A 226,883-nucleotide genomic window follows, 5' to 3' on the forward strand; every position below is an offset into this window, starting at 1 on the left:
AGGCCGTCCACACCAACACATCGGCCAGGAGCGGCGGACCGGGTCGATGTCCATGCCATGCCCGGCCGAATAGGCCGCGCGCACCATCCAGTCGTCGCGGGCGCGCTCGCCCAGCTTGATCATGCGGCTGCCCTCCAGCACCAGATTGGCCTGGCGGAACGGCTTCCAGCGCAGGCCGACCCAGCCCTGGGCGGTCTGGGCGCCGGTGGGGTCGCCGGTCTCGGCGGCCACGGTCTCGAACACGCGGGCGAAGGCCTCCACCGGCGCGCCGTTCCGATAGCCGCCCAGCCGCGTATAGACCTCGCCGCCGGCCTGGGTGACGCCGCGACCGCCCGACAGCGGCGCGCCGCCCGCCGCCACGCCGGCCGCGCCGTAGCTGACCAGGCCGTTGGCGCCCCAGACGCGAGAAATGTCGGCCACGTCGCGGCGGATGGCGTAAGCCGTGGTCGGGTCCAGGCTCAGGTCGCCTGACGCGACGGCGTCAAGGCCGCGCCCGAAATAGCGCACGGCGGCCTCGTCGCGGCGGACGCGCTTGGCGCTGTAGGCGGCGTCAAGCGCGGCGCGGCCGGCCAGCTTGGGCGAATCCGGCGCCTTGTCGAACAGGGCCTGGGCCGTCCGGTCGTCGCCGACGCTGAGGGCGATCATGCCGAGGTCGACGGGATCGGACGGCGCCAGCGCGCCGCTGCGATAGGCCTCGTCGAACGCCTGTCGGGCCTCGGCCCGCTGGCCAAGCCGCGTCAGGGCGACGATACGCGAGCGCAGCATGAACGCCTTGTCTTCGGGCGTGGCCGCCAGCGCGGCGGCCTGCGCGAACACGGGCGCGGCGGCCGCGTCGTCCTGGGCGGCGGTCAGGGCGGCGGCGCGGCGGGACTGCACGTCGTAGGCCGCCTCGCCGGCGTAGGGCGCCAGGGCGTCGGCCGCTTCGCGCGGACGGCCGGCCTGGGACAGGGCGTCGGCGCGGGTCAAGGCCGCCTCGCGCCGTTGAGCGGCCGACAGGCCGTCCTGGGCGAGGGCCTGGGCGAAGCGGTCGGCGGCGTCGGCGGGCCGGCCCAGGCGCATGGCGAGATAGCCGCGTTGGGTCGACAGCGCCGCCGTCGCCCCGAAGGCGCGCTCGATCTCGGCGGCGGCGGCGTCCGCGCCCTGGACATCGCCGGCGGCGGCGCGGGCGTCGACCAGCAGGGCGCGGTAGGCGCGCTCGCCCGGCTCCAGCCGCACGGCCTCGGCCGCGCCGCGAGCGGCGGCGGCGAAGTCGCGCGCGTCATTAGGCCTTGTAGGCCGCGGCCGCGGCGTTGAAGCCGGGGCCCTTGGGCTTGGCGGCGGGGACGGCGGCCGTCGCCGGAGGCGGCGCAGCGGCCTGGGCGGCGGCGGCGAGGCACAGCCCGGCCGCCGCCGACAGGGCGGCGAGGGCCGGCCTGTCGAACAGAACCGTGCGGGGCATCAGGGGCGCCTTTCTGCTAGGGCTTGGCGTTGTTGGTCGATGGCGGCGGACAGGGCGTCGGCGGCGACCACGCCCCGGCGCACCAGGAACTCGCCGATGCGGCCGTCGCGGACGGGCTCGTAACCGCCGAGGGCTTCGTCGAACGCCTCGCGGCGCACATGGCCGCCCTCGATCAGCAGGTCGCCGATCAGCGGCGCGTCGAGGCCCGGCGCGAAGGCGTCGCCGTCGCCGGCCAGCAGCCGCAGGCCGGCGTTGATCTCGCTCTCGCGGGCGATCTTCTGCAGCGGCTCGCCGCCGAGAACCTTGGCCAGTTCGCCGGCCTCGTCCGCCGTCAGCGGCCGGGCGACGGCGACGATCGGGGCGCCGCTCTCGGCGCGGCCGACCGGCAGGGCGCGCAGGCGCACGCAAAGGGCCGCCGGCGCCTCGCCCCGTTGGCGCGACACCGCCTCGGCGCCCACCGGCGTGCGCGGCAGGTGGCTCTGCATGGCGATGGCCTCGGCCAGGGTCTCGTCGTCCAGCCAGCCCTTGGCCATCAGGATGCGGCCCAGGCGCTGGCCGCTGCGGGCCTGTTCGGCCAGCGCCGCGTCGATGCGGGCCGGCGTCGCCGCCTCCCAGCTGACCAGGATCTCGCCGAGCGGCCGACGGTCGCGGCCCAGGGCCTGCGAGCTTGGGAACTGGTGCATCGTCTTGTCCCAAACGATCGGCGTGCCGAACAGGACGTTGGAGAAGAAGATACGCAAGGCCCGCGCCGTGGCCATGAAGTTGACGAAGCTGGCGACGATCAGGCGCACCAGCGACATCAGCCCGTGCTCCCAGCCGTAGACGCGGTTGACGAAGTAGAACCGCTGCACGACCCGGGCGACCAGGGCGACGGCGTTGAACCACAGCAGGGCGCGGAACCACCAGGTGTCCGGCAGCAGCGCCTGGTCCGGCCGGCCCATCCAGTGCAGGACCAGGCTGAGCAGCAGCAGGTTGATCAGCACGAAGTACGAGACCAGCGCCAGGCTGGGCGTGATCAGCGCCTTGCGGTCGCGGACCAGGAAATAGTTGGTCCACAGCGACCGCGTCCAGCCGAGCTGGGCCCAGCCCTGCAGCGAGATGCCCAGCGTCCAGCGCGCCTTCTGCCGGTAGGAGGTCTTGAAGGTGTTGGGGAAGTACTCGCGCACGCACAGCGACATGCGCAGCGACGAGGACTTCTCCTTGCCAAGGCCGAACAGCGTCTTGCGCTTGACCCGGAAGTCCACCGGATAGTGGGCGATGATCGACGGCATCCGCTCGGCCGCCAGGCGCGCGCCGATGTCGTAGTCCTCGGTCAGGCTGGCGGTGTTGAACGGCTCGTCGTGATTGTGCGCCTTGAGCGCCTGCATGGCGCGGCGCGAGAAGCAGGTGCCGACGCCGGCCGACGGCACCGCCTTGGCCAGCGCCTCGCGGACCACCAGGTCCTTGGCGTGCCATTCGGCGAACTCGTCCATATAGGTGCCGGCGATCAGCTCGCCGTAGCCCCGCTCGAGCGAGACAACCGGCAGCTGGATCAGGTCCTTGCGCGGCAGCAGGTAGTTCAGGAACTTCAGTTCGAGCGGGTGCAGCACGTCCTCGGAATCGTGCAGCACCATGCCGGCGAACGGGCGGCCGTGGCTTTCCTCGTGCGCCATGATGGCCCGCACCACCGCGTTCAGGCAGTCGGCCTTGCAGGTCGGCCCGGCGTGCGGGACCTCGACGCGCACCACGCGGCGATGGCGGCGGCGCATGCGCTCCACCTCGGCGATGGTCTCTGGGTCGTTGGGGTAGGTCCCGACGAAGATCACGTAGTCGCTGTAGTCGAGCGTGCCGATGGTGTTCTCGATCATGGCGGCGATGACGTCGTCCTCGCGCCAGGCCGGCACCATGATGGCGATCGGCTGTTCGGCCTTGTCGTAGAGGGCCTGGACCGGCAGGGGCTCGTGGCGCGGCTCGACGAACAGGCGGCGATAGGCCGCCCGCACCCAGAACACCACGTCGACGAACAGGTCGTCGATCGAGGACACGGCGATCAGCACCGCCGTCGCGACGGCGATGGCGCCGACGACGGCGACGTAGGCCGACACGGGATCGTGCGGCCACAGGGCGGCGATGTCGAACATGGCTGGTATCAGGCGGCCAGGTCGTTGGCCGCGTCTCCCGCCGCCTGGAACTCGTTGACGGGACGGCCGGTCACGGCGTCGACGATGCGGGCGGCGGCGCGGCCGTCGCCGTAAGGGTTGCGGCGGCGCGACAGGCCGCGGCGCAGATCGTCGTCGTCAAGCAGCAGCTCGACCTGGCCGACGATGTTGTCGCAGGACGAGCCGACCAGCCGCACCGCGCCGGCCGCGACCGCCTCCGGACGCTCGGTGACGTCGCGCATCACCAGCACGGGCTTGCCCAGCGACGGCGCCTCTTCCTGCACGCCGCCGGAATCGGTCAGCACGAGGTCGGCGCGCTGCATCAGGCGCACGAACGGCAGGTAATCCTGCGGCAGCAGCAGATGGACGTTGTCGAAGCCGGCCAGGGCCTCCAGCACCGGACCGCGCACGTTGGGATTGAGGTGCACGGGATAGACGATCTGGACGTCGTCGCGGGCCGCCAGGCGGCGCAGGGCGCGGCAGATGTTCGAAAAGCCGTCGCCGAAGCTCTCGCGGCGGTGGCCGGTGACCAGGATCATGCGCCGGCCCGGAACGGCGGCGGGCAGGCCGGCGTCGATGCGCCCGCGCAGGCGATGGTCGGCGTCGAGCAGACCGGCCGACGACTTCAGCGCGTCGATCACGGTGTTGCCGGTGACGAACACCTGGCCGCCCAGCTTTTCCTGGCGGATGTTGGCCCGCGAGCCGACGGTCGGGGCGAACATCAGGTCGCTGACCAGATCGACGGCGCGGCGGTTCATCTCCTCGGGCCAGGGCTTGGCGAGGTCGTAGGTGCGCAGGCCCGCCTCGACATGGCCGACCGGGATGCGGCGATGGAAGGCGGCCATGGCGGCGGCCATGGCGGTGGTGGTGTCGCCGTGAACCAGCACGCGGTCCGGGCGGGCGTGCTCCAGCACCTCGTCCAGGCTGGCGATCATCTTGGCGGCCAGCCCGTTCAGGGTCTGGTCCTGCGCCATGACGTTGAGGTCGTAGTCGGCCCGGATGGCGAACAGCTCGAGCACCTGGTCCAGCATCTGGCGGTGCTGGCCGGTGACGCAGACCAGCGGCGTCACGCCGGCGTCGTTCTGCAGGGCGCGCACGACGGGCGCCATCTTGATGGCCTCGGGCCGGGTTCCAAAGATCGACAGGACACGCATCGGGGGCGCTCCTTCACTGCGCGCCGCCTCGCCCGGCCGCGCGGCCGACAGGCCGCGCTCCGGATACGGACCTCAAGGTCCGCAAGACACAACGCTGGGTCCAAACAACGCGATCTCGCCGGACTGGCGGCGCCCCCACGCCCACCACATCGACCGAAGCCCGAGATCGCTAACGGTTCCTAGGGTGTACCCCCGCGCGGCGATTTCACCGCGTAAACCAAGGTAAAGTGTTGGATAGTTTACAGTTCGCCGTTGATCGACGGCGCGTCTGGCCGGACGGCGACCGAGGCGGCGCGGCCCCTTCCCCTCAGCCGCTCGGCCAGCGAGCGCGCGGCCTCCTCGGCCTCGCCGCGATCCAGGAACAGCATCTCGTTGGTGAAAGGCGGGCACCGGACGGCCCATCCCTGACCCAGGGCTTCGATGAAAACGGTGATGGTCAAAAGCTTTTCCTTGTCGATGGCGGCCGCGCGTCAGGCGCCGCCCTCGCGATCCCCGTGAGCGGCGGCGGCCTCGTCGGCGTCGACCCAGAGACGGGTCATGACGTCCCTGGCCTCGATCAGCAGGCACAGGCGATCCAGGGCCAGCACGACGGACTTCAGCTCGCGGACCAGCAGGCTTTCGCCGCTCTCCGGCGTCATCCGGGCCAGAATCTCCTCAGACGCCTGGCAGCGCAGGCAGGCCTGATGCAGCAGGGTCAGCGAGCGGGCCAGATGGGTCCAGGGCCGGTCGGCGGCGTCCGGTTCGGCCGGATCGACGCGCTCGGGCTCGTCCGAAACCTCCGCCGCCATGTTCGCCGGGGCGAGGTTGACGATCAGCAGGGCCAGGCGCCGCATGCTGTTCGAAGCGCCGGCGACGCTGCGCTCCAGGCGCTGGGTCAGGCCCCGCCCGGCCGGCGGGACGGCGGTCAGCGCCCTGGGCCGGCCGTCGTCGTGCAGCAGCGCCCCGTTCAGGCGCTGGAGCGCCAGCAACATCTCCTCCAGCCAGCGGTGGGGGTGATCGCCATCGACATTCGCGACCGGGGGCGACGCCATGGGCCTAACCGCGAAAAACGGCGCGGGCCGCGGCGGACGGGAGCGCGCGATCGGGGAAAAGCGGCATGGACCTGACTCGACTTGCGAAGGCCGCTGTCCGGCGCGGCGCAAATCCGGCCCTAGCAGCCAGGGAGCCAATTCCTGCGTAAACCGTTGCAACATTTGCGATTGTTTACATTTTGCATGGCCTTGGGCGTTAACTTTGCTGGTATTGGGACGTTCAAGGTCTTCGTCCGCGGCGTTTCCGCGGTGGAGACGTCAGTTGGAAGATGCATGAGAGTCGCGGCCCTCGATGATGATGAGGCGCAGCTGGAGGCCGTATCGCAGCTTGTCCTGGCGACCGGCCACTCCTGTCTGCCGTTCCAGTCCGGCAAGGCCCTGATCGCGGCGCTGCGGCGCGAAAGTTTCGACCTGTTGATCCTCGACTGGAACCTGCCGGAAATGTCGGGGCTGGAGGTCATCGGCTGGGTGCGCCAGCACGTCTCCGACCCGCCGCCGATCCTGCTGCTGACCAGCCGCACCGACGAGGCGGACGTGGTCGAAGGCCTGAACGCCGGCGCCGACGACTATGTGGTCAAGCCGTTCCAGCCCAGCATCCTGCGCGCCCGCATCGCGGCGCTGTTCCGTCGCGCCTACAACCGGGCGCCCGACAAGGTCGAGGATTTCGACGGCTACAGCTTCGACAGCGCCGCCGAGGCTGTGTCGATGCGCGGCGACCTCGTCACCCTGACCGCCAAGGAGTTCGGGCTGGCCTTGCTGCTGTTCCGCAACCTGCACCGCGCCCTGTCGCGGGCGCATATCCTCGAAGCCATCTGGGGCCGCAACCCGGACCTGCCGACCCGGACCCTCGACATGCACATCTCCCGCATCCGCTCCAAGCTGAACCTGCGGCCCGACAACGGCTTCCGACTGGTGCCGGTCTACAGCTACGGCTATCGCCTGGAACGCCTGGACGCCGGCCGGTCCGCCGAGGCCGACGCATGATCGGCCGCCTCGCCGCCGCGCCCGTCTTCGCCGCCGCCGCGCTCGCCGCCGGCTGCGCCGTCGCGGCCGAGCCCGTGGTGGTCTACGACGTCAAGGCCGGAGACAGCCTCTACGCGCTCGCCGGCCGCTACTTCATCCGCCTCAGCGACTATCGCGAGGTGCAGCGGCGCAACCATGTGCGCCAGCCGCGCCGCATGCCCGTGGGCCTGAAGCTGGAGGTGCCGACCCGCGTGCTGCGGACCGAGCCGGTGGAAGCCCGGCTGGGCGCCTTCCGCGGCCCGGTCAACGTCTCGACCGCCGGACGCGCCGCCGCCGCCAGCGCCGGCCTGCTGGTGCGCGAGGGCGACCTCGTCGCCACCGGCGCCAACGCCTTCGCCCGCATCGACATGCCGGACGGCTCGCGGGTGGCCCTGCCGTCGCAGAGCCGGGTGCGGGTCGAGCGCCTGCGCCGCACCCTGCTGACCGGCGCCGTCGACCGCGCCTTCGTCGTCGAGGCCGGCCGGGGCGAGTCGACGGTGACGCCCCTGCCGACGCCGCAGGACCGCTACATCGTGCGCACGCCGATGTCGGTCTCGGCCGTGCGCGGCACCGAGTTCCACGTCCGCTACGATCCCGAGCGCCATAGCGCCGCCACCGAGGTGGTCAGCGGCCTGGTCGCCGTCACCGCCGACCAGGACCGGTCGGCGTCGGTCCCCGCCGCCTACGGCGTCGCGGTCGGCGCCAGCGGCGCCTTGCATCCCACGCCCCTGCCGGCGGCGCCGGCGCTGCTGCGCCCGGACAAGGCGCAGGACGAACCCAAGGTGGTCTTCGACGTCGCCCCCGTCGCCGAGGCCCGCGGCTATCGCATCCGGCTGGCCGCCGACGCCGGCTTCCTGGACGCCTTCGCCGAGGCCACGGCCGACGGCCCGCAGGTGGTCTTCGAGGGCGTGCCCGACGGCGACTACTTCGCCCGCGTCAGCGTGATCGGCCCCGAAGACCTCGAGGGCATGCCCAGGACCTACGCCTTCGAACGCTTCCTCAACACGCTGGACCTGTCGCCGATGGCGACCAGCAAGCGCGGGCGCGAGCGGCGCTACCTGTTCCGATGGACCGCCGGCGGGAACGGCGAGCGGACCTACCGCTACCAGCTGTCGCGCGACGGCGCGGCGACGCCGGTGGTGGACGAGGCGGGGCTGAGCGAGACGCAGATCACCGTCACCGACCTGCCGCCCGGCGCCTACGTCTGGCGGGTGATGTCCCGCACCTTCGCCAAGGGCCGCCACATCGACAAGTGGTCGCCGCCCCAGACCTTCCAGATCGGCCGCTGACGGGGGCGGCGACGTGGCCCCCGCCCCACCCAGGCCGAGGCGCCGCCGCGTCCTGTTCGAATGGGCGGCCGTGGCCGCCGCGGCCACGGCCGTCGTCGCGGTCCTGAGCCTCGGCCAGTTGGCGGCGCGGGCAGACGCCGTCATCTACGACGCCTTCTCCAAGCTCGGCGTCCGCACCCCGCGCGACGACATCGTCATCGTCGCCATCGACAACCGCAGCATCCAGGCCCTGGGCCGCTGGCCCTGGCCGCGCGCGCGCCACGCCGAGCTCTTGCGCCGGCTGGCCCAGGCCCGGCCGAAGGCGGTGGCCTACGACGTGCTGTTCGTCGACCCGGACCGCGATCCCGGGGCCGACCTCGCCCTGGCCGAGGCGGTCAAGGCGGCGCGTCCGACCCTGCTGCCGCTGACCTTCGACGTGCCCGGCGAGAACGGCGCGCCGTTCCGCACCGCCCTGCCCGCCCCGCCGCTGCGCGAGGCGGCGGCCGGCCTGGGTCAGGTCAACATCGCCTTCGATCCCGACGGCGTAGTCCGCCGGGCCTTCCTCTCGGAGGGCGACGCCGGCCACGACTGGCCGCACCTGATGGAGCTGACCTACCGCCAGGCGCGGGGTGCCCCGTCGCCGGCCTTCGGGCCGGCCCCGCCGCCGTCGGCGCCCCACGCCTTGGACGGCCTGGCCCGCCGGCGGCCGATGATGATCGCCTTCACCGGCCCCGCCGGCCGCTTCCGCACCATCTCGTTCGTCGACATGATCCAGGGCGACGTGCCGGCGGTGTTCCTGCGCGACAAGCTGGTCCTGGTCGGGGCCACCGCCGACGGCCTCGGCGACCGCTACGCCACGCCGCTGTCGGGCGAGGCCGAGGCGATGCCAGGCGTCGAGGTTCAGGCCAACATGCTGGACGGCATGCTCAGCGGCCACGCCATCCGGCCGCTCGGCCCGATCGGCGCGCTGGGCTTCGCGCTCGCGCCGCTATGGCTGCTGCTGGCCAGCTTCCTGCGCCTGCGCCCGCGCGAGAACATGCTGCTGGGCGCCGGCCTGATCGTCGCCGTACTGGCCGTTTCGGCGGGGTTGCTGCTGCACGGCGGACTGTGGGCGCCGCCGGCCGCCGGCCTGATCGGCCTGCTGGCGGTCTACCCGTTGTGGAGCTGGCGGCGGCTCGAGGCGACCAGCGCCTACATGGTCGAGGAGCTGGACGCCTTCGCCGGCGAGCCCGACCTGCTGCCCGACCTGGCCGAGGCCGCGCGGCGTCCCGGCGGCGAGGTCATCGACCATCAGCTCGACCTCATGCGCCGCACCATCGGCCGGGCCCGCAACCTGCGGCACTTCGTGACCGACGTGCTGCAGGGGCTGCCCGACGCCACCTTGGTGCTGGCCCCGGACGAGCGGGTGCTGGCCGCCAACCGCGAGGCCGAGGCGCTATTCGGCGGGACGGACGGTCGCGGGCTGGCGGGGGCCCGCCTCGCCGACCTGATCGCGCCGTTCGCCAGGGCCGAGGGCGAGGGCGAGGGCGACGCGGCCGCGCCCGACGTCGAGGCGGCGGCGCCGGACGGGCGAGTGTTCAGCACGCGTCGCCAGCCCCTGACCGACGCGGCCGGCCGCGCCGCCGGCTGGATCGTCCGCTTCACCGATATCAGCGCCATCAAGGCCGCCGGCCGCCAGCGGGAGAACATCCTCCAGCTGCTGACCCACGACATGCGCTCGCCGCAGGTGTCGATCCTGGCCCTGCTGGACAGCCGCGACGGAGCGGCCGCGCCTGACGAGCTGGCCGGGCGGATCCGCGGCTACGCCCGGCGCACCCTGGCCCTGGCCGACAACTTCGTCCACATGGCCCGGGCCGAGACCCAGCACTACGCGATGGAGACGGTCGACCTCGGAGACCTGCTGCTCGACGCCGCCGACGACCTTTGGCCGCAGTCGTCGGCCAAGGGAGTCGCCGTCGAGGTCTCGACCGGCGACGCCGAACACCTGATCCGCGCCGACCGGTCGCTGCTGACCCGGGCGCTGATCAACCTCATCGACAACGGCGTCAAATACACCGACGCCGGCGGGCGGGTGGAATGCCGGGTAGCCGCAGGGGGAACCATCGACCGTCCGACCGCCGTCTGCACCATCGCCGACACCGGTCGCGGCATGAGCCCCGAACAGGCCGAAAAGCTGTTCGAGCGTTTCCACCGCGCGCCCTCGGCGGGGCGCACGCGGGCCGACGGCGTCGGACTGGGGCTGGTGTTCGTGCAGACGGTGATCGAACGCCATGACGGCGACATCCGCTGCGAGAGCCGCCTGGGCGAAGGCTCGACCTTCACCATCACCCTGCCGCTGGAGACCAACGGCGGGCCGGGTTCGCCGATCAGCGGCTGACGGCGCCCACGGCCGTCAACGGAATCCGCGCCAGGGCGGCCTGGGCCAGGGGCTCGGCCGTCTCGCCGCAGCCGCTCCGCGGGGCGCGCGTCGCGGCCTTGACGCGATAGACCTCGGCCCCGCCGGCCGCCTCGGAGATGCGCACGCTGAGGGCGCAGACCTCGGCGCCGGGCGACATCCACCACCGCTTGCTGGGCTGGATCAGCCAGTCGGGCCGTTCGCCCTTGTCGGAGGCGATCTCGGCCGCGAAGGCGCCGACGGCGACCGGGCGGGCGCTGAAGCCGGTCTCGACCAGATAACGCGGCGGCGCGGCGGCGGTCGCCGGCGACAGGCCCAACGCGCCGAGCCGGACGGCCACGGCCTGGGCGGCGGGGCGGGCGGCCTCGCCGCCGTCGGTGAGCGCGAAGCTCGCCCCCCGCGACAGGTCCGGCCCGGCGCCGCGGCTGTCGGCGGCGATCTTCGTCGAGGCGCAGCCGCAGAGCAGACCGGCCGCTCCCAGCAGCGCCGCAGCGAGATGAATTCGAAACATCAAAGACTTCGCCTCCTGGCGACCGTCCGCGCCTTTCGCACAGCCTTAGCCTCGGCGACCGAGGATGAACAGCGCCTGACGGTCGCAACCGCCTGCACGCCCAGGCTGCGGCGTCCCTCGAAAGAAGCCGGCCGCCCCTTGCGCGGGACGCCGAAATCGGGACCGATACAAGGCGCAGGGCGGCGCATCGGCGCCTCCGAAGGAGGTGCGGCGATGACCACGCGGAACTTCAACGCCCTGTTCGAACCCTCGGCCATCGCCCTGATCGGGGCCAGCAACCGGCCCGGCTCGGTGGGCGAGGTGCTGGCCCGCAACCTGCTGGAAAGCGGCTTCTCCGGCGCGGTCCTGCCGGTCAACCCGCACGAGCGGGCGGTCCGTTCCGCCCTGGCCTATCCCTCGGTGGCCGACCTGCCGGTGACGCCGGACCTCGCCGTCATCGCCACGCCGGCCGCCACCGTGCCCGACATCGTCGCCCAGCTCGGCGCGCGCGGCTGCCGCGCCGCCGTGGTGATCAGCGCCGGCTTCTCCGAGCCCGCCCTGCGCCAGCGCCTGCTCGACGCGGCCCGGCCGCACCTGCTGCGGGTGGTCGGTCCCAACTGCCTGGGCTTCATCTCGCCGGGCCGGGGGGTCAACGCCAGCTTCGCCCAGCTGACGCCCAGGGCTGGCGACATCGCCCTGGTGGCCCAGTCCGGGGCCATCACCACCGCCGTGCTGGACTGGGCCGACGGGCGCGGCTTCGGCTTCTCGCACGTGGTCACCCTGGGCGACATGGCCGACGTCGATTTCGGCGACGTGCTCGACTACCTCGCCCTCGACCGGCAGACGCGGGCGATCCTGCTCTATGTCGAGAGCATCACCGACGCGCGCAAGTTCATGTCGGCCGGCCGCATCGCCGCGCGGGCCAAGCCGGTGATCGTCATCAAGTCGGGCCGCAGCGCCGCCGGGGCCAAGGCCGCCTTCTCGCACACCGGCGCCCTGGCCGGGGCCGACGCGGTCTACGACGCCGCCTTTCGCCGCGCCGGCATGCTGCGGGTGACCGAGCTGCGCGAACTGTTCGACGCGGTGGGCACGCTGAACGCCGGCTTCCAGCTGACGGGCGAGCGGCTGTGCATCGTCACCAACGGCGGCGGGGCCGGGGTGATGGCGGTGGACGCCCTGACCGGGCACGGCGGCGCCCTGGCCGAGCTGTCGCCCGAGACCATCGAGGCCCTGAGCCGCGTGCTGCCGGCGGCCTGGTCGCACGGCGATCCGGTCGACATCATCGGCGACGCCCCGCCGGAACGCTACGAGGCGGCCCTGAAGGCGGTGCTGGCCGATCGCGCCGCCGAGGCCGTGCTGGTGATGAACTGTCCGACGGCGGTGGCCGACAGCGTCTCGGCGGCGCGGGCCGTGGTCTCGGCCCTGGCCGGCCGGGTCGACCGCCGGCCTATCCTCACCTGCTGGCTGGGCGAGACCGCCGCCGCCCCGGCCCGGCGGCTGCTCGCCTCGCACGGCCTGCCGGCCCACGAGACGCCCGACGAGGCCGTGCGCGCCTTCATGCATCTGGTCGACCATCACCGGAACCAGGACCTTCTGATGGAATCGCCGCCGGCCGCGCCCGAGGACGGCGACCGCACCGCCGCCCGCGCCATCGTCGACCGCGCCATGGCCGAGGGCCGAGCCGCCCTGACCCAGATCGAGGTCGAGGCGGTGCTCCAGGCCTACGGCGTGTCGACCGCGGGCAGCCGGGCCGCCGCCACGCCGGCCGAGGCGGCGGCGCAGGCCGAGGGCCTGCCCGCGCCCTACGCCCTCAAGATCCAGTCGCCCGACATCAGCCACAAGTCCGACGTCGGCGGCGTCGCCCTGGGCCTGCCGACCGCCGACGCGGTGCGGACCGCGGCGGAGGCGATGCTGAAGCGGGTGGCCGCCGCCGCGCCGGACGCGCGCGTCGACGGGTTCATCCTCCAGCCGATGATCGTCCGTCCCCACGGGCGCGAGCTGATCGCCGGCCTGACCGTCGACGCCACCTTCGGACCGGCCGTGCTGTTCGGGGCCGGCGGGGTGGCGGTCGAGGTGGTGGCCGACCGGGCCATCGGCCTGCCGCCGCTGAACCGCGTCCTGGCGCGCGAGATGATCGGGCGCACACGGGTCTCGCGCCTGCTCAAGGCTTACCGCGACCAGCCGGCGGTCGACGAGGACAAGGTGGCCGAGGTGCTGGAGCGGCTGTCGATGATGGTCATCGAACTGCCCGAGATCGCCGAGCTGGACATCAACCCCCTGCTGGCCGACGACAAGGGCGCGGTGGCGCTGGACGCCCGCGTCAGGCTGGCCGAGCCGTCGGTGCGCTTCGCCATCCGCCCCTACCCCGCCGGCCTGGAGCGCGACATCGTCCTGGACAGCGGCGAGCGGCTGTCCATGCGGCCGATCAAGCCGCACGACGCCCCTGGCCTGACCGAGCTGACGGCCTCGTCCTCGGCCGAGGACGTGCGCCTGCGCTTCCACGGCGTCCTGCGCCAGCTGCCGCACGCCCTGGCCGCGCGGCTGACCCAGATCGACTACGACCGCGAGCAGGCCTTCGTCGCCCTCGACGCCGACGGGGCCATCGTCGGGGTGGCGCGGCTGATCGCCGACCCCGAGGGCGAGGCGGCCGAGTTCGCCATGCTGGTGCGCACCGACCGCCAGCAGCACGGCCTGGGCCGGGCCCTGCTCGCCAGCCTGCTGGACTACGCCCGCCAGCGCGGACTGCGCAGCGTCTGGGGCGACGTGCTGAACGACAATGTCGCCATGCTGACCCTGGCCGACGCCCTCGGCTTCCGCCGCGGCGCGGCCGACGACGCGCGGCTGGTGCGGGTGACCCGGACGCTGGCCTGACGGGCCCGCCCCGCCCCTCGCCCATGGCGATCAATCGACAATTGTGAAACTTTGCAGCCGGACGGCCTCATCGAAACAATCCGGCTACATGACGCCCCTATGACCCAAGACCCGAGCGCTGGCGGCCGACAGCCTGCGGCGGGGGGATCAGTCGGGCCGCGTGCCGCGGACGAGTGCGAAGGATCGGGTATGGCGTCTGCTCAACGGCGTTTTCGATGGGGCTTCGTCGTCCTGGCCGCGGTGGTCGTCGTGCTGGCGATCTGGGCGCTGACGCATCGCAAGAAGGCCGCCCCGCCGCCCAAGGCCGGCGCGGTCTCGGTCAGCGTGGCCAAGGCCGTCCTCCAGGACGTCGCCGTCCGCGTCGAGGCCCTGGGCGCGGCCCAGGCCTGGCAGAGCGCCACCGTCCGCGCCCAGGTCAGCGGCAAGCTGGTCAGCGTCCCCGCGCGCGAAGGGACCGACGTCGCGGCCGGCGCCCTGCTGGCCGAGATCGACCCCGCGCCGTTCCGCGCCCTCCTGACCCAGGCCGAGGGCGTGCTGGCGCGCGACCGCGCCCTGCTCCAGAACGCCCGCCTCGACCTCGCCCGCTACCGCCAGCTCGCCGCCCAGGACTCCATCGCCCGCCAGCAGGTCGACACCCAGGCCGCCCTGGTCAAGCAGTACGAGGGCGTGGTCGCCGCCGACGAAGGCGCGGCGGCCACGGCGCGGATCAACCTGGGCTATTGCCGCATCACCGCGCCCTGGGCCGGCCGCATCGGCGTGCGTCAGGTCGACGCCGGCAACCTGGTCGGCGCTTCGGACGCGTCGGGCCTGTTCATCCTGAACCAGATCTCGCCCATCGCCGTGACCTTCACCTTGCCGCAGGGCGCGTTCCAGCGGCTGTCGGAGGCCTCGGCCGGCTTCAGCCGGCCGCTGGCCGTCAAGGCCCTCAGCCAGGAGACCGGCGCGGCGCTGGGAACGGGCGAGCTGACCGTGGTCGACAACCGCGTCGACCCGACCACCGGCACCATCCAGCTCAAGGCGCGGTTCCCCAATGCCGACCATCGCCTGTGGCCCGGCCAGTTCGTCAATGTCAGCCTGACCCTGCGCACCCTGCCCCAGGCGCTGACCGTGCCGGCCGGCGCCGTCAACCACGGCCCCAAGGGCGATTTCGCCTATGTGGTGGGCGCTGACGGCAAGGCGGCCTCGCGGCCCCTGACCGTCGCCCAGACCCAGGACGGCGTGGCGGTGATCGGCGCGGGCCTCAAGCCCGGCGAGACGGTGGTGATCGACGGCCAGATGACGCTGAAGCCCGGCATGGCGGTCAAACCCCGCCCGGCGGCGGGAGCGAGCGGCAAGTGAGCATCTCCGGCGTCTTCATCCGGCGACCGGTCGCCACCTCGCTGATCGCCGCAGCCTTCCTGGTGCTGGGGGTGGTCGCCTATTTCCAGCTGCCGGTGGCGGCCTTGCCCCAGGTCGACTTCCCGACCATCCAGGTCAGCGCCAACCTGCCCGGGGCCAGCCCCGAGACCATGGCCTCGAACGTGGCCACGCCGCTGGAGCGGCAGTTCTCGCTGATCTCCGGGGTCAGCCAGATGACCTCGTCCAGCTCGCTGGGCGCCACCCAGATCACCTTGCAGTTCGACCTGTCGCGCAACATCGATTCCGCCGCCCAGGACGTGCAGGCCGCCATCAACGCCGCCGGCGGCCAGCTGCCGACCAACCTGCCCAGCCCGCCGAGCTTTCGGAAGGTCAATCCGGCCGACGCGCCGATCATGCTGATCGCCCTGGATTCGGACACCATGCCGCTGAGCAAGGTCAGCGACTACGCCGACAACATCCTGGCCCAGCAGATCTCGCGCATCGACGGGGTCGGCCAGGTCAACATCGGCGGCCAGCAGAAACCCTCGGTGCGCATCCGCATCGATCCGCGCCGCGCCGCCGCCCTCGGCGTCCAGCTCGACAGCGTGCGCACGACCATCGCCGCCAGCACGGTCAACGCCCCCAAGGGCGTGATCGCCGGCGGGCAGAAGAACCTGACCGTCTACGCCAACGACCAGATCCAGGAGGTCGCCGCTTGGAACCGGCTGATCGTCGGCTATCGCAACGGCGCGCCGATCCGCGTCCGCGACATCGGCGAGGCCGTCGACAGCGTCGAGAACAACCAGATCGGGGCCTGGGCCTTCGCCGGCAAGGCCAACGCCGACAAGGGCCTCCAGGGCGGCGGGCGCGGGGTGCTGCTGATCATCTTCAAGCAGCCCGGCGCCAACGTGGTGAAGACGGTCGACCGCATCCGCGCGGCGCTGCCGGGATTGCAGGCCAACATCCCGCCGGCGATCGGCGTGCACGTCCTGGCCGACCGCACCCAGACCATCCGCGCCTCGGTGCGCGACGTGCAGATCACCCTGCTGATCACCGTCGGCCTGGTGGTGGGCGTGATCTTCTTCTTCCTGCGCAACGCCCGCGCCACCCTGATCCCCAGCGTGGTGGTGCCGCTGTCGCTGCTGGCCACGGCCGGGGTGATGCTGCCGATGGGCTTCAGCCTCGACAACCTGTCGCTGATGGCGCTGTCGATCGCCGTCGGCTTCGTGGTCGACGACGCGGTGGTCATGCTCGAGGCGATCTGGCGGCGGATCGAGCACGGCGAGCGGCCGTTCCAGGCGGCCCTGGCCGGCTCGGGCGAGATCAACTTCACCATCCTGTCGATCTCGATCTCGCTGGTGGCGGTGTTCACGCCGCTGATGTTCATGGGCGGCGTGGTCGGGCGGCTGATGCGCGAGTTCGCCGTGACGCTCAGCGTGGCGGTGGTGCTGTCGGTGCTGTTTTCGCTGACGCTGACGCCGATGCTGTGCGCCAAGTTCCTCAAGGCGCCGACGCCGCCGTCGAACCGCCTCACCAAGGGGCTGGAGACCGCGTTCCGCAAGCTGGAGAACGGCTACGCCCGGGCGCTCGACGTGGTGCTCCGCCACATGCGCCTGACCCTGGCGATCTTCCTGGGCACGGTGGTCCTGGCCGTCGTGCTGTATGCGACCACCCCCACAGGCTTCTTCCCCCAGCAGGACACCGGCTTCATCAGCGGCGTGATGGTCACCTCGCAGGACGCCTCGTTCGCCAAGACCAGCGCCAAGGTCGAGGCGGTGGCCAAGGTGCTGCGCGAGGACCCCGACATCGCCGGCTTCGGCGCCTTCGTCGGCTCGTCCGGCGCCAACCAGGCCAACCTGACCATCAGCCTGGCCCCGCGCGACGACGGCCGCACCGCCACCGCCGACCAGATCATCAACCGCCTGCGGCCCAAGCTGGCCCAGTTGGTCGGGGTGCAGACCTTCCTGCAGGCCAACCAGGACATCAACGTCGGCGGCCGGCCGGGCCGGGCCCAGTACCAGTACACCCTGTCCGACGCCGACATTGCCGAGCTGAACAGCTGGACGCCGCGCCTCCTGGCCGCGCTCCAGGCCATGCCCGAGCTCAAGGACGTCAGCTCCGACCAGCAGTCCCAGGCCGGGGCGGTGGTGCTGACCATCGACCGCGACGCGGCCTCGCGCTTCGGGATCAATCCGGCCGACATCGACGCGGCGATCTACAACCTGATCGGCCAGCGGCAGGTCGCCCAGTACTTCACCCAGCTGAACAGCTACCACGTGGTGCTGGAGGCGCCGCCGCAGCTGCAGGCGACGCCCGCCCTGTTCGACACCGTCCGCCTGGTCTCGCCGGTCACCGGCAAGTCCGCGCCGCTGTCGCTGTTCGTCAAGGCCGACCCGACCGCCGCCAGCACCCTGACCGTCGGCCACCAGGGCCAGTTCCCCGCCGCCACCCTGTCGTTCAACCTCGCCCCGGGGGTGTCGCTGGGCAAGGCGACCCAGCTGGTCGAACAGGCCCGCGAGCGGCTCGGCGCGCCGTCGACCCTGATCGGCTCGTTCCAGGGCACCGCCCAGGCGTTCCAGCAGTCGCTGGCCGACGAGCCCGTGCTGATCGCGGCGGCGCTTCTGGCGGTCTATGTGATCTTGGGCGTGCTCTACGAGAGCTACATCCACCCGCTGACCATCCTGTCCACCCTGCCCTCGGCCGGGGTGGGGGCGCTGATCGCCCTGCTGGCCGCCGGCCAGGACCTCAACGTCATCGGCATCATCGCCATCATCCTGCTGATCGGCATCGTCAAGAAGAACGGCATCATGATCGTCGACGTGGCCCTGCGGCTGGAGCGCGAGGAGGGCCTGTCGGCCAAGGAGGCGGTGACCCAGGCCTCGCACCTGCGGCTGCGGCCGATCCTGATGACCACCGCCTGCGCCCTGTTCAGCGGCGTGCCGATGATCCTCGGCCAGGGCACCGGCTCGGAGTTCCGCCAGCCACTGGGCTGGGCCATCGTCGGCGGCCTGCTGGTCTCGCAGGTGCTGACCCTGTTCACCACGCCGGTGATCTACATCTATCTCGACCGCCTGCGCCGCCGGGGCGAGCTGGAGGCCCCGGCCAGCGAGCCGGCCCCGGTCTGATCGCGGTCAGGCCGCTTCCAGCAGGGCCATGGTCCCCTGGCCGCCGTCGGCGCAGATGCTGACCACCGCCCGTTGGCCCTTGGGACGCCCGGCCAGCTCCTTGACCGCCTGGCCGAGGATGCGCGCGCCGGTGGCCCCGAAGGGGTGGCCCAGGGCCAGGCTGCCGCCGGTCGGGTTCATCCGCTCGCGCGGGAACGGGCCGAGGTCGCGGTCGACGCCGGCCTTGGCCTTGCGGAACTCCGGGTCCTGCCAGGCCGCCAGATGCGACAGCACCTGGGCGGCGAACGCCTCGTGGATCTCCCACAGGTCGATGTCGCCATAGGTCAGGCCGTTGCGCGCCAGAAGGCGCGGCACGCCATAGGCGGGCGCCATCAGCAGGCCTTCGCGCCGCAGGTCGATCGAGGTGATCTCCCAGTCGACCAGCCGAACCCGCGGCGTATCCGCCGGCAGGCGGGCCAGCCCGGCGGTCGAGGCGACCCACAGCGCCGCCGCCCCGTCGGTGAGCGGCGAGGAGTTGCCGGCGGTCAGGGTGCCGCGGCCGCTGGTCCGGTCGAAGGCGGGCGGCAGGCGGGCCAGCTTCTCCAGCGAGGTGTCCTTGCGCGGAATATTGTCGCGCCGGAGATCCCCGACCGGGATCACCAGGTCGTCGAAGAAGCCCCGGTCCCAGGCGGCGACCGCCCGCTGGTGGCTCTCCAGGGCGATCTGGTCCTGATCGACCCGCGACAGCCCCCATTCCTTGGCGGTGATCTCGGTGTGCTCGCCCATGCTCATGCCGGTGGTCCGGTTGGTGATGCTGGGGATGAAAAGGCGGGCGTCGCCGGGGCGCAGGCTGGCCAGGTGCGAGACCTTCTGGCCCAGCGACTTGGCCTGCTGGAACCGCCGCACCCAGTCCGACAGCGGCTGGCCGAGGCCGAGCTGGATATGGCTCATGCTCTCGACGCCGCCGACCAGGGCGAGCTCGCGACCGCCCCGGCCGACCATGCCGGCCGCCTCGAAGGCGCCGGTCATGCTGGTCGAACAGGCCATGATCGTCGAGAAGGCCGGGATGGTCGGGTCGGCGCCGGCCTCGATCAGCACTTCGCGCGCCAGGTTGCTCCAGGTCAGGTTGGGGATGACGGCGCCCCAGACGGCGAAGTCGGGGCGCCCGCCCCCCAGCCGGTCCAGCATGGCGCGGACCACGGGCGTCGACAGGCCGATGGCGTCGAAGCCGGCCAGGGGCCCGTCGATCTTGGCGAAGGGCGTGCGCACGCCGGCGGCGAACCAGACGTCGGTCTTGGACATTTCGGGCTCCTGATCTGGGGGACGGCCTGGGCGCGGCCGGCGGGCGGCCGCGCGGGGCCGGTCTAGGCCTGGCTCAGCTTGGCGGCGGTCTCGGCGATCCTGCGGCCCTGATAGCGGGCCCCGGCCAGTTCGTTGTCGCTGGGCCGGCGAGAGCCGTCGCCGCCGGCGATGGTGGTGGCGCCGTAGGGACTGCCGCCGGTGATCTCGTCCAGGGTCATCTGGCCCGCATGGCCGTAGTCGAGCCCGACCACCACCATGCCGAAGTGCAGCAGGTTGGCGATGATCGAAAACAGGGTCATCTCGTTGCCGCCGTGCTGGGTGGCCGACGAGGTGAAGGCCCCGCCGACCTTGCCGTGCAGCGCGCCCCGCGCCCACAGGCCGCCGGCCTGGTCGAGGAAGTTGGCCATCTGCGAGGCCATGCGCCCGAACCGGGTGCCGACCCCGATCACCACCGCGTCGTAGGCCGCCAGGTCCTCGATCCTGGCGACAGGGGCGGCCTGGTCGAGCTTGTAGTGCGCGGCCTTAGCCACCTCGGGCGGCACGAGTTCGGGGACGCGCTTGACGTCGACCTCCGCCCCCGCCGCGCGGGCGCCTTCGGCGACCGCCTCGGCCATCGTCTCGATGTGTCCGTAGGCGGAATAGTAGAGCACGAGAACCTTGGTCACCCTGATCTCCTTCGTGAACGCCGCGCGGATCACGCGGGCGGGACCGCCCCGTCCGGACAGACCAACACAGGATGAGCCTCCGATCCACCTCGCCGCGTCACAACGCCACGCGAAAGGCGCCGGCCGCCGCCAGGAAAATTCAACCATTTCGGGAAAATTGGATAATCATCGCGCAGATTGAGGAACTGATGCGAGCGCGACGGTTCTCAATATTAAATCCTGGTTAATAATTTCTCAAAAATCGCCACCTTCCTAGTACGATCACACACGTTATTGTGGTATTTCAGTACAGAGTTCATAAGATAGATTTCGATGTACTTGGGGCGTCGCGGTTCGGCCGCATATCGGGTCAAAGCGCGCTTGGAACATTCCGGCTACGGCGGCGGAAGCTCTCCGACCACCGCGGCCGGCTTTGCGTCCGAGGCTCCGCCTTCCCCTCCCTCTCGCCGGCGGCGACATCATGTCGACCGCCTGATCGGGCCCACTCGTGGACGAGATCTTTGAGCGCCTGAACCAGCCGTTTCGAACCCTGCCGGACGTTCTCGACGCCCTGGTGCGCGATATCGTCCAGCATCTGCACCTGCAGACCGCCGCGGTCACCCTGCCCGACGACGGGACCTTCGTCGCCCGGCGCGGCCGACGGCGGGTGGTCTCCGAACGGCTGTCGACGCGCGACGGCCTCTCGCGGCCGGAGGAGCCGCGGTCGTGGGCGTCCGGCGTCGACGCCGCAGTGCATGCGGCCGAGTGGTTCGAGGTCGGCGAGCCCCACGCCCTGTTCGAGCCGCCGCCCGCCGCCGGGGCGGTGAGCCTGCCGCTCGCCTACGCCGACCAGGCGCTGGGGCGGCTCGACCTCGCCTGGCGCAGCGAAGGCGAACGCCGCCGCGAGACGCCGGCCTGGCTGCCGGCGTTCGCCCGCCAGTGCGCCCTGCTGGTCAACCGCTACAAGGCCCGGGACTGGACCGCGCGACGCCTCGGCCGCCCGTTGATGCTGGTGGGCATGAGCAAGGCCGTCCGCGACCTGGAAGGCCTGCTGGAGCGCGCCGCCCGCAGCGACCTGCCCGTGCTGCTGGCGGGCGAGTTCGGCACCGAGAAGCTGCAGCTCGCGGCCATGATCCACTTCGGCGGCCGCCGCCGCGACGGGGCGTTCGTCCAGGTCAACTGCGCCGAGCCGGCCGTCCCGCCGTCCGACTGGTTCGAACAGGCCGCCGGCGGCACCCTGTATCTCAACGGCGTCGAGGAACTGTCGCACCCGTTGCAGCGGCAACTGCCCCGCCACATGCGCTCGCACCTCGGCCAATGGCCTTCCCACGCCGACCTGGGCGACGTGCGGGTCATCGCCTCGACCGCCGTCGATCTGCGGCGGCTGGCGCATGAGGGCGGCTTCTCGCGGGGGCTGCTGGCCGAGCTCGACATCCTGTCGGTGACCGCCCCGCCGCTGCGCGCGCGGCCGGGCGACCTGGAGCCCCTCGTCGTCGCCGCGCTCGAACGCCAAGGCTTCAGGGCCGAGGACAAGCGCACGGACGCGATGATGGCCGCCATCCGGGCCTATTCCTGGCCGGAGAACGTGTTCGAGCTGGAACGGGTGGTCACCCGGCTGGCGGTGATGACCGGCGCCCGCCCGATCGGTCGCGACGACATCCTGCAGCACTCGCCGTGGATCGCCTCGGACGGCGCGCCGGCGCCGGTCGCGCTGCTGCCTCCGGCGACGCCGCCCAGCCGCCCCGACCGCTGGGTGCGGTGCGCGCTCGACGACGCAGCCGAACTGGACAGTCTGCACGACGCCCTGGCCCGCGCCCTGCGTTATCTCGGCCGCCACTACGCCGAGCCGATCTCGCTCGGCCTGCTGGCGCGGCGGGCCAATGTCAGCGAATCGCACCTCAGCTTCCTGTTCCGCAGCGAGATCGACCTGCCGTTCAAGGGGCTGCTCGGCCGCATCCGCATCCACCGGGCCAAGGAGATCCTGGCCGCCGAGCCGCGCCGCCAGATCACCGACGTGGCCTTGAGCGTCGGGTTCGCCGACCTCAGCCACTTCGAGAAGACCTTCAAGCGGGTGGTCGGGCGCAGCCCGCGCGAGTTCCGCCGCGCCGCCGCCTAGCCGATCGGCCTGATCCGCCAGACGCCCCATTCGGCGGCCCTGGTGGTGACGTAGGTGGGCTCGCCTGGGTCGCCGGGCAGAGGCACCAGGCGCTGAAGCGGGTCGGGCCTGGTCCGCCGGGACGCGCTCTGCACGATGTTCGGCCCGAGCTGGCTGAGGATGTAGATGTCCTCGCCCAGCCGCACCTCCTCGCGTCGGTCGCGGCTCGACAGGATGCGGACCTGCCACTGGGCTTCGGGCCCGTCGATGCTGCGTCCGTAGAAGACGCTGGAAAGCAGCGAGCTGACGGTGAAGTAGCGGAGGCCGATGATCGCCTGCTCGGTGGTCTTGATGCCCAGGAGCGACATGTTGAAGATCGGCGAGACGGCGTCGCCCCCGCCGAGCGGGACGAAGCGGAACGGTATCGCCAGCCGCTCGTCGACCATGGTCGGATAGTAGTGGCCGGACTTGCTCAGCCCCGACGACGGCCCGAGGAAACGCGAGCCGGGCTTGTCGTACCAGAGATCGCCCTTGTACTCCAAAAGGTAGTCCATGTTGTACTTGACGGACTCGGTCACCGGCCGGGGGCCGATGGTCAGGGCGGCGGTCGGTTCCGGGATCACCCGCGGCGGGTCCTGGTTGGCGACGTTCTCGAAGGTCGGCGCGTTCGCCACCCGGTCGCCCATCTGCCACTTGGTCTCGTCGATGCCGGCCAGCTTCAGGATGGTGGCGATAAGCGAGGTGTGGTCGTAGGGCGTATCGGTGGTCGAGCGGAAGATCGTGCCCTGCGGCACCCGCGGCGAGATCAGCAGGGTTGGCACCCGCACGCCGAACTGACCGAAGCCGAAGCCGTATTGGGTGCGCGTCTCGGCGTCCATGTCGCCGCGCGGTATCTTGGGCTGCGGCAGGGGGCAGGCGTCGTTGCCGGACGGCGCGGCCAGCGGCGGAACGACGTGGTCGTAGGTGCCGCCGTTCTCGTCGAACGTGATGACCAGAAGGGTGTTGGCGAACGCCTCGTTGGCCGCCAGCGCGTTGTAGACGTTCATCACGAAGTCTTCGCCGGTCGTGGTGTCCGACACGGGGTGGTAGTCGTTGCCGACGGCCCGGAACACGGTGTTCCACTGCTGGCCGCCGCCCCACTTCGGTTCGATCCAGCTCACCGCCGGCAGCTGCCCCGCGCGGGCGGCGGCGAAGAAGCCGTTCTGCGGGTTGCTGGCGTCGAACTCCTCGAAGTTCGGGTCGAACTGGCTGTCGGCCAGGAACGGGAACATGGTGCGGGTGTACTGCCACTCCATGCCCAGGCTGACGTCGCGCGGCGGCCAGGTGTCCTGCCAGTAGACCTTCCAGGTGCAGTTGTTCTGCTCCAGCACCTCGAACAGGCTGCGGGTGGTGATCGGCAGGGCGTCGGCGTTCGAGATTTCGCCGGGCGACAGCTTGCTGAAGATCTTCACCCCGGGGTTCCAGGTCGGCGGATCATAGAAGCTGTTGTTGACCATGCCGCGCGAGGTGCCGCTCATCGAGAAGGCGCGGTTGGTGTTGGTCTGGCTCGGCACCGAGCAGAACCACTCGTCGGACACGGCGTAGTAGCGCGCCAGGCCGCTGATCACCGGCAGCTGTTCGGGGGTGTAGGTGTCGAGCACTTCGCCCAGTTCGCGCTCGCCCAGCCGCACGCCGACGTGGTGGTAGACGTCCTGGTTGTAGTCGAGGACGTAGCCGTTCATCGGCGGGGCGAGCTGGCCCTGGTGGCTGATCTGGTCGATCAGCCTCTCGCGTTGCTCGCGGTCCTTCCAGACCGCGTCGTTCAGCGCCACGCCCCACATCTGGTTCATGATGTGGGCGAAGCTCTCGCCGGTGTTGTAGGACGGCGTCTTCGGCGAGCGCGCGCCCTTGCGGATCGGCAACGGATCGCCGACCGGCGAGGGGTTCTTCAGCGCATCGAGGTCGGGGACCGTCGACAGGCCGATGAACGGCCGGCCGTCGCCCTGCCGCGTGATGATGTTGGGATTGTCCTGCAGGCTGTAGAGCCACCCCATAAGGTGGTCGAACCCGCGGTTCTCCAGCATCAACACCACCACGCGTTTGATGAGCGGGTGCGGCAACAGTTTGTCCATGAACCGGCCTTCCGTTGAACCTGCGAGGCTTGCGCGGGGTTACTGGTGGCGCGCCACGGCCACTTCCGCGGCCTCGACGGCGCGGGTGGCCTCGCGCTCGGCCGCCTCCACCGCCTTTTCGAGCGCGACGTCGGCGTGATGGATCGCGTGGCCCTGGGCCTCGCCCCCGATCGCCAGCTCCCTGGCCACCACCTTGTCGGCGTGATGGACGGCCTGGTCGGCGGCCCTCACGGCTCGCTCGGCCCACGACTCGCCGTGATGGTCGGCGCGGGCGACCCCGCGATCGGTCTCATGGACCGCCTCGTTGGCCCAGGCCTCGGCGCGGGCGGCCTCGGCCATGCCGCTGTCGCCGTGATGATGCTCGTGGCGATGCGAGATCAGGCGAGGCTTGCGGGGTTTTCTACGCGTCATGATGCGCTCTCCTTCGGATTCTGAACGGCGGCGCGGGCCTTGGGCGGAGCCGGTTCTGGTTTCGGCTCGACCTTCGACTCCGATTTCGGCTTGGGCTGCGGCTCGGGCTTGCGCCTGCGGCGGAACCAGGTCAGCGAGATCACGCCGAGCGGATCGAGCTGGAGCTCCGCCTCGTGTTCGTGCGACTCGACGCTGAACAGGCAGGTGGCGCCGTCCTGGGCCATGAAGCTGCGGTGGGGCGCCCGGATCGCCAGCAGCGCCCGCGACGCGGCCAGGTAGGCGTCGACGATCTCGCGCGCCTCGTGCCGGCCTTCGTTCTTGAAGCGGGTGTTCTCGACGATCTGCCGAGCGCCGGAGGACAGGCGGGAGAAGCCGACCGACCGCCCCCAGCTCAGCCACAGCTTCACCGCCTCCGTGACCTCCTCGGGCGAGACCAGTCCCTCGACCTCGGGGCAGTTCAGGGCCCCGAACATCAGCGGCAGCAGGGTGTGCAGGGCCGACTGCGCGGTCGCCGCCCTTTTGGCCGGGGTGTCGTTGCGCGCCCCGCCCTTGGCGGCCAGCGCCATGTAGATGGCGTAGAAGTCGACGAACTCCTGGGCGGTCCGCCCCTGGGCGACCGCGAAGGCGGCGGCCTCCTTCTGCAGCGAAAGGTCCGTGTCCTCCTGGCCGACCGAGCTGCGCACCAGGTCGTAGATCGCCAGCCGGTCGCCGAAGGTGGCGAACTGGAACAAGGCGGCCCCCGCCACGCCCAGCTCGGTCAGGAAGGCCGTGCCGGTGTCGAAGTCGGCCTGGGTCAGCAGGTCGTGGGCGCTGAGGATCCGGCGGGCGTGCGCGCCGACCTTGGATTCCTTCTCGCCGGCCTCGGCGTTGGCCAGGACCCGCAGGTCGGGCAGGCCCAGGGTCATCAGCTTGACCGGGCTGACCATCAGGCCGAGCTGCGGCAGGAAGGCGAAGCGCGAGACGTGCAGCCCTTCCTGGACCGCCGCCGCCATCTCGCTCTCGTCCTCGAACTGGTAGTTCGCCGTCGGTTCGTGGACCGCCCAGTGCAGCCATTCCGACCCGCCGTCGACGAAGCTCATCGCCAGGCGCGCCAGTTCGGAGACCTCGTGCAGGTTCTGGATAAGCCGCTCGGCTATGAACAGGCTCATGCGCGCGCCCTCACCCCGACGGGAACTGCTTGAGGACGTCGGCCGCCGCCGAGCCGATCTTGCTGAAGTCCTCGGTGGCGCCCTTCATCATCGCCTGCGCCTGCACCAGCACGTCGGCGTACTTCTTGTCGCCGGTGGCCAGGTACTGCGCCATGGCCACGCCGGCGGCGGTGGTGGCGATGGTCGAGATGTTGCGCAGGGCGTCGGCGGCGTCCTGGACCGCGATGGCGCTCGACTGGGCGACGGACTGATAGGCCTTGCCCGCGCCGCTGGTCAGCACGACCTGCGGGGCCATGGTCGCCGCCTGGACCTTGTTGATGACGTCGACGACCTGGGCGTTCACGATGGTCGGATCAGGCATGGGACCTCCCGATGTTCACCGCCGCGGCGGCGGGTTTGGCCCAAGGGCTCATGACGATTTGGCCCGGGCGGCCTGCGCCTTGGCCTTGGCCGCCTGGAGCTTGGGCGGCGGCGGAGCGGGCGGCGCCGGAGGCGCGGGCGGCGGCGCGGACGCCTCCTTGACCAGCTTGTCGAGATCGGCCTGGGCCTGGGCGGCGTCGGTGCTGGTGCTCTCGACCTGGGCCTTGAGGATGCGGATGGCCGCCTCGCCCTCGGCGAAGGCTTCGGCGATCACCACCGACGGCGCCTGGTCCGGCGGCGGCCCCGGCAGCGGGTCGATGTGCGGCGGCGGCGGCGGCTCGGGCGGCGGCGGCAGGATCGGGAACGGCGACTGCAGCATCTTGGCGCAGGCCGCCGTGGTCGCGGCGGCCCCGACCATGCTGGCCCCCTGCTGGCGCATGACGGCGTTGTGCATCGCCATGCCCAGGGTCTCGACCATCACCGCGTCGAGCATGCCGAACGCCTGGGACGGCGACTGCCCCGTCAGCAGCGTGACCACGCTGGAGACCGAGTCGACCACCCGGCTGTTGACTGTGCCGTCCTCGCTCATGGGCCCTTGGCTCCCTTGGTTATGATCAGCGCCAACACCTGCACCAGGGCGGCGTTGCCGATGACCTGCCCCCGCTGCTGGTTGGCGACCGCGTTCTCCATGGCCAGGCTGATGCTGTCGGCCATCGAGACGTAGGTCATGCTCATGGCCGTCGAGGGAGCCAGCCCGATCGCCAGCGCCGATCCGCCGGCGATGGCGTCGAGCGTTCGTGCGACCCCCGATGCGTCAGGCAAGGCGCGCTCCTGCCTCTTCAGACTGCGTTCGGCGCCCTACCCTCGCAAACCCGGAGGGCCTCGCGCCCTCCGGGCCGACGCCCCCTTAGTAGATCGTCCGGGTGGCGACGCCGGTCGAGGCGGTGTCCACCGACAGCAGGGTGACCACGCCCTGCGAGGTCGAGGCCTGCATGGTGACGTAGGACTGCTGCTGGTTGTTGGTGGCGTTGTGCGCCGCGTTCGACAGCGCCTGGCTGGTGGTGATGAACAGGTTGCCCATGGCCACCGCCGGCGCGTCGCCCAGAACCTTGGTGTTGGCCTGGGTGATCGAGTCGGTGATCTGGCTGTTGAGGGCGGTAGGGAATGCCATGAGGTGTCTCCTTCTTCGCTAAACGGATTGATCGCGTGGGCGGCTGGCCGCCCGCCGCGGCGTTAGGGGGATCAGCCGAGGATCTTCTTGGTCGCGGCCCCCGTGGAGGCGGTGTCCAACGAGTAGAGCAGGGCGACCCCCATGGTCGTGGCGGTCTGGGCCGTCACGAACATCTGCTGCTGAGCCATGGTGGCGTTGTGCGCCGCATTGGCCAGCGCCTGGGCGGTGGCCTGGTACAGGTTGCCCATGGCGATCGCCGGAGCGGTCCCGAGAACCTGCACGTTGGGTTGCGTGACGGAGTCCGTGATCTGGTCGTTCACGGCGGTGGGAAAGGCCATGGGAGATTTTCCTTGGCGTTACGGCGGCGCGCGGGGCGGGCGTCAGCTCGACAGGATGTCCGCGGTCGCCACGCCGGTGCTCGCCGTGTCGAGCGCGTAAAGCGTGGCCACGCCCATGGTGGTCGCGGTCTGGCTGGTCACGAAGCTCTGCTGCTGGGCGTTGGTGGCGTTGTGGGCGGCGTTGGCCAGGGCCTGGGCGGTGGCCTGGTAAAGGTTGCCCAGCGCGATGGCCGGGGCGTCGCCGAGGACCTTGACGTTGGCCTGGGTGACGGAGTCGGTGATCTGGTCGTTGACGGCCGTGGGGAATGCCATGGGTTAGTCCTTCTAGGAGGTCCGGTTAGGCGGCCTTCAGCCGCCCTCTGACGAAAGGCGGCGGGCTCGACCGTCAGCGCAGGCCGCTGCCGGCGCCCAGGATGTCCTTGGTGGCGACGCCCGTGGACGCGGTGTCGAGCGAGTAGAGCGTGGCCACGCCCATGGTGGTGGCGGCCTGAGCGGTCACGTAGCTCTGCTGCTGGGCGTTGGTGGCGTTGTGGGCGGCGTTGGCCAGGGCCTGGGCGGTGGCCTGGTACAGGTTGCCCATGGCGATGGCCGGGGCGTCGCCGAGGACCTTGACGTTGGCCTGAGTGACGGAGTCGGTGATCTGGCTGTTGACGGCCGTGGGGAATGCCATTGCGTGTCCTCTCTGCTGGCTCGCCCCGCCAAGGAATTTCGACGGGCTCGGCGCTGCAGGTCGTCGTTGACCGGCCGCAGCTCGTTAACCGTATGGCCCGCCGAACCCGGACGATTGGCGGCAGACGCGAAAAAACGCGCCGAAGTTGCGACCAGGCCGGGCGATTCTCTCAGGAGGCGATTTTTACAACCGTCAGTTTTTCCGCATTCCCTCCCGAAACCGACCGGCGCAAGCTGTGCAAGGGCTTTGTCAGGCCTTGAGAAACAGGGCTTTCGGAGAAAAGTCCGACTTGGTCGAACCGGCCATACCCCGCCATATCGACGCCGGTCGCACCGCGCAGCCCTACCGGCGGGGCGCACCGGCCGTCCGCCGTCCCGGCTTTCAATATTTCCTACTGCTTCTCTAGGATTTCTGGCGCCCGCCCTCGCCGCCGCCGGCGCTATGGCCACGGCGAGCGGGCGTCGCCTGACCCCGACGCTGCGAATTCAAGGAACGGCGAGCCCGATGAGCGACGGCGCCCGAACTGCCTCCCCCCGGACCGCGACGCCCAGGGGCCTCCACGTCTCTTTCGGCGTCCAGGTGGCCGCGGCGATGGCGCTGGGCGTGGCGCTCGGCGTGCTGGCCCGCGCGCTGGGACCGGCCGGCTCGGGCCTCGTCCAGGCGCTCGACACCGTCGGATCGACCTTCGTGCAGATGCTGCGCGCCCTGGCCCCGGCCCTGGTGTTCACCGGCGTCATCGCCAGCATCGCCAACCTGCGCACCCTGAACAACGCCGCCGGCCTGGTCTGGCGCACGCTGCTGTGGTTCGGCGTCACCGCCCTGATCGCCGTCAGCATCGGCATCGCCCTGGGCCTTTTGATGCAACCCGGCCGCCACGCGGGCGTCGGCCTGGTCGCGGCCGCGCCGCACGTCGCCGGCTCGTGGCTGGATTTCCTGACCGGTCTCGTGCCGTCCAACGCCCTCGGCCTGGCCGCCAAGACCAAGCTGGCCGACGGCGGCGCGACCACCGGCCTGTCGTTCAACGTGCTGCAGGTGCTGGTGATCGCCATCGTGCTCGGCGTCGCCGCCCTCAGGGTCGGCCCCGCGGCCGACGCCTTCCTGGCGTTCAACACCGCCCTGCTGGCCGTGGTGCGCAAGGTGCTGTGGTGGGTGATCCGCCTGACCCCGATCGGCGCCGTCGGCCTGATCGGCACGGCGGCGGCCCAGTACGGCTGGACGGCGCTGACCCAGCTCGGCTGGTTCGCGGCGGCGGTCTATATCGGCCTGGCCCTGGTGCTGTTCGCGGTCTACCCGGCCCTGCTGGCGCTGAACGGCCTCAACCCCGCCCGCTTCTTCGCCGCCGCCTGGCCGGCCATCCAGCTCGGCTTCCTGTCGCGCTCGTCGATCGGCGCCCTGCCGGTCACCGAGACGGTGACGGAGAAAGGCCTGGGCGTGCCGGCCGAATACGCCGCCTTCGCCGTGCCCCTGGCCGCCACCACCAAGATGGACGGCTGCGCCGCCATCTATCCGGCCATAGCCGCGATCTTCATCGCCCAGTTCTACAACGTGCCCCTGCACGTCGGGGACTACCTGCTGATCGCCTTCGTATCGGTGATCGGCTCGGCCGCCACGGCCGGGCTGACCGGGGCGGTGGTCATGCTGACCCTGACCCTGTCGACCCTGGGCCTGCCGCTGGAAGGGGTCGGGCTGTTGCTGGCGATCGACCCGATCCTCGACATGGGCCGCACGGCGGTCAACGTCGCCGGCCAGGCCCTGACGCCCACCCTGGTGGCCAAGCGGGCCGGCATCCTCGACCAGGCGGTCTATGACGGGGCGTCGCGCGCGCCTGCCTTCGACGAGCCGGCCGCACCGGCGGCGGCCTGAGGTCCAGGCCGCCCTCCGGCCGCGCGGTCAGGCCGCGGCCAGCGCCTCCTCGACCTGTCCCAGGCGCTCCTTGCCGAAGAACATCTCGTCGCCGACGAAGAAGGTGGGCACGCCGAAGGCCCCCCGCGCGGCGGCGGCCTCGGTCCCGGCGACCAGCTCGGCCTTGACCTCGGGGGTCTGCGCGGCCTCCAACAGCGCCTGGGCCGGCAGGCCGGCGGCCGCCAGGACCTCGGCGACCACGGCGGGGTCGTCCATCTTCAGGCCGTCCTCCCACATCGCCTTGAGCACGGTCTCGACATAGGCGCCCTCGACGCCCGCCCGCCGCGCCGCGACCAGCCCGCGCATGATCAAGAGGGTGTTGACCGGGAAGTGCGGATTGAACTGGAACGCCGTCAGGCCGTGGCGGGCGATGAAGCGGCGGAACTCCAGGTGCTCGTAGGCCAGCTTGCCCTGGATATGGCCGAAGGCCGTCATCGGCGCCTGGTTGCCGGTGATCTTGAACAGGCCGCCCAGCAGGCAGGGGACCAGCCGCACCTCGACCCCGGTCCGGGCCGACACGCCCGCCAGCGCCTTCCAGGCCAGATAGGCGTTGGGGCTGGCGAAATCGAAGATGAAATCCAGGGTTCGGGCCAAGGCGTTCCTCCTCACCAGGGTTCCGACCAGGGGCGCAGGTCCAGTTCGTGCGTCCAGGCCGAGCGCGGCTGTCGGTGCAGCCAGACATAGTTGGCGGCGATGTCCTCGGGCCGCAGGATGGCGTCGCGCTCCAGCAGGGCGTCGACGTCGCCGGCGTTGGCGCGGATGAAGGCGCCGTCGATGGCCCCGTCGACCACCACGTGCGCGACGTGGACGCCCTTCGGCCCCAGCTCGCGCGCCATGCTCTGGGCGACGGCGCGCAGGCCGTGCTTGGCGGCGGCGAAGGCCGCGAAACCCTCCCGCCCGCGCACCGAGGCGGTGGCGCCGGTGAACAGGATCGTGCCCCGCCCGCGCGGCGTCATCACCCGCGCCGCCTCGCGGCCGGCCAGGAAGCCGGCGAAGCAGGCCATCTCCCAGACCTTGGCGAACACCCGCGTCGTGGTCTCCACCACCGGGAAGCGCACGTTCGCGCCGATGTTGAACACCACCACCTCGATCGGCCCGATCTCGGCCTCGATGCGGTCGAACAGGGCGACGGTCTCCTCCTCGGAACGGGCGTCGCAGCCGAAGGCGTGCACCCGCGCGCCCTCGTCGCGCAGCGTCCGGGCGAACGCCTCCAGTTCGTCGAGATGCCGGGCGCGGCGCGTCAGGCACACGGTCAGGCCGGCGTCGGCGAAGGCCCGGGCGATGGCGCCGCCGACCCCGACGCCGACGCCGATCACCAGACAGACGCCTTGGACGGCGGGCGGCTCGGCCGGATGGGACATGTCGATCATCTCAGTCCAGATTATGGATGAACCATCGTATTGAAACTGGACTTGGTCAATGGGATGATCGCCGCCTCGACGAGGACCCGACGATGCAATGGCGCAACCTGGCTTCTGAACCCTGCTCGGTCGCCCGGGCGGTGGCGGTGATCGGCGACCGCTGGGCGCTGCTGATCCTGCGCGACTGTTTCCTCGGCGTGCGCCGCTTCGAGGCCTTCCAGCGCCGGCTGGGCATATCGCGCACCATCATCGCCGACCGGCTGAAGCTGCTGGTCGACGAAGGGGTGCTGGCCAGGATCGCCTACCAGGAGCGCCCGCCCCGCCACGAATACCGCCTGACCGAGAAGGGCATGGCGCTCTATCCGGCCATCCTCGCCCTGGCCGACTGGGGCGACCGCTTCTACGCCGGCGAAGACGGCCCGCCCCTGTTGCGCCGGCACAAGGCCTGCGGCTGCGATTTCCACCCCGTGACGGCGTGCTCGGCCTGCGGCGACCCGGTGCACGCCCGCGACGTCGAGGTGCGCGAAGCCGCCGTCTGAACCTGGTCAGCCCCGGCCGGACGCCGCCAGCGCCGCCAGGGTCTCGCGCGTCAGCCGCGAAAAGGGCGCCCAGCCGCGCCGCGCGGTCGCGGCCGTGGTCGCGCAGCACCAGGCCCGCGATCAGGACAAGCAGCAGACAGGCCCCGCCGCGCAGGTAGAGATCCGCCGCCTGCAAACCGCCCAAAACCGTCGTCCGGCCGCCCTTCGCCGCTCAGAAACCGCAGGCTAGGGCCGCGGCGCGCGCCCAGGCAAGACGGCGCTCCGTCGCCCCCTCGCCCGCATCCCGTCATAGAAAGAGCGCTTTCTGGCCATTGTCGCTCTGCAAGGAGCGCCTATGTAGCTGCGCAGCCGAGTCGTCGAGGAGCGTGGTCCGCCAATATGTCAGCCGAAACCGTGAACAACGGCGTCCTGGCGTTCGCAACGCCTGAGGCGACGGGCCGTCCGCTCCGTCAATGCAGTGTGTCGATCTCGTCCCCCTCCTACGCGGCGGTCTCGCCCCGCGCGTTCGCCAGCCTTGTCGCGGTCACCGGCGCGCTCGTCGCGACCCTGGCCGCCGGCCGCGCGTCCGCCGCCCCGGCCACGTCGGCGCCGCCGTCCCCGGCGCCGCCCGCCGCGACCTCCGCGATCAACCCGGTCCAGGACCCCTGGCAGGGCCTGAACCGGCGCCTGTTCAGCTTCAGCCAGGGCGTCGACAGCGCCGTGGTCGCGCCGGTGGTGCACGGCTACATGCGCATCACCCCGCGCCCGGTGCGCAACGGCATCTCCAACGCCCTCGACAATCTCGACGAGCCGCGCGTGGCGGTGAACGACATCCTCCAGGGCCATCCCGTCCAGGCCGGACACACCACGGCGCGCTTCGCGATCAACTCGACCGCCGGGGTGCTCGGCCTGTTCGACGTCGCCGGCCGGGGCGGCATCCTCCACCATGACTCCGATTTCGGACAGACCCTCGGCCGCTACGGCCTGGTCCCTGGCCCGTACCTGTTCGTGCCGCTGGCCGGGCCGACCAACTTCCGCGACGGGCTCGGCCGCATCGTCGACACCTTCCTCGACCCGGTCGGCCTGCTGGCGGGCGGCATCACCACCACCTTCGGCGCCTCGCGCACGGCGCTGGGCGCGGTCGACACGCGTCTGGCCGTCGACGACCAGATGCGCGCCCTGAAGCAGGACGCGGCCGATCCCTACGCCACCTTGCGCTCGGCCTATTCGCAGCAGCGCGCCTTCCTGGTGCAGCAAAGCACAGGGCAGGCCGCCGACCTGCCCGATCTGGCCGACATTCCGCCCGCTCCCGACGAGCAGCACGCCACGGCGCCGGCCAAGCCGACCGCCCCCGGTTCAACCTCAGAGGAACGTTGACGAAGGCCACCGGCTTGTGGCCTTTCCAGCCGCGGCACGCCCCGCGGGCCTCGCAAATCCGGAGCTTCCCATGCACCGCCAACCGATCCGCCGTCTTCTCCTGCGCGCCGGCGCCGTCGCGCTGCTGAGCTGCGGCGCGGTCGCGACCGCGCCGGCGGTCTGGCCAGGCCAGGCCGCCTACGCCCAGGGCGCGCGCGACGCCCAGGCCGAGCAGTTCGTGACGGTCGAGGGCCAGAAGGTCCTGTCGATCCTGTCCGACCGCAATCGCAGCCGCAGCGACGAGACCAACGCCTTCCGCGCCCTGGTCGACGAGATCGTCGACGTGCCGCGCGTGACCAATTTCGTGCTCGGCAAGTACGCCCGCACCATCACCCCGGCCCAGCGCCAGCGGTTCGCCACCGTGTTCCGCCAGTTCGCCCAGAACGTCTATGAATCGCGGCTGGGCGACTATCGCGGCGAGAAGATCAAGGTGAACGGGTCGGTGGTCCGCAAACCCGGCGACGTCATCGTCAACACCTCGGTGTTCGGCGGCCAGCTTTCGCAGCCGGTGCCGGTGTCCTGGCGCCTGGCCGGCGGCGGGACCAGCTGGAAGATCGTCGACGTCCAGGTCAAGGGCGTGTGGCTGGCCATCACCCAGCAGCAGGACTTCGTCTCGACCATCGACAACGCCGGCGGCAATGTCGACGTGCTGATCAACCAGCTGCAGACCAAGGTGCAGGCCGACAAGGCCGCTCCCAAGCGGTAGGACCGCTCGCCCCCGAGGGGCGGCGCGCGAACGACAACAGCGGCGCCGGCCGAGGCCGGGCCGCCCCACACGGATCGATGGCGAGGATGGCGAAGCAACAGTGGGCCGAGGCCGGCGTGGGCGCAGCGGTGCTGGCCGCGGCCGCCGCGTTCCTGATCTATTCGTTGAGCGCCGGCGGCTCCGGCGGCCGGGCCGGCGGCTATGACGTCTCGGCCAAGTTCGGCCAGGTCGGCTCGCTGGCGCCCGGCGCCGGCGTCCGCGTGGCCGGCGTGCAGATCGGCACGGTGACCAAGATCACCCTCGACCCCAAGACCTTCTTCGCCGTCGTCCGCTTCGATCTCGACCCCAAGGTCAAGCTGCCGTCCGACTCCACGGCCAAGATCACCAGCGACGGCCTGCTGGGCGGGGCGCACGTGGTCATCGAGCCGGGCTCGGCCGCCGACGACATCAAGTCCGGCGGCGAGATCGAGAACACCCAGGGCGCGGTGGACCTGTTCGGCCTGATCGGCCAGGTGCTGCGCCCGCCGGCCCCGGCCGCCGGCGACGCCGCCCCGGCCGCTCCTGCGAGCCCGGCCAAGGCGCCCTGATCTTGGACGCCGCCCCGCTCCCCGCAGCGTTGACGCCGTTCCGCGCGGTCGGCCGCGCCGTCCTCGGCCTGCTGATCCAGGTGGGGTCGGTGGTGCTGTTCGCGGCGCGGGGCGTCCTCGCCATGCTGAAGCCGCCGTGGTTCTTCGGCCAGTTCGTCCGCCAGCTGCAGACCATCGGCTACTTCTCGCTGCCGGTCGTCGGACTGACCGCCGTCTTCACCGGCGCGGCCCTGGCCCTGAACATCTACACCGGCGGCGGACGCTTCAACGCCGAACAGATCATGCCGCAGATCGTGGCCCTGGGCATCACCCGCGAGCTTGGGCCGGTGCTGGCCGCCCTGATGCTGGCCGGGCGGGTCTCAGCCGCCATCGCCGCCGAGATCGGCGCCATGCGGGCCACCGAGCAGATCGACGCCATGCAGACGCTGTCGACCGATCCGTTCCACTACCTGATCGCCCCGCGCCTGGCGGCGGCCCTGGTCACCCTGCCGCTGCTGACCATGACCGCCGACATCATCGGCGTCGCCGGCGGCTGGTTCGTCGCCACCAAGGCGCTGGCGTTCAACCCGACCGTCTATGTGCGCAACACCTGGGACTTCCTGCAGAGCTGGGACGTGGTCTCGGGCCTGATCAAGGCGGCCGTGTTCGGGTTCATCGTCGCGCTGATGGGCTGCTATCACGGCCTCAACGCCACCGGCGGCGCGCGCGGGGTCGGCCGGGCGACCACCCACGCCGTGGTCTCCGCGGCCATCCTGATCTTCGCGGCCGACTACCTGCTGACCTCGTTGTTCACCCACCGATGAGCACGCCCCCTCCCCCCAAGCTCGAATGGCGCGGCGTCAGGAAGAGCTTCGAGGACGCCCACGTCCTGCGCGGCCTCGACCTCAGCGTCGCCGCCGGCCGCTCGCTGGTGATCATCGGCGCGTCCGGCCAGGGCAAGTCGGTGACCATCAAGACCGCCGCCGGCCTGATCCTGCCCGACGCCGGCGAGATCCTCTATGACGGCGAGATCGTCGACACCGCCGACAGCCGCACCCGCGCGGCCCTGTCCGGCCGCCTGGGCATGCTGTTCCAGAGCGGGGCGCTGTTCGACAGTCTGTCGATCTGGGAGAACGTCGCCTTCCGCCTGATCAACGCCGACGGCGTGGCGCGCAAGACCGCCAAGGCCCGGGCGATCGAGGCCCTGGCCCGCGTGCGGCTGGGCCGCCAGTACGCCGACCTCTACCCGTCGGAGCTGTCGGGCGGCATGCAGAAGCGGGTCGGCCTGGCCCGCGCCGTGGTGTCCAATCCCGAGATCATCTTCTTCGACGAGCCGACCACCGGCCTCGACCCGATCACGGCGGCGGCGATCAACGACCTCATCGTCCAGCAGGTCCGCGACCTCGGCTGCACGGCGGTGTCGATCACCCACGACCTGGCCTCGGCCCGCACTATCGGCGACGAGATCGCCATGCTGCACGACGGCCGCATCGTCTGGCGCGGCCAGGCCGCCGACCTCGACCGGTCGGGCGACCCCTACGTGGACCAGTTCATCAACGGCCGCTCCGACGGCCCGATCGCCGCCGCCTTCTGATCGCGGCTTTGAGCATTTGACGCCGCCGCGCCGCTCGCCCAGTCTAGACGAAGCGGCAGGCGAGGCGGGTTGGATGGCGATCGACGCGCTGGCGCCGAAAGAAGGCGGACGACCGCTGGCCCTGGTCACCGGTGCCTCGTCGGGCATCGGCGAGGCCTTCGCCCGCGCCTACGCCGCGCGCGGCTTCGACCTCGCCCTCGTCGCCCGCCGCGCCGACCGCCTGGAGGCGCTCGCCGCCGAGCTTTCGACGGCCCACGGCGTCGACGCCTTCGCCATCCCCGCCGACCTGTCTCTATACGAGGGGCACGAGCCTGTGCTGGCCGCCGTCGCCGCCCGCGGCCGCGTGGTCGACGCCCTGGTCAACAACGCCGGCTTCGGCGTCGCCCAGACCTTCACGGGCGTCCCATGGGAGCGGCAGCGCGATTTCCTGATGACCCTGGTGGTCGCCGCCTGCGGACTGGCCTACGGCGTCATCCCCGGCATGGTCGACCGGGGCCGAGGGACGATCATCAACGTCGCCTCGCTGGCCGGGTTCGCGCCCGGCGCCGCCGGCCACACCCTCTATCCCGGCGCCAAGAGCCTGGCGATCCGCTTCAGCCAGGCGCTGGACGCCGAACTGCGGGCCAAGGGCGTGCGCGTCACCGCCGTCTGCCCCGGCTTCACCCTGACCGAGTTCGCCGCCGTCAACGGCACCCAGGCGGTGATGGACGAGGCCCCGCGCCGCCTGTTCCAGACCCCGGCCCAGGTGGCCGAGATCGCCATCCGCGCCAACCTGGCCGGCCGCGTGGTGGTGGTGCCCGGCTGGTGGAACAAGGTCGCCGCCGCCCTCATGCACTACCTCCCCGAACCGCTGGTCAGCGCGATCATCCGCCGGGGATCGGCCAAGTACGTGCTGGACTGAGCCCAGGGAGACCCCATGGCCAACCATTTCGACGTCGTCATCGTCGGCTCGGGCGCGGGCGGAGCGACGCTCGCCCAGAGGCTGGCTCCGACCGGCAAGAAGATCCTGATCCTGGAGCGCGGCGGCCACCTGCCGCGCGAGGCCGAGAACTGGAGCGCCCAGGCGGTGTTCCTCGACCACCGCTACCGCACCAAGGACCACTGGTACGACAAGCACGGCAAGCCGTTCTCGCCCAACACCCACTATTGGGTCGGCGGCAACACCACCTTCTACGGCGCGGCCCTGATGCGGCTGCGCAACCGCGACTTCCAGGAGGTCCGCCACGCCGGCGGGATCTCGCCGGCGTGGCCGATCGGGCTTGCGGACCTGGCCCCCTACTACGCCGAGGCCGAGGCGCTGTGGCGGGTGCACGGCGCGCGGGGCATGGACCCGACCGAGAACGGCGACGAGCCGGCCTACGCCTTTCCGCCGCTGAAGGACGACCCGGGCATCGCCCGCCTGCGCAGCCATCTAGAAGGCCAGGGATGGCGGCCGTTCCACCTGCCGCTGGGCGTCGACCGCGACGACGACAAGTGGCTGCATTCGCCCTGCATCCGCTGCAAGACCTGCGGCGGCTATCCCTGCCTGCTCAAGGCCAAGAGCGACGCGCGCAGCATCGCCGTCGATCCCCTGCTCGACGCCCCGAACGTCACCCTGCTGACCGAGCGCAAGGTCCTGCGCCTGGAGACCGACCCGTCCGGCCGCACCGTCTCCGCCGTCGTCTGCGACAGCCCCCAGGGCGAGGAACGCTGGACCGGCGACATCGTCGCCCTGGCGGCCGGCGCGGTGAACACCCCGGTGATCCTGCTGAACTCGCGCAACGCCGCCCACCCGGACGGCCTCGCCAACGGCTCGGATCAGGTCGGCCGCAACTACATGTTCCACACCCTGACGGCCATGGTCTCGCTGACCGCCGCCCCGCTGGACAGCCAGTTCCCCAAGACCCTCGCGGTCAACGACTTCTACTGGGGCGACCCGGCCGGCGGCTACGATCTGCCCATGGGCCACATCCAGGCGCTGGAATACATGTCGGGCAAGACGCTGGAGGGCCAGATCAGCGAAATCCTGCCGCCGGCCCTGGTGCCCGACGTCTTCGTCAACGCCCTGGCCGCGCGCCTGCTGAGCTTCCTGGTGATATCCGAGGACCTGCCTTCGCCCGACAACCGCGTGCGGGTCGAGAACGACGGGCGGATCTTCCTCGACTACGCCTACAACAACCTCGAAGGCCACGAGCGGCTGGTCAAGAAGCTCGACCACGCCCTGGACGGCTTCGTCGACCACAAGCACGTGCTGTCGCAGCACCACTTCCAGTTCGACTCGCTGCTGCCGCTGTACGGCACCGCCCACATGAACGGCACCACGCGCTTCGGCGCCGATCCGGCCAGCTCGGTGCTCGACCCGTTCTGCAAGGCCCACGAGGTCGACAACCTGTACGTCGTCGATTCCAGCTTCTTCGTCTCGTCGGCGGCGGTGAACCCCACCTTGACCATCGTCGCCAACGCCATGCGCGTCGGCGACCACCTCAAGGCGCGGCTGGCGGCCTAGAGCGGCGCGCAGGCCTCGCCCAGCCAAGCCCGGACGGCCGGTTCGACCAGCGGCCCGATCTCGGCGGCGACGCGGGCGTGGTAGGCGTCCACCTGCGCCCGCTCCTCGCCGGTCAGGATCGCCACGTCGATCAGCCGCCGGTCGTAGGGGGCGAGGGTCAGGGTCTCGAAGCCCAGCATCGGCCGCTCGCCGCCCGGGATGGGCGCGGCCGGCGTGACCGTCTGCAGGTTCTCGATGCGGATGCCGTAGGCGCCGGGCTTGTAGTAGCCGGGCTCGTTCGAGACGATCATGCCGGGGGCCAGCGCCGTGGCGTTCGGAGCCTTGGAGATGCGCTGCGGTCCCTCGTGGACGCTGAGATAGCTGCCGACCCCGTGGCCGGTCCCGTGGTCGAAGTCCAGGCCGTCGCGCCACAGCGCCAGCCGGGCCACCGCGTCCACCGCCGAGCCGGTGGTGCCGGCCGGAAACCGCAGGCGGCCGAGGGCCAGGTGCCCCTTCAGCACCAGGGTGTAGCGCCGCCGCATCTCGGCCGAGGGCTCGCCGATGGCCACCGTGCGGGTGACGTCGGTGGTGCCGTCGACGTACTGCGCGCCGGAATCGACCAGGAGCAGTTCGCCCGGCGCGCAGCGGCGATTGGTGCGCGTCGTCGGCCGGTAGTGGATCACCGCGCTGTTCGGCCCGGCGCCCGCCACGGTGTCGAACGACAGGTCGCGCAGTTCGCCGGTGGCCCGGCGCAGGCCCTCGAGCTTGCTAGCCGCCTCGATCTCGTCGGGCGGAGAGGCCTGCCCCTCGACCGCCAGCCAGTGCAGGAAGGTCGTCACCGCCGCGCCGTCGCGCCGGTGGGCGCGGCGCGCGCCCTCGATCTCGGCCGCGTTCTTGGCGGCGCGGGGCAGAGCGCAGGGATCGAGGCCGGCCACCACGACGGCGCCGGCCAGGGCGGCGGCCTCGAAATACCAGGCCGACGACTGGCCGGGATCGACCAGCACGCGCTCGCCCTTCAGCCGCTCCAGGGCCGGGACCAGGCCGGACGGCTCGCCCAGCGAGACCGTGTTCCCCAGCCACGCGGCCAGCTCGGGCGAGACCTTGCCCGGCTCGACGAACAGCTCGGCCCGGCCGTCATCGTGCAGCAGCGCCTGGGCGAACGGCAGCGGCGCGCGGATGGTGTCGCCGCCCCGCACGTTGAACAGCCAGGCGATGGACGGCGGCGCGGTCAGCAGGGCCGCCTTGACCCCGTCGGCGCGCAGGCCCGCGGCCAGGGCGGCGCGCTTGTCGGCGCTGGAGACCCCGGCCAGGTCGAGCGGATGCGGGGTCAGCGGCGCGGCGGGCTGGGCCGGCCGGTCGGCGCCCCAGGCTTCATCGACCGGATTGACCGCGGAGGGCTTCAGCGCCGCGCCGGCCCGGGCGACGGCCGCGCCCAGGCCGACCAACGCGGCCGGGCTGTGCAGGCGGGGATCGTAGCCGACCGTCTGGCCAGGGCGCAGGACCTCGGTCAGGAACGCTTCGACGCCGCCGTCCTCGAGCATGCCGATGTGGAAGACGGCCGGATCGACCTGGTCGCGCACCTGCAAGGCGTAGCGCCCGTCGGTGAACATCGCCGCCCCGTCGCGCAGGATGATCGCCATGCCGGCCGAGCCGGTGAAGCCGGTGGCCCAGCCCAGCCGGTCGTTGGCGGCGGGCGGGTATTCATTCTGGTGCTCGTCCTCGCGCGGGATGAGGAAGGCGTCGAGGCCGGCGGCGATCATCGCGCGCCGGATCGAAGGAACGTGCCGCGGCCCGAAGGCGCGATCCGCCGTCTCGTCGAAGCTCTGGAACATGCAAACTCCTTCCCGGTCCGTCCACGGCCGGGCGACTGCGAACTGATGGCTGCGGGTCGGCGGCGGCGTCAGAACAGGGCGGGCGTGCCCACCCACAGCACCCTGACCGGCCGCTCGCCGGGATTGGAGACCTTGTAGGGATGACGCTGGTCGAAGTGGGCGCTGTCGCCGACGCCCAGGATGAAGCGGTCGCCGCCGATCTCCATCTCCAGCTCGCCGTCGAGCACGTACCAGAAGCCCTCGCCCTCGCGCTGGGTGGTCGGCGCGCTGAGGCCCGGCGGGATGGCCATGAGCAGCGCCTCCATCTTGCGCTCCTCGTGGTCGCCGCTGAGGCGGCGGTATTCGACCGGGATGCCGGCGTCGACGAACTCCGGATCGGCGCCGCGGCGCACGAGCTGGCCCTGGTGGGGCACGCTGACGAAATAGTTGATGTCGACGCCCAGCGCCTTGGCGATGCCCATCAGCGACACGATGGATGGCGAGGCCTGGCCGCGCTCGACCTGCGAGATGAAAGGGGCCGACAGCCCGGCGCGGTCGGCCAGGACCTGCAAGGTCAGCCCCAGCCGCCGGCGGCGGTCGCGGATGGCCGAGCCCACCGACAACGAGGCGGCGTCCCGGGCCGGGTCGCCGGCGATGATCTTCTGGAGCGCCTCGGCGGCCGCCGCCGGCCCGGGCATCAGGCGGTGTGGTCCGATACGATGCGCCACCCCGCCGCCGACTTGTGGAACACCAGGGTGAAGATGCCGGTGGCCTCGGGCTGGCCGGCGCGAAGCAGGTGGAAGCGGCCGGTGACCAGGGCGTGCTCGCCGCCCAGGGCCCGGAAGTCGAGGATGTCCATCGACAGCTTGCCCAGCGAGGCTGGGCGCGCGCCGCCGAAGCGGGCGGCGTACATGTCGTGGATCGCCTTATAGCCCTTCACCACGCCGCCGGCGCCGATATAGGCCGTACGCGGATCGTCCTCGTAGCAGTTCATGAAGGCGTCGAGATCGCCGGCCGACCAGGCGGTGGCGCTGGCGTCCAGCACCTTGCCCACCGCGGCCCGTTCGGCGTCGCCCTCGCCCGCCAGGGCCGGCGTCGCCGCGCCCGTCACGCCGGCGGCCAGGGCCAGTCCCGCGGCCATCGCCAGTCCACGCCGGGTGGCGTCCACGCCTTGGTCTCGCTCCGCGCTCATCAGATCGTTCCTCCCCACGCCGGCCTTCTCATTGTTCGATTGTCGATCAGCCGGTCGACCTTGTCATCCTTACTTAAATTTTTTGATATGCAAAATTATTTTGAGGTGAGAATGTGGAGTTCGCCGAACCGCGGCCCGAGTCCCGGCGGCGACCAAAACGAGAGCGGCTTCGAGCCGGGAGGGGATTTCCGATGTTCACGTCCGAGTACGAACGCGCGCGGCTGCGCGCCTGGATGGCGACCAGCGCCCTGTGCGCCGCCGTCTTCGCCGGGGCCCCCGCCCTGGCCCAGCAGGCCGCCGCGCCCGCCGAGACCCACGAAACCGTGTCCGAGATCGTTGTCACCGCCCAGAAGCGTTCCGAGAGCGTGCAGTCGGTGCCGATCAGCGTCACCGCCATGGACGAGCGCAAGCTGGAACGGCTGGGCATCCAGAACCTGACCGACGTGGCGCGCGCCACGCCGGGCCTCGCCGTGACCTCGGCCGGACCGGGCCAGAACGTGCTGATCATCCGCGGCGTGTCGTCGACGGCCGGCACCGCCGGCACCGTCGGCTACTATCTCGACGACACCCCCATCGCGGCCTCCAGCAACGCTTCGCTGCTGGCCCAGCGCGGCCTGCTCGACCCGTCGGTGTTCGACATCTCGCGCATCGAAGTGCTGCGCGGCCCGCAGGGCACGCTCTACGGCTCCAGCTCGATGGGCGGCACGATCAAGTACGTCACCAGCCAGCCGGACGCGACCCGGTTCAGCGCCAAGGCCAGCGCCACGGCGTCCTACACCGAGGGCGGCGGCCCCAACGGCTCGATCAATGGCATGGTCAACATGCCGATCGTCGAAGACAAGCTGGCGGCCCGGATCTCGGCCTTCTACCGCTATCAGGACGGCTTCATCGACCGCTACCAGATCGACCCGAACGACATCCTGAAGGTCAAGCCGAACAGCCCGGTCAAGGAGAACGTCAACACCGAGAGCACCGGCGGCTTCCGTGCCCAGCTGCTGATCAAGCCGGACGACACCCTGACGATCACGCCGTCGATCTTCTACCAGTACACCCGCCTGGGCGCGCCGTTCCAGTTCGACCGGCCGCCGGGAAGCTTCGACAACCTGATCCAGACGCGCGACGTCTCCGAAGTCAGCGACCAGCGCTCGCTGCTGGGCAACATCGCCATCCACAAGCGCCTGCCGTTCGGCGAGATCGTCTCGTCGACCTCGTATTACAGCCGCCAGATCAAGATCAACGAGGACTCCTCGAAGGTCCTGGCCTTCTTCTTCTCGCCGCCGCAGACCTCGGTCTATCCGTCGGTGATGACGGGGATCTACCGCAACCGCGAGTTCACCCAGGAGCTGCGCTTCGCGTCGGACTTCCAGGGCCCGTTCCAGCTGATCGCCGGCGGCTACTTCCACCGCACCTTCGCGCCGCTGGAATCGGCCATCCCGGTGCCCCCGGGCTATGACAAGACCTTCGGCTCGCCCTTCGGCGGCACGGTGTTCTATCACGGCATCCGCAAGGCGACCCTGCAGGAGAGCGCCGCCTTCGCCGAGGCCTCCTACGACCTGGGCCACGGGCTCACCGCCCGCGCCGGCCTGCGGGCCTTCCAGGTCGACCAGCGCTTCTACCAGTGGGGCGAGGGCGTTCTGAACGGCGGCGTCAGCCAGGTGTCCAACAGCTCGTCCGACAACGGCCTCAACCCCAAGTTCAACCTGTCCTGGCAGATCGACCCGGACCACATGGTCTACGCCACGGCCTCCAAGGGCTATCGCCCCGGCGGGCCGAACAACCCCGCCCCGGCGGCGGTGTGCGGCGCCGAGGTCTCCAAGCTGGGCCTCAGCGTCAGCCAGCTCACCCGCTACCAGCCCGACACCCTGTGGAACTACGAGGCCGGCGCCAAGACCCGCTGGCTGGACCGCAAGCTGACCGTCAACGGCTCGGTCTACTACATCGACTGGAGCGACGTGCAGCAGCAGATCGTCCTGAACTGCGGCTTCAACATCACCGCCAACTTCGGCAAGGCGACCAGCAAGGGCGCCGAGCTGGAGGTCGAGTACCACCCGCTCCCCGGCCTGTCGCTGAACGCCGCCGCCGGCTACACCGACGCGACGCTGAGCAACGACATCCCCGGCACCCCCGCCCGCAAGGGCGACCCGCTGCAGGACGTCCCGCACTGGAACCTCGCCGGCGGCGTCGAGTACGCCAAGTCGTTCAGCAACGGCTTCAACGGCTTCGGCCGCCTGGACGTCAACTACACCAGCGACGCCCTGGCGCTGTACGACCGCACCAGCCCGTTCCATGAGCGCAAGGGCTTCGTCATCACCAACGTCAAGCTCGGGATCGACAACGGCGATCACTGGCAGGCGGTGTTCTTCGTCGACAACCTGTTCGACAAGATCGGCCAGACCGGCCTGCCCGCCGCCATCGGCGCCGACCTGCCGACCACCCGCCGCATCGCCGTCAACCGGCCGCGCACCGTCGGCGTGACCCTGAGCTACAAGTACTAGGACCAAGGCAGGCCGAAGCCCGGCTACTAGGACCAAGGCAGGCCGAAGCCCGGCGACGACGCCGGGCTTCGGCCCCCGCTCCGCGCGACGCGCCGGATGCAGAATATCTGAATTCCCACTGAATTGATCTGAATTGCCTTGCAACGCCGCGCGCGGGACTAATCCTGCGTCAAGGCGGACCGGGCCTTCCGCCGCGGCGCAACTCCATCGGCGGACGCGGCCATGCCTCAATTCACGCCCTGTCATTCCATCCGCCCGGCCGCCCAGCCGGAGGGCCTTGCGTGATGGGCCTCGTCCAGCCCCGCAGCCGCTACGCCCCCGAGGCGGCGGCCGACCCGCCCGAGCGGGTGGCGGCCCTGCCGATGTACGACCTGCCCGAACTGGCCGACGCCAACGACGCCCTGTGGGCCGGGCTGGCCGAGCGCCTGCGCGCGCGCGGCGTGGCGGGCGTGCCGGCCGCCCTGACCCGGGGACGCGCGACCCACGCCCTATGGACCGACCCGTCGCTGCTGCTGGCCCAGACCTGCGGCTACCCCCTGGTCACGGCCCTGCACGGCCAGGTCAAGGTGGTCTCGACGCCGCGCTACCGCGCGCGCGGCTGCGAGGGCCCGTTCTACCGCAGCGCCGTGGTGGTGCGGGCGGCCGATACGGCCGCCAACCTGGCCGACCTGCGCGGCGGGCGCTGCGCCCTCAACGAGCCGACCTCGAACAGCGGCATGAACCTGCTGCGCGCCGAGATCGCGCCCCTGGCCGGGCGGGGGCATTTCTTCAGCGCGGTGCAGATCACCGGCTCGCACCTGGCCAGCGCCGAGGCGGTGGCGGAGGGCCGGGCCGAGGTGGCCGCCATCGACTGCGTGACCTTCGCCCAGCTCCAGCGCTTCCGGCCCGCCCTCACCCGCCAGCTCAAGGTGCTGTCGTGGACGGTGCGCAGCCCCGGCCTGCCGCTGGTCACGGCCAAGCAGACCGGCCGCGCCGTGGAGAACGCCCTGCACGCGGCCATCGCCGACATCGCCGTCGCCCCCGAGCTGCGGGAAGCCCGGGCCGAGCTGCTGCTCGACGGCTTCAACACCCTGTCGCCGGCCCACTATCGCGCCGTGCTCTACCTCGAGCAGATCGCCGCCGATCAGGGCTATCCGCACCTGGTCTGACGCCGCCTATCGCGCGGCGGCGGCCGTACGGCGAGCCCACAGGAACGCCGGCGCGCCCAGCAGGTAGAGCCCGGCCGCCGCCAGCCAGGGCCAGCCGTTCCAGCCTCCCGACGAGGCCGCGTAAAGCGCGACGAAGGCCAGCGGCCCGGCCACCGCCGCCAGGCTGGTCAGGCTGGCCAGCAATCCCTGGAGCCGCCCCTGGCGGTCGTCGGCGACGGCGTTCGACAGCAGTCCCTGGAGGGGCGGCTGGGCCAGGCCGCCAAGGGCGAGCAGCGGCATGACCAGCGCCATGCCCCGCCAGTCGCCGATGAAGGCCAGGAGCACGAAGCCGGCGGCGTCGGCGGCCATGCCGACGGCCAGAGCGCCGCGCTCGCCCAGGCGGCGGACCGCCGGGCCGATCGCCCAGCCTTGCACGGCCAGGTGCAGCAGGCCGAACAGGCCGAGGGAGCGGCCGACGGCGGCGGCGTCCCAGTGCAGGCGATCCTGGCCGAACAGCGTCCACAGCGAAGCCGGCGCCTGGCCGGCCAGCTGCAGGACGACGAAGACCAGGATCAGCGCGCCGAGCCCCGCCAGCCCGCCGCGCCCCAGGCCCCCGAGGCCGGCGAACGGGTTGAACGCCAGCCCGCCGGACGCCGCCCCGCCCCCATGCCCGGCGGGCCGCGTCTCGGGCAGCAGCAGGGCGGCGACGACGAGGCCCAGGCCGTGCAGCACGGCGGCGGCCACGAACGGCGCGCGCGGCGACAGGCCGCCGAGCAGACCGCCCAGGACCGGACCGGCCACGATGCCCGCGCCGAAGAAGGCGCCCATCAACCCGAAGCGCCGCGTCCGCGCCGCGCCCTCGGAGACGTCGGCGATGCAGGCGCCGGCGACCGCCCCGGTGGCGCCGGTCATGCCGGCGACCGCGCGGCCCAGATAGAACACCCACAACGTCGGCGTGAGCGCCATGACCAGATAGTCCGCCGCCGCGCCGGCCAGCGACGCCAGCAGCACCGGCCGGCGCCCGAAGCGGTCGGACAGGACGCCGAGCACCGGCGAGAACACCGCCTGGGCCAGGGCGTACAGCGACAGCAGCGCGCCGAAGTGCAGGACCGCCGGCCCGGTCGGCGCCAGCTCGCGCAGCAGGGCCGGCAGCACCGGCATGACCAGCCCCATGCCCGCCGCGTCCAACACCACCGCCGCCAGGGCGATCGTCAGGGTTCTGTTCATGCCCGCCCGCTAAAATTTATCATCGATAAATTGGGCAATAAGTTTATCGATGATAAATTGTCAAGCCACCGAGGAGCTCATGACCAAGCTGCAGCGCGACGCCATCATCGCCGCCGCCCTCGACCTGCTCGACGAGACGGGGGCCGAGAACCTGACCACCCGGCGGCTGGCCGAGCGGCTCGGCGTCCAGCAGCCGGCGCTCTACTGGCATTTCCGCAGCAAGCGGGCCCTGCTCGACGCCCTGGCCCACGCCATGCTGGCCGAGGGACGTCAGGGCGCCCGCCCCCGTCCTGGCCAGGACTGGCGCGAATTCCTGGCCGACAACGCCCGCGGCTTCCGCCGCGCCCTGCTGTCGCGGCGCGACGGGGCGCTGATCCACGCCGGCACACGGCCGGTCGATCCCGAGTTCGACGCCGTCGAGGCGCAGTTCGCCCTTATGCGCGAGGCCGGGTTCGCGCCGCTGGACGCAGCCCACGCCTTGACGACGGTCGGCCACTACGTCGTCGGCGCGGTGCTGGAGGAACAGGCCGCCGCCGTCGAGGCCGGATCGCGCCCTGCCGACGCGCCGCCGGCCGCGCTCGCCGAGGTCTTCGACGCCTATGACCGCGCCGGCCCCGAGGCGGCCTTCGAATTCGGCCTGGACGTCATGCTCGACGGGCTGGCGGCGCGGCTGGCGCGCCGGGCGTCAGCGCCCAGCGGCGGCTGAGGGCGCGGCCGCGTCCCGCGGCGGAAAGTTCACGTAGATCGGGTTGCCGATCAGCACGAGCCGCCCCCGCGCGTCGCGTCCGTTCAACCGCAGCCAGTGGCGTCGCCCGTCGCTGCGCCAGTCGAACGCCAGGGTCGAGGCTTCGCCCTCGACGCCCCTCGCGCCGGGGACGCTCAGCAGGCGGCCGTCGAGCACCGCTTCGATACGGCCGCCCTCGACCCCGGCCAGCCGGCCCTCGAAACGCACGCGCGCGCCGGCCAGCGCGGCGAGGTCGCCCCCCATCGCGACCCTCGGCCCCGACCGGCCGGAGGACGCGGCGCCGCTCAGCTCGATCATCCGCCCCCGCGTCCCGTCGACGTCGACGAAGGCCCGCCCCGCGCGCAGCCCGTCGAGCAGGGCCGGGACCGACAGGTCCCGCGCCCAGATCGCCGTGGTCGGACGGCCGACGGCCGACGGCCGGTCGCGAGGCGCGCCGGGGTCGTGGTTGTCGCTGCCGCCCACTGCGGTCAGACGCACGCCCTCGTTCAGCCGCGCCTCCCAGAACGGCAGGCCGGAGAACGGCCCGTCCGCCGCGCCGGTCTGCGCCAGGGTCCCGCCGTTGACCACCTCGACCGCCTGGACCAGTCGGTAGTCGACGGCGGCGGCCGTCCAGCCGCAACCCATGCAGGCCTCGCCCGAGGGCGTCGCAGGATGGTTGATCGACAGCACGCCGCCCGAGGCCGCCGCGGCGCGCAGCAGGGCGTCGGCGTCGGGGACGGCCGGGTCGCCCAGCCGGAAATCGACGAAGCCGGTCGGGCCGAACAGGTTGGCGTGGCCCTGGAAGGTGGTGATCTCGCGGCCAGGGATCAGCAGCAGGCGGTCGAAGGCGGGCTGCAGCTCGCGCAGGGCGTCGGCCTGGGACGTGGTGTTGTGGTCGGTGACGGCGATGAAGTCGAGACCCGCGGCGGCGGCGGCCTCGACGGTGCGATAGACCGGACAGGGGACGCGGACGCCGGACTGGCTGAGGCAGGTCCCGTCGCTGTGGCCGGTGTGCATGTGCAGGTCGCCGCGATACCAGCCCGGCCCGGGACGCAGCGGCGGAGCCTCGGCGGGCGCAGGGACCGGCGACCGGTCGAAATAGAGCCGGGCCGTATAGCGGGCGTGCGAGGCAGGCCGCACGTTGGGCATGCCGAGCAACAGGCTCCATCGGCCCGGACGCAGCGTCCCCGGCAGGAAGGACGGCGTCGTCGCCTCGGCCGACAGGGTGAACTCGGACTTGGAGCCGCCGCTCCAGCCCCGGAACCGCTCGCCGTCGAACAGGCCGAGGTCGACCACCGTCTTCTGGTCGCGGCCGTCATGGTCGAACCGCACGGTCAGGCGGGTCACGCCGGGCGGCGTCTCGAAGGGGACCATGCGATACCGCTGGTGGTCGGCCCCCGTCAGCTCCCCGGTCAGGACCAGATCGGCCGGCCTCTGCGCCGGGGCGGCGGCGGGCTCGGCGGCGGCCGGCCCGCCTGGCGAGCCCGCCAGAAGGACCAACGCCGCGAACCAGGCCGGAGCCGCGCAAACTCGCCCGATCATGATCGACCTCGAAAAAAGCGGCGGCCGGCCGGGGGACGGGCCGGCCGCCAGTCTGCGGGGGGACTTAGAAGCGGTAGAGGGCGGCGACCTTGAACGAGCGGCCGAGTTCGGGCCGGCCGACGCCGTAGAGCGAGCCGGCCTCCGAGCTGATGATCTGGCCGGCGCGGGGGTTGCCCTCGGTCAGGCCGATCTCGTTGGTCAGGTTGGAGCCGTAGGCGTAGAGCGTCAGCCGGGGCGTGGCGTCGAAGCGGACAGCGGCGTTGACCAGGGTGTAGTCCGGCAGGATCGAGGTGTTGGCGGCGTCCGAATACCGCTGGCCGTAGTATTCCACGTCGACCTGCAGCCGCAGCCGGTCGTCCATCAGGTTGACCCCCGGCGTCAGGCGGAACGACTGCTTGGGCGCGCGGATCAGCTGGTTGCCGGTGAAGTTGCGGATGCGGTGGCCGTTGGCCCCGCAGGCCGGCACGGCGCCCGCCGCCGGCGCGCCGGCCGTGCAGGTCTCGTCGAAGGCGTAGTCGCCGAACTCCGGGTTCTGGAAGGTGGCGTTGAAGGCCACGTCGAACCAGCGCGCGGGACGGTACGTCCCTTCCAGCTCGATCCCGTAGGTCTTGGTGTCGGTGATGCTGGTCTGGTTGTCGTAGCCGCCGGTGACCGGGTTGAACACCAGGCTGCCGAAGGTCAGGGCGTTGTACTTGGTGTAGAAGGCGGTGGCGTAGAGGTCGAGCTTGGGGATCGACAGCTTGTAGCCGGCCTCGGCCAGATCCATGGTCTGCACGAACGGCGAGGTGTTGGCGGCGTTGGTGATGTAGTCGCCCAGGGACGGCAGGCGGAAAGCCTTGGTGTAGCGGCCGAACACCCCCTGCCCCCGCGCGAACTGCCAGTCGGCGCCGATGGTCCAGCCGGTGTGCTGGAAGTTGCGGCCGACGGTGTCGTATACGCCCGAGCCGGTCAGGACGTTGTCGTCGGCCAGGGACGGCGACTGGTTGAGGTTGACCGAGGTCGTGCGCTCGCTGCGGCCGGTGAAGTCGATCGATTCCCAGCGCACGCCGAGGTCGATGCGCAGGTCGTCGGTGACGTGCCATTCGTCGCTGGCGTAGAGGGCGAAGGTCTTGGAGTCGCCCGTGCCGTTGGCGAACTCGGCCCCATAGCGCGAGACGCCGTTCTCGGTGGCCGAGTAGAGCACCTTGCCGGCGGCGTCGACGGCGACGAGGTCGAGGCGGCGGGCGTTGTCGCGCACGTCGAGCAGGGCGTTGGCCGAGTAGCGGTTGAAGCTCTCGCTGACCAGGGCGGTGTAGAAGCCGAACGCGACGTCGTGCACCTGGCCGCCGACGTTGAACTTGTGCAGCAGGCGCAGGTCGTTGATCGTCTGGTCGAGCGGCGCCGACACCCAGCGCAGCGAGCCGTCGAGCACCAGGCCGTTGCCGTTCTGGCCGTTGACGTCGAACACCTGCGACGGGCTGGTGGCGTAGCGCAGTTGCACGTCGGTCGCGCCGGGAACGGCGGCCAGCAGCTGGGCGCGGTACTGGGCCAGCCGCGCGGTCCCGGTCACGGGCGTGTTGGGGAACAGGCCGATCCGCCGCGATTCGGCGGTGCTGTAGCGCAGGACGTCGGTGACCTTCCAGCCGTCGACGATCTCGTAGTTCAGGCTGGCGGTGAACTCGGTCAGCTTGACCGCCGTGCCCTTGGTCAGGTCCCAGTCGAACGGCCCCTTGGCCGAGCGCAGGGTCAGGCGGGCGGTCTCGGGACCGTTCAGGGTGCCGTAGTTGGGATCGAAGCCCGGAACGGCGCTGGGCTGGCCGCTGTTGCTGTCGAACTTCAGCGGAATGCCGGCGAACAGGATGACGTGGTCGTCGAGGTGGCGGACGTTGAAGTCGATCGAGCCCTTGTCGAAGTCGCGGCCCAGGGTCACGCGGATCTGACCGCCCTTGTCGGCGGTGTAGCCGGGGTCGCGCACCCCGTCGTCCTGGCGATAGAAGCCGCCGACGCCGAAGCGCCAGTCGCCGATCGGGCCGCCGTACCAGCCGTCGACGCGGCCCATGCCGTAGTCGCCGGCCTGGACCTTGACCAGGCCCTCGGGATGGGCGCCGCCCTTGCGGGTGATGAAGTTGACCGTGCCGCCGGGGGCGTAGGAGGCGAAGATCGAGGACGGGCCGCCGCGCACCACCTCCATGCGCTCGACGGTCTCGTCGATGCGGAACGCCTGGTCGGCGTTTAGGTAGCCCAGGCCGGAATCGTGCTGCACCGGCGCGCCGTCCTCATAGAGGGCGACGGCCGAATAGCCTTCCTGCGGGATGCCGCGCGCGCGGATGTTGGCGCTGGCCTCGCCGCCGGAGGCCTCGACCCAGAAGCCGGGCACCGACTTCAGCGCGTCGGCGACGCCGGTCGGCGATCGCATGCGCAGTTGCGCCTCGTTGAGGGTGGTGACGGCGTAGCTGGTCGCCAGCCGGGTGCGGGCGTCGGTGCCGGCCCGCGAGGTGACGATCAGCTCCTCGACCTCGGCGTTCTGGGCGACGGGGCCGGGAAAGGAGCCGTCGGCCCTGGCCCGCAGGGTGATGACGCTGGCGTCGGCCGAGGCGATCTCGAGGCCGCTGCCGGCGATCAACAGCCGCAGCGCCTGCTCGCGGCCGTAGCGCCCCTTGACGGCGACGCTGACATGGCGCGCCGCCACGTCGTAGGGAAACAGGATCTGCACGCCGGCCTGGCGCGAGAACAGGTTCAGCGCCTCGGCGGCGTTGCCGGCCGGGATGTCGAAGGCGACCTGGGCCGAGGCCGGCGCCGACGCCTGCGCCAGGGCCGGATGCGCCGAAGCCAGCGCCGTGGTCAGGAACAGCGCGCACGCGCCGAAGCGCGCGGCCGAAGACTTGAACATTGGATCCCCCAAAGATCTCGACAGCGAGATCATCCCGCTGAGGTCCAGATGCTTGGGGGCGGCCGAACCGCTATGCCGACTTCAGTAAAATTCGCACATCGCCGGAATCGACCGCGCGCACCCCGAAGGCGCGGCCGAGCGCGGTCAGGAACGCCTCGGGATCGCTGGTCAGGAACCGGCCGCCCAGGCGGATGCGGCCGACGGCCGGGTCCTCGATCACCAGCTTGCGGCGCAGATAGCGGTTGTATTCGCCGACGGCGACCGACAGCGGCTCGCCCTCGAAGACGATCTCGCCGCGCCGCCAGGCCTGGACCACCTGCGCCGAGTCCTCGGAGACGGCGGCGACGCTGACCCCGGACGGGCCGGCCTGCAGCGTGCGCCGGCGGTCGTCCGTGCGCTCGACGGCGGCGCTGGCCCGGCCGCGCGGGCCGTCCACCGCCGCCTGCCCGGCCAGCACCATCAGGCTCAGGGTCTCCGTGGCCAGCCGGGCGTTGAACTGGCCGGTGCGCAGCCGCGCCACGGTTCCGGCCGCCATCAGCAGGAACGGCCGGGCCTCGTCGGCCGCCACCGTCAGGGCGGCCTCGCCGCGCTCGAGCCACAACCGCCGCTCCCGGCGGTCGAACCGCCACGACACCCGGGTGTCGGTGTTCAGTTCGATGGCGCTGCCGTCAGGCAGGTTGAGCTGGCGGCGCTCGCCGATCTCGGTGCGCAGGCCGGGCCGCAACAGGTCGCCGCGGACGGCGAACGCGCCGACGCCGGCGATCCCGGCGGCCGCTGCGCCGCCGACGCCGATCAGCGCCCGCCGCGACAGGCCCGCGGGCCGCGCCCGGCGCTCGGCCGTCGAGAAACGCGAAGGGGGTTCGCCGCCGGCGCGACGCAGGTCGTCGAGACGCCCCCAGGTCGCCGCGACCTCGGCGAAAGCGGCCGCGCGCCGGGGATCGGCGCCGCGCCAGCGTTCGAAGTCTTCCGCATCCGCGTCGCCGGCGTCGAGCCGGACCAGCCAGTCGGACGCCAGGGCGATCAGTTGCGCGCGATCTTCCTTGTATTCGCGACCCATGAACCCGATCGAACCTTCGTCCCCGCGTCGTCAGCCAGGGTCTGTGTCAGAAGACGAAGCCCCTTGGCCAGATGTTTCTCAACCGTAGAGACGGATAAGTTGAGCCGAACCGCTATCTCCCGCGGCGACAACCCTTCCAGTTTTCGCAGGATGACCACCTTGCGGCACTGGTCGGGCAGACGAGCCAAGGCCTCGGCGACCCGCGACAGGTCCTCGCGCGCGCTGGTCACGGCGTAGGCGTCCGGCTGGACGTCGGGCAGCGCGTTCATCTCGACGTCCTCCAGACGCCGCATCGGCACCACCTTGGCCCGGCGGAACCGCTCCAGCGCCAGGTTGCGGATGACGCGCAGCACGAAGCGGTCGGGGGCGTCGAGCCGGCGCCAATCCTCCAGCCCGAACACGCGGGCGTAGGCCTCCTGCACCAGGTCGTCGCCGTCGTCGCCGACCAGCCGGCGCGCATAGGCGCGGAACATGGGCGCGTGCGGCAGCACGGCCGCGCCGAACCAGCGGTCTATGTCTCGCAGCCAGGACATGGCCCACAATCGTTCCGTTGCGACAGGCCGGCCGGCGACGAAGGCCGGGCGGGCGCGGCCTGATTAGGCGACGCCGGTGTCAGTTCCCCGACAGTTCTGCGCACCTCCTGCGACAAACCCGTCCCGGGGGCCGCCGGGCATCGCAGAACGACGTTCGATTTCGATTGGACGGAACCCGGCGCGCCGCCTAGTGTTCAGCAAGCGACGGCCCGCGCGCCCGCGTCCGTTTCCGTGCTCACGTCTTCGTGCTTTCAGTCCGCCGCCGCATGCCCGACCGCGAAATCGACCGATTGCGACAGCGCGTCGCGCAGCTGGAAGCCGAACAGGACCGCCTGCTCGACGAGCATCGGTCGTTCGTCGACAGCCTGTACAGGGCCCGCCGCCGCGACAGCGCCCTCCTCGATCTCAACGAGCGCATCGGCAAGCTGGAGGCCCCGCGGGAGATCATGAAGGCCGCCGCCGAACTGGTGGGCGAGCGGCTGGGCGTCGACCGCGCCGGCTACGCCGAGATCGACGAGCAGGAGGGCCTCTACGACATCGTGGTCTGCTGGAGCGGTGCCTTGCCGCCGATCACCGGCGCCCTGGCGATGGAGGCCATCGGCGCGCCGACTCTGCGCCTGTTCCGCGCCGGCCGCACCCTGGTCGTCGCCGACGGCCGGGCCGACCCGGCCTCGCCGCCGGTATGGCGCGACATCGGCGCCCGCGCCGCCATCAGCGTGCCGCTGGTGCGCGACGGCCGCTTCGAGGCTTCGCTGTTCGTGCACCAGGCCGCGCCCCGGACCTGGACGCAGGAGGAGATCGAGCTCCTTCAGGAAATCGCCGCCCGCACCTGGGAGGCGGTCAAGCGCGCCCGGGCCGAGGCGGCCCACGCCAGGGTCGAGGCGCAGCTGCGCCAGGCCCAGAAGATGGAGGCCCTGGGCCATCTGACCGGCGGCATCGCCCACGATTTCAACAACCTGCTGATGGCCATCCTCGGCAATCTCGAAATCCTCGACCGCCGGCTGGACCAGGGCCGCGTCGACGTCCGCCGGCAGGCGGCCAACGCCATGCACGCCGTCAAGCGCGCGGCCGCCCTGACCCAGAGGCTGCTGACCTTTGCGCGCAGCCATCCGCTGGAGGCCGAGTCGGTGGCCCTGGCCCCGCTGATCGACGAAATGCGACCGATCATCGCCGCCACCGTCGGCGCGTCGATCGCCGTCGAGGTCGATCTCGCCGACGACCTGACCTCGGTCTGGTGCGATCCCCACCAACTGGAAAGCGCCCTGCTGAACCTGGTGATCAACGCCCGCGACGCCATGCCCGAGGGCGGCCGGCTGCGGCTCGCCGCCCGCAACCTGACCCTGGACGCCGCCGCGGCGGCGACGCTCTCCGGCGGGGTTCCCGGCGACTATGTCCGCCTTTCCGTCACCGACAGCGGCGTGGGCATGCCCTCGGAGGTGTCGTCCCAGGCCTTCGACCCGTTCTTCACCACCAAGCCGCGCGGCCAGGGCGCGGGACTGGGCCTGTCGATCCTTTACAGCTTCGTGCGCCAGTCGCGCGGCTTCGTCGAACTGCGCAGCGAGGTCGGCGCCGGCACCGAGGTGGCGCTGCTGCTGCGCCGCGCCCCGACGGCCGGCGTCGGCGCGCCGTCGCCCAAGGAGCCCGAGGCCGCGACGGCCGGGCGCGGCGAGACGATCATGGTGGTCGAGGACGAGGATCTGGTGCGGCAGGTCATCGTCGAGACCCTGCGCGAACAGGGCTACGACTGCGTCGAAGTCGAATCCGCCCAGCAGGCCCTGGGCCTCGAGCGCAGCGGCGCGGCCTTCGACCTCCTGCTCACCGATATCGGCCTGCCGGGGCGCACCGACGGGCGCGAACTGGCCCGGCGCATCCGCCTGAACCGTCCCCGCCTGCCCGTGCTGTTCATCAGCGGCCACGACGTCACCACGCCCCCCGGCGCGCGCGAGGCGGGCGAAAGTCCCGTGGTCTACCTGCCCAAGCCCTTCGAGATGACCCGCCTGGCCCGCAAGGTGCGCGAGGTGCTCGACGCCGCTTGAACGGCGTCAGGGCCGCGTCGCAGGCGACGGCGGAACGTCGAACCGGACTACGGCCTGGTCGATCACCCGGTGAGCGGCGTCGGCCAGCTCCAGCCGCACCGTGTGCGGCCCCGGCGCGAGCCCCTGGATCACCACCGGCTCCTCGCTGGCGTGAACCCAGCGCCAGCCAGCCCCGTCCACCGTCACATGCAGGTGGACCAGCTTCGGCGTCACGCCCAGGGCCGCCTGGCCGTAGACCGGCATGACCTTGCCGCCCTCGACATGGAAGACGACGGCCGCCAGTCCCCGCGCCAGCAGGCTTGGAACCGGCGGGTCCGGCGTCAGACGCGGCGGAGCGGCCGCCTGGACCTCGTCGCCGTGGCCGGCGTGGGGCCCCTCGGCCAGGGCGGCCGCCGGCGACGCCGCGAGGGCGGCTGCGAACAGGGCCTGCTCCGCTCGGACGACATCGCCCGGCAGATGGTCGCCGGCCGCGCCCTCGCCTACGGCTTGGCGCGCATGCACGCCGACGGCCAGTTTCCGAGCTGGGGCCTCGACCCCGCCCAGGCCGAGCAGGAATGCGCGGCGATCTTCACCGGTTCGTCGCTTCGCTGCGGGCCTGAGCGGTCCGCGTCAGGCCGGCGCGATCTCGCGCAGGGCCATGCGCTTGTAGGCCTCGACCAGGGCGTCGCCCTCGGCCCGGTCGACCGATATGGCCAGCCGCATGGCCGCCTCGCCGAGGTCCATCACCAGGAAGGCCGACAGCGCCAGCTCGGCGCGGGACGCGTCCGGGCGCACGCGCGCCATGGCCGCCGCCAGCAGCTCGGCGTTGGCCCGGCTGTTCTCGAGCTCCAGTTCGCGCAGCCCCTTGATGCTCTGCGCCCCCGACCAGATGTCGCGGATGACCGGCTCGGCCAGGAACAGGGCGTAGTAGGTGTCGATCAGCCGCCCGAAAGCCTCGCGCAGTCCGGGCAGGTCCTGCGCGCCGGCCAGCTCGGCCTCGATGCAGGCCCGCCCCTCGGCGTTGTAGCGCTCGGCCAGGGTCCGCAGGATCGCCGCCTTGTCGGGAAAATATTGGTAGAGCGAGCCGATCGACACCCCCGCCCGCTGGGCCACGTCGCTCATCCGCATGGCGTCGCTGCCCCGCTCGGCGATCAGCGCGGCCGCCACCCCCGCCAGCAGCTCCAGGCGCTCGCGGCTGCGCTGCTGCACCGGCGCGCGGCCGGGCGGCGTCGCCCCTTCAAGCGGTGCGGGGACGGTGGGCGCGCTCTGTTTCATGCCGCCATCTTAGCCGCGCAGTTTGGGCTTGCCAGAAAAAAGATGAGGATTTATCACTTTAAAAAGTGAGCACTTCTCACCTTTAGGAGGCGACCATGACCCAGACCCCGCAAGACCGCCCCGCCGCGGCGCCGATCCTGGTGCTGGGCGGCGCCGGCAAGACCGGCCGGCGAGTGGCCGCGCGGCTGGCCGAGGCCGGAGAGCCGGTCCGCATCGGCTCGCGCGCCGGGGCCCCGCCGTTCGACTGGAACGCCCCGTCCGGCTGGGCGGCCGTCCTCGACGGCGCCCGCGCCGCCTACATCGCCTACGCGCCGGACCTGGCCGCCCCTGGCGGGCCCGAAGCCGTCGCCGCCTTCGCCGAGCTGGCGGTCCGCCAGGGCGTGCGGCGGCTGGTGCTGCTGTCCGGCCGGGGCGAAGAGGAGGCGCTGCGCGCCGAGCGGCTGCTGCGCGAGACCGGCGCGGCCTGGACCGTGCTGCGGTCGAGCTGGTTCGCCCAGAACTTCAGCGAGAGCTTCCTGCGCGACGCGGTGATGGCCGGCGAAGTGCTGCTGCCGGTCGACGGCGCGCCCGAGCCGTTCATCGACGCCGACGACATCGCCGAGATCGCCGCCGCCGCCCTGACCCGGGACGGTCACGAGGGCCGCACCTACGACATCACCGGCCCGGAACTGCTGACCTTCGCCGAGGCGACGGCGGTCATCGCCGAGGCGGCGGGCCGGCCGGTCCGCTTCCGCTCGGTGTCGCCGGCGGCGTTCAGCGAGGGGATGGTCGCCCAGGGCGCCCCGGCCGAACTGGCCGAGGTGCTGGTCGAGCTGTTCGGCAAGGTGCTCGACGGGCGCAACGCCAGCCTGACCGACGGCGTCCAGCGCGCGCTGGGCCGCCCCCCGACCCGCTTCGCGAACTATGCCCGCCGCGCCGCCGCCGCCGGCGCCTGGGCGTGACCGCCATGGCCCGCCCCCTTTCCGCCGCTGGCCGCGCCCTGACCCGCCTCGCGCTCTGGGCCTGCGCCCTGGGCGCCGGTCTTTCCGCCGGCGTGTTCTTCGCCTTCTCGACCTTCGTCATGGCGGGGCTGGCCCGGTTGCCGCCGCCCGAGGGCGTCGCCGCCATGCAGGCGATCAATGTGACGGCGGTGACGCCCCTGTTCATGATCGCCCTGATGGGCCCGGCCCTGCTGGTCCTGGCCCCGATGACCGTCGCCACGCCCTGGCGCGCCGGCCGGCGCGGCGTCGTGATCTGGGCGGGCGGGCTGATCTACGTCCTGGCCGTGATCGGGACGACCATGGCCTGCAACGTGCCGATGAACGACGCCCTGGCCGCGCTGGACCCGCACGCGCCGGCCAGCGCGGCGCGATGGTCGGACTATCTGCATGACTGGACGGCGTGGAACCACGTCCGCGCCGCAGCCGCGACAATCGCGACCGGCCTGTTCATCGCCGCCGCGCGCCGCGCCTCGCCGGAGGGCGTGCGATGAAGGCCCGCCTGGCCGTCGCCGTCGCCTTCGCCGCCGTCCTCTCGGGCGGGACCACCTTGGCCCAGGAAGCCGGCGGCGGCGACCCTGCGGCCGGGGCGGCGGTCTACCGGTCGCGGTGCTCCGGCTGTCACGCGGTGGACGTCAACGGCTATGGGCCGAGCCATCGCGGCGTGTTCGGCCGCCGGCCGGCCCAGGCGGCGGGCTACGCCTATTCCGAGGCGCTGAAACGGCTGGACGGCGTCTGGGACGCCCGCAGCCTCGACGCCTGGCTGGCCGATCCCCGCGCCTTCGCGCCAGGCGCCCGCATGAGCGCCAAGCTGAAGGACCCGCGACAGCGCGCCGACGTCATCGCCTATCTGAGGAGCCTGTCGCGATAGGCCCTCGTCGCCGCGAACCGTGATTTTATAACGCGTTCCCGCCGCCGGCCGTTCGGGTTATAGGGCCGGCATGACCCGGCTGGCGAAATGGTGGCGCAGCATCGGCGGCCTCGCGGCCGCCTGCCTGCTCGCGCTGTTCGCCGTCGGCCCCGTCGCCGACGCCGTGGTCTGCCAGGCCGACGCCCCGGCCGTCGAGGCGGCCTATGCGCCCGACAAGGCCGACGTCGCCGCGCCGGGCGATCCCAAATCCCATCCCGCCGAGGCGGGGATCTGCGTGCACGGCCATTGCCACCACGCCGGGCCGCTGCTGGCCGCGCCCTTCGCGGCCGCCCACGCCGTCGCCTCGGCGGACGCCCGCCAGCCCTATCCCGCCGACCGCGCGCTGGCCTCGATCGTCCTGGCCGGCCCCGAGCGACCTCCCCGCGCCTGACGACGCCGCGCCATCGCGCGCTCCGTTCGTCAAACAGCGAGGAATTCCATGTCATCGAACCGACGGCCGCTTCGCGCGGCCGCGGCCGGCGCGATCGCGGCGGCGCTGTGCGCCGCCCCCGCCCTGGCCGAACCGGCGCCGCCATACGCCGAACTGCTGAAGCGCGCCGAAAGCGCCGCGCCCCGCCTGGCCGAAGGCCGCGCCGACGTCGATCAGGCCGACGGCCTGGCCCGCCAGGCCGCCCTGCGGCCGAACCCGTCCGTCGCCCTGCAGGTCGAAAACTTCGCCGGCTCCGGCCCGCTCAAGGGCCTGGGCGCGGCCGAGACCACCCTGTCGTTCACCCAGCCGGTCGAGACCGGCGGCAAGCGTCAGGCCCGGGTCGCCGCCGGCCGCGCCGAGCTCGACGCCGCCCGCTCGCGGGCCGCCCAGGCGCGGGCCGACTTCGCCTTCGACCTGGCCGACGCCTACGCCCGCGCCGAGGCGGCCGAACGGCGCCTGAAGCTGGCGACCGAGAACCTGGGCCTGGCCCAGGACGACCTGCGCATCGCCCGCGCCCTGGTGGCCGCCGGCAAGGAGGCCGAGCTTCGCGGCCTGCAGGCCGAAACGGCGGGAGCCGCCGCCCGCGCCGCCCGCGACCAGGCCCAGGCCGAACGCACGACCGCCTTCGCCCGCCTGACCGCCCTGTCGGGTTCGGCCGCGCCGATCACCGCCATCGCCCACGGCCTGCTCGACCATGCCGACCGCGTCGAGGGACCGCCGGCGATCGATCCGCTGGCCGCCCCCGCCTACCGGGCGGCCGAGGCGGCCCGCGAGGCCGCCGCCCGGCGGGTCAATGTCGAGCGGACCCGCGCCGCGCCCGACGTGGCCCTGTCGGTCGGCGTGCGGCGCGTCGAAGGCGACGGGGCCGCCGCCCTAGTCGCCGGGGTCTCCGCGCCGCTGCCGATCTTCGACCGCAACCAGGGCGCGGTCTCGGCGGCCCGCGCCGCCTTGCGCGCCGCCGACGCCCGCCTGGACGCCGCCCGCCTCGACGCCCAGGCCGACGCCGCCTCGGCCCTGGCCAGGGCCGACACCGCCCAGGCGCGGATGACCGCCGGCCGCCAGGCCGAACGCACCGCCGAGGAGGCCTACCGCCTCACCCGCCTGGGCTATGAGGCCGGCAAGACCGCCCTCGTCGAGGTCATCGCCGCCCGACGCGCCCTGACCGACGCCCGCACCGAACTGCTCGCCGCCCAGCAGGAGCGCCTCGCCGCCGAGGCCGCCCTGGCCCGCCTTCAGGGCCTCGTTCCCTTCGGAGACCAGCCATGACCCGATCCCGCCTGCTCGTCGCCGGCGCCGCAGCGGCCGCCCTGACGGCCGCCGCCGCCTTGGGCTTCGGCCTCGCCAAGCTGGGGGCGTCCCCGTCCACGCCGGCCGAGGCCGCCCCGACGACCGCCGAGCGCGCGCCCGACGCCCTGTCGATGACCGAGGAGGCCGCCCGCGCGGCCGGCGTCGTCGTCGAGGCCCTGGCTCCGGGCGGCCTGGCCGCCGAGGTCACCGCCCAGGGCACGGCGACGTCGCCGCCCGACGGCGCGGCGATCCTCACCGCCCGCAGCGCCGGCGCCGTGGTCCGCATCGGCAAGCGCCTGGGCGACCCCGTCCGGGCCGGCGAGGTCCTGGCGATCATTGAAAGCCGGGACGCCGCCCAGATCGCCGCCGACCGCAGCGCCGCCTCGGCCCGGGCCACCCTGGCCCAGCGCAACCTGGCCCGCGAGCGGCGGCTGTTCGAGCAGCGGATCTCGCCGCGCATGGACCTTGAGCAGGCCGAGGCCGAAGCCGCCGCCGCCGGGGCCGAGGCCCGCCGCGCCGCCGCAGCAGCAGCCGTCGCCGGCGTCACCGCCAGCGGCCGCGGCGTCGCGGTGACCAGCCCCATCGCCGGACGCGTCACGGCAGCCGCCGCCAGCCTGGGCACCTATGTCCAGCCGGACACCGAGCTGTTCCGCGTCGCCGACCCCCGATTGATCCAGATCGAGGCGGCCCTCAGCGCCGCCGACGCCCCCCGGGTGGCGCCGGGCGACCTCGCCGTCGTCGAAACCGCCGACGGCCGCCTGGTCGAGACCCGGGTGCGCTCGCTCACCCCGGCCTTCGACGCCCAGACCCGCGCCGCGACCGCCCTGCTCGACGCGCCGGGCGAGGCCCTGCGTCCCGGACAGGCGGTGCGCGTGCGCATCCGCACCAAGGCCGCCGCCTCGGCCCGCCTGACGGCGCCCGAGGAGGCTATCCAGACCGTGCGGGGCCGCGACGTGGCCTTCGTGCGCACGCCCGAGGGCTTCCGGGTCCGCCCAGTGACCCTGGGCGCGCGCAGCGCCGGGCGGGTCGAGATCGTCTCCGGGCTCGCGCCCGGACAGGCGATCGCGGTGCGCAACGCCTTCCTGCTCAAGGCCGAACTCGGCAAGGGCGAGGAGAACTGACCATGATCGCCAAGCTCATGGCCCTGTCGGTCCGCGCCCGCTGGACCGTCGCCGTCGTCGTCCTGCTGATCGGCGCTTTCGGGGCGTGGCAGCTCAGCCGGCTGCCCATCGACGCCGTGCCCGACATCACCAACAAGCAGGTGCAGATCAACACCACCGATCCCAGCCTGTCCCCGGTCGAGATCGAGAAGCGGGTGACCTTCCCCATCGAGACCGCCCTGGCCGGCATTCCCGGCCTGGAGACCACCCGCTCGCTGTCGCGCAACGGGTTCTCGCAGGTCACCGCCGTGTTCAAGGACCGGACCGACCTCTACTTCGCCCGCCAGCAGGTCAGCGAGCGGCTGGCCCAGGCCCGCGACACCCTGCCGGACGGGGTGCAGCCTCGCATCGGCCCGGTGACCACCGGGCTGGGCGAGGTGTTCATGTACGCGGTCGACTTCGCGCCCAGGACCGCCGGCCAGATCCGCGACGGCCGGCCCGGCTGGCAGCCGGACGGCGCCTTCCTGACCCCCGAGGGCGAGCGCCTGACCGACGACGTGGCGCGGGCGGCCTATCTGCGCACCGTGCAGGACTGGATCATCCGGCCGCAGCTTCGCACGGTGGCCGGGGTCGCCGGCGTCGATTCCATCGGCGGCTTCGAGAAACAGTACGTGGTCGAGCCCGATCCGGTGAAGCTGCGGGCCTACGGCGTCTCCTACTCGGAACTGGCCAAGGCGCTGGAGGCGGCCAACCTGTCGGTGGGCGCCAACTTCCTCGACCGGGGCGGCGAAGCCTTCCTGGTGCGGGCCGACGCCCGCATCCGCAACGCCGTCGACATCGCCGACGCCATCATCGCCGTGCGCGGCGGCGCGCCGGTGGCGGTCAAGGATGTGGCCGCCGTGCGGCTGGGCGGCGACCTGCGCACCGGGGCGGCCAGCCTGAACGGCCGCGAGGTGGTGGTCGGCACCGTGCTGATGCTGATCGGCGAGAACAGCCGCACCGTGGCCAAGGCGGCGGGCGAGCGGCTGGGGGTGGTGGAGAAGTCGCTGCCGCCGGGGATCAAGGTCATCCCCACCCTCGACCGCTCCAAGCTGGTCAACGCCACGGTGGCCACCGTGCAGCGGAACCTGGCCGAAGGCGCCCTGCTGACGGCGGCGGCGCTGTTCCTGCTGCTCGGCAACGTCCGGGCGGCGCTGATCGCCGTTCTGGTCATCCCCTTCTCGTTCCTGATGATGGCCATCGGCATGAACGGCCTGGGCGTTTCGGGCAACCTGATGAGCCTGGGCGCCCTCGACTTCGGCCTCATCGTCGACGGGGCGGTGATCCTGATCGAGAACTGCCTGCGCCGGCTGGCCGAACGTCAGCATGCGGAGGGCCGCCTCCTCGACCTGCGCGAACGGCTGGAGGAGACCACCCGGGCGGCGCAGGAGATGATCAGGCCCACCGTGTACGGACAGGCGATCATCTTCCTGGTGTTCGCGCCGCTGCTGACCTTCACCGGCGTCGAGGGCAAGACGTTCTCGCCGATGGCCATCGCCCTGATGCTGGCTCTGGGCGCGGCCTTCGCGCTGTCGCTGACCTTCGTGCCGGCCATGGTCGCCCTGCTGATCCGGGGCGAGATCGCCGAGAAGGAGGTGTGGCTGATCGAGCGCTTCAAGACCGCCTATCGCCCGCTGCTGGAGCGGGCGGTGGCGCGGCCCTGGCCGTTCATCGGCGCGGGCGTCGGCGTGTTCCTGGCGGCGGCGGCGGTGTTCTCGCTGCTCGGCCGCGAGTTCATCCCCCAGCTCGATGAGAAGAACCTGGCCCTGGCCTCGCAGCGCATCCCCTCGACCTCGCTGGAGCAGTCCCTGGCCATGCAGAAGCGGCTGGAGGCCGGCATATCGTCGCTGCCCGAGGTGGCGATGATGTTCTCGAAGACCGGCACGGCCGAGGTGGCCACCGACCCGATGCCCGCCAACCTGTCCGACGGCTTCGTGATCCTCAAGCCGAAGTCGGAATGGCCGAAGGAGGCCAGGAGCAAGGCCGAGGTCGTCAAGCGCGTCGAGGCCCGGGCCGGCGCCGAGATCGGCCAGGGGTACGAGCTGAGCCAACCGATCCAGCTGCGCTTCAACGAGCTGATCGCCGGGGTGCGGGGCGACGTGGCCATCAAGCTCTATGGCGACGACCTCGACCGCATGACGGCGGCGGCGGAGCGGATCGCCGCCGCCCTCCAGGCCACGCGCGGCGCGGCCGACGTCCGCGTCGAGCAGACCGGCGGCTCGCCGACCCTGGACGTGCGGCTGGATCGGGCCGCCATCGCCCGTTTCGGCCTGACCGTCGAGGAGGTGGCCGACACGGTGGCCGCCGCCATGGGCGGACGCGAGGCCGGCCTGGTGTTCGAGGGCGACCGCCGCTTCCCGGTGATGGTGCGCACCGCCCAGGCGGCGCGCGACGACCTGGACGCCCTGGCCGCCCTGCCGGTGATGCTGCCCGAGGTCGAGGGCCGCCCTCGCGCTTCGATCCCGCTCAGCCAGGTGGCGCAGTTCCGCTTCGCCGAGGGGCTGAACCAGATCAGCCGCGAGAACGGCAAGCGGCGGGTGGTGATCCAGGCCAACGTGCGCGGCCGCGACGTCGGCTCGTTCGTCGCCGAAGCCCGTCCCAAGGTCGAGGCCCTGGCCCTGCCGTCCGGCTCCTGGCTGGAATGGGGCGGGCAGTTCGAGAACCTCAAGGCGGCGGGGAACCGTCTCGCCCTGGTCACGCCGATCTGCTTCGCCGCCATCTTCGCCCTGCTGTTCCTGGCCCTGGGCGGCGTGCGGCGTTCGGCGGCGGTGTTCGCCACGGCTCCCCTGTGCCTGGCGGGCGGGGTGTTCGCCCTGGCCCTGACCGGCATCGCCTTCTCGGTCTCGGCGGCGGTGGGCTTCATCTGCCTGTCGGGGGTGGCGGTGCTCAACGGCCTGGTGGTGATGAGCAGCATCGGCAAGCGGCTCGAGGACGGCGCCGACCTCGCCGCCGCCATCGTCGAGGGCGCCTATGAGCGGGTGCGGCCGGTGATCATGACCGGCCTCGTGCCGGCCGCCGGCTTCGTGCCCATGGCGCTGGCCAGCGGCACGGGGGCGGAGGTGCAAAAGCCCCTGGCCGTCGTGGTCATCGGCGGCCTGATCGGCGCGACGGCCCTGACCCTGCTGGTGCTGCCGGCGATCGCCCGGGTGATGCTGGGGCTGGGACGGCGCAAGCCCGCCCCGGTCTGACGGACGGCGGCGTCCGCGCCCTGGAAGCGAGGTTCGGACGCCGCTCGGCCGCCGGTCGCGGTCAGCCGCTCCGCAGCGCGCCGCGCCTGTGGAAGTAGACGGCGGCCAGGCCGGTCGCCACCAGGCCGATCAGGCAGGTGGCGTAGGCGGCGAGGCCGAGGAACCGGCTCCATTCCAGGTCCAGGCGGCCGAAGTTGCGCAGCAGCAGCAGGCCGACGCTGCCGACATAGCCGCTGGCGTCGGCGACATAGATCAGGAAGCCGGCGGTGCCCACCGACCCGCTGGCCGCGATCAGCCGGTCGAACAGCAGGCCGTTGAAGGGCGTGTAGGCCATGTAGAGCCCCGCCCCCAGGGCGATCATCCAGCCGATCGGCCCCAGCGCGCCCAGCCGCCAGGCCAGGGTCGCGGCCCCGACCAGCGCAAGGCCGCCAGCGACGAAGGTCAGGTTCCAGCCGAAGGCCCGGCCGTTGTCGCGCACGCGCATCAGCACGGCCATGGCGCTGAGCACCACCGCCGCCACCGGCAGCTCGGACCAGGTGAACATGCCGGCCTCGCTGGAGAAGCCCAGCTCGGCCCAGATCTCGGCGGCGAAGTTGTCGCGGAAGTCGCGCAGCGCGGTCAGGAAGACGTAGACCGCCACCAGCGCGATCAGGCCAGGCGCGTAGCGGCGGAACAGGTCCATCCGCTGGCGGGCCCCCATCGGCGCGCGGCGGGCGCGGGCCGCCTCGTCCGCCGCGTCGGGCGGCGGCAGCTGGGCCAGGGCCAGGGTCGAGATCAGCAGCAGCGGCGTGAACAGCAGGCCGGTCGCCGCCGGCATCCAGGCCTCGCTGACCCAGCCGTGCAGCAGCAGGGTCTTGCCGGCCGACTTCACCACGCCCGAAGCCACGATGAAGCTGGCGCAGAGCATGGCGCCCAGCACCTCGGACAGCCGCCGCCCCTCGAAGAAGCCGAACACCAGCCCCCAGATCATGCCCAGGCAGAGGCCGTTGGCGAACAGCGTCGCCACCGCCAGGGTCGACGGCAGCACGGCGAAGGCGGCCAGGGCCGCCTCGGACAGGCCGATCAGCAGCAGGATGGCCAGGGCCCGGTGCTGGGGCCGGGTCTCCGACACCACCTTGACGCCGATGATCTTGGACAGGGCGTAGCCGGCGACCTGGGCGATGACCAGGGCGATCTTGAAGTCGATGGCGAACGGCCAGCCCGCCACCCCGGCGTAGGCCGCCGCCGCGAAGGGCTTGCGGAAGGCGTACATCGAGAAATAGGCGCCGAACCCGGCCAGGCCGCCGTACAGGGCGAAGACGAAGGGCGGCGCGGTCCGCAGCCAGCGCGTGACGGCGCCCTCGCGCCGGCCGCCGCCCGCGATCGAGGCTTCGGCGACGGTCACGCCGCGTCCCCGGCGCCCGGCGTCTCGCCGGCGGCGATGCGGCGGGAGATCGCCGCCAGCACCGGCCCAAGCTCGGCGACGCTGGCCACCACATAGTCGGCGCCGGCCGCCCGCAGCTGGGCCGTCGCCGCATCGACCAGGGCCGCCCGCTCGGCCGGCTCCAGCGCCGTGAGCGCGTCGAGGTCCAGCCCGACCCCGTTGCCGGACGCGGCGACCCCGACGGTCCAGGCCCCGGCGGCGCGGCCCTCGCCGATGCCGACCGGCGCGTCGTCGACCTTGACGCAGGCCGAGGCCGGCCAGGCGCCCAGCTCGACCAGCGCCTTCCACATCATCAGCGGCGAAGGGCGCCCCTCGGCGGTCTCGCCGGCGCAGACCACGACGTCGGGCGCATAGCCCTGAGCCGCCGCCGCCGGCAGGATGTCGGTCATCATCGGCCGGGTGTAGCCGGTGGTGGAGCCCAGCTTGACGCCCCTGGCCCGCAGTTCGGCCGCCAGCGCCGCCGCGCCGGGAATCAGCGCGGCGCAGTCGCGGGCGGAGGCGCGCATCATCGGCTCGACCGCGTCGTGCAGGGCGGAGACGTCGGCCTCGCCAGGCTCGGCCCCGCGCGCCGCGCGCCAGGCCTCGGCCACGCGGGGGACGGCCAGGAGGGCGCGGATATGGTCGCGCTTGGCCTTGCCCATGTCGACGCGGGCCTCGGCCTCGGTGACGGCGACGCCGGCGTCCTGGAACACCCGCAGCAGGGCGACCACGGGCGCGCGGCAGCCGTGGTCGATGACGGTGCCCGCCCAGTCGAGCACCACGGCCTTGATCGCTTCGCTCACGCCGCTTCTCCCATCCGCACGCCATAGAGATCGCCGACCACCTCCTCGGCCAGCCCGAAGGCGGTCGAGGCGCCGGTGCCGCTGGTGACGGTGACCAGCCGCACGCCCTCGGCGGGGGCGCGCACCAGGTTGTGGCCGGCGGCCGAGGCGTAGGTGCCGGTCCACCGCTCGATCACCGGCGGCGGCGCACAGCCGAACGTCGCGGCGAATTCGTCGAGGATCAGCCGTTCCACCGCCTCGGAAGCGAAGGGGTCGGGCGTGGCGGCGTAGTGATGGCTGTCGCCGACCACCAGGCTGCCGTCGGCGCTCTGCACCACGATCAGGTGGACGCCCTCGGCCAGCCAGGCCCCCTGCTCGGCCTCCAGCCGGGTGCGGAGGGCGGCGGCGGGCGGCAGGGCGGCGTAGCCCAGATAGCGAACGAGGCTGAGGTCGGACATCACCGCCGCCGGCAGACGCCATCCCGGCGCGGCCAGGCGCATCATCTGCAGCTTGCAGCGGGTCAGGCTGGCGTCGGCCATCTCGGCGGGGAACAGGGTGGTCAGGTCGTCGCCGGGGCAGACCACGACGGCCTCGGCGCGCACGACGCCCTGCGAGGTCTCGACACGGCCGGTCTCGACTGCATGCACGGCGACGCCGCGCCGGATGGCCACGCCATGGACGGCCTCCAGCCAGCCGGCGAGCCGGGGCACGGCGGTGCGCGATTCCACCCGCAGGTCGACGTCGCTGAACAGCGCCCCCTCCAGCTCGGCCGGACGGACCGGGCCAAGACGCTCGGCCGCCGCCGCCGCGTCCAGCCACACGCAGCCTTCGGCCATCTCGGTCTCGGCGAAGGCCTCCAGCACGGCGCGGGCCTCGGTCCGGCGGGCGACCATGGCCAGGCCGCGCTGCTCGATGGCGATCCCGGCCGGGCCGGCGATCTCGGCCCAGACGTCGCGCGAACGGCGGGCGCGGCTCCACACCGGACCGCGCTCCTGGCCGGTGACGGTGATGAAGCCGAAGTTGCGCACCGAGGCGCCGTTGGCCTGGGCGTCGCGGTCAAGGACGACGACGCGCTTGCCCAGCCGCGCCGCCGCCAGGGCGTGGGCCAGGCCGACGATCCCGGCGCCGATCACGGCGAGATCGAAAAACTCTTCCGACAAGGGACGATCCCTTTGGTTCGATCCGGCGACGGCCGGCGTTCAGCAGTTGCGGGACGGGATCGGCCGCGCGGTCGAGGGGACGCCGCGCGGCCGATGGCGGCGACCTAGAAGCTGACGCTCAGGGTCGCCGAGACGGTGCGCGGCGCGCCGCGGGTGTAGAGCTGCGTGAACTCGTCCAGCATGCCGCCGATATACTGCTCGTCGAACAGATTGGTGACATTGAGCTGGAGATCCGCGTAGCGGCCGCCGTCCAGGGGCAGGCGATAGCCGGCGTTCAGATCGACCACCGTGTAGGCGGGCATGTAGAGCTTGGGCGTGTTGGGCGCGTCGCCGGCCGTCTTGCCGGTGTACTTGCCGCGCACGCCGATGCGGAAGTTGTCGCGGTGATAGTCCGCGCCCAGCGAGACCAGCGTGGTGGGGGCGCCGGGCACGTCGTTGCCCTTGGCCACCGCCAGGTCGGTGCCGGCGTTGGCCGTGCCGCCCAGGAAGGTCTGCTGGTAGGTCGAGCTGTTGAAGGTCAGGGCCGCCGACAGGTCGAGGTTCGGCGTCGCCGCGTAGCTGGCGCTGGCCTCGACGCCCTTGGAGGCGATGCCCTTGCCGGTGTTGGCGTAGGCGCCCGAGGTGCCGGCCGTGTAGTTGATGCCGCCCGAGCTGCCGCCCGGCCCGCCGGTGATGAAGTCGGCCGAGTAGAACGTGATCGCGTGCTCGTAGTTGATGTAATAGGCGGTCAGCTGCGCGGCGAGACGGCGGTCGCGATAGCGCACGCCGATCTCGTAGTCCGTCGCCACCGAGGACTTGAGCTTGGAGGTGTCGGTCTGGGTCTTCTCCAGAGCCCAGTCGCCGACCGCGCCGTAGTTCTGCGACACGCCGCCGAACACCTGGACGCCGTTGTCGAGGCTGTAGACGCCGCCCAGGCTGAACAGCGGATCGGAGTCGGCGTTGAGGCCGGTGCGCAGCGGCGAGACCGACTTGCCGTAGGCGTCCCAGCCCTCGGTCTCGCCGGTGATGTCGATCATGTATTTCTGGACGCCGGCGGTGACCGTCAGGGCGCCGAGATTGACGGTGTCCTGGGCGTACACCTTCCACTGGTCGGTGGTGAAGTGCTGCATGAAGTCCAGCAGCTGCGGGCCGGTGTAGTAGGCCGGCCCCTTGCGGACGTCGATGATCTGGCGCCAGGCGCGGCCGAAGTCGCGGTCGAGCCGCTCGTACCAGACGCCCGCCTCGACCTTGTTGATCCCGAGGTCGAAGCTGGCCTTGGAAGTGAAGCCGTAGCGGTCGTGGCCGTAGATGCTGGTGCGGTAGGTCTGGGCGGGAACGCAGGCCGCGTTCACCGAGCCGTCGCCGTTGTAGCAGAAGGCGGCGCGGACCTGGGTCCCGTCGATGTCGGTGTAGTCCAGGCCCTTGACCACCGGGCGCTGGCGGCCGGTCGGATCGACCCAGTCGTAATAGGCCTTCTTGCGCATCGCCCCCGGCGCGGTGCCGCCGGCGATGGTGCGGGTCAGGGTCGGATCGAGGGCGATCTGCTGGTACGGCGGCGCCCAGTCGCCCTGGCCCTTCTGGTGGTGCCAGTAGGGCGAGACCTCGACGCTGACGCGGTCGCTGAACTTGTAGGCGAACTTCAGGTAGCCGAAGGTGTTGTCGCGGTGCGCCGACCAGGCGTGCGCCCAGTTTTCGTCGACGCCCGCCGGCACGCCGGTCCAGGCGATGGACGAGCCGTCGCCGACATTGGTCGAATCCAGCAGGGCGCGCGGCGCCTCGATCAGCGGGTCGTCGACCGCTTCGTCGTAGGACAGCCGGCCGGTGACCGTCAGCTTGCCCAGCTCGGTGACGAACTTGGCCTCGGCGTGCCACTCGTCGGCGCCGCTGCCGTCGCTGCAGCCGTAGACCCAGCGGCAGGCGGTGAAGCGGGCCCCGCCGACATAGGCGCGGGTGGTGCCGCCCAGGATGCGGCCGGTGTCGTAGACGCCGGCGTAGCGGCGCATGTCGTTGTCGCCGGCGCTGATCGAGACCAGGCCCCCGGCCGTCTCCTTGGGCTGGCGGGTGACGTAGGCGATGGTGCCGCCCAGGGCCGAGGCCGAGGCCGACGAGACGCCGGTGGTGCCCTGGTCGACCTGGATGCGGTCGACGATCTCGGACATCAGGTACTTCTGCGCCGGCGCGCCGCCCAGATAGTACGAGGCGTTGTAGGCCGGCATGTCGTCGATGGTCTGGCCGATCTTGGACGAGCGCAGGTTGACGTCGAAGCCGCGGATGTTGATCCCGTAGGTCCACGGGTCGGCGTTGAAGGCGTCGGAGCCGCGGATGGAAACGCCCGCCACGTCGCGGATGGCGTTGACGACGTTCATCGCCGCGCCCTGGGCGGCGACCGCGTCATGGGTGACGATGGCGTTGCCCCGGGCCACCGAGGCCGAGGTGACGACGATCTCGTCGACGGTCTGGGCGTCGCTGGCCGCCGCGTCCGCGGCCCGGGCCGTCCCCGCCGACATCGCCGCGGCCAGCGCCGCCGCGGCCGCCCCGCAGCACAAAAGCCCCCGCAGTTCGGGTTTCATCTTTATCCCCATGCATCCGGTTTCGCGGACGATCCCCGCCGTCCGTCGGCGGCTTCTTCGTCCAGGCCGGGGCGCCAAGGCCAAGCCTTTGCTTGTATGGGGGTCATAGGCGCCGCCTATGGGCCGACGTCATCGCCGCGTCACAGGCCGGCCTTAGAAAGGACGGCCGACATGGCCGCCAACTACCAGCACCTGCGCGCTTTCCACGCCATCGCCCTCGAAGGCAGCGTCACCCGGGCCGCCCGCCGGCTCAACGTCGCCCAGCCGACCCTGTCGCAGCAGCTCAAGGCCCTGGAGGCGCGCCACGGCGTCCAGCTGTTCGAAAGCCGCAAGTCGCCGCTGACCCTGTCGCTGGCCGGCCGCGACCTGCTCGCCCTGACCGAGCGGCTGTTCGCCGCCGCCTCCGAGGTCGACGAGATGCTGGGCGAGGCGGCGGGCCTCAGCGGCGGCTCGCTGCGGCTGGGCTCGGATTCGCCGCCCTACGCCGCCCGGGTCGTCGACCGCTTCCGCAAGCGCAATCCGCAGATCGCGATCCAGGTGCGGATGGGCAACGCCCGCGACGTGATCCGCTGGCTGGCCGAGGCCCAGATCGACGCCGCCATCGCCAGCGACCCGCCGGGCGACGGCATGTTCACCTATGACCCGCTGTACGAGGATAAGCTGTGGGTCGCCCTGCCGCTGGCCCACCCCCTCAGCGCCCACGAGACCGTGCCGATCGCGGCGCTGTCGGCCGAAACCCTGTTGCAGCGCGAGGTCAGCTCCAAGACCCGGGCCTTCACCGAACAGGCCCTGGACGCGGCCGGCGTCGAGCCGGCGGCCTGCCTGGAGTTGCAGACCCGCGAGACCATCCGCGAGGGCGTCGCCCTCGGCCTTGGGGTCAGCGTGTTCTTCTCGTCGGAATGCCCGCCCGACAGCCGGATCGCCTATCGGCAGCTGGAGACCGCCGGTCGGGAGTTCCACCTGCACGGCTATCTGGTCTGCCTGCGCGAGCGCCGCCGCAGCGCCCTGATGCGGGCGCTGCGGTCGGTCGCCGCCGACATCCACGAAAGCCGCGCCGCCGCCTGAGGATCAGGCGGCCCGCGCCCCGGCCCGGACGGGGATGGCGGCCTTGTAGACGCTCGCGCCGAGATGGTCGCGGAACTCGACCTCCAGCGCCTCCGGGGTCAGGCGATAGACCGAGAAGCCCGAGCGCGACAGGCAGAAGCGCGTGCCCTGCACCGCCTTCACCGGGCGCACCTCCGAGCCGGCCCCGGTGCAGATGTAGTCGACGCCGTCGCGCTGGATGTGCTGCAGGTCGTGGTCGTGGCCGCAGACATAGGCCTGGACGCCGCGCCGCTCGAGGATCGGCTTGAGCTGGGCCTTCAGCTCGGCGGTGTCGCCGTGGCCGGAGCCGCCCGAGAACACCGTGTGGTGGCCGAAGACCAGCTTCCACGGCGCCGACGAGCGGGCCAGCTCGGCGTCGAGCCAGGCCAGCTGCGCCGCCGGGTCCTGGGCCAGGACGTTGCGCTTGATGTTGGTCTCGACCTTGCTGCGGTAGCTCTGCACCAGGGGCGAGGTGTCGATGAAGAACAGGTCGACGAAGGGCGCGCCGACCTCGGCTCCGGCGACCTTGTAGTAGCGGGCCGGCATCTTCCAGCGCGGGCTGACGCGGGCGTAGTCGAGCTGGGCCTGCGGCTCGCCGCGATAGTCGTGGTTGCCCAGGGCGACGAACCACGGCGCCTGCAGCGACGGGGCGGTGTAGATGTCTTCGAAGCTGGTCTTCCACTGCGGGTCGTCGACCGAGCGCACGCCGTCGTCGTAGAAGTTGTCGCCCACCGACGCCGTGAAACGCGCGCCGACGGCGGCGGCGGCCTCGCCCATCCGCGCGGCCACGTCGCGCTGGTGCTCGGCCCCGTCGCGGCCCCAGTCGCCGACGGCCAGGAAGGTCAGCGCCTCGCCGGCGCCGGGCGCGGCCGCGAGCGCCCCTCCGGCGAGCAGCGGCGTCGCGGCCAGGCCGCCGGCGGCGGCCAGGACCGTCCGGCGGGACGGGGTTCGGGTGTCGGTCATGATGTCGCGCTCCCTTGGGTTCAGAATTTCAGCTGCACGCCGCCGCGCAGCGCCCAGCCGTACTGCTCGTTCTCGACCAGCCGGCGCTGATCGCCGATCCAGCGCCGCCATGGCTCGTTGTTGAGGTTCGAGCCTTCGACAAACACCTGCAGCCGCGACGTCACCGCATAGCTGGCCTGGGCGTCGAGCTGGCCGAAGTCGGCGGTGTAGACGTCGAGGTCGCGGTTGGCTCCGATGGTGTCGAGGAAGTGCGAGCGGTAGGAATAGGCCAGCCGCGCGCTGAAGCCGTACTTTTCATAGAAAGGCTGGGCGCTGGCCACCCGCTTCGACGTGTTGGCCAGCGGCGCCGAGTCCGTGCGGCCCGGCACGCCCGTGGCCTTGGAGTCGATGAAGGTCATGTTGGCCGACACCCCCAGGCCGTCGAACGGCGAGGGCAGGAAGCCGAGCTGCGCCTGGGCGTTCAGCTCCAGCCCCATCACCTCGGCGTGGTCGGCGTTGGTCGGGCTGGTCACCACCGCCTGGGCCAGGGTCTGGCCGGCGAACACGCCGTTCTGGACGATCCGTTGCTGGCTGTAGATCGGATCGTCGATGCGCTTGTAGAACACCCCGGCGGAAAGCAGGCCTTGGAACGGCAGGTAGTATTCGACGGCGGCGTCGAGGTTGGCGGCCTTCAGCGGCTTGAGGCCGGGATTGCCCATCGACACCGTGCCGGCGGCCGTGTCGATCGTCACGTAGGGGGCCAGGTCGGCGTAGTTCGGCCGCCCGATGGCGGTGGTCGCCGCCGCGCGGAGCACCAGCCGGTCGTTGACGTCGAAGCGCAGGTTCACGCCGGGAAACAGGTTGGTGTAGTCGCGCTCGCCGCGCAGGTTGAACCCCGGGTCGGCGGCGGTGGCGGCGGTGACCAGCTTGGCCTTGTAGTCGCCTTCCGTGCGCTCGACCCGCACGCCGGGGATCACCGTCAGGCGGCCGACGTGCGCCTCGGCCATGACATAGGCCGCGTAGATGCGTTCGGAGACGTCGTAGTCCGACGACAGGCTGTCGCCGATCGACTTGGGGTCCAGCTTGAACTGCGACGGGTTGGCGGAGAAGAACGCCTCGGCGGCGGCGGTGTCGACGCGCGGGCCGAAGCGGTAGCGCCCGCCGTAGATCGACGGCTCGCCCAGGAACGAGGCGGCCGCCAGGGTCAGGGTCGAGCCGGAATAGTTGTAGGTGGCCGATTCCTGGTCGTTGGTCTTGTGGCGGTCGAGCAGCTTCGCCCCGACCTTCAGCGTCATGCGCTCGCCGACGCCGGCCAGCGGCAGGCTGTAGTCGACCCGGCCCTGCCAGACCGTCTCCTCGGCGCGGCGATGGGCGTGGCTGATGCTCTTGGCGGTGAACTTGGACGGGTCGTAGGCCGCGTCGGCGGGCGAAACCAGGAACAGGGTCGAGCCCAGGTCGTAGGTCCCGGCGAAGCCGGCCTTGGGGCCCGAAAACTGCCATTCGTCGCGGCGCGGGTCTTCCTTGACGGCGTTGGCGTAGCCGGCCTCGGCGCTCAGTTCGCCGCGCGGCAGCTCGAAGCGGCCGCCGACGGTCAGGTTCCTGGTGGCGTCCTCCTCCTTGCGGTTGCGGACGTAGCGGGTGGCGACGCCGCCGGTGAAGGCGCCGGTCGTCGCGGTCTGGTTCGAGAAGGCCGAGGCGGTCTTGACCGGGAGCGCGAAGCGGAACTGGTCGCGCACCTCGCTGTCGCTGAAGGTGTCGTACACCGCGCGCAGGTAGAGGCTGGTCCTGTCCGAGGGCCGCCAGTCGAGATTGGCGACGACGCCCGAGCGTTCGCGGGTCAGGTTGTAGTCGCGCAGGCGAAAGTCGTCGGGGACGACCCGGCCGTTGACCGGCGCCCAGTTCGACGAGCCCTGGACGTTCTGCGACTGGATCGGGCGCTTGGAATAGTTCAGGGCCAGCACGGCGCCGAACTGGTCCTGGCCGCCGAAACGGGTCCCGGCGGTGACGTCGCCCTCATAGGGGTTCTTGCCGTTCAGGTCGTAGTAGCCGTAGGCCGCCCGGGCGTTGACGAAGGGCGTGCGGCGGTCGAAGGCCGACAAGGTCTTGATCTCCACCTCGCCGGCGATGGCGTTGGCGTCGAGGTCGGGGGTCAGGGTCTTGACCACCTTGACCGAGCCGATCAGGGCCGAGGGCACGTCGTCCAGCTTGACCTGCCGGCCGGCCGGTTCGGGCGCCGGGGCGGTCTGGCCGTTCATGGTCACGTTGGCCAGGTTGGGGTCGACGCCGCGGATCAGCACGTAGCGGCCCTCGCCCTGGTCGTTGGCGGCGCTGACGCCGGGCAGACGGCGCACGGCCTCGGCGACGTTCTGGTCGGGCAGCTTGCCGACGTCGTCGGCGTAGAGGGCCTCGACGAAGTTGTCGGCCCGCTTCTTGGCGGCCAGCGCCTTGCGGTCGGCGTCGCGGCGGCCGGTGACCACCAGTTCGGCCAGCTCCTGCTCGTCGTCGGCCGTCCCGCGGGCGGCGGCGTGGCGGGCGGCGGCCTCGGCCGCCTTGGCGGCCGGCGAGACCAGGATCGAGCGCGGATCGCTGAGGTCCGCCGCCAGCCCCGAACCGGCCAGCACCGCGTCGAGCGCCTGGGAGACGGTGTAGGCGCCGTCGAGCCGGGGCGCCTGGCGGCCCTGCACCAGTTCGGGCCGGAAGATGATGGTGCGGTCGAAGCGCCGCGCCACGTCCTTGAGCGACTGGCCGAGCGCCTGCTGCGGCAGGCTGAGGCGCATCTGGCGGCCCGCCGCCTGGGCCTGGGCGGGACGGTCGGCGGCGATCGCGCCGGCGCCTCCCGCCATGACCAACATCACCGCCGCCGATGCGCAGAGCGCCTGTTTGACTTGCATAGGAACCATCCCCCGAAAGGTCACGTCAGGTTCGACGGGCGGGGCTCGCGGCTGTGCGCGGGGTCATAAAAATTTCACGGCTCCAGGCGGATCTGCAGCGGGTCGGCGATCACCGCGCGCCAACCCTCCACCGCCGCCACGCCGCGGGCGAAGGTGGTCGGGTCGCGAGGGTCGTAGACGCCGCTGATGCGGGCGCGGCCCATGGCCGGATCGGCCAGGACGATGCGCACCCGCGAATAGCGCGCCAGCTCGGCCACCGCCGCGTCCAGCGGCGCGTCCTCCAGGTCGATGCGGCCGCTGCGCCAGGCGAGGTCCCGCCCGAGCTCGGCCCGGGCGAACCGCGCTCCGACGGCGTCGCGCGCCAGGGTCAGCTTGTCGCCCTGGACCAGGCGGCGCGGCGGCCCGCCGCGCACGGCCACGTCGACCGCTCCCTGCGAGACCGTGACCGACGAGGCCTCGTCGAGCCTGAGCACGTCGAAGGCCGTGCCGACGTCGCGGACGTCGAGGTCGCCCGCCGCCACCGTGAAGGGGCGCAACAGGCCGTGCCGGACGGTGAAGTGCGCCTCGCCCTTGACCAGCCGCACCGTGCGGCGGAGCGGCGTGTAGGCCACCTCCAGCACGCTGTCGGTGTTGACCTCGGCGGTCGAGCCGTCCGGCAGCCCCACGGTGCTGGTCTGTCCCACCGCCGTCTGGATGCGGAAGCGCGCCCCGGCCGAGGGGGCGACCACCGCCGCCGCCGACACGGCCGCGACGACGACGACCGCCGCCGCCGCGGCGACCATCGGCCGCGCCGGGCCCCTGCGACGCCGGGCGACGCCGGGCCGCAGCCCGGCCAGGGCGGCGGCGCGCATCTCGACGATCTGCGGGTCGTCGGCGATGTCCGACAGCGCGTCGTCGACCAGGGCGCGCGCGTGCTCGAAGGCGGCGCGGTTGTCGCCCTGCGCGAGCCAATGCTCGAACGCCCTCGCCTCGTCGGCGGTCAACGGACCTTCACGAAGACGCGCCAGCCACGACGCTTCCTGCCCATGCATATTCATTAAGACGTTCCAGAAGCCCGATCGTGCGCGGGGTCGGCGTCGGGATCGGGAAGTCGCAGCAAAGCCTCGATGGCGACGGCCATGCGGCGGCGGATCTCGGCGACCGTCACGCCCAGCTGGGCGGAAAGCTGCCGGTAGGAATAGCCCTCGAAGCGGTTGAGCAGGAAGACGCGGCGCACCTCGGGATCGAGGCCGCGCAGGACCGCCGCCACCTGGGCGCTGCGCCGCCGCGCCGCCGTCGCCCGTTCCGGGTCGACCGGCGCGTCGATGACGCTGGCGTCCATCAGGTCCTGAGCCGGCAGGGCCGCCCTGACCTTCAGCATGCGGTGGCGGTCGCGCAGCACGTTCGAGGCGACGGTGAACAGGAAGGCCTCGGGGTTGTCGGCGGCGGCGAAGCCGGCGCTGGACAGGATGCGGACGAACACGTCCTGGGCCAGTTCCTCGGCCTCGGCGGTCGAGGCGCCCCGCTTGCGGAAATACTGGATCAGCGCCGGCCGGTAACGGAGATAGACCCGCTCGAACAGGCCCGGGCCGCCGGCGTCGGATGGCGCCGTCGCGCCGGATCGCCTGCCTTCCGCCACCCGCAGTTCGCCTCTCCCGCCGCGCCGCCCCCAGGGACGCGAGGGCTAGCTAGCCGCGCGGCGCGACAGTTTGACGACGAGGCAGGCCTCGGGGAGACGCCGGGTCAGGCGCCTTCGGGGCGAGGCGAGGCGGCCCGGGGCGGAGCGGGGAAGACGAGTTCGACCCGCAGGCCCGGCCCGGCGTCGCCCAGGCCGAGGGTCGCGCCATGGCGGCGGGCGATGGCGGCGATGATCGGCAGGCCGAGGCCCGAGCCGGGGCCCGAACGGCTGGGGTCGAGGCGCCGGAAACGTTGCAGGACGACGTCGTGATCCTTGGGCGCGATGCCCTCGCCGCCATCCTCGACCCGCAGCGCCGCCGCACCGTCGCGCGCCTCCACCGTCAGGCGGACCGGGGTTCCCGCCGGCGTATGGCGCATGACGTTCTCCAGCAGGTTGGAGATGGCCTGGGCCAGCAACTGGGTGTCGCCGGCCACCGGCGCCGGCGACAGGCGAAGGTCGAACCGCCGCCCCTCGGCCTCCAGGTCGGGGCGGTAGGCCTCGCCGACCTGCGAGGCGATGTCGGCGAGGTCGGCGACCACCGGGCCGGCCATGCCGCGGCCGTTCTCGATCTCGGCGAGACGCAGCATGGAATCGAAGGTGCGCAGGATTTCCTCGATATCGGCGTCGATGCGCTCCACCGAGGCCAGCAGCTCGGGATTCCCGGACGAGGCGCGCCGCAGCCGGTCGAGCCGCTGGCGCACGCGGGTCAGCGGCGTGCGCAGGTCGTGGGCGATGTCGGTCGAGACCTGCCGCACCTGCCCGACCAACGCGCCGATCTCCTCAAGCATGACGTTGAAGGCGCCGCCCAGCTCGTCGACGTCGTCGCGCGGGGCGCCGGACCGCACCGCCACCCGCACGTCGAGCCGGCCCAGCGACACCTGATGGGCGGCCGCGACCACCGCCGCCACCCGTCGCCAGACCCCGCGCGCGAAGGCGTAGGACGCCAGCAGGCAGAGGGCGACGCCGAGCACGCCGCACAGGGCCAGCGTCCGGCGCACGGCGGCGAGCTGGCGCGCCTCGGAGGCGAGGTCCTGGCCCACCGACATCTGCGAGCCGTCCGGCAGGGGTTCGGAATAGACCAGGAACTCGCGGCTGCGGCCGTCGGCGTTGCGGTCGCGGACCTTGGACCAGCCTTCGGCGGCCGGCACCGGCGGCAGGCGGCCCGCGCGCAAGGTCCCGTCCGGGCCGACCAGCCGGTACTCGAAGCCCCGCCACAGGCGCGAGCGCTTGTTGACCGTATAGGGCAGGTGGTCCGAGCCCTTGATGACGAACTCGTCCTGCAGCGACACCGCCTCGCCCAGCACCCGCTCCTGCACCGCGCGCTGGTCGATCAGGCGCACCGCCACCTGGGCGACGCCGCCGGCGACGGCGAAGGCGATGATCACCGCCACCGCCTGGACCAGGGCCAGCCGCACGCCGGTGCGCGCCACCAGGCGGCTGGCGAGCCAGGCCCTCAGCGCCGCCAGCCGGCGGACGACGGCGGCGAAGTCGATGCGCCGGCGGCCGGCGTCGTCGAGGACGGGAAGCAGCAGCGCCATCGTCCGCGCCTCAGACCGCGCCGACCACGTAGCCGGCCCCGCGGACCGTGACGATCAGCGGCGGGCCGCCGTCCTGGTCGATCTTGGCGCGCAGGCGGCTGATGTGGGTCTCGACGATGTTGGTGCGCGGGTCGAAATGGAAGCCCCAGACCTTCTCTAGCAGCATGGCCCGCGTCACCACCCGCCCGGCGTTGAGCATGAGGAATTCGAGCAGCTTGTACTCCAGCGGCAACACCTCGATCCGGCGGCCGGCCCGTGTCACCGTGCGCGACAGCCGGTCGACCTCCAGGTCGTCGACCTGAAGGCTGGTGCGCTCATAGGCCGGCGCGGCGGGGCGGCGGGCCAGCGCCCCGACCCGCGCCGCCAGCTCCGCCGACGAGAACGGCTTGACCAGATAGTCGTCGCCGCCGCCTTCCAGGCCAGCGACGCGGTCGGCGATCGAGCCCATGGCGGTCAGGAACAGCACCGGCGTCTGCACCCGCCGGGCGCGCAGCTCCCCGACCAGGGACAGGCCGTCGCGCCGGGGCAGCATGCGGTCGACGATGATGACGTCGTGTTCGCCGCGCGAGGCCCGTTCCAGGCCGTCTTCGCCGTCGACGGCGGCGTCGACGATCCAGCCGGCCTCCCTCAGGCTTTCCGAGACGTGGGCCGTGGTCTCCGCCTCGTCCTCGATCAGCAGGACCCGCTGGCTGGACGCCGCGCCGCGCCCGGGTTCGTACGCCGTCATCGCCGTCTCGCGATCATGATGGGAGGCGCGAAGTTATCGCCGCCCGGAATTCTCAGGGCAACTACGCCATATATTGAGAAATCTCAATGTTTCCGCGCGACGCCTCAGCGTCGCGACTGGAAAGGCCCTTCCCCGCCCGGGCCAAAGACTTCCGAAGATTGACACAAATCTGTTATAAAACCCACGCCAATCCTTTACTTGAGCCTTCGCCGCCACAATGGATAGCCAGCGAAGACCGTCTTCGACCGAAAGCGGCGCGCCCGCCAGGAGCCTCCATGCCCAGTCCCCTCAGCACGCTCCGCCGACTGTGGCCTCTGGCCCTGCTGGCCGTCGCCGCGCCCTCCGCCCATGCCGAGAGCGCCGGCGAAGGCGCCGCCTATGTCGTGCTGGGCGCGGGCGGAACGCCCCAGGCCCGGCTGGTCGTCGCCGCCGACGCCTGCCCTTCGATCATGATCGACGGCCGGAAGCGTCCGATGCATGTGCGCGCCAGGGCCGCGACCCTGCCGCTGCGCCCCACCGCCTCGACGCCCGAGAATTCCAAGCCGTCCGTCTTCCCCCTGCTCACCTGCGAGGCCGCCGTACCGCGCGGCGCGCGGCGCGCGGCCGTCCAGGGCCGGCCGCTGCCCCTGCCGCCCCGGCGGATCGACCGCATCGTGGTGATCGGCGACACCGGCTGCCGGATCAAGGCCAGCGACGCCGCCTTCCAGGCCTGCAACGACCCGGCGCGCTACCCGTTCGCCGCCGTCGCCGCCCGGGCCGCGGCCTGGAAGCCCGACCTCGTGCTCCATGTCGGCGACTACCTCTACCGCGAGAACCCCTGCCCCGCCGACCAGCCGGGCTGCGCCGGCTCGCCCTGGGGCTATGGCTGGGACGCCTGGCGCGCCGACTTCTTCGCGCCCGCCGCGCCGCTGCTGGCGGCCGCGCCCTGGGTGGTGGTGCGCGGCAATCACGAGAACTGCGCCCGCGCCGGCCAGGGCTGGCGGCGGCTGCTCGCCCCGGGGCCGCTGCGCCCCGCCGACGACTGCGTCGATCCCGCCCGGGACGCGGCCGGCGACTACACCGCGCCCTACGCCGTGCCGCTGGGCGGCGGAGCCCAGGTGGTGGTCACCGACCTGGCCATCGCCGGCGCCAAGCCGACCTTGCCGGACGATCCCCGCTACGCCCAGTTCGAGCACGCCTACGCCCGGCTGGACGCCCTGTCGCGGCGGGCGCGCTTCACCTTCGCCGCCGACCACAGGCCGATCCTCGGCCTCGCCGCGACGGCGGACAAGCACGGCGGCGTCAAGCTGCACGGCGGAACCCCGGGCATAGCCTCGGTGTTCGCCGCCGGCGGTCGCCCCCTGCTGCCGCCCAAGGTCGACGTGCTGCTGGCCGGCCATGTCCATGTCTGGGAGCAGGTCAGCTTCTCCAGCGACCATCCCAGCCAGTTCATCGCCGGCTTCTCGGGCACGCAGGAGGACACCGTCCCCTTGCCCGAGACGCCGCCCGCCGACGCCGCTCCGGCGCCGGGCGCGGTGATCGAGCATTTCAGCTCGTGGGTCGACGGCTTCGGCTACATGACGCTGGAGCGGGCGGGCGAGCGCCGCTGGCGCGTGACGGTCTGGGACGTGGCGGGCCGCCCGGTCAACCACTGCTCCATCGTCGGGCGGCGGTCGAGCTGCGAGGTCCGCCAGCCCCGGTCCCAGCCGCCGGGCGGCTGAGCCCCGCGCCCGTTCACCAGCGCAGGACGCGCGGGCCCGCCAGGGCGCCGAGGGCGACGGTCAGCAGCACCCCCAGGGTGTACCAGGTGGCCACGAAGGCGGCGGTGTGCTCGGGACAGTGCAGGCCGTAGACGGTGGCGGCGACGCCGCCGGAGAACAGGCCGGCCGCCGCCCCGGCCAGGGCCAGCCGCGTCGGCGCGAGACCGCGCACGAACCAAAGGGTCAGGGCCAGCATCGGCAGGGACAGAACGAGGATGTTGCGCGGGCAGACGGTCCAGGACCCGCCCAGCCACATCTGCGCCCGCCCTGCGGCCTCGGCGGCGAACAGCTGCCAGGCCGCCGGCGCGGCCAGGGCCGCCACCGCCAGCACGGCGAGGACCAGCCCCCGCCGCGGCGAGCCGGCCGGCCGGGCCAGGCGCTCGATCGCCAGGAATCCGGCGACGCCGAGCGCGGCGGTGTAGGCCGCCTTGACCCAGAAGAACGCCCCGGCGGCGGCTTCGCTGATGTCGGGCCGCACCCGCAGCCAGGCCACCACCAGGACCAGGGCGGCCAGCGCCCCGAAGCCGGCCGCCGCGATCAGGCGCGCGGGGATGGCCGCCGACGGGGTCGGCGGCAGGTCGGCGCTGAGGCGGTCGATGAGGTCGTCAGTCTTCAAGGTCGCGCGCCCTCGCGGTCAGCAGCTTCATGGCCCGGTGCAGGCTGACCTTGGCCGCCCCCGGCGACAGGCCGCCCCGCGCCCCGGCCTCGGCCAGGCTCAGCCCCTCGATCTTGACGTCCATGACCAGCCGGCGCTGGCGCTCGGGCAGGACGTCCAGCATGCGGGCGAGGTCGGGCGCGGCCGTCGCGTCGCGCGGATCGGCGAACAGCAGCTCGGCCGCCTCCTCGACCGGCACGTGGACGCGCACCCGCTGGCGGCGATAGTGGTCGATCAGCTTGTAGCGCGCCACGGCGTGCGCCCAGGCCGTGAACGGCTGGGCCCGGTCGTAGGTGGCGCGGCGCGTATGAACGGCGAGCAGGCAGTCCTGCACCAGATCCTCCACTTCGGCCTCGACATGGAGCCGCCGGGCGAAATAGCCCCTGAGCATGCGGGAAAGCTGGGACAGCAGTTCGCGGTATGCGGCCGCGTCGCCGTCGAGCCCGCGCAGCATCAGGGCCTTCAGACGGGCTTCGAGCTCCACGCCTCTCCCCTGCTAGTTCGCGCGCCGGGACCGATGGTTACATGCCGCAGCCGGCGGCGTGAAGCCGAGGCCTCACGATCGCGTGTAACCTTTCGCCGCGCCCCTTCGAACTAGCCTGCAACCGAGCCCGGTCCGCTGAGGCGGCCGGCCGGTCCAACCGCTGGAAGGAGACCGCAATGAACCGCACTGGAACCGCCCTGAGCGCCGCCGCCGTCCTGGCCCTGGTCGGGGGCGCCGCCCTCGCCGCCGAGCCGATGACGGGCGACGCCATGGCCAAGGCCAAGCCCGCCGTCGAGAAATGCTACGGCGTCGCCCTGGCCGGCAAGAACGACTGCAAGGCCGGCGCCGGCACCACCTGCGCCGGGAGCGCCAAGGCCGACTATCAGGGCCAGTACTTCAAGGAAGTGGCCAAGGGCTCCTGCACCTCGATCAAGACGCCCAAGGGCCACGGCTCCCTGACCCCCGTCGCCTGAGCCGGACACGGACGATGAACCACGGACCGACCGCCGGGCTAAGCCTCAAGCCGGAGCACTACGCCGACGCGCTGGCCCGCCGGGCGGACGGTCTGTGGTTCGAAGTCCATCCCGAGAACTATATGAGCCTGGGCGGACCCCGGCTCGCCTGGCTCGAAGCCGTCCGCCGGGAGCATCCGCTGTCGCTGCACGGCGTCGGCATGTCCCTGGCGGCGGACGAGCCGCCCGACGCAGGCCACCTGGCGGCCCTGCGCCGGCTGGTCGACCGCTTCGAGCCCTTCGTCGTCTCCGAGCACCTGGCGTGGTCGACGCGGCGGGGGGCTTACCATCCCGACCTGCTGCCGTTCCCGCGCAGCCGGGCGGCCCTGGACCGGGTCGCCGACAACGTCTCGCGGATGCAGGACGCCCTGGGCCGGCCGGTGCTGATCGAGAACCCCGCCCTCTATGTCGCCCTCGACGGCCACGACTTCGACGAGGTCGGGTTCCTGACCGCCCTGCACCGGCGCACGGGTTGCGGCCTGCTGGTCGACGTCAACAACGTCCATGTCGGCGCCGCCAACCTCGGCTACGACCCGGCCGCCTATCTGGCCGCCCTGCCGGCGGCGGCCATCGGCGAAATCCATCTCGCCGGCCACGCCCTGGACGCGGGCGGGCGGCTGTTGATCGACAGCCACGACGCCCCGGTGGCCGAGCCGGTGTGGGCCCTGCTGGACGACCTGCTGGCGCGGATCGGCCCGCGCCCCGTGCTGATCGAACGCGACGACGCCCTGCCGCCCTTCGAGACGCTGATGGTCGAGCGCGAGCGTGCCGCCGCAGCCCTGGCCGCAGCCGCCGAGGCGCCCGTCGATGCGTGACCTTTCCGCCTTCCAGGACGCCTTCGAGCGCGCCCTCGACGGGGACGAGCGCGGCCTCGCCCCCTGGCTGGCCGGCGGGCCGGCGGACGCCGAGGGCCTGAAGGTCTATCGCAACACCGTGGCCAAGGGCCGCCTGGACGCCCTGGCCGCCAATTTCCCCGCCGCCGCCGCCGCCGACCCGGCCGGCTTCGCCGCCCTCGCCCTGACCCACGGCCGCGAGCGCCCGCCCGCCCGGCCGTCCCTGATGCTGTACGGCGAGGACTTCCCCGACCGGCTGGCCGCCGCCGGGGAGACGGCGCTGGCCGACCTGGCCCGTCTCGACCGGCTGTGGCTTGAGGCGCTGTTCGCCGCCGACGCCCCCGCCGCCAGCGGCGGCGATTTCGCCGCCCTGTCGCCCGAGGACTTCGCCGGGACGGTCGCCCCGCCCCATCCCGGCGTCCGCTTCGCCTGGTTCGGCGGCGACGTCGTCGCGCGCTGGCGGCGGCTGCGCGGCGCGGCGACCGCGATCTCATCGGAAGACGAAGCCGGCGGCGTGTTGTTCGTGCGCATCGACGGCGACATCGAAAGCCTGGCGCTGGACCGCGCCGGTTTCGCCTTCCTGGACGCCTGCCGGTCGGGCGTCCCGCTGGGCGCCGCCGCCGAGGCCGCCCTCGCCGCCGCGCCGCGGGCCGACCTCCAGACCGTCTTCGCGCGGCTGATCACCGCTGGCGCCTTCGCCGCCCTCGACCGTCCCCCTCCCGCCAAAGGCCCACGCCCATGACCGATCTCGCCGCCGAGAGGCGCCCCGCCCTCGCCCCCTTCGACGCCTTCGCCCGCCTCGCCGCCCGGCTGACGCCCGACTGGCTCCTGGCCCTGACCATCCGCCTGGGCGTCGCCGGCGTGTTCTTCATGTCCGGCCGCAGCAAGGTCGACGGCTTCCTGCACGTCACCGACGGGACCTACGCCCTGTTCGCCGACGAGTACCACCTGCCGCTGATCCCGCCGATGATCGCCGCGCACCTGGCCGCCTACGCCGAGCACCTGTTCTCGATCCTGCTCGTGCTCGGCCTGTTCACGCGGCTGTCGGCCCTGGCCTTCCTGGGCATGACCGCCGTGATCGAGATCTTCGTCTATCCGGACGCCTGGCCCACGCACCTGAGCTGGGCGGGACTGCTGCTCTATCTGATCGGGCGCGGCGGCGGCGCGTTCAGCCTCGACCGCCGGCTGGGGCTTGCCTGATCCGGCCCGCCGGTCCCGTTCAGAGCGCCTTGAGGGCGGCGGCCAGCCGGTCGACGTCGTCGGCGCTGGTGAAGATGGCCGGGGTCACGCGCACGCAGGCGCCGCTGGCCAGCCCGGCGCGATGGACGGTGAACACGCCGAAGCGGTCGAACAGCTCGCGCGCCAGGGCCTGGTTGTCGGCGTCGGAGACGCGGCCCTTGCGGCGGAAGGCGGTGATGCCGCAGCTCAGCCGGGGATCGGCGGGGGTGAGGATTTCGTAGCGCCCCAGGGCCAGGGCCGGCTCGACCCAACGGGCGCGCAGGGCGCGCAGCCGCGCCTCGACCGCCGGGCCGCCTATCGCCTCGCGGAAATCGAGGGCGTCGGGAACCGCCAGGAAGGCGGCCATGTTGGTGGTGCCCGAATGGACGCGGGCGCTGACGTCGTCGGCGCCGAGCGCCTCGCTTCCCATGAACGGGTCGATGTCGCCCACGCGGCCCCGGCGGATGTACATCACCCCGACGCCGAGCGGGGCGCCGATCCACTTGTGGCCGTTGAGCCCGACGAAATCGAGGCCGAGGTCGCCGAGCCGGAAATCCATCTGCCCCCAGGCATGGGCGGCGTCGACGACGGCGTCGACCCCGCGCGCCCTGGCCATGGCGGCGATCTCCTTGACCGGCAGGACGAGGCCGGTGCGGTGGCTGACCTGGGTGAGCAGGATCAGCCGCACGCGGGGATCGGCCTTCAGGGCGGCCTCGTAGGCGTCGATCAGGCCCTGGTGGCTGGCCGGCTCCGGCAGCGCGATGCGGACGACGTCGACGCCCCGGCGCGCCTTCAACCAGCCCATCGCCGACTGCATGCTGTCATAGTCGAGATCGGCGAACAGCACGGCGTCGCCCGCCCGCAGGCGGTTATAGCCGCCGATCAGCGCCTGCAGCGCCTCGGTGGCCCCGCGGGTGAAGGCGATCTCGTCCGCCTCGACGCCCAGCATGGCGGCGACCCGGGCGCGGACCTTGGCGAGGTCGCCGCCGAACTGGCGGCGGCTGTAGAACGAGGTCCGGCGGTTGACCATGTCCAAGTGCTGTTCATAAGCGGCCATCACCGGCCGCGCGGCCATGCCCCAGTTGCCGTTCTCGAGCTGGACGAAATCGCGCGGCGCGTCGAACTGGGCCGCGACCTTGGCCCAGTAGGCCTCGTCCCGCGCGACCGCCGAAGGGGCCGCGCCGGCGGGTGCGGCCCCGACCGCCCCCGCCGCGACTCCCGCCGCCGCCAGCACGCCCCGCCGCGTCAACGCCTCGCTCATCGCGTCCCCCTGGTCCCGGTCTGCGGGCGGCCGGTCAGAACCGCGCGTCGATCCTCACATAGTACTGCCCGCCGTTGACGTCGTAAGGCGAGTTGCGGGAGTAGACGAGCCCGCGGCTGGCCTGGAAGGTGGCCTTGTCGGGATAGGTGTCGAACAGGTTCTCGGCCCCCAGCCGCACCGAGACGCGGTCCGACACCGCATAGGTGGCCGAGGCGTCGAAATAGGTGACGCCGCCGAACTGCTGGAAGATCTCGCCGCCGGTGACGCCGGTCGAGTCCGTCCACGAACCGTAGTAGCGCGCGCGGCCCAGCAGGGTCAGCTTGCCCATCGTGTAGGTGGCCGAGGCCGAGGCGTTGTGCTGGGGGATGCCCTCCTCGAACAACCGCCGCTGGGTGGGATTGGTGGTCAGCGAGCCGTTGGTGACCTCGGTCTCGTTGTAGCTGTAGCTGGCGGTCAGGTTCAGCCGGCCCGGGCCGAGCGTGCGGACATAGCCGCCGACCAGATCGATCCCGCGGGTGCGGGTGTCGAAGTCGTTGGTGTAAAAGTTGACCTGGGTGAAGTCGCCGCCGCCGGCGATGCCCTGGGCGATCAGCGCCGCCCGGATCTGCGGCGTGACGACGACGGTCGACGAGACGCTGAAGCGCTTGGCGACGTCGACCTGATAGAGGTCCACCGAGCCGGTGAAGCCGAAGTCGGTCCGCCACACCAACCCGCCCGTCAGGGTCTCGGAGGTCTCAGGCCGCAGCGGCTTGGCGCCCAGGAAGGCGGCCACGGGGTTCAGCGGCGACAGCCGCCCGTTGGTGAACACCTGCAAGGTCACCGTGTCGAGGCCCTGCGAGGTGCTGGTCGAGAACAGCTGGCCCGGCGTCGGGGCGCGGAAGCCGGTGGAGTAGGCGGCGCGCACCGCGATCTGCGGCGTCACGGCGTAGCGCATGGCGATCTTGCCGTTGGTGGTGTCGCCGAACTGGTCGAAGTGCTCGGTGCGCAGCGCGAGGTCGACGCTCCACTTGGCGGTCAGGTTGGTCTGGGCGTCGACATAGCCGGCGAAGCTCTCCTGGTCCCACTTGCCCGCCTGCTGCGGGTTGTAGCCGGGGAAGCCGTTGGACTGGGGCGCCAGGCCGGCGGCCGCGCCCGGGCCCACCGCGTAGGAGGCCGGGTCGCCCGTCTCGATCTGGTAGGTCTCCAGCCGCCGCTCGGCGCCGAAGGCGATGTTGATCGGCTCGGGCAGGGGCGACAGCGACAGGCGATAGACCGCGTCGGCGTTGAGGTTGAACTCGGTCTGGGTCAAGCGGCCCAGGTTGAACGAGGTCGGGCTGTTCGGCCCCAGCGAGGCGTTGATCGAATTGTTCAGGAAGAAGCGGCTGCTGTTCTCGCCGTAGGAGGCGCTGAGGTCCCAGGTGAACCGCTCCGAGCCGCCCCGGCGCACGCCGCCGACCACCTGGTAGTCCGTCGCCCGGATGCCCTCGCGCGGGGTGAAGCCGGTCGGGTAGATCTTGTTGAGGTCGAAGCCTGGGAACACCGGGGTGATCTTGTAGACGCTGGTGTTGGTGGCGGGGTTGCGCCAGTTGATGTCGTTGAGGCCGTCGCTCTTGACGTAGGTGCCGAAGCCGTAGGCTTCGATCCCGCCGCCCAGCGGCTTGGCCGCGTCGAAGGCGAAGCGCGTCGCCGTCAGCTCGGGGTCGCCCCAGCGCTGCACCGGATTGGGGATGGTCAGCGTCGGGTTGGCGGCCTGGAAAGCGATGGCGTCCGGCCGCTGGTTCGAGCGCGAGGTGGGGTCGCCGTGCGAATACTCCACGGTGGCGACCAGATGGCCGTCGCCGCCCAGCGCGGTCCCGCCGCGCACGCCGACCTGATAGCCGGCGCCGTCGCCGAGATAGCGCTTGGAGGCCTGGGCGTAGGCCGAAAGGCCGGGCTTTGTGTCGAGGATGATGTTGATGACGCCGGCGATGGCGTCGGCGCCGTACTGGGCCGAGGCCCCGTCGCGCAGCACCTCGACGTGGCCGATGGCGTAGTTCGGGATCTGGGCGAGGTCGGCGGCCTGCGAGCCGTTGACGCCGATGAAGGCCGAGCGGTGGAAGCGCTTGCCGTTCACCAGCACCAGGGTCATGTCCGGCGACAGGTTGTTCAGCGAGGCCGGGCGGATGAACTGCAGGCCGTCAGAGGTCGGCAGCCGCTTGACGTCGAACGACGGGATCAGCTGGGCCAGGCTCTCGGCGAGCTGGTTGGTGGCCCCCGACTGGATGGCCGACTTCGACAGCACGTCGACCGGCGACAGGGCCGTGAACTGGGTCTGGGCGGGCTCACGCGTGCCGGTGACGATGACCTCGTCCACCGCGGAGACCGCCTCCTGGGCCAGCGCCGCGCCGGGCGCGCCGAGGATCAGGCACGACATGGCCGCGCCGGCGAACAGAACTACTCGAAACATGCACCACCCCCGTCATTTGACGGGCCTTGCAGCTAGTCGTGCAGCGCGACGGATAGATGACGGTGGAGTGAAGTTTCCAACTCAACCGGCGAAGGCGGCCCGGCCGCGCAACCCCAGGTCCGCGCACGGCTACCGGGGGCTGAATTCCGCAGGCGTCGAGGCGAGCCAGCGCCAGCCGGCCAGGGCGCCGTAAACGAGAATCTGGGCGACCAGGGCGGTCAGCTCCGGCGCGACCTCGCCCAGGCTCGCCCCCATCTGGTTCAACTTGACCATGGCCTCGATGCCCGGCGTCGAGGGGATGATCCAGGCGGCGGCGGCCAGCGGGGCCGGCATGGCCGACAGCGGCCACGACAGGCCGCTGAGGAAGAACAGCGGCGCCGAGATCGAGGCCAGGATCTGGGTCGACCGCTCCGGCCGGTCGAAGAAACCGCCGACGAACAGGGCCATCAGCACGATCGCCGGGACGTAGAGCAGCGCGCAGACCAGCATGCCGAGGAAGTTCCCGCCCCGGGGATAGTCCTGGAACCAGAAGACGAAGCCGACATAGAACAGGGTCGAGGCCATCCCCAGCAGCGAGAAGGCGGCGACCGTCCCGGCGAAGGCCGCCGGCGTGCGCGGGCCCCGCCTCTCCTGGCGCCAGCCGGCCGCCAGCATCACCACGCCGAACAGCAAGGTCTGGTGGACGATGAGGATCGCCACGCCCGAGACCGCATAGCTGCCGTAGCCCTCGCGGGTGTTGAACATCGGCCTTTGCACCACGCGCGCCGGCGTCAGGCTCTGCAGGCCGATCGCCCTGGCCGGCGGCCCCAGCGCCTCTTCCATCGCCCCGGCCAGCACCGACCGCAGGGCCGCCCCCGCCGCGCTGGCCCGCACGAGGTAGGCGCCGTTGACGAAGATGGCGAGGCCGCCCGGCGTCGCGCCGGTCAGCACGCCGCGCTCCAGGTCGGGCGGGATGTAGACCACGGCGTCGACCTCGCGCCGCTCCAGCAGGTCGCGGGCTTCGCTGAAGTTCCCGCCCACCTGGGCCACCCGCACGCCGCGGGCGGCCGAGATGTCGCGGATCAGGGCGCGGCTGACCGCCGAACCGTCCATGTCGACCACCGCCAGCGGAATCTGGGTCGCCGTCTGATGCTGATAGGCCAGCGGGTAGTAGAAGGCGTAGGCGAACACCGCCAGGATCAGGATCGAGAACACCGCCCGCCGGGCCATGATCTCGCGCCAGACGGCGGCGAAGGCCTGGGCGAACGCCGTCATCGGCCGGCCTCCGCGGCGCGGGCGTCCATCGCCGGCGCCGCGCCCCGTTCGCCGGCGCGCCGGACGACCAGCAGCGACGCCAGGGCGAAAGCCCCGACCGCGAAGGCGGCGAGCGTCCCCAAGGCGGCGAACGAGGCCGAGGCCGGCGAGCCCATGAACATCTGCTCCATCTGCACCTCGACATAGGCGGTGTAGGGCAGCGCTCGGCTCCAGACCTGGGTGAACAGCGGCGCGTCGATGGTCGGCAGGGTGGCGTTGGAGAAGGTGATGGCCGGACCGCCGTAGACCGCCGCCGCCGAAAGCGCCGTCGCCACGTCGCGGACCAGCAGGGTGACGGCGGCGGCGATGGCGGCGTAGGCGGCGTAGAGCAGCAGCTGGGCCAGGGCCAGCACCGCCACGCTTCCGTGCACGCCCCAGCCGCGCACGCCGCACAGCCAGCCGACGCCGATCAGGTTCCAGGCCGTGAACACCAGCACATAGGGGGCGAGCTTGCCGGCCAGGGCCGGAACGGCCTCGGCCGGCCGCCCAGGCCAGGCCAGAACCCGCCCTCGGAACTCGCGCCCGACCGCCGCGACCACCGCGCAGCTCATCATCAGGTGCAGCACGCCCGGCTGCAGCAGCGCCTCCAGGAACCACTCGTAGCTGAGCTGCGGATTGAACAGGATGGTCGACTGCACCTTGGGGGCCGTGACGCGGGCGAAGGGGATGTTGCGCGTCCGGGCGATCTCGGGGGTCATGTGCGCGGCCGCCCCCTGCACCGCCGCGTCCGCGCCCATCGAGGCCAGGGCGCCGAGCGAGTAGAAGGCGGCGTTCTGATAGACGAACACCGTCGCCTGCCGGCCGGCCAGGATCTCGCGCTCGGCATGGTCGGGCACATAGACCACCGCCCAGACCCGGCCGGCGCGCAACCCGTCCCAGGCGGCCTGGAGGTCGGCCGGCGCGCTGGCGACGCGGATCTGCGAGGCGGCGTCGAGGTTGCGCCCGACCTGCCGGCTGAAGGCCGAGCGGTCCTGGTCGACGAAGGCCACCGGCAGCCGCTGGGCGACGCTGCCGACGAACATCCAGCCCAGCACGACCAGCGTGACCAGCGGCCCGACGACGATCAGCCCCAGGTCCCACGGGCTGCGGCGCAGCCAGGCCGCCTCGCGCCGGAACGCCTTGAGGAAGGCCCCCGCCATCCTACTGCGGCCAGGCGAACAGGACGCTCATTCCCGGCCGCAGCCCGGCCGTCGGCTCGACCGGCCGCGCCCGCACCTCGAAGGCGCGGATGTCGTAGCCGCGCGACTGGCGGGTGGCCCGCCAGGTGGCGAAGTCGCCCTGGGGGCTGATGTAGTCGACCTTGAAGCGCACGCCCTTGCGGTCGAGGGCCGGGACGTCGCCGGTCAGCACCTGCCCCATGCGCAGGCCGTGGAACTGGTCCTCGCGCACGTTCAGGGTCACCCACTGCTCGTGCAGGTCGACCAGGGTGAAGATCGGGAAGGCCAGGGGCGCCAGCTCGCCGCCATTGACCATCCGCTTGGCGATCTCGCCGTCGCGCGGGGCGGTCAGCTGGGTCTCGCCGCGCAGCGAGGCGGCCTCCTGCACGCCGGCCTTGGCGATCTGCACCTGGGCGGCGGCGACCGCCTTCTCCTCGGCCGTCGCCCCGCGCACCGCCTTCTCGTACTGCTGGCGGGAGGCCTCGGCGTTGCGGGCGCTGGCGTCGCGGGCGGCCAGGGCCTCGTCGCGCCGCTGGGCGGGGACGACGCCCTCGCGATAGAGGTTGTTGGTCCGCTCGTAGGTCTTGCCCGCCAGGTCGGCGGCGGCGACGGCGGCCTGCCAGACGGCGCGCAGGCTGGCGACGTCCTCGACCCGCGCGCCCTTCTCGGCCTTGGTCTGCACGGCCTGGGCCCCGGACAACGCCCCCTGGGCCTGCTCGGTCTTGGCGTCGAGCTCCGGGCTGGACAGCACCACCAGCGGCTGGCCCGCCCTCACCGCCTCCCCTTCGTGGACCAGCAGGCGCTCGACCCGCGACAGCGGCAGCTTGGTGGCGATGGTCAGGGTCTCGGCCTCCATCACCCCCTGGATCTGGTCCGGCGGCGCGCGATAGGCCAGCCACAGGCCGACGACGATGATCACGACGACGGCGCCCGCCCCGACGATCAGCGCCAGCCGCCGGCCGCCGCCGGAACGGGCCGGCGCCGGCCCGGAGGGCGGGGGCGCGGGCGGCCGAGGAGCGGATAGCGCGGGGCTGGCGGCGTCGCTCATGGTCCCACCTTGTCGGCTGTCTTGATGTAGTCGGCGTAGTCGGCCAGCCGGCCGCTGGCGGCCAGCAGCTGGGCCAGCGCCAGGTCGTATTCGTAGGCCGCCGCCGCCCGCTGGGTTTCGGCGACGCTGAGCGCCACGCGGGCGTCCACCACCTCGGCCGCCGTCGCCTGCCCTTCGCGGAAGGCCAGGTCGTTGACCCGCACGCTCTCGCGCGCCGCCTCGATGTTCACGGCCAGCAGCCCGTACTGGCGGCGAGCGGTCTCGGCCTGGCCCCGGGCGCGGACGACGGCCGTCTCCAGCGCGGCGCGGGCGGCGTCGACGGCCGAGTCGGCCTGGCGCACGCGCTGGCGGGCGGCGCTGACCGCCTTGCCCCGATTGAGGCCGGAGAACAGGGTGTAGTGCACGCCGAGCCCGACGATCCAGTCCGGCTCGACCAGCAGGGCGTCGCCGCGGTTGAGGTTGTATTCGGCGAAGCCGTAGACGCTCGGCCGCTGGGCGGCCTGGGCGGCGCGCACGCCCTGCCGGGCCTGGTCGCGCACCGCGTCGAGCTTGCGCAGCAGCGGCTGGCCGGCCAGGGCGGCGTCGACGAACTCGCGCTCGGGACCGATCGGCCGGGCGTTGACGAACATCGGCGTCGCCGGGGCCACCCCCGCCGGCTCGCGCAGCAGGATGGCCAGGCTCGACCGGGCGGTGGCGTACTGGTCGACGGCCCGCTCGTACTGCCGCGCCGCCGCGTCGCGGGCGACCTGGACCTGCAGCCGCTGGGCCTTGCTGATGAAACCCTCGCGCTCCAGCTTCTCGGCGTTGCGCAGGTGCAGGTCGAAGCCGTCGCGCGTCTCGGTCGACACCCGCAGCACCTGGGCGGCGAGCTGCTGGCCGAAATAGGCCTGGACCAGCAGCAGCAGCGCTTCGTCGCCGGCGATCGTCAGCTCGGCGTCGGCCTGCCGCACGCCGGCCTTGGCCGCGTCGCGCGTCGCGTCGATCAGGCCGCCGGTGTAGAGCGGCGCCAGGGCCGCGACGGTGGGTCGGAACAGCGTCTCCTCGGTCTGCAGCCGCGCCGAGCCGGGCAGCGCCCCCAGCGCGCCCGAAACCTGCTGGTCGATCCCGGCCCCGATCTGGCCCAGCAGCCCCGGCGGCGCGCTGGGGAACTTGTCGGGCAGGGCCGCCAGGAAGCCGTCGACCGACGACTGCACCAGCTGCTTGGCTGGGTCGAGCGACAGGTCGAGGGTCTTGCGGTAGCGCAGCACCTGGGCGTCGAGGAACACCGACGGCGCGCCCAGGAGCTTGACCGCGTCGGCCTGGTCCTGGCTCGCGCGCAGTCCGGAACGGGCGGCCGCGAGGCTGTCGGAGCGGGAGAACAACCGCTCGCGCGCGGCGTCGAAGCTCAGGGACGGCCCTTCGGGCGACGGCGCGGACGAGGGCGCGGATGAAGGCGGCGGCGGCGTGGGCGGGTCGGCCGAGGCGTCCCCGCCGGCCGCGGCCAGGGCCATCGTCGCGACGGCGATCGCCGCCGTGCGTGCATCCAACCTCAACGCCATCTCGCCTCCGTCGCCGGGGGAGCCCTTGGGCCGATCCTGGGAGGGTGCGCCGCGTCGCCGATTCCATGCAAGCCGGCGATGGCGATTGAGGCGAAGCCGCCGCGGCGGCGTCTTGGATTCAGAAGGCGCCGCTCAGCCTTCCAGATCGAGAGCTTGCGATGTTCACTCTCCTCGCCGGGGCGCTGGACTGGCTGCCCACCTTTCTCCAGGACCCGCTCCTGTTCGTGGTCATGACCGTGATCGCCTGCACCGTGCGCCCGATCTGGGCGGCGGCGATCTATGTCGCGGCCTGCGCCGTGGCGACCAGCCTGATCGTCTCGATCCTGGGCCCGGCCGCCCACGCCGACGTCTACGACCAGTTCACGCCGACCATCGTGCTCGGCCGCTTCATGGCCGGCATGCTGCTGCTGGTGCTGATGAAGGGCGTGATCCGGGTGCTGCGCCCGCAGCCGGCCCCGGTGAGCGAACGCGTCAGGCGCCCGGTCGGTCGATAAGCTCGGCGAGGCGACGCCGCGCCCGATAGAGGCGCATCTCCACCGCCTTGGCGCTGACGCCGAGGACGCCGGCCGCCTCTTCGTGCGACAGGCCGCCGGCCGTGGTCAGCAGCAGAGGCTCCTTGTACATCGGCGGCAGTCGGGCGACGGCCCGGTCCAGGCGCGCCAGCCGCCCCTCCCCCTCCGCATCGAACTCCGAAGCCGGAAGATGGGCCTGCTCGGCCGCGAAGGCGCCGTGGGCCAGCCGCCGGACCAGCGCGCGGCGGCCATGGTCGCGGCACTTGTTGAGGGCGATGGCCCGCAGCCAGACGCCGAAGCGGCGCGACGGATCGTAGCGGCCGATGGCCCGCCAGGCGGCGACGAAGCTTTCCTGCACCACGTCGTAGGCGTCGTCCCTGTCGCCGACATAGCGCCGCACGAACGCGTAGAGGCCGGCCTTCTCCGAGCGGATCAGGGCCTCGAACGCGGCGCGGTCGCCGCCCCGCGCGCGGGTGGCGACGTCGTCGTCGGCGACGGCGCTCACCTCGGGTCCGAGGCCAACGCTTCGGAGATCGTCTTGTCGAACCGGGCCGCCTGCTCCGGCGTCAGCACCGCGCGCATGGCCAGGACATGCTCGATGGTCGCCTCCTGCAGCTGTCCCATGGCGGCGTGGAAACGGTCGATGGCCTTCCGGGCCTCAGGGCCGTAGGCGTGCCGCTCGCGCAGGGCGGCGGCCAGGTCGCGGTTGGCGGCCTCCATCTCGGCCTCCAGGGCCCGCCGCCTGCCGGCGAAGTCCCGCTCCAGCGTCTCGATGCGGGCGTTCTGGTCGGACGTGAGTTTCAGCTCATGATGCAGCGCCGCGTCCAGGCCCGGATGCGGCGCGGCCTGGCGCAGGCCGTACTGCACGCCGATCCAGCCGCCGACGCCGCCGGCCGCGGCGGTCAGCAGGATCGCCGCCAGGGCCAGGGGGGCGAAGCGGCTCAAAGCCCCGACCCGATCAGGCGGCTGGACGGCGCCAGGGCGGCGTGGGGCGAGAACACGCCAAGCTCGGCGACTTCGCGCGGCCCATGGCGGGCGCTGATCCCGCCGGCCGCCAGGCCGGCGAGCAGCGCGACGAGGGCCAGGCAGGCCTGCGCCGACGCCGTCGCGCGCAGGCGGCGGTCGCCGGCCTCGCGCGTCGCCACGCCGCGCCAGACGTCCGCCTCCAGCCCGTCGAGCGGCCGGTCGGGGCCCCGGCGGAGAAGGTCCTCCAGATCGTCTTGGGCCATGTCGTTCTCCAATCCGATAGACTGTACGCGGGCCGCTCCCGCGCCCCTCGCCGCGAGGGGCGCGAGGGGCGCGAGGGGGCGCCGCGTATAGGACGCGCTGCAAAACCCGATCGGAGTCTTCCATGAGTTTTCCTCGCTGGCGAGCCGCCGGCCTCGCCCTGACCGTCTTGGCCGCCGCGCCGGCGGCGGCGCTGGCCCATCCCCGGCTGGTCTCGTCCACCCCCGCCGCCCAGTCGCGGACGCCGCCGGTGGCGGCCGTCGAGTTGCGCTTCAGCGAGGCGCTGGAGCCGCGCTTCTCGACCCTGACCATCGCGCGCGAAGCCGCTGGCGGCCCGGTCGCGATCGAAGCCGCGACGGCCACGGCGGCGTCCGACCCCAAGACCCTGGTCGCGCGGCCCAAGGCGCCCTTGGCCCCCGGGGCCTATCGCGTGCATTGGCGGGTCACCTCCGTCGACACCCATCATGTCGAGGGCGACTTCGCCTTCACGGTGAAGTAGTCGGCCGGTGACGGCGGTCGACGCCGCCCGCGCGGCCCAGCATCTGGTCCTCCTGCCCCTGTTCGGCCTGATCGCCGCGCGGCTCTATGACGGCCGGCCCGGCCCCTCGCCGCGAGCCGGCCTGGTCGGCCTGACCGTCCTGGCCATGGCGGCGAGCGCGACCTTCCTGGCGGCGACGGCGGCGGCCATGGCCGGCGATCCCGGCGCGGCCCTGTCCCCGTCGATCCTGGCCATGACCGTCGGCGACACCCAGGCCGGCCACGCCTTCGCCGCGCGGATCGCGGCCCTGGCCGCCCTGATCGCGGCCGTGACCCTGAACGCCCCGCGCGTGGCGACGGCGACGCTGGCGGGCGCGGCCCTGGCCAGCCTGGCCTGGAGCGGCCATGGCGGCGCCGACGCCGGACTGAAGGGCGGCCTGCACGTCAGCGTCGACATCCTGCATCTGCTGGCCGCCGGGCTCTGGACCGGCTCGCTGGCGCGCCTTCTCGGCCTTATCCTCAAACCCGGCGGCGAAGCCGAGGCGGCCCGCGCCCTCGCCCGCTTCTCCGGCGCCGGATCGCTGGCCGTCGCCGTGCTGGCCACGACCGGCGCCGCCAACGTCGCCCTCCTCGTCGCGCCGGGGGACTGGGCCGCGATCCCCGCTTCCGGCTGGGGCCGCCTGCTGCTGCTCAAGCTCTGCGCCTTCGCGGGGATGCTGGCCGCCGCCGCCGCCAACCGCTTCGCGCTGACGCCGCGCCTGGCCGGCGACCTGGCCGCCAGCGCGCCGACCGGCGGGACGATCAGGCGGTTGAGGGCCAGCCTGGGCCTGGAGACGGCGCTGGCCGTCGTCGCGGTGGCGCTGGCCGCCTGGCTGGGCGGACTGGCGCCGCCCGGCGCGGGCTGAGGTCGGCCCCCGTCAGGTCGGCGCCGATCTTGTTCAATGCGTCGATCTTGGCCGAGGACATGGCGCTGTTTCCCAAGAACGACGGCGAGGCCGTGTCGCGGCTGACCGAACGGACGCTGGACGCCGTCGCCCCAAGCCCTGACCGGGCCTCAGGCGGCCTCGGCCGCCCCCGCCTCGCCGCCCGGCAACGGCAGCCGGACGGTGGCCACCAGGCCCGCCTCGCCGTTGGCCAGGGCGACGTCGCCGCCGTGCGCGCGGGCGATCGAGCGGGCCACGGCCAAGCCCAGGCCCATGCCGCCCGTCTCGCGGCTGCGGGATCGCTCGACGCGGTAGAATGGGTCGAACACCCGGTCCAGTTCATGGTCGGGCAGGCCGCCGCCGCCGTCGACGACGCGGACCACGGCAGAGCCGTCCTCACGCGACAGGCTGACCCAGGCGCGGTCGCCGTATTTCACGGCGTTGTCGATCAGGTTCGAGAACAGCCGTTGCAGCGCCAGGCTGTCGGCCTCGACCACCAGGCTGTCGACCTCGGCGGCCACCTCGATGTCGGCGCCGGTCAGGCGGGTCTCCTCGACGACGTATTCCAGCACCGACAGCAGGTCGAGCGGCGCCCGCTCGCCCGGGCGGCTGGCGTCGCGCACGAAGGCCAGCACCTCGTCGATCATGCTTTCCATCTGGTCGAGATCGGACAGGACGGCGGCGCGCAGCGAGGCGGGCGCCCGCTCCAGCTTGAAGCGCACCCGCGTCAGCGGCGTGCGCAGGTCGTGCGAGATCGCGCCGATCATGTTGGTGCGGTCGTCGATATAGCGGCGCAGGCGCACCTGCATCTGATTGAAGGCCGCCGCCGCCGCGCCGATCTCCGCCGGGCCGCGCAGGGTCAGGGCCGGCGCGGTCGGGTCGCGCCCCAGCCGCTCGGCCGCGCCGGCGAACCGGCGCAGCGACGCCGTCAGCCGGTGGGCGAACACGTAGCCGGCCGGCGCCAGCAGCAGCAGACAGGCGACGAACCAAAGGATCACCCGCAGCTGCCATTCGTTGGGAAAGGGCTCCGCCGTCGATTCCACCGTCAGCCACAGGCCGGACGGATCGCGCACGGCGGCGATGAAGTCGCCGACGATCGGCCGCACCGCCTCCACGTGGTCGCGCCGGCCGAACCGCCGGACGGCCGCCTCAGGTCCGGGGGCCGATCCGGATCCGGGCGGGCCGAGGAACCGCTCGTCCCTGGCCCATTCGCGCCGGAACCACGGGCGCGGCCTGCGGGCGAACCACGGCGGCCGCTCGACGAACAGGCGGACGGCCGCCTCGTCGACATTGAGCCGGCGCGCCAGCTCGGCCCGCACCAGGCGCTCGTGCTCCTGGAAGCCCCGGTCGGCCGGCGGCGGGCCGGCGCTCACCCGCCGGCGCAGCGGCGGGCCGTCGCGGACGTGCAGCGGGCCGCCCTGCAAGGCGGCGACGATCTCGCCGACGTGATAGACCGGCGGGCGCGGCGGCGGCGTGAACAGGACCACGGCCAGCGTCACCGCCTGGCCGATCAGCAGCCCCCCGACCAGCAGGGCGATGATCTGGATGGTCAGCGGCGGCGCGGCGGCGCGCCCGAGCCAGTCGCGCAGCCGGCTCATACGCGCTTGACGGCGACGTCCAGCATGTAGCCGAAACTGCGATAGGTGCGGATGATCTCCCGGCTCTTGCCGCCGCTGAGCTTGCGTCGCAGCCGGCTGATCTGCACGTCGACCGAACGGTCGTACACCTCCGACGTCGGCCCGTGGGCCAGTTCGACCAGATGGTCGCGGGTCAGGATCTCGCCGGGGTGTTCGAGGAAGACCGTCATCAGGGCGAACTCGGCCGGGGTGACCAGCGAGATCACGCCGGTCGGGCTGCGCAGCCGCCGGCGGACGGTGTCGAGGAAGAAACCTCCGAACTCGTAGCCGCTATGGGCGTCGAAGTCGGGCGGCGCCTCTTCCTGCATTCCGCGCCGCCTCAGCATGGCCCGCACGCGGGCGAGCAGTTCGCGGGGGTTGCAGGGCTTGGCCAGATAGTCGTCGGCGCCGATCTCCAGGCCGACGATGCGGTCGATGTCCGAACCCATGGCGCTCAGCATGATGATCGCCGGACCGGCCCCGCGCGACAGGCGCCGGCAGATCGACAGCCCGTCCTCGCCGGGCAGCATGACGTCGAGGACCACCACCGGATAGGCCTGGGCCGACATGGCCGCGTCCATGGAGTCGGCGTCGCCGGCGGTGTCCACCGTGAAGCCGTTGCGCTCCAGATAGCCGGCCACTTCGTCGCGCACTCCCTTGTCGTCGTCGACGAGGAGGATCTTGGTCGGCGCGACATCGGACGAAAGATTCATGAGGCGAACATTGCGCAGCGGTTTTGCAAACATATCACCGCGCCGACACACGTCGCGCCGAAATCTCGACGGACGTGCGACCAAACGGCTCAGGCCGCCTCAGCAGCACATGGTAACAATCAAGACAAACTCGAAACACATTCGGCGAAGCATCGGGTAAAAACGGCCGATAGAAGGGAAATTCCGGCGCCGCGGACGCCGGAATTTCTAGCGGCACACACGAACAGGCCGATAAACGTACTCGCCGTACCAGTTGTAGTAGCCCTGGTTCTCAATATAGCAGCGCGGCGCATAATAGACCGGCGGCGGATACCCGTAATAGCCGCGCCAGCGCCAACGATCGCGGTCGCGATCACGCCAGCGCTCCCACCGTTCGTGTTCGCGCCATTCGTGTTCGCGCCAGCCGCGGTCGCGCCAGCCGTCGTGGCCGCCCCAGCCGGGGTCGGCCAAGGCGGTCATCGGCGCCGCCAGGGTCAGGAGGGCCGCCCCTCCCAGGATGATCGATCTCACGCCCATGGCTCTTCACTCCGTTCGCCCGTCGCCGATCCGAAGACGACCCGGCGACGAAGGGAGCATGGCGCCGGGCGTATGAACCGACATGAGGCCGTCCGTTCAATCTGCGTTCATCGGCGCTCGCCGCCCCGGCCGGCGAGGGCCACCTTGGCCGGCGAGGCCCCGCCGCCGGCCGCCGTCGCGCAGACGCCCGGATCGATCATGGCGTGACGGCCGACGCAGAACACGTCCTCGTAGTTCGGTCCGGCGCTGGCCAGGCATTGCAGGTAGTCGTGCTTGGCCAGCCGCACGCACAGGCCGCTGTTGGCCTCGCCGGCCAGGGCCGCCGGCGTCGGCCGGCCCAGCGTCTCCAGGGCGGCCAGGGCCAGCCCGCGGGCCAGAACCGGCGTCATCACCGGCGCCGCCGCCGCCGGCTGCAATGACCGGCGCAGGCCCGCCGCGTCGTCGTCGGCCGGCCGATAGCCGGCGTCCGAGATCAGCTTGACCTCGGCCAGCCGCCCCTTGGGATCGGACGGCGCCGCCTTGGCCCAGCCCTGGCGCTGGAGCGTGTAGGCGGCCTGGCGCACCGCCTCGCCCCGACCGCTGAGGCTCTCGCCCTGGCGGCGAAGCGCCGCGCCCGCCCGCGCCAGGGCGGCGGCGCTGCCGGGCAGGTCCGCCACCGCCTCGGGCCGGGCCGACAGGCGCTGGGCCAAGCCCGGATCGCGCCGGGCGGCGGCCCGCACGCCGGCCACGAAGCCCGGCTCCTGCAACGCCGCCACGGCGGCGTAGGCGATCATGCCCGCCTCCAGTTGCCTGGGGTCGTAGCCGGCGGCGGTCCGCACCGCCTCGGCGACGCTGTCCGGCCCGGAAAAGCCCGGATCGATGCGCGCGGCGCGGCGCATGAACGCCTCGAACGGCGCGGCCCGCTGGGCCAGCCGGTCGGTGTCCACCGCCTTGGCGCGGTCGGGTCGCGGCCCATGGCTCGTGCAGGCGGCCAGCGCGGCCCCGGCCAGGACGGCCAGCGCGGCGCGGGTCGAGAAACGGCGCGTATTCATGTTCGGCCCCTCTTGGCGAAAGGCCCCCCGCGGACGGCCTCCTCGGCGCCGCGCCCGCTTTCACCATCGGCCGGACATGGTGGATAAAGAGTTACCGAACACGCGTGCGGTATTCCTGGCGCGCTTCAACGCAACCCGCCGCGCATGAGACGTCTACAGGATCGGGAAATTCGGAATTTCCGCCCGAAAATACCGCGCGCCGCTCCCAGATAAACGAAATACATCTTTCAAAATCAGAACCAATACGGCCATCGCAATATATTGTTGAAATCTTCAAAAATCCGACAAGCCCAATCCCTAGTGAACCCGAAGGAGTTTCTTCCAGGCTGTTTTCGGGGATTCGCATGTCGTCGTCACTTCGGACCACGCTGCTCACAGCGTGCGCCTTCAGCGTGTTCGCGTTCACCGGCGCCGCCGTCGCGGCCGAGGGCGCCGCCGCAGCCGCCACGGGCGACGCCGGCGAGGTGGAGGAGGTGATGATCACCCTGTCCAAGACCACCCGCTCGTCGGTCTCGCTCAGCGGCTCGGAGATGCAGAAGCTGCTGCCGGGCGTGAACCCGCTGAAGGCCATCCAGACCCTGCCCGGCGTCTCGTACCAGACCGCCGATCCGTGGGGGAACAACGAGCAGAACGTGTCGCTGTTCGTGCACGGCTTCAGCACCCAGCAGCTCGGCTTCACCATGGACGGCGTGCCGCTGGGCGACCAGCAATACGGCAACTACAACGGCCTCAGCCCCCAGCGCGCGATCACCAGCGAAAACGTCGCCAAGACCATCCTGTCGTCCGGCGCCGGCGACCTGGGCGTGGCTTCGACCAGCAACCTCGGCGGGGCCATCGAGATCTTCTCGAGCGACCCGCTGGCCACGCGCGGCGGCCAGATCCAGCAGACCCTGGGCAGCTACGCCGCCACCCGCAGCTTCGTGCGCCTGGACAGCGGCGACTTCGCCGGCGGCAACCGCGCCTACATCTCGTTCCTGCACCAGGACCAGCGCGCCTGGGACTTCCGCGGCCACCAGCGCGGCAACCAGATCAACGCCAAGTACGTCCACGAGGACGACCGCGGCCGGCTGACCGCCTATCTGAACCTGTCGGACAAGGTCGAGCCGAACGAGGACGCCATCGTCCACGTCGGTACGGCGGCGACGCCCTACACCCGGCCGTTCCTCTATCCGGACCTGGCGGCCGCCCTCGCCTACCTGTCGGCCGGCGGCGCGCCGCCGGCCGCCGACGGCCCCAACTTCCGCAACTACCACTCGGCCGCCCAGCGCACCGACGGGCTGGCCTATGTGAAGTACGACTACAAGATCAATCCCGACCTGACCTGGTCCAGCCAGGCCTATTTCCATCATGACGAAGGCCGCGGCGTCGTGGCCGGCCCGATCAACCAGGCCGGCCTGCCCGGCCTGTTCGCAACTTACTTCCCCGGCCAGGACCTGAAGACCGTGTTCGGCGGCACCGGCTACGCCGTGCGCACCACCGAGTACCTGATCAATCGCGGCGGCCTGATCTCGAACCTCAACTGGAACGTCGGCAACCACCAGGTCGAGGCCGGCGTCTGGTACGAGAACAACCGCTCGGCCACCCACCGGGCCTGGTACCCGTTCTCGGCCGCCTCGTCGGACCTGACGCCCTACGACATCCCGACCCACGCCAACTTCATCCAGTACTACAGCCAGATCAAAACCGACGTGGTCCAACTGCACCTGCAAGACCAGTGGCGCATCCGGCCCGACCTGCTGCTGCAGGCCGGCTTCAAGTCGAGCCTGCAGTTCACCTCGGGCACGGTGCCGATCCAGCAGAAGAACGCGCCGAACGCCACCAACCCGACCCTGCTGCCCACCGGCGAGATCGACAGCCGCGAGTGGTTCCTGCCGCAGATCGGCGCGATCTGGGACTTCACGTCCAACGAACAGGCCTTCGTCAACGTCCAGAAGAACCTGCGCCAGTTCGTCACCTACGGCGCCGGCGGCCTGTCGCCGTGGAGCTTGGGCAGCCAGGGCGCCTTCGACCAGTTCAAGCGCACCGCCAATCCCGAGACGGCCTGGACCTATGAGATCGGCCTGCGCACCCGGCGCGACCTGTCCCTCGGCCCGATCACCGCCTTCGAGGGCCAGGCCAGCTACTATCACGTCGACTTCTCGGACCGCCTGCTGCAGATCAGCCCGACGCCGATCATCTCGTCCCTGGTCGGCGGGGCGGCGATCCTGGCCAACGTCGGCGGCGTCAAGACCGACGGCGTCGACGTGGCCGGCACCCTCCACTTCGGCCCGCACTTCTCGTTCTACGACGCGGTGTCCTACAACCGCTCGACCTATCAGGACGACTACACCAGCGGCACGACCCTGGTGCGCACCTCCGGCAAGCAGGTGCCGGGCAGCCCGGACTGGCTGAACAAGTTCGTGGCCAGCGTCAATTACGGGCCGTTCGAGGGCCAGCTGGTCGGCGACTATGTCGGCAAGCGCTACGCCACCTACACCAACGACCTGTCGGTGAAGAGCTACTTCCTGCTGGGCCTGCAGGGCTCGTACCGGTTCCAGATTCCGGACCGCTACATCCTGAAGGACCCGAAGATCAGCGTGAACGTCACCAACCTGGCCGACGAGAAGGGCGACTTCGAGGTCGTGGTCGGGGCCGCCTCCGGCACCTACAACACCTACCCGATCCCGCCCCGGCAGGTGTTCGTCACCCTGTCGGCCGCGTTCTAGTCCGAACGCCGGGTCCCGCCGTCGTCCGCCCGAGGGCGGCGGCGGGATCGTCTAGGGCTACTCCGCCGCCAGCCGCGGGCGGGCCGCGAACCACGGCGTCAGCCGCCGCAGCGCCTCCTCGATCTCGGGCGTCGAGACCGCGAAGCTGAACCGCACGAAACGCCGCCCCTCGACCGGGTCGAAATCGATCCCCGGCGCGGTGGCGACCCCGGTGTCGCGCAAGAGCTGCTTGCAGAACGACAGGCTGTCGTCGGTCAGGTGGCCGACGTCGGCGTAGATGTAGAACGCCCCGTCGGGCGGGGCGATGGCCCCCAGGCCCAGCGCCGGCAGCGCCTCCAGCAGCAAGGCGCGGTTGCGCCGATAGACGGCGACATGCCCCTCCAGCTCCTCGCGGCTGTCCATGGCCGCCAGCCCGGCGTGCTGGCTGAGCGACGGCGCGGTCAGGAACAGGTTGCCGACCAGGGCCCGCGCCCGCGCCAGCCGGTCCGGCGGCGCCAGCAGCCAGCCCAGCCGCCAGCCGACCATGCTGAAGTATTTCGAGAAGCTGTTGACCACCAGCGCCGAGGGCTCGAACTCCAGCATCGAGCGGGCCGGCTCGACATAGCTGAGGCCGTGATAGATTTCGTCCGACACGATGCGGATGTCGCGCGCGCGGCAGACCTCGGCGACGGCGGCCAGTTCGGCGGCGGCGATGATCGAGCCGGTGGGGTTGGCGGGGCTGGCGATGATCACCCCGGCCGGGGCGGGATCAAGCGCGGCCAGGGCGGCGGCCGACAGCTGGAACCGGCTGTCCGCCCCGCAGGCGATCTCCACCGGCGTCATGTGCAGCGCCTTGAGGGTGTTGCGGTAGGCGACATAGCCCGGCCGGGCCAGGGCGACGCGGTCGCCGGCGGCGAAGCTGGAAGACAGGGCCAGCACCAGGGCCGGCGAGGCGCCGCAGGTCAGGATCACCTGCTCGGGCTCGACCGCGACGCCGTAGGTTTCGTCATAATGGCGGGCGATGCGCGCCTTCAGGGCCGGGCTTTCCCAATAGCCCATACTGTCGGCGTCCAGCACCCGGTGCGCCTCGGCCACGGCGGCGCGCGGCGCGCCGGTCGAGGGCTGGCCGAACTCCATGTGGATGACCGAGCGCCCCTCGGCCTTGAGCTGGTGGGCCAGGCGGCTGACCCCGATGGCGTAGAACGGGTCGATCTCTGCGGACATGGCGCGGGCGTTTCCAGACGAAGGATTTCCAGGCGAAGAACGGGCCGGTCCGCTTTCCTAGCGGCGATCCCAGGCGCGCGCCACACCTCGTCTTGCCGGCGGCCAGGCGCTGGGCTAGGCGCTGAACCCCGTCCCCGGAGGCCCTATGCCTGAACCTTTCGACCTTCTTCGGCACAACGCCGCCGCCTGGGACCGTCAAGCCCTCGCCGACAGCCCGTGGTCGCGGCCGGTGGACGCCGAGACCGTGGCCGCCGCCAAGCGGGGCGACTGGCGCGTGCACCTGACCCCCAGCCCCCTGCCCGCCGACTGGCTGGGCGACGTCGCCGGCCGGCGCGTGCTGTGCCTAGCCTCGGCCGGCGGCCAGCAGGCGCCCGTGCTCGCCGCCGCCGGCGCCGAGGTGACGGTGTTCGACCTGTCCGGCGAACAGCTGGCCAAGGACGCCCAGACCGCCGCCCGCGACGGCCTGACCCTGCGCCTGGAGCAGGGCGACATGCGCGACCTTCACCGGTTCGCCGACGCGGCGTTCGACATCATCCTGCACCCGGTCTCCAACCAGTACGTGCCCGACCTGCGTCCGGTCTGGAGCGAGTGCGCGCGGGTGCTGCGGCGGGGCGGCGTGCTGGCCTCCAGCTTCTTCAATCCGGTGGTGTTCGTCGCCGACCGCGATCCCGCCTTCGCCGCCCAGGGGCTGATCAAGCCGCGTTTCGCCCTGCCCTATTCGGACCTCGACGACCTGACCCCCGCCGAGCTGGCCGCCAAGCGGGAGCGCGGCGAGCCGATGATCTTCGGCCACAGCCTGGCCGACCAGATCGGCGGCCAGCTGGCCGCCGGGTTCGTGCTGGCCGGCTATATCGAGGAGATGCACCCCGCGCCGCGTTTCGAAATCGAGAAATACGCGCCCAGCTTCATCGCCACCCGCGCGCTGAGAGCCTGAGGGGCCGGGGCGGGGTCAGTGTCTCGGCGGATCGCGGCGGCGGCGGAAGCGGCGCTGCTGCGGCGTCTCGAACAGGATGTCGCGAAACAGCAGCGCGAACCCCGCCGCCAGCGACGCGCTGGACGCGCCCGCGGCGAACAACGCCAGCACGGATTGCACTTCGGCGCCGGTCACGACCGATTTCTGAGCCCCCGATGCTCTTCCCAGCCGCGATCGATACAACCGTAACGTTAGCAACTGGTGTTCCAGGGTCGCCTCTGCCGGCCGCTCTGCAAAGCAATTTGGCGGTCTTAACCACGACGCCGCGACGAGTGCGGCCCTAGCGCAACACCAAGCCGGCGGCGACCCAGCCCGGACCGCGTCTCGACAGGCCCCAGGCCTCGCGGCCGTCGACCTGGCCGCCCCAGGCCGAGCCGTCGGCGGGGCTCAGGCGAATCACCTCCGGCGCCAGGCGCCAGCCCTGGCCGGCGGCTTTCGCCGCCGCCTCGCCCACGCACCAGGCTTCGAGGTCGGCCAGGGCGGCGGCGTCCTCGATCGCCTCGACATCGACCCCTACCGGCCGTTCGCAGACCGCCACGGCCGCGAACGGTCCCGATCCCGACACCGAGGCGAACAACGGCCGCGGCCCGGCCACGAAAGGCGCGCCCGCCGCGTCGCGGCCCAGCCGGACGGCTTCCGGCGGCGCGCCCAGCCTCGCCGCCGCCAGGGCCCGCAGCAGACGGCGACGCAGCAGACGACCGCCGCCCGCCTCCTCGCGGGCGAGGGCCGCGTCCGCCCGGTCGTCGCGGCTGGCCGGCGCGCGCGCCAGGGCCTCGCGCGCCGCCGCGCCGTCGGCCTCGCCGAGCCAGATCCAGGCCTCAGCCTCGACGGGCGGCGGCGACAGCGCCGCCAGCCACGCGATCGGCGTCAAAGCGCCCCGCGGGCCGGCCGCGCGGGCGAGCCTTCCCAGGCGGTGCCGGCCGGCAGGGTCTCGCCCTTCATCAGCACCGAGAGGTCGCCGAGCTGGGCGTCGGCCTCGACCACCGAATCGTAGAGCACGATGGCCAGCGACCCGATGGTCGCCCGCGGCCCGATCACCACGGTCGACACCTTCATCACCCTGTCCTCGAACAGGTGGGTCTGCAGGCCGGCGTTGTCGTTGAGGGCGGCGTCGTCGCCGACCTCGACCAGATCATGCTCGGTGATGTCGGTGGTGTCGGTATAGACGCGACGGCCGATCTTGCAGCCCAGCAGGCGCAGATAGAGGTTCAGGTAGGGCGTGCCGCGCAGCGGCTCCAGCAGCAGCGGCACCGCCAGGTTCTCGTAGGTCGAGGTGACCAGCTCGGTGCGCCAGACGAACAGGCTCCACAGCGGCCGCGTCAGCGGTTTGTAGCGGCCGACGACGATCCATTTCAGCAGCACCACGAAGGCCCCGGCCGCCAGGCAGAAGCCCAGATAGAGCGCCGGGAAGGCCAGCGTCATCCACCACGCCCCCAGGTGGGCGTCGGCGAGGTTGCCCATGATGGTCAGCACGATGCTGAACAGGCCGATGAACACCGTCAGCGACAGGATCAGGCGGACGAACTCGATGGCCAGCCGCGTGGCGACCAGGCGCTTGGACGGATTGAACCGCGCGCCTTCGTCGAACACCGCGAAGCTCTGCCGCCGGGGCAGCCGGATCGGCGGCGCGCCGAACCAGGTCGAGCCGGTCTCCAGCGCCTGGGCGGGACATTCGGGGGGCTTGGACAGCACGCCGATCAGCACCTCGTCGCCGAGGTCCGCGCCGGTGGGCAGGAAGGCCGAATTGCCGACGAAGGTCCGGTGGCCGATGCGCGTCGATTCCAGCCGCAGCACGCCGGGCTCGACCCTGGCCCCGCCGAACACCACGCCGTCGGCGATGAAGCTTTCCGGGCCGATGGCCACCAGGTCGTGCACCACCGAGGTGGCGGTGGAGATCTCGGCGCGGCGGCCGACCTTGGCCCCGAGGGCGCGGTACCACGGCGCCACATAGAGCGTGGCGTAGATCGGGTGCAGCAGATCGAGGGCGAGCTCGCCCAGCTGCCGGACGAACCAGAACCGCACGTAGAACCAGCTGGCCAGCGGATAGACCCCCGGCTTCAGCCGCCCCAGCAGCAGCCACTTGGCCGCCACCGTCAACAGGCACATCAGCGTCACGTAGAGCAGCGCCAGCCCGGGGGCGAGCAGCAGGTAGGAATAGTCGTCGGTGTTCCAGTCCAGCTCGATCATCGCCACCAGGCCGGGGGCGACCGGCAGCACCGTCACCAGCGGCAGCAGGGCGGCGGCGACCATCAGCCCGATCAGCACCAGCACGCGGCGGCGCAGGCTGGCGCGGCTCGGCATGACGCGGGGCGGGGCGACGCCCTTGCGCACCGCCGGGGCCCCGGTCCAGACCTCGCCGTCGGGCATGGTCTCGCCGGCCGGCAGGGCTGACAGGTCCTCCAGCACCGCGCCGTCGCCGACGCGGCAGCCGCGGCCGACCACCGCCTGGCCGCCGATGAAGGCGCGCTGGCCGATGCGGACCTCGCCGACCCGGAACAGGCCCCGCTCGACGCTGGTGGTGGCCAACAGGCACCCCTCGCTGAGGATCGAGCCGTCGCCGATCGACACCAGATCGGGCGCGTCGAGGTCGGACGAGCCGAGATAGACCCCCTGGCCGACCTTGGCTCCCAGCAGCCGGAAATAGAGGCGCATCAGCGGCGTGCCCGACAGGAACCGCGTCGGCATGACCGACAGCAGGCGCCGCGTCAGCCACCAGCGGAAATAGTAGCCGCCCCACATGGGGTAGTCGCCCGGCTTGATCTTGCCGATCACCACCCACTTCATCGCCACCGACAGCAGGATCATCAGCGGCGGGATCGACACGAACGAGGCGCCGGACAGGGCCAGGGCGGCGAGGCGGCCGACGTCGTTGCTGACCAGCCAGGTGTAGGCCAGGTACGGGAAAATCCACTGCACGCCGGCGAAGCTGAAGATGAACGGCAGCGCCAGGGTCTGGCCCAGCACGCACAGGACGCGCCGCCACTGCGGGACGGGCGCGAACGGCGGCGCGGCCTGTTCGGGCGCCGCAGCGGCCGCCTGCAGCTCCAGCCGCTCGGCCAGGGCGCGGATGTTCGGCGCGGCGTAGAGGTCCTGGATCGAGATCGTGCGGAGGGTCGGGTCGTTCCGCGCCGCCGAGACCATCTTGGCCGCCCGCAGCGAATGCCCGCCGAGGTCCTCGAAGAAGTCGTCCAGCACGCTCACCGGCTGCGGCGTGAACACCACGTTCCACGCGTCCAGCAGCTTGGCCTCCATCGGCGTGGCCGGCGGCTCCAGCTCACGCGCCTCGGCCGGGGCCAGCACGGGCTTGGGCAGCGCCTTGCGGTCGACCTTGCCCGAGATCAGCGTCGGCAGCGACGGCAGGACCTCATAGTGCGCCGGCCGCATGTAGGCCGGCAGGGTCTCGCGCAGGTGGGCGCGCAGGCGTTCGAGGTCGATGTTTGCGCCGGCCCGTGGCGAGACGTAGGCGACCAGCAGGTCGCCGCCGTCGTCCTGGAACAGCTGCACCACCGCCTGGGCGACCGCGGCGTCCTCCGACAGCAGCGATTCGATCTCGCCCAGCTCCACCCGGTAGCCGCGGATCTTCACCTGGGTGTCGATGCGGCCGAGGAACTCGATGTCGCCCTCGGCATTGACGCGGACGAGGTCGCCGGACCGGTAGATCAGCTCGGGCCGCCCCGATACGCCGTCGAACGGCGACATCACGAACTTCTCCGCCGTCAGCTCAGGGCGGTTGACGTAGCCGGCGCCGACGCCCGGCCCGCCGATCACCAGCTCGCCCTCGGTTCCCGGCGGCAGCGGCCGCAGCGCCTCGTCGACCACCCAGCAGTCGTAGCCCGGCAGCGGCGTGCCGATGGTCACCGGCTTGTCGGGGGCCAGTTCGGTCCAGGTCGCCGTCACCGAGGTCTCGGTCGGCCCGTAGGTGTTGAGCAGCCGCCGGCCCGGCCGCGCCCAGCGCCGCGCCAGCTCCGGCGGGCAGGCCTCGCCGCCCAGATTGATCAGCCGGGCGCTGGGCACGTCGTCCTCGATCACCGCCAGCAGCGACGGCACCGCGTGCCAGACGGTGACGCCGTCTGCGGCGAGCACGGCGGCCAGGTCGGGCCCGGCCTTGGCCAGGGCCTCGGAGCCGGCCAGCACCTCGGCGCCGACGAAGAAGGCCGACCACATGGTCTCGACCGACATGTCGAAGGCCAGGCTGAAGCCGCCATAGACCCGGTCGTCGAGATTGAGGTCGAGGATGGCGCTTTCCGAGCGCACCAGATGGCAGACGTTGCTGTGGCGGATCATCACGCCCTTGGGCCGGCCCGTGCTGCCCGAGGTGTAGATGATGTAGGCGAGGTCGTCGGGGGTCTGGCCGGTGTCGGCCCGGGTCAGGGGGACGGCCTCCATGGCCGCGATCTCGCCCAGCTCGACGTCGACGGCGACGCGCACGGGGACCCGGGCGAAGGCGTCGGAGCGCTCGCCCAGGGTGACCACCGCCTTGGCCTCGGCGTCCTCGGCGACGAAGTCGGCGCGGTCCTGGGGGAAGCTCCAGTCGACCGGCGCATAGGCCGCGCCCGCCTCCAGCACGCCCAGGATGGCCATGTACTGGTCGAGGCCGCGCGGCAGGCAGATCACCACCCGGTCGCCGCGCTCGACGCCGCGCGAGCGCAGGTAGCGGGCGAAGCGAGCGGCGCGCTCGCGCAAGGTGGCGTAGGTCCACGAGGTGGCGCGGCTGGCCTCCATGTCCTCGGTGGCCATGCGCAAGGCGCACCGGTCTGGCCAGCGGGCCGCCGATTCCGCGAAGATCTCGTGCAGCAGTTCGTCGCGCGCGTAGGGTTCTGCGGGGTTTAGGGCGCGCGCCGTGGCGATCGGCTGCATGAAGACTCCTGGCTGATCCATATCCGTCGATAGGCGCCAGGGCCGGCGTGTCAATCGCGCGCCGTTCACAATCGAGGCAGAGACGATGCGGCCCTGGCGCGAAAACGCCCTGCGGGGGTCAGCGCCGCCGCGGACCGATGGAGGCGCGCTCCACCAGTTCGAAGGCGGCGAACAGGTCCTGCGGAACCTCGCCGCCGCGTCCGGCCACGACCTCGCCGCCGATGAGCCGCCGCGCCGCCTCCGCCGCCATCGCGGCCAGGGGCAGGCGCACGGTGGTCAGTTGCGGCCGGCACACCCGGGCGGCCGCGCCGTCGCCGAAACCGGCGATGGAGATGTCTGACGGGGCGGCGAAGCCCCGGTCCGCCGCCGCCGCCATGCAGCCGGCCGCCATCTCGTCGCTGCTGGCGAAGATGGCCGTCGGCCGTTCGATCTCGGCGAGCATCAGCTTGGCCGCCTCGGCGCCCGAGCGGAACCCGCCGTCGCCATGCTGGATGAAGGCGTCGGGCGGAGTGAGGTCCTGGGCGGCCATGGCCTCCAGGAAGCCTTCCAGCCGCGCGCGGCTGGCGCCCAGGCGCGGCTCGCCGACCACGAAGCCGATGCGGCGGTGGCCGAGGGCGAGCAGGCGTTCGGTCATGGCCCGGGCGGCCTCGCGGTCGCGCGTGGCCATGCGCAGGCCGCCGCCGTCGGGCGCGCCGGCCGCCAGACGGACATAGGGGGTCTCGGACTTGTCGAGCACGTCGAGGACGGCCGGGTCGTCGCTGACCGGGGCCGCCAGGATGACCCCGGCCGGCTTGAGGGCGCCGAGCAGGGCCTTGACCTCGGCCCGCGCCTGGGCCGGGCCGTGGCCGACCGGCTCGACCAGCAGGTGATGCCCCGTGCGCCGGCACTGATCGCCGGCCCCGAGCTGGAGGCGAGCCAGGTCCTCGCCGCCGCCGTCGCGCCAATGGTCGGCGGTCAGACGCGCGTCGGTGAAGACGGCGATGACGAACGAACGGGCCCCGGCCAGGCTGCGGGCCGACAGGCTGGGGCTGTAGCCCAGCGCCTGGGCGGCCGCCCTCACCCGCTCCTGGGTGGCGGCGCTGACGTTCCGCTCGCCGTTCATGGCCCTGGACACCGTCTTGATGGAGACGCCCGCCTGGGCGGCCACGTCATAGATCGTCACCGACGCCATCGAACCACGAGCCCTTTCCGCATGCGAAGCCTTCATCCGATCGACCTGGGCGGCCTCTACAACAGGGTCAGGGCCAGGGTGATCTCGGCGTTGAGCGCCTTGGACACCGGGCAGTTCTTCTCGGCGGCGCGGGCCAGCTCCTCGAATTGGACGGCGTCGATGCCGGGAACCTTGCCGGTCAGGGTCAGGGCCGAGCGGCTGATCTTGAAGCCCTGCCCGTCCGGATCGAGGCTGACGGCGGCCTCGGTGGACAGCTCCTCCGCCGTGAAGCCGGCGGCCTGGAGCTGGAAGGCCAGGGCCATGGTGAAACAGCCGGCGTGGGCCGCCGCGATCAGCTCCTCGGGATTGGTCCCCTTCTCGTTCTCGAAGCGGGTCTTGAACGAATAGGGCGTCGAGGCCAGCACCCCGGAATCGGTGGTCAGGTCGCCGTTCCCGTCGCGGCCGGCGCCTCGCCAGACCGCATGCGCCTTACGGATCATTGTTCGCCTCTCCCTGGATGGACGTGACCACGGGGCCGCAGCTTTGCCGCAGACCCGTGTCGGAAACGTGAAGGCGGCGCGGCGGTTTCATCCCGCCCTGGCGGACGGGCGGAGAGCACGCTAGCAAGGACGCGGCTTCGCAACGCCGGGGAGGAACGCCGGACTTGGCCAAGGCGCCGCAATTCTCGCGAGAACTGGCCGAGGTCCGACGGCGGGAGCTGATCGACGCGGCGCGGGCCAGTCTGGCGGCGCGGGGCCTCGGCGCGGCCTCGGTGCGCGACGTCGCCGCCCGCGCCGGCGTGTCGCCCGGCCTCATCCGCCACCATTTCGGCAGCTTCGGCGCCCTGCTGGCCGAGGCTTACCGCCACGTGGTCGCGCGCATCGACCTCGGCATCGACGCCGCCATAGCCGCCGCCGGCGACGACGCGGACCGCCGCCTGGACGCCTTCCTCTGCGCCAGCTTCGAGCCCGACATCGTCGACCGCGACCTGCTGGCCGCCTGGCTGGGCTTCTGGGGTCTGGTGCACAGCGACCCCGGCGCGGCGGCGGTGCACGCCGAGACCTACGCCGCCTATCGCCGCCGGATCGAGACGCTGCTGGCCGCCTGCGCCGCCGCGCGGGGCGCCCCGTGCGACGTCCGCGCCGGGGCCTTGGGGCTGTCGGCCATGCTCGACGGCCTGTGGCTGGAGCTGTGCCTCGACCCCGCCGCCTTCACGCCGGCCGAGGCCCTGGCCGCCGCCCGCGACTGGACCGCCGCCTATATGGCCCGCGGCGGGGCTCGCGGCTGATCGCGCTTGCCAGCCGCCCGTTGCTATACGACTGTATAGCAACATCCGTCGTCACGCAGGTTCCCCGATGAGCGAGCCGCTGGAGCGCAGCCTCCCCGCCTGGATCTACACCGACCCCGGCTTCTTCGAGCGCGAGCGGGAGACGATCTTCCGCACGGGTTGGCAGGTGGTCTGCCACGTCAACGACGTGCCCGAGCCCGGCGACTACCACACCCTGGATTTCCTCGGCGAACAGGTGCTGGTCCTGCGCGGCGGCGACGGCGAGGTGCGCAGCTTCCACAACGCCTGCCGCCACCGCGCCGCCCGGCTGGCCGACGGCGACAGCGGCAATTGCGGCCGGCGGCTGGTCTGCCCCTATCACGCCTGGAGCTACGGCCTGGACGGATCGCTGGTCCGCACGCCGCCCTGGCAGGGGTTCGAGGCCCTCGATCTGCAAAGCCACGGCCTCGCGCCGGTCGAACAGGAAATCTGGCTGGGGTTCGTCTTCGTCCGGTTCGCCCCCGGCCTGCCCAGCGTCGCCGAGATGATGGCCCCCTATGCGGCCGAACTCGCACCCTACGGCTTCGAGGCGATGCGCCCCCTCGGCCGCGTCACCCTGCGGCCCCGGCCGGTGAACTGGAAGAACGTCGCCGACAACTACGCCGACGCCATGCACATCCCCGTGGCCCATCCCGGCCTGACCCGCCTGTTCGGCCCGACCTACGCCATGGAGGCCGGCGAGTGGGTCGACAGGCTGTGGGGCGTGGTCGGCGAGACGCCGTCGGCCAACTGGGTCGAGCGGATGTACCAGGGCCTGTTGCCGGCCTTCGACCACCTGCCGCCCGATCGCCGGCGGCTGTGGGCCTATTACAAGCTGTGGCCGAACATGGCCTTCGACGTCTATCCGGACCAGATCGACTTCATGCAGTTCGTGCCGGTGTCGCCGACCCGGACCCTGATCCGCGAAATCTCCTATGTGCGGCCCGACGCCCGCCGCGAGGCCAGGGTCGCGCGCTATCTCAACTGGCGCATCAACCGCCAGGTCAACGCCGAGGACACCGTGCTGATCCAGCGGGTGCAGGACGGCATGGCCTCGTCCAGCTATGTCAGCGGGCCGCTGTCGCCGGACGAGACGTGCCTGGCCGCCTTCGCCCGGCGCCTCAAGGCCGCCATCCCCGAAGCCGGGCTCGACCATCCGCCCAGAAAGGCCGCCTGACATGGCTGACACCACCGACATCATCGTCATCGGCGGCGGCCACAACGGCCTGACCTGCGCCGCCTATCTGGCGGCGGCGGGCCTGAAGGTCACGGTGCTGGAGCGGCGCGGCGTGGTCGGCGGCGCGGCGGTGACCGAGGAATTCCATCCCGGCTTCCGCAACTCCGTCGCCAGCTACACCGTCTCGCTCTTGAATCCCAAGGTCATCGCCGACCTCGACCTGCACCGCCACGGCCTGAAGATCGTCGAGCGGAGGATGTCGAACTTCCTGCCGCTACCCGACGGCCGCTATCTCGGCGTCGGCGAGGGCCGCACCAGGGCCGAGGTCGCCAAGTTCTCGGCCCGCGACGCCGAACAGCTCGACGCCTATGGCGCGCGCCTGGACATGATCGCCGACGTGCTGCGCGAACTGGTGCTGGAGACGCCGCCGAACCTGGTCGAGGGCGGCTGGGCGCAGGCCATTCCCGAACTGCTGAAAAGCGCCAGCCTGGGCCGGCGTCTGTCGCGGCTGAACCTGACCGCCAAGCGCGACCTTCTGGCCCTGTTCTCGCAGTCGGCCGGCGACTGGCTGGACTGCTGGTTCGAGAGCGAACCGATCAAGGCGGTCTACGGCTTCGACGGCGTGGTCGGCAACTACGCCAGCCCCTACACGCCGGGCTCGGCCTATGTGCTGCTGCACCACGTGTTCGGCGAGGTGAACGGCAAGAAGGGGGCCTGGGGCCACGCGGTCGGAGGCATGGGCGCGATCACCCAGGCCATGGCCGCCTGCTGCCGCGAGCGCGGCGTCGTCATCCGCACCGACGCCGCCGTGGCCGAGGTGCTGGTCGAAAAGGGCCGCGCCGCCGGCGTCGTCACCGAGGCCGGCGAGACCCTGCGCGCCCGCGCCGTGGTCTCCAACCTCAATCCCAAGCTGCTGTTCGGCAAGCTGGTCGATCAAGCGGCGACGCCGGCCGACTTCGGCGAGCGCATCCGCCGCTACCGCTCGGGCTCGGGCACCTTCCGCATGAACGTCGCCCTGTCCGAGCTTCCGCGTTTCACCTGCCTACCCGAGGCTGGCGACCATCTGACCGCCGGGATCATCGTCGCCCCCAGCCTGGCCTATATGGAAAAGGCGTTCACCGACGCGCGCGAGCACGGCTGGTCCAGGCAGCCGATCGTCGAGATGCTGATCCCCTCGACCCTGGACGACAGCCTGGCGCCGGCGGGCAAGCATGTGGCCAGCCTGTTCTGCCAGCACGTCGCCCCGCAACTGTCCGGCGGCCGCTCCTGGGACGACCATCGCGACGAGGTCGCCGACCTGATGATCGCCACGGTCGACGCCTATGCGCCGGGCTTCAAGGCCTCGGTGCTCGGCCGCCAGATCCTGTCGCCCCTCGACCTGGAACGCACCTTCGGCCTGACCAACGGCGACATCATGCACGGCAATCTCAGCCTGGATCAGATGTTCTCGGCCCGGCCGGTTCTCGGCGCGGGGGACTATCGCACACCGGTGCAAGGGCTCTATCAATGCGGGGCCGGGACCCATCCCGGCGGCGGCGTCACCGGGGCCCCCGGCCACAACGCCGCCCGCGAGATCGTGCGGGACGCCCGCCGAGGGAGATTGAGAACGGCATGAGCCAGGCGCTGTCGGAGGCGAACGGGACGCTCAATCGCACGCGCGGCCTGGGTCCGATCTCCGCCATGTTCCTGGTCGCCGGCAACATGATCGGCTCGGGCCTGTTCCTGCTGCCCGCCTCCCTCGCCGCCATAGGCAGCGCCAGCCTGGTCGGCTGGGTGATCGCCTCGGTCGGCGCCCTGCTCATCGCCGGGGTGTTCGCCACCCTGGGCGTCATCCGCCCGTCCGACGACGGCCTGGTGCGCTATCCGGCCGACGCCCTGCACCCGTTCTTCGGCTTCGTCTCCTGGGGCGCCTACTGGATCTCGGCCTGGGTCGGCAACGTCGCCATCGCCATCGCCGCGGTCGGTTATCTGGAAGTGTTCCTGCCCCAGATCATCGGCCCGATCCCGACCCTGATCGCCACCCTGGGCGTGATCTGGGCCCTGGTCATCGCCAACCTGGTCGGCGCCAAGCTGGTGGTGCGCATCAGCGCCTCGACCCTGGTCATCGGCCTGATCCCCATCGTCGCCGCCATCGTCCTGGGCTTCGCCCGCTTCGACCCGCAGGTATTCGCCGCCTCGTGGAACGTCAGCGGCCACCCCCTGGCCAAGGCTGTTCCCGGCTCGCTGGTGCTGATCTTCTGGGCGTTCATGGGCCTGGAGAGCGCCACCGTGGCGGCGGCGGCGGTCGACAACCCCAAGCGCAACGTGCCGATCGCCGCCATCGGCGGGGTCTGCCTCGCCGCCCTGGTCTACACCCTGGCCACCGCCGCGGTGATGGGGGTGATACCGGCGCAGGCGCTGGCCAAGTCGAGCGCGCCGTTCGCCGAGGTGGTCGCCCATGTCGCCGGCCCGGCCGCCGGGGCCATCGTCGCCGCCTGCGCCCTGGCCAAGACGCTGGGCACCCTGGGCGGCTGGGTGCTGTGCACGGCCGAGGCGGGCCGGGCCGGCGCGGCCAGCGGCTACCTGCCCAAGGCGCTGTCCGAGGTCCGCGCCGACCGCAAGCCGGTGCGCGACATCCTGCTGACGGCGGTGCTGATGACCGTCGCCGCCTTCGTCACCCTGTCGCCGACCCTGATCCGGCAGTTCAACGTGCTGATCAACCTGGCGGTCCTGCTGGTGCTGACCGTCTACATCCTGTGCGCCATGTCGCTGGTGCGGTTCTCGGGGGCGATCGAGAGCCCCCGGCTGCGCGGCCTCGCCCAGGCCATGGCCATGGTCGCCGGCGGCTTCTGCATCTGGATGATGATCGCCTCGTTCGGCCATTGACCCCCGCCCGCCGGGCGAGCGGGGGCCTTCGCAGCCTCAGAACTTCTGGCCGAACTTGACCGCGAACAGCCGCGGCTTGGTCGGCACGATATAGGGGTTGGCGCAGACCGTCGGCGTGCATTCCGAGTAGCGATAGATGTCGCCGCGCTCGTCGAAGGCGTTCTCGATGGTGAACTCCACCGACCAGTTGTCGCGCTCGACCCCGGCGGCGAGATCGACCGTGGTGAAGGCCCGCAGCCGTCCGAGGATGTCGCGCTCGGGGCTGCGCAGGTCGGCCCAGCTCGAGCCCTGATAGAGGACCGAGGCCTGCAGGTGGGTGCGATAGGGCCCCAGGTCGGCGACGTAGCGCGCGGTGCCGTTGACCTTGACCTTGGGCGTGACCGGCAGCTCGGTCCCCGACGGGGCGGCGGGGTTGGGACAGTTGGTGATCAACCCGCCGGTGACCGGGTCGGGATTGCGGCAGTAGTTCTGGGTCAGCTCGGCGTCGGTGTACGAGCCCGAGCCGGTGAGGGTCAGCCCCCGCGTCGCCTGCCAGGCGATGTCGCTTTCGACGCCGATCACCCGCGCCTGGCCGGCGTTGCGGATGATGGTCAGCGAGTTCGGCCCCAGGAACGAGAACTGGAAGTCCTTCCAGTCCTCGTAGAACACCGCGCCGTTGAACCTCAGGCTGTTCTCCAGCCACGAGGTCTTCCAGCCGATCTCGTAATTGGTCAGGTAGTCGGGCTGATACGGCGGCAGGTCGCCGTTGCGGTTGACGCCGCCGGGCCGGAAGCCGGTGGAGACCGTGCCGTAGATCAGCTTGCGCTCGTCCAGGCGGTAGGTGGCGTTGATCTTGTAGGTCGTCCCGTCGGCCTCGACCGACTTGTCGAGGTTGGTGCAGGGCCCCGCCCCCACCGAGACCGGCGCAAAGCACTTGGCCTCGCCGGTCTTGGAGCTGAAATTGGCGCTGAAGCCGTAGAAGCCCTTGAGCGAGTTCTTGGAATCGTAGGCCCGCACTCCGGCCGTCACGGTCAGCCTGGGCGTCAGGTCGTAGGAGGCCTCGCCGAAGACGGCGTAGTCCTCGTCCTCGCGTTGCTGCTCGGTCAGCCACAGGGTCTGGGGCCAGCCGGTCACCCAGAAGTTGGAGCCGAGGGCGTCGATCTTGTAGCGCTGCTCGATGAAGTGGGTCTGCTTCTGGTAGAACAGCCCGGCCACGAAGCGCAGCCGGTCCTCCTTGGGCGAGGAGATGCGCAGTTCGTGGCTCTGCTTGGTGAAGTGGTCCTTGGCGTCGATGTGCTGCGAAGGATCGACCGGCCGGCCGGCGTTGTCGGTGACGTAGGCCCCCGAGCCGAACAGGGTGTCGTAGAAGAACGAGTAGTCGGTGTAGTCCGACTGGGTCTTCACCCGCCGGTCCATGTAGGCGCCGGCGTAGACTAGGTTGAAGTCGCTGATCTTGCCTTCCACGGCCAGGGCGGCCTGGTACCAGCTCTCCTTGGCGTTGTCGGGGTAGAAGTGGGCGACCTTGAGGTCGCCGAACTTGGGATCGTAGCCGAACACGCCGCGGCTGCGCTGGCGCTGGCCCATCAGGGTCGGGGTGACCGTCCAGTTGTCGTCGAGGTTGATCTTCAGCGCCGCCCGCGCGCCCTGGGTGTCGATGGTGTTGTAGTTGCTCTTGACGAAGGGCGCGTTGTCGATGGTCACGCCCGAGGTCGGGTAGGTGCGGGTGGCGTGGACGTTGTCGATATAGCCCCCGTCGTGCTCGTCCCAGCCGACCAGCCGGATCGCGGCCCGCTCCGACAGGGGGATGTTGACGTAGCCCTCGGCGACGTAGCCCGGCCCGCCGTGGTCGACCTGATTGGCCGTCAGGTCGTAGGCCGCGCTGAAGCCCGCCGTGCTGGGCTGGTTGGTGATGATGCGGATGGTGCCGGCCTCGGAGCTGGCGCCGTAGAGGGTGCCCTGCGGCCCGGCCAGGGCCTCCACCCGGGCGATGTCGTAGATGTGGACGTCCAGCACCCCGTCGATGGTGGTGACCGGCTGTTCGTCCAGATAGACCCCGACGCTGGGCAGCGAGCCGGAGTGGTTGCCGTCGCCGCCGCTGGCGACGCCGCGCATGTAGACATGGGCGAAGCCGGGGCTGACGCTCTGGAACGCCACGCTGGGCAGGAACTTGACGTAGTCGTTGAAGCCGTTGACGTGCAGCTGCTCCAGCTTCTGGGAGCCGAGCGCCTGGATGCTCACCGGCACGCTCTGCAGGTTCTCCTCGCGCTTCTGGGCGGTGACGATGACCTCCTGCAAGGTGGTCGGACCGTTGGCCTCGGCCGCCAGGGCGCTGTGGGCCCCCGCCAAGGCGGTCGTGGCGAGCAATATCGCCCACCCCGCGCCGCGCCCGCCCGATAGAACGCCATTCTTTACAAGACGCATATCCGACTCCCCGCTGAGAAACCGACCGGCCCGACGGCTTGTTCTGGTTTCACCCCTGTCCAGACTACGCTGCTACTCGCACTGCACTCCCCCATGGCGACGCCGGCCGTGGCCGTCCGGCGCGCGAACCGTTCAGTCCTCCCCCGGCGCGGCGGGATAGGCCTCCAGCACCGGACCCAGCGCCGCCTTCAGCGGGCCGAGCCACGGTTCGAACCGCCGCCAGTGGTCCACCCCCTCGGCGAACAGCGGCCGGCGGACCTGCTCGGAGCTGGCCGTCCGCACCGCCCGGTCGTTGTCGTGGAAGGCCAGGCAGGCCGGCTCGAATGGCAGGCCGCAATAGTCGAGCAGCCGCCGGACCTCGCCCTCCAGGTCGTCGACCAGCGCCTCGTAGATCACCCGGTGCACGCAGCCCGGCAGCGCCGCGTCGAAATGGGCCATCAGCGCCACATAGTCGGCGTAGTAGCGGCCGAGGTCGGTCAGGTCGTAGGTGAAGGCCTGGCCGCGGGCGAAGTGCTGTTTGAATCCCGAAAAGCCGCAGCCCAGCGGGTGGCGGCGCACGTCGATGATCCTGGCCCGCGGCAGGATCAGGCGGATCAGGCCGACATGGGCGAAGTTGTTCGGCATCTTGTCGATGAAGAACGGCCGGCCCAGCCGCCGCTGCACGCGGGTGCTTTCCAGATAGGCCTCGCCCATCTCGCGCAGGGCCTCGCCGTCGAGCGCCGCCACCGCCTCGACATAGGACGACGCCTCGTCGCGGCGGCTCCTGCCGTCCAGCCGGCGGGCCAGGGCGGGAATGTCCGGCAGCTCCATCGTGCCCTCGACCTGGGAATGGCTCGACAGGATCTGCTCGACCAGGGTCGAGCCGGCGCGCGGCAGGCCGACGATGAAGATCGGATCGGGCGCCTGGCAGCCGCCGCCCTCGCGCGCGGCGAAGAAGCCGGCCGTGAAGGTCGCGCGGCACCGCCGCACGTGGCCGGCCGTCTCGTCGGGATCGTATTCCAAGCTAGCCCGGCGCAGGGCGTTGCCGGCCAGATACTGCTGGAACGCCTCCTCGTCCGCCCCGGCGTCCTCCAGCGCCTTGCCGAGGGCGAAGCGCAGGTGGAGGCGGTCCTCGTCGGCGAGGTCCGGCCGGCCAAGCTGGGCGCGCATCGCCGCCACGTCGGCCTGGTCGAACCGGAAGGTCTTGAGGTTGGCCAGGCTCCAATAGGCCTCGCCCAGGGCCGGCGCCTGTTCCTGGGCCTTGCGATAGGCGGCGACGCTGTCGGCGCGGCGGCCGACGGTCTTGAGCGCATGGCCCAGGCTCATCCACGCCTTGGGCTGGACGGGATGGTCGCGCAGCAGCGCCTCGTAGCAGGCGATCGCCTGCTCGTAGTCGCCGACGCGGCCGAGGGCGGCGGCCTTGAGGTTGCGCAGGCCGGGATCGCGCGGATCGTCGGCGAGCAGCATGTCGATCTGGACCAGCGCCGCCTCGGCCTTGGTCTGCCGGTAGAGCGCCACGGCGTAGTTGCGGCGCGCCGGCGCGAAGCTGGGCGCCAGCTCCAGGCAGCGGGCCAGCAGGTTCTCGGCGTCCTCGTAGCGCCCCAGCCGCGTGCCGATCTCGGCCAGCATGCGGATGGCGGCGACGTCGGTGGGCGAAGCCTTGAGGTGGTCGCGCAGCATCCGCTCGGCCGCCGCCAGGCGCCCGTCGTTCAAGGCCGCCGCCGCCTCCAGCAGCCGTGGGTCCTTGACCTGGGCGTTGACGTGGCGGGCGTAGGCCTCGTCCGCCCCGGCGTGATCGCCGGCCAGGGCCAGCTGGTCGCCCAGCCGACGCCACGCGTCATGCAGCGGCGCCAGAGCCGTCGCCCGGGCCGTGGCGTCGAAGGCCGCCCGCCGTCTCCCGGCGGCGGCGTGAACCAGCCCGACCTCCAGATGAGCGGCGGCGAAGCGCGGATGGGCGGCCGCCAGCGGCTCCAGCACCTCCCGCGCGGCGCCCAGGTCGCCCTGGCCGCGCAGGGCCGCGCCGAGCAGGCGCAGGGCCTCGGGATGGCCGGGCGCGACCTTGAGGATCTCGCGAGCCTGGGCGGCCGCGAGCAAAGGGTTCGCTGAAGACAGGCGGACGGCGTGCGCCAGCGCAGTCTCCAGCGTGCCGAGCGGCTCTGACGCCCCAGCCGTCAAGACATCCCCCTGCCCCACACGGGTCGCTCCCTGTTCCGATCGGAGAACGCCGTCATATTCTTGTCAATCGAAGGCGAGCGCAGCTAACCGCGGCTTTCGCGCCGTGATCGTTTCGACGGCAGGCCCGCCTTGGAAAACGGCGACCGCGCCTCCCCGCGCGACATCTCAGCGCACCCCGGCCCGCCCCGCCCTCGCGGCGTGAAACGCGAGCAGGTGGCGTCACGCCCGAAATCCCGTAAAACGGTGGACATCGTCGGGCGGGCGTCAATCCGCCGCTACTCGTCAGAGCGGTTGAACATGGAGTGGATTGCGGACCCGACCGCGTGGATCGGGCTCGGCGCACTCGTGGTCCTGGAGATCGTTCTCGGGATCGACAATCTGATCTTCGTCGCCATCCTCGCCGACCGGCTGCCGCCGGCCCAGCGCGACCGCGCGCGGGTCACCGGCCTGGTGCTGGCCCTGGTCATGCGCCTGGCCCTGCTGGCCGGGATGTCGTGGATCGTCACCCTGACCCGGCCGCTGTTCGCGGTCGGCCCGTTCGAGATTTCCGGACGGGGGATCATCCTGATCCTCGGCGGCCTGTTCCTGATCTTCAAGGCCACCATGGAGCTGCACGAGCGGCTGGAGGGCGCGGGCGCGGCCTCGGCGACGCCGGCCTACGGCCGCTTCTGGCAGATCGTCGTGCAGATCATCGTCCTGGACGCGGTGTTCTCGCTCGACTCGGTGATCACCGCCGTCGGCATGGTCGACCATCTGGCGGTGATGATGATCGCGGTGATCATCGCGGTCGGCCTGATGATCGTCGCCAGCAAGCCGCTCACCCGCTTCGTCAACGCGCACGAGACGGTGGTGGTGCTGTGCCTCGGCTTCCTGCTGATGATCGGCTTCAGCGTGCTGGCCGACGGCCTGGGCTTCCACATTCCCAAGGGCTACCTCTACGCGGCCATCGCCTTCGCCGTGGCGGTCGAGGCCTATAACCAGCTGGTGCGCCGCACCCATTCGAAACGCTTCACCGGCATGGACCTGCGCGACCGCACCGCCCTGGCGGTGCTGCGCCTGCTCGGCGGCGCGCCTGGCGGCGGCGGCGAGATCGCCGCGATCGCGCCCACCGGCGCCCCTGGGGTGTTCGGCTCGGACGAGCGGGCGATGATCCAGGGGGTGATGACGCTGGGCGAGCGCACCGTCCGCTCGATCATGACGCCGCGCCCGGACGTGGTGTGGCTCGACGTCGACGCCCCGGAGGAGGAGACCCGGCGGGTGATCCTGACCTCCGGCCGCTCGCGCTTCCCCATCGGCCGGCGCGGCCTCGACGAGCTGCTCGGCGTGGCCCTGGCCAAGGACGTCATGCGCGACCTGATCGAGAAAGGCCGCATCGACCTGGAGCGGTCGGCCCGGCCGCCGGTCCTGGCCCCCGAGACCCTGAACGTCCTGCGGCTGATGGAGCCGCTGCGCCGCGCGCCGGTGCAGCTGGTGGTGGTGGTCGACGAGTTCGGCTCGCTGGAGGGCGTCGTCACGCCCACCGACATCTTCGAGGCCATCGCCGGCGAGTTCCACGACGAGGGCGACGAGGACACCCTGTTCCGGGCGCTGCCGGACGGCGGCTGGCAGGTCGACGGCCAGATCGACATCCGCCGCCTGGGCCAGGCCCTCGACCTCGACCTGACCGGCGACGACGGCGACTACACCACCCTGGCCGGGTTCCTGCTGTGGCGGCTGGGCCGCCTGCCCGAGGCCGGCGACCGCATTGCGGCGGCCGGTTTCGTCTTCACCATCCTGTCGATGAAGGCGCGCCGGGTCGAGACGGTGGAGATCAGGCCGGCGGCCTGATCCCCCTCGTCGTCCTCGTTATTTCCGCGCCGCGTCGGCGGCGGCCTCGGTCAGGTCCATGCGGACCTTCAGCGGGTCGGCCTTGGCCTCGGGCCCGCCGGCGGCGAAGTCCATCAGCCGGTCCTGGGCGTCATAGCGCGGCCAGACCGGCCGGCCGGCGCCGTTCGGGTCGCCGGTCTTGGCGAAGGAGACCCAGTAGGCGTTGACCGTGCGGGCCATGGCCGCGTCGGCGGCGGTCAGGTCCTTGCCGTAGCGGGCCTTGACCGTGTCGAACACGAACGGGATCTCGCTGGCGTGCGGCGCCCCCGGCCACTCCTTGCGCATGGATTCGGCGACATAGGAGAACCGATACTCGTAGGCCGGCGCGCCCTGGGCCGACAGGGTCTTGGCCACGAAGCGGGCCGGCTCGACCATCATGCGGTCGGCCGCGACCTTGAAGCCGACCGCGGCGACGTCGCCCGAGCCGGCCGGGTCGTAGGCGGCGCGGGCCTCGGCCTGACGCCCGGCGCCGAACGGGGCCAGGGCCTCGTCCACCGTCTTGGCCTGGGAGAAGCCGATGTCCATGCTGTTGGCGCCGACGATGATCGGGACCTTGGCGAACTTGCCCGCCCGGTACAGCGTCGCCGGCTCGTCGACCACGATGCGGCCGTCGATCATCGGCCCGGCGTAGGTCGGCGAGAACATGGTCATCAGGTTCAGGCCGTCGACCACCTTGTCGGCCGGCAGGGCGCGCAGGGCCGCCAGGGCGGCGGCGTCCTCGCCGGCGATCCCGACGCCCTTGGCGAAGGCCAGCCCGACGGTCTCGGCCGAGGGCGGGCCGCCCGGCGCCGAGCCCGACAGCCGCCGGTTCGGAGTGATGTTCTCGCGGCCGCCGCCGGATTCGACCACCGCCTTCTTGAACAGCCCCTTGGCCTCCGGCGAGGTCATCAGGGTGTGGACGGAGAAGCCGCCGGCCGACTCGCCGAACACGGTGACGTTGTCGGGATCGCCGCCGAAGGCCGCGATGTTGCGCCGGACCCATTTGAGGGCGGCGATCTGGTCCATGAAGCCATAGTTGCCGAGCTGGCCGCCGGGGCTTTCGCGGGTCAGGGCCGGGTGGCCGAAGAACCCGAACCGGCCGAGGCGGTAGTTGAAGCTGACGAACACCACCCCGTTCCGGGCGAAGGCCGAGCCGTCATAGACCGCCGGCGACGAGCCGCCGTTGACGAAGCCGCCGCCGTAGATCCACACCATCACCGGCCGCTTGGCCTTGGAGGCCGCCGCCGGCCGCCAGACGTTCAGCACCAGGCAGTCCTCGCTCGGCTCGGTCCCCAGCGGCGCGGCGTCGCTGGGAAACGGCTTCTGCATGCAGTCGTGGCCGTACTGGGTCGCCTGCAGCACGCCCGTCCACGGCTTGACCGGCCCTGGCGGGCGCCAGCGCAGATCCCCCGTCGGCGGCGCGGCGAAGGGTATGCCCTTGAAGGCCGCCACCCCGTCCTCGACCGCGCCGGCCACCCGGCCGCCGTCGATCCTCGCCTGGCCGGCGGCGGGCCCGGCGGCGTGCGCCGAACCGGCCGCCAGGGCCGCCAGCGCGGCGAGCGCGCATATCCCAGTCCTCATCTCGGTCGCTCTCCCCAGCGGCCGGCTGTCCCGGCCTGTCGTCGTCGTTGTTGCGCCGCCTAAGGCTTCAGCTTGGCCGCCTTGACCACCGCCTCGCCCTTGAGAGCGACGCTGGCCGAGTCGCCGCCGACCGCGACCGCATAGCCGCCGCCCTCGATCCGCCAGCCGCCCGCCGCCGGATCGAATTCGGCCAGCAGGCGCGGATCGGCCTTGACCACGACGCGGCGGGTCTCGCCCGGCTTGAGGTCGACCTTGCCCCAGCCGATCAGCCGGCGAAGGCCCCCGGTTCCCGGCGGCGTCGCGTAGACCTGGGCGATCTCCTTGCCCTGGCGGCTTCCGGCGTTGGTCACGTCGAAGCTGACCGTCAGCGACGGACCGCCCTCGACCTTGAGCCCGCCATAGGAGAAGCGCGTGTAGGACAGGCCGTAGCCGAACGGGAACAGCGGGCTCTGGCCGCGGCTTTCGAACCACTTGTAGCCGATCGCCGCGCCTTCCGGATATTCCACGTCGAACGGTTGTTCGACGCCCAGGAAGCCCATGGGCATGTCGAGGCCGGGCAGCTTGGGACGCGGAAGCTGGGCCTCGCTGCGCGGGAAGGTGATCGGCAGCTTGCCCGACGGATTGACCTCGCCGAACAGCACGTCGGCTATGGCCTCGCCGCCGCGCGCGCCGGGATACCACGCCTCCAGCACCGCCCCGACCTTGTCGAGCCAGGGCATCAGCACCGGGTTGCCGGTCTCCAGCACCACCACCGTGCGCGGATTGGCGGCGGCCACCGCCTCGATCAGCGCGTCCTGGCCGTTCGGCAGCGACAGGTTGGGAACGTCCTGGGCCTCGGTCTGCCACTGGGTGGCGAACACCACCACCACGTCGGAGGACCGCGCCAGGGCGGCGGCGGCCTGGGCGTCGGCGCCGTCGGCGAAACGCACCTGCGACCCCGGCGCGGCCGCCTTGATCGCCTTCAGCGGCGAGGACGGATGGAACACCATCTGAGCGAAGATCGCCCCCGGCCCGGGCGTCGGCGGCAGGGTCAGGGCCGCGCCGCCGACCGGCGCGACCTGGGACGAGCCGCCGCCCGACAGCACGCCGACGTCGGCGTGACCGCCGATCACCGCGATGGTCGGCGCGCTCTTGGCCAGGGGCAGCAGGCCGGCCTGGTTCTTCAGCAGCACCACGCCCTCCTGGGCCGCGCGGCGGGCCACGGCGGCGTTGGCTTCGTAGTCGATCGACGCCTTGGCGGCCGGGTGATCGATCACGCCCTTGTCGAACATGGTCCGCAGCACGCGCTTGGCCATGTCGCGGACCCGCGAGGCCGGCACCTCGCCCTTCTCGACGGCGGCCTTCAGCGGCGCGCCGAAATAGTCGGCCGCCCCGGCCTGGAACGGATTGCCGTAGGGCGAGGCCCGGTCGAAGGTGTGGGCCGAATCCTGGTCGAGGCCGGCCAGGGCCGCCTTGACCGTGCTGTGGGCGCCGCCCCAGTCGGTCATCACCCAGCCGCGATAGCCCCAGTCGCGCTTCAGCGTCTTGTTCAGCAGGTAGTCGTTCTCGCAGGCGTAGTCGCCGTTGACGCGGTTGTAGCTGCACATGATCGAGCCGGGGTCGCCGCGCTCGATGGCCAGCTGGAAGGCCAGCAGATCGGTCTCGCGCATGACCTTTTCGGGGATCACCGCGTTGAGCACGCTGCGGCCGGTTTCCTGGTCGTTGACCGCGTAATGCTTGGCGGTCGAGATGACGTTGCGGCTCTGGACGCCGCGGATGGCCTCGCCGACCATCACGCCGGCCAGCAGCGGGTCCTCGCCGGCGTATTCGAAGTTGCGGCCGTTGCGCGGATCGCGCGCCAGGTTGACGCCGCCGGCCAGGAGGACGTTGAAGCCCTTGGCGTGGGCCTCGCCGCCGATCATCGCGCCGCCCGCGTGGGCGATCTCCGGGTTCCAGCTCGAAGCCGTGGCCAGGCCCGACGGCAGCGGGGTGGCCACGTCGCCGGGCCGCATGGCCCCGCCGTTGGCGACCCCCAGCCCGGCGTCGGATTCCTGCAGGGCCGGAATGCCCAGGCGGGGAATGCCCGGTATATAGCCGGCCGAGCCCAGGGCCTCCGGCGGCGGCGGGCTGTTGAGGGGCGGCGGCGCGCCCGGCAGGCTGGCGCCGAAGAAGCCGCGCACCAGCAACAGCTGTTCGTCCAGGCTCATCGCCTTGAGGGCTAGGTCGGCGCGCTCGTCCGCCGAAAGCTTCGGGTTGAGCCACGGACGGGCCTCGGCCGCCTTCGCGGGCGCAGCCGGCGCCGGCTGCGGCAGGACGGCCGCCGCCATGGCCAGCAGCGACAGACCCGACAGGGCGCGACGACGGATATTCTGCAACGACACCTTAAACTCCTCCCGATGGCGATGGACCATTCGATCTCGCCTAACGCTAGAGACCGAAAGACAACGTTGTCAATCAATACGACAACGCTGTCTCAAATCTTCTCCGCCGATGGCTTCCCAAGCCGCGCGGGGAACGGCGGCGAGCGCGCGCAGCCAAAAAGACAACGCTGTCAAAATCGATTGACAACGTTGTCTTTTGCTTCCTAGCATCAGGATCAGAGGACCGCGGCGTAGACGGTCCCGCTGGGGAGACATCCATGAAGAGCCATCAGGCCCTGCTTTCGTGCGGCGCCGCCGCATGCGTCCTTGCGTTCTCGGCCCAGGCCTCCGCCCAGGCGGCCGACGCGGCGCCCGCCGGCAAAGGGGTCGGCGTCCAACTGGAGGAAGTGGTCGTCACCGCCCAGCGGCGGGCCGAGACCTCGCAGCGCACCGCGCTGGCCATCACCGCCCTGTCGGCCAACCAGCTCCAGGAACAGGGCGTGCGCACCGTCACCGACCTGACCACCGTGGTGCCCGGCATCCAGGTCGGCTCGACCGGCGGCTCGGTCGAGATCAGCGTGCGCGGCATCGGCAGCACCAACAACACCGAGGTCGGCGACCCCGCCGTGGCCTTCAACGTCGACGGCGTCTACATGGCCCGTCCCCGCTCGGCGGCCGGCCTGTTCTTCGACCTCGACCGCACCGAGATCCTGCGCGGTCCTCAGGGCACGCTGTACGGACGCAACGCCACCGCCGGCAGCTTCAACCTCATCACCAAGAAGCCGACCGACACGTTCGAGGCGTCGGGCCAGCTGGAGCTGGGCAATTTCTCGCTGGTGCGCGCGTCGGGCGTGCTCAACGCCCCCCTGTCGGACAAGGTGGCGATCCGGGGCGCCTTCCAGACCGAGAAGCGCGACGGCTACACCAGCGGCCTCAACAACAACTACAACGACGAGGACGCCGCCGCCGGACGGCTGCACGTGCTGATCAAGCCGACCGAGGACCTGTCGATCCTGCTCAGCGCCGACTACTTCCAGAACAAGGGGGCGGGACCGGCTTCCGCGCCGCTCGGCCAATACGCCCAGGGCGGCGATCCCTACACCTTCCCGATATCGAAGCGCGGCTCCAACGACCAGAAGAACTACGGTTTCGCCGCCCAGGTCGACTGGCGTCTGCCCTTCGCCACGCTCACCTATCTGGGCGCGATCCGCGACGACGACGTCGACACCGTCGCCGGCCAGGGCCGGGGCTATCCGGTCGGCGCCGTCCAGCCCGCCGGCCGCTGCGAGCCGACCACCGCGGTCGGATGCCTGAACCTGATCTTCCGCTCGCGCGAGGAGCAGCAGTCGCACGAACTGCGCCTGGGCGACGACCGCGGCCGCCTGAAGTGGGTGGCCGGGCTCTACTACTTCAAGGAAGACAATGACGTCTTCTTCAACGCCTCGCCGGCGGTGGCCTTCATCCAGCCCAACACCTTCGCCGAATCCAAGGCGGCGTTCGCCCAGGGCACCTACAGCGTCACCGACCGCCTGCGCGTGACCGCCGGCCTGCGCTACACCCAGGACGAGAAGGGCCGCACCGGCGGCACCTATGTCAACCTGCCCTCGAACGGGGTCTGCCCCCTGCCCGGCGGCCTCAACGGCTCGCTGTTCGCGCCGATCCCGGGCTGCCTGCTCTACGCCAACGTCGCCGACTTCACCTGGAACGCGACCAACTACAAGCTGGGCGTCGAGTACGACCTGACGCCGACCTCGCTGTTCTACGCCGACACGGCCACGGGCTATAAGGCCGGCGGCTACGGCGACGGCCAGCCGCCCGCCAACAACAAGTACGATCCCGAGCACCTGACCGCCTACGAGGCCGGGATCAAGAACCGCTTCTTCAACAACCGGGTGCAGGCCAACATCTCGGTCTTCTACTACGACTACAAGGACTTCCAGGTCTCGGCCCTGGGCGTGGTCGCCGGCCAGCCGTCGAACGTGACGGTCAACGCCCCCAAGGCCACCCTGTACGGGGCCGAGTTCGAGGGATCGGCCGTGCTCACCGACGCCGACCGCATCGACGGGGCCTTCTCCTACCTGCACGCCCGCTACGACAACTTCGTGCTGCCGACCGGCGACGCCTTCAATCCCGGCCGCGCCGACTATTCGGGCCTGCCCCTGGCCAAGTCGCCGGAATGGACCTTCAGCCTCGGCTACCAGCACGCCTGGACCCTGCCGGGGGACGGCCGCCTGACCGGCCGCGTCCAGACCCACTACGAAAGCTCCAAGAACCTCGACTACCACAACTTCGGGGTCACGGCTCAGGGGGCCTACACCAAGACCGACATCATGCTGACCTACGACTCGCCGTCGCGGCGCTGGAGCGTGATGGCCTACGGCCGCAACCTCGAGGACAAGGCCGTGCTGATCCAGGCCAGCCCCGACGCCCAGACCGCCAACCGCTTCGGCGGCACCGGCAGCTACGCCCCGCCGCGCCTCTACGGCGTGCAGTTCTCGGCGCGCTTCTAGGGCGCGCCTCCCGAACCCTCGATTGTCCGGCGCGGCAGGTTCGCGCCGGACACCTTTTTGGGTTCGCCCACCTATCGTCCGCCCCGGAGTTCGAGAGCATGCGCAAGACCGCCGCCAGCCTTCTGTCCGCCGCCCTGGCCGCGACCGCGACGGCCGCCTGCGCCCAATCCGCCGCCCAGCCCGAGCTGGGCGTCCGCAGCGCGCCGGTGATCGTCGTCGACGGACTGCGCTTCAAGGACCTCGACCGCAACGGCAAGCTCGACCCCTACGAGGACTGGCGGCTGACGCCCCAGGCCCGCGCCCGCGACCTGACCGCGCGCATGACGCTGGAGGAGAAGGCCGGGGCGATGATGCACGGCACCGCGCCGGCCGTGGGCAACCCGTTGGGCATGGGCTCGGCGTATGACGCCGCCGCCGCGACCGCGGCGATCGGCGGCCGCGGCGTCAACAGCATGATCACCCGGCTGAGCGCGCCGCCGGCCCAGTTCGCCGAGCAGAACAACGCCCTGCAGGCCATAGCCGAGGCCACGCGCCTCGGCGTGCCGCTGACGCTGAGCACCGACCCGCGCAACCACATCCAGCACATGGTCGGCGTCGGCGTCGACGCCGCCGGCTTCTCGATCTGGCCCGACCCCACCGGCCTGGCGGCGATCGGCGATCCGGCGCTGACCCGCCGCTTCGGCGACATCGCCCGCCGCGAATACCGCGCCGTCGGCATCCACGAGGCGCTGTCGCCGCAGGCCGACCTCGCCACCGAGCCGCGCTGGCCCCGCGTCAGCGGCACCTTCGGCGAGGACGCCGACCTCGCCGGCAAGCTGGTCCAGGCCTATATCGAAGGCTTCCAGAACGGCGGCGGCGGGATCGGCAAGGACAGCGTGCTGACCGTGGTCAAGCACTGGGCCGGCTACGGCGCTTCGCGGGACGGTTTCGACGGCCACACCTATTACGGCCGCTACGCCGCCTTTCCGGGCGGGGCCTTCGCCTATCACCTCAAGCCCTTCGAGGGCGCCTTCGCCGCCAAGGTCGCCGGCGTCATGCCGACCTACGACATCATCGAAGGCGTGAGCGTCGACGGGGCGCCGCTGGAACCCGTCGCCGCCGGCTTCAGCCGCCAGATGCTGACCGGCCTGCTGCGCGGCCGCTACGGCTTCGAGGGCGTGATCCTGTCGGACTGGGCGATCACCAACGACTGCAACGAACGCTGCCGCACCGGCAAGCCGGAGCAGCGCCCCCAGGACATCGGCATGCCCTGGGGCGTCGAGGACGCCTCGGTCGTCGACCGCTTCGCCAAAGGCGTCGTCGCCGGGCTCGACCAGTTCGGCGGGGTCGACGATCCCGCCCCGCTGCTGGCGGCCGTGCGCGAGGGCAAGGTCCCCGCCGCCCGGCTCGACGACTCCGTCCGCCGGATCATGGAGCAGAAGTTCGCCCAGGGCCTGTTCGAGAATCCCTATGTCGATCCCGAGGCGGCCGCCCGCACGGTCGGCCGGGCGGACTTCAAGGCCGCCGGGCTGGAAGCCCAGAGCCGGGCGCTGACCGTGCTGGAGAACCGGCTGGGCCCGGCGCCGCTGGCCGGCAAGCGGGTCTATCTGCGCGGGGTCGACGCCCAGGTCGCCCGGGCGCGGGGCCTGACGGTGGTCGACGATCCGGCCAAGGCCGAGGTGGCGCTGGTTCGGCTCAGCGCGCCGCACCAGCTGCTGCACCCGGGGCACTTCTTCGGCCGCTGGCTGCACGAGGGCGACCTCGACTTCAAGGACGGCGACCCGGACTACGAAGCCTTCAAGGCCGTCGCCGCCAAGACCCCGACGGCGGCCGTGGTCTATCTCGACCGCCCGGCCATCCTGACCGGCCTGCGCGGCCGCGCGGCCATGCTGGTCGCCGACTTCGGGGCCAGCGACCAGGCCGTGCTCGACGCCCTGACCGGCAAGGCCAGGGCCGAGGGCCGCCTGCCCTTCGAGCTGCCGTCCTCGATGGAGGCGGTGGCCCGCCAGAAGGCCGACCTGCCACACGACAGCGCCGACCCGCTCTATCCGATCTTCTACCGGGCCGGGGACAAGGCGAGCCGCTAGCCGCGAAAGCCGGATGACGGGACGGCCGGGCCGGACTAGGTTGCCGCGGGGCTGGTTCGCCCGTGGAGTCCCGTGCCCGACGTCACCATCACCCACATCGCCCGCGCCGCCGGCGTCTCCATCAAGACGGTCTCGCGCGTGCTCAACCGCGAAACCGGCGTCGGCGCCGAGACCCGGGCCCGCGTCGAGGCGGTGATCGGCCAGCTCGGCTATCGGCCCAACGTCTCCGCGCGCTCGCTGGCGGGGGCGCGGTCGTACCTGATCGGCCTCGCCTTCCAGAAGGTGGCGACCGCCTACGGCCTGGAGTTCCAGTTCGGGGCGATGGCCGCCTGCCGGCGGGCCGGCTACCACCTCGTGGTCGAGCAGGTCGGCGACGAGGACGACGGCGCGGCGGCGCCGTTGTCGCGCCTGTTCGCCGACATCCGCGTCGACGGCGTCATCCTGGCCCCGCCCGCCGCCGACGACCCGGCGGTGCTGGACGACCTGGAGGCCGCGGGCCTGCCCTACGCCCGCGTCGCCCCGGACGGCGCCTTCGGCCGCTCGCCCTACGCCGGAATGGACGACCATCGCGCCGCCTTCGAGATGACGCGGCTGCTCTGGGGCCACGGGCACCGCCGCATCGCCTTCATCGGCGGGCCCGACATCCATTCCAGCGCCCGCCGGCGGCGCGAGGGCTGGGCGGCCGCGCTGGCCGCGCTGGGCGGCGAGGCCCGTCCCGAGTGGCTGGAGCGCGGGATGTTCCTGTCGCATTCGGGCTTCGAGGCGGCCGACCGGCTGCTCGACCTGGCCGAGCCGCCCACGGCGATCTTCGCCGCCAACGACGAGATGGCGTTCGGCGCCCTGGCCGCCGCCGCCAAGCGCGGCCTGTCGGTCCCGCGCGACCTTTCGGTGGCAGGCTTCGACGACACCTACGGCGCGCGGTCGTCCTGGCCGCCGCTGACCACCGTGCGCCAGCCGGTCCGCGAGATGGCCGAGGCGGCGGTCGATCTGCTGATCGCCGGCTTCGGCGCCGTCGCCTCGGAGGACGCGCCGCGCGCCAAGCTGCTGGAGTTCGCCCTGGTGGAGCGCGCCTCGGTCGGCCCGCCGCCGGCCCGCTGACCGGCCGCCCTCGGGACGACGATCAGGTCAGATAGGCGTGGACGATGTCGACCAGCTCCTCCGCCGCCTGGCGGCGGGGGTCTCCCTGGCCGGCGTTCGGATCGACCATGTGCTCGCGGATGTGATCCTCGATCACCTCGGCGATGAAGCCGTCCATGGCCCCCCGGCAGGACGTCGCCTGCTGCAGGACCCGCACGCACTCCTTGTCGCCTTCCACGGCCCGCTCGATCGCCTCGATCTGGCCGCGGATGCGCTTGAGCCGGTTCAGGAGCTTGGCCTTCTCCTTCGCGACGTGACTCATTTTTTTCGACTGGCCCTCTTGATAATATAACCCCCCTGGGTATATCGCACCTTATGCCGGATGCGAAGCCCAGTCGGGCCGAACATCCGCATGGCCGACGCCCCCAAGGACGCCGGTCTTCGTCCAACCAGACCAAGGGATCACATGAACCCGCGATCTAGCACACCGACCGTCGAGGGAGACAGTAGGCGCTCGTCGTCATCTGTCGCCAACTCGTCCGGCCGGTTCGTCGCTCGGGATCGGTTCGTGATCGCCCGCGGAATGGCGCCTCGGCGCTGACCGCGCGCGGCCGGACCTCCCGGGCTTGAGCATAACCGCTGAAGCCAAGAGGAGGCTCCCATGGCCGTCTTCTTCCCCATGCACGCCGACGTCGGCGTCTTCTTCTCCGCGCCGCGCCGCGAGGTTCCCCTCGTCGCGGTCAAAGGCGGCCGCGCGCCCGAAGGCTCCCCCCGCCTGATCGGCGGCTGGTCCCTCGGGGCCGACGGCCGGCCGCAGCAACGCTGGCGCAAACCGGCTCCGGCCCGCTGACGCCGCCGACATCGACAGGACGCCCCGGCGCGGTCGCGCCGGCGGCGTCCTGCGCGTAGCGCGAACGCATTTCCTGTTCCTCTCCCCGCCGAGAAATCCCATGTCCGTCCTAGACGCATCCGTGCAAGCTCCGGCGACGCCGTCCTCCCCGCATCCGGACGCGGCCTCGTCCAGCGCCCATCTCGACGCGGCGCACAAGGGCGACATCAAGGGCGCCTTCGGCTCGATCCGCCAGCACGACCATGCGCCCCGCGACACCTGGAAGAAGCGCCTCGTCACCCTGATGGCCATCGTCGGCCCGGGCCTGATCGTCATGGTCGGCGACAACGACGCCGGCGCCTTCGGCACCTACACCCAGGCCGGCCAGAACTACGGCACCAGCCTTTTGTGGACCCTGCTGCTGCTGGTGCCGGTGCTGTTCGTCAACCAGGAGATGGTGCTGCGCCTGGGCGTGGTCACCGGCGTCGGCCACGCCCGCCTGATCTTCCAGCGGTTCGGCCGCTTCTGGGGCGCGTTCAGCGTCATCGACCTTTTCCTGCTCAACGCCCTGACCATCGTCACCGAGTTCATCGGCGTCACCCTGGGGCTGGAATATCTCGGCCTGCCCAAGATCTGGGGCGTGGTCGCCGCCGCCGCCGTCACCATCATCGCGGCCTCGACCGGCAGCTTCCGCCGGTTCGAGCGGTTCATGATGGTGCTGGTGCTCGGCAGCCTAGCCGTGGCCCCGATCGTGTTCATGGCCCATCCGCCCGTCGGCCAGATCGCCCACGACTTCCTGGTCCCGCAGCTGCCCAAGGGCGGCAAGCTGAGCGAGGTGATGCTGCTGATCATCGCCATCGTCGGCACCACCGTCGCGCCCTGGCAGCTGTTCTTCCAGCAGAGCTACGTCATCGACAAGCGCATCACCCCGCGCTTCATGGCCTATGAGAAGGCCGACCTGGTGCTCGGCATCCTCCTGGTCGTGGTCGGCGCCGTGGCGATGATGGCTTTCACCGCCGCCGCCTTCGCCGGCCGGCCCGAGTTCGGCCAGTTCACCGACGCCAAGGCCGTGGCCGTGGGGCTGGAGCGCCACGCCGGCCACGTCGCCGGGGTGCTGTTCGCCATCGCCCTGATCGACGCCTCGATCATCGGCGCGGGGGCGGTCTCGCTCGCCACCGCCTACGCCATCGGCGACGTGTTCAAGATGAACCACTCGCTGCACCGCAAGCCGCGCGAGGCGATCGGCTTCTACCTGATCTACGGCGGCCTGATCGCCGCCGCCGCCGCCCTGGTGCTGGCGCCCGGCGCGCCGCTGGGCCTGCTGACCAACGCCGTGCAGACCCTGGCCGGGGTGCTGCTGCCCAGCGCCACGGTGTTCCTGCTGCTGCTGTGCAACGACAAGGCCGTGCTCGGTCCCTGGCGCAACGGCCGCTGGCTGAACCTGTTCACCGGCGCGGTGATCGCCGCCCTGGTCATGCTGTCGGTGATCCTGACCGCCTCGGTGCTCTATCCCGACATCAGCAGCGGCGTGATCATCGGCGTCCTGGTCGGCGGCGCCGCCATCACCCTGCTCGCCTGGCTGGCCTCGGTCCTGTGGCGGCGCGGCGGCGATGAGGTCATCGACCGCGCCGGCCGGGCCGAATGGCGCATGCCGCCCCTGGACCAGCTGCCGCCGCCGGGGCTGACCCGGCTGGAGAAAACCTGGATGACCGTGCTGCGCGCCTATCTGGTCATCGCCGGCGGACTCGTCCTCTTCCGTATCGCCCAACTCGCCTTCGTCGGCCACGCCTGACGCCGGTTTCGGGGACACCGCCATGCTCGACGATCTGGAACTGAAACGACGGCGCCGACCGCCCCCTGAGCCGCCCCTCGCGCGCGAGGGCGACCGGCGGGGCGCAAAACGGGGCCTGCTGGGCCTGTTCGTGACGGTCGCCGCCTGCGCCGTCCTGGCGATGGTGGTCCTGCTGATCGACCGTTCCGACGCGCCGCGCCATCACGCCCCGCCGCAGCCGACCGCTCACAAGTCTGTCGCGCCGCATCAATAGAGTTCGTCCCGGCGCCCCGACGCGGGACCGATAGTCAACCGAGCAGCCAGAGGGGTTTCTATGGCTCGGCCCACCGATATTGTCTTCATGCGTTTCAAGTCCGCCGGCTTCGCCGACCTGCGGCGGCCCATCCTGGCCGGCGTCGGCCTGGCGCTCGGGATGTCGGCCGCCGCCCCGGCGCTCGCCGCCGTCGACGGCCAGGCCGCCGAACCGCAGCAGCCGACCACCGTCGCCTCCTCCCGCACGCCCCTGGAAGGCCCGACGCCCGTCGCCGAGCCGGCCGGCCAGGCCTGGGCCGTGCACGGCCAGGCGACCTTCGTCACCCAGGGCAACCTCGGCTTCCATTCGCCCTATCGCGGCAAGAACAGCCTCGATCCGGCGGCGCGGGGGCGCGAGACCGTCGACGTCACCCTGTTCGCGGGGCTGCGCCTGTGGCCGGGCGCCGAGGTCTGGATCAACCCGGAGATCGACCAGGGCTTCGGCCTGAGCAACACCCTGGGCGCGGCCGGCTTCCCCAGCGGCGAGGCCTACAAGGTCGGCCGCTCGAAGCCCTACTTCAAGCTGCAGCGGCTGTTCGTCCGCCAGACCATCGACCTCGGCGGCGAGCGCGAGACGGTCGAGGCCGATCAGAACCAGCTGGCCGGCTCGCGCACGGCCGACCGGCTGGTGATCACCGCCGGCAAGTTCGGCGTGCCGGACGTGTTCGACACCAACCAGTACGCCCACGACCCGCGCGGCGACTTCCTCAACTGGTCGACGATCGAAGCCGGCAGCTTCGACTACGCCGCCGACGCCTGGGGCTACACCATCGGGGCGGCGGCCGAGTGGTACGTCGGCCGCTGGACCGTGCGCGGCGGCCTGTTCGACCTGTCGGACGTGCCCAACAGCGAACACCTCGACAAGCATTTCGACCAGGGCCAGGGCGTCGCCGAGATCGAGGAGCGGCACACCTTCCGCGGCCGGCCGGGCAAGGTGAAGGTCACCGCCTTCCTCAGCCGCGCGCGCATGGGCTCGTTCGACGACGCCGTCCGCCTGGCCCAGGCCAGCGGCCAGCCGGCCGACACCGCCGCCGTGCGGCGCTATCGCAGCCGGAGCGGGATCAGCATCAACCTCGAACAGCAGCTTCGCGACGATCTGGGCGTGTTCGCCCGGGCCGGTTTCGCCGACGGCGACGTCGAGCCGTTCGACTTCTCGGACATCGACCGGACGGTGTCGGCGGGCCTGTCGCTCAAGGGCGCGAAATGGGGCCGTCCCGACGACACCATCGGCCTGGCCGGCGTGGTCAACGGCATAACCGGCGCGCACGAGCGCTACTTCGCCGCCGGGGGCGCGGGCATCCTGGTCGGCGACGGCCGGCTGCCCAACGCCGGGACCGAGCAGATCCTCGAAGGCTATTACGACGTCGCCGTCGCCAAGGGCGCACATGTCAGCCTGGACGGCCAGCTCATCAACAACCCCGGCTACAACCGCGACCGCGGTCCGGTGGCCGTTTTCGCCGTGCGCCTGCACGGCCAGTTCTAAGACGACCGCGCCCGCCGCCGCCCCGACCGGGACGGCGACGGGCCCCTCGTCGGGCCGCATGATCGGAGGCCGCGATGACCGCCATGACCCAACACACCCGCCGCGCGTCGCCGCGCCTGCCGACGGCGGCCTATCTCGCCGCCGCCTCGCTCGTCCTCGGCGCGGCGCGGTTGCTCTATCGGATGAAGCTGATCCGCGGCGACGGCCTGCTGGCGGCGCTGCGCTGCTCCAATCGCCTGTCGCGGGCGACGATGGAGACCTGGCGCCGGCGGCGAAGCCCGTTAAGCTCGCGCCCCGGGAGGTGACCCTTGCAGCCCCTGATCTTCAACGGACCTTCCTTCATCAACGCCCTGGTCTGCCTCGGCACCGCCTTCGTGCTCGGCGGGCTGATCGGCGTCGAGCGGCAGTACCGGCAGCGCAACGCCGGCCTGCGCACCATGGTGCTGGTGGCGGTGGGGGCTGCGGCCTTCGTCCATCTGGGCGGACGACTGACCGGTCCCGACGGGCAGACGCGGATCATCGCCTATGTGGTGTCCGGCATCGGCTTCCTCGGGGCGGGCGTGATCATGAAGGAAGGGCTGCAGGTGCGCGGCCTCAATACCGCCGCCACCCTGTGGAGCTCGGCGGCCGTCGGCGCCTGCGCCGGGGCGGGACTGCTGGCCGAATCCGCCGCCGTGGCCGTCTTCATCCTGGCCGGCAACACCCTGCTGCGCCCCCTGGTCAACTACATGAACCGCCAGCCCCTCAGCGCCAGCGAGACCGAGGCGCTCTATCAAGTGCACGTCATCTGCGCCCCGGCCGACATCTCCGCCGCGCGCGACCTGCTCTACGAGGAGCTGGAGCGCCACCACTATCCGATCCGCGACATCCAGACCCTGTCCGAAGGCGAGGACCTGGTGGAGCTGGCCGCCGCCCTGGTGCCGACCACCGCCAACGCCGAGGACCTGGACGCCATCACCGCGCACCTGTCGCACCACGGCGTCGTCTCCAGCGCCACCTGGACGGTCAGCACCACGCTCTAGCACAGCGAGCGTCCCGACCGGGCTCTATACTCGCCACAGTCGTGGCAAGTCGCTTGTTCTTGCATCCCTGGGTTTAGTTGCACTCCGCCTGCCAGAATGTTTTACAACGTCAAATATATCAAAGAAGAGAAAAGCCGGCCGAGAACAGGAGGCGAAGCGGCCCTTACTCATAGTTCACGACGACAGCCGAGAACTCATTAAAATATACATTTCAATCTTCAATTCACCTGAAACATCATTACGGCAAGATGTCGCCCCTCAAACACCTGAGGCGTTCCGCCGCATATTGGCGAATCAAAAACCGTCGTAGTTGTATGCTGTCACGTACGGCAGTTCACCTACTTAAAATTCAGTAGTCCCCCTGCACCGATCCATCCCTACATAGTTTCGCCTGAGCGTTCACATGAGGGAGTGCACGAATGGAATCATCTGCGCCCTGGGATTTCGTCGGCCCGTCGCTGGGCCTCATCCTGGACCGCATCCATGTCGGCGCCGTGCTGCTGGACGAAAGCGGCCGCATCGCCTTCGCCAACAGCCGGGCCCGGGACCTGTTGCAGTCCGGAACCCCGGTGCTTGAGACCGACGGCCGCCTCGCCGTCTGGCCGCCGCAGAAGAAGCATTTCGACCGCCTGCTCTGGTCGGCCATGGAGGGACGGCGCGACGCTCATCCGCTGACCCTCGGGGCCTATGACGAGGAGCACCGGATGATCATGGTGATCGAGCCGCTGCACGACGAGCCGCTCACCCGGTCGCGCTGGACCATCGCCTGGATCGTCGACAGCGACGGCGCCGAGCCGAACTGCGAATGGCTGGCCGCCCTGCACCAGCTGACCCCGGCCGAGAAGAACGTCACCCTGAACCTCGCCCGCGGCCTGTCGACCGTCGAGGTGGCCCGCAAGCTGTCGATCTCGGTGGCCACGCTGCGCACGCACCTGCGGCGCATCTTCGGCAAGACGGGATGCCAGAACCAGGCCGCCCTGGTGCGCCTGGCCCACCTGCTGCCGATCAGCCCGATCGCCGTCCACCACGTCCAGCCGACCGCCGCCGTGGCCTGACGCCCACGGCGGAGCGGCCTGCGACAAAACGGCGCCGGCCGCCGTCGCCCCCGCCGCCCACCGACTATCCGTAGAGGTCTCGCCGCCCGCACGCCGCTATTAGCGGTGTTTTCGCGTGTCAGGCGACCAATATTTCAAGTCTATATCCGCCTTGGGAAAATAGAATTCCGGCGAAGATTTGACCCCCTTGACGAATATCATGTCGCCGCACAGTCGGCGACCGTAGGGTCACAGCACTCTCGACGAGCTGCGGGGGTATGGAAGTGGCTTTTGCAGCACGTACTCGTGCCTCGATAGCCGTTTACTTGGATCCATCTGAATACCTGGAGAACGACCATGAAGTATTCAGTTCTTGCTGCGGTCTCCGCCGCGGCCCTGGGGCTGGCTTTCTCGGGCGCCGCCTACGCCCAACAAGGTGGCACGAACAACACGTCGGGCAACCTCGGCCTGCTGAGCGCCATCGGCAATCAGCTGAACGCCGACAGCAACCATAACAACGACAACAGCAACCACGACAACGGCAACCTGCAAGTCGACGGCAACACCCTGTGGGCCGGCAACACTTGGACCGACAGCTCCACGCACGTGAGCGTGGGCAATGTCAGCCTGTCGGTCGACACCGCCACCAACAACCAAACCCTGAACGGCAACGTCAGCGGCAACGGCTTCAACATGCAAGCCAACCAAGCGGCGGCGGCCGGCGGGTCCGGCGGTGACGGCGGCAGCGGCTTCGGCATCGGCCTCCTGGCCGGCGTCGGCGCCGGCGCGGCTGGCGGCGCGGGTGCGGCTGGCGCGGCTTCGAGCGGCAACAACCAACCGGTGTACACCGGCGCGATCGACATCGCCGGCGCGGCCTATCAAAGCTTCGCCGGGATTCAGACGGCTTCGTACAACACCGGCCTCGGCTCGAACGTGCAGTCGAACACCGGCGTGGCTGCGAACGCCAACGTCTCCTTCGGCCACAACTAACAGAGCCTGCTGGTTGGATCGGAGGGTTCGCCCTCCGATCCAATCCTTTTGCATCGGGGGCGCAGCCCTCGGTTCAGGGAGGTCGCCATGATCATGCAGCTTGCCGGCCCGGCGGTCGCCGCCCTGCTCGCCCAGACCGATCCGGCCATGACCGGCCCGACGGCGCAGCCGGCCACGACTCCGCCGCCCGCATCGGCGCCCGCGTCGACCGACAAGATCGCGCTGCCCGCCGCCGACCTGGCCGGCCTGCAGGGCGAGGGCGTCGATCCGCAACTCGTCTCCGTTCAAGACCTGAACGCCACCAACACCGGCAACACGGTCAGCGCCGCCGGCTCGTTGACGACGGGGTCGATCGCCCTCAGCGGCGCGGTGATGTCCAACTTCACCGGCATCGGCAACTTCGTGTTCAACACCGGCAACAACAACAATCTGCAAGGCAACGTCACGGTCAACATCGTCCTGGCGCGTTGACCGGGCCGTCTTCGGGGTCGAGCACGATGTCCAAACGCCCGTCATCCGCGCCGCGGTGCGCCGCGATCCGCAGCCCGCGCCTCCGCGTGGGGCTGGGGGCGGCCCTGCTGGGCGCGGCGCTCGGCGCCGTCGCCTTCGGCGGCCAGGCCTCGGCCTCCAGCATGCAGGTGGTGCCCGACGGCGGCTCCTTCTCCATGCAGGTGGTCAGCTGGCGCGACATCCCCTTCCGCACCGTGGTCCGCCAGCAGTACGACTACAGTTGCGGCTCGGCCGCCGTGGCCACCCTGCTGCGTTATCACTACGGCCGGCCGACGGTCGAAAGCGACGTGTTCTCGGCCATGTGGCGCAGCGGCGACCAGGCCCAGATCAAGCGGGCCGGCTTCTCCATGCTGGACATGAAGCGCTACCTGGACAGCCAGGGCTACATGGCCGACGGCTACCGCATGCCGCTGGACCAGCTGGCCAAGCTCAAGACGCCCGCCATCGCGCTGATCCAGATCGGCCCCTACAAGCACTTCGTGGTCATCAAGGGCGTTCATGACGACAAGGTGCTGGTGGGCGACCCGGCCCTGGGCCTGCTGACCATCACCCGGCCGAAGTTCCAGAGCATCTGGAACGGCATCGTCTTCGCCGTGCGCAAGCCGCCGGCGTCCGCCGCCGCCCCGGTGTTCAACGACCAGAGCGAATGGGACCCGTGGTCGACCGCCCCGACCGTGGCCTCACTGCCGCGCTGGGCGCTGGCCGACCTGACCATGTCCATGGCCCCGATGTACCAACTGACCACCGGCGGCCAGACCATCAACCTCAGAAATCCCACGGCAGGCGTCCCATGACACTGCGAAGCCACATCGCGCCGCTGCTGGCGGCCGCCGTCGCCCTCGTCGCCCCCCTGCCCGCCCATTGCGACGGCTGGGACGCGGTCGCCCCCGTCGGCGACGAGGTGCTGAGCCAACAGCGCGGCGGCTTCCTGGTCGCCGACGGCATCGCCTTCGACTTCGGCGCGGTGATGCGCACCTTCGTCGGCGGGCAGCTGGCGCTGGAGACCACCCTGACCTGGACCCCCACCGGCCCGGTGACCCAGCAGACCGCGTTCGGCGGAGCCATGCCGGCCACCCTGGCCGACATCCAGACCGCGCTGACCAACGCCGGCCTGGGCTCGACCTCTGTGACCGGGCAGAACAGCTACCTGCTCAACGCCGGCCAGACCGTGCTGATCCAGAACGCCAGCAACGGCGCGGTGCAGAACCTGCTGCTCAACACCGCCAGCAACCAGGTCATCACCCAGGACCTGGCGGTGACCCTGACCCTGCCCAACAGCGCCGCGTTCCAGGGCGCGATCAACACCCAGCAGCTGGGCTTCGCCCTCAACGCCGCCGGCACGGCCGCGGCGATCGGAGCCCTGCACCGCTGAGGCTCCCGCAAGGCCTCCCGGCCCCGACGACTGAGGGCCCGGCGCGAGCGCCGGGCCCTTTCTTGTCGTCCCGCCGCAAGGCGCCATCACCAGAAGGTGATGGGGATGCGGAACATGATGTGGGTGTTGGGGGCGTCGGCCGTGGTGCCGAACTCGTAGGTCGAGTTGATCCAGATGCGGTCGGTCAGCCGGAACGAGAAGCCCAGCGCGACCACCCCGACCTGGGCGCTCTTCGAGCGCTCGCGGTCGCCCGGGAAGTCGATCGCCGACGGCCAAAGGTAGGCGTACTTGTAGCCGAGCGAGTAGGAGAAGCGCGAGTTGAGCGCGAAGCCCATGCCCATGCTGACCGTGGCCACGTCGCCGGGCTCGACCTTGTTGATGGTCACGCCCGAAATGGTCTTCTTGATGCTCTGCTCGAAGCCGTAGGCGTAGCTGGCGGTGGCGTAGATCACCGCCGGGTCGGTCGGATAGAGCATGGTGATGCTCGGCTCGGCCGACCAGTAGCCCGAGCCGGTGGCCAGCTTCTCCTCGACCCCGAACTGGTCGCGCGGCACGGTGAACGGGTTGCTGCCCGTGTCGGACTTGACCCGCAGGCCGGCGATGAAGATCGGGAAGTTCGGCTTGATCTGGTTGATCTGGTAGCGGGCGGAGAACTCGATGTCGCCGATGTCCTGGTCCTGCAGCGAGATCTCGCGAGTGATCTGGGTGTCACGCTGTTGCACCACGCTGATGCGGTCGGCCCGCCACAGGTAAGGCACCCGCAGCTCCACCTCCAGCCGGCTGGTCAGGCCGTAGCGGGCGTCGATGGCCGCCGACCCGGCGGCGCGGTTGGTGTCGCTGGCCTCGATGACGCCCAGCTGGATGCCGGGCACGATCTCGACGCCGCGGAACACCAGGATGTGGGAAGCGGTGTTGGTGTATTCGATCTGCGGTTCGATCACCAGCTTGCCATGGGGCGTCAGCACGCTGGACTCCGGCGGCACGGCGGCGAGCTGCGGCCGACGCTCGTCGGGCGGCGCCTCGCCGACCGGCTGCTGCGGCGCCGCTGCGATCTGGGTCGGAGGGGCGGAGGACGGGGCCGTCGGCGGCGGGATGGCCGTCACGGACTGTTCGGGCCCGGGGGCGCTGCTGGCGTAGACGTTGTAGCCGGCGCCGCGCAGGTCGCGCAGGATCTGGTTGCGCACGCCGCCCAGGTCGTCGATCTGCTGGGTCTGGCGGCTGATCACCGTCTGCTGCTGGACGATCTGCCTGTGCTGGTCGGCCAGCTCGGCCTGCTGCGCCTGGAGCTGCCGCTCCTGCTTGGCGAGACGGGCCTCAAGGCTCTGGATCTGGGCGGCGACATCGGGCGTCGCCGCCTGTGCGTGGACGATCTGCGGCGCACCCGCCGCCGCCAGTAACGCGGCTCCACTCACGACACGCGTAAGCTCCTTGCGACTTACTGGCATAGCTCCCCCCTTTTTCTATTGAGGTGATCGCCTTGTCCAAGCCGATGCATCGGGCGCCGCCACGGCGGCCATGACGCGAGCCCGATCACCGGCGATCGTATTGTCCCGTCTGATCTCCCATTCGTTGGCGGCGGCCGTCCCCGGCCCGCCGGCCATGTCCTCGAGCTCGCACCGATCCAGGATCCTGACCCGCTGAGGGCCGCAAAACCCGATGAGTCGGCGACGCGCGAACTGTGAGAGCGTCCGGCTAACCGTCTCGGTGGTCAAGGCTAGGTGGTCGGCGATGTCCAGCCGGCACATCGGCAGCTCGATGGTTCCGTCCTGTCCGGCCTGCGCCGACATCGAGATCAGGAAGCCGGCCACCCGCTCGGCGGCGCTGCGCAGGCCCAGCAGGGCCACGCGGTCCTCGGCGCTGCGCAGGGCGTGCTTGAGCACGCGGTCGACCAGCGAGGCGTCGGCCTCGTTGCGCTCGGTCGGGCAGTCGATCAGCCGGTGGTCGTAGCGATGCAGCACCGCCGGCGTCACCGCCTCTGCGGCGGCTCGTCGCATGGGCCCGTCGACGCCGATCAGGTCGCCCGGAAAAAAGAAGCCCGTCACCTGCCGGTGACCGTCCGGAAGATAGCGGCAAGTCCGCACCACGCCGGCGCAGACCTCGTACCAGCTGTCCGCCGGCGTCTCCTCGCCATATACCGGAGCGTCCTTTTTACAACTCACGACTGTAAATTTAGCCGCACGGTTGAATATTTCGCCGTATCCAGTATGAATTGTGACCCTGCCACCCATGTTATTCTCCCAACCACCCAATGCAACAGCTACCCCTCATCTGACCAACAATGGAATTCGTGCACTTACGTAAGTAGATATACTTATCGAAAGGTCATCGAAATGGCGTACTAAGCCCAACGGACGCAACCGGAACTATGTTTGCATAGGGTGATATTCAGGGGGAAAGGGGAGCTGACTATGCGCCACGATCTGCCCGGCCATGATCGTCATTGAAGAAGGCCCGTTCCCGATTCCGGGGGCCGGGGCCGACGACGAGGCGGCGATTCAAAGGCTTCTGCGCAACGCCGACCTGCCCGCTGCGGCCTGGAGCGGCGGCCGTCTGATCGCCGCCAACGAGGCCTATCTGACCCTCGCGGGCGGCGTCGACCGGGGCGAGCTGGTGCGCGGCGACGCCGCCGACGCCCTGATCGCCGGGGACGGCGTGCGCCTTCGCAAGGTGTTCGACTTCACCTCCGCCAGCGCGGTGCGGGTCCATAGGGCTAATTTGTCGCGGTCGGACGGCGGCGGCTGGTCCGGCCTGGTGGTCGATTTCGAACTCGACGCCGGCCTGGTGCTGTCGCTGCTGATGGAAAGCGCCGCGCCTGCGGGCGCCGACCTGCCCGTCGGCGACATCCCCGAGATGTTCTTCACCGCCGGCCCGGCGGGCGGCATCGACTATGTCAGCCCCGCCCTGCACGATTTCATCGGCGGCGGCGGAACGTCGCAGGCCGGCAAGGCGCCCTGGGCCGACGCCATCCATCCCGACGACCAGCACCGCGTCGTCTCGACCTGGCGCGGCTGCCTGCGGACCGGCGAGGTCTTCGAGATCGACTACCGGCTGCGCCGGCGCGACGGGCAGTACCGCTGGATTCGCACCCGCAGCCGCCCCGTGCGACGGCGCGACGGCGAAGCCGGCTGGTTCGGCGCCTTCCTCGATATCCACGACCTGAAGAGCGCGCAGATCCTGCTGGGCGAGAGCGAGCGCCGGTTCCAGGCCATGTGCGACAACGCCCCCTGCGCCGTGCGGGTCATCGACGGCGAGCGGCGGGCGGTCTACGTCAACCGGGGCTGGTGCGACCTGACCGGCGTCGAGCCGGAGGCCGCCCTGGGCCACGACTGGTTCGCCCGCATCCACGCCGAGGACCTGGGCGCCGTCCAGGCCCGCTTCGCCGAGGCCGCCGCCCGGCGCGAGGCGCTGCGCATAGAGTACCGGGTGGTCGGCCGCGACGGCCGCCACCGCCGCGTGCTCGACGCCGCCGCGCCCCGCCTGGGGCCGGACGACCTGTTCCTCGGCCACGTCAGCATCATCAGCGACCTCAGCGCCCAGGCGGTCCGCCCGCCCCTGGCCGCCGCCGAACCGGCGGCGGCGGCCGGCGACGCGGCGTCCAAGCCGATGATCGTGCTCGATCCGCAGGGCGTCGTGGTCTCGGCCAACGCCGCCGCCGCGCACCTGCTGGACTGCGGCCCCGGCGAGGCCGAGGGCCGGGTCATCGACGACCTCGCGCCCAGCCTGGCCCTGCGCAGCCACATCGCCGCCCTGGGCCGCGAACCCGCCCTCGGGCGTTCGCTGACGCGCACCCTGACCGCCATCCAGGCCGACGGCGCGCGCACGCCTTACGAACTGTCGCTGACCGGCGTCGAGCTTGGACAGCTGCGCCTGTTCGTCGGGGTCTTCCACGATCTCAGCGCCCAGCAGCGCGGCGAGCGGCGGCTGCACGAACTGGAACGCGACCTCGCCCACATGGCCCGCCTCGGCGCGACCGCCGAGATGGCCCCGGCCATCGCCCAGGAGGTGAACCAGCCCCTGGCCGCCGCCGCCAACTACGCCTTCGCCGCCGAGACCCTGCTCGAAAGCGGCGACGCCGACGGCCCGGCCAAGGCGCGGGCCCTGGTCCACCAGGTCACCGACCAGGTGCTGCGCGCCGGGCAGCTGGTCCGCCGACTGCGCGATTTCAGCGCCAACGACCAGGGCGGCATGCGCCGCGAGGAACTCGGCGGCGTGATCGAGGAGGCGGCGGCCCTGGCCCAGGCGGGCCTGGGCCGCGCCGGCCTCCAGTTCCAGACCCCGAACCGCGCCAGGGGGCCGGCCTGGGCGCTGATCGACCGCGTGCAGATCCAGCAGGTGATCCTCAACCTCGCCCGCAACGCCGTCGAGGCCGCCGACGGCGACCTGCGGCGCAGGCTGCGCATCGGCCTGGAGGCCGCCCCGGAGGGCTGGATCATCACCGTCGACGGCGAAGGCCTGGACCCGCCGTCCGAGCATCCCGCCGGATCGCCGCCGCAGCCGTCGGACCCGCCGGGCGGCGTCGCCTTCGGCGTCAGCCGGATGATCGTCGAGGCCCATGGCGGCCGCGTCTGGGCCCAGGCGAGCGAGGGCCGCGCCGCCCGGTTCCGCGTCTCCCTGCCCGCAGCGCCGGAGGAGAACGTCGGTGTCGGATGAGCGCCTGGTGGTTCACGTCGTCGAGGACGACGGCGCGGTGCGGGAATCCCTGCGCATCCTGCTCGAGGTCGCCGGCCACGCCGTCGCCACCTACGCCACCGGCTCGGAATTCCTGGCCGGCGTCGAAGACGCCGAAGGCGGCTGCGTGGTCGTCGACCTACACCTGCCCGACCTCAGCGGCAGCGAGGTCCAGGCCGAGACCGGCGCCATCCGCCCCGACCTGCCCTTCGTGGTCATCACCGGCGACGGCCAGCTGGCCAACGCCGTCGCCGCCCTGCACGCCGGCGCCGTCGCCTGCCTGGAGAAGCCGTTCGAGCCGCCGGCCCTGCTGAACTCGGTGCACGCGGCCCTGGCCCAGCACCGCGAGCTGCGTCAGGTCAACGCCGAAAAGGCCAACGCCGACATGCTGCTGGCCCGGCTGAGCGCGCGCGAGCGCGACGTCATCGACTGCCTGGCCGCGGGGATGTCGGCCAAGACCATCGGCAAGAAGCTGGGCATCAGCCACCGCACGGTCGAGGCCCACCGCGCCCACATCATGGAGAAGTTCGGGGTCAAGAGCCTGGCGGCCCTGATCCGCACCGCCCTGACCCTGGGCTTTCCCACCAGCTCGACCGCCTGAGGCGCGCAGGCCGCCGTCAGTCGCGGAACTTGCCGTCCTCCATGTGCAGCAGGCGCGTGGCGTAGTTCTCCAGCCGCATGTCGTGGGTGACGCAGACCACCGTCGCCCCCTGGGCCGAGGCGGCGCTCTTCAGCAGCGAGGCGATCTGGCGGCCGTTCTCGGAATCGAGGGCCGAGGTCGGCTCGTCGGCGAAGATCAGCTGCGGCGACTTGGCCAGGGCGCGGGCGATGGCCACGCGCTGCTTTTCGCCCCCCGACATCTCGGCCGGGCGGTTGTTCAGGCGCCCGCCCAGGCCCACCGAACCCAGGGTCTCGGCGGCGCGGCGGCGCGCGGCCTCCTTGTCGAGCCCCAGTCGGCGCAGGACGATCTCGACCTGCTCGGAGGCGGTCAGGGCCGGGATCAGGTGGAAGCCCTGGAAGATGAAGCCGAAATGCTCCAGGCGCAGCTGGTCGCCCTCGGCGCGGGACAGGCCGGCGAGGTCGCCGCCCAGGACCTGAACCTTGCCGTGGTCTGGGCGCAGCAGGCCCGAGATGATCGACAGAAGGGTCGACTTGCCCGAGCCGGACGGCCCGGTGATCAGCACCATCTCGCCGGCGAACAGGTCGATGTCCACCGGCTTGAGGGCGACGACGCGGTCGGGACCGTCGCCGTAGCTCTTGTCGATTCCCCGTGCGGAGATGGTCGGGGTCATGGCGGCCGACTTGACGCTCACCGGCAGGCCCCGCCGCAGGCCAGGGCCGCGTCGATGCGGGCGCGCAGACGCCCCGCCCCCGCCTCGGCCACGGCCGCGTCCGCCTGGACGCCCTGGTCGCGCACGGCGGCCATGTCGAGGCCCGCGGCCGAGCCGGCCTCGCGCCGCGCCTGGGCGACAGAAAGCGCGCGCGCGGCGCGCGCGTCGGCGGCCTGGGCCTCGGCTTCCGCCTCGGCGGCGGCCTGCAGGCCGATGACGCCGGCGCGCATCTCGCCCCAGCCCTGCACCACCGCCTTGCGATAGGCGAGATCGGCCTGGTCGGCGTCGGCCGACGCCCCGCGGATGCGCGCCTTGGCCGCGCCCCCGTCGATCAGGTTGTGGCTGATGTTGGCCCCGATCACCCAGGCCAGCGACTTGGTGTCGAGCAGGTTCAGCAACTCGGCCTCGGCCGAGCCGAGGGCGGCGCCGATGGTGAAGCGCGGGCGCGAGGCCGCCACGGTCTCGGCCCGCTTGGCGTCGGCCGCCTGCAGGCGTTGCAGGGCGGCGGCGACGTCGGGACGCGCCGAGACCCGGTCGGACGACACCTCGAAGCCGACGGCCGGCGCGGCCGCCAGCGGCGCCGGCTTCGGCTCGGCGAGCGGCTCGGTGCGGCCCAGCAGGGCCCCGAGGCGGATGCGCTGTTCGTCGATGGCGCGCTGGGCGGCGCGGACCTGGGCCTGTTGGGTGGCGACGGCGGCGCGGCGGGTCTCCACCTCGGTCGGCAGGACGCCGCCCTCCCGCGCCTGAAGGCCGACCAGATCGGCGGCGCGGACCGCCAGGGCCAGGCGCTGTTCGGCGGACGCCTTCTGGGTCTGGGCCAGGCGCAGGGCGACATAGGCCCGGGCGGTCTCGGCCCCGACCAGCAGGCGGGCGGCGCGGACGTCCTGGTCGGCGGCGCGTTCCTCGGCCAGGGCGGCGGCGCGGGCCTTGGCCAGCCGCCCCCACAGGTCGACCTCGTAGATCGCGCTCACCGGCGGAACCATGCCGGAGGTGGACGACGAGAAGTCGCGGCCGCCGACCGCGCCCTCGACGCCGACCGTCACCTGCGGCGTGCGGCCCGACTTGGCCAGCTTGACGTCGGCCGCCGCATGTTCGAGGCGGGCCATGGCGATCTTGACGTCGAGCGAGGCCAGGTCGGCCTGACGCAGGAGGTCGGCCAGCACGGGGTCGCCGAAATCCTCGCGCCACACCGGCTCGCCCTGGGGGACCAGCCGCTCGATGGCGGGCGTCCGCTTGGCGGCGGAACCGTTGTTCAGGGAGGCGCACCCGCCCGGCAGGATCGACAGGGCCAGCAGCGCCGGGATCAGACGGTGGCGGAGCCTCACGGTTCGAACCTCACCAGCACCCGTTGCCCCAGGCGCAGGCCGTCGGCCGGCTCGACCTCGAGCACCACCGACAGCACCCGCGCGTCGGCGCGCGAGCCGGGCTCGTCGTTGAGGGCGGCGGCGCCGAACATCTCGGAGACGCGCAGGACCTTGGCCTTGTAGGTGCGACGCTCGTTGAACTCGCGGGTGACCGAGGCCGCCATGCCCGGCTTGACCCGGTCGGCGAAGGCCTCGTCCAGCTCGGCCCGGATGATGCGCGGCGCATCGGGGGCGATGGCGAACAGCGGCGTGGGCGTCGAGGTCGACACCGAGGCGCCGGCGGAGACGAAACGGCGCAGCACCACCCCGGCGGCCGGCGCGCGCACGGTGCGGGCCTCCAGGTCGAGGGCGGCCAGCTTGCGGCGCACCTCGGCGGCCTTGACCGCCTCGGCGGCCTGGTCGCGCTCGCCGGCGGCGATCTTGGCGGCGGTCTGGGCCTGGTCGGCGTCCTGGCGGGTGGCGGCGTCGGCCTTGGACAGGCGGGCCAGCCGGGCGGCCTCGCGGGCGGCGGCGGCGGCCTTGGTCTCGGCGATCGCCGCCTGGGCGCGCTTGTCGCCCTCTTCGGCGGCGGCGGCGTCCGCGTTCAGCCGGGCCTGGGCCTCGTCGAGAACGGCCAGAACCGCCCCCTTGGCCACGGTGTCGCCCTCATGGACCTTGACCTGGCCCACCACGCCGTCGCGCGGCGCGGTGATGCGGATCAGGCCGCCCTCGACGTCGACCACGCCCTTGGCGACGGCCTGGACGGCGGCGGCGGCAGGGGCCGCGGACCGGGGCTGGCTCCGTTCGCAACCGGCCAGGGCGACGGTCGACAGGCCCGCGACCAGAGCGGCGCGAAGGACGATCGACCGGGGAGAAGGCGCGCGCATGAGCGTTTCCAGGATCACAGAAGGAGGGAGGCGGGATCGGCCTGGGCCACGCGCCGAAGCGCGAAGACGCCGGAGAGCAGAGCCACCAGGATGACGAGCACCGCCGCCGTGGCCATCATGGCCGGCGACAGCACGATGGGCACGGCCTGCGACCCGGCCAGGCCGATCAGGCCGACGGTGAGCAGCGCCGCGACGCCGACGCCGGCCACGCCGATCCACAGGGTCTGGCCCAGGACGATCGAGCGCAGCGCGCCCATCGAGAAGCCGAGGGCGCGCAGGGCGGCGTAGTCCTTGAGCGAGGCGGCCACGGCGGCGGCCAGGGTCTGGCTGGTGATGACCACCGCCACCAGGATGGCGACCACGCTGCCGAACACGAAGGCGACGCCGGCGCCGGACTCGGCCAGCCAGTAGCGCGTGGTCCGGTCGGCGAAACGCTTGGCGGTCATCGCCTCGAAGCCGCGCCGCTTGCCCACGGCGTTGAGTTCGTCGGCGACCGCGGCGGCGCGGCGGGGATCGTCGACCTGGGCGACGAAATAGGCCACGTCGTCGCCCGGCCCAGCGTTGGGGTCCAGCCGGCGGGCGTTGGCCAGCGAGGTGATGACGTTGACGCCGCCCAGGCCGCGCAGGCCGCGGGTGGAGCCGACGACCTTGACCTGCCGGCCGTTGATCTCGACCACGTCGCCGACCTTGACGCCCAGCTTGCGGAAATCGGCGGTGTCGGCCAGCACCACGTCCGGCTGCAGCAGCAGGCGGCGCTGTTCGGGCGACAGGGCGTCGGCCAGGACCATGGCGTCGGGATGGGTGTCGATGCCGACGATGTAGACGTTGACCATGCCGCGCGAGCCGGTGCGCCATTCGCCCGAGCCCCACACGAACGGCTCGACCCGTTTGACGTGCGGGTCCATCCGCAGGAACAGCTCGGCCGTGCCGGCGATCGGCCGGCCGAGGTCGATGCTCTGCACGCCTGGGAAGCCCACCCAGAGGTCGGCGCTGGACCGGGTGACGTAGAGGCTGGACAGCGAGAAGATGCCGAGGATCACCGCCGCCTGCAGCAGGACCAGCAGGCCCGAAAAGCCGACCGCGATCACAGCCGGGGCGAAGCGGCGCCACTCATAGGTCAGGGTCTTGAGAGCGATCGACATCAGGTTCGCACCCGTCGCGCGACGGCGCGCCGCAGGCCCAGCCTAACGCCGCGCGGGCGGTCGGGCCGCCGGAAAATGTCTTGGCGCATGATCGGTCCGCGCTTCAGGAGGCCAGGTCGGGCGAGCGCGCCCCAGGGTGCGGCGCGCGCCGGCATGGTGAAGGGCGTTCGCGGGATTCGCCATGGGTGCGCATGGATGGACAGGTCACCATTTTCACAAGGCCGCTGCGACGCGACACCGCTCGCCCCCGGAGATAGAGACGCCGCGGCGGGCCATGCGCCTCAAGCGTTTCTTGAACAATCTCCGCCCCCAGCCGTCAAGCGACGTATCCGCGCATCGCCCCTCAGCCTTTGCGCGCGGCGAGCCATGTTTCAAATTCGAAATGAATCCAAAGGCGTTGAGGCCCCTCCCCAGACCTGCGTCTTAACCCTGAAAGGCGACGCGCGGCGACGCCCGAGCGAGGATTGAGATGATGCGGACAGCACGAACAGGCCTGAACCGGCGGTGGTTCGCCGCGGGCGCCCTGGCCGCGGCGGTCGGGGTCGGCGGCGCGGCGGGCGTCGCCGCGACCACCCAGCCGGACGCCACGGCCATCGTCGGCGCCACGGTGTTCGACGCCGCCGGCAACGCGCCGCGGATCGCCACCGTGGTCATCAAGAATGGGCGCATCGCCGCCGTCGGCCCGAACGTCAAGCCGCCGCGCGGGGCCAGGATCATCCGCGCCGACGGCGAAGCCCTGTTGCCGGGGCTGATCGACGTCCACACCCACTGGACCCCCGCCGGCGACCCGCGCCTGACCCCGGACATCGCCGCCGCCTATCTGGCCGCCGGCGTCACCACGGTGAACGACTTCAACGCCGCGCCGGAATCCTACGAGCCGCGCCGCCGCTGGCTGGCCGCGCTCGACACACCCCACGTCAACTTCGCCGCCCGCATCAGCACCCCGGGCGGCCACGGCGCCGACTGGGCCGACACCGCCACCACCAAGTGGGTCAATACGCCGGAAGCCGCCCGGGCGGCGGTCCGCGCCGTGGCCGCCTACAAGCCCGACGTCATCAAGGCCTTCACCGACGGCTGGCGCTACGGCTCGGCGCCGGACAACACCAGCATGGACGCCTGGACCCTGGCCGCCCTGGTCGACGAGGCCCACAAGCACGACCTCAAGGTCCTGACCCACACCGTCACCATCGACAAGGGCAAGGAGGCCGCCCAGGCCAAGGTCGACGTCATCGCCCACAGCCTGCAGAACCGCGAGGTCGACCAGGAGGTCGTCGAGCGGATGAAGGCGAACGGCACCTTCTACGCCCCCACCCTGGCGGTGTACGAGCCGGGCAAGGGCGGCAAGGCCGGCGATCCCGCCGACCCCAAGGTCCGCCAGGCCCTGCGCAAGTTCGACTACGCCCTGCACAACGTGAAGACGCTGCACGACGCCGGTGTCGTCGTGGCGCTCGGCACCGACGCGGGCATGCCCGACACCCCGCACGGGACCTCGACCCTGCGCGAGCTGGAGCTGCTGGTGCGGGCGGGGCTGACGCCGACCGAGGCCCTGACGGCGGGCTCCGCCGGCAGCGCCAAGGCCCTCGGCCAGTTCGGCGACCGCGGCTCGATCGAGGTCGGCAAGCGCGCCGACCTGGTGCTGGTCAAGGGCAGGCCCTGGGAGAGCATCGGCGACATCCGCAAGACCGACCGCGTGTTCGTCGACGGCCGGCTGGTGTTCGGCCCCGGGGCCGTGCGCCGCGCCGCCGACGCCGCCAAGGCCATGCCCGCCCTGCCGGCCAAGGCCAGGATCGACGACTTCGAGCGGGCCGACGGCCGCACCAACCTCGACACCCTGCGCACCGACAACGCAGACGGCGGCCTGGACCGCACCGTGCAGATCAGCACGGTGATCCCCCGCGGCCCCGCCGACCACGCCCTCAGCGTCGCCGCGCGGATGGCCTACAAGAACAACGCCTACGCCGGGGTGATCCTGCCGCTCAGCCGCGGCTCGATCGAGCCGGTCGACGCCCGCGCCTTCCACGGCCTGCGCTTCGACATCCGCGGCGACGGCGCCTACACGGTCGGCGTCAACAGCCTGACCGGCCTGTGGACGGCCGAGGTCTCGGGCGGGCCGGCCTGGAAGACGGTCGAGATCCCGTTCACGGCGCTGAAGAAGGAGGCGGGCTTCCGCCAGCTTCCCGGCCCCTGGACCGCCGACGACCTCGTCGAGATCCAGTTCGGCGGCGGCCGCGCCCCGGGCCAGAAGATGTGGTTCGAGATCGACAACGTCGAATTCTACTGACCGAAATTCCACTGACCGGCGAATTTCAGGGCGACGCCACCGACACGCTTCTGTGGCGCCGCGGCGACACCTGATCGCGCATGCGCCCGGCCCGGCTTCCTTTCGATGAGGGGGCCGGGCCGGCTTCCGTCTTACCCCCGAACAGCCGGACGGCTCTTTCAGCCGCGGCTCAACCATCTGAGGGGGTAGACCTTTATGAACAACAGGGCTCGACTTCGAGCGGCCATGCTGGCGACCTCGGCGCTGTGCGCCGGGGCGGCGAGCGGCCAGGCCTGGGCGCAGGGCGCGGCGACCGGCGGCGCCGCCGACGCGCCCGTCGCCATCGAGGAGATCGTCGTCACCGGCACCCGCATCGAAGGCGCCAAGGTCACGGCCGCCCTGCCGGTGACCGTCGTCGACCAGAAGCAGATGGACGCCGTCGCCGCCGTGTCGGGCGACGACCTGTTCCGCTCGATCCCGCAGATGGGCGACGTCACCTTCAACAGCGGCTACCTGGCCAACAGCTCGAACAGCGCCCGCGGCGACGTCGGCTCGGTCAACCTGCGCAACCTCGGCGTCGGCAACACCCTGGTGCTGCTCAACGGCCGCCGGGTCGTCGCCCACCCGACCAGCCAGGCCAACGAGTTCCTGGTGCCGGTCGTCACCTACAACACCAACGCCATCCCGACCTTCGGCCTCAAGCGGATCGAAGTGCTGCGCGACGGCGCCGCGGCCATCTACGGCGCCGACGCCGTGGCCGGCGTGGTCAACACCGTGACCCGCGACAACTTCAACGGCGTGACGCTGGAGGCCCAGTACGGCGGGGCCGAGGGCACCCACCTGAAGGAGTTCGAGTTCAACGCCCAGCTGGGCCACAACTTCTCGGACGGCCGCGGCAACATCTCGGCGCAGTTCAACTATGACGACCGCACCGGCCTGCGCGCGTCCGACCAGGACTACACCGCCTCGGCCGACAAGCGTCCGCTGTTCGCCGGCACGGCGTTCGACGGCGCCGGCGGGGTCGACGGCCGCAACGCCACCACCCCGTGGGCCAACCTGACCACCCAGGGCAGCGTCAACGTCACCCGCAACGGCGTGTCGCTGACCAACAAGGGCCAGCTGCACATCCAGCCCTCGAGCGCGGCCGGCTGCGCCGCCGACCTGGGCGGCGGCATCTGCATCAACCCGTCGGCCGCCGCCTATTCCGGCGTCGACCGCTACCTGCGCTACGACTCGTCGGGCGACGGCACCTATGTCATGCCGGCGATCACCCGCGAGAACCTGTTCCTGACCGGCCACTACGACGTCACGGACGAGGTCACCGCCTATGGCGAGGTCGGCTACTACCACGCCAAGAGCCACTCGGTTCAGACCCCGGTCTACATGACCACCGCCCAGGGGATCACCGTGCCGGGCTCCAACTACTGGAACCCCTTCGGCGCGACCGGCAGCCCCAACCGCCTGTCGGGCGTCAACGCCCCGGCCGGCGGCCTGAACCTGACCATGACCGGCTACGCCTTCGCCGACGCCGGCCCGCAGAGCATCGACGTCGAGAACAGCCAGTACCGCGTCCTCGCCGGCCTCAAGGGCAAGAAGTGGGGCTTCAACTGGGACAGCGGCCTGCTCTATTCGGAAGCCGAGGTCGAGGACGTCTCCGACGGCATCAGCGCCACGGCCCTGCAGAAGCAGCTCGCCCTGTCGACCCCCGATGCCTACAACCCCTTCAACGGCGGCGACCCCAACCGGCCCAGCTTCGGCGACACCACGCCGAGCAGCGCGGCGGCGATCAACGCCATCCGCGTCAAGGCCGTGCGCAAGAGCACCAGCACCCTGGCCATGTGGGACTTCAAGGTCTCGCGCCCTGACCTCTACCGCCTGCCCGCGGGCGACCTGGGCGTGGCCGCCGGCGTCGAGTATCGCCGCGAGACCCAGAAGGACGACCGCGACGCCCGCGTCGACGGCACGATCACCTTCACCAACCCGATCACCGGCGTGAACTACGGTTCGGACCTGATCGGCGTCAGCCCGAGCCCCGACACCAAGGGTTCGCGCAACGTCAGCTCGGCCTATGTCGAGTTCGCCGTGCCGCTGGTCTCGCCGGAGATGAACATCCCGTTCGTCCATAACCTGGAAGCCCAGGTGGCCGGCCGCTACGAGAGCTACAGCGACGTCGGCGACGTGGCCAAGCCCAAGATCGCCCTGGCCTGGGACATCATCGAGGGCGTGCGCCTGCGCGGCTCGTGGGCCCAGGGCTTCCGTCCGCCGAACCTGGAGCAGATCAACGCCACCCTGGTGACGCGCTCGAACACCCGGACCGACTGGATCTACTGCCAGGCGGACCTGAACTCGGGCCGGATCAAGAGCTTCGCCGACTGTACGCGCCGCGGCGCCACCCAGGCCCAGCGCGCCGGCAACCCCGACCTGAAGCCCGAGGAATCGGAATCCTTCGGCGGCGGCCTGGTGCTCGAACCGCGCTTCATCCCGTCGGAGTACGGCCGGTTCACCTTCACGCTCGACTACTGGCGCATCAAGCAGGAAGGCATCATCGGCATCTTCGGCGAGGGCAACGCCCTGACGCTGGACTACCTGCTGCGGATGCAGGGCCAGACCAACCCGAACGTGATCCGCGCCGCGCCGACGCCGGCCGACATCGCCGCCTTCGCCGGCACCGGCATCGCGCCGGTCGGTCAGGTGCAGTACGTCAAGGACCAGTACGTCAACCTGCAGCCGCAGGAAGCGCGCGGCCTCGACATCGGCGTCATGTGGCGCCTACACGGCACCCGCTATGGCGACTTCGACTTCAACTTCAACGCCGCCCACCTGCTGAAGTTCTACCAGCAGCCCTCGGCCGGCATCGCCGCCCTGCTGGCCGCCCGCGCGTCGGGCGTCATCAATCCGGGCACCACCATCACCGGCAACGGCGACCTGATCCGCCAGGGCGGCAAGCCGGAATGGAAGTGGTCGGCGGCAGCGACCTGGCGCTACAAGCAGGTCACGGTCGGCGCGTTCACCCAGTACATCGGCGACGTCGACGAGAACACGCTGCTCGACGCCAACGGCAACCCCTGGCTGATCGACTCCCAGCTCACCGCCAACCTCTATGCGGACTACGAGTTCGTGGACGGCGGCTGGTGGACCGACAAGACCCGGGTGCGCGTCGGCGTGAAGAACGTCACCGACGAGAAGCCGCCGCTGTCCTACAGCTCGGGCAACGGCTATCTGGGCACGCTTTATCAGCCCTATTCGCGCTACTGGTACGTCAGCGTCCGCAAGAGCTTCTGACGTCCCTTCCCTTCCTTCCCGGCGTCCCAGGACGCCGGGAGCCGGAACCGACGAAAGGCCAGCCCGCAAGGGCTGGCCTTTCTGTTTGCGGCATGATCCGTTGCGCCCCTTCCAAGCCAGACGAGCCGGCGGCATGACCCCTCCCCACGACCCCATCGGCCAGGCCCGCGCCTGGCTGGAACGTTATGAATCGTTCGGCGGCAAGGCCTCGGGCGGCGAGGGCGACCTGGCGTGCGGCGCGTGGCTGGAGGAGGTGCTGCGGGGTCTCGGCTACGCCGTGCGCCGCCAGCTTATCGAGACCCCCTGGTTCGAGACCGCCGACGCCAGCCTGGCGATCGAGGGCCACGCCGCCGAGGTGCTGGTCCAGGCCCCGGCGGTCCAGACCAGCCGCGCCGGCCTGACCGCGCCCCTGCGCCTGTTCGACGCCGACCGTCCCGCCAACGTCGCCGGGGCCATCGCCCTGATCGTCCTGCCGCACGGCCGCTGGTCGTCGGTCGAGCAGCCGGCGGTCGCCGGTCCTCTGGCCGCAGCAGCCGCCGCCGGCGCGCGCGGCGCGGTGCTGGTCACCGTCGGCCCGTCGGGCGAGGCCCTGGCGCTGAACGCGCCGTCCTCAGGGGCCGCCGCCCTGCCGACCGCCATCCTGGCTCCGCGCGAGGCGGCCCCGTTCATCAGCGCGGCGCGACGCGGGGCGAGCGCGGCCCTGACCCTGCTGGGGCGCGGCGGGCGACGGCAAAGCTTCAACCTGATCGGCCGCATGGGACCGGGCGGCGAGCGCAGCCTGGTGGTGTCGACGCCGAGGTCGGGCTGGTTCGGCTGCATGGGCGAGCGCGGGCCAGGACTGGCGGTGTGGCTGTCGCTGGCCGAACGGCTGGCCGAGCGCCCGCCGGCCATCGACGTCGCCTTCGTCTGCACCAGCGGCCACGAGTACGAGAGCGCCGGCGGCAAGGCGTTCCTGCGCGACGGCGCGCCGCGCCCGGCCGAGACCGCCCTGTGGCTGCACCTCGGGGCCAATGTCGCGGCCCGCGACTGGCACGAAGCCGGCGGAAACCTCGCGCCGCTGCCCAGCGCCGACCCGCAGCGGTTTCTGGTCGCGACCGAGGGACTGGTCCCCCTGGCGCGCGCGGCCTTCGCCGGGCTGGCCGGGCTCGAGGCGGCCTACCCGGCGGCGGCGGGGGCGGCCGGCGAGGCGGCCGACATCCTGGCGGCGGGCTATGCGCGGACGGCGGGGATCTTCGGCGCCCACCGGCTGCACCACGCCCGCGGCGACGACGGCCGCTGCGTCGAGCCGGCCCTGGCCGTGCAGGTCGCCGACGCGGCCGAGCGGTTCATCCGCGGCGCCCTCGCCTGAGGCCGGCCGGAAGGGTCAGAAGCGCCGCACGAAGCCGACGGAGGCGGTCATGACGTTGCGGGTCTGCAGCAGCGGGCTGCGCCATTCCCGGCCGAGGATGCGGTCCCCGCTCAGCACCCCGACCAGGGCCACGCCCTTGGCCAGTTCGCGCGCGGCGTCCAGCTCGGCCCCGGCGCTGTAATAGTCGTCGGCCTGGAACCGGGGCAGGTCCTCGCGCCGCGCCACCGCCCGGCGCAGGCCGAAATACTCCTGGGAGAAGCGGTCGTCGGCCCAGGACACCCGCACCTCGCCGCCCAGCTTGAGCTTGGGCGCGACCTGGCCGCCGGTGTCGAACGACAGGTCGCCCGACCAGCCGTCATAGCCGGTCTCGGCCTTGCGCAGGCGGGTCTCGATCTCGCCGACCGGCGTGCGCAGCTTGGCGAAGCCGCCGATCTCGACCGCGTCGTTCATGCGGAAGGCGCCGCGCGGCAGGCCGTCGTTGAAGGATTGCCGGAACTCCGCCACCGGGCCGGCGCTGAAGGGGCCGTCCCGGAAAGCCGCCCACCTGGCGCCGTCGTCGAGGCTGAGGGCCACGGCGTCGCCCCACCGGGCGTTGACCACCGGCAGGGCGTCGACGCGGTAGCGCGGCGAGCCGAGGTGCAGCGGCCGAGCGCGGCCGACCACGCCGAGATCGACGGTCCATTCGTCCAGGGCGGCCGCCTCCTGCGCCCAGGCCGGGGCGGCGCAGGCCAGGGCGGCCAGGGCAAGCCAAGCCCCGCGCCTCACGATGGGTCGCCCTTGCGGCCGATCAGCCAGACGCCGGCCAGTATGGCCGCGCCGCCCAGCACCTGCAGGGCGTCGCCCGTCTCGTGGAACAGCGTCCAGCTGGCGACGATGACCAGCACGTAGCTGATCGCCGACAGGGGGAAGGCCTCGCTCAGCTTGACCTCGCTCAGCACCACCATCCAGGCGGCGAAGGCGGCCAGCTCGAACCCGATCAGCGCCCGCCCCCAGGGCAGGGCCAGGGCGGCGGCCAGCCAGTGCAGGCCCATGGGAACCCCGCTCAGGGCCTCGGCCGTCTGCTTGGCGGCGATCTGGTAGCCGAGGCTGAGCAGCGGCACGGCCACCCACAGCAGCCGGATCGCCCAGCGCCGGCGCGGCGTGGGCTCGATGACGGACTGGGCGGTCACGCGGCCTTCTCCAGGGTCGGGTCGGCGGCGAACAGCGGCGCGACCCAATGCAGGACGCCGTTCAGCACCGGGTTGCGATGGCGGACGTACATGGTGGTGCGCGTCAGGCGGCTGCCGAGGCGCAGCTTGTTGGCGTAGGCCGCCTGGCCGCTCTGATAGCGCGCGAGGCCATGCTCGACGCACCAGCGGACATTGGTGAACCAGCTCAGGAAATAGAGGTTGTAGGCCCTTCCCTGGGCGGTCATGCAGAAGAACTTGTCGAGCAGGACCTCGTCGTCCTGCAGCAGCAGGTTGGCGGCCAGCAGCTCGTCGCCGGCGTAATAGAGCGTGCAGAACGCACCTTCGCCCATCCGTTCCAGCACGCCGGTGAAGAAGGCCGGGGTCAGCTCCTCGAAGGTCATCTCGGCGCGCTCCAGCGTGGCGCGATAGAGCTCGACCACCCGGTCCAGCACCCCGTCCAGGTCGCGGCGGGTCTCGATGCGGATCTCGCCGAGGGCGCGCAGCTTGCGGCGCATGTCCTTGCGGGTGCCCGACGACAGGCCGGCCAGATAGGTCTCGACGCTGTCGAAGGCGATGTCGAGATGGGCGACCGGCAGGCCGGCCACGCCGTGATAGCCGGCCGGCTTGAGGGCCTGCTCCCAGAGCGGGCGCGCCGCCTCGGGCACGTCCTTGACCGCCAGCAGGGCGCAGCGCTCGTCCCGGGCCGCCCGCTCGAAGGAGCCGACGACGGCGCGCAGCAGGAAGGCCCGCTGGTCGGCCGTCATGTCCGGGGCGAAACCGACCTGGGCGGACTCGGTGCAGGGCGAACCGAAACAGGCCATGCGCAGGGTCAGGAGCCCGGGGGCCAGCTTGCGCACCGCCGCCGCCGCCCGCTTGCCGGCGCCGGTCAGGGTGGTGTCGAGGGCGTATTCGGTCAGGAAGGCCGGGGCCGCGGCCAGCAGCCGTCCCTCGTCCTCGGCGATCAGGTACAGCCAGCGAAAGCCGGCCAGGCCCGCCTGTTCGGTCGCGAGCAGGTAGTCGAACCGCTCCAGCTCGCCCGGGAACAGCGCATCCCACCGCTCGCGGCCGATCTCGGCGATCGAGGCGACGGTGCGGACGTCAGACATAGGCCGGCTTGAGCGCGCCGGTCGCCGCCTCGGACGCGCGGCCGGACGCGGCGGCGGCGGGGGCCGGGCGGGCGTGCTCGAAGAAACGCGCGGTCCAGTCGGCGACGAGGTCGCGCTCCTTGTCGACGTGGATCATGTGGTAGCAGTCCTCCAGCACGCCGACCTCGACCGGGCCGCCCAGGGCGTCGCGCAGGCGGTAGGCGTTGCGCAGGTGGCTCATGTCGTCCTCCCGCGCATGCAGGATCAGGGTGGGCGTGCGGATGTCCTTGCCGATGCGCTCGACGTGCCGGCACAGGCGGTACATCTGGTAGAGCGAGCCCATCGGCATGCGGTCGAGCGCGCCCTCGATGAACGATTGCGGCGCGGTGGCGACCCGCTCGCGCAGGCGCTCGTCCTTGAGCCCGAACGGATAAGGCTCCTCGAAGCTCATGTTCCGGACCAGGGGCAGGTTGGCCACCGTCTGGATCACCGGCGCGGCCACCGCGATGCGGGGCATGTTCCAGCCGTCGTATTCGAAGGTCATCGAATAGACCGCGGCGGCGCGGATCTCGGGCCGCTCGGCGGCCAGCTCCAGGCCCAGCGCCCCGCCGACGCAGATGCCGGCGACATAGACCTCGTCGACCTCGCGGCTGAAGGATTCGTAGGCCTCGCGCAGGGAATCCAGCCAGTCGCGCCAGGTGGTGTGCAGCAGCGATTCCTGGTCGGCGCCGTGACCGGCCAGCTGCGGCCCATAGACCGCGTAGCCCTGCTTGTGCAGCTTCTTCGCCAGGTACTTCATCTCGCCCGGCGCGCCGGTCAGGCCGTGGACGAGAAGAGCGCCCTTGCCGGTCTTGCCGGCGACGCGGAAACTGTGGTCGCTCACGCTTGGCTCCTGGCCGCGGCGGCGGCCTTGCGGTTCGATCGGGCCAGGAAGCCCAGGGCGTGCGGGGTGCCGATCACGTGCACCCCCTTGGCGCGCTGTTCTTCCTCGATGGCGCGGCGCATGGCCGGCAGGCGGGTCCAGTGCACGGCCGGACGGTAGTGGTGCTCGGCGTGGTGGCCGTTGTTGAACCAGGTCAGGTTATAGATCGGCGCATAGGTGGAGACGCCCCAGGCGATCGGCTCGTCGGGATCGCCGTTGAGGTGCTCGTAATAGCCGTTGAGGTTCGAGAGGCACTCGCCGAAGTAATAGAACGGAACCATGCACAGCACGGCCTTCCAGTTCACCACCACCATGGCGATGAAGAACAGCGCCACGGCGGCGATCTCGACCCGGCCCCACTCGGCGTCGAACGGCCGGCGTTCCTTCAGCGCCTTGTAGATGCTGCCGCCGCCGTCGCGGAAGAAGCTCTTGAACACATAGCCCCAGACGTTCTCGGGCTGGCCGTCCCTGCCGTGCCGGTAGATCGACAGCCAGTCGCGGGTCTCGCCGTCCGGGCCGGGGCGGTCGCTGTTGCCTTCATGGTGGCGCAGGTGGACCCAGGTGTAGAAGGTCTGCGAGAAGCCGATGGCCACCGATTCCAGCAGCGAGAAGGCGTAGTTGAGCGGCTTCCAGCGGAAGAACGGCGTGTGCAGGAAGTTGTGCGAGACGCCGTTGATGTTCCAGCTGATGCCGATCGAATAGAGGCACAGGCAGATCAGGTTGCCCCACCATGGCCGGGCGCTGAAGCCGGCGACCAGCCAGATGACGAAGGCGAGGTGGCCGAAGGCGGCCAGCACCGAGACGATGTCCCAGTTCGACCAGGCGAACAGGCCGCTTTTCTTCTTTGGAAGACGGAAGTCGATCTTGCTCATGACAGTCGCGCCTTGTTCAAAGTCCGGACAGGCCGATGCAGACGACGCCCGCCGCCACCAGGGCGGCGCCGGCGATCTGGCTGCGGCTCAGCCGCTCACGCAATAATATCACCCCGGCCAGCGGCACGGCGGCGTAGTTCAGGGTCATCACCGGATAGGCCAGGCTGAGCGGCGCGCGTTGCAGCACCAGCACCCAGACCACCGCCTCGACCGACCAGATGACGATGCCCAGCCAGACCAACGGCTGCACCGCCACCCCGACCAGCGGGCCGCCGTCGCGGCCGGCCCGGCCGGCGCCCAGCTTGAAGGACACCTGGTAGGCGATCTCGGCCAGGATGCAGAACACCAGCAGGCCGATCACCGCCGGATGCAGCAGCGCGTTCATGCCGCCGCCTCGGCGAACAGGTCGTAGAGCCGCAGGTTGACCGCCTCGTTCAGCCGCCGCGCGGCGGCCGCGTCGGGCCGGCGCCAGGGTTGGTCGAGCAGGGCCTCGCCGCGCTTGAGCAGGGCCGCCAGCGGGCCGCCGCCCAGGACCTGGGGCGACCAGTCGCCGACCACGTCGGCCCCGATCAGGCGGTGGCGCGCGGCCGCGCCGCGCACCATGGCCGACAGGAAGTCCAGGCTGGTGCGGCCCTGGTCCCAGTTGGTGACGGCGTCCTCGGCCCGCAGCACGTCCTTGTCGATGGTGACATAGACGGCCTCGGTCTCGATCCGGCTGGCCAGCAGGTCGGCGAAGGCCGCCTCGCCGACGCTCTCGATGGTCGGCCATTCGCGGCCGCAGACCCGCACGGCGTCGGCGCCGGTCGGTTCGCGATAGGCGTAGAGCTCGACCCGGCCCTCCTCGACCAGGGACAGGTCCGCTCCCTTGCTGCGCGGACGGTCGATGTCGCCGCTGCACACCCCGACCGTGACCACCCGGGCCACGCCCGGCAGGCGGGCGGCGCGGCCGACCCACGAGCCGCAGTGCATGCCGTTGTCGAACTTCACCCAGTCGGGGTGGTTGTCGAAATGCAGCACCGTCACCGGGCCGCCGCCGGCCGCCTCGACGGCGCGCTCGAGCAGCAGCGGCGTGACGTGATGGAAGTCGCCCGAGCCGGCGAACACCAGCTCCGGCCCCGCGGCCGGCGCCTGGTCGCGCAGGCGCCCGCGCAGGGCGTCCAGCGCCTTGGGCCGGCTCCACAGCCGCATGGCTGGCCCGATCCCCCCGACCTCCAGCCGGCGCGCGCCGTCGGCCAGCCCGCGCTCGATCAGAGCGGGCTGGGACGCCAGCGCATCGTCCAGATGCAGGAACAGGGGCCGCATGGCGCCAAGCCTTAGCCGACGCAGCGCCGCAGCAGGGCGTCGATCAGCTTCAGGCCGAGGTCGATCTCGTCCTTGCTGATCTCCAGCGACGGCGCCAGCGTGATGACGTTCTTGTAGTAGCCGCCGACGTCGAGGATCAGGCCGTACTTCCTGCCGTCGATGTCGATGTCGGCCTTCATGCCTTCCTCGGCCATCTGGTCGAGCAGGGCCTTGTTCGGCGTGAAGCCGTCGGCCTCGCAGATCTCGGCGCGCAGGGCCAGGCCCAGGCCGTCGACGTCGCCGATCTGCGGCCAGCGCTTCTGCAGCTCCTTCAGGCCTTCGAGGAAGTAGGCGCCCTTCTCGGCCACCGACTTCTCGTAGTCGTTCTCGGCCATCATCTTCATGGCTTCGAGCGCGATGGCGGTGCCCATCGGGTTGGAGTTGAAGGTCGAGTGGGTCGAGCCGGGCGGGAAGACGGTCGGGTTGATCAGCTCCTCGCGCGCCCACAGGCCCGACAGCGGGTTGAGGCCGTTGGTCAGCGCCTTGCCGAACACCAACACGTCCGGCTGCACGCCGAAGTGCTCGATCGACCACAGCTTGCCGGTCCGGTAGAAGCCCATCTGGATTTCGTCGACGACCAGCAGGATGCCGTACTTGTCGAGGACCTTCTTCAGCTCGATGAAGAAGTTCGGCGGCGGCACCACGTAGCCGCCCGTGCCCTGGATCGGCTCGACATAGAAGGCGGCGTATTCGGCCTGGCCGGTCTTGGTGTCGAGGACGCCGTTGTATTCGGTCTCGAACAGGCGGGCGAACTTCTGCACGCAGTGGTGGCCGTACTCTTCCTTGCTCATGCCCTTGGGGCCGCGGAAGTGGTACGGGAACTCGACGAACTGGGCGCGCTCGCCGAAGTGGCCGTAGCGGCGGCGATAGCGGTAGGACGAGGTGATCGCCGAAGCGCCCAGGGTGCGGCCGTGATAGCCGCCCTCGAAGGCGAACATCAGGCTTTTGCCGTTGCAGGCGTTGCGGACGATCTTCAGCGAGTCCTCGACCGCCTGGGCGCCGCCGACGTTGAAGTGGACACGGCCCTTGTGGCCGAACTTGGTCTGGGCGTCCTGGGCGATCATCGCGGCCAGTTCGACCTTCTCGCGGTGCAGGTACTGCGAGGCGACCTGCGGCAAGCGGTCCAGCTGACGGTGGGCGGCGTCGTTCAGGCGCTTGTTGCGGTAGCCGAAATTGACGGCCGAGTACCACATCTGCAGGTCGAGGAACTCACGGCCCTCGGCGTCGTACATGAACGAGCCTTCGCAGGTCTCGAAGAACTTGGGGTCCGGCAGATAGTGGACCGTGTCGCCGTAGGAGCAGTATTCGGCTTCCAGGCGGCGAAGTTCCGCCTCGTCGAGCGCCTCGACGGGGGTCTTGTCAGCATCGTACATAGGTTAGTGTCTCCGGAGAGCTTAGCCCGCGGCGCGGCGCGCGGCGCCGGCATGGAGGGCCGAAAGGGTGGCCTTGATGTCGTTGAAGTCGGCGAAGACGTGGTGCGACATGCCGCGCGAGCGGGCGTAGTCGGCCAGCTTGTCCTTGGCGAACAGCATGTCGGCCCGGCCCGAGACGCAGAAGTCCGAACGGCCGTCGCCGATGAACACCATGGTCTCGGCCTCGGCGCGGGGAACGGCGACCTGGCACTTGCAGACGCCCGAGCCGGCGGCGCAGCCGACGCGCGACCAGGGCTGGGCCAGAGCGCGGGCGCCGGCGGCGTCGGTCGCCAGCTGGTTGGAGATCACCTCCAGGCCGTCGACGCCGTGGCGCGAGAGAATGCGGCGGATGAAGTAGTCGACGCCGTCGCTGACCACGACCAGCGGCACGGCGTTGGCTTCGCACCATTCGGCGAAATCGATGAAGCCGGGGGTCAGCTCGACCGAATCGAGCACCGCGTCGAGGTCGGCGTCGTCGCCGCCGATCAGAGCGATCTGCGCGCGCATGCACTCGGCGGCCGTGATCTCGCCCGCCACCCAGCGGGCCTCCAGCGCCTCCCATTCGGGCGCGGCCAGACGGGTGAGGACCAGGTCTGTGGTGTCGACCTTGGAGATCGTCCCGTCGAAATCACAATAAACGCGCATACACCATAGCTCCCGCGACAGGATGGCGGTGTAGCGCCCCAAGCTGACGCCAAGCTGATGGAACCTGGGCTCAATCAGGGCTTTCCACCGCCTCGGCGCGCGGCAGGCTGACCTTGGCCTCCAGGCCCGGCCGGCCGTCGGCGCGCTCGCCCAGCGTCACCACCGCGCCGAGCACGCGGGCGGCCTCGCCGACGATGGCCAGCCCCAGGCCGGCGCCGCGCCCCTGGGCGCCCGGCCCGCGATAGAATCGCTCGAACACCTTCTGGCGTTCGGCCTCCGGCACGCCCGGCCCCAGGTCCGAGACCGCGACGATGCTGACGCCCTCGCCTTCCGACAGCCGGATGTCGATCTCGCTGTCGGGCGGGGCGTGGTTGACGGCGTTCTCCAGCAGGTTGGACAGGATCAGCCGGATCGCCGTGGCGTCGCCGCGCACCGGCGGGGCCGCGCCCTCCAGCGCCAGCCGCACGTCGCGGGAGGCGGCGACCAGGGCGCAGTCGGCGATCGCCGCCGCGCACTCGGCGCGCAGGTCCACCTCGCCGGCGGCCCCGGCGTCGGCGTCCAGCCGGGCCAGGGTCAGAAGCTGCTCCATCAGGGCGATGGCGCGGTCGACGCCCTCGCGCAGCTGCTCGACCTGGGCCTCGCGCTCGGCCGGGTCGTCCTCGCGCAGGATAAGCTGCGCCTGCAGCCGCAGGGCCGCCAGCGGCGTGCGCAGCTGGTGGGCGGCGTGCTCGACGAAGCGGCGCTCCTGCTGGAAGGCCCGGTCCAGGCGGGTGAACAGCAGGTTGATCGAGCGCACCAGCGGCTGCAGGTCGGTCGGCCAGTTGTCCACCGGCACGGGGGTCAGGTCGCGCTGGCCCCGCCGGCTGATCTCGCGCACCAGATTGCGCAGGGCCCGCAGGCCGTCGGTCAGCGACAGCCAGATCAGCGCCAGGCTGCCCGGAATCAGCAGCAGCAGCGGCACCGCCAGCTCCAGGGCGATCTTCTGGATGAGCACGTTGCGGATGCTGAGCCGCTCGCCGACCTGGATGACCACGTCCTCGCTCGGCAGCGGCAGGGTGTAGACCCGCCAGGCCTGACCTTCGTAGATCACCGTCTGGAACGCCTCGGTGGCCTTGGACGGGGTCTTGACCGACGGGCCGGTGTCCGAACCCAGCACCAGCTCCGAGCCGCTCCAGATGCGGAACATCCGCCAGTCGGCGTAGGCGTCGAAGGCCTCGCGGTCGTCGGCGCTGAGCAGGGGCGTGTCGTCGACCTCGACGCGGCGGCCGGCCCGCCGCTCGGTGTCGAACACCTGCAGCTCCTCGCGCATCAGGGCGTGCAGGACGCTGGCCCCGATGATCAGCTGCGAATCGTAGACGTCGTTGATCTGGTCCTTGGCGGTCCAGAACGCCATGGCCCCGACCACCAGGGTGATGGCGGCGAGCAGGCCGGTGACCTGACGAAACAGCGTGCCGATCAGCGAGGACCGGCGGATAAGATTCTTCATTGGCTCGTTTCGGGGCTCATCTCGGCGTCATGTAGCCGAGGCCGCGGGCGGTGACGATGACCGAGGCGCCGAGCTTCTTGCGCAGGGCGTAGACGGCCACCTCGATGGTGTTGCTCTCGACGCCGGCGGCGTCGTCATAGAGGGCGTTCTCCAGCTCGTCCTTGCTGACGAACTGGCCGGCGCGGCGCATCAACACGGTCAGCACCCGCAACTCCTTGGCGGTGACGCCCACCACCTTGTCGCCCTTGCGCAGCACCCGCGCGCCGAGGTCGAGGCTGACGTCCTGCACGGTCAGCACGTCGCTGACCCGGCCCTCGCTGCGGCGGATCTGGGCGCGGATGCGGGCCAAGAGCTCGTCGAGGTCGAACGGCTTGACCAGATAGTCGTCGGCGCCGGCGTCCAGGCCCTCGATCTTCTGGTCGCCCCGCCCGCTGGCGGTGACGATGATCACCGGCGTGGCGTCGCGGCGGTCGCGGATGGCCTTCAGCACCTCGATGCCGCCGATCTCGGGCAGGGACAGGTCGAGCAGGGCCGTGGCGTAGGTCTGGGCCGCGAACGCGGCCAGGGCCTCGTCGCCGGAATGCGCCCAGTCGACGGCGTAGCCGGCCTTCTCCAAGGCCCGCTTCATGCCGCCGCCCAGCATGGCGTCGTCCTCAACCAGCAGAACCCGCATGACGCCGTCGGCCGCCTCCGTCTCGCACCGCCCTAGATAGCGTCTTCGCGGCGCGGACGGGAGTGGCGGCTCACCAGGTGTCGATCGAGGGCCGCTTCTTGCCGGCGCGCGGCCTGGGCGCCGGCGTGGCCCGCAGGCCCCGGACGATCCAGGCGCGGGTGTCGCGCGGGTCGATCACCGAATCGAGCTCCAGCAGCGAGGCGACGTTCAGCGCCTTGCCGCGCTCGTAGGACTGGGCGACCAGCCGGTCGAACAGGGCCTTCTGCGCCGCCGGGTCGGTCTCGGCCTCCAGTTCGCGGCGGAAGCCCAGGCGCACGGCCCCCTCCAGCCCCATCGGCCCCAGCTCGCCGGTGGGCCAGGAGACCGAGAAGAACGGCTCGTGCAGGCTGCCGGCCGCCATGGCCTGGGCCCCGAGGCCGTAGGCCTTGCGCAGCACCACGAAGAACACCGGCACGGTCATGCCGGCGGCGGTGACGAACATGCGGCTGACCCGCCGCACCTGGGCCGTGCGCTCGACCTCGGGGCCGACCATGAAGCCGGGCGTGTCGCACAGCGACAGGATCGGCAGGTCGAAGGCGTCGCACAGCTGCATGAACCGCGAGGCCTTGTCGGCCGCCGGCGCGTCGATGGCCCCGCCCAGGTGGGCGGGATTGTTGGCGATCAGGCCGAAGGGCCGCCCCTCGATGCGGATCAGGGCCGTGACCATCCCGGCCCCGTAGTCCCGGCGCAGCTCCATCGTCGAGCCGGCGTCGGCCAGGGCGGCGATGACGGCGCGGATGTCGTAGACCCGCAGGCGGTTCTCGGGGATCAGCGTGCGCAGGCGCCGCTGGTCGGCGCAGGTCCAGTCGCGCGTCGCCCCCTGGAAATAGGACAGGTAGCGGCGGGCGGCGTCGACGGCCTCGACCTCGTCCTCGACCAGCAGGTCGATCACGCCGTTGGCGGCCTGTTCGGCCGCCGGGCCGATCTCGGTCGGCTTGAAGACGCCCAGGCCGCCGCCCTCGATCATCGCCGGGCCGCCCATGCCGATGTTCGAGTTGCGGGTGGCGATGACCACGTCCGAGCAGCCCAGGAAGGCGGCGTTGCCGGCGAAGCAGAAGCCGGAATTGATCCCGACCACCGGCGCCAGCCCGCTGAGCCGCGCATAGCTGGCGAAGCTGGGCACGGCCAGGCCCGAGCCGCTGATGGCGTCGACGTCGCCGGGACGGCCGCCGCCGCCCTCGGTGAACATCACCACCGGCGCGCGCCAGGTCTCGGCCAGGCCCAGCATCCGGTCGGTCTTGTGATGGTTGAAATAGCCCTGGGTGCCGGCCATCACCGTATAGTCGTAGGCCATGGCGACGCAGCGGCCGGCCTCCTCGCCGAACTGGTCGCCGTTGACCTGGCCGACGCCGGCGATCAGGCCGTCGGCCGGGCTGATCGCCTCCAGCTCCTCGCGGCTGCGCCGCCGGCGCTGGGCGGCGACGGCGAACTCGCCGTACTCCAGGAAGTCGCCGCCGTCGAACAGCTGGCCCAGGTTCTCGCGCGCCGTGCGCTGGCCGGTCTTGCGGCGGCGGGCCACCGCCTCGGGGCGGCCCTCGTCACGGACGGCGCGCCGGCGCGCCAGCACGGCGGCGAGGTCGTCGCGGACATGGTCGGGATCGGCGTCGGCCGTCGCCGTCTCGGCCGCCGCCTCGACGTCGGCGGGCTCGACGAACATCAGCGGATCGCCGTCATAGACCGTGTCGCCGACGGAGACGGCCGCCGCGCGGACGAGGCCCGACAGCGGCGCGACCACCACGTGCTCCATCTTCATCGCCTCCAGCACCGCCACGGGCCCGCCCGCCCGCACCGCGGAGCCGGGAGCCGCCTCCAGCGAGACCACCCGCCCCGACAGGGGCGCGCGCACCGGCTCGGCCCCCGCCGGCGCGAACGGCCCGGACGCGGACGCCATGGCCGGGGCCGCCGCCGGGCCGGCCGCCGCCATGTCGGCGGCCTCGGCGACCAGGGCGGCGGCGTGGGCCTCGACGAAGCGGGTGTCGACGCGCCCCTCGGCCAGCTCCGGCCGTCGCAACAGGGCGGCGAGGAAGGCCGCGTTGGTGTGCAGCCCTTCGATGCGGAACTCGCGCAACGCCCGTCCGGCCAGGGCCAGGGCGCGCGACAGGTCGTCGGCCGGCGAATGCACGATCACCTTGGCCAGCAGGGAATCGAAGTCGGGACTGGTGCGATAGCCGCCATAGCCGAAGGTGTCGACGCGCACGCCCGGGCCGGTCGGCGGCTCGAACGCCGTCAGGGTTCCGCCGGACGGGCGCGCCTCGCCCTCGGCGGTCATGGTCTCCATGTTGACCCGCAGCTGCACCGCCACGCCGCGCGGCGGCGGAACGTCGGCCTGGGCCAGGCCGACCTCGGCCAGGGTCTCGCCGCGGGCGACGCGCAACTGCGCGACGACGAGGTCCACCCCGGTCACCGCTTCGGTGACGGCGTGCTCGACCTGCAGGCGCGGATTGGCCTCCATGAACGCGAAGGCCCCGTCAGCCGCCGCGTCAAGATCGATCAGGTATTCGAAGGTGCAGAGGCTCTCGCAGCCGGCGGCGGCGGCCAGGCGCGACGTCGCCTCGAGCAGGCGCTGGCGCAGCCGCGGATCGAGCCCCGGCGCCGGGGCGATCTCGATCAGCTTCTGGCGGCGGCGCTGGACCGTGCAGTCGCGCTCCCACAGGTGCGAGACCGCGCCCGTCGCGTCGCCGATCGTCTGGACCTCGACATGGCGCGCGCGCCGCACCAGCCGCTCGACATAGACCTCGTCGCGGCCGAAGGCGGCCTTGGCCTCCGACCGGCAGCGGGCGTAGGCCTCCTCGACCTCGTCCATCCGCTCGACGACGCGCATGCCCCGGCCGCCGCCGCCGGCCAGCGCCTTGATCATCATCGCCCCGCCCGCCCCCTGGGCGGCCAGGAAGGCCCTGGCCTCGTCCAGCGAAGCCGGAGCCTCGCCGCCGGCCAGCACCGGCACGCCCAGCTCCCGCGCCAGCCGGCGGGCGCGCGCCTTGTCGCCGAGCAGGTCCAGGGCCTCGGGCGAGGGCCCGACGAAGACCAGCCCCCGCGACCGGCACAGCCGGGCGAAGGCCGCGCTCTCGCTGAGGAAGCCATAGCCGGGATGGACGGCGTCCGCGCCGGCGGCCAGGGCGGCGGCGGCCACGGCCTCCATGTCCAGGTAGGGCGCCGCGCCGTCTCCTGGAACGGCGACCGCCTCGTCCGCCAGCCGGACGTGCAGGGCGTCGGCGTCGGCGGCCGCGAACATCGCCACGGTCGGCAGGTCCAGCGTCGCGGCGGCGCGGAGGATGCGGACGGCGATTTCGCCGCGATTGGCGATGAACAGCTTGCGGAAGGCCATATCCATACCTGCGACGGCGACGAGCCCCGGACGATGCTCATACAGCCGTTTGAAATCAATGACCGATAGGTCGAGCGCAGCCCGCGCCGTCGCCGATCCTGGCGCTGATCGATGGACAGCAGGTCGTCGCGCCATTTCAGTTGGTTAATTTACAGGCCAAAGACAATCCATTCCCGGCCACAGCTTATTCTCAATCGGTCAAGTCACCATGTGAAACTTACCCGTGCGTCCAACGCATGGATCGGCAGGTGGAAATTCGGATGAGCTTAGGCCCAATACTGATGTGATGGTTAATTCACTCAAGTGGCGATCTGGATTTCCCCCAGGAGGCGAAGTCGACCGCTGTTAATAAAAAAAACTTCGCCGATTAACTATCAAATCACTTCCTGTTCCCCAAAGTTGGGGATGTTTAACCCGGCTTTAACCGGCTTATTCCCGGCCCATCGGGGCAGGCGGATGATCCTTCGGGACGGCGCAGGCCCCTCAGACAGGGGGTTGGGGAAAATGATCGGCCGGCTTGAGTTGCGCCCTTCGAGCGTCCGCTACGGCATCCTCGGGGCCGTCGCCCTGAGCGCGGTCCTGGCGTCGCAGGCGCAGGCCGCCGACACCGTCAGCCTGACGCTGCAGGGGACCATCCCCGCCGACTGCGCGATGACCGCGCCGAACAGCTCGCTGCAGCTCGGCGACATCACCCGCAACGGCCAGCAGGCCCTGTCGCTGAACGTCAATTGCAACGCGCCCTTCGCCTATTCGCTGGTTTCGACCAACGGCGGCCTCAAGCTCCAGGGCGCGGCTTCGGTGGTGGGCGGCGCCTTCGCGTCCAGCCAGCCCTATTCGGTCACCACCAGCTTCCAGACCGACCAGGGGTCGTTCGGCGACGGCGCGCTGCCCAGCGGCAGCCTCACCCTCGCCAACGCCGCCCCGTGCCTGGCGGCCAGCTACGGGGCCTCCTGCCCCTTCGCCAATTCCGGCGCCGGCGTCGCGATCAATCGCACGGCGAGCCTGATCATCGGCTGGGCCGCGCCCACGGCGCCGCTGCTGGCCGGAACCTATTCCGACGTCCTGACCGTCACGGTCCGGGCGATGTGAAGCAGTCCGGGCCGGATCGGGCGCGTCCCGGCCGGCCCCGAGTTCCCGGGAGACCGGGCTGAAACGGCGGCGGGATCTCCCCCCGCCAATTGTAAGGAAGCGCGGGATCGCCCCGCGTTATGAATGGAGACAGTGCTATGAAGAAGCTCGTTCTGCTGGCGGCTGGCGCCGCCCTCCTCGCCGGCCCGGCCTTCGCGGCTCCCTCGGCCAGCAACGACATCACCATCAACGGCACCGCGCCGCAGGTCTGCACGCTGGGCAACCCGAACACCACGGGCTCGGCCACCAACGCGACCTTCGCCGGCACCACCGTTTCGGTGACCGCCCTGGCCAGCGCCACGGACGCCTCGCTGAACCAAACCAGCGTCACCCTGCGTTACGCCGGCATGTGCAACTACGCCCATAACGTCGGCCTGAAGTCGGCCAACGGCGGCCTGGTGAACGCCTCGGGCGCCGCCAACGCCCCGGTCGCCGGCAGCGGCACCTTCATCCAGCGCGTCGGCTACACCGCCACCGCCAACTGGGCCGGCGCCAACGACGTCCTGGCCACCTCGAACAGCACCACCTCCTACGTCGCCCCCGGCGTCGTGAAGGCGAACTGGTCGGTGGCCGGCGCCAACCAAGGCAACCTCGACGTCAACGTCGCGATCGCCTCGTCCTCGACCCCGGTGGTCGCCGGCACCTACGGCGACACCCTGACGGTCGGCATCGGCGCGGCCCTCTAAGCAGGACCGTTGTTGCGAGGAGATTGACGTGAAACGCTTGGCTCTGACGACCGGCCTGATCGTGGCCGCGGCCTGCCCCGCCTGGGCGGACGACTCCGCGATCAAGGAGCAAACGCTTGGGGGCGTCGTCCCCAATGTCTGCCGCCTCGGCGCCGTGTCCCAGAGTTCGGGCGACAACGCCAGCTTCGCCGTCGGCGGGGCCTCCTCGACGGTGACGGTGACGACGTTCGCCGATCCCAACACGGCCCAGGCCCGGGCCGCCTCGATCAATCTGGGGATCCAGGGGGTGTGCAATCGCTCGCACACCATCCGTCTCCTGAGCGAGCGCGGCGGCCTCACCCTGGACCAGCCGCCGGCCGGCGCCACGCCCGGGTTCGCCCGTCGCGTGGACTACACCGCCGTCGCCGGCTGGCCTGGGGCCCAGACGACCCTGACCACCGCCGGCGCCGCCGGCGCCGCGGCCACGGTCGACGTCAGCGGCCCCAGCTCCGGCGACCTGCTGCTCAGCATCGCGATTCCCTCGGGAAGCACGGCGCTGGTGGCGGGCGACTACCGGGATCGGCTGACCGTCGAGCTCCTCGCCAACATGTAGACGGGCGCAAGCCCGGGAGGTTCAGAATGAAAACTTTGCTAATCGCCGCCGCCACCGCGCTGGCCTTCGGGGCTCCGGCCCTGGCCGCGTCCAGCCCGGCTCCGAACAGCAACGCGCTGAGCGGCGTCGCTCCGACCGTCTGCGTCATGTCGGCGCCGACGATCAACAACGCCGACGCAACCCTGGTCTCGGCCACGGCCAACGCCAGCGCCGTGCAGTTCAGCAACTTCGCCAGCCCGGCGAACGCGCAGCTGACGCCCAACCAGGACTTCACGCTGACGGTCCAGGCCACGTGCAACTACGCGCACAGCTTTGGCCTGAAGAGCCAGAACGGCGGCCTGAAGAACACCACGACCTCGGTGGTCGGCGGCTCGTTCATCCAGAGCGTCAACTACACGGTCGGCGGCCTCTGGGGCCTGCATCCGATCGCGCTGCAGACCTTCGGCCTGCCGAACACCAAGTCGTTCGGCTTCGGCGACGTCGACGGGGCCAACCGCGGCAGCGTCGTCCTGGCGGTTTCGCTGAACAACCCGTTGTTCAACCGTCCGCTGGTCGCCGGCGCGTTCACCGACGTGCTGACCCTGCAACTGGGCGCGCCGCTCTAAGCGGCCGCCCGACAGGGCGTTTTACTTTTTGATTTGGGGGAGTGGGGGGCGTCGTCATGAAAGCGCGTAACCTGTTGGCCGCTGCGCTAGCGGCGTCTGTTTTCATGGCGGCGCCCGCCGCCTTCAGCATGAGCGTGTCGCCCATCCTGGTCGACCTGAAGCCGGCGGGTTCGCAAGGCTCCAGCCAGATCAAGGTGGTCAACACCCTGGCCAACGACCTGCCGGTCGAGCTGACCCCGCTGGTCGCCACCGTCGACGAGAAGGGCGAGGTCAAGACCGCGCCCGCCGGCGACGAGTTGCTGATCTTCCCGCCCCAGGCGATCATCAAGCCGGGCGCCACCCAGGTCTTCCGCGTGCAATGGGTCGGCGAGCCCGACATCAAGCAGAGCAAGACCTACCTGGTGTCCGTGGCCCAGCAGCCGGTGCAGCTGCCGCAGGGCTCTTCGGGCATTCAGCTGCTTTACGATTTCCAGGTGGTGGTCAATGTCGGTCCGCTGACCGGCAAGCCCAACCTGAAGCTGGTCAAGACCGAGCTGGTCAAGGACGACAAGGGCGCCCGCCGCGCCGCCATCACCCTCACCGACGATTCCGACGTCCACGCCTATCTGAGCGCGACCAAGCTGCGGCTCGAACTGAGCGACGACGCCGGCAAGACCGTCTGGAGCAAGAGCTGGGCCCCCGAGGAGATCGCCGGCACCGTCGGCATCGGCCTGGTCCAGCCCCACGCCACCCGCCGTTTCGTCCTGCCCTACGACCTGCCCGCCGAAGGCGCCAAGCTCAACGCCGAGGTCCGCTATGAAGCACGCCCGTAGCGGCGCGAGCTTCGTCGTCCTCGCCTTCTGTCTGTCGTCGGCCGCCAACGCGGCCGGCGGCGCGGGCGACACGATCAAGCTGGCCCAAGGCCCCAGTTCCGGACAGAGCGGAACCGTCGTCCAGATCCCGCCGGGGCGGCCCACGGTCACCTCGCCGCCGCCGCTGGTCCAGACCCCGCCCCCGCCCGCGGCGACGCCTACCGGCGCGCCCGCCGCCCAGCCGGCGACGCCCCTCGCCGGCGGCAAGCGCATCGAGATCGTCGTCCCGTTCAAGGAACGCACGCTCTATATCGGCGACGTCTCGATCGCGGTGACCGTCAAGGGCGAGATGGTCGACATGCCGCTGGACCGGGTCCTGCAGCTTCTGGCTCCGATCGCCTCGCCCTCGATGCTCGACCGCGTCAAGGCCGTGGCCGCCAACCGCGCGCGCATCACCATCGGCGACCTGCAGACCGCCGGCCTCAAGGCCGCCTACGATCCCGCCCTGCTGGAGATCACGGTCGAGGTTCCGATCGAGGACAAGCAGCGGCGCACCCTGGAGCTGGCCAGCCTCGACCGCGAGGATCGCGGCCAGTTCTCGCCCCAGTCCAAGATTTCGGGCTGGCTGACCTGGCGCACCGCCTTCGACTACATCGAAAAGGGCCCGAACACGGGTCTCGCCGACCCGGCGTTCGACCTGTCGAGCGCGCTGCGCTTCGGCTCGTGGGCCCTGGAGAACGAGGCCTTCGTCGACACCGCCGACACCGAGAACAAGAAGTTCTCGCGCCTGGGCACGCGGCTGGTCCGCGACTGGCCGACCTCGGCCATGCGCCTGACCATCGGCGACATGACGCCGTTCGGCCGCGGCTACCAGACCTCGCCGCAGATGGCCGGGATCTCGCTGCTGCAGTCCTACAGCTCGATCCAGCCGGGCCGGAACATCCGTCCCAGCGGCCAGGGCGCCTTCGCCCTGCGCGAGCCGGGCACGGTCGAGGTCTATGTCAACGGCCGCATGGTCCGGCGCATGGACCTGGACAGCGGCACCTACGACGTCCGCGACTTCCCGTTCACCGCCGGCCAGAACAACATCCAGTTCGTCGTCCAGGACCGCACGGGCCGGCGCGAGCTGTTCGCCTACAACCAGTTCTTCGACCAGAGCCTGCTCAAGGCCGGCCTGACCGAATACCTGGCCGCCGTCGGCGTCGAGAGCCCGATGCGCAACGGCGAGCCCGACTATTCCGGCCGCGGCGTGTTCACCGGCTACTATCGGCGGGGCGTCAACGACGACCTGACCCTGGGCGCCAACCTGCAAGGGGACAAGGACAACCGGCTCTACGGCGTCGAGGCGGTCTGGGCCAACCGGCTGGGCATCCTCGCCTTCCAGGGCGCGGCCTCGGAAGGCAAGGCCGGCACCGGCACGGCGTTCCTGATGTCGTTCCAGCGCCAGAACAACCCCGGCCCCGAGGAGGCGCGCCAGTCGTTCGCCTTCACCGCCGAGGCGCGCAGCCGCAACTTCGGCGGCCTGAACACGGCGACGGTGATCAACCTGACGCCGGGCACGCCGACCGCGCCCAACGCCGGCCAGAACCGCACGGCGCTGGACCTGGCGGCCAACTACACCCGCGACATCAGCCGCGACACCAATCTGAGCTTCGACCTCGGCTACAGCTTCGGCCGCGACGGGCAGAAGGACGCGGGCCGCGCCCGCGCCGCCCTCGCCCGGCGCGTCGGCTTCGACACCAGCGTCGGCTTCGAAGTCCGCTGGGACGAGCGCGGCTTCGGCCAGGGCGAGGACTTCGGCGTGCTGGTCACGCTGAACCGCCGCCTCGGCCGCGACCAGAGCGTGCGCGCCTTCTACGACTCCGCCGAGAAGCGGACGTCGGTGGCCTGGCAACGCACCCCGCGCGACCCCTACGGCGAATGGTCGCTGTCGGCCGACGTGCAGAACGCGCCGGACGGCACGGCCTTCAACGCCACCGCCTACCGCCAGTTCAACCGGGTCGAGACCTCGCTGGCGCAGGTCGCCGCCACGGACGGGTCGGGCAAGATCACCGACGTGCGCTCGTCGCTGCGCCTGGCCGGGTCGATCGCCTTCGCCGACGGGACCTGGGCCCTCGGCCGGCCGATCTACGACTCCTTCGCCATCGTCAAGCCGCACGCCAGCCTGGCCGACCGTTCGGTCGTCGTCGACCAGCAGCCCAAGGGCGACGCGGCCCACACCGGCGCCTTCGGCCCGGCGCTTGTGCCCGATCTGTCGGCCTATTCGCGCCGCACCCTGGTGGTGGGGGTCAAGGACCTGCCGCCGGGCTACGACCTGGGCTCGGGCACCTTCGACCTGCTGCCCGGCTATCATGGCGCCTATGTGCTGGAAGTCGGCTCGGCCTATTCGGTCACGGCCATCGGTTCGCTGGTGGACAGCGACGGCCAGCCGCTGGCCCTCACCGCCGGCAAGGCCTTCGACCTGGCCGATCCCAGCCACGCGCCGGTCGAGGTCTTCACCAACAGGCAAGGCCGCTTCGCCGCGCAGGGCTTGCGGCCCGGCCGCTGGCGCCTGGAAATGGGCGCGAGTTCGCCGGTCATCTATGTGATCGACATCAACACCACCGACGGAACGCTGGTGCGCATCCCGCAACCCGTCCGGCCGAGCGCGGAGGCGAGAAAATAATGAAATGGATGCTGATGAGCGCCGCCGCGACCCTGGCCCTGGCCGCGGCGCACAGTCAGGCCCAGGCGGCCCAGTGCTCGCTGACCACCACCTCGCCGGCCAGCGTGACGATCAACTACGACCCGCTGGCGGCCTCCCAGAACGAGACCACGGTCACGGTGATCCGCCAGAACGGCTGCGGCTTCACGCTCTATGACGACGCCGCGGTCGCCAACCAGGACTTCTCCCGGTTCGGGCATAGCGGGCCGATCACCCGCACCAGCTTCGCGGCCACCTATCGCTATCCGGCGAGCTGGCCCTGCGACCTGAGCGGCTCGTTCCTGTGCGAGATCGGCGACGGCGAGCCGCGCAGCCTGCGCGCCAACGGCCAAGCCAACCACCAGCTGAAGATCACCATTCCGGCCGGCGTGTCGCCGCGCAACCTGCCGGCGGCCCTGTCGCTGTACATGCCCGAGCCGCGCTACAACCCGAACGGCAAGCTGGACCAGATGGACTCGCACGAGCTGCGGGTGCTGTTCAACGTGATCCAGTCCGCCTCGCTTTCCTTCGCGGGCGGCGGCTCGTCGCTGACCATGGATTTCGGGACCCTGGCCACCGGCCAGGTCAAGTCGGTCAACGTCATGGCCCGCGCCACCGCGCCGTTCCGGGTGAAGATGACCTCGGACATGGGCTCGGCGCTGAAGCTGAACGGCCAGGCCAATTCGCCCTGGTCGATCCCCTACACCGCCACGCTGAACGGCAGCCCGATCGCCCCGAACAGCGACTATCGCAACCTGACGTCCAACGGTTCGGGCGGGGTCGATCTGGCCCTGCCGTTCCAGGTGACGATCGGCGACGCCTCGGCCAAGAAGGCCGGCGCCTACCGCGACGTGGTCACGTTGCAGATCTCGCCGCTCTAAGCGGCGAGGCCGGCTGATCCTGAAAGCCTTGCGAGAACGGCGGCGGAGCGATCCGCCGCCGTCGTCGCATCAGGCGTCCGTCAGGCGAAGTTGGCCTGGACCCGGATGCGCAGGCTGGACAGGCGGGTGTCGCCCGGCCGGTAGGCGATCTGGCGGCCCTGGCGGGCGGGGCCCGACACGGCGGCGATGACCGCCGAGCCCGAGCCGTTCAGCGCCACTTCGCGGCCGTCGACGATCAGGGCGCCGGCGTCCTGGCCGGCGGCGTAGTCGACGATGACGTTGTAGCCCTGGCCGGCGTTGCAGAACTCCTGCGTCGAGCCGAGTTGGATCACGCCGTCGGCCTGCTCCTGGACCGCCGACTGGAAGTCGGCGCGGCAGACCACGGGCACGACGCCGCGCAGTTCGAACGTGTGGCTGGCCTGGTCCGCGGCGGCGAAGGCCGGGCTGGCGGCGGAGGCGAGCGCGGCGGCCGCCATGATTGCACGCAACATCGAGACACCCCTGGTTTATTGACTATCCTTGATGCATACAATTAACCCAACGCGTTTCGATAAGATTATTGCTTATGGTTTCAGCAAATTAATCGTCAGAATGACTTGGTAAATAATTCGCAACGCCGCGATTTCATGATTTCGACTTCGTTTACCTTGAAGAACATGCTCCGTCCGCGGATGGCGCCCACGCCCTTCGGGGCCTGCGCCGCCGCCCTCTACAATCGGCCTCAGAGAAACTAGATTGCCTTGGCGGCCGCGAGCCGATTAGGAGCAGCCTCCCCCTGCGACACTCCAAGGCCCGCCGTTGATCGAGCTGAGCGACATCCACAAGACCTACCGGGCCGGAAGCGGCGAGGTCGCCGCCCTGCGCGGGATCGACCTGCGCGTGGCCGCCGGCGAGGTCTTCGGCGTGATCGGCCAGTCGGGCGCCGGCAAGTCCAGCCTGATCCGCATGATCAACCTGCTGGAGCGGCCGACCGCGGGTCGCGTGACGGTGGACGGGGTCGACGCGGCGAGCCTGGACGCCGCCGGCCTGCGCGGCCTGCGCCGGCGGATCGGCATGATCTTCCAGCACTTCAACCTGCTCAGCTCGAAGACCGTCGTCGAGAACGTCGCCTTCCCGCTGCAGCTGGAAGGGCGGCTGGCGCGCGAGGACATCCGCGCCCGCGCCCTGGCCCTGCTGGACCGGGTCGACCTGGCCGACCAGGCCGACAAGTATCCCGCCCAGCTGTCGGGCGGCCAGAAACAGCGCGTCGGCGTCGCCCGCGCCCTGGCCTGCGAGCCCAAGATCCTGCTGTGCGACGAGGCGACCAGCGCCCTCGACCCGGAGACCACCCGCCAGGTGCTGCGCCTGCTGCGCGAACTCAACGGCGAGTTGGGCCTGACCATCGTGCTGATCACCCACGAGATGGACGTGATCCGCCGGGTCTGCGACCGCGTCGCCGTGCTGGAGGCCGGCCGCGTCGTCGAGCAGGGCGTGGTGGCCGACGTCTTCCTGTCGCCCCGCCATGCGACCACCCGCCGCCTGATCGAGGAGGGCGGCGACGCCGACGATGCGGGCGCCGGCGGTCCCGGGGCCGGCCGCACCGTGCGCCTGACCTATCGGGGCGAGACCACCTACGCCCCTCTGCTGGGCCGCATCGCTCGCGAGACCGGGGTCGACTACAGCATCCTGGGCGGCCGCGTCGCCCACATCCGCGACCTGCCCTACGGCCAGCTGACCCTGGCCCTGGTCGGCGGCGACGTCGACGCCGCCCTGGCCCAGTTCGCCGCCGCCGGCGTCGCCGTCGAGGAGATCGACCGATGAGCGCCGCCGGGTCCGCGCTGTTCGCCAATGTCGACTGGGCCGAGATCGGGCGGGCGGGGGTCGACACCCTGGCCATGCTGGGCGGCTCGCTGGTCCTGACCGTCGCCGTCGGCCTGCCCCTGGGCGTGCTGCTGTTCCTGACCGGGCGCGGCCAATTGCTGGCCCAGCCCCTGGCGCACGGCCTGCTGTCGGTGCTGGTCAACGTCCTGCGCTCGGTGCCGTTCATCATCCTGCTGATCGTGATGATCCCGGTGACGGTGGTGCTGGTCGGCACCTCGCTGGGCGTGCCCGGCGCCATACCGCCGCTGGTGGTCGGAGCCGCGCCCTTCTTCGCCCGGCTGGTCGAGAGCGCCCTGCGCGAGGTCGACCGCGGCGTCATCGAGGCGGCCCAGGCCATGGGCGCCTCGCCCCGGCAGATCGTGTTCGACGCCCTGCTGCCCGAGGCGACGCCGGGCATCCTCGCCGCCGCGACGGTGACCGCCATCGCGCTGGTGTCCTACACCGCCATGGCCGGGGTGGTCGGGGCCGGCGGCCTGGGCGACCTGGCCGTCCGCTTCGGCTATCAACGCTTCCAGACCGACGTCATGGTGGTGACCGTGGCGCTGCTGCTGGTGCTGGTCCAGGTCCTGCAGATGATCGGCGACCGCGCCGTCGCCCACTTCAGCCGGCGCTGAGGCGCCGCCAACCCGAGAGAACCGCCGTGAACCGACGCTTCCTGATCGCCGCCGCCGCGACCCTGGCCCTGGCCGCCTGCTCGCCGCAGGCCCCGGGCCCGAAGGCGGGACACGTCCTGACGGTGGCCGCCACCGCCGTGCCGCACGCCGAGATCCTGGAATTCGTGAAGCCGCAGCTGGCCAAGGACGGCCTGACCCTGCAGATCAAGGTGTTCAACGACTACGTCCAGCCCAACGTCCAGGTCGAGCAGAAGCAGCTGGACGTCAGCTACTTCGAGACGCTCCCCTATCTGGAGCAGTTCAACAAGGATCGCGGCACGCACCTCGTTCCGATCGTCGGCGTGCACATCGAGCCGATGGGCGCCTATTCGCGCAAGGTGAAGACCCTGGCCGAGCTGACCGACGGCGCGACCGTGGCCATCCCCAACGAGGCCTCGAACGGCGGCCGCGCCCTGCTGCTGCTGCAGAAGGCCGGCCTGATCACCTTGAAGGACCCGGCCAACCCGCTCTCCAGCCTGCGCGACGTCGTCGGCAATCCCAAGCGCCTGAAGTTCAAGGAGCTGGAAAGCGCCACCCTGCCGCGCGTGCTGGACCAGGTCGACCTGGCGCTGATCAACACCAACTACGCCCTCGACGCCAAGCTCGACCCGACCAAGGACGCCCTGGCCATCGAGGACGGCAAGTCGCCGTATGTGAACTATCTGGTCGGCCGCGCCGACAACCAGAACGACCCGGACGTCAAGAAGCTGGCGGCCGCCCTGACCAGCCCGGAGGTCAAGGCGTTCATCGCCCAGCGCTATCACGGCGCGGTGGTGCCGGCCTTCTGAGGCTGGATCATGTTGCAGAGCGGGGGGTGACGCGAAAATCCGGGCCCGCCTTTTCGCGTCCCGCTCTATTCCTCCAGCAGGGCCGCCAGCTTGAGCACGGTGTTCCAGTTGCGGCCCGTGCCGGCCTGGCCGAGCTTGCGGGCGATCAGCGCCACGGTCAGCTTCGAGCGGCCGACGCCGTCCGGATAGACCGCGTAGAGATGCCGCCCGCGCGCGGCGACACGCTCCGGTCCGGCGATCGCCGCCCGCAAGGCTTCGACGGCATCGTCGCTCACCGGGGCCTTGAAGGCGTAGATCAGCAGGTGGCCGGGATCGCTCTTCGCCGCCTCGGCGAAGGGATCGCCGTCGATGGCTTCACGCCATTCGGCGGCGTCGCGCACATAGATGTCGGTGGCCAGATCGAACCGCGCCTTGACCGCCGCCTCGAGCCGCCGCTCCAGCGCATCATTGGAGGCGTCGCCGCCCTCGAAGGCCAAGTTCCCGCTCTGCAACAGGGTCTGGCCGCCGGCGAGGTCCAGGTCGGTCAGCATTTCGCGCAGGCCGGCCATCGGGACCATGGCCTTGCCGACATTGACCGCGCGCAGCAAAGCGATGCGTTTCATCCGTCCCTCCGACCTGGGCGGCCAATCAGCCTGACGATCGGCGCGGCTGCAAGCCGCGCGGCGGGCGTCACAGGGACACGGCCTGGCCGAACCCCTGCTCGCTCGCCTGCCGGAACAGCCACCAGCCGGCGGCCAGATCCTGCACCACGCTGCCGAGGGACTTGTAGAGCGTGACCTCGTCCGGCGATCGACGGCCGGGCAGGCCGCCGGCCAGGACCTGGCCGATCTCGCCGAGGACGTGGTCGTCGCCGACCAGGCCGGCGGCCTTGGCGCGCAGGAACTCCGCCCCCTGGGCCAGCACCGAGGGACGGTGGTCGGCGAAGAAACGGGCGCGCGCCGTCAGCGCCCCATCGATTTCCGCCGGGCCGGCGCGGCTGGAGCCGACGACGTTGAGATGGCAGCCGTCGGGAACCTGGGCCGCGTGCAGGATCGGCTCGGCGGCGGCGGTGACGGTGCAGATCACGTCGGCGTCGGCCACCGCCTCGTCGACCGTGGCCGCCGCCCGGACGGGCAGGCCGAACTCGGCCTCGGCGGCGCGGGCGAAGGCCTGGGCCCGCTCGGCCGAGCGCCCCCACACCGCGCAACGGTCGAAGGCCCGCACCTGAAGCAGGGCGGCGATATGACCGCGCGCCTGTTCGCCATAGCCCAGGATCGCCAGCCGCGACGCCTCGGGCCGCGCCAGGGCGTCGGTGGCGACGGCGCTGGCGGCGGCGGTGCGGATCGCCGTGACCTCGCCGGCCTCGATCAGGCAGACCGGCGCGCCGCTGTCGGGATCGAACAGCATCACCAGCCCCTGGTGCGAGGACCGGCCCTGAGCGAAGCGTTCCGGAAAGACGCTGACGACCTTGACCCCGAACGCCTTGTCCGACGCCAGCGCGCCGGGCATCGACCCGAAGGCCCGCCCGGCCGCCAGCGGCACGATCTGCCGCAGCACCTGCACCGCCTCGCCGTGGGACAGGGCGATCATCGCCTCGCGCACCAGGGGGATGCAGACCGCGTAGGTCAGCCGGGCCCGGACCGTGTCGCGGTCCAGGACGATCATCGCCCCCGCCGCCGTGTCCTCGCCGCTCATGCGCCCCAGACGTCCTGGGCGTAGCGCAGGAAGTTGCGGCCGAGGATCTTGTCGATGCGGGAGGACGAATGGCCCCTGGCGGCCAGGGCGGCGGCGAGGTCGCGGAACTGGCTGGGCCGTTGCAGCTCGGGGATGTAGGCCAGCACGTCCGGGCCTTCGCCGGGCGCGGCGACGCCGGCCTTGTGGCGGGCCGCGTACTGCCGGGCGGCGTCGGCCAGCTCCGCCTTCATGTCGCCGGGCGTCGAGACCACCCCGTCGGTGCCGATGCCGACATGGTCCTCGCCGCAGACCTTCACCGCGTGCTCGATGTGGGCCACCACGTCGGCGGTGGTCGGGTGGCTGTCATAGCGCAGGAACGGCATGAAATAGATGCCGACGAAGCCGCCCTTCTCGGCCACCAGGCGCAGCTCCTCGTCGGTCTTGTTGCGCGGCCGGTCCGACAGGGCCTGGCAGCCGGTGTGGTTGATCGAGATCGGCGCCTTGGACGCCCGCGCCGCGTCGAGGCAGATGGCCCGGCCGCTGTGCGACAGGTCGACCATGATCCTGCGCGCGTTCAGCCGCTCGACCACCTCGCGCCCGAACGGCGTCAGGCCGCGCCCCTCGCGGACCATCGAGCCGTCGCCCAGCTGGTTGCGGACGTTGTAGGTCAGCTGGATGATCCGCACCCCGAGGTCGGCGAAGATGTCCACCCGGTCGGCGCGCTTGCCCATCATCGCCGCGTTCTGGAAGCCGTAGATCACGCCGATCTTGTTCTCGCCCTTGGCGCGCAGGATGTCGGCCGTCGTCCGCACCTTGATCAGGTCGGCCGGGCGCGAGCGCACGATCTCGTCCCACACGCCGATGGTGCGCACCGTGTATTCGAACGGCTCCATCGGACCGGACACGTAGCCGAGGGTGACGTTGACCGCGTTCATGCCGGAATCGCGGGCGTCGCGGATCGCCCGGTCGTTGACCGCCGGATGCGCCAGGTCGACGCCGTCGCCGCTCTCGGTCGGCGGCGCGGCCGGGTCCTCCAGGCCGCCCAGGGCGTTGATGATCAAGGGCCGTTCGCCGCTCGTCGTCGCCGTCTTCGCGGCCTTGGCCGACACCGCCGCCGCCAGGGCCGCTCCCGCCGCCGCGCCGCCCGTCAGCAGCGCCCGCCGATCCGTTCCGCTCATGGGTCTTCCTCCACCTGGCCCGCCCGTTGGTCCGGACGCGGCCGGCCACAGGCTGTCCGCACGAAGCGCCGGCCGCAAGCCCCATGATTGAATTCGCGCCGGCCTCAACCGGCGGCGGCTCCCTACTGGAAGCCGCGCACCTCGTCGGCCGCGATGGGGCGATAGTCCTTGCGCGGATAGTCCGTCCCGCGCTTGACCGTCAGCATGACGCTGCGCATGGCCGCGACGTCCCGGGACGGATCGCGCGAGACGAACACGAGGTCGGCCAGCTTGCCCGGCGCGATCTCGCCCATGTCCGCCTGGCCCGCCGCGGCCGCGCCGTTGCGGGTGGCGGCGGCGATCACGTCGAGCGGCGCCATGCCGGCCTTGTTCTGCAGCAGCTCCATCTCGTCGTGCAGGGCCGGATAGGCGCTCTCGACCGGGGCGAAGCCGTCGGTGCCGGCGGTGATCCGCACGCCCGCCTTGTAGGCCCGGGCCGTCAGGGCCTCGGCCAGGGAGGCGGTGCAATAGGGCGGCGGAGCCTTGGGATCGGCGGCGCGCGCCTGGTCCAGCTCGACATAGACGTGGTCGGTGGCGTCCAGGATGGTTCCGCGCCGGGCCATTTCGGCGAACAGGGCGTCGACCTTGGGGTTTCCGCCGTCCTTGAACCTGTCGGCCTCGACCGGGGCGCGGCGATGATAGGCGGCCGGCTTCACGTCCGAAGCCTCGTAGCCCAGCATGCAGACGTGCGACAGCACGTCGACGCCGGCCGCCACCTCCTCGGCGGGGGTGGCGGGGAACACCATGCCATGGGCCCAGACCCGGAAACCCTGGCGATGTGCCTCGGCGACGATCCTCGCCGTCAGCGGGCCGGGCAGGTCGGCGTAGATCTTGATCGCCGAAGCGCCCGTGCCCCGCGCCAGGGCGACGGCCAGCGGCAGGTCGACCTCGTCGGTGATCGCCTGCATCCACGGCGCGCGTCCGGGCTCGACGCCGCGCGCGGCGGCCTGGGTGCGCGGGTCCTTGAAGAAGTCCGGCCCCGCCATCAGGGCGCTGTAATAGACGTCCGGCGCAGCGATCTCGCCCTGGCGGGACGCCCGCGACAGGTCGGCCAGGGCCCGCGCGTCTCCGGCCATGTCGCGCACGGCGGTCACCCCGCCATAGAGCATCCGCCGCATATAGGCCTCGGCCGCCCTGCGGTCGGGCGAGGTCGCCAGGTGGACGTGGGTGTCGATCAGGCCCGGCGTGACATAGAGGCCGGCGACGTCGGGCCGCCGCCCGCCGGCGGGCGCCTGGGCGAGGGGAACCACGGCCTCGATGCGCTCGCCCCTGACCACCACGGCCATGCCGGGGCGCGGCGCCGCGCCCGTCCCGTCGATCACCGTGACCCCCGCATAGACCGTGAGGCCGTCCGGCTCCGCCGCGCGGGCCCCCGCCGCCGCGGAGGCCGACACCGTCAAGGCCGCCGCCAGGATCATCGCCGACCGTCGCATGTCCCCTCCCCGTTTCTGCCCTCGCATCGCCGGGCCATCGATCAGGCGGCCCGTGGGGAAGTCAATCACTTCAGCCGCAGCGGCAGGCCGGCGACGATCAGCACCGCCTGGTCGCACGCCGCCGCCATCCTCTGGTTCAGGCGGCCGGCCTCGTCGCGGAAGCGGCGGGCCAGGGCGTTGTCCGGCACGATCCCCTGCCCCACCTCGTTCGACACCAGCCACACGGGCGCTGCGCAGGCGCGCAGGGCCGCCTCCAGCCGGTCCGTCGCCGCGCCGAGATCGGCCTCGGCCAGCATCAGGTTGCTGAGCCACAGGGTCAGGCAGTCGACCACCGTCGCCTCGCCCGCCGTGCGCGCCGCCAGCGCCGCCGGCAGGTCCAGGGGCGCCTCCGCCGTCGACCAGGCCCCGCCGCGCTCGGCCCGGTGGCGGGCGATGCGCTCGGCCATCTCGTCGTCGAAGGCCTGGGCGGTGGCGATCATCACCGGGCGCGCGCCGCGTCCGGCGGCCCACGCCTCCGCCTGGGCCTGAGCGTAGGCGCTCTTGCCCGAGCGGGCGCCGCCGAGGACGAGGGTCAAGGTCATCGAGGGACTCCGCAATTGACCGTGTGCGCCGCAGCAACTAAGCCAAGCGTCGCGACAGGTTCCTCTGATCGAGGATGAAAAGGGAACTCAGGTGAAAGCCCTGGGCTGCCCCCGCAACTGTAAGCGGCGAGTCCGCGCATCAAAAGCCACTGGGTCGAAAGACCTGGGAAGGCGATGCGCACCGGCGTCGACCCGCAAGCCAGGAGACCTGCCCGTCGCGGTCGTCCTTCGTTCAGCCGGGGTGCGCTGTGCGAACGGGTCCTCCCGAGAGACGACGATCGCCAACCAAGGGCCGCGCCCGCGCGGGCCTCGGTTCCGCCTGGGCGCGTCTCGCCCCTGCGGGACCGGACGCCGCCGGGCCGCCCGTCGTCAGTTCGAGGGGAAGACCTGTGACGAAGTTCCTGTTGTCCACCGCCTGCGCCAGCGCCCTGCTGGCCCTGGCCGCGCCCGCTCTGGCCGAGGAGGCGCCCGCGCCTGATCCCGACGTGGCCGGCCGCGCCGCCGCCGCCGGGGTCGACACCCTGGTGGTGACGGCCACCCGTTCGCCGCAGCGCATCGACCGCATCGGCCAGTCGGTCACCGTGCTCGACGCCGAAGCCATCCAGGCCAGCCAGAAGGCGGTGATCTCCGACCTGCTGGCCATGACGCCGGGCGTCAGCTTCTCGCGCAACGGCGGGGTCGGGGCGACCACCTCGCTGCGCATCCGCGGGGCCGAGACCGACCAGACCGTGGTCGTGGTCGACGGCGTCAAGCTGAACGACCCCACCTCGCCGGGCGGCGGCTACAACTTCGCCAACATGCTGGCTGGCGACATCGCGCGCATCGAGGTGCTGCGCGGCGCGCAATCGACCCTGTGGGGCAGCCAGGCCATCGGCGGGGTGGTCAACATCGTCACCGCCGACCCGACCAAGCCGTTCGAGGGCTCGGCCTCGCTGGAGGGCGGCTCGATGTCGACCGGCTACGCCCGCGCGGCGGTCGGCGGCGCGAGCGAGCGGCTGGTCTGGCGGCTGGCCGGCGGCTACTACACCACGCGCGGCGTCTCGGCCTTCGCCGGCGGCAGCGAGGCCGACGGCTATCGCAACACCGGCTTCAGCGGCCGGCTGCGCTACAAGGTGAGCGACGACGTCACGGTCGACCTGCGCGCGGTCTATTCCAAGGGCCGCAACCAGTTCGACGGCTTCCCGCCGCCCAACTTCGTCTTCGCCGACGACAACGAGTACGGGACCACGGAAGAGTTCGTCGGCTACGCAGGCGTCAACTTCGCCCTGCTGGACGGCCGCCTCAAGAACCGCATCGCCTACGGCTACACCAACACCAACCGCAACAACTACAACCCCGACCAGGAGGTGACGCCGATCACCTTCACCGCCAACGGCAAGAACGAGCGGTGGGAATACCAGGGGACCTTCGCCGTCACCGACGACTGGAACGCGGTGTTCGGCCTCGAGAGCGAGCGGTCGACCATGCGCTCGGCCTCGCCCTCGGCCTTCGCCCCCAACCCGCCCCGGATCAACGGCAAGGTCGGCATCGACAGCGCCTACCTCCAGCTCCAGGGACAGGTGATCCGCGGCCTGACCGTGACCGCCGGCCTGCGCTACGACGACCACGACACCTTCGGCGACCGCACCCTGGGCCAGCTGGCCGCCGCCTGGTCGCTGAACGACGGCGCCACCGTGCTGCGCGCCAGCTGGGGCCAAGGCTTCAAGGCGCCGACCCTCTATCAGCTCTACAGCCCCTACGGGAACACCACCCTGAAGCCCGAGGAGGCCGACGGCTGGGACATGGGCGTCGAGCAGCATCTGGCCGACGGCAAGCTGACGCTGCAGGCGACCTACTTCCACCGCGACACCACCAACCAGATCGACTTCGCCTACTGCACCGGCGCGCCCGATCCCCTGTGCGCGGCCGGCGGGGGCGTGCGGTTCGGCTATTATTCCAACGTGGCCAAGACCCGCGCCCAGGGCGTCGAGCTGAGCGGCGAGCTGCGGCCGGACGACCGCTGGACGCTGCGGGCCAACTACACCTGGACCGACGCCGCCAACGAAGCGCCCGGCGCCAACAACGGCAAGGCCCTGGCCCGCCGGCCCGAGAACGCCGGCTCGGCGTCGGTGGCCTATCTGTGGCCGGCGAAGCTGACGACCACGCTGTCGGCGCGCTACAACGGCGACACCTATGACGACGTCGCCAACAAGTACCTGCTCAAGAACTACACGCTGGTCGACGTGGCGGCGTCCTATCCCGTGAACGACCGCCTCGAGGTCTATGGCCGGGTCGAGAACCTGTTCGACCAAAGCAACCAGACGGTCCGCAACTACGGATCGCCGGGCCGCGCCGCCTATCTCGGCGTGCGGGCCAGGTTCTAGGCCCCGCGATGACGGCTAGGGCGCAAGGCGCATTCGGCCGTCACGGCGGCCGGCTCGCGGCGGCGGCGGCGGCGTTCCCGCACGCCCCGACGCCGTGGGTCGACCTGTCGACCGGGATCAACCCGCACGGCTGGCGAGGCCCCCGCGCCGCGCCGGCCGCCCTGCGCCGGCTGCCCGACCCGGCCGGGACCGCCGCCCTGGAGCGGGCCGCCGCCGCCGCGTTCGGCCTGGCCCCCGCTGACGCCAAGGCGGCCGCCGCCGTCCCCGGGGCCGAGGCCGCCCTGCGCTTGGCGCCGCGCCTGACCGGCGCGCGCGCCGTCGCCATCGCCTCGCCGACCTATGGCGGCCACGCCGAGGCCTGGACCGCCGCCGGCGCCGAGGTCCGCGCCGTCCATCCCGACGAGCTGGACCGCGTCGAAGCCGAGGCCGTCGTCGTCGTCAATCCGAACAATCCCGACGGCCGCCGGCTGCCTCCCGACCTGCTGCTCGGCCTCGCTCGGCGGCAGGCCGAGCGCGGGCGGAGCCTGATCGTCGACGAATCCTTCGTCGAGACCGCGCCGGAGCTCAGCGTCGCCGCCGCCGCCCCGCGCATTCCCGGCCTGATCGTGCTGCGCTCGTTCGGCAAGTTCTTCGGCCTGCCGGGCGCGCGCCTGGGCTTCGTGGTCGCCGCGCCCGAAACCATCGCCCGCGTGCGCGCCGCCTTCGGCGACTGGCCGGTCTGCGCCGACGCCATAGCCTTGGGGTCGCGCGCCTACGCCGACCTCGCCTGGGCCGAACGCGAGCGGAGCCGCCTGGCGGCCCAGGCCGAGCGGCTGGACCGGAGCCTGCGGCGGGCCGGCTTCGAGATCGTCGGCGGAACCTCGCTGTTCCGCCTGACCCGCAGCCGCGACGCCGCCAGGCGCTTCGCCGCCCTGGCCGGGGCCGGCGTGCTGGTCCGCCCGTTCGACGACCGGCCGGACTGGCTGCGTTTCGGCCCGCCCGGGCCCCCGGCCGCCTGGCGCAGGCTCGACGCCGCCCTGTCGGGGTTCTCGGCATGACCGCGCGCCCGACCCGCCGCGCCGCGACCGCCGGCGCCCTGGGCGCCCTGGTCGCCGGCCCCGCCGCAGCCGCCGCCCCGTCCGGCCGGGTGGTCTCGCTCAACCCCTGCCTCGATTCCCTTCTCGTCGCCCTGGCCGACCGCAGCCAGATCGCCGCGCTCAGCCACTACGCCCGCGACCCGACGGCCTCCAGCCTGCCCGACTGGGCCCGCGCGCTGCCCATCACCCACGAGACCGCCGAAGAGGTGGTCGCCCTGCGCCCGGACCTCGTGCTGACCAGCCGCCACAGCTCGCTGGCCACCCGCAACGCCCTGCGCCGGCTGGGCGTGCGCGCCGAACCCTTCTCCGTCCCCGACACCGTGGCCGACAGCATGGCCCAGGTGCGGCGCGTCGCCAGGCTGCTCGGCCGGCCGGAGCGGGGCGAGGCCCTGATCGCCCGCGTCGAGGCGGCCCTGGCCGCAGCCGCCCCGCCCCCCGGGGCCCGGCGGCTCAAGGTGCTGGTCTTCCAGCCCAACGGCTTCGCGGCCGGCCCCCGCACCCTGCTCGACGAGATGCTGACGCGGACGGGGTTCGACAACATGGCCGCGCGCTATGGCCTGCGCACCTGGGGCAACGTGCCGCTGGAGCGGCTGATCGCCGACCCGCCGCAGCTGCTGCTGGCCGGCGAGGCCGCGCCCGGCCCGCCCACCTGGGCCGAGCGGGTGGTCAGCCATCCGGCCCTGAAGGCCATCGGCCCGCGCATGCGCCGGGCGGTCTTCCCGCAGCGGCTGCTCTATTGCGGCGGCCCGGTGCTGCTGGAGACCGCCGCCGTGCTCGCCGACGCCCGCCGCAAGGCCCTGGAGGCTCACCCATGAAACGGCCCCCGCCGCCCCTGATCTGGGGCGCCCTGATCGCGGCCATAGGCCTGCTCGCCCTGGTCAGCCTGGCGGCCGGCAAGGTGTGGGTGCCGTTCAGCGCCTGGGCGGCGCCGGGAGCCGATCCCCGCTGGGCGATCATCTTCGAGCTGCGCCTGCCGCGCACCGTCCTGGCCGTCGTGGTCGGCGGCGCCCTCGGCCTCTGCGGCGCCGCCCTGCAGGGCTACACGCGCAATCCCCTGGCCGATCCCAGCGCCCTGGGCGTCTCGTCCATGGCCTCGCTGGGAGCGGTGCTGACGCTCTATTTCGGCCTGACCGCCAGCACGCCCTGGCTGCTGCCGGCCGGCGCGATGGTCGGGGCGGCGATCGGAGTGGCGGTGCTGCTCGCCCTGTCCAACACCGCCTCCAGCATCGCCACCTTCATCCTGGCCGGCATGGTGCTGAACACCATGGCCGGCGCGGGCGTCGCCCTGGCCCTCAGCCTCGCGCCCAACCCCTGGGCGGTGAACGAGATCGTCAACTGGCTGCTGGGCTCGCTGACCGACCGCAGCGTCGAGGAGGTGCGGCTGGCCCTGCCGTTCGTCGCCGTCGGCTGCGGGGTGCTGCTGACGCTCGGCCGCGATCTCGACGCCCTCACCCTGGGCGAGACCGGGGCCCGGTCGGTGGGGGTGAGGATGGACCGCGTCCGCCTGCTGCTCGGCCTTGGGGTCGGCCTGGCGGCCGGCACCTGCGTGGCGGTGACCGGCGTCATCGGCTTCGTCGGCCTGATCACCCCGCACCTGATGCGGCCCCTGGTCGGCGCGCGTCCCGGCGCCCTGCTGATCCCCAGCGCCCTGGCCGGGGCCGTGGTGGTGCTGGCCGGCGACGTGGCGGTGCGGCTGATCCCCTCGGCGGGCGAGGTCAAGCTCAGCGTGGCGATGGCCGCCATCGGCGGGCCGTTCTTCCTCGCCCTGCTGGTGTCGATGCGACGGAGGATGGCGTGAGCGGGCTGAAAGCGGCGGGGCTGCGCCTCGGCCTGAACGGGCGCGCCATCCTGGGCGGCGTCGACGTCTCGTTCGCCCGGGGCGAAGTGTCGGCGGTGATCGGCCCCAACGGCGCCGGCAAGTCGACCTTGCTGGCCTGTCTCGCCGGCCTGCGACGGCCCGACGACGGGACCGTCGACCTCGACGACGCCGACATCCGCCGCCTGTCGCCGCGCGCGCGCGCGCGGCGCATGGGCTTCCTGCCGCAGACGCCCGAGATCGCCTGGTCGGTCGACGTCGAGACACTGGTCGGCCTTGGCCGCACGCCCTTCGTCGGCGCCCTGGGCCTGGGCGCGGCCGACCGCGAGGCCGTCGCGCGCGCCCTGGCGGCGACCGACATGACGGGCATGTCCCAGCGCGTCGTCACCACCCTGTCCGGTGGCGAGCGGGCGCGGGCCCTGATCGCGCGCGCCCTGGCCGGCGAGCCCGACTGGCTGCTGGCCGACGAGCCGATGACCGGCCTCGACCCGGGCCACCAGCTCGACGCCGCCGACCTGTTCCGCAAGATGGCGGCGGACGGCCGCGGCGTGGTCGTCACCCTGCATGACCTGTCGCTGGCCGCCCGCGTGGCCGACAAGATCGTGGTCCTGGCCGGGGGCCGGGTCCTGGCCGACGGCCGGCCGGCCGAGGCGCTGACGCCGCAGGTGCTGGCCGAAGCCTACGGGATCGAGGCCCGCGTCGTCGCCGGCGCCGGCGGCCCGGTGGTCGAGATCGTCGGCCGGCGTGGCTGAGGCCTGGACCGCCATCGGGCCGACGGCCTGGCCCACGCCCTGGATCGTGCTGGCCGCCGCCGTCGCCGAGGCGGCGGTCGGCTATCCCGACGCCCTGCACCGGCGCCTGCCGCACCCCGTGGTCTGGCTGGGCGGGGCGATTTCGACGCTGGAGCGCTGGTGGAACCGCCCGGAGCGGCCGCCGCCCGCTCGCCGCCTGCTGGGGGTCGCCACGGTGGTCCTGGTCACCGGCGCGGCCTGGGTCGCCGGATTCGCCCTTCAGAGCGCCTGCGCCCGCCTGCCGTTCGGCGTCGTCGCCGTCGTCGCGGCCGGCACGCTGGGGCTGGCCCAGCGCAGCCTCTACGACCATGTCGCCGCCGTGTTGCGCCCGCTGGCGGCCGGCGACCTCGACAGGGCCAGGGCGGCGGTCGGCCGCATCGTCGGCCGCGACGTCGCGGCGCTGGACGACCGGGGCGTGGCGGCGGCGGCGCTGGAGAGCCTGGCCGAAAGCTTCAACGACGGCGTGATCGCGCCGATGTTCTGGCTCGCCCTGGGCGGCCTGGGCGGGCTGTTCGCCTACAAGGCGCTCAACACCGCCGACAGCCTGATCGGCCACAAGGAGCCGCGCTGGCGCGACTTCGGCTGGGCGGCGGCCAGGGCCGACGACGTGTTCAACCTGATTCCGGCCCGGCTGGCCGGAGCCCTGATCGCCGCCGCCTCGCCGGCCGCGTGGCGGACCATGCTGCGCGACGCCGGCAAGCACGCCTCGCCCAACGCCGGCTGGCCGGAGGCGGCGATGGCCGGCGCGCTTGGCGTGCGGCTGGGCGGCGCGGCGACCTATGACGGCGTCCGCCACGACCGGCCGGCGTTCGGCGACGGCGGCGAGCCGGCCGCCGAGGACCTGCGGGCCGGCCTGCGGCGTTACGCTTGGGCCTGCGCGGCGGCCTGGGCGATCCTGGCCGCGACGGGGGCGGCGATGAGCTTGGAGACGACATGGCCGCGTTGATGATCCAGGGCTGCGGCTCGGACGTGGGCAAGTCGGTGCTGGTCGCCGGCCTGTGCCGCGCCTTCGCCAACCGCGGCCTGACGGTGCGGCCGTTCAAGCCGCAGAACATGTCGAACAACGCCGCCGTCACCATCGACGGCGGCGAGATCGGCCGGGCCCAGGCGCTGCAGGCGATCGCCTGCCGCACGCCGGCCACGGTCGATATGAACCCCGTGCTGTTGAAGCCGCAGAGCGACGTGGGCGCCCAGCTGATCGTGCGCGGCCGGATGGAAGGCGCCTGGCGGGCCGGCCCCTTTCAGGCGCGCAAGGCCGAACTGCTCGGCGTGGTGGTCGATTCCTTCCAGCGCCTGAGGGCCGAGAGCGATCTCGTCCTGGTCGAGGGCGCCGGCAGCCCCGCCGAGATCAACCTGCGCCGGGGCGACATCGCCAATATGGGTTTCGCCCGCGCGGCCGGCGTGCCCGTGGTGCTGGTCGGCGACATCGACCGCGGCCATGTGATCGCCGCCCTGGTCGGGGCCCAGGCCGTGCTCGACCCCGAGGACGTGGCGATGATCCGCGGCTTCGTCATCAACAAGTTCCGCGGCGATCCGGCCCTGTTCGACGCCGGCCGCGCCGAAATCGTGCGGCGGACCGGCTGGCCGGACCTGGGCATGGCCCCGTGGATCGCCGCAGCCCGCCGCCTGCCGGCCGAGGACGCCGTGACGCTGGAGCGCGGCCGCGCGAGCGCTGGCGGCCGGCGGCTGAAGATCGTCGCGCCGATGCTGTCGCGCATCGCCAATTTCGACGACTTCGACCCGCTGCGCGCCGAGCCCGACGTGGACTTCGCCTTCATCCCCCCCGGCGCAGCCCTGCCCGGCGACGCCGACGTGGCGATCCTGCCCGGCGCCAAGGCCACCCTGGCTGACCTGGCCTTCCTGCGGGCCCAGGGCTGGGACGTCGACCTGATCGCGCACGCCCGGCGCGGCGGCCGCATCCTGGGCGTCTGCGGCGGCTATCAGATGCTGGGCCGCCGGATCGCCGACCCTGACGGGATCGAGGGCCCCGCCGGCGCGGCTGACGGCCTGGGTCTGCTCGACGTCGAGACGGTGCTGGGCGGCGACAAGGTCCTGCGTCCCGTCGCCGGCGCCCTGGCCGACGGCGGCGCCCGCTTCGACGGCTACGAGATGCATGTCGGCCGCACCGAGGGGCCGGGCTTGGCGTGCCCGTTCCTGAGGTTCGACGGCGGCGGCGCGGACGGCGCGGTCGACGCCACGGGCCGTATCGCCGGCGCCTATGTCCACGGCCTGTTCGCCCGGGGCGAGGCGCGCTCGGCCCTGCTGGCCCGCTGGGGCGCGGCCTCCACGGGCCGCGACCACGCCGCCGAGGTCGACGCCGCGCTCGACGAGATCGCCGCCGTGCTGGAGGCCCATCTCGACGTCGAGGCGCTGCTGGCGATCGCGCGCGGGCGCTGACCGGAACGCGGTCCTCGGCGCTCCGGTCTCCTCTCGGCGGCGCAGCCGGACGCTAGGCCATGGGCTTGCGGCGTATGCGGGCCTTGCTCGGATGAAAATGTCGGGCGGCCGCCGGCCTGTTCGTCCAAAAGAGGCGGGCGCTTCGTCCCGTTGTCGCTCTGAGGGCTATTCAATGCGCTTCATGTTCCTGATCCACGCCTCCCCCGAATCCGCTCCGACGCCGGAGCTCATGGCCGCGATGCACGCGCTCGCCGCACAGGAGGTGACGGCCGGTCGGATGATCTATGACGGAGGGCTGGCGCCGGCCGCGTCCGCCAAGCAGTTGCGGCTTAAGTCGGGGAAGTTCGTCACCCTCGACGGGCCGTTCGCCGAGACCAAGGAAGTGATCGGCGGCTTCGCCATCTTCGAACTGCCGGACATGGCGGCGGCGGAAGAGAGCGCCCGCCGGTTCCTGGAGCTGCACCGCCAGCACGCGCCGGCATGGGAAGGCGTCTGCGAGATTCGCCAGGTGGCGGGCTCCCAGGTCGAGCTCATCCGCTCGGGCGGTTGAGCGCCCACGGGCCAAAGGGGGCGTCTTTCAGGTCTTAGGGCCGAAAGGCGCCCGGACCGCGCGCGGGCGCTGACCGCAGCGCCCGGCGGCTACCAGACGATGGGGGCCAGCCGGTATCGCACGCGGGCCCGATAGTCGCGGTAGCCGGCGAGGTTGGCCGTCAGGAACGCTTCCTCGCGGGTCAGCCGCCACACCAGGACGGGAACGAGCAGGACGGCGGCGACCAGGCCCCACCACGAGCCCAGCGCCGGGGATATGCCGACGACCAAGATCAGCGCGCCGGAGTACATGGGATGGCGCACGACGGCGTAGGGGCCGCTGTCGATCACGCGCTGGCCCTCCTCGACCTCGATCGTGCCGGCCGTGAAGGTGTTCGCCCGGAAGGTGAGGAAGACGATCAGGAAGCCGACGGCGATCATCACGTCCGCGATCAGCGAAACGGCGGCGGGAACGTGCGACCACCCGAAGCGCCTGTCGAGGCCCGGCAAGACGAAGGCCGCCAGGAACACCAGCCCCGCCAGCGCCTGGACGAGGTTCTGCATCGGATCGGGCTCCGAACCCGGCCCCGCCTTCACGCGCCGCTCCAGCAGCGCCTTGTCGCGAAACCACAGCCAGACCGTGATGGCCCCGGCGCATCCGAAGAACACCGCCAGCATCGCCCATGCGCGCCCGTCTCGGACGGAGCCGGCCAAGACGAAGAACACGGCCGCGACGACCGCGAAAAGGAAGATCAGCCCCGTGACGGCGCGCACCAGCAGCATGCCTCATGATCGCACGTCGGGCCCTAGGTGGTCCAGCGGGAGGCTGAGGCTGCTCAGACGCTAGCCGGCCGCGGCGGCCAGTTCGCCGGCCGCCGCCGCGCGCACGGCCTGGGTCAGGCGGTCGAGCAGCCGGGCCGCCAGCCGGGTGCGCTGCCAATAGAGCGCCACCGCGATCCGGCGGTTCGGCGGAAGCTCGGTCAATCGGCCCGCGGCGAGGTGCGGCGCGGCCAGGGGAACCGGCGTCGTCGCCCAACCGAGGCCGGCGAGCGTCATGTCCAGCATGCCCTGGGTCGACGGCGTCCAGTGCACGGGCGGCGCGACGGCCGCGCCCCAGGCTTCCCTGACCCACCGGGCCTGCAGCTGGTCGCGGCGGTCGAAACGCAGGATCGGCGCGCGCGCGAGGCTCGCCGCATCGACGCCGTCCGGGAAGAACCGGGCCATGAAGTCGGGGCTGGCCACGGCGGCGTAGTCGATGGCGCCGAGCGGGTAGGTCTTGCAGCCCGGAACCGGGACGGGCTCGGCGGTGATCGCCGCCAGGACCTCGCCGGTGCGAAGCCGCTCGGCCGTATGGGCCTCGTCCTCCATGACCAGATCGAGCATGGCCCCGGTCTCGTTCGCGAACCGGGCGGCGGCCTGGGGAAACCAGGTGCTGACGCTGTCGGCGTTCACGGCGATCCTGACGGTCGACGGGCCGGGCGTTCCCTCGCCCAACCCCGGAAGGTCGCCGATGACCTCGCCTTCGAGCAGGCGCACCTGCTCGACATGGGCGCAGAGCTTGACCCCGATATCGGTGGGCCGGCAGGGAGAGCCCCGGGTGAGCAGGATCGCGCCGACACGTTCCTCCAGCCCTTTCACGCGCTGGGAGACCGCCGACGGCGTGACGCCGAGGACGGCGGCGGCCTTCTCGAAGCTGCCTTCGCGCGCGACGGCGGCGACGGCCGCCAGGGAGGCGTAGTCCAACATTAGACGATCTTAATCAGCATAAGAGACATTAGTTAGACTACATCGACCGCCGACGGCATCAAGGCGGCATGAACAGCTTGCTCATTCCCGCCTTCACCAAGGGATTCGCCCTTTCCGCCGGCCTGATCATCGCCATCGGCGCCCAGAACATGTTCGTCCTGCGCCAGGGCCTCAAGCGCGAGCACGTCCTGCCGATCGTGCTGTTCTGCGCGGCGGCCGACGCGGCCCTGATCGTGGCCGGCGTCAGCGGCCTGGGCGGCGTGCTCGCGCTCGTTCCCGGCCTGTCCCTGGTTCTGAGCCTTGGCGGCGCGGCGTTTCTGGGCTGGTACGGCGTCGCGGCCCTGCGGCGCGCGGCCAACCCGTCGGCGCTCGTCGTCGAGCAGCAGGCGGGCCTGACCCTGGGCGCGGCGCTGGCGGGAACCGCCGCCTTCACCTTCCTCAACCCGCACGTCTATATCGACACGGTCATGCTGATGGGCGCGGTGGGGGCCAGCCTGCCGTCCGCCGAGCGGCCGGTCTTCATGGTCGGAGCCGCGACCGCCAGCCTGGTCTGGTTCTCGGCCCTGGGGTTCGGCGCGCGGCTTCTGGCGCCGCTGTTCTCGCGCCCGGCCGCCTGGCGCGTGCTCGACGTCGGCGTCGGCGTCATGATGCTGGCGCTGGCCGCCAGCCTGATCCACGGCGCATGGACCGCGGCGGCCGCCGCTTAGGCGCGGGCCCCTTGGGGATATCGGCCGGATCGGCCGACAATGGCGGCGGCGAAACCCCGTGGAGGCGATTCGGGATGCGAAAGCTGGCGCTCGCGGGCCTGTCGGCCTGCGCCTGGAGCCTGGGCCTGACGGCGGCGCCGTCCGATGCGCGGGAGCAGGCCGCGGCGGCGAGGGCCGCCGACGAGCCCGGCCTGGTCGGCATGTGGCGCATCGTGCGGTTCGAGGACGTGTCGGCCGACGGGACGGTGGCCTATCCGTTCGGAGAGCGTCCGCTCGGCTATTTCGTCTACGACGCGACCGGCCATCTCAGCGTCCAGGTCATGCGCAACCCGCCGGTCCGCCCGTTCGCGTCCGGAGCCGACGACAAGCCCACCGACGCCGAGGCGCGGGCGGCCTATCTCGGCTACGCCGCCTATTTCGGGACCTACCGCGTCGACAAGACCAACCACGTCCTGCACCACGTCGTCGAGGGCGCGCTGGAGCCCGGCTATGTCGGCACGGATCAGCCGCGCCCATACCGGCTGAACGGCGACACCCTGATCATCGAGGTGAACGACCCGGCGACCGGCGCGCGCGCCTATCGCGAACTGCGCCGCCTGGGCCGCTGACCCGCCCTCGGCGAGGACGCACGGCCTCCATCGCGGCCTGAGCCGAACGGCCATGGCGCCCGCGCCGGAACGTCCCTAACGACCGCCTCAAGGACGACGAGCCGGCGCCGCCAGCCCCGCACCTTCCTTTAGAAATGGTTCAGCCTGCGTTCAGGCTGGCGGTCTCACCCTGTCCTCGACCCTGCGTTCCCACCCGCAAGGTACGAGCCAAAAAAGGAGGCTCCCATGCGCAAGACGATCACCGCCGGCATGGCGGCTCTGACCCTGGGCGGCGCCGTTTTCGCCGCCGCCGCTCCGGCCGAGGCGCGCCCCTACGGCTATTACGGTTATCACGGCTATCACCATCACGGCGGCAACGCCGGCGCGGCGGTGGCCGCGGGCGTGGTCGGCCTGGCCCTGGGCGCGGCCCTGGCCTCGTCGAGCGCGCCGCCCCGCTACTACGCGCCGCCACCGCCGCCGCCTGTCTATTATGAGCCGGGCTATTACGACTACGGCTACCGGCCGTACGCGACCTGCTACAACCGCCGTTGGGTCTGGGACCCCTATCTCGGCCGCAACGTGCTGATCACCGACCGTTACGCCTGCTGACGGTCACGGACGCCGCGCCGGAGGGCCCCGCAGCCCCGCGCGACCGCCCGCCTCTTCGACGCCTCCCGCCGGGACCGCCCGACGGGAGGCGTTTTGCTTGGACGGCGCCTTGCTTTGGCGCCGATTGTGGGGATCGCTGAGCCGAGTTGCGCATTATCATCCTCGCCGGCGCCGGCGTTGGGGGGCGCCCGCCTCTCCGCGCCTGGATTCTTCTAAGGTTGGTTCATGAAACTTCGCCGCCGCGTCCTGCCGCTTCTCGCCATGGCCAGCCTGTCGGCGGCCCTGGCCGCCTGCGAAACCATGAGGCCGGCCGGCCCGCCGCAACCCCCGCCGCCTCCCCCGCCGCCGCCTTCGTCGCCCTCGGACTTCAGACCCGGCGACTTCGCCTGGTCGGCCCGTCCCGGCGCGGGCGGCATCGACGGCGTGCTGGCCTACAAGACCCAGCGCGGCGTTCGCTACGCCTGCGCCGGCGGCAATGTCGGCCTGACGCCGGAGACGCCGTGGACGCGGCGGCGGATGCAGGCCCTGTACGGCAACAGCTCCGACGCCATCCTGCCCGCCTCGCTGGTGCGCGGGCGCGGCGCCGGCGTCGCCAGCGGCGACTACACCGCCTATATCCGCACCACCACCTGCGACGCCCAGAACCGCTTCAGCTTCCGCGGCCTGCCCGACGGCGGCTGGTTCGTGGTGCTGCAGGCCAGGCCGGCCAAGGCCGGCGCCGCCGAACCGGTGGCGATCATGCGCCACGTCCAGATCCGCGGCGGCGTGGTGGCGATCGCCCTCAACTGAGCGACCGTCCCGTCCTAGGGCCGGGGATATTCCAGTTGCAGCGCCACGAAAATCGGCGGTCGGCGCGCCTCGCCGCCCTGCTGGCGGCGGTGATCGAGGCCCAGCGCGGCGACCTCAGCGGCCCCGCCCTGGCCGCCCGGGCGGGCATGAGCGAGCGCACCTTCGCCCGCGCCTTCCGCCGCGAGACCGGCGCCGCGCCTTCCTCAAGACGGCGGGCGTGACGCCGGGCGCCTATCGCGACCGGTTCGGCGCGGCGGCCCCCCCGGGCCTAGGGAACGCCCAGACCTAGTGCACGCGGGCCTTGCCGATCTCCAGGCCGTGCTCGCCGGCCGCGACCTGGATCACCGAGCCGTCCTCCAGGTCGCCGGCCAGCAGCTTGCGGGCCACCGGGTCGACCAGCTCCTTCTGGATCACCCGCTTCAACGGACGGGCGCCATAGACCGGGTCGTAGCCGCGCTCGCCCAGCCAGTGCAGGGCGCCGCCGTCCAGCGACAGGGTCATGCGGCGGTCGGCCAGCAGCTTCTCGAAGCGTTGCAGCTGGATGCCGACGATGGAGTCCATCTGCTCGCGGCCGAGGCGCTTGAACAGGATGATCTCGTCGATCCGGTTGAGGAACTCGGGCCGGAAGTGCTTACGCACCACCTCCATGACCAGCGGTCGCACCGCCTCGACGCTGCCGCCCTCGCCGTCGTCGGCGACCGCCTGGCTGGCCAGGAACTCCGAACCCAGGTTCGAGGTCATGATGATCAGGGTGTTGCGGAAGTCGACCGTGCGGCCCTGGCCGTCGGTCAGGCGACCGTCGTCCAGCACCTGCAGCAGCACGTTGAACACGTCGGGGTGGGCCTTCTCGACCTCGTCGAACAGCACCACCTGATAGGGCCGCCGCCGCACGCTTTCGGTCAGCGAGCCGCCCTCGTCATAGCCGACATAGCCCGGAGGCGCGCCGATCAGGCGGCTGACCGAGTGCTTCTCCATGTACTCCGACATGTCCATGCGGGTGATGGCGCTCTCGTCGTCGAACAGGAACTCGGCCAGGGCCTTGGTCAGCTCGGTCTTGCCCACGCCCGTCGGGCCCAGGAACAGGAACGAGCCGATCGGCCGGTTGGGATCGTTGAGGCCGGCGCGGGCGCGGCGCACCGCGTCCGAGACGGCGACCAGGGCGTCGTCCTGGCCGACCACCCGCTTGCGCAGGAAGTCCTCCATCGACAACAGCTTCTCGCGCTCGCCCTCCAGCATCTTCTCGACCGGCACCCCGGTCCAGCGCGAGACCACGGCGGCGATCTGCTGGGCGTCGACGACTTCGGGGCTGACCGCGTCCTTGGCGGCGGCGGCCTCCTCCTCGCCCAGGCGTTTCTCCAGCGGCGGGATTTCGCCGTACATGATCTCGGACGCGCGCTGCAAGTCGCCGCGCCGCTGGGCCACCACCAGTTCGGCGCGCAGCCGGTCCAGGGCCTCGCGGGCCTGGGCCGCCTGGCCGACCTTGTCCTTCTCGGCCTTCCAGCGGGCGGTCAGATCGTCGGACTGGCCCTGGAGGTCGTCGATCTCGCCGTCCAGCTTTTCGAGCCGGTGTTGCGAGGCCGCGTCGGTCTCCTTGGTCAGGGCCTGGCGCTCGATCTTCAGCTGCACCAGCCGGCGGTCGATCTCGTCCAGCGCCTCGGGCTTGGAATCGACGGCCATGCGCACGCGGCTGCCGGCCTCGTCGACCAGGTCGATGGCCTTGTCGGGCAGGAAACGGTCGGTGATGTAGCGGTTCGACAAGGTGGCCGCCGCGACGATGGCGCTGTCGGAGATGCGCACGCCGTGGTGCACCTCGTACTTCTCCTTCAGGCCGCGCAGGATCGAGATGGTGTCCTCGACCGTCGGCTCGTCGACGAAGACCGGCTGGAACCGGCGGGCCAGGGCGGCGTCCTTCTCGACGTGCTTGCGATACTCGTCGAGCGTCGTGGCGCCGACGCAGTGCAGCTCGCCCCGCGCCAGGGCGGGTTTCAGCAGGTTCGAGGCGTCCATCGCCCCGTCGGTCTTGCCGGCCCCGACCAGGGTGTGCATCTCGTCGATGAACAGAACGATCTGGCCCTCGGCGGCCATGGTCTCGTTGAGCACGGCCTTCAGGCGCTCCTCGAACTCGCCGCGATACTTCGCGCCGGCGATCAGCGCGCCCATGTCGAGGGCGAGCAGGCGCTTGTCCTTCAGGCTTTCCGGCACGTCGCCGTTGACGATGCGCAGGGCCAGGCCCTCGACGATGGCGGTCTTGCCGACGCCGGGCTCGCCGATCAGCACGGGGTTGTTCTTGGTGCGGCGGCTCAGCACCTGGATGGTGCGGCGGATTTCCTCGTCGCGGCCGATCACCGGGTCGAGCTTGCCGTCGCGGGCGACCTGGGTCAGGTCGCGGGCGTAGCGCTTGAGCGCGTCGTAGCCTTCCTCGGCCGAGGCGCTGTCGGCGGCCTTGCCCTTGCGCAGGGCCTTGGCGGCTTCGTCCAGGGCGGCGGCGGTGACCCCGGCCTTCTTCAGGGCGGCGGCGGCCTCGCCGCCTTCCTTGGCGATGGCGGTCAGCAGCCGCTCGGTGGTGACGAAGGCGTCGCCGTTCTTCTTGGCCGCCTCCTCGGCGGTGACGAAGACCCGGGCCATGTCGGGCTTGAGGTAGAGCTGGCCGGAGCCGCCCTCGACCTTGGGAATCCGGGCGAGCAGGTCGTCGACGGCCTGGTCGACGGCGGCGGGACGCCCGCCGGCGCTTTCGATCAGGGCGCGGCAGAGGCCGTCCTTTTCCTCCAGCAGGATCTTGAGCAGATGTTCGGGCGCGAGCTGCTGATGGCGACGCGCCATCGCCAGCGACTGCGCCGATTGCACGGCCTGCTTGGCGCGGTCGGAATAGAGTTCGACGTTCATGGGTTCCCCTCGGTCAGGCGGATGCGCGCCGCGCGCCTCGATCGAGCGCGCCCGGCGGCCTGCTGGATGTAGGTGTGGCTTTTGCACCACACAAGGCCATGCGCCCCAAGTCTCGGGCGAAGCCCGCCGCGCCCAAACGAAAACGCCCCTCCCGAGGTGGGAAGGGCGTCTCGAAAAGGCTCCTCGGCCGGGTGAACCGGCCGCGGGCGATATCAGGCTTCCTCGGTCTCGGACGGGGCCGAGGCCTCGCCGCCCTCGAAGCTGCGCGGCGCGCGGCGGCGACGGGCGCGGGGGCGCTTTTCACCCTCGTCCTCGGCCTCCGGCCGGGGCGCCTCGGCGCGGGGCTCGCGAGCCTGGAGGAAGGCCGGCGCATGGCTGACGCCGCCGTCCTGGGAGCGCAGCACCGGCGAGCCTTCCGACGGCTCGGAGACGCCGACCAGCGGCGTCGCCTGGGGCTCGACCACGGCCATGCCGTCGCTGGTCGAAGCCTCGACACGCTCGCGCCGCTCATAGCGACGGTCCTCGCGGCCGGCGCGCTCTTCCCGCGGCCGGTCATCGCGGACGCGCTCGTCGCGGGGACGGTCATCACCGCGGGGGCGGTCCTCGCCACGGGCCCGATCCTCACGCGGACGATCGTCGCGGGGGCGATCGTCGCGATTGAAGTCGCGATCCCGGTCGCGGCGCTCGCCGCGATCACGGAAATCCCGGTCGCGTCGGTCGTTGCGGTCGCGGTCCTGGCGGCCCTCGCGACGGCCCTCGAAACGCTCGCGCTGCTGCGGCTCGGCGGTCTCGGCTTCGGCCGAGGCGTCAGCCCCCTCTTCGGCGGCTTCGCTCGCCTCTTCCTCGAAATCGATGTCGAAGCCCGAGGAGAAGGCGTCGCGGCCGATGATCTCGGACGCCGGACGATTCGGCTGCACCGCGCGGATGACGCGGAAATAGTGCTCGGCGTGCTGAAGATAGTTCTCGGCCAGCACCCGGTCGCCGGACGAGGCGGCGTCGCGGGCGAGCTGCTGATACTTCTCGAAAACGTGCTGGGCGTTGCCCCGAATCTTCACCCCGTCGGGGCCGTTGGATTCGAACGCCCGGTTGGCGTTGTGCTGCTGCGGCTTGCCGCTTTGCCCGCCACGGTTGCGGCCACGCTGCCGCTTCATACCCTTGAAGTCTCTCATGTGATCTCGGTGTTCGCCGGCGCCCCGCTGTCAGCGGCGACGCCTGTTGGCTTGTGAGCTTTGCCCGGATCGGGCCCTTGCCCTGTGCGATCCAATAAAGTCGAAGACGAAAGTTGTTCCCCGTCTCCCGCCCTCGGCTATGCGCGTCGCCTTCGCGACCGCGCCGTCGAGATGGCGCCTGCCGCCGCGCGTTGCAGTCATCCTGTCGTGGATGCGAGGTCTCGACGCGCCGGCGATCTGGGTGGAGACAACCCCTGGACTAGCCCATAGTTCCGGAGTTTCCAAGGGGATTTTTGGTCCCGGTCACCACCCTGTCCTTGTTAGATAGGTCCTTGACGGTCACGACGCCATAGCCGCCGGCCTCATTGAACAACGCCTCGACCGCCGCCGACTGGTCGTAGCCGATCTCGACGGCGAAGACGCCGCCGGGTTTCAGGACCCGGAGGATCTCCGTCGCCAGGATTCGATAGGGCGCGAGGCCGTCCGGTCCGCCGTCCAGGGCCAGCCGCGGCTCGTGGTCGCGCACCTCGGGCTGCAACGTCTCGATGACGTCGGTGGCGATATAGGGCGGGTTGGAGACCACCAGATCGAAGCTGGCGTCGTCGACCCCCGCCGTCCAGTCGCCGCGAAGCAGCGCCAGCCGGCCGGCCAGGCCGAGATTGGCGGCGTTCTCCCGCGCCACCGCCAGCGCCTCCTCGGACGCGTCGACCCCCAGCCCGCGGGCCGCCGGCCGCTCGGCCAGAATGGCCAGGGCGATGGCCCCGGAGCCGACCCCGAGGTCCAGCATCGAAAAGGCCATGCCCTCGGGAAAGCTCTTCAGCGCCAGGTCGACGATCACCTCGGTCTCGGGGCGCGGCGTCAGCACATGGCGGTTGACGCCCAGCATGATCTTCCAGAAGCCCTTGCGGCCGAGGATGTGGCTGACCGGCTCGCGCCGCTCGCGCCGGCCGACATAGGCGTCCAGCGTCGCCGCCTGCTCGGCGCTCAGCGGCCGGTGCGGATCGCTGATGATGTCGGTGCGGGAGGCGGCGGCGGCGGCCTCGACCAGGAGGCGGGCGTCGATGACCGGGCTGTCGACCTGGGCGGCCTCCAGCCGCTTCTTGGCCGAGGTCCAGGCTTGCACGAGGGTGAGGCTCATGCGCCTGACATGCGCCCGCGCGCGGCTTTGGGCAAGCATCCGTCGCCCGTTTGCGGGAAAGCCCCTGTTGACGAACGGCCCCTTGTTGGCGAGCAGATCGCGCGCGACTAAATTAGAGGCATGCCTTCGACCGACGACATGCTGCGGCTCGACGCCCAACTGTGCTTCGCCGTCTACTCGGCCGAGCACGCCTTCACGCGCGCCTACCGCCCCCTGCTCAAGGCCCTGGGCCTGACCTATCCGCAGTACCTGATCATGTTGACGCTGTGGGAGACCGACGACCTGACGGTCAAGGGCCTGGGCGAGCGGCTGATGCTCGATTCGGGCACGCTGACGCCGCTGCTCAAGCGGCTAGAGGCCGCCGGCCTGGTCCGGCGGACCCGCAGCGCCGAGGACGAACGGGTGGTGCGCATCACCCTGACCGGGCAGGGCCTGGCCCTGAAGGCCCGCGCCCGCGAGGTGCCGGTCTCGATGCTCGGCTCGGCGGGCCTGCCGCCGGCCGACGTCGCCCGGCTGCGGGCCGACATCGCCAAGCTGCGCAACGCCCTGAACGCCGCGGCGAAGAACGCCGGCGCCTAGACGAGCCCGCCCGTCAGGCCGCCGCCGCGACCGCCAGGCAGGCGGCGGCGTCGCCGATCCTGGCCGCGCCGCCGCGCGTCACGCTGGCGTAGACGCCGCAGAACATGTGGCCGTAATTGTCGAACAGCCCCTTGACCACCTCGACGTCGCGCTCGCCGGTGGCGGGATCGACGTGGGTGGCCGCGCAGCGGACGATCGGCTTGAGCACCTCCAGGTCCGCCTCGCCCAGCCGCAGGCCCCGGCCGGTCCAGTCGTTTTCGACCCAGGCGTCCCAGCCCTGCACATAGAAGTTGGCGCGAAACCGCAGCGGGTCGAGCCGCCGGCCCAGGCGGGCCTCCAGGTCGCGGACGCTGGCCAGATTGATGATCGAGACGAAGCCGCTGCGGCTGTCCATGAAGCGGTGGGCGGGCGCGACCGCCTCGAACACCTTGAGCGGGCCCCGCGCCGCCTCGCCCAGAAAGTCCGCCAGCCAGGCGGCGAACGCCGCCCGTCCAGGCTCGCCGCGAAGGTCGCCGGCGAACGGCGCGCGCCCCGGAGCCGACGCGGCGAGCACGCCGGTCGCCTCGTCATAGGCGGTGCGCACCTGGGCGACCTCGGCGATATGGGCGAGGACGGTGAACTTCTGCTTGGAGATGTGGACGGGGGCGGCCGGGTCGAAACCCGAAGGCCCGTCCTCCACCGCGTAGATCCGGTCGCAGGGGAAGTAGGCCCCTTCGGCCAGATCGACGGCGTCGAGCGGCTCGGGCGTGAAACCCTTGACGGGATGACGGTAGATCGCGGCGATTTTTGCGGTCATGCCTGCTGTGTCGCGCATGCGGAACCGGCGGGCAAGGCCGGAACGGCGGCCGGCGCGACGCGTTCCGCAACACCATGCAGGCCACCACGGAGACCGGCCCCTTGCTATGGAGACGAACCAAATCCGACGCGTCCAAACCCGGCGGGCCCAAACCCGGCGCCGGGGACGAGCGCGCGGGCCGGCGACGGGACGACCTCGGGCCGCTGGACATCGCCGCCCTGGCCGCCTTGGTCGGGCTGGTGGTGTTCATCCCAAACCTGCAGAGAGGCCGCTCGCCGAAGGCGGCCGCGGGCAGGCTGAGCGAGGGGCGGCTGATGTCGCCGGAGGCGTTCGAAGCGGCCGAGCCGGGCCGGGGCCGCATGGCCCGCACGCCGCATCACATCCCGTTGAGGGGCTGGCGCGACGTGCTGTGGCGGACCTACCGCGAGATCGGGGTCGACCGGCTGCCGGCGGTGGCCGGGGGCGTGACCTTCTACGCCCTGCTGGCCATCTTCCCGGCCCTCGGCGTGTTCGTCTCGCTCTATGGCCTGTTCGCCGACCTGGGCGCCGTCGAGCACCAGCTCGACCAGATGTCGGCGGTGTTTCCGCCCAGCGTCGTCGATCTGGTCGGCGACCAGATGGTGCGGCTGGCCACCCAAAAGCACGAGAGCCTGAGCCTGGCGTTCGTGATCAGCCTGCTGCTGTCGCTGTGGAGCGCCAACGCCGGGATGAAGGCCCTCTTCGACGGCCTCAACGTCGCCTATAACGAGACCGAGAAGCGCGGCTTCATGCGCCGCACCGCGATCACCCTGGGCTTCACCCTGGCGGCCATCGTCTTCCTGGCCCTGGTGACGGCGCTGCTGGTCGCCGCGCCGCTGGCCCTGCACGCCGCCGGCCTGCCGCCGGCCTCGTCCTGGTGGATACCGCTGCGCTGGGGCGGGGTGGCGGCGCTGACCGCCGGGGTGTTCTGCGCGATCTACCGGTTCGGCCCCAGCCGGCGACGGCCGCGCTGGCGCTGGGTTGCGTGGGGCGCGGCCTTCGCCACCGCCTTCTGGCTGCTCGGCTCGCTGGGCTTTTCCTGGTACGTCAACAACGTCGCCCACTACGACGTCACCTACGGCTCGCTGGGCGCGGCCATCGGCTTCATGATGTGGATATGGTTCTCGGTGATGGCCGTCCTCCTGGGCGCCGAGCTGAACGCCGAGGTCGAGCACCAGACCGCCGTCGACACCACCTGCGGCGCCGACCGGCCGATGGGCGAGCGCGGCGCGGCCATGGCCGACAGCGTCGGCCTCGCCTTCCACTTCCGCCCGGTCAGCTTCATGCGCGAACAGGCCGACGGCCTGATGCGCAGGCTGCGCCCGAACGCGCGCCCGGTCAGCCCAGGCTCTCTTCCAGCGAAGCCAGGCGCGCGGCCTGATCCTCGGCGATCAGCGGGCCGATGACGTCGTCCAGCGCCTCGCCCTCCAGCACCTTGGGCAGGTTGTAGAGGGTCAGGTTGATGCGGTGGTCGGTCACCCGCGCCTGCGGAAAATTATAGGTGCGGATGCGTTCGGAGCGGTCGCCGGAACCGACCTGGCTCTTGCGCGCCTCGGCCCGCTCCGAATCCAGCGCCTGGCGCTGCATGTCGTAGAGGCGGGCCTTCAGCACCTTCATCGCCTTGGCGCGGTTCTGGTGCTGCGACTTTTCCGAACTGGTCACCACCACGCCGGTGGGCAGGTGGGTGATGCGCACGGCCGAGTCGGTCTTGTTGACGTGCTGGCCGCCGGCCCCGGACGAGCGATAGGTGTCGATGCGCAGGTCGGCGTCGTTGATCTCGATCTCGACGTCCTCGGCCTCGGGCAGCACCGCCACGGTGGCCGCCGAGGTGTGGATGCGGCCGCCGGCCTCGGTCTCGGGCACGCGCTGCACCCGGTGGACGCCGCTCTCGAACTTCAGCCGGCCGAACACGCCGTCGCCGGTGATCGAGGCGACGATCTCCTTGTAGCCGCCGACCTCGCCCTCGGAGATCGAGTCGATCTCGACCTTCCAGCCGTGGTTCTGGGCGTAGCGCTGGTACATGCGGAACAGGTCGCCCGCGAACAGCGCCGCCTCGTCGCCGCCGGTGCCGGCGCGCACTTCCAGGATCGCCGAGGCGTTCTCGTCCTTGTCGCGCGGGGCCAGCAGCAGGGCGACCTCGCGCTCGAGGTCCGGCAGGCGGGCGTTCAGCGCTGACAGCTCCTCGCGCGCCAGGGCGGCCATGTCCGGATCGCCGCTGGCGACCATCTCCTCCAGCTCCGGCGCCTCGGCGCGGGCGCGGGCCAGGGTCTCGACGGCGTCAGCCACCGGCTTCAGCTCGGCGTGCTCCTTGGACAGCCGCACGATCTCGGCCCCGTCGGCGGCCGCGCCCATGCGCGCCTCCACCTCGCGGAAGCGGTCGAGAACCTGGTCTAGTCGGGCCTGGGGAAGATGCACGGTGTTCGGATCGTCGGTTGCACGGGGAGCGCTTCTCTAGCGCCGCGACGAGGCGACGTCACCTGTCGGCGGGCTATTCCGCCGCCTGCAGCCCGTCCGCCGCCTTGTCGGCCTCGATCTGGGCGGCCTTGCGCTCGACCAGCTCGACGATGTGGTCCACCATGGCGTCGTTGTCCATCTTGTGGTCGGGCTTGCCGGCCACATAGACCATGCCGGCGCCCTTGCCGCCGCCGGTGAAGCCCAGGTCGGTCATCAGCGCCTCGCCCGGACCGTTGACCACGCAGCCGATGATCGACAGCGACAGCGGCGTCGACACATGGGCCAGCCGCGCCTCCAGGGTCTCCACCGTCTTGATGACGTTGAACCCCTGCCGCGCGCACGACGGGCAGGCGATGATGTTCACCCCCCGGTGGCGTAGGCCGAGCGACTTCAGGATGTCGAAGCCGACCTTGACCTCCTCGACCGGGTCGGCCGCCAGGCTGACGCGGATGGTGTCGCCGATGCCGGCCCACAAGAGCGAGCCCAGGCCGATGGCCGACTTCACCGTGCCGGTGCGCAGGGCGCCGGCCTCGGTCACGCCCAGGTGCAACGGACAGTCGATGGCCTCGGCCAGCATCTGATAGGCGGCCACGGTCATGAACACATCCGAGGCCTTCACGCTGATCTTGAACTCGTGGAAGTCGTGGTCCTGGAGGATGCGCGCGTGGTTCAGGGCGCTCTCGACCATCGCCTCCGGGCAGGGCTCGCCATAGCGTTCGAGCAGTTCGCGCTCCAGCGAGCCGGCGTTGACGCCGATGCGGATCGAACAGCCGTGGTCGCGGGCGGCCTGAACCACCTCGCGCACCCGATCCGGGCGGCCGATGTTGCCGGGATTGATCCGCAGGCAGGCCGCGCCCGCCTTGGCCGCCTCGATCCCGCGCCTGTAGTGAAAATGGATGTCGGCCACCAACGGGACCTTGGCCGCCTTGGCGATGGTCGCGAAGGCCGCCGTGGACTCCTCGTCCGGGCACGACACCCGCACGATGTCGGCTCCCGCCTCCTCCAGTCGCCGGATCTGGTCGATGGTCGCGGCCGCGTCGGCCGTGACGGTGTTGGTCATCGACTGGACGGTGATCGGCGCGTCGCCGCCCACGGGCACCGGGCCGACATGGATCTGGCGCGACTTGCGCCGGTCGATCGCCCGCCAGGGCCGGACGTGGGTATGGTCTTGCACGCTCATGACAGGCCGCAAGTTAAGCTCTCGGCGCGCGAAACCAAAGGCCGTCGTGAAATCTTCGCGGCGGCGGCGCCTAGTCGGCCAGCTTGGCCAGGGCGGTCTGCGGGGCCGGCAGCTCGCCCTTGAGCGCGCCGCCGACGAACACGTCGAACGCCTCGGGCTCGGAGACGTCGGCCGTCAGGCCCTTGACGTTGGGCACGCGATAGGCCTCGCCGGCGGCGAACTGCCGGGCGAAATAGACCGAGCCGTCGGCGCCCCGGATGATGATCGAGGCCGGCTTGTTGGCCTGGAGGATCAGGGTCGAGGCCGTGGCCGGCGCGCCGTAGATCGGGCCGTCGGCCTTGAACGGCGCCCCGATGGCCGGGGTCGGCGCGCGGGCAGCCGGCGCGGACGCGGGAACGCCGCCGGCCTTGGGCACCGCGCCGCCGTTGGCGGTGGCGGCTTCCAGGCCCGGCGTCACATAGGGCGGCGGCACGGTGGACTCCACCGGCGCCGGCAGGGGCGCGCCCAGGGCCACGGGCGCGGCGGGAACGGCGGGCGGCGGCGCCTTGACGCCGGTCTCGGCCACGACGGCGGGCGGCGGGGCCTTCTGGGCCATGGCCCTCTGGGCCACGTTCCAGGCGATGATGGCCGCGACCACCACCGCGCCGCCGACGGCGATCATGGCCAGGCGCGGATCGCCTTCCTTGCGCACGCCGACCGGCGCGCGCAGCGTCTGCTCTTCGTCGGGAGCGTCGATCTTGAACCGCTGGGCGGCCGCCTCGTCGTCCAGGCCCAGCATCTTGGCGTAGGCGCGGACATAGCCGATCACGAACGGACGCGACGGCAGCTGCTCCAGGTCGAGCCGCTCGATGGCGTCGAGATAGGTCCGGCGGATGCGGGTGGCGTCGGCCACCTCCTGCAGGCCGAGGCCCCGGCGTTCGCGGGCGGCGCGCAGGGCTTCGCCGACGTGAGCGGTGGAATCTGGCGAGAAGCTGATGATGTCTGCGGTCGGGCGCTCGTCCCCGTCCGCCCCCACGGACAGATGAACGTTCTGCGTAACCGCGCCGGTGTCCAAGGGCATGGCTGCTGATCGCCCCCTATAGAAATCGCGCCCGGCCGAAACCGGGACGATACTGAGCGTCGTATTGCACGGAATTGTTAAGTTATAATTGTGAATATCAAGATAAGGCCCGGATTTCAATCACCTATATGGCCACATACAGCTTCCGGGCCAGGGTTTCGATCTCGTTGCGGACGCTTCCCGAGGAGGTCCGGATGAGGCTGAGCACGCCGCGACGGGCGGCCTCGCGGTCCACCGACAGGACCATGCGCTTGACCGGCCCCACCCCCGACGGCGGCATGGACAGGTGATCGAAGCCGAGCGCGATCAGGGCGAAGGCCTCCAACGGCCGGCCGGCCATCTCGCCGCAGACCGACACCGACGTGCCCGACTCGACGCAGGCGTCCTGGATCGTCTTCATCACCCGCAGGGCCGGCGGCGACAGGAAGTCGTAGCGATCGGCCACGCGGGGATTTCCCCGGTCGGCGGCGAACATGTACTGCATCAGGTCGTTGGTGCCGACCGAAACGAAGTCGACCATCGGCAGCAGGGCGTCCAGGTGCCAGACCACCGACGGCGCCTCGACCATCGCCCCGACGTCGAGGCGCGACGGCGCCGGCCGGCCGCGACGCTGGGCCCAGGCGATCTCCTGGTCGACGAAGGCGCGGGCGGCGCGGAACTCGTCGACGCTGGCGATCAGCGGGAACATGATGCGCAGGGGCCGTCCCCGCGCCGCCGAGATCAGCGCCCGCAGCTGCAGCCGCAGCAAGGCCGGGCGGTCGAGGCCCATGCGCACGGCGCGCCAGCCCAGGGCCGGGTTGTCCTCGCGCTCGGCCTCCAGATAGGGCAGCACCTTGTCGCCGCCCAGGTCCAGGGTGCGGAAGGTCACCGGCATGTCGCCCGCCGCGTCGAGCACGCGGGCGTAGAGCGCGGTCTGGGTGTTGAGGCGCGGCAGCTCCTCGGCGACCATGAACTGGAACTCGGTGCGGAACAGGCCGATGCCCTCGGCCCCGGTCTCGCCGAGGATGTCGAGGTCGACGGCGAGGCCGGCGTTCATCAGCAGCGTGACCTTGGCCCCGTCGCGGGTGAAGGCCGGCGTTTCGCGCAGACGGGCGAATTCGGCCTGCCGTTGCGCCCGCACGTCCATCCGCGCCAGCGAGGCGGTGATCACGTCCGGGCGCGGCCGCAGATAGGCCTCGCCGGTCTCGGCGTCGACGATGACCGGATCGCCCTCCGACACCCGGTCGCGCAGGCCGGCCAGCCGGCCGACGCAGGGAATGCCAAGCGCGCGGGCGACGATGGCCGCGTGGCTGGCCGAGGAGCCCTCCTCCAGCAGAAGGCCCTTCAGCCGGCCGCGGTCGTATTCCAGGAGGTCGGCCGGCCCGAGGTTGCGGGCGATCAGGATGGCGTCGTCGGGCAGGACGCGGGGCGCGTGGCCGTCGCCGCTCAGGTGGCGCAGCAGGCGGTCGTTCAGGTCTTCGAGGTCGTGCAGGCGCTCGCGCAGATAGGGGTCGCGCGCCTGGCCGAGGCGGGCCCGATGCTCCGACCGCACGCGCTCGACCGCCGCCTCGGCGGTCAGGCCCGAGCGCACCGCCTCCTCCAGCGACCGGTTCCAGCCCCGGTCGTGGGCGAACATGCGGTAGGTCTCCAGCACCTCGAACGAGGCGCCGAGGATGCCGTGCTGGCCCTCCAGCATCTCATCGATCTGGGCCTGGAGCGCCTCGACGGCGGTCTTGAGGCGCCGTTCCTCGGCGGCGGAGTCCTCGGACAGCAGCTGCTCGGGCGCCACCGGCGCCTCATGCAGCACCGCCTTGCCGTAGGCCAGGCCGTCGGCGAAACGCGAGCCCTTCAGGCGCTCGGGCCGGTGCGGCGCGATCTCGACGTTCTTGAGTTCGCCCTCGCCGAGCAGGCCGCCGCCGGCCACCATCTCGGCCAGCACCATGGCGATGATCTGGAGGTCCTCGACCTCCTCTTCGGTGTAGACGCGCTCGGTGCGGTTCTGGACGACCAGCACGCCGATGGCCCGGCCGCCGCGCAGCAGGGGCGCGGCCAGGAAGGCGTGGAAGGGATCTTCCCCCGTCTCAGGGCGATAGGAGAACGACGGGTGGTTCGGGGCGTCCGACAGGCTGAGCGGCCGGTTCAGCCGCATGGTCTCGCCGACCAGGCCCTCGCCCGGCTTCAGCGTGGTGACGTGCACGGCCTCGGGCTTGAGGCCCTCGGTGGCGAACAGCTCCATCTCGCCGTTGGCGCGGCGCAGATAGATCGAACAGACCTCGGCGACCATCGAACGGGCGATGATGCGCACGACCATGTCCAGCCGGCTCTGCGCCGGGCCGCCGCCCGCGAGCGCTTCGCGAATCTGGCGCAGCAGGCTGCGCGGACCGCGTATGGCCAGCCCCGGTGCGGGCATGGACGCTCCCTTCCCTGTCCTCGGCCCCCTTCTAGCAGGTTTGATTAAAAGAGCAGCGATCTCGGCCGGGTTTTCTGCACGGCGGCCAGGGCCGGCGCGCGGAACGTCCCACCGGGGCGGCGATCGCGCAAAAAAGAAGCGCCGGCCAGGGCCGGCGCTTCGATCAGGTCAGGCCGGCGGGTCGCCGGATCAGCGATAGTCGCCGTAGTCGTAGCGGGTTTCGTAGCCGCGATAGCCGCGGTCGTAACGATAGTCGCGGCCGTAGCGATATTCCGGACGATAGCTCGTGCGGTAGTCGTCGCCGTAGCCGTAGCCATAACGGTCGCGGTGACGGTAGTCGTAGCGGTCGCTGCGGTAGTGGCGGTCCTTGGTGGCGACGTTGCCGACCAGGCCGCCGGCCACCGCGCCGGCGATGGTGGCGCCGGCGTCGCCATGCGACAGGGCCGCGCCGGCCAGGGCGCCCAGGCCGGCGCCCAGCAGGGTGTTCTGGGTCTTGCGCTCGCCCGCGAAGGCGGCCGAGGCGGGAAGGGCGATCGCGCCGGTCAGCGCGGCCGCCAGAGCGATCTTCGCGATCTTGTTCGGCGCTTGCATGTCAGTCTTCCTTTCGATCTCTCCGGAGGCGGGGCCGATCCCCTGCGGGTGGTCCCGCTTCCGTGATCAGGACTATCGCAAGCCCGGCTTGAACCCGATCTGAACGGCGCCGTTCAAGTTGCAGTCAGGTTTCTAAACCCGCCCGGAAGACGGTCAGGCCGCGTGTTCCGGCGGCCGGTCGCGGTGCAGACGCACCGACCAGAACACCCCCGCCAGCAGCAGGGCGATCGCCGCCGCCTCCAGCGCGCCGGGAACGCGGCGCTCGTAGAGGAAGCCGTAGAACAGGGCGAACACCGTCTCGAACACGATCAGCTGGCCAGACAGGGTCAGCGGCAACAGGCGGCTGGCGGCGTTCCACAGGCCGTTGCCGATGATCGAGGCGCCGATGGCGACGGCGAAGCTGACGCCGGCGAAGCGCAGCCAGTCGGCCGGAAGATGGGCCGCGAACCCGGTCATGAAGGCCGGGACGGCGATGACCGCCGACAGGCCGCCGGTGACCAGTCCGGTGAGCAGGGACCATTCGCCGTTGGTGAAATGGGGATGGCGCGCCAGGTGCCGGGCGTTGCCGACGGCGTAGACCGTCCAGGTCGCCAGAGCCCCGAAGGCGCAGGCGACGCCGAAGGCCAGCTTGACCAGGGAGGCGCCCCCGCCTCCGCCGGTGAACACCGCCAGATTGATGCACAGCACCCCCAGGCCGATCAGGACCAGGGGCGCGGCCAGCTTGCGCAGGGGAACGGCGCCGTCGTGACGACTGCCGATCAGGGTCACCGTCACCGGCAGCAGGCCGACGATCAGCGAGGCCGGCGCGACGCCGGCGATCTGCACCGAGGCGGCCAGGAACAGGTAGTAGACGATGTTGCCGGCCAGGCTCAGCCAGGTCAGGGCCAGCCAGTCGGCCCGCGTGACGCGGCCGGCGACCGAACGCCAGGCCGGGGCGATCAGCACCGCCGAGGCCAGGCCGTAGGCCAGATAACGGCCGGCGGTCATCTGCAGCGGCGAGAAGCCCGCCAGCAGCTTCGGGGCCAGGAACACCGCGCCCCAGAAGGCGCCGGCGACCACGCCGCAGGCGGCGCCCAGGCGATAGCGATGCGTGTCGGTCATGCCCTAGCGCGCCCGGTCGCCCGCGCCTTCGTCGCCGTTCGCCTAAAGCTGGTCCAGCCCATAGGCGGCATGTAGGGCGCGCACCGCCAGTTCGGTATAGGCCGCGTCGATCAGGACGCTGATCTTGATCTCGGAGGTCGAGATGACCTGGATGTTGACGCCCTTCTCGGCCAGGGCGCCGAACATGGTCTTGGCGACGCCGGCGTGGCTGCGCATGCCCACGCCGATCACCGACACCTTGGCGACGTCCTCGTTGACGGCCACGTCCTCGAAGCCGATCTCGACCTGGGCGGCGCGGACGATCTCGACCGCCCGCTGGGCGTCGCGCTTGCCGACGGTGAACTCCATGTTGGCGCTGTCGCTGGTGCGGGCGCGCGACTGGACGATCATGTCGACATTGACGTTGGCGTCGGCCAGCTTGGAGAAGATCAGCGACGACACGCCCGGATGGTCGGGCAGGCCGAGCAGGGTGATCTTGGCTTCGTCGCGGCTGTAGGCGACGCCCGAGACGATACGCTTTTCCATGATTTCTTCCTCGTCGCACACGATGGTGCCTTGGCCGGGCGCTTCCCCGGGCTCGACGAAACTGGACAGGACCCGCACCGGCACCCGCTGGGCCATGGCGAGTTCGACGGAACGGGTCTGCAGCACCTTGGCGCCCAGCGAGGCCATCTCCAGCATCTCCTCGTAGGAGATCTTGGCCAGGCGCTTGGCCTTCGCCTCGATGCGCGGGTCGGTCGTATAGACGCCGTCGACGTCGGTGTAGATGTCGCAGGCCCCGCCGACGGCGGCGGCCACGGCCACGGCCGAGGTGTCCGAGCCGCCCCGGCCGAGGGTGGCGATGCGGCCGTCGCGGGTGACGCCCTGGAAGCCGGCGATCACGGCGACCTCGCCGTCGTCGAAGGCCTTGAGCAGCTTCTCCGGCGGAATCTCGTCGATGCGGGCGCGGCCGTGGGCCTCGTCGGTGTAGATCGGCACCTGCCAGCCGGCCCACGAGCGGGCTTTCAGGCCCATGTTGCGCAGGGTCATGGCCAGGAGGCCCGCCGTCACCTGCTCGCCCGACGCCACGACGGTGTCGTATTCGTCGTCGGACTCGGGGATCCCCTGCGCGGCGCGGCCGGCGCCGTCGGTCCAGGCGACCAGTTCGTTGGTCTTGCCGGACATGGCCGAGACCACCACGGCGACCTGATGGCCGGCGGCGACTTCGGCCGCCACCAAACGGCCGACGCGGCGGATGCGTTCGAGATCCGCCACCGACGTGCCGCCAAATTTCATCACCAGCCGAGACACAGTTCGGCCCATCCTTCCTGCGTTTTTCGCTTGCCGGTCGAAGGCGGGCGCGCCATCTCGACCGAAACCGTCGCGCCTTCTAGCGGCGCGGCGCGCACGCCGCAATGCACTGGCGGAGGATTTATGAGCGCGCATGCGCAAGGCTTCAGCGTCGATCCGGCGGAAGTCGAACGATTTTCCCGCATCGCCGCCGAATGGTGGGACCCGAGGGGCAAGTTTGCCCCCTTGCACAGGTTCAATCCTGTGCGGCTGGGCTTCATCCGCGACCAGGTGCTGGGCCATTTCGGCGGCGACGGCCGCGCCCGCGCGCCGTTCGCGGGCCTGAGGCTGCTGGATATCGGCTGCGGCGGCGGCCTCCTGTGCGAACCGATGCGGCGGCTGGGCTTCGACGTCACCGGCGTCGACGCCTCGGAGCGCAATATCGGCACGGCCTCGACCCACGCCGCCGAGCAGGGCCTCGACATCCGCTACCTGTGCTCGACCGCCGAGACCCTGCTGGCCGAGGGCGAGGGCCCGTTCGACGTCGTGCTGAACATGGAGGTGATCGAGCACGTCGCCGATCCAGGCGAGTATCTACGCACCACCGCGCGCCTGCTGAAGCCCGGCGGCCTGATGATCGTCGCCACCCTGAACCGTACGCTCAAGGCCCTGGCCCTGGCCAAGATCGGCGCCGAATACGTGCTGCGCTGGGTGCCGGCCGGCACCCACGACTGGAACAAGTTCCTGCGGCCCGAGGAACTGCGCGCCTTCCTGGCCGGCGAACCGGTGACGGTGGAAGGCCCGTTCGGCGTCGCCTACGATCCGCTGACCGGGAAATGGTCGCAATCGGGCGATAGCGACGTGAACTACATGATGACCGTCGCCCGCCCCGCCGCCTGATGCGCGCGCCGACCGCCGCTCCCGGCGCGCCCCCGTGCGTAAACACGACGACTTCTGGATGCTGGATAAAGGCTGCGCCGGTTCGATAATGCGTCAATCTGAGGGTTTCACGCGGCGCGGACTGGGCGTCCTGGCCGGAGGCGGTCTGATGAGCATGTTGGCGGGCGCGGCCCACGCGCAGGCGGGGCTGGCCGAAGCGGCGGATGCGGTCATCGACCCGTGGCTGGCCCAGCATCGCTCGCCATGCGCCATGCTGGGCGTGGTCAAGGCGGGCCAGACCGTGCTGATCCGGCCCTATGGCCGCCGCAGCCCCGACAGCCCCGCCCCGCCCGACGCCGACACCATCTTCTGCGTGGCCTCGATCACCAAGCCGATGACGGCGATGGGCGTGCTGATGTTGGTCGACGACCGCAAGCTGGAGCTGGATTCGCCGGCCCGGCGGTGGCTGCCCGAACTGCCGCCGGCCTGGGCGGCGATCACCGTGCGCCAGTTCCTGTGCCACGCCAGCGGCGTGCCGGCGCACGACCGGCTGATGCAGCACGATTATCACGAAGCCCTGTCGGCCGCCGCCGTGCAGCCCCTGCAGTTCGAGCCGGGAACGCGGATCGAGTACAACAACTTCAACTACGTCGTCGCCGGCAAGCTGATCGAGGCGGCCTCGGGCCTGCCCTATCCCCGGTTCATGCAGGAGCGGCTGTTCAACCCGCTCGACATGACCCGCACGCGGGTCGGCGCCGAGCCGCGCCTCGCCAACGAGACCGCCGGCTTTTTCGAGACGCCGCAGGGTCTGGTTCCAGCCCCCCTCGCCCACCCGGCCGGCCCGCACTACGACGCCGGCGGGCGGATCATGTCCTGCCTGACGGACCTCTTGAAGCTGCACCGCGGTCTCGACCAGCGGCGGCTGCTCAGCCCGCGCAGCTGGGAGGCGCTGGTCGCGCCCTATGGTCCCGGCCTCAACGGCTCCTGCGGGTTCTTCACCAAGACGGCGGGCGGCCTGCCGGTCGCCGACAAGACCGGCCGCGCCGCCGGCTTCTCCACCGACTTCGAGTTCAACCCCCGCGGCGACGCCATCATCCTGATGTGGTCGAGCCTGGCCCCGGCCGAGCTCGACAATTCCGGCGCGGTGCGCGACCGGCTGCGCTGGCGCCTGCTGGGCGTGGCCGACGGCGTGGCCATCGCCGACGCCTCGTCCGCCGACCAGATCCAGGGCTGGCGTCAGGCGGCGACCGACCCGCCGCCCGCCCGCCCCGGCGGGCGCTGAGCGAACGGCGTTCGGTCGCCTGGCGGACCGGCGCGCCGCCTGATACAACCCTCGCGTGGATGCGGCCCGCGACCGGCGGCGCACTACCAGATGGTCAAGTTCGAGAAGACGCCGTTCATGGTCTTCCTGGGCGCGACCCACGTGTTCACCAACGCCTTCCACACCCTCAGGAGCGGGGGCGCGGTGACCATCGTCACCGGCGGCGGCGGCCTGGGCCATGGCGTCGAGCACGCCATCCGCAACGGCCTGACCCTGGCCGGCTTCACCAACGTCACCCTGATCAACGAGGACGGAACCGGCGTCGGCGTGGTCGCCGCCGCCACCAAGCCCTGAGACGTCGCGACAGCTTGACAGATATCTGAACGATGCTCAGATTGATCGAGCATCGGCCCCTTCTCAGGATACGACCATGAAAAGCGTCGTCGTCACGGGCGCCTCGACGGGCATAGGCTACGCCTGCGTCGAGACGCTGACCGCCAGCGGCTTCCACGTCTTCGGCGGCGTGCGCCGACGCGAGGACGCCGACCGGCTGGCCCAGGCCTTCGGCGACCGCTTCACCCCGCTGATCTTCGACGTCACCGACGAGGCGGCCGTCGCGAAGGCCGCCGACCAGACGCGCGAGGCCCTGGCCGGCGAGACGCTGGGCGGGCTGGTCAACAACGCCGGCGTGGCGGTGGCCGGGCCGCTGCTGCACCTGCCGGTCGCCGAGTTCCGACGGCAGATCGAGATCAACCTGATCGGCGTCATGGTCGTGACCCAGGCCTTCGCCCCGCTGGCGGGTGCCCGGCCGGACGCCAAGGGGCCGCCGGGGCGGATCGTCAACATCTCGTCGGTCGGCGGGCGCAACGCCATGCCGTTCCTGGGTCCGTACAACGCTTCGAAGTTCGGGCTGGAGGGGTTCTCGGAGAGCCTCCGCCGCGAGCTGCTGATCTTCGGCGTCGACGTGGTGGTGGTCGCGCCGGGCGCGGTGGCCACCCCCATCTGGGACAAGGCCGAGCAGGTCGACGTCACGCCCTATCAGGCCACCGCCTTCGCGCCGGCGCTGGGCCGCATCCGCGACTACATGGTCAGCGCCGGAGCCAAGGGGCTGAAGCCCGCCGTCATCGGGCGGACGGTGCTGGAGGCGCTGACGGCGGCCAAGCCCCGCGTGCGCTACACCGTCGCGCCCGATCCTTTCCAAGTGCTGCTGACGCAGATCCTGCCTAAGCGGACCCTCGACCGCGCCGTCGGCCGCCGGCTGGGCCTGACGCCGCAGGCGCGCGGCGCCGGCTAGTTGACCTCGGTCTTCTTCGGCGGCGCGGGCGGCATGGGCGCGACGCCGATGCCGTCGGCCAAAAGGTCGCGGACCTCGGCCGGGCTCGCCTCGCCGTAGATGCCGCGGTCCTCCGACCGGCCTTCGTGGATGGCGCGGGCCTCGCTGGCGAAGGCGTCGCCGACGTCGTCGAAATTGTCCTCGACGTGCCGCCGCAGCCTGCCCATCGCCTCCATCATCACCTGACGCTGCGGGGCGGCCATGTCGACGTCGCCGCCGCGCCGAGCCTTGGTTCCGGTCACGGCGGGGGCCATGATCTGCTTGCGCACGGCCTTGGAGCCGCAGACCGGGCATTCAAGAAGGCCCCGGCCGGCCTGGTCGTCGTAGTCCGCCGACGAGCCGAACCAGCCTTCGAAGGCGTGGTCGTGCTCGCAGGCCAGGGCGTAGCGGATCATGCGCCCGCCGCCGGAGAGGAGAAGACCCTGTCGTTGCGCAGGGCGGGAATGGCGGCGCGGGCGCGGGCCACCTCGTCGAGGTCGAGTTCGGCGGCGACCACGCCCGGCTCGTCGTCTTCGGCCCGGGCGATCACCTCGCCCCACGGATTGACGATCAGGGACCGCCCCCAGGTGCCGCGCCCGTCCTCGTGCTGGCCGCCCTGGGCCGGCGCCAACACGAAGGCCCCGGTCTCGATGGCGCGGGCCCGCAGCAGGACCTCCCAATGGGCCTCGCCGGTGGGGCGGGTGAAGGCGGCCGGGACGGCCAGCATCTCGGCGCCCGCCTTGGCGAGGTCGCGGTAGAGATGGGGAAAGCGCACGTCGTAGCAGATGCTGAAGCCCAGGCGGCCGAAGGGCGCCTCGAACAGGCGGGCGGCCTCGCCCGGCGCATAGGCTTCCGATTCCCGATGGCGCTCGCCGGTGGGCAGGTCGACGTCGAACATGTGGATCTTGTCGTAGGTCGCGACCGTCTCCCCGGCCGGCGAGACCAGCATGGCGCGGTTCGCCGCCCCGCCGTCGGCGCGGCGCACCAGGGCCGACCCGATCAGCAGCCAGATCCCCAGCTCGGCCGCCAGGGCCGCGAGGCCGCGCACGGCCGGGTCGTCCTGCGGCGCGTGCAGGGCGGCGAACAGCCGGGCCCGGTCGCGCTGGAGGATGTTGCTGCCCTCGGGCGTCAGCACGAACTGGGCGCCGTCGGCCGCCGCCTGGCGCACCAGGGGTTCGATCTGCGCCAGCGCAGCCGCCTGCGAGGCGGGAGTGCGGGTCTGGACGAGGGCTGCACGAACCTTGCGCATCGGCGCAAGCTCCTTTCCGGAATCAGACATGGGACCGAGGGCCGGCCGACTTAAGAGGACAGCGGCGTTTGGTCACGCGGCGAGCAACGTGTCCAGCTCGCCGGCCTGCTCCAGCGCCATCATGTCGTCGCAGCCGCCGATATGGCGCTCGCCGACGAAGATCTGCGGGAAGGTCGAACGGCCCGAACGCTCCATCATCTCCTTGCGCATGGCCGGGTCCATGCCCGCATCGATCTCGGTGAAATCGGCGGCCTTGGCCTGGAGCAGATTGAGCGCGCGCGAGCAGTAGGGGCAGAACGCACGCGTGTAGATGGTGACGTGGGCCATGGGGTCTCCGAAGGTCAGGCGGCCGCGAACGCAGTCATATAGTCGTTGCTTCAACCTCTTTAACCCGAGCCACCACCGCAAGATCAACCGCCGCCGCGCCGGCGGCCTTGAGCGCGCGGGCGCAGGCCTCGGCCGTGGCGCCGGTGGTCAGCACGTCGTCGACCAGCAGAACGCGGGCGCCGGCGAGCCTGGCCTTGCACCGCTCGGGCACGGCGAACGCTCCGGCGACGTTGCGGCGGCGGCCCGTCGCCGACTTGCCGCCCTGGCTCTCGCCGGCGCGGGCGCGGACCAGGAGGCCGGGCTGGTAGGCCGCCCCGGCCCGACGCGCCAGGGGCCGGGCGATCTCGGCCGCCTGATTGTATTTGCGCCGCAGCAGCCGCCGCCAGTGCAGCGGCACGGGCGTCACCATGTCGGCGTCGGCCAGCAGGTCCGAGGCGGCGCGGCCGATCCAGGCGGCGAACAGCCGGGCGAGGTCGGCGCGGTCGCCGTGCTTGAACTGCAAGATCAGGTCGCGCGAGGCGTCGTCGTAGAGACAACTCGCCCGCGCGCGGTCGAAGGCCCGCGGCCGGGTCAGGCACACGGCGCAGCGCACCGGCCCCAGGTCGTAGGCGTAGGGCGCGCCGCAGCCGTCGCAGACGGGACGGTCGAGGAAGCTGATCCTCGACCAGGCCTCGCCCGATAGGCCGCTCGACGCCGCGACGCCGCCCCCGTCGAGCAGCATCGGCGGAAAAATCAGGTCGAGCGCGCCCCGCAACGCCGCTTTGGCGTAAGGCCCCGGTTTCCAGACCGCGCTCCAGTCGCCATGTTGCAGCCCCATGACCGCTCCGCCCCGCCTGTTCGACCGCACCTTGCACCGCCGTCGCCTCGACCGCGCGGCCAGCCGCTTCGCGGCCGCCGATTTCCTGAAAGCGCGTGCGGCCGGCGACGCCGTCGAGCGCCTGGAGGCCATCCTGCGCGAGTTCCCGCTATGCGTCGACCTTGGCGCGCGGAACGGCGCCTTCGCGCGGGCCCTGGCCGACAGCGACGCCCGCGCCCGCATCGGCGCGGTGATCGAGACCGACCTGTCGGGGGCGATGCTGGCCGGCCGGCCGGGCGCGATGCGCGTCCAACTCGACGAGGAACGCCTGCCCTTCGCCCCGGCCAGCCTGGACCTCGTGGTCTCGACCCTGGCGCTGCACTGGGCCAACGACCTGCCGGGCGCGATGATCCAGATTCGCCGCGCCCTGAAGCCCGACGGCCTGTTCATCGGCGCGGTGTTCGGCGGCGAGACCCTGACCGAGCTGCGCCGCGCCCTGATGGAGGCCGAGGCCGAGCTGTCGGACGGGGCGGGCCTGCGCGTCGCCCCCTTCGCCGACGCCTATGACGCGGCCGGCCTGTTGCAGCGCGCCGGCTTCGCCCTGCCGGTGGCCGACCTCGACCGGGTCACCGTGCGCTATTCGCATCCGCTGCGGCTGATCGCCGACCTGCGGGCCATGGGCGAGACCAGCGCCCTGGCCGAACGGGCCGGCCCGCTGTCGCGGCCGGTGCTGGCGCGGGCGTGCGAAATCTATCAGGCGCGCTTCGCCGGCGACGACGGCAAGGTTCCCGCCACTTTCGACATCCTGACGCTCACCGGCTGGTCGCCGCACGACAGCCAGCAAAAGCCGTTGAAGCCCGGCTCGGCGAAGGTGTCCCTGGCCGAGGCGCTCAAGCCCAAGGAACGCTAGGAAGCGGTCGAGGACGCCGTGTTGAACGTGGCCGCGATGTTTTCGAACATCGTCTTGGCGCTGCCGGAGAACAGACCCAGCGTCACCAGGACCACCAGGCAAGTGCAGGCGATGATCATGCCGTATTCCACCGCCGTCGCGCCCCGCTCATCACGCAGAAACGCCGCTACGCTCAGATGAAGTCGCGCAGCCAGGCCACCAGGGGCGCATCGGCCGGCGGCATCGGATACTCCGAAAGCTGGTTCGGTCTCACCCATGCGATCGCCTCGTGCTCGCGCGCCCGGACCGTGCCGTTCCAGCGCCTGCACAGATAGAGTGGCATGAGCAGGTGAAACGAATCGTAACCGTGGCTGGCGAAGACGAACGGCGCCAGGCAGGCGTGCGACACGCCGATGTCCAGTTCTTCCTTCAGTTCGCGGATCAGCGCGTCTTCCGGGGTCTCGCCGGGCTCGACCTTGCCGCCGGGAAACTCCCACAGGCCGGCCAGCTGCTTGCCCGGCGGCCGCTGACAGATCAACACGCGGCCGTCGGCGTCGACCAGGGCGGCGGCGACGACGAGGACGGTCGGCTTGGGGCTGGCGATCTCGGTCAGGAGCGGTAGTCCCCATTGATCTCGACGTAGCGCTTGGTCAGGTCGCAGGTCCACACCGTGGCGCTGGCCTGGCCGACCCCGACGTCGACGCTGACCTCCAGCTCGGCGTTCTTCATGTAGGCGCTCATCGCGGCCTCGTCATAGGTCGCCGACACCGCGCCGTCCTGCGCGGCGACCAGCGGGCCGAACCGCACGTTCATCCGGTCGCGGTCGACGGGCTCGTCGGCGCGGCCGACGGCCATGACGATGCGGCCCCAGTTGGCGTCCTCGCCGGCGAAGGCGGTCTTGACCAGCGGGCTCTCGGCGATGGTGCGGGCGATCTTCAGCGCCGAGTCCTCGGAGGCGGCCTGGTTGACGGTGATCTTGACGAACTTGGTCGCTCCCTCGCCGTCGCGGACCAACTGGTGGGCGAGATCGAGCATCACCGCCGCCAGCTTGTCGCTGAAATCCGCCAGGCGCGGGTCGTCGGCCGCCTCGATGCGCGGCGCGCCCGACCGGCCGGTGGCGAACAGCAGGCAGGTGTCGTTGGTCGACCGGTCGCCGTCGACGGTGACGACGTTGAAGGTGGTCCGCACGTGCTTCGAGACCAGGGCCTGCAGCGCCGCCGGCGCGATGGCGGCGTCGGTGGCGACGAAGGCCAGCATGGTCGCCATGTTCGGCGCGATCATGCCCGAACCCTTGCAGACGCCGGCGATCCGCACTTCGACGCCGCCGATCTCGGCGGCGGCGAACGCCCCCTTGGGAAAGGTGTCGGTGGTCATGATCGCCCGCCCGGCCGCCGGCCAGGCGTCGGCGGTCAGGTTCTCGGCGATCCCCGGCAGCGTGGCGGTGATCTTGGCGTCGTCCAGCACCACGCCGATGACGCCGGTGGAGGCCAGCATCACCTCGTGCGGGGCGCAGCCGAGCTGGGCGGCCGCGCTTTCGGCCACCCGCGCCGCGGCGGCGGCCCCGGCCGCGCCGGTGAAGGAATTGGCGCAGCCGGCGTTGACCACCAGGGCGCGCACGCTGTCGCCGCCGGTCCGGGCCAGGGTCTCCTTGCACCAGTCGACGGGGGCCGAACCGACGCCATGGCGAGTGAAGACGCCGGCGCAGGTCGCGCCCTCGGCGAAGCGCATCAGGAGAACGTCGGGCCGGTCATGCTTGTAGAATCCGGCGCGCCCGATGGCGATCTCGACGCCGCCGACGGGCGCGAGCGCGGGAAACGGCACGGCCAGGGGCGAAATCTGCAGACCGGGCTTGCCGGCGACGGGGGCTTGCGAACTCATGGTCACTTCTTTGCAGGCGGCGGCGCGGGTTTGGCGGCGGCGGGAGGCTGCACCCCGGGCGCGGCGGCGGGCGGGCGGAGCGCCTGGGCCGGCGCCGAGGCCGGCTCCTGCGGCGCGCCCGGAACATCCTGCGGCGGACCGACCAGCATGTTAATCTTGGCTTGCTTGCGCAGCTTCTCCAGCAGGTCGCGGACCTCGTCATAGGTCAGGAAACGGACGATCTGCGGCCGGGCGGCCTCCAGGGTGATCGGGGCCTCCAGCCGGCGGTCCTCGATCTTGAGCACGGCGAAGCCGCCCTCGACCTTGACCGGCCCGACGATCTCGCCGGGCTTGGCCGTCTTCAGGGCGGCGGCGTAGCCCTCGGGCATGACGTCGGCGGTGAAGTAGCCGAGGTCGCCGCCGTTGAACCGGGTCGCCGAATCGATCGAACGCTCCATGGCCAGGGCGTCGAACGAGGCGCCGCTCTGCAGCAGCTTCCTGACGTTCTGGGCGTCGGCCTCGTTGGCCAGCAGGATCTGGCGGGCGTGGAACTCCTCGGACTGCTTCGAGAGCTTCTGCTGTTCCTGGTACAGGCCGCGGATGGCGTTCTCGTTGACCGCCTTGTCGACCACGCTCTCGACCAGCATGTCGCCGAGGATGCGCTCGCGGGCGGCGGCCAGGCGGCGTTGGGCGGCGGGGTTGGCGTCGATCTTCTGGCGCACCGCCTCGGCGGCCAGCAGCCTCTGGTCGACCACCTCGTCCAGCACCCGGCGGAACAGGTCCGACGAGGCGTCGAGCGGCTCGCCCTCGCTGATCATGCCCTGGGCGACGGCCTCGCGCTTGACGTCCGAGGCCCACACGGTCTGGTCGCCGACCGTCGCCACGGCGACGTCGCCGGCCTCGGGCGGTTTGGGCTCGGGCTTGCGCTGGTTGCAGGCCGCCAGCGCCAGGCCGCAGAGCGCCGCCAGCAGCGCGAGCTTGGCGCCGGATAGGGCATGGCTGGACCTGATGGAGCCCATGCAGCACAAACTCCGAAGGAAACGGGGAAAACCCGTCGCGTTGACAGGCCTTGAGGGGGTGCTTAAGTCTCGCGCGCGTGCAAGTCGAGCGGTTTTTCGGCTGGCTTCAGCGCGCCCCAACGCTCCGATCGTCGAGGCCGTCCAGCCTTTGCGCCGGCTTCATGTTCAATACCCGGAACCAAGACCTTCATGCTCGGCCTCGCCAAAAAGTTTTTCGGCTCCCCCAACGAACG

General features: G+C 71.7%; 204 protein-coding genes, 1 pseudogene and 1 riboswitch (1 of these 206 running past the window's edge). Of the genes and pseudogenes, 93 read left to right on the top strand and 112 right to left on the bottom strand.

Features of this window, described 5'->3' with window-relative positions:
• From C5708_RS08940 to C5708_RS08965, 6 genes are all read right to left on the bottom strand, one after another.
• Positions 1-1,215, bottom strand: a 1,215-nt coding sequence (locus C5708_RS08940; protein WP_242920136.1) for a bacteriophage N4 adsorption protein A, incomplete at its 3' end; no start/stop codon positions are given.
• A 46-nt stretch (positions 1,216-1,261) separates the two neighbouring features.
• On the bottom strand, positions 1,262-1,438 hold the full coding sequence (locus C5708_RS08945; protein ID WP_242920138.1) for a hypothetical protein: 177 nt from the start codon (positions 1,436-1,438) through the stop codon (positions 1,262-1,264).
• Positions 1,438-3,558: a glycosyl transferase family protein gene (locus tag C5708_RS08950; RefSeq protein ID WP_242920145.1), complete on the bottom strand. Its 2,121-nt coding sequence runs from the start codon at positions 3,556-3,558 to the stop codon at positions 1,438-1,440. Before C5708_RS08950 ends, C5708_RS08945 begins: the two co-directional genes overlap by 1 nt.
• 8 nt (positions 3,559-3,566) lie before the next feature.
• A complete protein-coding gene (gene wecB / locus C5708_RS08955; protein ID WP_242920147.1) occupies positions 3,567-4,730 on the bottom strand; it encodes a UDP-N-acetylglucosamine 2-epimerase (non-hydrolyzing) in 1,164 nt (387 codons plus the stop codon).
• A gap of 239 nt (positions 4,731-4,969) precedes the next feature.
• The gene (locus C5708_RS08960) at positions 4,970-5,170 is read right to left on the bottom strand and encodes a hypothetical protein (protein WP_242920149.1); all 201 of its coding nucleotides are present in this window, start codon (positions 5,168-5,170) and stop codon (positions 4,970-4,972) included.
• Positions 5,171-5,200: 30 nt separating this feature from the next.
• Positions 5,201-5,761 (bottom strand): hypothetical protein, encoded by a 561-nt coding sequence (locus C5708_RS08965; protein WP_242920151.1) that lies wholly within the window; start codon positions 5,759-5,761, stop codon positions 5,201-5,203.
• 273 nt (positions 5,762-6,034) lie between these two features.
• Between C5708_RS08965 and C5708_RS08970 the strand changes: the two genes are divergently transcribed.
• The 3 genes from C5708_RS08970 to C5708_RS08980 all read left to right on the top strand — a co-directional run bounded on the left by C5708_RS08970 (position 6,035) and on the right by C5708_RS08980 (position 10,408).
• Positions 6,035-6,745 carry a response regulator transcription factor gene (locus tag C5708_RS08970; protein WP_242920153.1) on the top strand — a complete coding sequence of 237 codons (711 nt, stop codon included), beginning with the start codon at positions 6,035-6,037 and terminating at the stop codon, positions 6,743-6,745.
• Positions 6,742-8,052, top strand: a complete 1,311-nt coding sequence (locus C5708_RS08975) for a FecR domain-containing protein (RefSeq protein ID WP_242920155.1) — start codon at positions 6,742-6,744, stop codon at positions 8,050-8,052. The genes C5708_RS08970 and C5708_RS08975 overlap by 4 nt, the downstream gene beginning before the upstream one ends.
• A 70-nt stretch (positions 8,053-8,122) precedes the next feature.
• Positions 8,123-10,408, top strand: a complete 2,286-nt coding sequence (locus tag C5708_RS08980; RefSeq protein ID WP_242920157.1) for a CHASE2 domain-containing protein — start codon at positions 8,123-8,125, stop codon at positions 10,406-10,408.
• Here the strand turns inward: C5708_RS08980 and C5708_RS08985 are convergent.
• Positions 10,398-10,937, bottom strand: a complete 540-nt coding sequence (locus tag C5708_RS08985) for a hypothetical protein (protein ID WP_242920158.1) — start codon at positions 10,935-10,937, stop codon at positions 10,398-10,400. The two genes, C5708_RS08980 and C5708_RS08985, sit on opposite strands and share 11 nt — an antisense overlap.
• Positions 10,938-11,150: 213 nt before the next feature.
• Here C5708_RS08985 and C5708_RS08990 point away from each other — a divergent pair, with 213 nt between their 5' ends.
• The 3 genes from C5708_RS08990 (at position 11,151) to C5708_RS09000 (ending at position 18,250) form a co-directional block, all read left to right on the top strand.
• The gene (locus tag C5708_RS08990; protein ID WP_242920160.1) at positions 11,151-13,787 is read left to right on the top strand and encodes a bifunctional acetate--CoA ligase family protein/GNAT family N-acetyltransferase; all 2,637 of its coding nucleotides are present in this window, start codon (positions 11,151-11,153) and stop codon (positions 13,785-13,787) included.
• A gap of 189 nt (positions 13,788-13,976) precedes the next feature.
• Positions 13,977-15,125, top strand: coding sequence for an efflux RND transporter periplasmic adaptor subunit (locus C5708_RS08995; RefSeq protein ID WP_242920162.1), 1,149 nt, complete (start codon positions 13,977-13,979; stop codon positions 15,123-15,125).
• Complete coding sequence (locus tag C5708_RS09000) at positions 15,122-18,250, top strand: efflux RND transporter permease subunit (RefSeq protein WP_242920164.1); 3,129 nt, start codon at positions 15,122-15,124, stop codon at positions 18,248-18,250. The genes C5708_RS08995 and C5708_RS09000 overlap by 4 nt, the downstream gene beginning before the upstream one ends.
• A 6-nt stretch (positions 18,251-18,256) precedes the next feature.
• On the opposite strand, the gene C5708_RS09005 is transcribed toward C5708_RS09000, so the two are convergent.
• On the bottom strand, positions 18,257-19,531 hold the full coding sequence (locus C5708_RS09005; protein ID WP_242920166.1) for an acetyl-CoA C-acyltransferase: 1,275 nt from the start codon (positions 19,529-19,531) through the stop codon (positions 18,257-18,259).
• A gap of 62 nt (positions 19,532-19,593) precedes the next feature.
• Positions 19,594-20,196 carry an NAD(P)H:quinone oxidoreductase gene (wrbA, locus tag C5708_RS09010; protein WP_242920168.1) on the bottom strand — a complete coding sequence of 201 codons (603 nt, stop codon included), beginning with the start codon at positions 20,194-20,196 and terminating at the stop codon, positions 19,594-19,596.
• A gap of 487 nt (positions 20,197-20,683) precedes the next feature.
• Here wrbA and C5708_RS09015 point away from each other — a divergent pair, with 487 nt between their 5' ends.
• Complete coding sequence (locus C5708_RS09015) at positions 20,684-22,291, top strand: AraC family transcriptional regulator (RefSeq protein WP_242920170.1); 1,608 nt, start codon at positions 20,684-20,686, stop codon at positions 22,289-22,291.
• On the opposite strand, the gene C5708_RS09020 is transcribed toward C5708_RS09015, so the two are convergent.
• The 10 genes from C5708_RS09020 to C5708_RS09065 form a co-directional block, all read right to left on the bottom strand.
• Entirely contained in the window at positions 22,288-24,381 is a 2,094-nt protein-coding gene (locus tag C5708_RS09020) for an alkaline phosphatase family protein (RefSeq protein WP_242920172.1), read from the bottom strand. The two genes, C5708_RS09015 and C5708_RS09020, sit on opposite strands and share 4 nt — an antisense overlap.
• Before the next feature lie 39 nt (positions 24,382-24,420).
• Positions 24,421-24,792 carry a hypothetical protein gene (locus C5708_RS09025; RefSeq protein WP_242920174.1) on the bottom strand — a complete coding sequence of 124 codons (372 nt, stop codon included), beginning with the start codon at positions 24,790-24,792 and terminating at the stop codon, positions 24,421-24,423.
• Positions 24,789-25,940: a hypothetical protein gene (locus C5708_RS09030; RefSeq protein ID WP_242920176.1), complete on the bottom strand. Its 1,152-nt coding sequence runs from the start codon at positions 25,938-25,940 to the stop codon at positions 24,789-24,791. Before C5708_RS09030 ends, C5708_RS09025 begins: the two co-directional genes overlap by 4 nt.
• A gap of 10 nt (positions 25,941-25,950) precedes the next feature.
• A complete protein-coding gene (locus C5708_RS09035; protein ID WP_242920178.1) occupies positions 25,951-26,301 on the bottom strand; it encodes a hypothetical protein in 351 nt (116 codons plus the stop codon).
• A gap of 48 nt (positions 26,302-26,349) precedes the next feature.
• Positions 26,350-26,889 carry a RebB family R body protein gene (locus C5708_RS09040; RefSeq protein WP_242920180.1) on the bottom strand — a complete coding sequence of 180 codons (540 nt, stop codon included), beginning with the start codon at positions 26,887-26,889 and terminating at the stop codon, positions 26,350-26,352.
• Positions 26,886-27,122, bottom strand: a complete 237-nt coding sequence (locus C5708_RS09045) for a RebB family R body protein (RefSeq protein ID WP_242920182.1) — start codon at positions 27,120-27,122, stop codon at positions 26,886-26,888. The genes C5708_RS09040 and C5708_RS09045 overlap by 4 nt, the downstream gene beginning before the upstream one ends.
• A gap of 85 nt (positions 27,123-27,207) precedes the next feature.
• Positions 27,208-27,471: a RebB family R body protein gene (locus C5708_RS09050; protein ID WP_242920184.1), complete on the bottom strand. Its 264-nt coding sequence runs from the start codon at positions 27,469-27,471 to the stop codon at positions 27,208-27,210.
• A gap of 71 nt (positions 27,472-27,542) precedes the next feature.
• Entirely contained in the window at positions 27,543-27,809 is a 267-nt protein-coding gene (locus C5708_RS09055; protein WP_242920186.1) for a RebB family R body protein, read from the bottom strand.
• Between the two features lie 42 nt (positions 27,810-27,851).
• Positions 27,852-28,121: a RebB family R body protein gene (locus tag C5708_RS09060; RefSeq protein WP_242920188.1), complete on the bottom strand. Its 270-nt coding sequence runs from the start codon at positions 28,119-28,121 to the stop codon at positions 27,852-27,854.
• Positions 28,122-28,194: 73 nt separating this feature from the next.
• The gene (locus tag C5708_RS09065; RefSeq protein WP_242920190.1) at positions 28,195-28,479 is read right to left on the bottom strand and encodes a RebB family R body protein; all 285 of its coding nucleotides are present in this window, start codon (positions 28,477-28,479) and stop codon (positions 28,195-28,197) included.
• A gap of 504 nt (positions 28,480-28,983) precedes the next feature.
• Here C5708_RS09065 and C5708_RS09070 point away from each other — a divergent pair.
• A complete protein-coding gene (locus tag C5708_RS09070; RefSeq protein WP_242920192.1) occupies positions 28,984-30,342 on the top strand; it encodes a dicarboxylate/amino acid:cation symporter in 1,359 nt (452 codons plus the stop codon).
• Positions 30,343-30,369: 27 nt separating this feature from the next.
• On the opposite strand, the gene C5708_RS09075 is transcribed toward C5708_RS09070, so the two are convergent.
• Together C5708_RS09075 and C5708_RS09080 are read right to left on the bottom strand one after the other, a co-directional pair.
• On the bottom strand, positions 30,370-30,975 hold the full coding sequence (locus C5708_RS09075; protein WP_242920194.1) for a 2-hydroxychromene-2-carboxylate isomerase: 606 nt from the start codon (positions 30,973-30,975) through the stop codon (positions 30,370-30,372).
• Between the two features lie 11 nt (positions 30,976-30,986).
• Positions 30,987-31,751 (bottom strand): SDR family NAD(P)-dependent oxidoreductase, encoded by a 765-nt coding sequence (locus tag C5708_RS09080; RefSeq protein WP_242920196.1) that lies wholly within the window; start codon positions 31,749-31,751, stop codon positions 30,987-30,989.
• An 83-nt stretch (positions 31,752-31,834) separates the two neighbouring features.
• On the opposite strand from C5708_RS09080, the gene C5708_RS09085 reads away from it, so the two are divergent.
• From C5708_RS09085 to C5708_RS09120, 8 genes are all read left to right on the top strand, one after another.
• Positions 31,835-32,281, top strand: a complete 447-nt coding sequence (locus C5708_RS09085) for a helix-turn-helix domain-containing protein (protein ID WP_242920198.1) — start codon at positions 31,835-31,837, stop codon at positions 32,279-32,281.
• 459 nt (positions 32,282-32,740) lie between these two features.
• On the top strand, positions 32,741-33,637 hold the full coding sequence (locus C5708_RS09090; protein ID WP_242920200.1) for a VacJ family lipoprotein: 897 nt from the start codon (positions 32,741-32,743) through the stop codon (positions 33,635-33,637).
• Between the two features lie 70 nt (positions 33,638-33,707).
• Complete coding sequence (locus C5708_RS09095; RefSeq protein ID WP_242920202.1) at positions 33,708-34,382, top strand: ABC transporter substrate-binding protein; 675 nt, start codon at positions 33,708-33,710, stop codon at positions 34,380-34,382.
• A gap of 86 nt (positions 34,383-34,468) precedes the next feature.
• Positions 34,469-34,969, top strand: a complete 501-nt coding sequence (gene mlaD / locus C5708_RS09100) for an outer membrane lipid asymmetry maintenance protein MlaD (RefSeq protein ID WP_242920204.1) — start codon at positions 34,469-34,471, stop codon at positions 34,967-34,969.
• 2 nt (positions 34,970-34,971) lie between these two features.
• Positions 34,972-35,772 carry an ABC transporter permease gene (locus tag C5708_RS09105; RefSeq protein WP_242920206.1) on the top strand — a complete coding sequence of 267 codons (801 nt, stop codon included), beginning with the start codon at positions 34,972-34,974 and terminating at the stop codon, positions 35,770-35,772.
• Positions 35,769-36,542 (top strand): ATP-binding cassette domain-containing protein, encoded by a 774-nt coding sequence (locus C5708_RS09110; RefSeq protein WP_242920208.1) that lies wholly within the window; start codon positions 35,769-35,771, stop codon positions 36,540-36,542. The genes C5708_RS09105 and C5708_RS09110 overlap by 4 nt, the downstream gene beginning before the upstream one ends.
• Positions 36,543-36,615: 73 nt before the next feature.
• On the top strand, positions 36,616-37,443 hold the full coding sequence (locus C5708_RS09115) for an SDR family oxidoreductase (RefSeq protein ID WP_242920210.1): 828 nt from the start codon (positions 36,616-36,618) through the stop codon (positions 37,441-37,443).
• A 15-nt stretch (positions 37,444-37,458) separates the two neighbouring features.
• Positions 37,459-39,027, top strand: coding sequence for a GMC family oxidoreductase (locus C5708_RS09120; protein WP_242920219.1), 1,569 nt, complete (start codon positions 37,459-37,461; stop codon positions 39,025-39,027).
• On the opposite strand, the gene C5708_RS09125 is transcribed toward C5708_RS09120, so the two are convergent.
• From C5708_RS09125 to C5708_RS09135, 3 genes are all read right to left on the bottom strand, one after another.
• A complete protein-coding gene (locus C5708_RS09125; RefSeq protein WP_242920221.1) occupies positions 39,024-40,838 on the bottom strand; it encodes an aminopeptidase P family protein in 1,815 nt (604 codons plus the stop codon). The genes C5708_RS09120 and C5708_RS09125 overlap by 4 nt on opposite strands.
• A 68-nt stretch (positions 40,839-40,906) precedes the next feature.
• A complete protein-coding gene (locus tag C5708_RS09130; protein WP_242920223.1) occupies positions 40,907-41,515 on the bottom strand; it encodes a cupin domain-containing protein in 609 nt (202 codons plus the stop codon).
• Entirely contained in the window at positions 41,515-42,009 is a 495-nt protein-coding gene (locus C5708_RS09135) for a nuclear transport factor 2 family protein (protein WP_242920225.1), read from the bottom strand. The genes C5708_RS09130 and C5708_RS09135 overlap by 1 nt, the downstream gene beginning before the upstream one ends.
• A 191-nt stretch (positions 42,010-42,200) precedes the next feature.
• Between C5708_RS09135 and C5708_RS09140 the strand changes: the two genes are divergently transcribed.
• On the top strand, positions 42,201-44,504 hold the full coding sequence (locus tag C5708_RS09140; protein ID WP_242920234.1) for a TonB-dependent receptor: 2,304 nt from the start codon (positions 42,201-42,203) through the stop codon (positions 44,502-44,504).
• 284 nt (positions 44,505-44,788) lie between these two features.
• Positions 44,789-45,652 (top strand): PhnD/SsuA/transferrin family substrate-binding protein, encoded by an 864-nt coding sequence (locus C5708_RS09145; protein ID WP_242921080.1) that lies wholly within the window; start codon positions 44,789-44,791, stop codon positions 45,650-45,652.
• Positions 45,653-45,658: 6 nt separating this feature from the next.
• Here C5708_RS09145 and C5708_RS09150 read toward each other — a convergent pair whose 3' ends face one another.
• The gene (locus C5708_RS09150) at positions 45,659-46,858 is read right to left on the bottom strand and encodes a TCR/Tet family MFS transporter (RefSeq protein WP_242920236.1); all 1,200 of its coding nucleotides are present in this window, start codon (positions 46,856-46,858) and stop codon (positions 45,659-45,661) included.
• A gap of 79 nt (positions 46,859-46,937) precedes the next feature.
• Here C5708_RS09150 and C5708_RS09155 point away from each other — a divergent pair, with 79 nt between their 5' ends.
• Positions 46,938-47,564, top strand: a complete 627-nt coding sequence (locus C5708_RS09155; RefSeq protein WP_242920238.1) for a TetR/AcrR family transcriptional regulator C-terminal domain-containing protein — start codon at positions 46,938-46,940, stop codon at positions 47,562-47,564.
• Here the strand turns inward: C5708_RS09155 and C5708_RS09160 are convergent.
• The 4 genes from C5708_RS09160 to C5708_RS09175 form a co-directional block, all read right to left on the bottom strand.
• The gene (locus C5708_RS09160) at positions 47,544-49,124 is read right to left on the bottom strand and encodes a CehA/McbA family metallohydrolase (protein ID WP_242920240.1); all 1,581 of its coding nucleotides are present in this window, start codon (positions 49,122-49,124) and stop codon (positions 47,544-47,546) included. The genes C5708_RS09155 and C5708_RS09160 overlap by 21 nt on opposite strands.
• A 64-nt stretch (positions 49,125-49,188) precedes the next feature.
• Entirely contained in the window at positions 49,189-51,993 is a 2,805-nt protein-coding gene (locus C5708_RS09165; RefSeq protein WP_242920242.1) for a TonB-dependent receptor, read from the bottom strand.
• Positions 51,994-52,063: 70 nt separating this feature from the next.
• The gene (locus C5708_RS09170) at positions 52,064-53,050 is read right to left on the bottom strand and encodes a FecR domain-containing protein (protein ID WP_242920243.1); all 987 of its coding nucleotides are present in this window, start codon (positions 53,048-53,050) and stop codon (positions 52,064-52,066) included.
• Positions 53,014-53,583, bottom strand: a complete 570-nt coding sequence (locus C5708_RS09175) for an RNA polymerase sigma factor (RefSeq protein WP_242920245.1) — start codon at positions 53,581-53,583, stop codon at positions 53,014-53,016. Before C5708_RS09175 ends, C5708_RS09170 begins: the two co-directional genes overlap by 37 nt.
• 290 nt (positions 53,584-53,873) lie before the next feature.
• Between C5708_RS09175 and C5708_RS09180 the strand changes: the two genes are divergently transcribed.
• Positions 53,874-55,619: an ATP-binding protein gene (locus C5708_RS09180; RefSeq protein WP_242920247.1), complete on the top strand. Its 1,746-nt coding sequence runs from the start codon at positions 53,874-53,876 to the stop codon at positions 55,617-55,619.
• A 6-nt stretch (positions 55,620-55,625) separates the two neighbouring features.
• On the opposite strand, the gene C5708_RS09185 is transcribed toward C5708_RS09180, so the two are convergent.
• Positions 55,626-56,120, bottom strand: a complete 495-nt coding sequence (locus tag C5708_RS09185; protein ID WP_242920249.1) for a DUF6130 family protein — start codon at positions 56,118-56,120, stop codon at positions 55,626-55,628.
• Positions 56,121-56,228: 108 nt separating this feature from the next.
• Positions 56,229-56,873, bottom strand: a complete 645-nt coding sequence (locus C5708_RS09190; RefSeq protein WP_242920251.1) for a TetR/AcrR family transcriptional regulator — start codon at positions 56,871-56,873, stop codon at positions 56,229-56,231.
• A 95-nt stretch (positions 56,874-56,968) separates the two neighbouring features.
• Between C5708_RS09190 and C5708_RS09195 the strand changes: the two genes are divergently transcribed.
• The 7 genes from C5708_RS09195 (at position 56,969) to C5708_RS09225 (ending at position 64,804) form a co-directional block, all read left to right on the top strand.
• Complete coding sequence (locus C5708_RS09195) at positions 56,969-57,814, top strand: hypothetical protein (protein ID WP_242920253.1); 846 nt, start codon at positions 56,969-56,971, stop codon at positions 57,812-57,814.
• A gap of 5 nt (positions 57,815-57,819) precedes the next feature.
• Positions 57,820-58,344 (top strand): anthrone oxygenase family protein, encoded by a 525-nt coding sequence (locus tag C5708_RS09200; RefSeq protein WP_242920255.1) that lies wholly within the window; start codon positions 57,820-57,822, stop codon positions 58,342-58,344.
• Positions 58,341-58,721 (top strand): c-type cytochrome, encoded by a 381-nt coding sequence (locus C5708_RS09205; RefSeq protein WP_242920257.1) that lies wholly within the window; start codon positions 58,341-58,343, stop codon positions 58,719-58,721. The genes C5708_RS09200 and C5708_RS09205 overlap by 4 nt, the downstream gene beginning before the upstream one ends.
• 70 nt (positions 58,722-58,791) lie before the next feature.
• The gene (locus C5708_RS09210; protein WP_242920259.1) at positions 58,792-59,151 is read left to right on the top strand and encodes a hypothetical protein; all 360 of its coding nucleotides are present in this window, start codon (positions 58,792-58,794) and stop codon (positions 59,149-59,151) included.
• 48 nt (positions 59,152-59,199) lie between these two features.
• Positions 59,200-60,456, top strand: a complete 1,257-nt coding sequence (locus C5708_RS09215) for a TolC family protein (protein ID WP_242920261.1) — start codon at positions 59,200-59,202, stop codon at positions 60,454-60,456.
• Complete coding sequence (locus tag C5708_RS09220; RefSeq protein WP_242920269.1) at positions 60,453-61,598, top strand: efflux RND transporter periplasmic adaptor subunit; 1,146 nt, start codon at positions 60,453-60,455, stop codon at positions 61,596-61,598. The genes C5708_RS09215 and C5708_RS09220 overlap by 4 nt, the downstream gene beginning before the upstream one ends.
• A gap of 2 nt (positions 61,599-61,600) precedes the next feature.
• Positions 61,601-64,804: a CusA/CzcA family heavy metal efflux RND transporter gene (locus C5708_RS09225; RefSeq protein ID WP_242920270.1), complete on the top strand. Its 3,204-nt coding sequence runs from the start codon at positions 61,601-61,603 to the stop codon at positions 64,802-64,804.
• Positions 64,805-64,865: 61 nt separating this feature from the next.
• Here C5708_RS09225 and C5708_RS09230 read toward each other — a convergent pair whose 3' ends face one another.
• From C5708_RS09230 to C5708_RS09245, 4 genes are all read right to left on the bottom strand, one after another.
• Positions 64,866-66,188 (bottom strand): DUF5690 family protein, encoded by a 1,323-nt coding sequence (locus C5708_RS09230; protein ID WP_242920272.1) that lies wholly within the window; start codon positions 66,186-66,188, stop codon positions 64,866-64,868.
• Positions 66,185-67,009, bottom strand: a complete 825-nt coding sequence (phnX, locus tag C5708_RS09235; RefSeq protein WP_242920274.1) for a phosphonoacetaldehyde hydrolase — start codon at positions 67,007-67,009, stop codon at positions 66,185-66,187. The genes C5708_RS09230 and phnX overlap by 4 nt, the downstream gene beginning before the upstream one ends.
• Positions 67,006-68,148, bottom strand: coding sequence for a TIGR03364 family FAD-dependent oxidoreductase (locus tag C5708_RS09240; protein WP_242920276.1), 1,143 nt, complete (start codon positions 68,146-68,148; stop codon positions 67,006-67,008). The genes phnX and C5708_RS09240 overlap by 4 nt, the downstream gene beginning before the upstream one ends.
• Positions 68,149-68,252: 104 nt before the next feature.
• Positions 68,253-70,697 carry a TonB-dependent receptor gene (locus C5708_RS09245; protein ID WP_242920278.1) on the bottom strand — a complete coding sequence of 815 codons (2,445 nt, stop codon included), beginning with the start codon at positions 70,695-70,697 and terminating at the stop codon, positions 68,253-68,255.
• Positions 70,698-70,868: 171 nt separating this feature from the next.
• On the opposite strand from C5708_RS09245, the gene C5708_RS09250 reads away from it, so the two are divergent.
• Positions 70,869-71,762, top strand: a complete 894-nt coding sequence (locus tag C5708_RS09250) for a LysR substrate-binding domain-containing protein (protein ID WP_242920280.1) — start codon at positions 70,869-70,871, stop codon at positions 71,760-71,762.
• Between the two features lie 3 nt (positions 71,763-71,765).
• Here C5708_RS09250 and C5708_RS09255 read toward each other — a convergent pair whose 3' ends face one another.
• The 6 genes from C5708_RS09255 to C5708_RS09280 all read right to left on the bottom strand — a co-directional run bounded on the left by C5708_RS09255 (position 71,766) and on the right by C5708_RS09280 (position 79,535).
• A complete protein-coding gene (locus C5708_RS09255) occupies positions 71,766-72,743 on the bottom strand; it encodes a tartrate-resistant acid phosphatase type 5 family protein (protein WP_242920282.1) in 978 nt (325 codons plus the stop codon).
• 20 nt (positions 72,744-72,763) lie between these two features.
• Positions 72,764-75,613 (bottom strand): TonB-dependent receptor, encoded by a 2,850-nt coding sequence (locus C5708_RS09260; protein WP_242920284.1) that lies wholly within the window; start codon positions 75,611-75,613, stop codon positions 72,764-72,766.
• A 74-nt stretch (positions 75,614-75,687) separates the two neighbouring features.
• Positions 75,688-76,650, bottom strand: a complete 963-nt coding sequence (locus C5708_RS09265; protein WP_347567008.1) for a FecR domain-containing protein — start codon at positions 76,648-76,650, stop codon at positions 75,688-75,690.
• Positions 76,650-77,231, bottom strand: coding sequence for a sigma-70 family RNA polymerase sigma factor (locus C5708_RS09270; protein WP_242920288.1), 582 nt, complete (start codon positions 77,229-77,231; stop codon positions 76,650-76,652). The genes C5708_RS09265 and C5708_RS09270 overlap by 1 nt, the downstream gene beginning before the upstream one ends.
• A 104-nt stretch (positions 77,232-77,335) precedes the next feature.
• Positions 77,336-78,808, bottom strand: coding sequence for a HAMP domain-containing sensor histidine kinase (locus C5708_RS09275; RefSeq protein ID WP_242920290.1), 1,473 nt, complete (start codon positions 78,806-78,808; stop codon positions 77,336-77,338).
• 10 nt (positions 78,809-78,818) lie between these two features.
• Entirely contained in the window at positions 78,819-79,535 is a 717-nt protein-coding gene (locus C5708_RS09280; protein ID WP_242920292.1) for a response regulator transcription factor, read from the bottom strand.
• Positions 79,536-79,810: 275 nt separating this feature from the next.
• On the opposite strand from C5708_RS09280, the gene C5708_RS09285 reads away from it, so the two are divergent.
• Positions 79,811-81,235: a metallophosphoesterase gene (locus tag C5708_RS09285; protein WP_242920293.1), complete on the top strand. Its 1,425-nt coding sequence runs from the start codon at positions 79,811-79,813 to the stop codon at positions 81,233-81,235.
• Positions 81,236-81,248: 13 nt separating this feature from the next.
• Here C5708_RS09285 and C5708_RS09290 read toward each other — a convergent pair whose 3' ends face one another.
• A complete protein-coding gene (locus C5708_RS09290) occupies positions 81,249-81,890 on the bottom strand; it encodes an NrsF family protein (RefSeq protein ID WP_242920295.1) in 642 nt (213 codons plus the stop codon).
• Complete coding sequence (locus C5708_RS09295) at positions 81,880-82,413, bottom strand: sigma-70 family RNA polymerase sigma factor (RefSeq protein WP_347567009.1); 534 nt, start codon at positions 82,411-82,413, stop codon at positions 81,880-81,882. The genes C5708_RS09290 and C5708_RS09295 overlap by 11 nt, the downstream gene beginning before the upstream one ends.
• Positions 82,414-82,589: 176 nt before the next feature.
• Between C5708_RS09295 and C5708_RS09300 the strand changes: the two genes are divergently transcribed.
• From C5708_RS09300 to C5708_RS09315, 4 genes are read left to right on the top strand one after another with little or no spacing between them, the layout of a single operon-like run.
• Complete coding sequence (locus C5708_RS09300; RefSeq protein WP_242920297.1) at positions 82,590-82,886, top strand: DUF2282 domain-containing protein; 297 nt, start codon at positions 82,590-82,592, stop codon at positions 82,884-82,886.
• A 14-nt stretch (positions 82,887-82,900) separates the two neighbouring features.
• Positions 82,901-83,740, top strand: a complete 840-nt coding sequence (locus tag C5708_RS09305) for a DUF692 domain-containing protein (protein ID WP_242920299.1) — start codon at positions 82,901-82,903, stop codon at positions 83,738-83,740.
• Positions 83,733-84,500: a putative DNA-binding domain-containing protein gene (locus C5708_RS09310; protein WP_242920301.1), complete on the top strand. Its 768-nt coding sequence runs from the start codon at positions 83,733-83,735 to the stop codon at positions 84,498-84,500. The genes C5708_RS09305 and C5708_RS09310 overlap by 8 nt, the downstream gene beginning before the upstream one ends.
• A complete protein-coding gene (locus C5708_RS09315) occupies positions 84,497-84,958 on the top strand; it encodes a DoxX family protein (protein WP_242920303.1) in 462 nt (153 codons plus the stop codon). Before C5708_RS09310 ends, C5708_RS09315 begins: the two co-directional genes overlap by 4 nt.
• A 19-nt stretch (positions 84,959-84,977) precedes the next feature.
• On the opposite strand, the gene C5708_RS09320 is transcribed toward C5708_RS09315, so the two are convergent.
• The 6 genes from C5708_RS09320 to C5708_RS09345 all read right to left on the bottom strand — a co-directional run bounded on the left by C5708_RS09320 (position 84,978) and on the right by C5708_RS09345 (position 93,698).
• Positions 84,978-86,237, bottom strand: coding sequence for an aminotransferase class V-fold PLP-dependent enzyme (locus C5708_RS09320; protein ID WP_242920305.1), 1,260 nt, complete (start codon positions 86,235-86,237; stop codon positions 84,978-84,980).
• 34 nt (positions 86,238-86,271) lie between these two features.
• Positions 86,272-88,662 carry a TonB-dependent receptor gene (locus C5708_RS09325; RefSeq protein ID WP_242920307.1) on the bottom strand — a complete coding sequence of 797 codons (2,391 nt, stop codon included), beginning with the start codon at positions 88,660-88,662 and terminating at the stop codon, positions 86,272-86,274.
• Between the two features lie 129 nt (positions 88,663-88,791).
• Positions 88,792-89,916 (bottom strand): ABC transporter permease, encoded by a 1,125-nt coding sequence (locus C5708_RS09330; protein ID WP_242920309.1) that lies wholly within the window; start codon positions 89,914-89,916, stop codon positions 88,792-88,794.
• Positions 89,913-91,094: an ABC transporter permease gene (locus tag C5708_RS09335; protein WP_242920311.1), complete on the bottom strand. Its 1,182-nt coding sequence runs from the start codon at positions 91,092-91,094 to the stop codon at positions 89,913-89,915. The genes C5708_RS09330 and C5708_RS09335 overlap by 4 nt, the downstream gene beginning before the upstream one ends.
• Position 91,095: 1 nt before the next feature.
• Entirely contained in the window at positions 91,096-92,160 is a 1,065-nt protein-coding gene (locus C5708_RS09340) for an efflux RND transporter periplasmic adaptor subunit (protein WP_242920312.1), read from the bottom strand.
• Entirely contained in the window at positions 92,157-93,698 is a 1,542-nt protein-coding gene (locus C5708_RS09345) for a TolC family protein (RefSeq protein WP_242920314.1), read from the bottom strand. The genes C5708_RS09340 and C5708_RS09345 overlap by 4 nt, the downstream gene beginning before the upstream one ends.
• 158 nt (positions 93,699-93,856) lie before the next feature.
• Between C5708_RS09345 and C5708_RS09350 the strand changes: the two genes are divergently transcribed.
• Positions 93,857-94,192: a hypothetical protein gene (locus tag C5708_RS09350; RefSeq protein ID WP_242920316.1), complete on the top strand. Its 336-nt coding sequence runs from the start codon at positions 93,857-93,859 to the stop codon at positions 94,190-94,192.
• On the opposite strand, the gene C5708_RS09355 is transcribed toward C5708_RS09350, so the two are convergent.
• The 3 genes from C5708_RS09355 to C5708_RS09365 are packed head-to-tail and all read right to left on the bottom strand — an operon-like array spanning position 94,170 to position 95,439.
• Positions 94,170-94,715, bottom strand: a complete 546-nt coding sequence (locus tag C5708_RS09355) for a sigma-70 family RNA polymerase sigma factor (RefSeq protein WP_242920318.1) — start codon at positions 94,713-94,715, stop codon at positions 94,170-94,172. The two genes, C5708_RS09350 and C5708_RS09355, sit on opposite strands and share 23 nt — an antisense overlap.
• Positions 94,712-95,155 (bottom strand): periplasmic heavy metal sensor, encoded by a 444-nt coding sequence (locus tag C5708_RS09360; RefSeq protein WP_242920320.1) that lies wholly within the window; start codon positions 95,153-95,155, stop codon positions 94,712-94,714. The genes C5708_RS09355 and C5708_RS09360 overlap by 4 nt, the downstream gene beginning before the upstream one ends.
• Positions 95,152-95,439 carry a hypothetical protein gene (locus C5708_RS09365; RefSeq protein ID WP_242920322.1) on the bottom strand — a complete coding sequence of 96 codons (288 nt, stop codon included), beginning with the start codon at positions 95,437-95,439 and terminating at the stop codon, positions 95,152-95,154. Before C5708_RS09365 ends, C5708_RS09360 begins: the two co-directional genes overlap by 4 nt.
• A 122-nt stretch (positions 95,440-95,561) precedes the next feature.
• On the opposite strand from C5708_RS09365, the gene copC reads away from it, so the two are divergent.
• On the top strand, positions 95,562-95,936 hold the full coding sequence (gene copC / locus C5708_RS09370; protein WP_242920324.1) for a copper homeostasis periplasmic binding protein CopC: 375 nt from the start codon (positions 95,562-95,564) through the stop codon (positions 95,934-95,936).
• A 7-nt stretch (positions 95,937-95,943) separates the two neighbouring features.
• Positions 95,944-96,819 carry a CopD family protein gene (locus C5708_RS09375; protein WP_242920326.1) on the top strand — a complete coding sequence of 292 codons (876 nt, stop codon included), beginning with the start codon at positions 95,944-95,946 and terminating at the stop codon, positions 96,817-96,819.
• A 149-nt stretch (positions 96,820-96,968) separates the two neighbouring features.
• On the opposite strand, the gene C5708_RS09380 is transcribed toward C5708_RS09375, so the two are convergent.
• From C5708_RS09380 to C5708_RS09395, 4 genes are all read right to left on the bottom strand, one after another.
• Entirely contained in the window at positions 96,969-98,435 is a 1,467-nt protein-coding gene (locus C5708_RS09380) for a HAMP domain-containing sensor histidine kinase (RefSeq protein WP_242920328.1), read from the bottom strand.
• Positions 98,432-99,166 carry a response regulator gene (locus C5708_RS09385; protein ID WP_242920330.1) on the bottom strand — a complete coding sequence of 245 codons (735 nt, stop codon included), beginning with the start codon at positions 99,164-99,166 and terminating at the stop codon, positions 98,432-98,434. Before C5708_RS09385 ends, C5708_RS09380 begins: the two co-directional genes overlap by 4 nt.
• Before the next feature lie 207 nt (positions 99,167-99,373).
• On the bottom strand, positions 99,374-99,682 hold the full coding sequence (locus C5708_RS09390; protein ID WP_242920332.1) for a hypothetical protein: 309 nt from the start codon (positions 99,680-99,682) through the stop codon (positions 99,374-99,376).
• A gap of 107 nt (positions 99,683-99,789) precedes the next feature.
• On the bottom strand, positions 99,790-100,713 hold the full coding sequence (locus C5708_RS09395) for a hypothetical protein (protein WP_242920334.1): 924 nt from the start codon (positions 100,711-100,713) through the stop codon (positions 99,790-99,792).
• A 344-nt stretch (positions 100,714-101,057) separates the two neighbouring features.
• Between C5708_RS09395 and C5708_RS09400 the strand changes: the two genes are divergently transcribed.
• Entirely contained in the window at positions 101,058-103,418 is a 2,361-nt protein-coding gene (locus tag C5708_RS09400) for a TonB-dependent receptor (RefSeq protein ID WP_242920336.1), read from the top strand.
• 57 nt (positions 103,419-103,475) lie between these two features.
• Here the strand turns inward: C5708_RS09400 and C5708_RS09405 are convergent, their stop codons facing one another.
• On the bottom strand, positions 103,476-104,621 hold the full coding sequence (locus tag C5708_RS09405; RefSeq protein ID WP_242920338.1) for an aminotransferase class I/II-fold pyridoxal phosphate-dependent enzyme: 1,146 nt from the start codon (positions 104,619-104,621) through the stop codon (positions 103,476-103,478).
• A 145-nt stretch (positions 104,622-104,766) separates the two neighbouring features.
• Between C5708_RS09405 and C5708_RS09410 the strand changes: the two genes are divergently transcribed.
• Positions 104,767-105,555, top strand: coding sequence for a class I SAM-dependent methyltransferase (locus C5708_RS09410; RefSeq protein WP_242920339.1), 789 nt, complete (start codon positions 104,767-104,769; stop codon positions 105,553-105,555).
• A 15-nt stretch (positions 105,556-105,570) separates the two neighbouring features.
• Here the strand turns inward: C5708_RS09410 and C5708_RS09415 are convergent, their stop codons facing one another.
• From C5708_RS09415 to C5708_RS09435, 5 genes are all read right to left on the bottom strand, one after another.
• On the bottom strand, positions 105,571-105,729 hold the full coding sequence (locus C5708_RS09415; RefSeq protein WP_242920341.1) for a hypothetical protein: 159 nt from the start codon (positions 105,727-105,729) through the stop codon (positions 105,571-105,573).
• 145 nt (positions 105,730-105,874) lie between these two features.
• Positions 105,875-106,465, bottom strand: coding sequence for a hypothetical protein (locus tag C5708_RS09420; RefSeq protein ID WP_242920343.1), 591 nt, complete (start codon positions 106,463-106,465; stop codon positions 105,875-105,877).
• Positions 106,462-110,451, bottom strand: a complete 3,990-nt coding sequence (locus tag C5708_RS09425; RefSeq protein ID WP_242920345.1) for a Pls/PosA family non-ribosomal peptide synthetase — start codon at positions 110,449-110,451, stop codon at positions 106,462-106,464. Before C5708_RS09425 ends, C5708_RS09420 begins: the two co-directional genes overlap by 4 nt.
• Positions 110,452-110,569: 118 nt before the next feature.
• Complete coding sequence (locus tag C5708_RS09430; RefSeq protein ID WP_242920347.1) at positions 110,570-111,622, bottom strand: LacI family DNA-binding transcriptional regulator; 1,053 nt, start codon at positions 111,620-111,622, stop codon at positions 110,570-110,572.
• Between the two features lie 56 nt (positions 111,623-111,678).
• The gene (locus C5708_RS09435) at positions 111,679-112,101 is read right to left on the bottom strand and encodes an OsmC family protein (protein WP_242920349.1); all 423 of its coding nucleotides are present in this window, start codon (positions 112,099-112,101) and stop codon (positions 111,679-111,681) included.
• A gap of 164 nt (positions 112,102-112,265) precedes the next feature.
• Between C5708_RS09435 and C5708_RS09440 the strand changes: the two genes are divergently transcribed.
• The 4 genes from C5708_RS09440 to C5708_RS09455 all read left to right on the top strand — a co-directional run bounded on the left by C5708_RS09440 (position 112,266) and on the right by C5708_RS09455 (position 116,949).
• The gene (locus C5708_RS09440; RefSeq protein WP_242920351.1) at positions 112,266-112,889 is read left to right on the top strand and encodes a TetR family transcriptional regulator C-terminal domain-containing protein; all 624 of its coding nucleotides are present in this window, start codon (positions 112,266-112,268) and stop codon (positions 112,887-112,889) included.
• Between the two features lie 67 nt (positions 112,890-112,956).
• The gene (locus C5708_RS09445) at positions 112,957-114,084 is read left to right on the top strand and encodes an aromatic ring-hydroxylating dioxygenase subunit alpha (protein ID WP_242920353.1); all 1,128 of its coding nucleotides are present in this window, start codon (positions 112,957-112,959) and stop codon (positions 114,082-114,084) included.
• Position 114,085: 1 nt separating this feature from the next.
• A complete protein-coding gene (locus tag C5708_RS09450; RefSeq protein ID WP_242920355.1) occupies positions 114,086-115,699 on the top strand; it encodes an NAD(P)/FAD-dependent oxidoreductase in 1,614 nt (537 codons plus the stop codon).
• Positions 115,696-116,949 carry an amino acid permease gene (locus C5708_RS09455; RefSeq protein WP_242920357.1) on the top strand — a complete coding sequence of 418 codons (1,254 nt, stop codon included), beginning with the start codon at positions 115,696-115,698 and terminating at the stop codon, positions 116,947-116,949. The genes C5708_RS09450 and C5708_RS09455 overlap by 4 nt, the downstream gene beginning before the upstream one ends.
• A gap of 36 nt (positions 116,950-116,985) precedes the next feature.
• On the opposite strand, the gene C5708_RS09460 is transcribed toward C5708_RS09455, so the two are convergent.
• Positions 116,986-119,292: a TonB-dependent receptor gene (locus tag C5708_RS09460; protein ID WP_347567010.1), complete on the bottom strand. Its 2,307-nt coding sequence runs from the start codon at positions 119,290-119,292 to the stop codon at positions 116,986-116,988.
• A gap of 189 nt (positions 119,293-119,481) precedes the next feature.
• Positions 119,482-121,503 (bottom strand): sulfotransferase, encoded by a 2,022-nt coding sequence (locus C5708_RS09465; protein ID WP_242920361.1) that lies wholly within the window; start codon positions 121,501-121,503, stop codon positions 119,482-119,484.
• Positions 121,504-121,800: 297 nt separating this feature from the next.
• On the opposite strand from C5708_RS09465, the gene C5708_RS09470 reads away from it, so the two are divergent.
• Positions 121,801-123,330, top strand: coding sequence for a TerC family protein (locus C5708_RS09470; protein ID WP_242920363.1), 1,530 nt, complete (start codon positions 121,801-121,803; stop codon positions 123,328-123,330).
• 18 nt (positions 123,331-123,348) lie between these two features.
• Here C5708_RS09470 and C5708_RS09475 read toward each other — a convergent pair whose 3' ends face one another.
• Positions 123,349-124,929, bottom strand: a complete 1,581-nt coding sequence (locus tag C5708_RS09475) for a carboxylesterase family protein (protein WP_242920365.1) — start codon at positions 124,927-124,929, stop codon at positions 123,349-123,351.
• Positions 124,930-124,988: 59 nt separating this feature from the next.
• Positions 124,989-127,289, bottom strand: coding sequence for a beta-glucosidase (locus tag C5708_RS09480; RefSeq protein ID WP_347567011.1), 2,301 nt, complete (start codon positions 127,287-127,289; stop codon positions 124,989-124,991).
• Positions 127,290-127,546: 257 nt separating this feature from the next.
• Between C5708_RS09480 and C5708_RS09485 the strand changes: the two genes are divergently transcribed.
• The 3 genes from C5708_RS09485 to C5708_RS09495 all read left to right on the top strand — a co-directional run bounded on the left by C5708_RS09485 (position 127,547) and on the right by C5708_RS09495 (position 132,942).
• Entirely contained in the window at positions 127,547-129,778 is a 2,232-nt protein-coding gene (locus C5708_RS09485; protein WP_242920367.1) for a TonB-dependent receptor, read from the top strand.
• A gap of 98 nt (positions 129,779-129,876) precedes the next feature.
• The gene (locus C5708_RS09490) at positions 129,877-131,844 is read left to right on the top strand and encodes a glycoside hydrolase family 3 N-terminal domain-containing protein (protein ID WP_242920368.1); all 1,968 of its coding nucleotides are present in this window, start codon (positions 129,877-129,879) and stop codon (positions 131,842-131,844) included.
• 72 nt (positions 131,845-131,916) lie between these two features.
• Entirely contained in the window at positions 131,917-132,942 is a 1,026-nt protein-coding gene (locus C5708_RS09495; protein ID WP_242920370.1) for a LacI family DNA-binding transcriptional regulator, read from the top strand.
• A 22-nt stretch (positions 132,943-132,964) separates the two neighbouring features.
• Here C5708_RS09495 and C5708_RS09500 read toward each other — a convergent pair whose 3' ends face one another.
• On the bottom strand, positions 132,965-133,243 hold the full coding sequence (locus C5708_RS09500; RefSeq protein ID WP_242920372.1) for a metal/formaldehyde-sensitive transcriptional repressor: 279 nt from the start codon (positions 133,241-133,243) through the stop codon (positions 132,965-132,967).
• A gap of 339 nt (positions 133,244-133,582) precedes the next feature.
• Here C5708_RS09500 and C5708_RS09505 point away from each other — a divergent pair, with 339 nt between their 5' ends.
• From C5708_RS09505 to C5708_RS09555, 11 genes are all read left to right on the top strand, one after another.
• Entirely contained in the window at positions 133,583-133,771 is a 189-nt protein-coding gene (locus tag C5708_RS09505; protein ID WP_242920374.1) for a hypothetical protein, read from the top strand.
• Between the two features lie 121 nt (positions 133,772-133,892).
• Positions 133,893-135,542 (top strand): Nramp family divalent metal transporter, encoded by a 1,650-nt coding sequence (locus C5708_RS09510; RefSeq protein WP_242920376.1) that lies wholly within the window; start codon positions 133,893-133,895, stop codon positions 135,540-135,542.
• A gap of 22 nt (positions 135,543-135,564) precedes the next feature.
• Complete coding sequence (locus C5708_RS09515) at positions 135,565-135,795, top strand: hypothetical protein (protein WP_242920378.1); 231 nt, start codon at positions 135,565-135,567, stop codon at positions 135,793-135,795.
• Positions 135,796-135,882: 87 nt separating this feature from the next.
• Positions 135,883-137,316 carry a carbohydrate porin gene (locus C5708_RS09520; protein WP_242920380.1) on the top strand — a complete coding sequence of 478 codons (1,434 nt, stop codon included), beginning with the start codon at positions 135,883-135,885 and terminating at the stop codon, positions 137,314-137,316.
• A 74-nt stretch (positions 137,317-137,390) separates the two neighbouring features.
• Positions 137,391-137,621 (top strand): hypothetical protein, encoded by a 231-nt coding sequence (locus C5708_RS09525; RefSeq protein WP_242920382.1) that lies wholly within the window; start codon positions 137,391-137,393, stop codon positions 137,619-137,621.
• 3 nt (positions 137,622-137,624) lie between these two features.
• The gene (locus C5708_RS09530) at positions 137,625-138,338 is read left to right on the top strand and encodes an MgtC/SapB family protein (protein ID WP_242920384.1); all 714 of its coding nucleotides are present in this window, start codon (positions 137,625-137,627) and stop codon (positions 138,336-138,338) included.
• Positions 138,339-138,757: 419 nt separating this feature from the next.
• On the top strand, positions 138,758-139,393 hold the full coding sequence (locus C5708_RS09535; RefSeq protein WP_242920386.1) for a LuxR C-terminal-related transcriptional regulator: 636 nt from the start codon (positions 138,758-138,760) through the stop codon (positions 139,391-139,393).
• A gap of 336 nt (positions 139,394-139,729) precedes the next feature.
• On the top strand, positions 139,730-140,362 hold the full coding sequence (locus tag C5708_RS09540; RefSeq protein ID WP_242920388.1) for a hypothetical protein: 633 nt from the start codon (positions 139,730-139,732) through the stop codon (positions 140,360-140,362).
• A gap of 87 nt (positions 140,363-140,449) precedes the next feature.
• Entirely contained in the window at positions 140,450-140,833 is a 384-nt protein-coding gene (locus C5708_RS09545) for a hypothetical protein (protein WP_242920390.1), read from the top strand.
• Between the two features lie 86 nt (positions 140,834-140,919).
• Positions 140,920-141,666 carry a C39 family peptidase gene (locus tag C5708_RS09550; RefSeq protein WP_242920392.1) on the top strand — a complete coding sequence of 249 codons (747 nt, stop codon included), beginning with the start codon at positions 140,920-140,922 and terminating at the stop codon, positions 141,664-141,666.
• A complete protein-coding gene (locus tag C5708_RS09555) occupies positions 141,663-142,244 on the top strand; it encodes a hypothetical protein (RefSeq protein ID WP_242920393.1) in 582 nt (193 codons plus the stop codon). Before C5708_RS09550 ends, C5708_RS09555 begins: the two co-directional genes overlap by 4 nt.
• A gap of 86 nt (positions 142,245-142,330) precedes the next feature.
• On the opposite strand, the gene C5708_RS09560 is transcribed toward C5708_RS09555, so the two are convergent.
• On the bottom strand, positions 142,331-143,656 hold the full coding sequence (locus tag C5708_RS09560) for a SlyX family protein (RefSeq protein ID WP_242920395.1): 1,326 nt from the start codon (positions 143,654-143,656) through the stop codon (positions 142,331-142,333).
• 48 nt (positions 143,657-143,704) lie between these two features.
• The gene (locus C5708_RS09565; RefSeq protein ID WP_242920397.1) at positions 143,705-144,403 is read right to left on the bottom strand and encodes a helix-turn-helix domain-containing protein; all 699 of its coding nucleotides are present in this window, start codon (positions 144,401-144,403) and stop codon (positions 143,705-143,707) included.
• A gap of 271 nt (positions 144,404-144,674) precedes the next feature.
• Between C5708_RS09565 and C5708_RS09570 the strand changes: the two genes are divergently transcribed.
• Positions 144,675-146,894, top strand: coding sequence for a PAS domain-containing sensor histidine kinase (locus C5708_RS09570; RefSeq protein ID WP_242920399.1), 2,220 nt, complete (start codon positions 144,675-144,677; stop codon positions 146,892-146,894).
• Entirely contained in the window at positions 146,884-147,513 is a 630-nt protein-coding gene (locus C5708_RS09575) for a response regulator (RefSeq protein WP_242920400.1), read from the top strand. Before C5708_RS09570 ends, C5708_RS09575 begins: the two co-directional genes overlap by 11 nt.
• 16 nt (positions 147,514-147,529) lie before the next feature.
• Here the strand turns inward: C5708_RS09575 and C5708_RS09580 are convergent, their stop codons facing one another.
• From C5708_RS09580 to C5708_RS09595, 4 genes are read right to left on the bottom strand one after another with little or no spacing between them, the layout of a single operon-like run.
• Positions 147,530-148,225: an ABC transporter ATP-binding protein gene (locus C5708_RS09580; RefSeq protein ID WP_242920402.1), complete on the bottom strand. Its 696-nt coding sequence runs from the start codon at positions 148,223-148,225 to the stop codon at positions 147,530-147,532.
• A complete protein-coding gene (locus C5708_RS09585) occupies positions 148,222-149,568 on the bottom strand; it encodes a TolC family protein (protein ID WP_242920404.1) in 1,347 nt (448 codons plus the stop codon). The genes C5708_RS09580 and C5708_RS09585 overlap by 4 nt, the downstream gene beginning before the upstream one ends.
• On the bottom strand, positions 149,565-150,473 hold the full coding sequence (locus C5708_RS09590; protein WP_242920406.1) for an HlyD family efflux transporter periplasmic adaptor subunit: 909 nt from the start codon (positions 150,471-150,473) through the stop codon (positions 149,565-149,567). Before C5708_RS09590 ends, C5708_RS09585 begins: the two co-directional genes overlap by 4 nt.
• 14 nt (positions 150,474-150,487) lie before the next feature.
• Positions 150,488-151,615 carry an FtsX-like permease family protein gene (locus C5708_RS09595; RefSeq protein ID WP_242920408.1) on the bottom strand — a complete coding sequence of 376 codons (1,128 nt, stop codon included), beginning with the start codon at positions 151,613-151,615 and terminating at the stop codon, positions 150,488-150,490.
• 472 nt (positions 151,616-152,087) lie between these two features.
• Here C5708_RS09595 and C5708_RS09600 point away from each other — a divergent pair, with 472 nt between their 5' ends.
• The 3 genes from C5708_RS09600 to C5708_RS09610 all read left to right on the top strand — a co-directional run bounded on the left by C5708_RS09600 (position 152,088) and on the right by C5708_RS09610 (position 158,505).
• Entirely contained in the window at positions 152,088-153,896 is a 1,809-nt protein-coding gene (locus C5708_RS09600; protein WP_242920410.1) for an amidohydrolase family protein, read from the top strand.
• 225 nt (positions 153,897-154,121) lie between these two features.
• Complete coding sequence (locus C5708_RS09605; RefSeq protein WP_242920412.1) at positions 154,122-157,157, top strand: TonB-dependent receptor; 3,036 nt, start codon at positions 154,122-154,124, stop codon at positions 157,155-157,157.
• A 133-nt stretch (positions 157,158-157,290) separates the two neighbouring features.
• The gene (locus tag C5708_RS09610) at positions 157,291-158,505 is read left to right on the top strand and encodes a hypothetical protein (protein ID WP_242920414.1); all 1,215 of its coding nucleotides are present in this window, start codon (positions 157,291-157,293) and stop codon (positions 158,503-158,505) included.
• Between the two features lie 15 nt (positions 158,506-158,520).
• Here the strand turns inward: C5708_RS09610 and C5708_RS09615 are convergent, their stop codons facing one another.
• From C5708_RS09615 to C5708_RS09670, 12 genes are all read right to left on the bottom strand, one after another.
• Entirely contained in the window at positions 158,521-159,270 is a 750-nt protein-coding gene (locus C5708_RS09615) for a MipA/OmpV family protein (RefSeq protein ID WP_242920416.1), read from the bottom strand.
• The gene (locus C5708_RS09620; protein WP_242920418.1) at positions 159,267-159,674 is read right to left on the bottom strand and encodes an EamA family transporter; all 408 of its coding nucleotides are present in this window, start codon (positions 159,672-159,674) and stop codon (positions 159,267-159,269) included. The genes C5708_RS09615 and C5708_RS09620 overlap by 4 nt, the downstream gene beginning before the upstream one ends.
• Positions 159,671-160,780, bottom strand: a complete 1,110-nt coding sequence (locus C5708_RS09625) for a GNAT family N-acetyltransferase (protein WP_242920420.1) — start codon at positions 160,778-160,780, stop codon at positions 159,671-159,673. Before C5708_RS09625 ends, C5708_RS09620 begins: the two co-directional genes overlap by 4 nt.
• The gene (locus C5708_RS09630; RefSeq protein ID WP_242920422.1) at positions 160,773-161,642 is read right to left on the bottom strand and encodes an alpha/beta fold hydrolase; all 870 of its coding nucleotides are present in this window, start codon (positions 161,640-161,642) and stop codon (positions 160,773-160,775) included. Before C5708_RS09630 ends, C5708_RS09625 begins: the two co-directional genes overlap by 8 nt.
• Positions 161,639-162,553 carry a fatty acid desaturase gene (locus tag C5708_RS09635; protein ID WP_242920424.1) on the bottom strand — a complete coding sequence of 305 codons (915 nt, stop codon included), beginning with the start codon at positions 162,551-162,553 and terminating at the stop codon, positions 161,639-161,641. The genes C5708_RS09630 and C5708_RS09635 overlap by 4 nt, the downstream gene beginning before the upstream one ends.
• 16 nt (positions 162,554-162,569) lie before the next feature.
• Positions 162,570-162,938 carry a permease gene (locus C5708_RS09640; RefSeq protein ID WP_116532745.1) on the bottom strand — a complete coding sequence of 123 codons (369 nt, stop codon included), beginning with the start codon at positions 162,936-162,938 and terminating at the stop codon, positions 162,570-162,572.
• Positions 162,935-163,855: an arginase family protein gene (locus C5708_RS09645; protein ID WP_242920426.1), complete on the bottom strand. Its 921-nt coding sequence runs from the start codon at positions 163,853-163,855 to the stop codon at positions 162,935-162,937. Before C5708_RS09645 ends, C5708_RS09640 begins: the two co-directional genes overlap by 4 nt.
• 11 nt (positions 163,856-163,866) lie before the next feature.
• Positions 163,867-165,267: an aminotransferase class III-fold pyridoxal phosphate-dependent enzyme gene (locus C5708_RS09650; RefSeq protein WP_242920427.1), complete on the bottom strand. Its 1,401-nt coding sequence runs from the start codon at positions 165,265-165,267 to the stop codon at positions 163,867-163,869.
• 21 nt (positions 165,268-165,288) lie between these two features.
• Positions 165,289-165,951 carry an MtnX-like HAD-IB family phosphatase gene (locus tag C5708_RS09655; protein WP_242920429.1) on the bottom strand — a complete coding sequence of 221 codons (663 nt, stop codon included), beginning with the start codon at positions 165,949-165,951 and terminating at the stop codon, positions 165,289-165,291.
• Between the two features lie 70 nt (positions 165,952-166,021).
• Positions 166,022-167,437 carry an ATP-binding protein gene (locus C5708_RS09660; protein WP_242920431.1) on the bottom strand — a complete coding sequence of 472 codons (1,416 nt, stop codon included), beginning with the start codon at positions 167,435-167,437 and terminating at the stop codon, positions 166,022-166,024.
• Between the two features lie 16 nt (positions 167,438-167,453).
• Complete coding sequence (locus tag C5708_RS09665; RefSeq protein WP_242920433.1) at positions 167,454-168,110, bottom strand: response regulator transcription factor; 657 nt, start codon at positions 168,108-168,110, stop codon at positions 167,454-167,456.
• A gap of 70 nt (positions 168,111-168,180) precedes the next feature.
• Positions 168,181-171,474: a carboxyl transferase domain-containing protein gene (locus C5708_RS09670; RefSeq protein WP_242920435.1), complete on the bottom strand. Its 3,294-nt coding sequence runs from the start codon at positions 171,472-171,474 to the stop codon at positions 168,181-168,183.
• A 504-nt stretch (positions 171,475-171,978) separates the two neighbouring features.
• Here C5708_RS09670 and C5708_RS09675 point away from each other — a divergent pair.
• From C5708_RS09675 to C5708_RS09705, 7 genes are all read left to right on the top strand, one after another.
• Complete coding sequence (locus tag C5708_RS09675) at positions 171,979-172,563, top strand: hypothetical protein (protein WP_242920437.1); 585 nt, start codon at positions 171,979-171,981, stop codon at positions 172,561-172,563.
• Between the two features lie 137 nt (positions 172,564-172,700).
• Positions 172,701-173,288: a hypothetical protein gene (locus C5708_RS09680; protein WP_242920439.1), complete on the top strand. Its 588-nt coding sequence runs from the start codon at positions 172,701-172,703 to the stop codon at positions 173,286-173,288.
• Between the two features lie 28 nt (positions 173,289-173,316).
• The gene (locus tag C5708_RS09685; protein ID WP_242920441.1) at positions 173,317-173,880 is read left to right on the top strand and encodes a hypothetical protein; all 564 of its coding nucleotides are present in this window, start codon (positions 173,317-173,319) and stop codon (positions 173,878-173,880) included.
• 26 nt (positions 173,881-173,906) lie between these two features.
• Positions 173,907-174,485, top strand: coding sequence for a hypothetical protein (locus C5708_RS09690; protein WP_242920443.1), 579 nt, complete (start codon positions 173,907-173,909; stop codon positions 174,483-174,485).
• Between the two features lie 104 nt (positions 174,486-174,589).
• Positions 174,590-175,297, top strand: a complete 708-nt coding sequence (locus C5708_RS09695) for a molecular chaperone (protein ID WP_242920445.1) — start codon at positions 174,590-174,592, stop codon at positions 175,295-175,297.
• Positions 175,281-177,941 carry a fimbria/pilus outer membrane usher protein gene (locus tag C5708_RS09700; RefSeq protein ID WP_242920447.1) on the top strand — a complete coding sequence of 887 codons (2,661 nt, stop codon included), beginning with the start codon at positions 175,281-175,283 and terminating at the stop codon, positions 177,939-177,941. Before C5708_RS09695 ends, C5708_RS09700 begins: the two co-directional genes overlap by 17 nt.
• Positions 177,942-177,955: 14 nt before the next feature.
• On the top strand, positions 177,956-178,840 hold the full coding sequence (locus C5708_RS09705) for a hypothetical protein (protein WP_242920449.1): 885 nt from the start codon (positions 177,956-177,958) through the stop codon (positions 178,838-178,840).
• Positions 178,841-178,920: 80 nt separating this feature from the next.
• On the opposite strand, the gene C5708_RS09710 is transcribed toward C5708_RS09705, so the two are convergent.
• The gene (locus tag C5708_RS09710; RefSeq protein ID WP_242920451.1) at positions 178,921-179,331 is read right to left on the bottom strand and encodes a hypothetical protein; all 411 of its coding nucleotides are present in this window, start codon (positions 179,329-179,331) and stop codon (positions 178,921-178,923) included.
• Positions 179,332-179,647: 316 nt separating this feature from the next.
• On the opposite strand from C5708_RS09710, the gene C5708_RS09715 reads away from it, so the two are divergent.
• Genes C5708_RS09715 through C5708_RS09725 form a run of 3 tightly spaced genes read left to right on the top strand, consistent with a single transcriptional unit; the run spans position 179,648 to position 182,141 of the window.
• Entirely contained in the window at positions 179,648-180,640 is a 993-nt protein-coding gene (locus C5708_RS09715; RefSeq protein ID WP_242921085.1) for an ATP-binding cassette domain-containing protein, read from the top strand.
• Complete coding sequence (locus C5708_RS09720; protein WP_242920453.1) at positions 180,637-181,314, top strand: methionine ABC transporter permease; 678 nt, start codon at positions 180,637-180,639, stop codon at positions 181,312-181,314. Before C5708_RS09715 ends, C5708_RS09720 begins: the two co-directional genes overlap by 4 nt.
• A 26-nt stretch (positions 181,315-181,340) precedes the next feature.
• Positions 181,341-182,141 carry a MetQ/NlpA family ABC transporter substrate-binding protein gene (locus tag C5708_RS09725; RefSeq protein ID WP_242920455.1) on the top strand — a complete coding sequence of 267 codons (801 nt, stop codon included), beginning with the start codon at positions 181,341-181,343 and terminating at the stop codon, positions 182,139-182,141.
• Between the two features lie 65 nt (positions 182,142-182,206).
• Here the strand turns inward: C5708_RS09725 and C5708_RS09730 are convergent, their stop codons facing one another.
• The 5 genes from C5708_RS09730 to cobU all read right to left on the bottom strand — a co-directional run bounded on the left by C5708_RS09730 (position 182,207) and on the right by cobU (position 187,025).
• The gene (locus C5708_RS09730; RefSeq protein ID WP_242920457.1) at positions 182,207-182,743 is read right to left on the bottom strand and encodes a DUF1697 domain-containing protein; all 537 of its coding nucleotides are present in this window, start codon (positions 182,741-182,743) and stop codon (positions 182,207-182,209) included.
• 67 nt (positions 182,744-182,810) lie between these two features.
• A complete protein-coding gene (locus C5708_RS09735) occupies positions 182,811-183,815 on the bottom strand; it encodes an ornithine cyclodeaminase family protein (RefSeq protein ID WP_242920459.1) in 1,005 nt (334 codons plus the stop codon).
• Positions 183,812-184,972, bottom strand: coding sequence for a membrane dipeptidase (locus C5708_RS09740; protein WP_242920461.1), 1,161 nt, complete (start codon positions 184,970-184,972; stop codon positions 183,812-183,814). The genes C5708_RS09735 and C5708_RS09740 overlap by 4 nt, the downstream gene beginning before the upstream one ends.
• Before the next feature lie 122 nt (positions 184,973-185,094).
• A complete protein-coding gene (locus tag C5708_RS09745) occupies positions 185,095-186,444 on the bottom strand; it encodes an amidohydrolase family protein (protein WP_242920463.1) in 1,350 nt (449 codons plus the stop codon).
• A gap of 65 nt (positions 186,445-186,509) precedes the next feature.
• Entirely contained in the window at positions 186,510-187,025 is a 516-nt protein-coding gene (gene cobU, locus C5708_RS09750) for a bifunctional adenosylcobinamide kinase/adenosylcobinamide-phosphate guanylyltransferase (RefSeq protein ID WP_242920465.1), read from the bottom strand.
• 39 nt (positions 187,026-187,064) lie between these two features.
• Positions 187,065-187,256, top strand: a riboswitch (cobalamin riboswitch).
• Positions 187,257-187,414: 158 nt separating this feature from the next.
• On the opposite strand from cobU, the gene C5708_RS09755 reads away from it, so the two are divergent.
• The 8 genes from C5708_RS09755 to C5708_RS09790 all read left to right on the top strand — a co-directional run bounded on the left by C5708_RS09755 (position 187,415) and on the right by C5708_RS09790 (position 196,018).
• Positions 187,415-189,388 (top strand): TonB-dependent receptor, encoded by a 1,974-nt coding sequence (locus C5708_RS09755; RefSeq protein ID WP_242920467.1) that lies wholly within the window; start codon positions 187,415-187,417, stop codon positions 189,386-189,388.
• An 8-nt stretch (positions 189,389-189,396) separates the two neighbouring features.
• Positions 189,397-190,425 (top strand): threonine-phosphate decarboxylase CobD, encoded by a 1,029-nt coding sequence (gene cobD / locus C5708_RS09760; protein ID WP_242920469.1) that lies wholly within the window; start codon positions 189,397-189,399, stop codon positions 190,423-190,425.
• On the top strand, positions 190,422-191,279 hold the full coding sequence (locus C5708_RS09765) for an ABC transporter substrate-binding protein (RefSeq protein WP_242920471.1): 858 nt from the start codon (positions 190,422-190,424) through the stop codon (positions 191,277-191,279). Before cobD ends, C5708_RS09765 begins: the two co-directional genes overlap by 4 nt.
• On the top strand, positions 191,276-192,262 hold the full coding sequence (locus C5708_RS09770; protein ID WP_242920473.1) for an iron ABC transporter permease: 987 nt from the start codon (positions 191,276-191,278) through the stop codon (positions 192,260-192,262). Before C5708_RS09765 ends, C5708_RS09770 begins: the two co-directional genes overlap by 4 nt.
• Entirely contained in the window at positions 192,259-193,032 is a 774-nt protein-coding gene (locus C5708_RS09775) for an ABC transporter ATP-binding protein (RefSeq protein WP_242920475.1), read from the top strand. The genes C5708_RS09770 and C5708_RS09775 overlap by 4 nt, the downstream gene beginning before the upstream one ends.
• A complete protein-coding gene (gene cbiB, locus C5708_RS09780) occupies positions 193,025-194,017 on the top strand; it encodes an adenosylcobinamide-phosphate synthase CbiB (protein WP_242920477.1) in 993 nt (330 codons plus the stop codon). The genes C5708_RS09775 and cbiB overlap by 8 nt, the downstream gene beginning before the upstream one ends.
• Positions 194,005-195,468, top strand: coding sequence for a cobyric acid synthase (locus C5708_RS09785; protein WP_242920479.1), 1,464 nt, complete (start codon positions 194,005-194,007; stop codon positions 195,466-195,468). The genes cbiB and C5708_RS09785 overlap by 13 nt, the downstream gene beginning before the upstream one ends.
• A 172-nt stretch (positions 195,469-195,640) precedes the next feature.
• On the top strand, positions 195,641-196,018 hold the full coding sequence (locus C5708_RS09790) for a YciI family protein (RefSeq protein WP_242920481.1): 378 nt from the start codon (positions 195,641-195,643) through the stop codon (positions 196,016-196,018).
• An 89-nt stretch (positions 196,019-196,107) separates the two neighbouring features.
• Here C5708_RS09790 and C5708_RS09795 read toward each other — a convergent pair whose 3' ends face one another.
• Both C5708_RS09795 and C5708_RS09800 read right to left on the bottom strand, forming a co-directional pair.
• Positions 196,108-196,779, bottom strand: coding sequence for an isoprenylcysteine carboxylmethyltransferase family protein (locus C5708_RS09795; RefSeq protein WP_242920483.1), 672 nt, complete (start codon positions 196,777-196,779; stop codon positions 196,108-196,110).
• Between the two features lie 60 nt (positions 196,780-196,839).
• Positions 196,840-197,742 carry a LysR family transcriptional regulator ArgP gene (locus C5708_RS09800; protein ID WP_242920485.1) on the bottom strand — a complete coding sequence of 301 codons (903 nt, stop codon included), beginning with the start codon at positions 197,740-197,742 and terminating at the stop codon, positions 196,840-196,842.
• Positions 197,743-197,810: 68 nt separating this feature from the next.
• On the opposite strand from C5708_RS09800, the gene C5708_RS09805 reads away from it, so the two are divergent.
• The 5 genes from C5708_RS09805 to C5708_RS09825 all read left to right on the top strand — a co-directional run bounded on the left by C5708_RS09805 (position 197,811) and on the right by C5708_RS09825 (position 200,655).
• Positions 197,811-198,449, top strand: a complete 639-nt coding sequence (locus C5708_RS09805; RefSeq protein ID WP_242920487.1) for a LysE/ArgO family amino acid transporter — start codon at positions 197,811-197,813, stop codon at positions 198,447-198,449.
• A gap of 74 nt (positions 198,450-198,523) precedes the next feature.
• Positions 198,524-199,057 (top strand): lipocalin-like domain-containing protein, encoded by a 534-nt coding sequence (locus C5708_RS09810; protein WP_242920489.1) that lies wholly within the window; start codon positions 198,524-198,526, stop codon positions 199,055-199,057.
• A gap of 225 nt (positions 199,058-199,282) precedes the next feature.
• Positions 199,283-199,645, top strand: coding sequence for a hypothetical protein (locus C5708_RS09815; RefSeq protein ID WP_242920491.1), 363 nt, complete (start codon positions 199,283-199,285; stop codon positions 199,643-199,645).
• Positions 199,646-199,870: 225 nt separating this feature from the next.
• Entirely contained in the window at positions 199,871-200,434 is a 564-nt protein-coding gene (locus C5708_RS09820; protein ID WP_242920493.1) for a hypothetical protein, read from the top strand.
• 35 nt (positions 200,435-200,469) lie between these two features.
• Positions 200,470-200,655: a hypothetical protein gene (locus C5708_RS09825; protein ID WP_242920495.1), complete on the top strand. Its 186-nt coding sequence runs from the start codon at positions 200,470-200,472 to the stop codon at positions 200,653-200,655.
• Between the two features lie 64 nt (positions 200,656-200,719).
• On the opposite strand, the gene clpB is transcribed toward C5708_RS09825, so the two are convergent.
• From clpB to prmC, 3 genes are all read right to left on the bottom strand, one after another.
• Complete coding sequence (gene clpB, locus C5708_RS09830; RefSeq protein ID WP_242920497.1) at positions 200,720-203,317, bottom strand: ATP-dependent chaperone ClpB; 2,598 nt, start codon at positions 203,315-203,317, stop codon at positions 200,720-200,722.
• A 212-nt stretch (positions 203,318-203,529) separates the two neighbouring features.
• Positions 203,530-204,486 carry a DUF4167 domain-containing protein gene (locus tag C5708_RS09835; RefSeq protein WP_242920499.1) on the bottom strand — a complete coding sequence of 319 codons (957 nt, stop codon included), beginning with the start codon at positions 204,484-204,486 and terminating at the stop codon, positions 203,530-203,532.
• Between the two features lie 259 nt (positions 204,487-204,745).
• Positions 204,746-205,624: a peptide chain release factor N(5)-glutamine methyltransferase gene (prmC, locus tag C5708_RS09840; RefSeq protein ID WP_242920501.1), complete on the bottom strand. Its 879-nt coding sequence runs from the start codon at positions 205,622-205,624 to the stop codon at positions 204,746-204,748.
• Between the two features lie 120 nt (positions 205,625-205,744).
• Between prmC and C5708_RS09845 the strand changes: the two genes are divergently transcribed.
• Positions 205,745-206,203: a MarR family transcriptional regulator gene (locus tag C5708_RS09845; RefSeq protein ID WP_278253869.1), complete on the top strand. Its 459-nt coding sequence runs from the start codon at positions 205,745-205,747 to the stop codon at positions 206,201-206,203.
• 13 nt (positions 206,204-206,216) lie between these two features.
• On the opposite strand, the gene C5708_RS09850 is transcribed toward C5708_RS09845, so the two are convergent.
• Positions 206,217-206,999 (bottom strand): MOSC domain-containing protein, encoded by a 783-nt coding sequence (locus tag C5708_RS09850; protein WP_242920503.1) that lies wholly within the window; start codon positions 206,997-206,999, stop codon positions 206,217-206,219.
• 74 nt (positions 207,000-207,073) lie between these two features.
• Here C5708_RS09850 and C5708_RS09855 point away from each other — a divergent pair, with 74 nt between their 5' ends.
• Complete coding sequence (locus C5708_RS09855) at positions 207,074-208,423, top strand: YihY/virulence factor BrkB family protein (protein WP_242920505.1); 1,350 nt, start codon at positions 207,074-207,076, stop codon at positions 208,421-208,423.
• Here C5708_RS09855 and prfA read toward each other — a convergent pair.
• From prfA to C5708_RS09890, 7 genes are all read right to left on the bottom strand, one after another.
• Positions 208,356-209,432, bottom strand: a complete 1,077-nt coding sequence (gene prfA, locus C5708_RS09860) for a peptide chain release factor 1 (RefSeq protein ID WP_242920507.1) — start codon at positions 209,430-209,432, stop codon at positions 208,356-208,358. The two genes, C5708_RS09855 and prfA, sit on opposite strands and share 68 nt — an antisense overlap.
• 73 nt (positions 209,433-209,505) lie before the next feature.
• Positions 209,506-210,651: a flavodoxin-dependent (E)-4-hydroxy-3-methylbut-2-enyl-diphosphate synthase gene (gene ispG, locus C5708_RS09865; RefSeq protein ID WP_242920509.1), complete on the bottom strand. Its 1,146-nt coding sequence runs from the start codon at positions 210,649-210,651 to the stop codon at positions 209,506-209,508.
• 70 nt (positions 210,652-210,721) lie between these two features.
• Entirely contained in the window at positions 210,722-211,711 is a 990-nt protein-coding gene (locus C5708_RS09870; protein ID WP_242920511.1) for a helix-turn-helix transcriptional regulator, read from the bottom strand.
• A 124-nt stretch (positions 211,712-211,835) separates the two neighbouring features.
• A complete protein-coding gene (gene ptsP / locus C5708_RS09875; protein WP_242920513.1) occupies positions 211,836-214,100 on the bottom strand; it encodes a phosphoenolpyruvate--protein phosphotransferase in 2,265 nt (754 codons plus the stop codon).
• A 189-nt stretch (positions 214,101-214,289) separates the two neighbouring features.
• Complete coding sequence (locus C5708_RS09880) at positions 214,290-214,691, bottom strand: glycine zipper 2TM domain-containing protein (RefSeq protein WP_242920515.1); 402 nt, start codon at positions 214,689-214,691, stop codon at positions 214,290-214,292.
• A gap of 153 nt (positions 214,692-214,844) precedes the next feature.
• Positions 214,845-215,792, bottom strand: coding sequence for a DMT family transporter (locus C5708_RS09885; RefSeq protein WP_242920517.1), 948 nt, complete (start codon positions 215,790-215,792; stop codon positions 214,845-214,847).
• A gap of 42 nt (positions 215,793-215,834) precedes the next feature.
• Positions 215,835-217,082, bottom strand: a complete 1,248-nt coding sequence (locus C5708_RS09890) for an aspartate kinase (RefSeq protein WP_242921087.1) — start codon at positions 217,080-217,082, stop codon at positions 215,835-215,837.
• Between the two features lie 123 nt (positions 217,083-217,205).
• Here C5708_RS09890 and ubiG point away from each other — a divergent pair, with 123 nt between their 5' ends.
• From ubiG to C5708_RS09910, 4 genes are all read left to right on the top strand, one after another.
• The gene (gene ubiG / locus C5708_RS09895; protein WP_242920519.1) at positions 217,206-217,961 is read left to right on the top strand and encodes a bifunctional 2-polyprenyl-6-hydroxyphenol methylase/3-demethylubiquinol 3-O-methyltransferase UbiG; all 756 of its coding nucleotides are present in this window, start codon (positions 217,206-217,208) and stop codon (positions 217,959-217,961) included.
• Between the two features lie 148 nt (positions 217,962-218,109).
• Positions 218,110-219,222, top strand: a complete 1,113-nt coding sequence (locus C5708_RS09900) for a serine hydrolase domain-containing protein (RefSeq protein WP_242920522.1) — start codon at positions 218,110-218,112, stop codon at positions 219,220-219,222.
• Between the two features lie 90 nt (positions 219,223-219,312).
• The gene (locus C5708_RS09905; RefSeq protein ID WP_242920524.1) at positions 219,313-219,555 is read left to right on the top strand and encodes a hypothetical protein; all 243 of its coding nucleotides are present in this window, start codon (positions 219,313-219,315) and stop codon (positions 219,553-219,555) included.
• A gap of 76 nt (positions 219,556-219,631) precedes the next feature.
• Entirely contained in the window at positions 219,632-220,495 is an 864-nt protein-coding gene (locus C5708_RS09910) for an SDR family NAD(P)-dependent oxidoreductase (protein ID WP_242920526.1), read from the top strand.
• On the opposite strand, the gene C5708_RS09915 is transcribed toward C5708_RS09910, so the two are convergent.
• From C5708_RS09915 to C5708_RS09930, 4 genes are all read right to left on the bottom strand, one after another.
• The gene (locus tag C5708_RS09915; protein WP_242920528.1) at positions 220,492-220,929 is read right to left on the bottom strand and encodes a DUF1178 family protein; all 438 of its coding nucleotides are present in this window, start codon (positions 220,927-220,929) and stop codon (positions 220,492-220,494) included. The genes C5708_RS09910 and C5708_RS09915 overlap by 4 nt on opposite strands.
• Positions 220,926-221,762 (bottom strand): carbon-nitrogen hydrolase family protein, encoded by an 837-nt coding sequence (locus C5708_RS09920; protein ID WP_242920530.1) that lies wholly within the window; start codon positions 221,760-221,762, stop codon positions 220,926-220,928. The genes C5708_RS09915 and C5708_RS09920 overlap by 4 nt, the downstream gene beginning before the upstream one ends.
• A gap of 72 nt (positions 221,763-221,834) precedes the next feature.
• Positions 221,835-222,089 carry a glutaredoxin 3 gene (grxC, locus tag C5708_RS09925; protein WP_242920532.1) on the bottom strand — a complete coding sequence of 85 codons (255 nt, stop codon included), beginning with the start codon at positions 222,087-222,089 and terminating at the stop codon, positions 221,835-221,837.
• A 34-nt stretch (positions 222,090-222,123) separates the two neighbouring features.
• A complete protein-coding gene (locus tag C5708_RS09930) occupies positions 222,124-222,906 on the bottom strand; it encodes a ComF family protein (protein WP_242920534.1) in 783 nt (260 codons plus the stop codon).
• On the opposite strand from C5708_RS09930, the gene C5708_RS09935 reads away from it, so the two are divergent.
• Entirely contained in the window at positions 222,905-223,795 is an 891-nt protein-coding gene (locus C5708_RS09935; RefSeq protein ID WP_242920536.1) for a methyltransferase domain-containing protein, read from the top strand. The genes C5708_RS09930 and C5708_RS09935 overlap by 2 nt on opposite strands.
• On the opposite strand, the gene C5708_RS19440 is transcribed toward C5708_RS09935, so the two are convergent.
• The 4 genes and pseudogenes from C5708_RS19440 to C5708_RS09955 all read right to left on the bottom strand — a co-directional run bounded on the left by C5708_RS19440 (position 223,792) and on the right by C5708_RS09955 (position 226,650).
• Positions 223,792-224,052: a Flp family type IVb pilin gene (locus C5708_RS19440; protein WP_278253871.1), complete on the bottom strand. Its 261-nt coding sequence runs from the start codon at positions 224,050-224,052 to the stop codon at positions 223,792-223,794. The genes C5708_RS09935 and C5708_RS19440 overlap by 4 nt on opposite strands.
• Complete coding sequence (gene mutT / locus C5708_RS09945) at positions 223,968-224,378, bottom strand: 8-oxo-dGTP diphosphatase MutT (RefSeq protein WP_242921089.1); 411 nt, start codon at positions 224,376-224,378, stop codon at positions 223,968-223,970. Before mutT ends, C5708_RS19440 begins: the two co-directional genes overlap by 85 nt.
• Before the next feature lie 5 nt (positions 224,379-224,383).
• A pseudogene (gene argJ / locus C5708_RS09950) lies at positions 224,384-225,631 on the bottom strand (bifunctional glutamate N-acetyltransferase/amino-acid acetyltransferase ArgJ); the annotation flags it as partial.
• 23 nt (positions 225,632-225,654) lie between these two features.
• Positions 225,655-226,650 carry a peptidylprolyl isomerase gene (locus C5708_RS09955; RefSeq protein ID WP_242920540.1) on the bottom strand — a complete coding sequence of 332 codons (996 nt, stop codon included), beginning with the start codon at positions 226,648-226,650 and terminating at the stop codon, positions 225,655-225,657.
• A gap of 189 nt (positions 226,651-226,839) precedes the next feature.
• Here C5708_RS09955 and secA point away from each other — a divergent pair, with 189 nt between their 5' ends.
• Positions 226,840-226,883 carry the 5' end (the start) of a preprotein translocase subunit SecA gene (gene secA, locus C5708_RS09960; protein ID WP_242920542.1) on the top strand. It continues 2,725 nt past the right edge of the window, so the window shows 44 of its 2,769 coding nt (coding positions 1-44); it begins with the start codon at positions 226,840-226,842; its stop codon lies beyond the right edge, outside the window.

Source organism: Caulobacter sp. CCUG 60055 (genome assembly GCF_022750545.1).
GTDB lineage: Bacteria > Pseudomonadota > Alphaproteobacteria > Caulobacterales > Caulobacteraceae > PUIC01.

Bases quoted from the DNA above. Each gene is read 5' to 3' on its own strand.
- C5708_RS09880 (WP_242920515.1), bottom strand. From the start codon at position 214,691: ATGCAAGCGCCGAACAAGATCGCGAAGATCGCTCTGGCGGCCGCGCTG.
- C5708_RS08945 (WP_242920138.1), bottom strand. From the start codon at position 1,438: ATGCCCCGCACGGTTCTGTTCGACAGGCCGGCCCTCGCCGCCCTGTCG.
- C5708_RS09380 (WP_242920328.1), bottom strand. From the start codon at position 98,435: ATGAGCCGGCTGCGCGACTGGCTCGGGCGCGCCGCCGCGCCGCCGCTG.
- C5708_RS09030 (WP_242920176.1), bottom strand. From the start codon at position 25,940: ATGAGCCTGTTCATAGCCGAGCGGCTTATCCAGAACCTGCACGAGGTC.
- C5708_RS09470 (WP_242920363.1), top strand. From the start codon at position 121,801: ATGGAGTGGATTGCGGACCCGACCGCGTGGATCGGGCTCGGCGCACTC.
- C5708_RS09025 (WP_242920174.1), bottom strand. From the start codon at position 24,792: ATGACGCGTAGAAAACCCCGCAAGCCTCGCCTGATCTCGCATCGCCAC.
- C5708_RS09260 (WP_242920284.1), bottom strand. From the start codon at position 75,613: ATGCAAGTCAAACAGGCGCTCTGCGCATCGGCGGCGGTGATGTTGGTC.
- C5708_RS09900 (WP_242920522.1), top strand. From the start codon at position 218,110: ATGAGCATGTTGGCGGGCGCGGCCCACGCGCAGGCGGGGCTGGCCGAA.
- C5708_RS09390 (WP_242920332.1), bottom strand. From the start codon at position 99,682: ATGGGCGTGAGATCGATCATCCTGGGAGGGGCGGCCCTCCTGACCCTG.
- C5708_RS09125 (WP_242920221.1), bottom strand. From the start codon at position 40,838: ATGTTCCAGAGCTTCGACGAGACGGCGGATCGCGCCTTCGGGCCGCGG.
- C5708_RS09555 (WP_242920393.1), top strand. From the start codon at position 141,663: ATGACACTGCGAAGCCACATCGCGCCGCTGCTGGCGGCCGCCGTCGCC.
- C5708_RS09720 (WP_242920453.1), top strand. From the start codon at position 180,637: ATGAGCGCCGCCGGGTCCGCGCTGTTCGCCAATGTCGACTGGGCCGAG.
- C5708_RS09540 (WP_242920388.1), top strand. From the start codon at position 139,730: ATGAAGTATTCAGTTCTTGCTGCGGTCTCCGCCGCGGCCCTGGGGCTG.
- C5708_RS09700 (WP_242920447.1), top strand. From the start codon at position 175,281: ATGAAGCACGCCCGTAGCGGCGCGAGCTTCGTCGTCCTCGCCTTCTGT.
- C5708_RS09150 (WP_242920236.1), bottom strand. From the start codon at position 46,858: ATGAACAGAACCCTGACGATCGCCCTGGCGGCGGTGGTGTTGGACGCG.
- C5708_RS09645 (WP_242920426.1), bottom strand. From the start codon at position 163,855: ATGCGGCCCCTGTTCCTGCATCTGGACGATGCGCTGGCGTCCCAGCCC.
- C5708_RS09445 (WP_242920353.1), top strand. From the start codon at position 112,957: ATGAGCGAGCCGCTGGAGCGCAGCCTCCCCGCCTGGATCTACACCGAC.
- ispG (WP_242920509.1), bottom strand. From the start codon at position 210,651: ATGAGCGTGCAAGACCATACCCACGTCCGGCCCTGGCGGGCGATCGAC.
- C5708_RS09405 (WP_242920338.1), bottom strand. From the start codon at position 104,621: ATGTCCGCAGAGATCGACCCGTTCTACGCCATCGGGGTCAGCCGCCTG.
- C5708_RS09885 (WP_242920517.1), bottom strand. From the start codon at position 215,792: ATGACCGACACGCATCGCTATCGCCTGGGCGCCGCCTGCGGCGTGGTC.
- C5708_RS09285 (WP_242920293.1), top strand. From the start codon at position 79,811: ATGCCCAGTCCCCTCAGCACGCTCCGCCGACTGTGGCCTCTGGCCCTG.
- C5708_RS09005 (WP_242920166.1), bottom strand. From the start codon at position 19,531: ATGTCCAAGACCGACGTCTGGTTCGCCGCCGGCGTGCGCACGCCCTTC.
- ubiG (WP_242920519.1), top strand. From the start codon at position 217,206: ATGAGCGCGCATGCGCAAGGCTTCAGCGTCGATCCGGCGGAAGTCGAA.
- C5708_RS09305 (WP_242920299.1), top strand. From the start codon at position 82,901: ATGAACCACGGACCGACCGCCGGGCTAAGCCTCAAGCCGGAGCACTAC.
- C5708_RS09800 (WP_242920485.1), bottom strand. From the start codon at position 197,742: ATGTTGGACTACGCCTCCCTGGCGGCCGTCGCCGCCGTCGCGCGCGAA.
- C5708_RS09545 (WP_242920390.1), top strand. From the start codon at position 140,450: ATGATCATGCAGCTTGCCGGCCCGGCGGTCGCCGCCCTGCTCGCCCAG.
- C5708_RS09785 (WP_242920479.1), top strand. From the start codon at position 194,005: ATGGCCGCGTTGATGATCCAGGGCTGCGGCTCGGACGTGGGCAAGTCG.
- C5708_RS09140 (WP_242920234.1), top strand. From the start codon at position 42,201: ATGTTCACGTCCGAGTACGAACGCGCGCGGCTGCGCGCCTGGATGGCG.
- C5708_RS09300 (WP_242920297.1), top strand. From the start codon at position 82,590: ATGAACCGCACTGGAACCGCCCTGAGCGCCGCCGCCGTCCTGGCCCTG.
- prmC (WP_242920501.1), bottom strand. From the start codon at position 205,624: ATGAGCCTCACCCTCGTGCAAGCCTGGACCTCGGCCAAGAAGCGGCTG.
- C5708_RS08985 (WP_242920158.1), bottom strand. From the start codon at position 10,937: ATGTTTCGAATTCATCTCGCTGCGGCGCTGCTGGGAGCGGCCGGTCTG.
- C5708_RS09640 (WP_116532745.1), bottom strand. From the start codon at position 162,938: ATGAACGCGCTGCTGCATCCGGCGGTGATCGGCCTGCTGGTGTTCTGC.
- C5708_RS09870 (WP_242920511.1), bottom strand. From the start codon at position 211,711: ATGCCCTTGGACACCGGCGCGGTTACGCAGAACGTTCATCTGTCCGTG.
- C5708_RS09635 (WP_242920424.1), bottom strand. From the start codon at position 162,553: ATGAGCAAGATCGACTTCCGTCTTCCAAAGAAGAAAAGCGGCCTGTTC.
- C5708_RS09600 (WP_242920410.1), top strand. From the start codon at position 152,088: ATGCGGACAGCACGAACAGGCCTGAACCGGCGGTGGTTCGCCGCGGGC.
- C5708_RS09095 (WP_242920202.1), top strand. From the start codon at position 33,708: ATGCACCGCCAACCGATCCGCCGTCTTCTCCTGCGCGCCGGCGCCGTC.
- C5708_RS09395 (WP_242920334.1), bottom strand. From the start codon at position 100,713: ATGAATACGCGCCGTTTCTCGACCCGCGCCGCGCTGGCCGTCCTGGCC.
- C5708_RS09905 (WP_242920524.1), top strand. From the start codon at position 219,313: ATGGTCAAGTTCGAGAAGACGCCGTTCATGGTCTTCCTGGGCGCGACC.
- C5708_RS09345 (WP_242920314.1), bottom strand. From the start codon at position 93,698: ATGGCGTTGAGGTTGGATGCACGCACGGCGGCGATCGCCGTCGCGACG.
- C5708_RS09155 (WP_242920238.1), top strand. From the start codon at position 46,938: ATGACCAAGCTGCAGCGCGACGCCATCATCGCCGCCGCCCTCGACCTG.
- C5708_RS09455 (WP_242920357.1), top strand. From the start codon at position 115,696: ATGAGCCAGGCGCTGTCGGAGGCGAACGGGACGCTCAATCGCACGCGC.
- C5708_RS09335 (WP_242920311.1), bottom strand. From the start codon at position 91,094: ATGGCGGGGGCCTTCCTCAAGGCGTTCCGGCGCGAGGCGGCCTGGCTG.
- C5708_RS09170 (WP_242920243.1), bottom strand. From the start codon at position 53,050: ATGGGTCGCGAATACAAGGAAGATCGCGCGCAACTGATCGCCCTGGCG.
- C5708_RS09655 (WP_242920429.1), bottom strand. From the start codon at position 165,951: ATGCGCGTTTATTGTGATTTCGACGGGACGATCTCCAAGGTCGACACC.
- C5708_RS09160 (WP_242920240.1), bottom strand. From the start codon at position 49,124: ATGATCGGGCGAGTTTGCGCGGCTCCGGCCTGGTTCGCGGCGTTGGTC.
- C5708_RS09450 (WP_242920355.1), top strand. From the start codon at position 114,086: ATGGCTGACACCACCGACATCATCGTCATCGGCGGCGGCCACAACGGC.
- C5708_RS09515 (WP_242920378.1), top strand. From the start codon at position 135,565: ATGCTCGACGATCTGGAACTGAAACGACGGCGCCGACCGCCCCCTGAG.
- C5708_RS09035 (WP_242920178.1), bottom strand. From the start codon at position 26,301: ATGCCTGATCCGACCATCGTGAACGCCCAGGTCGTCGACGTCATCAAC.
- C5708_RS09910 (WP_242920526.1), top strand. From the start codon at position 219,632: ATGAAAAGCGTCGTCGTCACGGGCGCCTCGACGGGCATAGGCTACGCC.
- C5708_RS09365 (WP_242920322.1), bottom strand. From the start codon at position 95,439: ATGGCCCAAGACGATCTGGAGGACCTTCTCCGCCGGGGCCCCGACCGG.
- C5708_RS08950 (WP_242920145.1), bottom strand. From the start codon at position 3,558: ATGTTCGACATCGCCGCCCTGTGGCCGCACGATCCCGTGTCGGCCTAC.
- C5708_RS09210 (WP_242920259.1), top strand. From the start codon at position 58,792: ATGACCCGGCTGGCGAAATGGTGGCGCAGCATCGGCGGCCTCGCGGCC.
- C5708_RS09315 (WP_242920303.1), top strand. From the start codon at position 84,497: ATGACCGATCTCGCCGCCGAGAGGCGCCCCGCCCTCGCCCCCTTCGAC.
- C5708_RS09525 (WP_242920382.1), top strand. From the start codon at position 137,391: ATGACCGCCATGACCCAACACACCCGCCGCGCGTCGCCGCGCCTGCCG.
- C5708_RS09110 (WP_242920208.1), top strand. From the start codon at position 35,769: ATGAGCACGCCCCCTCCCCCCAAGCTCGAATGGCGCGGCGTCAGGAAG.
- C5708_RS09520 (WP_242920380.1), top strand. From the start codon at position 135,883: ATGCGTTTCAAGTCCGCCGGCTTCGCCGACCTGCGGCGGCCCATCCTG.
- C5708_RS09745 (WP_242920463.1), bottom strand. From the start codon at position 186,444: ATGCGACGGTCGGCGATGATCCTGGCGGCGGCCTTGACGGTGTCGGCC.
- C5708_RS09385 (WP_242920330.1), bottom strand. From the start codon at position 99,166: ATGAATCTTTCGTCCGATGTCGCGCCGACCAAGATCCTCCTCGTCGAC.
- clpB (WP_242920497.1), bottom strand. From the start codon at position 203,317: ATGAACGTCGAACTCTATTCCGACCGCGCCAAGCAGGCCGTGCAATCG.
- C5708_RS09675 (WP_242920437.1), top strand. From the start codon at position 171,979: ATGATCGGCCGGCTTGAGTTGCGCCCTTCGAGCGTCCGCTACGGCATC.
- C5708_RS09835 (WP_242920499.1), bottom strand. From the start codon at position 204,486: ATGAGAGACTTCAAGGGTATGAAGCGGCAGCGTGGCCGCAACCGTGGC.
- C5708_RS09145 (WP_242921080.1), top strand. From the start codon at position 44,789: ATGGGCCTCGTCCAGCCCCGCAGCCGCTACGCCCCCGAGGCGGCGGCC.
- C5708_RS09220 (WP_242920269.1), top strand. From the start codon at position 60,453: ATGACCCGATCCCGCCTGCTCGTCGCCGGCGCCGCAGCGGCCGCCCTG.
- C5708_RS09590 (WP_242920406.1), bottom strand. From the start codon at position 150,473: ATGCGCGCGCCTTCTCCCCGGTCGATCGTCCTTCGCGCCGCTCTGGTC.
- C5708_RS09055 (WP_242920186.1), bottom strand. From the start codon at position 27,809: ATGGCCTTTCCCACCGCCGTGAACGACCAGATCACGGACTCCGTCACG.
- C5708_RS09325 (WP_242920307.1), bottom strand. From the start codon at position 88,662: ATGTTTCGAGTAGTTCTGTTCGCCGGCGCGGCCATGTCGTGCCTGATC.
- C5708_RS09660 (WP_242920431.1), bottom strand. From the start codon at position 167,437: ATGAAGAATCTTATCCGCCGGTCCTCGCTGATCGGCACGCTGTTTCGT.
- C5708_RS09490 (WP_242920368.1), top strand. From the start codon at position 129,877: ATGCGCAAGACCGCCGCCAGCCTTCTGTCCGCCGCCCTGGCCGCGACC.
- C5708_RS09050 (WP_242920184.1), bottom strand. From the start codon at position 27,471: ATGGCATTCCCTACCGCCCTCAACAGCCAGATCACCGACTCGATCACC.
- C5708_RS09190 (WP_242920251.1), bottom strand. From the start codon at position 56,873: ATGAAACAGAGCGCGCCCACCGTCCCCGCACCGCTTGAAGGGGCGACG.
- C5708_RS09250 (WP_242920280.1), top strand. From the start codon at position 70,869: ATGGCCGCCAACTACCAGCACCTGCGCGCTTTCCACGCCATCGCCCTC.
- C5708_RS09205 (WP_242920257.1), top strand. From the start codon at position 58,341: ATGAAGGCCCGCCTGGCCGTCGCCGTCGCCTTCGCCGCCGTCCTCTCG.
- mlaD (WP_242920204.1), top strand. From the start codon at position 34,469: ATGGCGAAGCAACAGTGGGCCGAGGCCGGCGTGGGCGCAGCGGTGCTG.
- C5708_RS09605 (WP_242920412.1), top strand. From the start codon at position 154,122: ATGCTGGCGACCTCGGCGCTGTGCGCCGGGGCGGCGAGCGGCCAGGCC.
- C5708_RS09705 (WP_242920449.1), top strand. From the start codon at position 177,956: ATGAGCGCCGCCGCGACCCTGGCCCTGGCCGCGGCGCACAGTCAGGCC.
- C5708_RS09595 (WP_242920408.1), bottom strand. From the start codon at position 151,615: ATGTCGATCGCTCTCAAGACCCTGACCTATGAGTGGCGCCGCTTCGCC.
- wecB (WP_242920147.1), bottom strand. From the start codon at position 4,730: ATGCGTGTCCTGTCGATCTTTGGAACCCGGCCCGAGGCCATCAAGATG.
- C5708_RS09765 (WP_242920471.1), top strand. From the start codon at position 190,422: ATGACCGCGCGCCCGACCCGCCGCGCCGCGACCGCCGGCGCCCTGGGC.
- C5708_RS09275 (WP_242920290.1), bottom strand. From the start codon at position 78,808: ATGGCGCTGCTGCTTCCCGTCCTCGACGACGCCGGCCGCCGGCGCATC.
- copC (WP_242920324.1), top strand. From the start codon at position 95,562: ATGAGTTTTCCTCGCTGGCGAGCCGCCGGCCTCGCCCTGACCGTCTTG.
- C5708_RS09695 (WP_242920445.1), top strand. From the start codon at position 174,590: ATGGCGGCGCCCGCCGCCTTCAGCATGAGCGTGTCGCCCATCCTGGTC.
- C5708_RS09935 (WP_242920536.1), top strand. From the start codon at position 222,905: ATGACCGCTCCGCCCCGCCTGTTCGACCGCACCTTGCACCGCCGTCGC.
- C5708_RS09730 (WP_242920457.1), bottom strand. From the start codon at position 182,743: ATGAAACGCATCGCTTTGCTGCGCGCGGTCAATGTCGGCAAGGCCATG.
- C5708_RS09060 (WP_242920188.1), bottom strand. From the start codon at position 28,121: ATGGCATTCCCCACGGCCGTCAACGACCAGATCACCGACTCCGTCACC.
- C5708_RS09815 (WP_242920491.1), top strand. From the start codon at position 199,283: ATGCGCAAGACGATCACCGCCGGCATGGCGGCTCTGACCCTGGGCGGC.
- C5708_RS09120 (WP_242920219.1), top strand. From the start codon at position 37,459: ATGGCCAACCATTTCGACGTCGTCATCGTCGGCTCGGGCGCGGGCGGA.
- C5708_RS09500 (WP_242920372.1), bottom strand. From the start codon at position 133,243: ATGAGTCACGTCGCGAAGGAGAAGGCCAAGCTCCTGAACCGGCTCAAG.
- C5708_RS09430 (WP_242920347.1), bottom strand. From the start codon at position 111,622: ATGGCGTCGGTGACGATCTATGACGTGGCCGCCCAGGCGGGCGTCTCC.
- C5708_RS09610 (WP_242920414.1), top strand. From the start codon at position 157,291: ATGACCCCTCCCCACGACCCCATCGGCCAGGCCCGCGCCTGGCTGGAA.
- C5708_RS09665 (WP_242920433.1), bottom strand. From the start codon at position 168,110: ATGCGGGTTCTGCTGGTTGAGGACGACGCCATGCTGGGCGGCGGCATG.
- C5708_RS08995 (WP_242920162.1), top strand. From the start codon at position 13,977: ATGGCGTCTGCTCAACGGCGTTTTCGATGGGGCTTCGTCGTCCTGGCC.
- C5708_RS09805 (WP_242920487.1), top strand. From the start codon at position 197,811: ATGAACAGCTTGCTCATTCCCGCCTTCACCAAGGGATTCGCCCTTTCC.
- C5708_RS09280 (WP_242920292.1), bottom strand. From the start codon at position 79,535: ATGACGGCGTACGAACCCGGGCGCGGCGCGGCGTCCAGCCAGCGGGTC.
- C5708_RS09135 (WP_242920225.1), bottom strand. From the start codon at position 42,009: ATGAGCGCGGAGCGAGACCAAGGCGTGGACGCCACCCGGCGTGGACTG.
- C5708_RS09350 (WP_242920316.1), top strand. From the start codon at position 93,857: ATGTTCACTCTCCTCGCCGGGGCGCTGGACTGGCTGCCCACCTTTCTC.
- C5708_RS09735 (WP_242920459.1), bottom strand. From the start codon at position 183,815: ATGAGCGGCGAGGACACGGCGGCGGGGGCGATGATCGTCCTGGACCGC.
- C5708_RS09040 (WP_242920180.1), bottom strand. From the start codon at position 26,889: ATGAGCGAGGACGGCACAGTCAACAGCCGGGTGGTCGACTCGGTCTCC.
- C5708_RS09425 (WP_242920345.1), bottom strand. From the start codon at position 110,451: ATGCAGCCGATCGCCACGGCGCGCGCCCTAAACCCCGCAGAACCCTAC.
- C5708_RS09485 (WP_242920367.1), top strand. From the start codon at position 127,547: ATGAAGAGCCATCAGGCCCTGCTTTCGTGCGGCGCCGCCGCATGCGTC.
- C5708_RS08975 (WP_242920155.1), top strand. From the start codon at position 6,742: ATGATCGGCCGCCTCGCCGCCGCGCCCGTCTTCGCCGCCGCCGCGCTC.
- grxC (WP_242920532.1), bottom strand. From the start codon at position 222,089: ATGGCCCACGTCACCATCTACACGCGTGCGTTCTGCCCCTACTGCTCG.
- C5708_RS09810 (WP_242920489.1), top strand. From the start codon at position 198,524: ATGCGAAAGCTGGCGCTCGCGGGCCTGTCGGCCTGCGCCTGGAGCCTG.
- C5708_RS09505 (WP_242920374.1), top strand. From the start codon at position 133,583: ATGGCCGTCTTCTTCCCCATGCACGCCGACGTCGGCGTCTTCTTCTCC.
- C5708_RS09790 (WP_242920481.1), top strand. From the start codon at position 195,641: ATGCGCTTCATGTTCCTGATCCACGCCTCCCCCGAATCCGCTCCGACG.
- C5708_RS09320 (WP_242920305.1), bottom strand. From the start codon at position 86,237: ATGAGCGAGGCGTTGACGCGGCGGGGCGTGCTGGCGGCGGCGGGAGTC.
- C5708_RS09215 (WP_242920261.1), top strand. From the start codon at position 59,200: ATGTCATCGAACCGACGGCCGCTTCGCGCGGCCGCGGCCGGCGCGATC.
- C5708_RS19440 (WP_278253871.1), bottom strand. From the start codon at position 224,052: ATGGGTGAGACCGAACCAGCTTTCGGAGTATCCGATGCCGCCGGCCGA.
- C5708_RS09255 (WP_242920282.1), bottom strand. From the start codon at position 72,743: ATGACCGACACCCGAACCCCGTCCCGCCGGACGGTCCTGGCCGCCGCC.
- C5708_RS09080 (WP_242920196.1), bottom strand. From the start codon at position 31,751: ATGATCGACATGTCCCATCCGGCCGAGCCGCCCGCCGTCCAAGGCGTC.
- C5708_RS09740 (WP_242920461.1), bottom strand. From the start codon at position 184,972: ATGAGCGGAACGGATCGGCGGGCGCTGCTGACGGGCGGCGCGGCGGCG.
- C5708_RS09770 (WP_242920473.1), top strand. From the start codon at position 191,276: ATGAAACGGCCCCCGCCGCCCCTGATCTGGGGCGCCCTGATCGCGGCC.
- C5708_RS09115 (WP_242920210.1), top strand. From the start codon at position 36,616: ATGGCGATCGACGCGCTGGCGCCGAAAGAAGGCGGACGACCGCTGGCC.
- C5708_RS09310 (WP_242920301.1), top strand. From the start codon at position 83,733: ATGCGTGACCTTTCCGCCTTCCAGGACGCCTTCGAGCGCGCCCTCGAC.
- C5708_RS09020 (WP_242920172.1), bottom strand. From the start codon at position 24,381: ATGGACAAACTGTTGCCGCACCCGCTCATCAAACGCGTGGTGGTGTTG.
- C5708_RS09710 (WP_242920451.1), bottom strand. From the start codon at position 179,331: ATGTTGCGTGCAATCATGGCGGCCGCCGCGCTCGCCTCCGCCGCCAGC.
- C5708_RS09475 (WP_242920365.1), bottom strand. From the start codon at position 124,929: ATGAGGACTGGGATATGCGCGCTCGCCGCGCTGGCGGCCCTGGCGGCC.
- C5708_RS09650 (WP_242920427.1), bottom strand. From the start codon at position 165,267: ATGTACGATGCTGACAAGACCCCCGTCGAGGCGCTCGACGAGGCGGAA.
- C5708_RS09435 (WP_242920349.1), bottom strand. From the start codon at position 112,101: ATGATCCGTAAGGCGCATGCGGTCTGGCGAGGCGCCGGCCGCGACGGG.
- C5708_RS09085 (WP_242920198.1), top strand. From the start codon at position 31,835: ATGCAATGGCGCAACCTGGCTTCTGAACCCTGCTCGGTCGCCCGGGCG.
- C5708_RS09845 (WP_278253869.1), top strand. From the start codon at position 205,745: ATGCCTTCGACCGACGACATGCTGCGGCTCGACGCCCAACTGTGCTTC.
- C5708_RS09225 (WP_242920270.1), top strand. From the start codon at position 61,601: ATGATCGCCAAGCTCATGGCCCTGTCGGTCCGCGCCCGCTGGACCGTC.
- C5708_RS09245 (WP_242920278.1), bottom strand. From the start codon at position 70,697: ATGAAACCCGAACTGCGGGGGCTTTTGTGCTGCGGGGCGGCCGCGGCG.
- C5708_RS09570 (WP_242920399.1), top strand. From the start codon at position 144,675: ATGATCGTCATTGAAGAAGGCCCGTTCCCGATTCCGGGGGCCGGGGCC.
- C5708_RS08970 (WP_242920153.1), top strand. From the start codon at position 6,035: ATGAGAGTCGCGGCCCTCGATGATGATGAGGCGCAGCTGGAGGCCGTA.
- C5708_RS09820 (WP_242920493.1), top strand. From the start codon at position 199,871: ATGAAACTTCGCCGCCGCGTCCTGCCGCTTCTCGCCATGGCCAGCCTG.
- C5708_RS09330 (WP_242920309.1), bottom strand. From the start codon at position 89,916: ATGACGGCGTTCGCCCAGGCCTTCGCCGCCGTCTGGCGCGAGATCATG.
- C5708_RS09955 (WP_242920540.1), bottom strand. From the start codon at position 226,650: ATGGGCTCCATCAGGTCCAGCCATGCCCTATCCGGCGCCAAGCTCGCG.
- C5708_RS08990 (WP_242920160.1), top strand. From the start codon at position 11,151: ATGACCACGCGGAACTTCAACGCCCTGTTCGAACCCTCGGCCATCGCC.
- C5708_RS09400 (WP_242920336.1), top strand. From the start codon at position 101,058: ATGTCGTCGTCACTTCGGACCACGCTGCTCACAGCGTGCGCCTTCAGC.
- C5708_RS09930 (WP_242920534.1), bottom strand. From the start codon at position 222,906: ATGGGGCTGCAACATGGCGACTGGAGCGCGGTCTGGAAACCGGGGCCT.
- C5708_RS09920 (WP_242920530.1), bottom strand. From the start codon at position 221,762: ATGCGCAAGGTTCGTGCAGCCCTCGTCCAGACCCGCACTCCCGCCTCG.
- ptsP (WP_242920513.1), bottom strand. From the start codon at position 214,100: ATGCCCGCACCGGGGCTGGCCATACGCGGTCCGCGCAGCCTGCTGCGC.
- C5708_RS09625 (WP_242920420.1), bottom strand. From the start codon at position 160,780: ATGTCTGACGTCCGCACCGTCGCCTCGATCGCCGAGATCGGCCGCGAG.
- C5708_RS09200 (WP_242920255.1), top strand. From the start codon at position 57,820: ATGGCCCGCCCCCTTTCCGCCGCTGGCCGCGCCCTGACCCGCCTCGCG.
- C5708_RS09265 (WP_347567008.1), bottom strand. From the start codon at position 76,650: ATGAATATGCATGGGCAGGAAGCGTCGTGGCTGGCGCGTCTTCGTGAA.
- C5708_RS09195 (WP_242920253.1), top strand. From the start codon at position 56,969: ATGACCCAGACCCCGCAAGACCGCCCCGCCGCGGCGCCGATCCTGGTG.
- C5708_RS09850 (WP_242920503.1), bottom strand. From the start codon at position 206,999: ATGACCGCAAAAATCGCCGCGATCTACCGTCATCCCGTCAAGGGTTTC.
- C5708_RS09680 (WP_242920439.1), top strand. From the start codon at position 172,701: ATGAAGAAGCTCGTTCTGCTGGCGGCTGGCGCCGCCCTCCTCGCCGGC.
- C5708_RS09535 (WP_242920386.1), top strand. From the start codon at position 138,758: ATGGAATCATCTGCGCCCTGGGATTTCGTCGGCCCGTCGCTGGGCCTC.
- cobU (WP_242920465.1), bottom strand. From the start codon at position 187,025: ATGACCTTGACCCTCGTCCTCGGCGGCGCCCGCTCGGGCAAGAGCGCC.
- C5708_RS09175 (WP_242920245.1), bottom strand. From the start codon at position 53,583: ATGTCCTGGCTGCGAGACATAGACCGCTGGTTCGGCGCGGCCGTGCTG.
- C5708_RS08965 (WP_242920151.1), bottom strand. From the start codon at position 5,761: ATGGCGTCGCCCCCGGTCGCGAATGTCGATGGCGATCACCCCCACCGC.
- C5708_RS09670 (WP_242920435.1), bottom strand. From the start codon at position 171,474: ATGGCCTTCCGCAAGCTGTTCATCGCCAATCGCGGCGAAATCGCCGTC.
- C5708_RS09690 (WP_242920443.1), top strand. From the start codon at position 173,907: ATGAAAACTTTGCTAATCGCCGCCGCCACCGCGCTGGCCTTCGGGGCT.
- C5708_RS09165 (WP_242920242.1), bottom strand. From the start codon at position 51,993: ATGTTCAAGTCTTCGGCCGCGCGCTTCGGCGCGTGCGCGCTGTTCCTG.
- C5708_RS09070 (WP_242920192.1), top strand. From the start codon at position 28,984: ATGAGCGACGGCGCCCGAACTGCCTCCCCCCGGACCGCGACGCCCAGG.
- C5708_RS09410 (WP_242920339.1), top strand. From the start codon at position 104,767: ATGCCTGAACCTTTCGACCTTCTTCGGCACAACGCCGCCGCCTGGGAC.
- C5708_RS09915 (WP_242920528.1), bottom strand. From the start codon at position 220,929: ATGATCCGCTACGCCCTGGCCTGCGAGCACGACCACGCCTTCGAAGGC.
- cobD (WP_242920469.1), top strand. From the start codon at position 189,397: ATGACGGCTAGGGCGCAAGGCGCATTCGGCCGTCACGGCGGCCGGCTC.
- C5708_RS09340 (WP_242920312.1), bottom strand. From the start codon at position 92,160: ATGAGCGACGCCGCCAGCCCCGCGCTATCCGCTCCTCGGCCGCCCGCG.
- C5708_RS09130 (WP_242920223.1), bottom strand. From the start codon at position 41,515: ATGCCCGGGCCGGCGGCGGCCGCCGAGGCGCTCCAGAAGATCATCGCC.
- C5708_RS09065 (WP_242920190.1), bottom strand. From the start codon at position 28,479: ATGGCATTCCCCACGGCCGTCAACAGCCAGATCACCGACTCCGTCACT.
- C5708_RS09795 (WP_242920483.1), bottom strand. From the start codon at position 196,779: ATGCTGCTGGTGCGCGCCGTCACGGGGCTGATCTTCCTTTTCGCGGTC.
- C5708_RS09855 (WP_242920505.1), top strand. From the start codon at position 207,074: ATGCAGGCCACCACGGAGACCGGCCCCTTGCTATGGAGACGAACCAAA.